This window comes from Bacteroides sp. 14(A) (assembly GCF_000526555.1).
Classification (GTDB): domain Bacteria; phylum Bacteroidota; class Bacteroidia; order Bacteroidales; family Bacteroidaceae; genus Bacteroides; species Bacteroides cellulosilyticus.
On record NZ_JAGH01000001.1, the window covers coordinates 1,730,146 to 1,960,831 of the forward strand.

Sequence of the window (230,686 nt, forward strand, 5' to 3'; positions counted from 1 at the left end):
GTTTGCCTGGATTTCGGTGGACGCCCCTGGCTGGTATGGGATGCAGAATTCAATCGTGAAAAGATTGGTGAGATGCCGACAGAAATGTTCCTGCATTTCTTTAAATCCCTGAGCGATGCCGCCAAGATGAATCTGAATGTCAAAGCGGAAGGCCAGAACGAGCACCATAAGATAGAAGGCATTTTCAAAGCGCTGGCCCGCGCTATAAAGATGGCGGTGAAGAGGGATATCTATCACTTTGAATTGCCAAGTTCGAAGGGAGTGCTTTAATATTTAATTCTTTTTTCTCACTGCTATAACCGGATAATTTCATAACTTTGTCAAATAGATATAGAAAATAAAATCTAAGGGCATTAAGAGTTATATTGGAATGGCGCATCTGATTATTAAAAATATTGGCCCCATAAATGAAGTGGAATTTGATTTGAATAAAATCAATATCTTCATGGGGCCGCAAAGCTGTGGAAAAAGTACAATTGCTAAGATTGTAAGCTATTGTGCGTGGCTGGAGAAACGCGTATCTCTGGAACAGTCCTTCGTAAAATACAAAGATGATAAATTTGTGGAACGTTTAATTTCGTTTCATAAAATGGAAGGATATATCCGCGAAGATTCATATCTGGAGTATGAATCGGATGTTTATAAGGTGGTATATAAAGGTTTGGGAACTTCTCCGGATTTTGAACTGAAAAGTACGAGATGGGGGTACAAACTGGAGAAAATAGCCTATATACCGGCTGAGAGAAATATCATTTCCGTGCTGCCACAGTGGAGTACTATAAAGATGTCGGACACCAGTACTGCAAACTTCATGGAGGACTGGGGGAATATGCGCGAACTATTCACAGCTGACAGACCCTTGAATATCCTTTCTCTGGGGGTTAAATACTATTATGATAAATCAAGTAATAAAGATTATATCCGTTTGGATAATGGAACGCAGATTCAATTGTTTTCTTCTTCAAGTGGAGTGCAATCGGTAGTTCCGCTATTATTGCTTTGCCATACGCTTCTGAATGATGATTTGAGAGATGAACTGGATTCTCATGTGTCTTTTGATAATAAGGTGATCTACGAAGAGCTAAAAGAAATTATTTATCGTGATAGATTCCGTGTAAATGTAAGGAGGAATCCGGATATAGATGCTGCTTCGGAAACTTTCCATGAAGGTGAGGGCGTAAATGAGCATTTCAGAGTTTTTCGACCGGGAGAAAAAGATTTGTTTTATCAGACTGTTGATCATTTTACCAAAACTCAGTGTTGCGATCTGATTATAGAAGAGCCTGAAGAGAACTTATTCCCTGATATACAACAAGACTTTACATACTATATCATTCGTGAAATCCTGAAGAAAGAAGGGCATAAATTATTGATCACCACACATAGTCCTTATATACTTTTTGCATTGAATAATTGTTTGATGGGGAAATTGGTGGAAAAGAATATTCCGAATGAAAAGAGAAAGGAATATCCTTCGAGCAATGCGTGGATAGATCCTAAGTTAGTTTCAATCTATGAGATTCACGAAGGTGCTTTGAAGTGCATTCAGGATAAGGATGGCATCTTGGAAGATAACTATTTGAACCAGGCTTATAAAATGAATTCTACAGAGTATTTGTCATTGCTTAATTATTACGAGGATGAAGAATAGAATCTGTGGAGTTTATTCGTTGTGTGAGGTGGCTACTACTGAAGCAAAGGAACTTCATATCGTTGATTTTACAGAACGAACCATGTCTGCCAGAAAAGTGGAAATACATACAAAAATCCCTTTTATTCCCGAAACTACGACAGAAATGGATGGTCTGACATTGAATAATGCAACATCGTTGTCTGTTGATCATGTTATTTTTGATGATTGCCAATTTAAGGATGATAAAGGATTGCAAATAGAACATTGTGAATGTTGTCTTTTTCCTTCGTCCGGTAATGAGGGATGCTGGATTATGTTTGTTGAGATAAAGGACTGCAAACCTAAGAATATTGCAGTTTATAAGGAAAAGTGTAAATCCCAGTTAGTTTCTACTATTCAGGATTTTAGAAAGCATAATTTGATTTCAGACACGAATAAGGTACATGCCGTAATTTCTTTTCCCCGCCGGAATAAAACTGCTTTTAATGAAATGATAGTAGGAGATTTGATTGAACAGACCCGTTTATTCAAGGAACATAAGATCTATTTTGTAGCAACAAATAAGATGGCAATAAGAGATTATCAGATACTGGAGCCTGTTTTGTAAAAAGAAGATGTCCATTTCTGAACATCCCCACTGTCCGATAATGAACACCCACCCCTGCCCAGAAGCATCCTGACGCTTTGGCACGCTCTTTGCTTTTCTGTTTACAACTATTTTTTGATAAACATGAAAAGGAATATTTTACTCGCAGCTTGGATGCTATTTCCGTTCGCCGCTTTTGCACAGAACGATACATTGACAAACGAACGTGAACGTCTCATCACTTTAAATGAAGCGATAGCTTTGGCACGTACCCAGTCAGTGGATGCCGCCGTAGCGCTGAATGAATTGAAGACTTCATACTGGGAATATCGTACTTTCCGTGCCGACCTGTTACCGGAAGTGAATCTGAACGGTACTTTACCCAATTACAATAAATCTTACAGCAGATATCAAAACTCGGATGGTTCCTACTCATTCGTGCGTAACAATACGCTGGGACTTTCCGGAACGCTCTCCATAGACCAGAACTTATGGTTTACGGGCGGTAAACTGTCACTGGCTTCTTCTCTTGAATATATCAAGCAATTAGGATCCGGAGGAGATAAACGGTTTATGTCCGTCCCCGTCAGCCTGGAATTGTCGCAACCTATTTTCGGAGTGAACAATCTGAAGTGGAACCGTCGTATCGAACCGGTGAGATATGCAGAAGCAAAAGCTGCCTTTATCACTGCTACGGAACAGGTAACGATGAAGACAATCACTTATTTTTTCAATCTGCTGCTGGCAAAAGAAAATTTGAAAACTGCTCACCAGAATAAAGTGAATGCCGACCGCCTCTATGAAGTAGCAGTGGCAAAGCGCAAGATGGGGCAGATTTCTGAAAATGACCTGTTGCAGTTGAAACTGAATGCTTTGCAAGGTAAGGCGGATGTGACGGAAGCGGAGAGTAACCTGAATGCGAAAATGTTCCAGTTGCGTTCGTTCCTCGGTTTGTCGGAAGACGAGAATCTGAATCCGATGTTGCCGAATTCTGCACCGGATATGAAGATGGAATATAATCTTGTATTGAGCAAGGCTCTGGATCGGAACTCGTTTGCACAGAATATCCGTCGTCGCCAGTTGGAAGCGGACTATGAAGTAGCTACGGCTCGCGGCAATTTGCGCAGCATCGACTTGTTTGCCAGTGTGGGTTATACAGGGCAGGATCGTGATTTGACTTCCGCTTACAAGGGGCTGCTTGATAATCAGATTGTGCAGGTAGGTGTGAAAGTACCTATCTTGGACTGGGGAAAACGCCGAGGAAAAGTACGTGTGGCAAAGAGTAATCGTGAAGTGGTGCTTTCCAGAATCCGGCAGGAACAGATGGACTTCAATCAGGATATTTTCCTGCTCGTAGCGAACTTCAATAATCAGGCACAACAATTGGGCATTGCACAGGAAGCTGACGGCATTGCCGAGAAACGTTATAAAACCAGTGTGGAAACCTTTATGATCGGACAAATCAGTACGCTGGACCTGAACGACGCACAGAAATCAAAAGATGAAGCAAGGCAGAAACATATTTCCGAGCTCTATTATTATTGGTACTATTTCTATCAAATCCGCAGTCTGACACTTTGGGATTTTGAACGGAATTGTGAACTGGAGGCGGATTTTGAAGAAATTGTGAGAGACTGAGTTTGAGTTATGAGTTATGAATAATAACTTATAACTCATAACCGTTTTTCGCTTGTTATTGAAAAAAACAGTGTTATTCTGTGCTTTCTGTGTGAAATCGTTTATTTTTGCAAACCATAAAACAACGAAACCTTATGATACTGATAATCGACGATGATAGTGCCGTACGTTCTTCCCTCAGTTTTATGCTGAAACGTGCAGGATATGAAGCGCAAACTGTTCCCGGACCGCGCGAAGCAATGGATGTGGTGCGTGCCGAGGCACCTGCCCTCATTTTGATGGACATGAACTTCACCCTTTCCACAACGGGAGAAGAGGGGTTGACTTTGCTGAAACAAGTGAAAATATTCCGCCCCGATGTACCTGTTATCCTGATGACGGCGTGGGGAAGTATACAACTTGCCGTGCAGGGTATGCAGGCGGGCGCGTTCGACTTTATCACGAAGCCGTGGAACAATGCCGCTTTGCTGCAACGTATCGAGACAGCCCTTGAACTGACTGCCGTCCCAAAAGATGCACCGGAAGAACAGAGCGAGACGCTGAACCGCAGCCATATCATCGGAAAATCTCAGGGATTGATGGAAGTGCTGAATACGGTGGCACGCATTGCGCGTACCAATGCCTCGGTACTGATTACCGGTGAGAGTGGAACAGGTAAGGAGTTGATTGCCGAAGCCATCCACATCAACAGCCAGCGGGTGAAACAGCCGTTTGTAAAGGTCAACCTGGGCGGTATTTCGCAGAGCCTTTTTGAAAGCGAAATGTTCGGCCATAAGAAAGGTGCTTTTACGGATGCGACAACAGACCGTGTAGGGCGCTTTGAACTTGCCAACAAGGGTACTATCTTTCTGGATGAAATCGGTGACCTCGATCCTTCCTGTCAGGTGAAACTGCTCCGTGTATTACAGGATCAGACGTTTGAAGTGCTGGGTGACAGCCGTCCCCGCAAGACGGATATCCGGGTGGTATCCGCCACCAATGCCGACCTCCGCAAGATGGTATCGGAACGTACATTCCGCGAAGATTTGTTTTATCGTATCAACCTGATAACCGTTAAGTTGCCATCCCTTCGCGAACGCCGTGAAGATATTCCTTTGCTGGCACGCCACTTTGCCGACCGCCAGGCAGAGCTTAACGGACTGCCCCGTACGGAATTCTCGGCAGATGCCTTGAACTTCCTTTCCCGCTTGCCTTATCCGGGAAATATTCGTGAATTGAAGAATCTGGTAGAGCGTACGATCCTCGTCAGCGGAAAGCCGACGCTGGATGCTTCGGATTTTGACGCACAATATCTGCGTCCTAATGAACCGGTGAAGGCTTCGGACGCATCGTCTCTGGCAGGCATGACGCTGGATGAAATAGAGCGTCAGACTATTTTGCAGGCGCTCGCTCGCCATAAGGGAAATCTCAGTCAGGTAGCTATGACGCTCGGCATCAGTCGTGCCGCGCTCTATCGCCGACTGGAAAAGTTTAATATAACAGTCACAGAAAAGTGAGAATAAAGTTCTATTTCTCCATACTTGTCCTTTTCCTTCTGGGTTTAGGTGGTGTGCTTCTCTACTTGGCAAAGGGGATGAAGCCGTTGCACCTCTACATTGTAGAGGGAATCATTGCATTTATCCTGGTGTTCCTGTTTATCTTCTACCGTAAGATTGTGAAACCGATGAATATTATCGGCAGCGGTATGGAATTGCTGCGCGAACAGGATTTCAGCAGCAGGCTTAGCAAAGTAGGGCAATACGAGGCGGACCGCATTGTAAATGTGTTCAACCGTATGATGGAGCAATTGAAGAACGAACGTTTGCGTCTGCGCGAGCAAAACCATTTTCTGGACTTGCTTATCCAGGCTTCACCGATGGGAGTTGTCATTACCACACTGAACGGTGAAATATCCCAGCTTAATCCGATGGGATTGAAGATGATGGGAGTACGCCTGGAAGAGATTATGGGAAAGAAAATTGAGAATATAGACTCTCCTTTGGCTGAAGAACTGGCGAATATCTCAAAAGATCAGACGGCAGTGGTGCGTCTGAATGACTCGAATATCTATAAATGTACCCATTCCTCCTTTATCGACAGAGGTTTTCATCATCCTTTCTATCTGATAGAGAAGATGACGGACGAGGTGATGCGTGCTGAAAAGAAAGCGTATGAGAAGGTGATCCGCATGATTGCCCACGAGGTGAATAATACAACGGCGGGTATTACATCTACCCTCGATACCGTGGAGCAAGCCCTTTCCACCGAAGAGGATATGGAGGATATCTGCGATGTAATGCGCGTTTGCACCGAGCGTTGCTTCTCTATGAGCCGCTTTATCACCCGTTTTGCCGATGTCGTGAAGATTCCTGAGCCCGCCTTGGTTACGGGCAAACTGAATGAACTGGCTTCCATGTGTAAACGCTTTATGGAGGGTATGTGCAACGACCGGAATATCCTTCTCTGGCTGGAATGTGATCCGAAGTTGGAACCGGTACGCTTTGATGCGGCACTCTTGGAACAGGTATTGGTGAATATTATCAAGAATGCTGCGGAAAGCATAGAGCATGCACCCGAAGGAACGATCCAGCAGGGTAGGGTTGTAGTCCGTACAATCGCTCCTACCACGATTGAAGTGGTAGATAATGGCCCCGGTATAACAAAAGAGACTGAAGCAAAGCTCTTCAGTCCCTTCTTTTCCACCAAACCGAACGGGCAGGGAATCGGTCTGGTGTTTATTCGCGAGGTGCTTACCCGTCATGGGTGTACGTTCTCTTTGCGTACGTACAGTGATGGGTTGACACGGTTCCGCATTATTTTTCCGTAGTCTTTTTCCATGCCTTTGCGTATTCGTCAAGAATCCGCTTGATGCCCTGGCCGATGACCACATAGTCCTTTTCGTTCAGGTTGGCAAGCGAGGCGCGTATGCTCCATTCCGGACCATCGAAACCACCGCCGTTCAGCAGGACGAGAGACGTTTCTTTCGCCAGGCGGAATACGACGTTCAGCGGGCTGTAGGTACGTTTCAGGTATTCTACGAAATCATCTCCATAGAATTTCTTTGCCCATACCAGCATGTCGATCTCTGTATAATATCCTACGCGGAGCGGGTCTTTTATCAATGTGAATCCCGTATTATCCCACAAGGCATGCAGACGCTTTTCAATGATTTCCATCATCTTCAGTTTATATTTGTTTTCCTTATCCAGCAGGGCGAAGGAAGCGAATAAACTCATTTGCATCTGTTGGGGCAATGACAGGCCGGCGGTATGGTTCAGTGCAACCTGTCGGCTGTCGGCTACCATGCGGTCGATGAACTTCATTTTTTCGGGATGCAGAGTCAGACTTGAGTAACGGCGGTTCAGTGCATTGCGTTTATCTTCCGGCAGGCGGGCGATTTGCTTGTCGTAGATGTTGTCTTCGTGCAGGGCGATGACGGCATCACGCCAACCGGTAGCTCCGAAATATTTGGAGAAGGAATAGACACAAAGCGTATTGTGCGGCAGTTCGGCCATGAATGAGCGGAAGTGTGGGCTGAATGTGCCGTATACATCATCCGTGATAACCATCAGGTTGGGGTTATCATTCTTTACGATATCAACAATGCGTGCCATCGTCTCCGGGCTGAGGGCGTAACTGGGTGGATTGCTGGGATTGGTTACGAAGAGCGCTTTGATGGCGGGATCTTTCAAGCGGTCGATGTCCTTGTCATTGTATTGCCAGAGGTGGAATCCGTCGTCCGTCATGCGGTCGGCATGTAGTTCTATCATGTTGAACTGGTAGCGACTTAGTTGCGGAATTTCAATGTAGGGGGTGAAAGCGGGTACCATCAGGGCGATGCCGTCACCTTTATCCAGCAGGAAGTTCTCTTGGAGGGAGTCGAAGAGGTAACACATGGCGGCGGTTCCGCCTTCGGTGGCAAAGAGGTCGAATGTGCCGCGTGGAGGGCGGTTATCGCACATTTCTTGCGACAGGTAATCTTGCACCAGTATTTCGGTGAAGTGCAGGATGCGATCGGGCACAGGATACTGGTCGCCGATGACGGCTTCTGCCCATTCATGTACCAGGGAGTCGGGATCGGCGGCATGTTGCATTAACAGGTAGTTATAGGTTTGCTCCAGGAGCTTGGCACCGTGGGCGGCGTTGTTCTTTTTGAGGAAGGCTTCGAAGCGGGAGGCAATGCCTGCTTTTTGCGGGATGCCGGCGATGCCTTCGGGGAGGTTCATGACGCGACGACATTCTTCCAGTCCGAACTGTCCCAGGAGGAAGAAGGCTTCGCGAGGGGTGGTAGCTATCCAGTTAGGGTTACCGCGTCCTGCGTTCAGCATCGTGCGGGCAGTTTTCTTCAGGCTTTCATCGGCCATATCGATCAATTGGTTTTTCAGCTCGAATGGGCTGATCGTTTCCATTTTCTTTTCTAAGTTTTTGGTATCCATATCGTTAAGTTTTAATTGTTATCATATAATCTTTTGGTTCAATAAACTAATCCTGGGAGTGTGATAAACTAACTCTCGGGATGCAAGAATCTATTTTCGGAAATGCATAAAATTATTCATACCATAATTGTTTTTGTATCTTACAACAGATGTATTACTTTCTTACGATAGATATATTTCTTTCTTACAATAGCTGTTGTAAGAATAATAATATGCATTCTGAAGATTAATTCTTCGCATCGCGGCGATTAGTTTCTTGCATACGGTATATCAGTTGTATGCTATATCCGCCGGGTTAAATCAGCAGTACGATGACGACACCCCATATTATTAATAAGGTGTTGCCCACAGCATACGTTACCGTATACCCCAGTGCAGGCGTTTCACTTTCCACTGCATCTTGTATTGCTCCCAGTGCGGCTGTCGTTGTACGTGCTCCGGCACAGCATCCCAGTGTTATTGCAGGGTGGAACTTGAAGACGTACTTACCCAGTAGTAAACCGATGATTAACGGCAGGGTAGTGGCTATGGCACCTACAATGAATAAACTGAGCCCGACATCCCGGAAACCCTGTACGAAACTCGGTCCGGCAGCTATTCCCACTACAGCGATGAACATATTCAGCCCTACATTATTCAGTACCCACAGGGAAGCTTCGGGAATACGTCCGAACGTAGGATGCTTGCTGCGCAGCCAACCGAAGAATAATCCGGCTATCAATGCGCCACCACTCGTACTCAGACTGATGGGGACACCACCGATGTGGATGGATAATGCACCGAACAAACCACCTATCAGAATTCCTAATCCTACGAATATCATATCCGTTTGGTGGGTAGGCCGATCCACATATCCTATTTGTACAGCGGCACTTTCCACTTCTTGCTTGGTACCCACTACTTCGATGACGTCGCCGGCATCCAATTTGGTCTGTGCCAATACGGGTATTTCAATTCCCGCACGCTTGATGCTGCGGATGCTGACGCCATGCATGAATTTGTGCCGGCGGATATTTGCCACTGTCTTTCCGGCGAACGTTTTCTTTGTGACCGTGACAGGTAACGTCTCTGCCGGGAAATCGAGCAATTGTGCGTCCTGTATTTCATTGCCTATCCAGTCCTCTTCGCCGATAACGAATTCACGGCGTCCGCTGAGAACGACTTCGTCTCCTATATTCAATACGGTATTCGGGGATACATCCCGAACGACTCCTTGCTTACGCAGGCGCTCTACGAACAGGCGTTTGCCATCTTTCTGGAAGTACATTTCCAAGTCTATCACCCGACGGCCTTGCTTGAACCATTCGTTTTCTATCTTGTAGGCGCGGAAGGTTACGGGGCGTGCGGCGTGCATGAAGCCCGGTTCGTCTGCCTCGGAACTACCCATTTTGGCTTCCAGTTCTTTGCAGGCAGCTTTTACTTTCTCCAGTCCGCCCAATAGTTTGGGACCGAGGGAGGAGAGTACCCAGGCTGAGCCTGCCGTACCGAAAACGTAAGTCACTGCATAAGATACGGGGATGATATTGATATAACTTTGGCGTTGCGCTTCGTCCAGTCCCATGTTTGCCATGGTGTCTTCGGCTACTCCGATGACGGCGGAGATGGTTTGCGAACCTGCCAGTAATCCGGCGGCTTCACCGGGATTGTAGCCCATCACGAGGGCGAGAAGCCAGGTTACCACCAATACCGATACACACATTAGCACGGCAAAGCCTACCTGGGGAAGTCCATCTTTTTTCAGTCCACGGAAGAACTGCGGCCCTACTTTATACCCGACGGCGAACAGAAAGAGAAGAAAGAACACGGATTTGATGGGGCCTGGTACGTCGATCTTCAACTGTCCTACCAATACGCCTACAAGCAATACGCTTGTGACCGTCCCCAAGCTGAACTTCCCGATGCGTAGCTTGCCAAGCCAGAACCCCAGAAACAGGGTGAGGAATATGGCAAGTTCGGGGCGCTCCCTGAGCTGGTTTATTATCCATTCCATAATTAAGTTGTTTAGGTTATTAATTGGTTTTCGATGCTTTTCGCGTCGTTTAAGATATATACAACAGCCTGCAAAAGGAAGTGTTTCGTGCAAAAGTGGTTTTTTAGAACATTTATTCAGTAAAACTGAACTTTCTAAAATAGTTTTCTTGCGTACCTTTGCGGGCGTTAAAGAAGGAAGAAAGAAGTGATGAGTTACAAGCTACAGGCTACAAGTGGCAATAACTTGCGCTTGTCGGTATAGCGCAGCCACTTGTAGCCTGTAGCTCGTAGCTTGTCACTTAATATAAAAATAGGTATGAGGTTTACTTTTTTAAGGATTTTATTGTTCATCAGCCTTTGCTGGATGAGCTTCCCCCTGCAAGCACAATATGTGGTACAAGGTGTTGTTACAGACTCGTTAACCCGTGAGCCTCTCCCATATACATCTGTGTATCTGAAAGGTACTACCGAAGGAGGTATGACCGATGACAAAGGACAGTTTTCTTTCAAGACCTACCGCCCCCAAGCCGTGCTGGTTATTTCTGCCATTGGATATAATGAATACACCCGTCTTATTCATCCGGCACAAGGTATCCGTCTTACCATCGCCCTTTCGCCGGCAACGTATGCCCTGAATGAAGTGGTGGTAAAGCCCAAACGGGAGCGATATAAGAAAAAAGATAATCCCGCCGTGGAATTTGTGCGACAAATGATAGAACATCGGGATGACTATTCGCCCAAAGAGTTGGACTTCTGGCAACGGGATCGTTATGAGAAGATGACCTTTGCCATCAACAACTTCGACAGCGTAAAGCAACAGAAGTGGCTTTATCGTAAATTCAAGTTCCTGACGGACTATGTGGATACTTCCGCCGTTACGGGAAAGCCTGTGCTTGCCGTTTCCAACCGTGAGCTGCTGGCTACGGACTATTACCGCAAATCTCCCAAAAGCCAGAAACAGCGCGTACATGCTCGCAAACAGGCCGGCGTGGATGAGATGCTTTCGCAGCAAGGCATGGAGCAAGCCATCAGTGTGACGATGACGGATGTAGATATTTATGAGAACAACATCACGCTGTTCACCAATAAGTTCGTAAGTCCACTCTCTTCTCTGGGCCCTTCATTCTATAAATATTATCTGATGGACACGCTTACGATAGCGGGCCAGCCTTGTGTGGACCTGACGTTTGTACCCTTCAATTCCGAATCCTTCGGTTTTACGGGACACTTGTACGTTACTTTGGATAGTACCTATTTCGTGCGTCGTGCCACCATGAACTTTCCACAGAAAATCAATCTGAATTTTGTGGATTATATGTCTCTTGAACAGAACTTTACCCGTGGGGCAGACGGTACGCGCCAGTTGGCTGACGAACATATCACTACCGAATTCAAGCTGGTGGACAACAGTGATGGTATCTATGCCAAGCGGGATGTATATTACAGGAATTATGTGTATGAACCTTCTGCGGATGCCCTTTCGGCCTTTAAGAAGCCGGAAAAAGTGATTGAGCCGGCCGAAGCAACGCATCGCACGGAAGCTTACTGGGACGATAACCGTCAGGTGGAAGTCAGCAAGAAAGAAACTTCCGTTGATAAAATGATGGCGCAGCTTCGCACGTATCCTGTCTATTACTGGACGGAGAAGACCTTGAAAGTGCTGTTTACCGGATATATACCCGCGCCTAAAGAGAAAGAACCCCTGTTCTATATAGGTATGATGAATACCACCATAAGCGGTAATACGCTGGAAGGTGTGCGTCTGCGTGCGGGAGGTATGACTACGGCGTGGCTCAATCCACACCTATTTTATAAAGGATACATGGCTTACGGTTTCAAAGACCATCGGATGAAGGGAATGGCTGAAGTGGAATATTCTTTCCATAAGAAGAAGGAGTATGCCAACGAGTTTCCTATTCACTCTTTGAAAGCACGATATACCTCGGATGTAAACCAATACGGACAACATTACCTTTATACCAGTCAGGACAACGTATTCCTGAGCTTGAAGCGCCAGAAGGACGACCGGATAGGCTATCAGCGCAAGGCGGAACTGACTTACACCAATGAGTTCCATTCCGGTTTCTCCTTTCAGCTCACTTCCCGCTTCCGGCAGGATGAGTCTTCGTATCTTATCCCTTTCCTGAAACAAGATGAGATGGCAACGCCCGTGAAGAAAATATCGAATACCGAGTTTGAAGTAAAATTGCGTTATGCTCCGAATGAAAAATTCTTTCAGACGCAATGGAACCGCTTCCCGGTATCGCTGGATGCTCCGGTCTTCTCGCTTTCGCACACGATGGCTGCAAAAGGAGTGTTGGGCGGTGATTATACCTATCAATATACAGAGGCAGGTTTTCAGAAACGTTTCTGGTTTTCGGCCTTCGGTTATACGGACGTTATCCTGAAAGCCGGAAAAGTTTGGAATAAAGTACCTTTCCCGTTACTGATTATTCCGAACGCCAACCTCTCTTATACCATTCAGCCGGAGTCTTACTCCCTGATGAATGCCATGGAGTTTATGAATGATGAATATGCTTCGTGGGACGTTACTTACTATCTAAATGGCTTTTTGTTCAACCGCGTACCTTTGCTGAAAAAGTTGAAATGGCGTGAAGTCCTTTCGTTTCGGGGATTGTACGGGAATTTGAGCGACAAAAATAATCCGACAGTCAGCAATGACCTTTTTCGTTTTCCCGTCACAACCTCTTATATGGGGGATACCCCTTATATGGAAGTGGGTGTCGGTGTAGAGAATATTTTGAAGGTAATCCGTCTCGACTATGTATGGCGATTAACTTACAGAAATCTGCCTGGAATTGATAAATCCGGTCTTAGAATCAGTCTGCACATGACATTTTAACTTAAATCTTACTAACAGAACATTAAATCGGATAAAATGACGAGTCTCAATTGAACAAAATAGCCTAAATTTGAGCAATTTTTTAAACTTTAAAAGATACAATGGCAATGAAAGAAAACATTAAGCCGGCAACTGGTCGTTTGGGTGTACTGGTAGTCGGAGTGGGTGGCGCGGTCTCAACCACCATGATCACGGGTACATTGGCTGCTCGTAAGGGACTGGCAAAACCTATTGGGTCTATTACACAGATGGCCACAATACGCATGGAGAACAACGACGAAAAGCTGATTAAGGACGTAGTGCCTTTGGCAGATTTGAACGACATTGTTTTCGGCGGATGGGATATCTTCCCTGATAATGCATACGAAGCTGCGATGTATGCAGAAGTTCTGAAAGAGAAAGATTTAAATCTGGTAAAAGAGGAATTGCAAGCCATCAAACCGATGCCTGCTGCCTTTGACCACAACTTTGCAAAACGTCTGAATGGTACATACATCAAGCAGGCTGCCACCCGTTGGGAAATGATGGAGCAACTGCGTGAGGATATCCGTAACTTCAAGGCTGCCAACAACTGCGAGCGTATTGCTGTGCTGTGGGCTGCAAGTACTGAAATCTACGTTCCGTTGTGTAAAGAACACGAGTCGCTTGCTGCTTTGGAAGAAGCAATGAAGGCTAATAACACGGAAGTGATTTCTCCGAGTATGTGCTACGCTTATGCTGCAATTGCAGAAGGTGCTCCGTTCATCATGGGTGCTCCTAACCTGTGCGTAGATACTCCGGCAATGTGGGAATTCTCTAAGAAGATGAATGTGCCCATCTCCGGTAAGGACTTCAAGAGTGGACAGACGCTGATGAAAACAGTGCTCGCTCCGATGTTCAAGACTCGTATGCTGGGTGTAAGCGGTTGGTTCTCTACCAACATTCTGGGTAACCGTGACGGCGAAGTGCTCGATCAACCCGAAAACTTCAAAACAAAAGAAGTCAGCAAGTTGTCTGTTATCGATAACATCTTCGAACCGGAAAAATATCCCGACCTCTATGGTGATGTTTACCACAAGGTTCGTATCAACTACTATCCTCCCCGTAAAGATAATAAGGAAGCATGGGATAATATCGACATTTTCGGATGGATGGGTTACCCGATGGAAATCAAAGTAAACTTCCTGTGTCGTGACTCTATTCTTGCAGCTCCTATTGCACTCGACCTCGTTATTTTCAGTGACCTGGCATTGCGTGCAGGTATGTCTGGAATCCAGACTTGGTTGTCATTCTTCTGCAAGAGCCCGATGCACGACTTTGAGCATGAACCGATCCATGATCTGTTCACTCAATGGAGAATGGTGAAAGAAACAATCCGTACGATGGTGGGTGAAAAATCACCGAGCTATCTGGATTAATAAATAATAATAAGGTGATAAGGTGGTAGAGTGATAAAGTGGTGATGTAGTATTACTTTACCGCTTTACCACTTTGTCACCTTATCACTCTTTTATATCTTTTTTCTATGAGGAGACCTTCCTTCTTCCCTGTCCTGATAGGCACGGGCTTCGGCTCAGGCTTTTCTCCCTTTGCTCCGGGCACGGCGGGCGCTTTACTGGCTACGCTGATATGGTTCGGACTTTCTTTACTCATATCAGAAACTTGTCTGTTGTGGACGACTGTCGCATTGATATCCCTGTTCACCGTAGCCGGTATTTGGGCTACCGACCGTCTGGAACCCTACTGGGGTGAAGATCCGTCGCGCGTGGTGGTGGATGAGATGGTAGGTGTGTGGATTACGCTCCTGGCAGCTCCGGCAGGTCATATCTGGTATGGATTGGCAGCATTTGTTTTGTTCCGCTTCTTTGATATTCTGAAACCGCTGGGCATCCGGCGGATGGAAAATCTGCCGGGCGGAGTGGGAGTGATGATGGACGACGTATTGGCAGGAGTGTATGGTTTCATTGTTTTAATTGTGGCGAGATGGTTGATGGAGTAGAAGAACAGAGTCGGTTTGCTGGTTGGCGCAGGGAAGTGTGGCTTTTTATGAAGGCGCAGCTTTCTGCACAGATAGCTACGGTGATCGATTTTCTGATAACTATTCTTTTGGTGAAATTATTTGGTATATATTATTTGTATGCCACATTTATAGGTTCTGTGGTTGGCGGTATTGTCAATTGTGTAATCAACTATGAATGGGTATTTAAGGCGGAAGACTGCAAGAAGATACATGTGGGGCTGAAGTATTTCATAGTCTGGGGTGGGAGCATCCTTATTAATACATGGGGTACTTTTGCTTTGACGGAATGGCTGGCAGGAATGAAGTGGGTGAACGGGTTGCTGGGATATTACGTCTATGATGTGTTTATCCTGTCTAAAATTACGGTTGCCTTGCTGGTTGCATTTTTCTGGAACTATTATTTACAACGGGTTTTCGTCTACCGGAACCACAACTTAAAAAGATTTCTGAAACAACGTTTGGAGAAAAAAATAGAATGAACATGAATTACAGAGATTGGCTGCAACAGGTGATATACAAGATTATCAATCCCGTTGTGCGTGGCATGATTAAAATTGGCATTACGCCTAACTTTATTACTACTACCGGGTTGATACTTAACATTGTGGCTGCCGGTATATTTATTTATGCAGGGTTAGTGACAGATTCGGAAGAGGATCTTTCTTTGGTGGGATGGACAGGCGGACTGATACTCTTCGCCGGGTTGTTTGACATGATGGATGGTCGTGTGGCGCGTCTTGGCAATATGTCTTCCACCTTCGGGGCATTGTACGATTCTGTGCTCGATCGTTACAGTGAACTGTTTACCTTGTTCGGTATATCCTATTATCTCATCTTGCAGGGCTATTTCGTGGGTTCCATTATCACTTTTCTTGCTTTGATCGGTTCGCTGATGGTAAGTTACGTACGCGCACGTGCCGAAGGTCTGGGACTGGAATGTAAAGTAGGTATTATGCAGCGCCCTGAGCGAGTGGTGCTGACCAGTTTGGGAGCTTTGTTCTGCGGTATATTTTCCGATTGCACACTCTTCGACCCGATGTTGATCCTGATTGTTCCTCTGGCAATCATTGCCGTATTGGCTAATCTGACGGCTTTTGTCCGTCTGGCACATTGCTATAAACTTTTGAATAAATGATAAATAGATATTTCCCTCCGATGAGAGAGACGGTATTGCTGGTAGTCATTACGTTGGCTTTTCTGTTGCTGACAGCTACTTGTATCGGGCTTCGTACGGAGCATTTTCTAATGACGGGCTTGTTCCTGGTTCTGTTTTTTGCAGGAAAGACAACCCGTAAGCTGGCAGTGGCTTTACTGCCTTTTGTTGTTTTTGCAGTTTCCTATGACTGGATGCGGGTGTATCCCAATTACCAGGTGAACCCTATTGATGTGCAGGGCTTGTATGAAGCGGAAAAGTCTCTTTTCGGTATATCCGTGAACGGGGCTACGCTGATTCCTTGTGAATACTTTGCCATACATCACTGGCCGGTAGCTGATTTCTTTGCCGGAGTGTTCTATCTCTGCTGGGTGCCTGTGCCTATAGCTTTCGGTTTGTGGCTTTATCTGAAGGGAGATCGCCAGATGTATCTCCGTTTTGCTATGGTCTTCTTGTTGGTTAATCTTATTGGCTTTGCCGGATATTATATTCATCCTGCCGCTCCCCCTTGGTATGCTATGAACTATGGATTTGAGGCGATGCTGGATACTCCGGGAAATGTGGCCGGACTGGGACGCTTTGACGAACTGCTGGGATGCACAATCTTCGACTCTATTTATGGGCGTAATGCAAACGTATTTGCAGCCGTTCCTTCGCTGCATGCGGCATATATGGTTGTGGCGTTGGCCTATGCTATAATGAATCGCTGTAAGGGCTGGCTGATAGCATTATTCGCGTTTATTATGGTGGGTATCTGGTGTACGGCCGTTTATTCGGGGCATCATTACCTGATTGATGTATTATTGGGAATATTCTGTGCTCTCCTGGGCATCTTTGTCTTTGAAAAAGGATTGATGAGATGGGGAGTGTTCAAGCGCTTCTTCGAACGTTATAGTAAATATATTGAATAATATAATCCTCAAATAACTCTATGTAAATATATGAAGAGATTTTGTTGATAACCAAAATATTTAGAAGTATTATAACAGAGACCAAGAATCCTTTTCAGTCTCTGTTATAATTTAAAATTTAGACTATTTCTTTTTTCTCTTATTTTTATTCAGTTTTTGAATATCCTGCTCCAGTTCTTTGATGCTTTCCAATCGCTCCAACTGTTTTTGTACCTCCCTGTATTTGTCATACTCACCAGCGGCTTTTTGCAGTGCTAATTTATGAGAGATTGATCCCGCGTGCTCCAATATGTTTTTATCATTCATCGTAAGTACCTGCTTCAGTTTCTCAATCCAATCCCGCATATACATCGGTTTGTGCTGTATTGCCTGAGTCTCTGCATAAGCAAGGAATTGTTCTACGATCAATTTCAAAAGCCCAATCTCCTCTTCATTCAAGTAATTCTTTCCAATTTCCACATCTGCCTTACGAACTTTATTGGGTAAAGATGTCGATGTCAGCCCCATTTGCGGCAATGCGGCATTTGCCCGATAATATATCAGTTCCGCCGCAGTCTTCCCGCTGACCGCCCAAAGAAGTTTGTTTTGCACCTCTTTATAAAAGGCAAGGGTCATTTCATCGGACGGATCGTAATCAATGCTTGTAGCATAAATATCTTTGATTTGTTGATAGAAAAGCCGTTCGGACAAGCGAATCTCCCGAATTCTGTCTAACAGTTCCCGGAAGTAGTTCATTGACGAGCCGCTCTTGAATCGCTCATCGTTCAGAGCAAATCCTTTGATGATATAATCCCTCAAACGCTGTGTCGCCCAAATACGAAACTGCGTACCTTGCACAGATTTCACCCGATAGCCAACTGAGATAATTACATCCAGATTGTAATAATTAACTTCGTGGCTTTGGGTCTTATTTTCGATCGCACCATGCTGAGTGGTTGTTCGGAATTTCCGAACAACCATATTCTCATTCAGTTCTCCTTCCTCGAAGATATTTTTGATATGCTCACTTATAGTAGATTTAGCCTTTCCAAACAGAGACCCAATCTGTGTCTGTGTCAGCCAAACCGTCTCCTCAGAGAATAGTACATCAACTTTTATCGTACCATCCTGAGACTGATATATGATGATTTCATCTTGTTGTTCCATGTATACTTCTAAATGTTAGAATTGCCCTTCACTCCTTAATTATTATTTCTTTTAAAACTATTCTCAAATCGCTACGGTATTTGGGCAATATAACCGCTTGAGTCATAGAATCTCTCTTTCATATCAACATTCAAAAGATTAGCTATTTTATCGAAAGTTTCAACGTTCTCTACTAAAACGACTTTTAATCTATTGATACGCTTCATTTCAACTGATTTAACTTGATATTTTATGTAAAGATATTGATTATTCCCGAAAACGACATGATATTTAGCAAAAAAAGAAAGCACTGTGCTATTTATCAGGCTTATTACTGCGCCCTGCGCTAAGTCTCAATTTTTTTCCTATCTTTGAACAAAATAATACATTTATAACCATAAATAATTAGAAAAATGATTCTTGTAGACGACATGCTTGCGGTAGCATTTCAATATCGAGACACAGAATTGTGGAAAGAGTTGACAGATAGTGATGTATTTGCATTTCGCCTATCCGATGGGGAAACCGGATATTGTTGCGTGATGGGAAATGCAGGTGAACATCTTGCCTTGGGTTTCTACCGGGGGCGAAAAGGTTTCACTACTTATTTGAAAACTATCAGCTTAGGCAATGCACATCTCTCAGAAATCGAAATGTTTGAAATGACAACAACTTTCGATTGTATCAATTGCGACTTTATGCAAGCATCTGACATGGATGTGAAAACAAAGAAAATCATCCGTAATTATGCCGATGCCCATAAGTTGAAGATTCGACGATCTAAAGGCTGGCCTGACTTTACCCGGCATCAGCCTGGAAAGATGCAGTATGGCATCACTTGTATGGAGGATGCGCGTGATATCGTTGAGGCGCTTCGGGCCGCTATTGCTGTGGCGGCAAAGGTGACAACCTCTGACTTTGTAAAGCTGGGCTTTGATGTAAATGGCAACTATCCTACTGCAAAGGGTGGAAAATCTGTTCCGTACCTTATTCCCAATTCCGATGGTACATACGAGTGGAATACTACTCAGCTTCCTGCTTTTCTGCCTGATGAGTGTGTTGCACCAAAGTTTGCCAACGACATACTGGCAGGCGAGATGAAAAAGTTGCCTGTTTCCGGGACATTACAAATGAAGTATCTGCATATGCCGACGCCCATAGATGCAGATGAGGATGAAGCTCCTTACCTCCCTACCGTATTACTTTGTTTGGATACCGCCAACGAGTTGGTATTTCCCATTTTGACTCAGAATGCTTTGAACAACAATCCAGAGGAGTTACTATTGAAGTTAGTCAATGTTTTGCGCGAGCAGGGTAATAAACCTCACGCCATTGAGGTGGAAGATAACAAAACTGAATTCTTGTTGAAGGATTTTTGTTCCCGGTGCGGCATTCGTCTTTCCCGCAAGAAAGAACTTCCGGAGATTGGCGATGCTTGCTTCTTCCTGTTCAGTAATTTTATGATGTAGTTGTGGGGACTTTTATCCCTTCGGTTGTGGAGCAACGTAAGCACTTATTATGGCTATACTACTTTATGCCGGTATTTCGCATATAATAATATAATAAATTATGAATAATTTCGTCTTTTACAGTCCTACCGAATTTGTATTCGGTAAGGCTACGGAAATGCAAGTCGGTGCACTGGCGCGGAAGCATGGTGCGCGGAAAGTGATGATCGTGTACGGCGGCGGCTCTGTTGTACGGAGTGGTTTGCTGGATAGGGTGAAGCAATCTTTGCAGGAAGCAGGGATTGAATATTGTTTGATGGGTGGTGTGCAGCCGAATCCGGTAGATACGAAAGTGTATGAAGGCATTGAATTCTGCCGTCGTGAACAGGCTGATATGCTGTTGCCTGTGGGTGGAGGCTCTGTCATTGATACGGCCAAAGCCATAGCGGCAGGTGTGCTTTATGAGGGTGACTTTTGGGATTTCTATATTGGAAAGGCTAAAGTGACTAAAGCGCTGAAAGTAGCTGTTGTGCTGACTATTCCTGCTGCCGGAAGTGAAGGTTCCGGTAATACGGTTATAACGAAACTGGACGGTTTGCAGAAGCTCAGTCTGCGTGTACCGGAAGTTTTGCGTCCGGTATTCTCTATTATGAATCCGGAACTTACTTATACTTTGCCGCCCTTCCAGACCGCCTGCGGTGTGGCTGATATGATGGCTCATATCATGGAGCGTTATTTTACGAACACTCAGGAGGTGGAAATTGGAGATCGTCTTTGTGAAGGCACTTTGATGGCCATCATTAATGAGGCTCCCAAGGTAATGAGAAATCCAGAAGATTACGGTGCGCGTGCCAACTTGATGTGGGCGGGCATGATTGCGCATAATGGTACCTGTGGCGTAGGTTGTGAAGAAGATTGGGCTTCGCACTTTCTGGAGCATGAAATCAGTGCTATTTATGGTGTTACCCACGGTGCTGGATTATCTGTTATCTTCCCTGCCTGGATGACGTGGATGGTAGAGCATAATGTAGGAAAGATTGCTCAATATGCCGTTCGTGTATGGGGCGTTCCTGAATCAGAAGATAAGAAAGCGGTTGCTTTGGAGGGTATTGGTAAGCTGAAAGCTTTCTTTAGCTCTCTTGGTCTGCCTGTAACATTTAAAGAACTGGGTGTTGAAAATCCTGATATTGATCGCTTGGCGGATAGTCTGCATCGCAATAAAGGGGAGTTGGTTGGGAATTATGTGAAGCTGACAAAGCAGGACAGTAAAGAAATTTATCACCTTGCATGTGTAGGGGAGTGATGTTCGCTTCTGTATAGAGGGTGAGTTTCTTTTAGATATCGGCCAATGATTTTGAAAAGTTGGTGAGGAAAACAAAAAAGACGGCGAAGTTTCTGATTTACTTCGCCGTCTTTCTTATTTAATTTCGAATTCTTCCTTCATGTCAATCTCTTCCCCTTGCGGGTCGTAGAATACATATTCCAGGAACGCGAGTTTCTGGCTTGGAATAATCTTGATACCAAATCCGTATTTCATCTGCCATTTCCGTTTCAGGGAAACGAGTCCCTGGTTGATGTAAGCAGCAATATACGGGTGGATGTGTAACGAGAATTTTTTAATCTTCAGTTTGTTGACTAAGTAGTCAATTTTACTCTCTAAAGTGTCCGTAAAGAGGATAGAGGACTTGATAGTGCCTTTTCCGAAACAGGTGGGACAGATTTCTGTGGTATTGACATCCATTGCCGGGCGCACACGCTGGCGGGTAATCTGCATCAGTCCGAATTTGCTGAGCGGTAGGATGTTATGTCTTGCCCTGTCTTTCTGCATGTTGGCACACATACGTTCGTAAAGCTTTTGTCTGTTTTCGGCTTCGTTCATATCAATGAAGTCCACCACAATGATACCACCCATATCTCTCAGTCGCAGCTGGCGAGCCAGTTCATCGGCAGCTCCCAGATTCACTTCGAGTGCGTTGGCCTCCTGCCCGTTGGCATTCTTGGTGCGGTTACCGCTGTTCACGTCTACTACGTGAAGCGCCTCAGTATGCTCAATAATCAGGTAGGCACCACTCTTGTATGAAACCGTCTTGCCAAATGAAGACTTGATCTGCTTGGTGATACCAAAATTGTCGTAAATGGGGAGTTGTCCTTTATACAGTTTTACGATTCCTGCCCGGTCAGGGGCGATAAGAGTTACGTAATCCTTGATTTCGTGGAACACAGCTTCGTCATTGACGTGGATGTTCTCGAAAGAAGGATTGAACAAGTCGCGCAATAAGCCTACGGCACGGCTGGTTTCTTCGTAAATCAATGTCGGGAATTTGGTAGCTTTCTGTATTTTGGTGACAGCATCTTCCCAGTGCTTTAATAAAACTTTAAGCTCTCCGTCGAGCTCGGCTACGCGTTTCCCTTCGGCAACGGTGCGGACGATCACTCCGAAATTCTTCGGTTTGATACTCATCAGCAATTGTTTGAGGCGGGCGCGTTCTTCGCTCGATTTAATTTTTTGTGATACGGAAACCTTATCGTTGAAAGGTATCAGCACCAAATATCTTCCGGCAAATGAGATTTCGGAAGTCAGGCGCGGACCTTTGGTAGAGATAGGCTCCTTGACAATTTGCACCACTACTTCTTGTCCCACCTTGAGTGTATTGGCTACGGTGCCATCCTTTTCAAGATCGGGAAGTATGGTTGCTTTGGTGATTTGCGGTAGTTTCTTTTTATCGCTTAAAGTTTGCTTTACGTACTTCTCTAACGAGTTAAATTGAGGACCTAAGTCCAGATAATGAAGAAAAGCATCTTTCTCGTAACCCACGTCCACGAAGCAGGCATTCAGGCCGGGCATCAATTTCTTGATTCGTCCTAAATACATGTTGCCCACCGAGAAAGAAAGATTTCTTCCTTCGCTTTGAAGTTCCACCAGGCTCTTGTCTTCGAGCAGGGCGATGGAGACCTCTTTGGGCTGTACGTCTACAACGAGTTCGCTTGTCACAATTTTTCTTGCTTTTTTAGGTTCTAAAGTCAGCGAGGATATAAATAGCCTTGCCGACTACAATTTGTTACTTAAACAAAGAACAAACTCGCGAGACAAATAGCTTCACAAGTTTGTTCTTTATTTCTGTCCTCCAGACTAAAAATTACTTTTTGCTTTTATGTCTGTTCTTTCTTAGTCTTTTTTTACGCTTGTGCGTAGACATTTTATGTCTTTTTTTCTTCTTTCCGCTAGGCATAGCTTCAATAATTTAATAGGTTAATACTCTTGTTTATTATTTCTTCACGGAGATGGTGAATGTTTTTGCAGGCTTAAATGCCGGAATGTTGTGTTCCGGAATGATAATCGTAGTATTCTTTGAGATATTACGAGCAGTTTTCTGTGCTCTTTTCTTCACTACGAAGCTACCAAACCCGCGGAGGTAAACATTTTCATCTTTTGATAAAGATGCTTTTACTGTGTCCATGAACGCTTCAACCGTAGTAAGCACTGTTACTTTGTCAATCCCGGTGTTCTTTGTAATTTCGTTTACAATATCAGCTTTAGTCATTTTTCTTTAAAAAAAATATTATTACTATAGTTTCCTAATTTTTTGGACTGCAAATATATAGCTTTTTACGCTCTCTAAAAAATATATTCTGGACAATTTTCTAAAAAAGTCTTTTGATTAAGGTTTGTTGGGGGAAAAAGAACTATTTTTGTGCTGTAGGAAGGGCTACACCCTTTTATATTAGGGATATAGCCATGAGTTACAAAGAAGGTAGCCATCTGAGGCGAAAGACGTTGCCCTTTTTAGACTTTTATAACTATCTGTAATAGAGATGAATATATTTAGTGAGAAATTGATAGCCTGGTATGCCGAAAACAAGCGTGAATTGCCTTGGCGGGATACCACCGACCCTTATATTATATGGATTTCAGAGATTATACTGCAACAGACCCGGGTAGCACAAGGTTATGATTATTTTTTGCGTTTTATTCATCGTTTTCCTAATGTGACAGCCTTGGCTGAAGCACCGGAAGATGAGGTGATGAAATGCTGGCAGGGACTGGGGTATTATTCTCGTGCACGTAATCTGCATGCGGCGGCAAAAAGTATGAATGGTGTTTTTCCGGCTACTTATGAAGAGGTACGTGCGTTGAAGGGGGTAGGGGACTATACTGCTGCAGCTATTTGCTCATCCGCCTACGGTATGCCTTATGCAGTGGTGGACGGGAATGTCTATCGTGTGCTTTCCCGTTATTTCGGTATCGATACGCCAGTGGACAGTACGGAAGGCAAAAAACTATTTGCTGCTTTGGCAGATGAGATGATGGATAAATCGCAGCCTGCTGTCTACAATCAGGCGATAATGGATTTCGGTGCCATACAATGTACGCCGCAATCACCGAATTGCCTGTTTTGCCCTTTGGTAGACAGTTGCTCAGCCCTGAAGGAGGGTACGATAACGAAGTTGCCTGTAAAGCAGCATAAGACGAAAACCACCAATCGTTATTTTAACTATATATATGTACGTGTGGGCGCGTGTACCTATTTACATAAACGGACGGAGGATGATATCTGGAAAAATCTTTTCGAATTTCCACTGATAGAAACGGAAGCACCTGTGACGGAAGAAGAGTTTCGTGAATTGCCGCAGGTACGTGCATTTTTTGCAGATGGGGAGGTTTCGGGATTGCGTTTAATCAGTGGAAATGTGAAGCATGTGCTCTCCCACAGGGTGATTTATACCAATTTCTATGAAGTTGTTTTACCGGAAAATTCTACTTCTTTTTCTGCCTTTCTGCGGGTGAAAATAGAGGATTTGGAGCAGTATGCAGTCTCTCGCCTGGTGCATGCCTTTCTGGAGAAATATCTATAAAAGTTGCGCTAACTCTTGCATTGTGTGATTATTCTGTTTAATTTTGGCAGCAAATTCAAATAAAAAGAAAAAGGCTTATGTCAGTAAATAAAGTAATATTGATTGGAAATGTAGGTAGAGACCCTGAAGTAAGATACCTTGATTCCGGTATCGCTGTGGCTTCTTTGCCTTTGGCTACTACAGACCGTGCATACACATTGGCTAACGGTACGCAGGTACCCGAACGGACGGAATGGCACAATCTGGTACTTTGGCGCGGACTGGCAGAAACAGCCGAAAAATATGTGCATAAAGGGGATAAACTTTATGTGGAAGGCAAAATACGTACCCGTTCATACGATGATCAGACCGGCGCAAAGCGCTATGTTACGGAAATCTTTGTGGACTCTATGGAAATGCTGAGCCCCAGAGGAACTGCTGCACCGGGTGCTGCCGCTCCGCAATCAGGTATGTCACAAGGTGCTCCTGCACAACCTATGGCGCAATCGCAGGCAACCCCTGCACAAGATAATACAACGGACGATTTACCGTTCTAATTGTTTAACTAAAACCAAGATCTTTGGACCCAGACGCTTATTTATGCCAGTTGGCAAATGTTTTTAATGGTATATCCGTACATAGCCCTACTATTTCGGCAATCATCGCCATTGTGTTGGCAGGCTTGCTGTTGCTCGTATCCGGCTTTGCCTCAGCTTCAGAAATAGCCTTTTTCTCTCTTTCTCCGTCCGACCTGAATGCCATTGACGAGAAGAAACATCCCTCGGACGAGAAAATTCGTAAACTTCTGGATGACACGGAAAGGTTGCTGGCAACCATTCTGATAACAAACAATTTTGTGAATGTGACCATTATCATGCTCTGTAACTTCTTTTTCATGAGCGTGTTTGAGTTTCATTCTCCTATTGCGGAATTTCTGATACTGACCGTCATCCTGACCTTCCTTCTGCTTCTTTTCGGTGAAATCATGCCGAAGATTTATTCAGCCCAGAAGACGTTGGCTTTCTGCCGCTTTTCCGCTCCGGGTATCTGGATGTTTCGTTCCCTTTTTTATCCGGTAGCGTCTATGCTGGTGCGTTCCACTTCGTTCCTGAACAAGCATTTTGCCCGTAAAAACCATAACATCTCGGTAGACGAGCTTTCTCATGCTCTTGAACTGACGGATAAGGCTGAGCTGAAAGAAGAGAATAATATCCTGGAAGGTATCATTCGTTTTGGCGGTGAAACGGCGAAGGAGGTGATGACTTCCCGTCTGGACGTAGTCGATCTGGATATTCGCACGCCTTTCAAGGATGTATTGCAATGTATTATCGAAAATGCTTACTCCCGTATCCCTATTTATTCCGAGAACCGGGATAATATCAAAGGTATCTTATATATCAAGGACTTGTTGCCCCATTTGAATAAGGTGGATTTCCGTTGGCAGTCGCTGATACGTCCGGCCTATTTTGTTCCGGAAACTAAAATGATTGACGATTTGCTGCGTGATTTTCAGGCCAATAAGATTCATATTGCCATTGTGGTTGATGAATTTGGTGGCACGTCGGGAATTGTGACGATGGAGGATATCATCGAGGAGATAGTAGGTGAGATTCACGACGAATATGATGACGAAGAACGTACGTATGCAGTGCTGAACGATCATACGTGGGTGTTTGAAGCTAAAACTCAGTTGACGGATTTTTATAAGATTACGAAGGTGGACGAGGAAGTCTTTGATGAAGTGGCGGGTGATTCTGATACGCTTGCAGGATTACTGTTGGAGCTGAAAGGTGAATTCCCTGCCCTGCATGAAAAGGTTACCTACGATCACTATGAATTTGAAGTCCTGGAGATGGATAACCGCCGTATTCTTAAAGTGAAGTTCACTATCAACACTCTTCCGTCGGATTCCGATAAGAAAGATTGATTTATAAAATAATATGTCTCTTTTCATACAACATACGTATCCTTCATATAAGTGGGGAGTCTGGAAGATGGACGAAACACTGGATGAATTGCTGAGCATGCTTCCGCAACAGGAAACATATCTGGAGGGGTTGCAACGTTTCTCTGCTGAACATCGTCGTTTGGAATGGCTGTCGGTTCGTGTGTTGGTATTTACTCTATTGGGAGAGGAAAAGGAAATTGCTTACTATCCCAGCGGGAAACCGTATCTGGCAGATAAATCTGCATCAATCAGTATTTCTCATACACGTGGGTATGTATCGGTGATTATCGGTGAAGCCGGTAAGGAAGTGGGCATTGATATAGAACAATACGGTGAACGGGTACATAAGGTGGCGCATAAGTATATGCGTACTGATGAACCTCTGTCTTCGTATCAGGGAACGGATACCTGGGCTTTGTTGCTCCATTGGTCGGCCAAAGAAGTGATGTTTAAATGTATGAATACACCGGAGGTTGATTTCCGGGAGCATCTGCGTATTTTTCCTTTTACGGTTACTGAAAAAGGAGTTTTCTCGGCTGAAGAGTACAGAACACCGGAACAGCGTAAATTTGAGATCCGATATCTCCTGCATCCGGACTTTGTGCTGACCTGGCAAGTCGATTAATTTTAAAAATATGATACTATGAAACTACAACGCTATTTCTGTCTTCTTCTTTTTTGCTTGCCTCTGCTGGTTTATGCACAGTCGGATAAGACTGTTACGGTAAGCTATGAACGGTCTACCAAGGGGGAAGTGACTTTCTATTCCGAAACTCAGTCGCATACGCCTTATACGGTATCTATGACTTTTTCCCGGCTGAGTAATACGACCTCTTCTGAAGGAGAAATTTATGATGCCGTTATTCATTATGGCAAAACACGTCTGTTGACTTTGCGTCCGTCTACGGAAAATGTTCCGATTGGATTCTCATATCGCTATACCTATAAAAAAGGAAATAGCCGCTTGAAGACGGATACCAGTTTTGTGTATCTCTTCCCTCTGGCACAAGGGAAAGTGGTTCGTGTGAATAAGATGGTGTCTTTAGATAATTTTATAGGAAAGGAAGGAGAGAAGCGTATCACGGGACTTGGTTTCTCTACGACTGCCGGAGACACGATCTTTGCTGCCCGTGGCGGACTCGTAACGGAAGTTGTTGACAATTCCGCTTCCACTTCTGAAAACACATCGTTCCATTCGACGGAAAATTATCTGGAAGTTTTCCATAAGGACGGAACTTTTGCCCGTTATAAATTATTTCAGAATGAAGGGATCTTTGTCTCTCCGGGTGAAGAGGTGATTCCGGGACAGCCGCTTGGCATCATTGGCGGAGAGAACTACAAGCAGGGTTCCCATTTACGTTTCAGTATTTATTGCCCCGATCGGCCGGATCACTCATATGTACCTGATTTTTATCTTTCTCCCGAGGAAACAGGTAAACCTGAAGAGCGGGTGATGTATAAGTCCTGGCATCCTGTTGAAATTATCATGAAGGAGATGAGTAAGAAGGAGAAGAAGAAATTTCTGTCAAAGGAATAATTTGTTGACAAAAAGATAGTAAAACTTTTGCTTAATCCTGTATAAATGCTTATATTCGACCCGTAGAAATTCTTCTACGGGTCTTTTTGTTAACTAAATGTCAAAATAATAAGCAAGCACTATGGAATTACCTTTTGCAGAGTCTTGGAAAATTAAAATGGTGGAACCCATTCGGAAGAGTACCCGCCAGGAACGTGAACAATGGCTTAAAGAAGCCCATTACAATGTGTTCCAGCTGAAATCCGAACAAGTATATATCGATTTGATAACTGACTCCGGTACGGGAGCAATGAGCGATCGTCAATGGGCAGCGATGATGCTGGGCGATGAAAGTTATGCAGGTGCTTCCTCCTTCTTCAATCTGAAAGAAGTGATCACTCGTCTGACTGGTTTTGAATATGTCATTCCCACCCATCAGGGGCGTGCTGCTGAGAATGTGCTTTTCTCTTATCTGGTACATGATGGAGATATTGTTCCGGGTAACTCTCACTTTGATACCACAAAGGGGCATATCGAGGGCCGGAAGGCCATTGCTCTGGATTGCACCATCGATGAAGCGAAGAATACTCAGTTGGAAATACCTTTTAAAGGTAATGTCGATCCTGTGAAGCTGGAAAAAGCGTTGCAGGAATATGGTGACCGTATACCGTTTATCATCGTTACCATTACGAACAACACGGCTGGCGGACAGCCCGTATCCATGCAGAATCTTCGTGAAGTCCGTGCTCTTGCGGATAAGTATAATAAACCTGTATTATTTGACTCCGCACGTTTTGCAGAAAACGCTTACTTCATCAAAATGCGTGAAGATGGCTATAGCGGTAAAACGATAAAGGAAATTACGAAAGAGATGTTCGACCTGGCGGATGGTATGACTATGAGTGCCAAGAAAGATGGTATCGTCAATATGGGAGGCTTCATTGCTACACGAAAAAAAGATTGGTACGAAGGTGCCAAAGGCTTTTGCGTGCAATATGAAGGGTATCTTACTTACGGTGGTATGAATGGTCGTGACATGAATGCACTTGCTACAGGACTGGATGAGAATACGGAATTTGATAATCTGGAAACCCGCATCCGTCAGGTAGAATATCTGGCAAAGAAGTTGGATGAATACGGTATTCCATATCAGCGTCCAGCAGGCGGACATGCCATTTTTGTGGATGCAACGAAGGTACTGACGCATGTACCGAAGAATGAATTCCCGGCACAGACTCTAACGGTTGAGCTATATCTTGAAGCCGGTATCAGAGGATGTGAAATCGGTTATATCCTGGCAGACCGTGATCCGGTTACCCGTGAGAACCGTTTTACCGGATTGGATTTATTGCGCCTGGCTATTCCCCGCCGCGTATATACGGATAATCACATGAACGTGATTGCAGTAGCGTTGAAGAATGTTTTCGACCGTCGTGAAAGTATTACTAATGGAGTCCGTATTACTTGGGAGGCTCCCCTGATGCGTCATTTCACTGTTCAATTGGAACGTACATAACTACTTTCTTTTTCATAATACAAATGAGGTTACCCGAATTCATATGTTGAAGGGGTAACCTCATTTCTTTTATTTATCTTCTTTCTCGTTATTCATTCTGTAACTTAATGCTCCCGACGGGCATTTCTTGATTTGAGCGATCAATTCTTCCGTCGTTGCATTTTCAGCCGTTATCCACGGTTTTTCTTTCGGATGATACACATTCGGAAGGGTCTTGGTACAAATGCCTGCATGTTGGCACAGTCCGGGTTGCCAGATGATGGTCACTTCCCCGTTCGTATATTCTTTCTTTATATTCATAACTATTTATTATTGAATGTGAATACCTTTCATTACAATTCTTTTCCATTCGGGATGTTTGTGAATGTATCCCGCTACAAACGGGCAGAGAGGTACTAACCTTAGTCCTTGTTTTTCTATATCTTTTAATGCTTTTTCTACTAACTGGCTGCCGATGCCTTTACCACCCAATTGAGTGGGTACTTCGGTGTGTGTCAGGTAAATCTCCCCATTCGTTGATTTTATATACTCAATCTTTGGAGTATATTTATCGACATGGAACTCATATTGGTGACGTTCTTCATTGTCGATCAGTTCATAATCTGCTTCCATAACTCTTCGTATTAATTGTTTACTGTATGTATAACACGCGGATGATGAAATTTGTTTTGGGAAAGTTACAGAATAAAATGTCCGGGCGAAATCCCTTCGACCGGACACCATTCAAATAAACTTGGCAGAGTTTATTGTTCCTTACTTTCTTTGAAGCAGAGTGGATGAATGAAATGATGGGACGATTTGCCCGTTTCATTAGACTCAACGCTTTTTCCTCGAAAGCAGTGATAAAAACAGTGCATGGCAGGTCTTCTGACTTGTTTCTGTTGCCAGGCGCCTTCCCGGAAGCGGACTTCCAGTGGCTATTGGTAGTTTGCCTGCAACCTATCATGAAACTTACAGCAGCGGGACTGTTCAGGATTTGCACCTGATTCCCTTTTAATTACCGTCTCCGAACAAAGACTGTAAACCAATGCATCGCAAAGATAAGGAAAAAAGTGATTAGTGGTTAGTGATAAGTGATTATTTTTCTTTTGCCAGTGTGAATACGAATTCCAATCCGCCACCCTGGTTGTTTTTGGCCGAAATGGTACCTCCATGGATGATTACCGAGTTCTTTACGATAGCCAATCCCAATCCCGTACCGCCCAGTTTGCGTGAGCGTCCTTTATCTACCCGGTAGAAACGTTCGAATAAGCGGTTCAGATGTTCGGGAGAGACACCTACGCCGGTGTCGGCAAAACTGAAATAATAAAAATTCTCGTCTTCGCGGAAACAACTGATGTTGATGCGTATATCCGTGCCTGCATAAGCAATAGCATTGTCCATCAGGTTGCGGAAAATGGAGTATAGCAGGGAATAGTTTCCCCGTAGTTGTATCTTTGGTTTTAGGGAGTTGACTACGGTGATATGCTTTTCTTCCAGTTCCAGGGATACCTCATTTACGATATTGCCTACTAACAGGCTGATATCTATTTTCTCCATGTCGATCATGTTGGCGGCTTCGTCCATACGCGTTAATACAGAGATGTCGCGTAGCAGTCGGCTCAACCGATTGCTTTGAGCATAGCATCGCTCCAGGAATGTCTGCATCTTCTCCCGCGAAATGTTTTCATTGTTCACGATGGTTTCCAAATAGCCCTGTATACTGCTGACCGGGGTCTTCAGTTCATGTGCGATGTTCTGTGTCAACTGGCGTTTCAGGCGGATCTGCTCTTCTTCCTGGGTGACATCATTGATGGATATCTCGAAGCTTAAGTCTTGGAATATAATACATTCCACAATAAACATACGTCCATTCTTATTGATGCTGATAGACATACGCTTTTCTTCCTTGCCCGGACGCTTGGGAGTCTTGTTGATGAAATCCGTGATTTTCTGGAACTCACTGATAGAGAATATTTCCTCTGTTGTTTGTAGGTTGGAGTCTGAAATCAGGTTGCTGTACTGTGTGAACAGGTTGTTGACCAGGATTTCTTTCTTGTCCTTATTGAATACGCCCAATCCTTCATGCGAGGTTTGTAAGTGGGTGATCAATTTCTCCCGTTCAATGTATAGCGCCTCTTTGGTTTCCCGCAGTCGCTTGTATATCTGGATGATATGCTGTGAAATCTCTCCCAGTTCATTGTGTGGGAAGGCGGACTGCATATCTGTTTCCACAGGCTCATTTTTATCGGCACGTTTGGCAAACTCGCGTAGCTGATTGATGGCTGTCCCCAGTTTAGAGGTGAATTTATAGAAGATGAAAATTAATAGTAATGATACGATGAGGGTAAACCAGATGTAGTGCTGGTCTGCTGCAAGGTGTCTTGCAAGGTTTAAGTCATAGGGGAGGGCGGAACGTATAATGTAGCCTTCATAGAGTGTGGCAGAGTAGAAGTAGGGTACTCCTGTTGTTTCGGAAGTACGGCGTACATCATATCCTTTTCCTTCTGCCAGTGCCTTTTGTACTTCCGGGCGATTGACGTGATTGCCTAACTTCTGATTCTCGAAACTGTCATATAATACGTCACCCTGTACGTTTACTACCGTAATACGTAAGTCCTGTTTGACGTACTTTTGCAGGTATCGTTCCAAAGTTTTATCCCACAGACTGTCTGGAATGTGAGTAAGTTCCTGGTGTAGTCGTTCATTATAGTCCTGTAGCTGTATATCCAGCAGATCTATCTTATATTCTTTTTCACGCTGGTATTGATACGCTAGGAAGCATCCGGCAAATACCAGAAACAGTGAAATGACCGAAAGAAATAACTTCCGGCTGAACGACAGGAAATGTGTGGTATTATTCAGCTTCGAAGCAGTATCCATATCCTAAGCGAGTTACGATGCATTTACCATAAATACCTATTTTCTTACGCAAGCGAGTGATATTCACATCGATGGTGCGGTCCAACACATAGACCTCGTCGCTCCATATCCGTGCCAGTATATCTTCGCGGGAGAATACGCGTCCCTTGCTCTGGAGGAGTAAAAGTAATATCTCAAATTCTTTTTTGGTAAGAGGGGCTTCTTCCCCGTCGATACTTACTTTCTTTTTTACAATATCAATGACTAACGTCTTGTAGCTGATTTGCTCCGGTGCCCGTTCCGGTTCTCCCTGTTGGGTGCGACGCAATACAGCTTTGACGCGTGCGATGACTTCACGCAGAGAGAAAGGTTTGGAGATGTAATCATCAGCTCCCAGATTGAAGCCGGTTACCGTATCATTTTCCGTATCCTTGGCGGTGATGAATATAATAGGTACCTGAGCGGTCTTCTTATCTTTCTTTAGTAAGCTGGCCATTTTGAAACCGGATATTTCTCCCATCATCACGTCCAGCAGCAACAGGTTGTAGCTACCGATATCCATTTTCAACGCCTCTTCGGCAGAGTTGGCCGTGTCCACTTCATACCCTTCATTCTCAAGGTTGAATTTCAGGATCTCGCAAAGGTCCTCTTCATCGTCTACAACTAAAATACGATAATCGTTCATTGCTTTTTCTAATTAATATGAGGTATTCAAAACAAATTCTCCTACCACAAAGTTATACTTTATTTCTTTTCAGCGACAAAGGTGCGGTGTTTTTGTTACGGGAAAGTGAAACACGTGTTACAATTTGATTACATTTTTGTATGTGCTGAAGGTAATCCGGTCCATACCAAGTCCGTACCAACTCCGTGTCAGATCCGTAGAAACTCCGTACCGGGTCCGTATTAACTCCGTATTGGGTCCGTATCAGGTTCAAGCGTATAGGCACGGAGATGGTACGAACCTGACGCGGAGTTGGTAAGGCTTTGACACGGTTTTGGTAAGGTGAAGAACTGTAAACTATTACTTTTGCATTCCAGTTTTTCAGTTTTTATACTTACCTTTGTCTTAATATAAATAACATTGGTATGAAAGAGTTGACTAATATAAATTTTCGGCGATATAAATGGCGTTTGCCCGCTCTGATAGCTTTATTGGTGGTGGTTGTGGCAGGTTCCTTTTGGCTGAATACGGCTCCGTTCCGTTCCGGGTTTGAGATAACGGATGAGTTGGGAGGCAACATCTTTCCTTCCAGTATTCTTTCTGTAGCGACGACGGATGCGCAAGTCATTGTTCCGGCTGATTCCTTATATGTGGGTAATTCTAAATCCTGCATTTCTATCCGGATTCGTTCGGGGAAGGCGTATAGCAGGGTGCGTATTGAAGTTGCTGAAACTCCGTTCTTTTCCCGTTCCGTATCTGAGTTTGTGCTGGCTAAACCACGGACGGAATATACGATCTATCCCGATATTATCTGGAATTACGAAGCGCTGAAGAATAATAACCAGGCGGAACCGGTAAGTGTGGCTGTTAAGGTAGAAATGAATGATAAGGATTTGGGGCAGCGGGTTCGTACTTTTTCTGTTCGCAGCATTAATGAATGTCTGTTGGGGTATGTCACGAACGGAACTAAATTTCATGATACCGGTATTTTCTTTGCGGCATACGTCAATGAGGAAAATCCGATGATTGATAAACTGTTGCGTGAAGCACTGAACACCCGTATTGTCAATCGTTTCCTGGGCTATCAAGGTGGCAATGCTGAAGTGGTGGACAAGCAAGTCTATGCTCTATGGAACGTACTTCAAAAGCGTAATTTCCGTTACAGTTCTGTTTCTAATACCAGTTTGTCCAGTAATGTGGTCTTTTCCCAGCGTGTTCGCACGTTTGATGATGCACTGGAGTCTTCGCAGATTAACTGTGTGGATGGTAGCGTGTTGTTTGCTTCCTTGCTTCGTGCTATTAATATAGAGCCAATATTAGTTCGTACTCCGGGACACATGTTTGTGGGGTATTATACAGATGCCGGTCGCAAGAATATGAACTTCCTTGAAACTACTATGATTGGAGATGTGGATCTGGATGATTTCTTTCCGGATGAGAAGCTGGATTCAACGATGGTAGGTAAATCACAGAATCAAATGTCACGACTGACATTCGATAAGTCTAAGCAATACGCTAATAATAAGTATAAGCAAAATGAAGAAGGAATACATTCCGGGAAATTGAATTACATGTTTTTGGAGATTTCTAAGGATGTGAGAAGGAAGATACAGCCTATTGGAAAATAGAAGATACCAAGAGGTTAGTTATTAAGAATCGCTGCTTTTTTGCATATTAATCTATAAAATTCCATAGTTTATAGAACGTTAATTTAAATATCTTAAAATATTGGGAATCTATATATTTCATTGATTATCTTTGCGCTCGGAAACAGAAATATGATTTTCTTTGAAGTTTCATAGAGATTTAATAAGATATTGAAGACTGTAACGGTCTTCATTCATAGATGATGATTGGGACAGTCGGTTCGTGAGAATCGGCTGTTTTTTGTTTCTGTTTGTTTGCATATCAACGGATGTAATGTTACTTTTGCCGAACGAGGTCAGGTGGCCTCGTTATTAACCTCTGAATAGCAATGGCACAAAGCAAGAAATTTATCTCTCCGGGAGCATGGTTTTCCATGTTGTATCCCGCAGACTGGAATGAGTTTGAAGATGGGGAAGGCTCTTTTCTCTTCTATAATCCAAGTGAATGGACTGGAAATTTTCGTATTTCTGCATATAAAGGTAACGCTATGTATGGTCGGGAAGTTACCCGTCAGGAACTGAAAGACAATCCTTCGGCAGTCTCCGTTAAAATAGGAAGCTTGGCATGTGCTTACAGTAAGGAGATGTTTGAAGAAGAAGGGGCTTATTATACTTCTCATCTTTGGATTACCGGTGTGGATGATGTTGCCTTTGAATGTTCCTTTACGGTAAGCAAGGGAGCATCTGTGGCAGAGGCCGAAGCCGTTATCGCTTCGTTGGAAATACGTAAAGAGGGAGTGAAATATCCGGCAGAGCTTATACCTGTCCGCTTGTCCGAAATCTACCAGATTAATGAGGCTTTTGAGTGGGTGACCACTACTGTAAAAGAACAACTGAAAAAAGATTTCCAAGGTATGGAAGAAGATTTGGACAGTATGCAACAGGTCATTGATAGTGGAACTATCGGTCCGAAGAAGAAAGAAGCATGGCTTTCATTTGGTATTGCCATCTGTGTGATTCTTGCCAATGAAGTAGATGGGTTAGAATGGATGACTCTGATAGATGGTAATCGTGAAGCTCCTGTATTGCAGAATCTTACTACTAGAGAATGGATTGACCCCATGAAATTAGTGTGGAGCAAAGTGAAGGCAGGGGAATCTTGCAATCTGGCAGAAACCTACAAATCCTTACTCTGATCATTTGCCAACCAGCCATAAATCATAAATTATAAATCATAAATCTTAAACTGTGATTAGTTATCTTCAGATAGAAAATTTGACCAAGTCATTCGGTGATTTGGTATTGCTTGAGAATACTTCGCTCGGTGTGGCCGAAGGGCAACGTATCGGACTGATTGCCAAAAACGGCAGTGGTAAAACTACTTTGTTGAATATCATTGCCGGAAAAGAAGGCTATGACAGTGGAACCATTTCTTTTCGTCGTGACCTTAGGGTCGGATATTTGGAACAAGACCCGCAATATCCCGAAGAACTGACCGTTCTGGAAGCTTGTTTCCATCATGGCAATAGTACGGTAGAACTGATAAAGGAGTACGAACGCTGCATGGAAACAGAAGGACATCCTGGTTTGGACGAAATCCTGGTGCGCATGGATCATGAAAAAGCATGGGAGTATGAGCAGAAGGCAAAGCAAATTCTTTCCCAGTTGAAGATAAGAAACTTCGATCAGCAAGTAAAGCATCTTTCTGGTGGACAGTTGAAGCGCGTGGCGCTTGCCAATACCCTTATCACTGAGCCTGATCTGCTGATTCTGGATGAGCCGACCAACCATCTCGATCTTGATATGACTGAATGGTTGGAAGATTACCTGCGCCGCACAAACCTCAGTCTGCTCATGGTGACGCACGACCGTTACTTTCTCGACCGTGTCTGTACCGAAATCATTGAAATAGACAATCGTCAGATCTATCAATATAAGGGAAATTATAGCTATTACCTGGAGAAACGTCAAGAGCGTATCGATGCAACGAATGTTGAAATAACCCGTGCCAACAATCTGTATCGCACTGAGTTGGAATGGATGCGTCGTATGCCGCAAGCCCGCGGGCATAAAGCGCGTTATCGCGAAGAAGCTTTCTATGAACTGGAGAAAGTAGCTAAACAGCGGTTTAATAACGACAATGTGAAACTGGAAGTAAAGGCCTCCTACATCGGTAGCAAGATATTCGAAGCAGACCATTTGTACAAGTCGTTTGGTGACCTTAAAATATTAGAAGACTTTTCTTACATTTTTGCCCGTTATGAAAAGATGGGCATTGTTGGTAATAACGGTACCGGTAAATCTACTTTTATCAAAATACTGATGGGAGAGGAGAAAGCCGATAGCGGAACGATTGATATCGGAGAAACGGTACGTTTCGGTTATTATTCGCAGGATGGCTTACAGTTCGATGAGCAGATGAAAGTGATTGATGTGGTACAGGATATCGCCGAAGTCATAGAGTTAGGTAATGGTAAAAAGCTGACCGCTTCCCAGTTTCTGCAACATTTTCTCTTCACTCCCGAAACCCAGCATAGCTATGTTTATAAACTGAGTGGTGGAGAGCGCCGTCGCCTGTATCTGTGTACGGTATTGATGCGTAATCCTAATTTCCTTGTGCTGGATGAGCCTACCAATGATCTGGATATCATTACCCTGAATGTACTGGAAGAGTATTTACAGAATTTCAAGGGGTGTGTTATCGTAGTAAGCCACGACCGCTACTTTATGGATAAAGTAGTAGACCATATGCTAGTCTTCAACGGTCAGGCGGATATCCGTGATTTCCCCGGAAATTATACCCAGTATCGTGACTGGAAGGAAGAAAAAGCCCGGCTGGAAAAGGAGAAAGAAAAAGAAGCCTCTAAACCGCAGGAAGATAAAACCGCTAAAGTGCGTTTGAATGAAAAACGCCGGATGTCCTTTAAAGAGAAAAGGGAGTTTGATCAGCTGGAGCAGGAAATTGCTACATTGGAGGACGAAAAGAAAACCATTGAAGCTGCCCTGTGCAGTGGCACCTTATCCGTAGAAGAACTCACAGAGAAATCAAAGCGTTTGCCCGAGATCACGGATTTGATTGATGAAAAGACCATGCGTTGGCTGGAACTTAGTGAAATAGAAGAATGATAGGGTGATAAGATGATAAATGATAAGATGATAAAATTATGAGCAACAGAACTGGAAATTTAACGAACTATCATAGTCATAGCTTATATTGCGACGGACGTGCTAATATGGAAGACTTTATCCGCTTTGCCCTGAGTGAAGGATTTACTTCTTATGGATTTTCTTCCCATGCCCCTCTGCCGTTTTCTACAGCGTGGACTATGGAGTGGGACGCTATGGATGACTATCTGGCCGAATTCCATCGTCTGAAGGCTAAGTATGCCGGACAAATAGAACTCTATATCGGTCTGGAGATTGACTATCTGAATGAAGAGAGCAATCCGTCTGTTGTCCGTTTCCGCGAATTACCGTTGGATTACCGTATCGGTTCTGTGCACTTGCTTTATGATGATAAGGGAGAAATAGTGGATGTGGATGTGACGGCTGATAAATTCCGCAGACTTGTGAATAAACATTTCAATGGTGACCTGGTGAGAGTGGTGCATCTTTATTATGACCGTTTGATGCGTATGGTGGAACTGGGTGGTTTTGATATTGTCGGTCATGCTGACAAAATGCACTATAACGCATCTGCTTATCATCCCGGCTTACTGGATGAGCCTTGGTATGATGCTTTGATTCAGGAATATTTTGATGCTATTGCCCGAAAAGGATATATCGTAGAGATTAATACAAAATCTTATCTGGAATTGGGTACTTTCTATCCTAATGAACGCTACTTCCCTGTATTGCTTGAAAAGGGAATCCGTGTACAGGTTAATAGTGATTCCCACTACCCGGAGCGTATAAACAACGGACGCCTGCAAGCTTTGATGGCCCTGCAAGCGTCCGGTTATCACACTGTCACGGAGATGTACAATAATGAGTGGAAAGATATGCCACTCCTCATTCATACATAACTCCAGTGACTTTTTCTTATATATTATTTCTTCTTTAACAAGAAATCTTCAATTGCCTTTTGGTAAGTGGCTTTATCAGCTGCACCACGGAAAAGCTGAGGTTCTCCTTCCATCGGAATGAATACAAAGAGAGGAATGCTGCTTGCATTGAATAATGCGGCAAGTTCACGTTCTTTGTCCACATTCACTTTGTAGATCACGATCTTTCCGGCGTATTCTTTTGCCAGATCTTTCATGATGGGCGCTGTCATGCGGCAGGGACCACACCAGTCGGCATACAAATCAATGATGGCGGGTTTGTCACCCTTATATTTCCAGTCCTGGGATTTCTCGTAATCGAATACATCTTTAATAAACATATCCTTGTTCATTACGATTACTTCTCCGCTCTTGGCTTCTTTTTGTTCCGGTTCATTGGGTTGTGCTTTTGCTCCATCCTTGCAGGCGAATGTCAGTACGCTGGCAAAAATCAGAATGGCAAAGGTTAGTACTTTCTTCATAATGTTTGTTCTTTATGAATTTTGTTCAATGACGCCTTTCAACTCACTGCCCTTAATAACTCCGGAATGACGCCAAACGGCTTCACCTTTCTTGAATACGATAAAAGTGGGTACCGCTTGTATACGATACTTAGCAGCCAGTTCCTCATGTTGGTCTACATCGATTTTCACGATGCGGGCACCATCACCGATTTGTCCTTTCAGCTCTTCCAATACGGGATGCATTGCCTTACATGGGCCACACCAAGTTGCAAAAAAGTCTACTAAAACAGGTTTTTCTGATTGTATAAGTTCTTCAAATTTCTCCATAATCTTTTCCTTTCTGTTATTAATTCATTTTTTTTATAAATACAATATTAGTGTTGTTGTCTGTATAGTGAAACAGTTTGTGGTGTCTTTTGTTCACGATCTATTGCTTTTCATACTATTTAAATGGCATATTTGGGTATTTTTTAGAATACTTTCAATTTTGAAACATTTTCCATCGGAAAATTTATCAAATGATTCTGATTTCTTTCCTGGGTGCTCTGTGGGTAACTGTTGTACTATGGTTGAATGAAAACATTTCGCCCCTGCAAACATTGTGATTGACTTTAGTTATTCACTTTACTTGCAGGGGCGAATTATGGTTCACTTGAATATCCGAGTGATATTTTTATACTTCCTTTTATTTATTCCGCAATAGTCAGCTCCTTGATAATATGTGAGGCACCGGCATACTTCTCTATGATAAATAAAGTGTAGCGAATGTCTACGCAGGCTGCACGCTGTGAAGAGGGGCGGAAGGCTATATCTCCTGTAAGTCCTTCATAATTGCGGTCGAAACCTGTACCGATGAGCTCACCTTTGGCATTGAATACCGGACTGCCGGAGTTACCGCCGGTGTTGTCTGTATTCACAATGAAGCAGATGGGCATTTCACCATTCGGCATGGCATAGCGTCCGAAGTCCTTGGACTGATACAGTTGTTTTAATTTGGCAGGAATCACAAACTCCCAATTGTCGGGATCTTCCTTTTCCATGGCACCTTTGAGGGTGGTATAGTAACCATATTCCACTCCGTCAGCCGGTTCATAAGGCAACACCTTTCCGTAGGTGAGGCGTAGGGTGGAGTTGGCATCCGGATAAATGGGAGTATCTGCACTCCGTTTCATGTCCATCATACCTTTTACCCATACTTTGTGTGCGGCATTGTAATTCTTGTTGGCGTCTGCCATAGCAATGGCGGTCTGCAACAGTCCGTCTGTGATGGAATGTTTGAACAGTACCATCCAGTCAAATCCCAACTTATACGAGCCCGGTTTTCGGATGAATTTTTCAAAGTTTTCCTTCTTGCCGAAGATAGAGTGGTCGAAACAAGCATCGACAAAGGCATCACTGTTACCTTTGAAACGTTTGTCAATGACCTCAAAGATGCTGATGCGTTGTTCCGCCGGGATATATTGCATATAAGTCTGCAACATTTTCTTGGCAACTGTACGTTCCACATTAGGGAAAGGTACGGAAGCAAAGTACTTGTCAGCGGCAATCTTTAAGCTATCAGCGGCAGCCTTTATCTGTGCCTTGTCCTTACTTTTCAGGGCAGCCAGCATGGCAGAAGTGTTGGGGATGCGCATAAAATCCAGACCTGTCACCAATGCTTCCTGAATGGCCTGCTGATGATAGAGGGCAGGGCGGCGATGCTCAACGATACTGCGTATTTGATCGAATGCTTTCTGGTAAGAATCATCACCCTGTTCACGTCCGCGAGCCAAGAGTTGTTCCTGCTGGGCACGTTTCGTGTCGAGTACTTTCAGGCGGATAAGTCCTTCGTTCATACCAATGGCATTTTTCCAATAATTGGCAGAAGAGGCATACTTACTGGCATAATGGATACGTACAGCAGGATTTTTCTGCATTTGTTCCATCAATGCTTCCTGGCGAACACCACGTACATGATGGCGCATGAAATTAGTGGTTTGCATACGTTCTTCCACTTCGTCGGAAATCATATAGCGCCAGTTGCGTCCGGGAAATCCCATGACGAAAGTGAAGTCACCTTCTTTGTATCCGGCAAGGCTGATGGTAAGATGTTTCTTCACTTTCAGGGGAACGTTATCCTTGGAGTATTCCACCGGATTTCCGTCCTTGTCGGCATATATGCGGAACAAAGAGAAGTCACCTGTATGTCGCGGCCACATCCAGTTATCGGTATCCGCACCGAATTTACCGATAGAAGAGGGAGGTGCACCCACCATACGGATGTCACTGTAAGTGGTTTTAACAAACAGGTAGTAGCGGTTACCACCATAGAAAGCTTTCAGTTCAAGCTTGCGTCCCGGTGTCAGGGCAATGCCTTGTTCGGAAGAGAAGCGCTCGGCTACTTCCTTCAGGTATTTGGGTGACAGATAGTTTGTACCGTTTGGGTCCGGATCTATCTTCAACTGTTCGTTGACGTAGTCTGTTACATCCAGGATTTCATCAATGTAAGTAATGGTAAGTCCTTTACAGGGAAGCTCTTCTTCGCGGTTCATTGCCCAGAATCCATCTGTCAGATAGTCATGCTCCACTGTACTGTGCTGTTGGATAGAACCATAGCCACAATGATGGTTAGTCAGTACCAATCCTTCGGCAGAGATCACTTCACCTGTGCAACCGCCACCGAAGTGAACCACTGCATCTTTCAGGGCGATGCCGTCAGGATTATAAATCTGGTTCACCGGGATTAATAATCCCAGTTCCGTCATAGCGACTTCGTTCTGCTTTTGCAGATCGGTCAGCATCCACATGCCTTCGTCAGCGTGTGCGGCGAAGGCAAGTGATGTTATGAATAGGGATAAGATTGTTTTTCTCATTCTACAATTTTCATTTCTTTAATCAAATGTTCGCATCCTCCCAGTTTTTCAAGGATGAACAGTACATAGCGGATGTCCAGATTGATACAACGTTGCAGGTTATTATCAAAATTGATGTCACCGCTAAGAGACTCCCAGTTACCATCGAAAGCAGTACCGATTAATTCACCGTTTGCATTCAGCACGGGGCTACCGGAGTTACCACCGGTGATGTCGTTTGTGCTGAGGAAGCAAACCGGCATATCACCGTTTGGCAGAGCATAACGTCCGAAGTCTTTTTTCAGTATCAGCTCCTTCAGTTTGGCAGGAACTACGAATTCACGGTCCTCGGGATTTTCTTTTTCCAGAATACCGTCCGTAGTAGTATAGTACTTGTAATGTACGGCATCACGCGGATTGTATGATTTCACGTTACCATACGTCAGTCGAATGGTAAAGTTAGCGTCCGGATAAGAAGGAACGGGTTCTTTCATTTCGCCCAGTCCGCGGATATATGCTTTGTGCAGTAATGCCAGTTCTTTGGAAGTACTGTTCAGTTCCTGTGCCAGTGACCTCAGTTTTTCAATCTTGGCGCGTGAATATTGAGTTGCCAGATCCTTTTCGATAGCTTTTACTGTAGGTTTCTTGATGAACTTGTCAAAGTTGGCCTGGTTTGCCAGGATGGAATTGTCATACATGGCATCAATATAAGCATTATAGTCGCCTTTAAACTCTTTTTCAATATCCTGATAGAAAGCCGGGCGTTGTTCTGCCGGAATAATTTCGGCATATACCGGGAAGATAGCTTTGGCTACTTTGCGGTCTACTTCATGATCGTAGTCTTTATTATGGATGTCAGCAAAGACCTCTTTCAACTGTTCGAGAGACTTATTGATGAGAGAGTCGTTCTTTTCTTCCAATCCCTTTTTCAGGTTATCCATAACCATGTACGGGCTACCGAATTCAATGGCGCCACTGAATGCTTCCATCAGGTAGTAATACTGACCGGTCACCGGCATTGTCTGGTTTACAATGGCATCTATTTTTTCTACTACACCTTCGTACTCCGGTTTACCTTTAGCGAATTCTGCGAATTTCTTCTCCTGTTCTGCCTTTGTACCCAGTACATCATTATCAATGATCGCTTTATTCATACCGATGGAGTTCTTCCAGTAATTGCTGCTGCCGGCATACTTGTTGGCATATTGAATACGAGTTTTGTCGCTGGCAGCCATCACTTCTTTCAATACGGCGAGGCGTGCGCCACGTATAGTGATACGCGGTTGGTTCTGTGCTTCCATACGTTCCTTTACTTCCGATACGGTGAGGTAACGGCTTGTGCTTCCGGGGAAACCCATGATCATGGCGTAATCACCTTCTTCCAGCCCCTTGATAGAGATAGGCAGATATTTGGGAGTCTTCAAAGGTACATTTGATGCTGCATATTCTGCGGGATCACCGTTAGCATCGGCATAGATACGGAACATGGAGAAGTCACCCGTGTGGCGGGGCCACATCCAGTTGTCCGTCTCGCCACCAAATTTGCCTACGGAAGAAGGAGGTGCGGCTACCATACGTACGTCTGTGTACACTTTCTTATAGAACAAATAGAATTTATTTCCGGCATAGAACGGCAAAGCTTGTACTTCAATGCCTTTTTTACCTTTCAGATCGCTCTTCTCAAACAATTCTTTAGCCAGTTTATTGAGGAACGGGCGGGTGAGTGCATTTACTTCAGTTACTTCACCGGTAGCGATCTTTTGGTTCACGATGTCCGTAATGTCTTCGATACGGTCAACGAACTGGAATTTCAATCCCGGAGTAGGCAATTCCTCACCACGGTTTTTTGCCCAGAAACCATCGGTCAGATAGTCATGTTCCACGCTGCTATGTTGCTGGATAGAAGCGTATCCGCAATGATGGTTTGTCAGAATCAGCCCTTCCGGTGAGATGATTTCACCTGTACAACCACCGCCAAAGATACCTACCGCATCTTTCAGTGATACTCCATTCGGATTATACAAATCATCCGCTTCCAGTTTCAAACCTTGTTTTTTCATCAACTCAATGGAGTTCTGCTGTTTCATCAGTTGCAGTAACCACATTCCTTCGTCGGCACGTGCTGTAGAGCCGAACGCCAGCGCTGCAAGCGCTACTAAGTAGGTTCTAATTTTCATTGTTATCTGTTTATACAATTTATTGTTTTATGAAATTCATTACATTGGCAGGCGGACGTTGGTTCATCAGTTCATTCTTCATGAAGTCCATGTATGGCGCTACATGACTGAAAAAACGATGATATCCCTTGCACAGATAATTCAGTCCCGGTTCGCCACTTGCCGTTCGTGCGAAGCGGTTTTTAGGACATTCGCCATTGCAGGCAAACAGCCATTCACACTCCCGGCATTGGGTGGGCAATGATTGCTGCTTCATTTGTCCGAAAGCCTGCTGCTTATCACTGTACATCATTTCCACCAGCGTCTTCTGGTAAATGTTGCCCAACTTATATTCGGGGAATACAAAATGGTCGCAGGAGTATACGTCTCCGTTGAACTCCATCACTCCCGCATGTCCGCAGGTCTTTGCCATGGAGCAAACGCCCGGTTGTTCGCCTATCCAGTTGGCCAGGGTAGAGTCGAACAATTGAATGTAATAGGTACCTACATCCTTTTTCACCCATTCGTCAAAGAGAGTGCAGAGGAAATTGCCCCATTGCTCAGGGCTGATGGAGAAATCCGCCAGTTCGGCCACCTCTTCACGATCGGCCAGTGAGGCCAGATGACGTCCGTCCTGATGTCCGAATACGCGCTCTACGATGGGGGCGAACTGTATGTAGTGACAACCTATTTCTTTGAAGAAGTTGTAGAATTCCAGAGGATAATCGGCATTGTAGTCGTTCACTACCGCCATGCCGTTCCATTCCACACCATGCTTTTTCAGTAGATTGATGCCTTGCATTACTTTTACGAAAGAAGGCTTACCTTGCTTATTCTTGCGATATTCGTCGTGAAATTCTTGTGGCCCGTCGATAGAGACACCTACCAGCCAGTTGTTTTCACGGAAGAATTCGCACCATTCATCCGTCAGCATGGTTCCGTTGGTCTGTATACTATTGTCTATGGTGCGTCCGCGGGCATATTTTTTTTGCAGTTCCATGGCCTTTTTGTAGAAGGACAACGGGCGCATCAAAGTTTCCCCACCGTGCCAGGTGAACATTACCTGCGGCATGGTTTGCGAATTTATGTATTCTTCAATAAACTTTTCCAGCAACTCCTCACTCATTACGTGCTTGGGGTTGTTTTGGTATAGCTTGCTCTTTTCCAGGTAGTAACAGTAATCGCATGCAAGGTTGCATACGGCGCCTACCGGTTTCAGCATAACATAAAGAGGCTTGGCAAAAGGAGCATAAGTTGACATAGGAGATTAACTTGTTTCAGTTACAGGGTTTACATTTTGTTAGTTATCACTGCAAAAATAAGTAAACTAAATGAAATATCCTTTCTTTTCTCCCTCCTTATAAGGATTATTAATGGAAAAAAGAGAGCAAAAATTAAATATTGATAAAAAGTTTCTTTACAGCCCGAATAGGTTGTACCTTTGTATCGTGTTTCATAAAAATCGTTTCCTGCATGATTAGAATGAATGTGAACCGTATTTTGCCCTTAATGCTTTTGCTCGTGCTTTTTGCTTCGTGCAGTCGCAAGTATAAAGTGGAGGGTGTGTCATCGGTGACCAGCCTCGATGGTAAGATGTTATACCTGAAAACGCTCCGCGACGGGCAGTGGATAGCAATTGATTCCGCCGAAGTGGTACACGGTTTGTTCTCTACGAGTGGTCCGTCGGACTCTGTAATGATGGTGACGCTCTACATGAATGATGAGGCTATCATGCCTCTTGTACTTGAGAACGGTAAGATTGAAGTCTCCATATCCAACTCTCAACTCACCGCTAAAGGTACGCCGCTAAACAATGCTTTGTATGAATTCATCGAAAAGCGTAATTCGCTTGAGTTGAAGATTGAAGAACTGGAAAAGAAAGAGGCACGTATGGTGCTGGATGGCGCCGCATTGGATGACATCCACGAACAACTGACTCAGGAGGGAGAAGCCTTAGTAAAAGAAATGAATGACTATATCAAGGAGTTCATTTCCACCAATTATGAGAATGTCCTTGGTCCCAGCGTATTCATGATGATGTGCAGTACACTGCCTTATCCCATCATGACACCGCAAATAGAGGATATCATCCGTACAGCCCCTCAAACTTTCAAGAGTAGTCCTTTGGTGAGGGAATTCCTCGATAAAGCTAAAGAGAATATGAAATTGATAGAGGAACATCGGCGTATGGAGGAGAGCGGAAAAATTAATAATTAGAAATTAAAAATTAAAGGCATGTTATCATGCTGTTTCACAAACTCATCTTTTGGATTGCAACGTTTTAATTTCTAATTTTCAATTTTTAATTTTATTATTGGTCCTCGTTTTTCACCATTCCCTTGTATTCTTCCGGTAAAGCACTTTCTACGGCGGCGTAGGCTTCGGCCATCGTCGCCTTGATGTTTTCTATACCTTGTCCTTTGGGCGGGATCGGATCGTGAATGGTCAGTATCATGCGGTACGGATGTATCCATTTTCCCGTGCGGGGCAGAATTTTGAATGATCCGTCGATAGTGACCGGCACCACTTCCAGCTGCAATTCATCTGCCAACTGGAATGCACCTTTTTTAAAATATCCCATGTGTCCGGTAAAAGTACGGGCACCTTCCGGGAACACAACCAATGATACGCCGTCTTTTAGCGAAGCCTTTGCCTGGCGAATGGTTTCCAATACTTTCTTGGGACCAGAACGATCTACAAATATGTGTCCTGCACTTTCGCAGGCTTTCCCTACGAAAGGTAATTTCCGCAGGCTCTTCTTCATCATCCACTTGAAGTTACGCCCCAGAAATCCGTAAATGAGGAAGATATCGAATGCTCCCTGGTGGTTGGGTACGAATACGTACGATGTATGTTTATGTATTTTCTCCCGGCCGCGCACCTTTACAGGAATCAGTAGGAAAACACAAATCAATTGTGACCATATTTTTCCGGGATAATAGCCCCAGATATGTGCACCGCCTATCAGAGAGCCGACGATAGTCACCAAAGCCGTGAGAATAGTCAATACCAACAGAATTGGTAAAGCAAAACATATTTGGTAAATATAATAAAGTATCTTCATAGGTGTTGGATTTTTGTTTCCGCAAAGATATATAATTTGATTTAGATATGCTACCCGGTTATCGTACTTTTAGATTATTCGGTAATTCGGCTTTTGCCAGGGCTACACCCTTTGTCCCGGATGGTGTAGCCATTTGCACTAAAGGGTGTAGCCATCCGAGGCAAAGGGTGTAGCCATTTTTTATATCCCCCACAAGAGGTTTCTGGAGGGGTAATAGGGAGATGTCGGTGAAATATTCTCCGTTTTTTCGGAATATCGGAAAACGAAAAAAAGAACAATAATTCTTCCTTCGTACCTTCCTTGTATCTTCTTCGTACCCTCTTCGTACTAAGTTCGCTATTTTCTTCTCTCTATAGGAGCGAAGGAGATGCGAATAGGGTGGATGGGAGAAGAGAAATGGAACAAAGCGGTATGATATGGAGAAAGGTCTTTTGAATAAAACTTGGAAAATTATATGAAAATTACAATTTAGTGTATACATAGTTCTTATATTTGCCCAGGCAAAACATCTAATATATAATGTATATGAAAAATGAAACAACGAAGTTTTCTGTATCGAGAGCAATCTTGGTTATTAGTAATCGTATAAAGCATTGGGCATTAATCATATTTCCACTTTGTTTCTTCTTTATTTCTTGTAATGGGAGCAAGAAACAATCTGCGGGACAAGAGGTTAATGAAGTGAAGTTGCAGACGGAAGATATTCTGTTCCCCGTTTCGGAGGTTTTGAATTTGAAGTCTTATTATCTGTCTTCTTATTTTCATAATGACTCTCTGAGTTTGATTTATGGATACAATTATAAATCTCATGCTTTGGATTGTATGGATTTGAAGCGTCATCAGATATCGCAAATATTGCTTTCAAGTCAGGGGGAATCAGCTGTAATGCGTTCTGTAGCCGGGCTTTTTATACAAACTCCGGACTCTATCTGGATTTATGATGATACGCAACGGATACTCCTGATAAATGGTGATGGGAAACTTTTGAAAACAGTAGATTTACGTCCGGAACTGAAAGACAATGAACAAATTCTGATAAACACTAATCATGCAATATCTACAGCGCGACTGTTTTATGACGGAGGACGTCATTCATTGCTTTATGGAATAAAGGATTTCTCTACATCGCCGGTTACTTTTAAAGTTCGGGAAACTTTTCTGAACAGTATGACTCCGTCTGTCGACTATCTATTGCAGCCATCGGTGGCTGTTACGAATGTGAGTGGCAGAGATTATGGCAATATGAGTGATTTGAATATAACCTTTACAGCGGAAAAGGTTCTTTATAACTATCCGGTCGAGTCTCATGTATATGTTATGGATCGTAAGAGTGGAGAGCAAAAAGTTTTTGAAGCAGATAGTCGTTTTACGAAAAATGTAGCGGAAAAATGCGAATCGGGTAACTACGAGCAATGGGAACGGCATAATATTGAGAATCCTCATTTCTATGATCTTATGTATCTTCCGCAAACGGGAATGTATGCCCGTTTACATCTTGGAGGAATAGAATTTGATGCTACGAGAGATATACTGAATTTGATGGATGATCGTGATCTTTATCTGACGTTTTTTGATAAAGACTTTGTGGTTGTGGGAGAGGCTAAGTTACCGTCTCATCGATATAACTATTTCACAGGATGGATGGAAACCAATGACGGAGTTGCCCTTTTTGTTGATAATTCGCTGGATGAGAATGAGAAAACAGAGGAATTGGTACTGGATATAGTGCGGCTGCAAGCAGACTGAATCTATTTGTCCGATTAGTTTTGAGCCGGATAACGTTACGCCTAATCACGCAACGTTATCACTGTAATTTCCGGCCATGCCCCGAAGCGGAACGGTAGTCCTACATAACCGATTCCTATATTGACATATAATCCCCGATCTCCTTCAGTGTACATCCCTCCCCATTCGGGATAAATCAGCGAAGCAAGTGAATGACCGAACATGATAGCCTGCATCGCATGAGTATGTCCGGCAAGCATCAGCTCGATGTCTGTATCCGGCAGTACTTCCCGGCGCCAGTGCGTAGGATTATGGCTTAACAGAATGCGGAACATTCCATCTGTACCTTTAGTCGCTTTTTTCAGGTCGGCAAATTGTGAGAAAGGAGGTTCACCATCATTCTCTACACCGATAAGTGCGATGCTGTCCCCCTCATGATGTAATATATCATACTCATTGTTCAGTAGTTTCCATCCCATTGTCTTTTGCATCCGAACCAGATTGTCAATGTTATTAACCTGTTCTTTCAGGTTTTTCCAATGATAGTAACTTCCGTAGTCATGGTTACCCAGAATGGAATATACTCCATCTTTGGCATGCAATTGCGCCAGAATGTCCTGAAATCCTTCCAGTTCGCAACTTCTTTGGTTCACCAAGTCACCGGTAAAAACTATCAGATCGGGTTTCTGGGCGTTTACGAGTTCTACCAGTTCATTGATGGGTTTCTCATTGTCTATCCAGCTGCCGATATGTATATCCGATAGTTGCACGATACGGTAACCGTCAAATGCTTTCGGAAGATTGGGGTGGTGAAATTCGATATCCTTCACTTCAAATTTGCTGATACCCACCAGGGTGCCATAAAGTATATTAAAGAAACTGACTACACCCAATACTAACCCTACAGCCGTAAACGGTGAACGGGGCCAGCGCAGCAAATAGTGAAAAGGTAGCCCCACCAACGAGCATATCATAAAGATGGTCTTGGGGATGGCAAACAGGAAAATGCAGATAGCCAGTCTTCCGATGGCTTGTGCATGGTGTGCCATCGCATTTTCGCCTATGCCCTGCATCAACAGGAAGTAGCCTGCTATCAATAAAAGAGTGGGGATCCAGTGCGCAATGCGCAGCCAGATGTTTTTGGTTTTCCGAACAATGTACATAAAGTAGATGTACAAATCGGGGATCAATAAAAAAAGGATAAGGAGTAGGGTTATTCTGTGCATATATCTTCTAATTCTTCTATATTCTTCTTGATGTCGTTAAGGAATTTGTAAGCTACTTTTTTGTATAGCAGATAGATGATGGCAATGTCACACAACACAAAGAATGCAATCAAAGTGGCCTGAACGCCGAAAGAAGCTTTGTAATAGCCCATCACCCAATAATTGAGTACATTGAAAACAATCACCCATACGGAAATAGCGATAATTTCATATCTCGTCCATCGGCGGAAACTTGCCATACGTTTGCTTACTATGGCTACAGGCATTTCATCTATTTTCGTGTTTCTTATCCAGCGATAGTTTTTGTGATCCCACCAGATCCCCAGCAGAATACTGATGCCGACAAATATTACGAGTGTATTAATCTTGGGTTGCCATTCTTCGTTGATCTGAAAGATGGACGGCAGTAACCAAATAACCAGAAGGAGAGCCAGTCCCACGACTCCAATACCTATGGAGAAGCGTTGCCAACCCGTAAGGCGCCCTATGCTTTTGCGTGCGTTTGCCTTGTATTCGGCAATCATGCCCGCAATCTGCTTTTCATCGGCAATCGGTTCTTTCTTCAATTGCTCGTCCAGCGCGTTCCAAGATTTCTTTAGTTCATCCAATTCCATATTATTCCTCCTTGTTCATTTTTCTAAGTTTGTCTTTGATCCGGCTGATTTTGGTAGCGACGTTTGTTACCGTCAGGCCGGTGATTTCAGCAATTTCCTCGTAGCTTTTTTCTTCCAGATAAAGCAGAATAATAGACTTCTCCAACGGGCCCAGACGGTTAATCATCCGGTAGAGCTGCTTTAGCATGGCTTGTGTTTCGTCCGATTCTTCCATTCGGTCGGAGTCCTGGCTTAGAGTCACGATTTCGGGAATGTTCTTTTCTTTGCGAATAAAGCTAATACAAGTATTCAGTGCGATGCGGTAAATCCATGTGGATACTTTGCACTCTCTCCGGAACTTGGGGTAGGCTCTCCACAAATTGAGCACGACGTCCTGATACAGGTCGTTAAGAGTAGCATTTGGCGTCGTGTACAGATAGCACACTTTATATATGACGCGTTCATACTCCCGTATCACGGACAAGAACTCCTGTTCTACATTCTCCATCGTCTGTTTCTTGCTTCTTGAATTGCTTTTGCACTGTTAGTCGCAAAGGTAATTAGAAAATCACAAGGGTGTGATTAGATTTTAATCATTTAGTATTCCTTTTAGGCTATTTGGCTGTTGAAATTGCTTTTTTGGCTAAATATTATAAAAAAAGGGTTTGATTATTCTAAAGGAGTGCATTATCTTTGCAAGGATACTATTAACAACAATATAAGAGAACGATGATGAAATATTTTATGGGAGTGTGCTGTGCAATGCTGCTGGGCTTGTCGGCATGTGGTGATATTGATAGCCCGGAGTTTCCGCCTTCTGAGGTTAAGAGTGAAGTAAAAGAGGCGGTGGATTTTTCATATACCGAACTGGAAAATTTAGAATCTACTCATGGTATGCATCTTAATTACCATAATAGAGTGTATGTGTTGTCAGCTGATATAGTGCTGGATTCTCCTTATCAGTCATTCGGGCATATTGAATACTTTATATCTCCTGATAAAGACAATTTGACGGACAAGGCTTTGTTGTCATATAGCTTCGATTATGACAATGTATATAGTGTCTATCCCGAGTATTATTATGGTTGGCAAAGTACTACAGCTATTTGGTATTTTGATCATTCTGATTGGCAGGCCGGTACCTATTATTATCGTGCGGTTGCTTATAGTAACAGTTGGGGTAGTGGTCCCGGTATCCTTCATGACTGTTTGCAGCAAGATGGTAGGCAAGCTACTTTGGATGATCTTAAGTCCTTTACGATTCCTACGAAATACCTTCCTTATGCAGATTTAGGATATGCTAATGAGAATGAAGTATCAGTTTACTTTGGGGTGGATGGATTTGAAGGAAGAATTAAAGAGGTTGGAGTTTGCTATTCCGATGTAAATCAACTCCCTACCATTGATGATAAAAAGTATGTTTCTGAGTCGGCTGACGGTATGCATTTTATTGGTCCTCTTCTACAGAAGGCTTATTATATGCGTCCTTTTGTAGTAACGAAAGATAATGATACGATCTATGGATATGTTCAACGGATTCAATACTCAAGATAAGCAAAGATGAAAAAACTGATTATAACCATGCTCATGACGATTGCCGGACTGACAACCCTCATGGCACAGCAGACGCACGATATAAAAGGTGTGGTAACAGACAAGAGAAATGAACCGATAGTAGGTGCTTTGGTCACCGCAGAAGGTACCGACATCAGTTCTATAACCGATATCGACGGTAAATTCCTGTTACGGGACGTACCTGTTGATGCTAAGAAAGTGATCGTAGAGTCAATCGGTATGGAGACTACCGATGCAAAGATTGATCGGCCGATAATGATGGCTGCTCGCCCGAAGCGTCTCTCGCTGGTAGTGGAAGCCGGAATGGACTGGAGCCGTTATACGGCAGAGGGCTCTGATAGCAAAAACGGTTATCACTTTGGTGTAGGTATGGAAGTGCGTATGTCTAAGCGTTGGGCATTTCGTCCGATGGTGCAACTGGCCAATCGGGGTGCGGAATATAATTTCACGGAAGGATCATACTCTTATAAAGAGACCTGGAATCCGTTGATGCTGGATGTACCGTTTAATTTTCTGGTACGTTATGACCTGGCTCGTAATATGAGTTTGGTACTTTCTTTCGGCCCGGTATTTTCATGGGGACTTAGCGGTAAAGTGAAAGTTTCAGAAACGGGTAAGGAAGATGCTGAATATGACATTTATAGTAAAGATTATGAGAGTAGTTGGGGAAATTATAAGCATGCATTGCTGCATCCGCTCGGGTTCGGTATGACTTATGGCATAGGTGTGGAATATAAGAAGCTTATGATAAACGTTTCCGGTAAGAATATGGGAATTATTGCGGAGGATGAAGGACTGGGAGATGTGAAGGAACATAACTTTGTGCTGGGTGCCAGTGTTTCATACCGTTTCTGATCCTACTTATCAAATGTTGAATTTATAAAGAATACTATATATAATGAAACGAATAATTATATTAGCAATTATAGGCCTCTGCATATCAGGAGCATCTATGGCGCAGGGACAAAAACTGAAAGGCAGACTTATTGATAAGGATCATTATCCGGTGAAGAATGCCAAAGTAACCGTAAAAGGCACAAATTTGAGTACTACTTCTGATAAGGATGGTAATTTTTTCATTGAAGATGTACCGTTGTACCTTGATTCTATTCAGGTGGAGAAAGGCCGGAAAGACATCACCGTTAACACACCTATGAAGATTTCGATGGGGCGGTTGGTTATAGATAAGCGTTTTTCTTGGTTTGTGAAGGCAGGTGTAGGTGTTAGTCGCTTTTTGGGTGCTGACGAGACGAAAGATAAAGTGTCTTTTCATGTCGGGGGAGGTGTAGACATTAAAATGGCCAAGCATTGGTCTTTCCAGCCGGCAGCTTACATTGCGCACCGTGAAATGGAGGGCAACACCTGGTATTATAGTGATGAAATTACCAACTATAAATTGACGTATCTGGAAATTCCTTTGCTGTTTGCTTATAAGTTCCGTTTAAGTTCCTCGATGAACTGGGTAATTGCTGCCGGCCCTTATGTAGATTGCGGTATTAATGGGGATATTCGTGATGTGAGAAAACTTTATAATTCCAGCCCAGATGGCTATGGCTCTCAGTATACATACGAAACAGAAGAATCTGAAGCTTTTGGTAAACGCTTCACCGGTGGAGCAGCTTATAGTATGGGGGTAGAAGGACGCCATTTCACATTCGGTCTAACCGGACGTACAGGTTGGACTTCATGGCGTAGGAGTGAAGGATTTACGAATCTGGAGTTTGAAATAGGATATAAATTCTAAATAGAACACTTGCGGTTGCATCAGCTTACACTTGTATAAGTGTGAGCTGACGCAGCCGCAAGCATATAATAACGCAACTATAAGCTGATGTTATTCTTTTTAATAGGGAGAAAGTTAGAGATTGGCCGCCAAAAACTTTCTTACTTCATTAATTGGCATTCTTCTGCGTCGTGCATAATCTTCCAATTGATCATTTCCAATCTTGCCTACTGCAAAATATCGTGCGGCAGGATGTGCCAGCATTAATCCGCAAACAGTGGCGTGTGGACGCATAGCACCGTTTTCTGTAAGCGTAATGCCTATTTGCTCCATATGAAGCAATTCATTCAACAGAAAGTTGACAGACTGATCGGGCAGAGAAGGGTAACCGACGGCAGGACGTATGCCTTGGAATTTTTCCTTTAACAACTCGGGGATGGAAAGATTCTCATCCTTTGCGTACCCCCAGGCAACTTTACGCACGTATTCATGCATCTTTTCGGTAGCGGCTTCAGCAAGTCGGTCGGCAAGTGTCTGTACCAACATACGTTTGTAGGGATCCTCCTCATAGAGAAGTTCAACTTCTCCGTCACAGGAAGCTGCAAAAATACCTACCGTATCAGGTGTACCGGAAGCAAGAGGGCGGACAAAATCGCTGAGGCAGAGAAAAGGACTGCCATCCGGATGGGGGATCTGTTGGCGGAGTAAAGGAAAGCGTGTGCCGTCCAGCAGTAAATTATCCCCATCGGCATTAGCCTTGCAAAGATGGAAAATGGTGTGTACATGGTAAGTTTCATCCAGTTGGTTAAGCATTCGGTTAGCTTCTTTAAGTAGCTGCATTGCCTCAGCGGCTTTGGCACGATCCTCTTCAGAAAAAGTCGTAAGCCAGGAAGCACGGCAGGCATCGCAGCCATGGATATCCGCAATAGTGGCGAAGCGGGGCTGAAATCCCCACGCATGAAAGAAGTATATCCAGTTGATGTATGGAGTAACGTCATGAATAGCGTACGTCAACACCTTATCCGCAGGGCTGTTCATCATTTATCTTTGTAATCGAATCTCAATTCTTCGCCACGGTAAGTATCATCTACTTGTCCGTCACTGTATATCAGGTGTCCGTTAGCAAATGTTCTTTCTACTTTCCAACGGAAAGAATTACCTTCCAGCGGGCTCCATCCGCACTTGCTGAGAATATTCTCAGAATTGACTTCCCAACGGTCTCCGTGGCTGACAAGTACAAGGTCGGCCTTATAGCCTTCGCGGACATAACCGCGATCACAGATACCATATATCTGGGCAGGGGCATGGCACATTTTCTCTACAATGGTTTCAATAGAGAAAATTCCTTTTTCTGCCAGTTCGAGCATGCTGACCAGAGAGAATTGAATCATCGGCATACCTGACATGGCTTTTAGTGCGCCACCTTCCTTTTCACTAAGCAGGTGGGGCGCATGATCGGTAGCAATCACATCAATCACGCCTGTATTGACGGCATTTCGTAAAGCATCACGATCAGCTTGTTTCTTTATGGAAGGATTGCACTTGATACGTGTTCCCAGTTCTTTATAATCCTGTTGGCGGTATAACAGATGTGCAACACAGGCTTCGGCTGTAATGTGCTTTTCTTCCAGCGGTATATCACTGAACAATTGCAGTTCTTTGGCTGTAGAGACGTGAAGCACATGCAGACGTGCACCCGCTAAGCTTGCCATGCGTACCGCAAGTTCTGTTGAGGCGTAGCAGGCGGCTGAAGAACGTATGTTGGGGTGCTTGCTGATGGGAACTTCCGGTGCATCACTGAACATCTTCTTATAGTATTCGGTGTTTTTTTTGATGATTTCCTGGCTTTCGCAATGAGTAGCAATCAACATATCTGTTCCATTGAATATATTGAGCAGACTGTTTGTTTTGTCTACCAGCATATTTCCGGTACTGGAACCCATGAAAAGTTTGATGCCACATACACGATGTTTGTCCAGCTGGTTGAATTCCGTATAGTTATTATTAGTGGCTCCGAAGTAGCAGGAGTGGTTAACAATACACTTCTCATTCAGCAAATCAAACTTTTGTTCGAGCGCACTAAGGGTGGTAGTCAGAGGGTTGGTGTTCGGCATATCCATGATGGAAGTGACACCACCTGCGGCTGCTGCACGACTTTCGGTGAGAATATCCGCTTTGTGGGTTAATCCCGGATCGCGGAAGTGTACATGGTCGTCGATAACACCCGGCAACAGGCAACAGCCGGTAGCGTCTATGGTTTCATCACAAGGGACAGAGAGCTTTTTCCCATAGGTAAGTACTTCGGCAATCCGGTCGCCTTCAATCACTACGGAACCTTGTACAGAGCGTCCCTCGTTCACTATTGTTGCGTTATGTATCAGTGTTCTTTTCATCTTCACTAATCATTTATCATTAATCACTAATTGTTTTTTACTGCTTGCGGGTATTTATGGAACCAACTATGCATTTTCAGTTTGATAACACCAAAAACGGCCTCTCCAAAGATACTGCTGTTCATTTTTGAGGTACCCAGTTCCCGGTTGATAAAGATAACCGGTACTTCCACAATCTTGAAACCGCATTTGTAAGCAGTGAATTTCATTTCAATCTGGAAGGCATAACCTTTGAAGCGGATACCATCCAGATCGATTGTCTGCAATACCTCACGACGGTAGCACTTAAAGCCGGCGGTCGTATCATGTATCGGCAGTCCGGTGATGAGGCGTACATACTTGGAGGCAAAATAGGACATCAATACCCGTCCCATAGGCCAATTCACTACATTGACGCCACTGACGTAGCGTGAACCGATAGAGACATCGGCACCTTCTTCGGCGCAGGCTTTGTACAGGCGTGGCAGGTCAGCAGGGTTGTGGCTGAAATCGGCATCCATTTCGAAGATGTATTCATAATTATGTTCCAGCGACCATTTGAAGCCTGCGATATAGGCAGTACCCAGTCCCAGTTTGCCTTTGCGCTCTATCATGAACAAACGTTCGGGAAACTCTTGCTGAAGGGTCTTGACTATGTTGGCAGTGCCATCAGGCGAGCCATCTTCTATAATCAGGATATGGAATACTTTTTCCAGGGCGAAAACGGCACGGATGATGTTCTCGATGTTTTCCCGTTCGTTGTATGTAGGAATGATAACGATGCTGTCCGATGTCTGCATATTCATAAAAGGAGGTTCTAAATTGGGAACAAAGTTAAGTGTTTTCTATCACATACGAATAAAACTAAGGATTATTTAGTAATTTTGCGCCCGTTATGATGACTATTACCGAGCTACAACAACGATATGCCGCCCATCCCAATGTGGAAGCTATGAGTGGTTTACTGAAGAATCCGTCTGTCCGCACTCTTTTCTGTGGTGGACTATGTGCTTCTGCTGCTTCACTGTTTTCGTCCGTGCTGGTGCAGCGTGGAGAATTTCCTTTTGTTTTTATTCTGGGCGATCTGGAAGAGGCGGGATATTTCTACCATGATCTTACGCAGGTGCTGGGGACAGATAAAGTCTTGTTTTTCCCCTCTTCATTTCGTAGGGCAATAAAATACGGACAGAAAGATGCTGCGAATGAAATACTTCGTACAGAAGTGTTGAGTCGCTTGCAGAAAGGTGAAGAAGGGCTTTGCGTGGTGACATATCCTGATGCATTGGCCGAAAAGGTCGTTTCCAGGAAAGAATTGGGGGATAAAACTCTGAAACTGCATTCGGGGGAGAATGTGGATACGAACTTCATCATGGAAGTATTGCGTAGCTATGGCTTCGAGTATGTAGATTATGTGTATGAACCGGGACAATATGCCGTACGTGGTAGCATTATCGATGTGTTTTCTTTTTCTTCCGAGTTTCCGTACCGTATTGACTTCTTCGGGGATGAAGTGGAAAGTATCCGCACGTTTGAGGTGGAGACACAGCTTTCCAAAGAAAAGAAAGATAGCATTGTAATTGTCCCCGATTTAAGCCGCAGTCTGGAGCAGGGTGGTGCGAATGGCATGGTTTCGTTTCTGGATTTTCTGTCGGCGGATACCGTACTGGCAATGCGTGATTTACTTTGGTTGCGTGAGCGCATTCAAACAGTGCATGATGAAACACTTACTCCACAGGCAATTGCTGCCCGCGAAGCAGAAGAAAGTGGCTGTATAACCTTAGATGGCAAGCTGATTGACGGAAGCGAGTTTACACTCCGTGCATTGGATTTCCGTCGTATGGAATTTGGTAATAAACCGACAGGTACACCGGATGCTACGATTACTTTTGATACGTCTGCACAGCCTATTTTCCGCAAGAACTTTGATATGGTGGCTGAGAGTTTCAAAGAATATATGGAGAAGGGATATGCGTTGTACATCTGTAGCGACAGCATGAAACAAACTGACCGTATCCGTGCCATCTTTGAAGACAGGGGGGATCAGATTGCATTTACGGCCGTGGAACGTACGTTGCATGAAGGGTTTGCCGATAATGCCTTGCGGCTTTGTATCTTTACGGATCATCAATTATTCGACCGTTTTCATAAATATAATCTGAAGAGTGATAAAGCACGTAGCGGTAAGGTGGCTCTAAGCTTGAAAGAGCTGAACCAGTTTACTCCGGGAGATTATGTCGTACATACCGATCATGGAGTAGGGCGTTTTTCAGGGCTGGTGCGTATTCCTAACGGAGATACGACACAAGAAGTGATGAAACTGGTCTATCAGAATGAAGACGTGGTGTTTGTTTCCATTCATTCATTGCATAAAGTATCTAAGTATAAAGGTAAGGATGGTGAAGCTCCCCGCCTGAATAAGTTAGGTACCGGTGCCTGGGAAAAACTGAAAGAGCGCACCAAAACTAAGATTAAGGATATTGCACGCGATCTTATCAGGTTATATTCTCAGCGTCGGGAGGAAAAAGGATTCCAGTTTAGTGTGGACAGTTTCCTGCAGCGGGAGTTGGAAGCATCGTTTATCTATGAAGATACGCCTGATCAGAGTAAGGCTACGGCGGATGTAAAAGCAGATATGGAAAGTAATCGCCCGATGGACCGTTTGGTTTGTGGAGACGTTGGTTTCGGTAAAACGGAAGTGGCAGTCCGTGCAGCTTTTAAGGCGGTGGCGGATAATAAGCAGGTGGCTGTTCTGGTACCTACGACAGTGCTGGCTTACCAGCATTTTCAGACGTTCAAGGATCGTTTGAAAGATTTGCCTTGCAAGGTGGAATATTTAAGCCGTGCTCGCACGGCAGCGCAGGCAAAAGCAGTTATAAAAGGTTTGGCTGCCGGAGATGTGAATATACTGATCGGTACACATCGTATTTTAGGTAAAGATATACAATTCAAGGACTTAGGATTACTGATTATTGATGAAGAGCAGAAATTCGGGGTATCTGTAAAAGAGAAACTGCGCCAGTTGAAAGTGAATGTAGATACCTTGACTATGACGGCTACACCTATTCCCCGCACATTGCAATTCTCATTGATAGGGGCACGTGACCTGAGTGTGATACAGACACCTCCGCCCAACCGTTATCCTATTCAGACTGAAGTGCATACCTTTAACGAGGAAGTGATTGCTGATGCCATCAACTTTGAAATGAGTCGTAACGGACAGGTGTTCCTTGTAAATAACCGTATTTCCAATTTGCCCGAATTGAAAGCAATGATTGAGCGGCACATTCCGGATTGCAGAATAGCTATCGGACATGGGCAGATGGAACCGACAGAACTGGAAAAGATAATTTTTGGCTTTGTCAATTATGACTATGATGTATTGATAGCTACTACCATTATAGAAAGTGGTATTGATATTCCAAATGCTAATACTATTATTATCAATCAGGCACAGAACTTTGGTTTAAGTGATCTTCACCAGATGCGCGGCCGCGTGGGAAGAAGCAATAAGAAAGCTTTCTGTTATTTGCTGGCACCTCCTCTTTCTTCTTTGACTCCTGAGGCGAGACGTCGTTTGCAGGCTATTGAGAACTTCAGCGATTTGGGTAGTGGAATTCATATTGCCATGCAGGACCTCGATATTCGTGGTGCAGGCAATATGTTGGGGGCAGAACAAAGTGGTTTCATTGCCGATCTTGGTTATGAAACTTATCAGAAGATATTAACGGAAGCTGTTCACGAGTTGAAGACTGATGAGTTTGCCGATCTCTATGCTGAAGAGTTGAAAGCCGAAGGTGGTGTCATTAGTGGCGAACAATTTGTTGATGAATGTCAGGTAGAAAGTGATCTGGAACTGTTGCTTCCCGCTACATACGTCACGGGTAGTAGTGAGCGTATGTTACTTTACCGCGAGTTGGATAGTCTGACATTGGATAAAGATGTAGAGGCTTTCCGTAACCGGCTTATCGACCGTTTTGGTCCTGTTCCGTCAGAAACGGAAGAGTTACTGCGTATTGTGCCGTTGCGTCGTCTTGCTGCCCGCCTTGGTGCGGAAAAGGTTTTTCTTAAAGGTGGGCGTATGTCGCTATTCTTTATTTCCAATCCGGAAAGTCCCTATTATCAGAGTCAGGCATTCGGTAAAGTTATTGCATACATGATGAAGTATACCCGTCGCTGCGATTTGCGCGAACAGAATACTCGTCGTAGTATGCTGGTGAAGGATGTGAAGAATGTGGAAACGGCAGTTGGTGTTTTGCAGGAGATTGTGGCGATGCAGGTGGAAGAGGGATAGTTTTCTGATAGCTATCGTCCAAATTGTATCGCAAATCCCAGATTAAAGAATGTAACATTGTTTTTAAACCAACTGTGGTCTATTCCGTCATCATAATCGTATGGATTGGAAAGCCGTGCGTCGGGGTTTGCAAACCAGTCGGCTGTGAGTATATCTGCACGAAACACTCCTGATAATTTCTTGGTAATGTAGAACTCGTAACCCATGCCAAATGACAGCCCGCAATAGCCTCTCTGAAAAGATATTCCGTTCCGTTCACCTCGTTGGTAAGTACGTTCCTGATAGTTCATGTAGCCTATGCCGAATGAAAGAAATGCTCCTTGATTTCCCTCACTCCACAAGTAGCGGTAAGTAATATTGGGGTGTATATAATGGAGGTGCATTTTATCCGGCAGACGAGCTACCCGTAAGTAATCATACTGAAGCCCTAGGGCAAAGTTGGGCATGAAGTAGTAGCGCCCTTCTGTCATCAGGTTGTATCCCGCACGGTCGCCATTTTTACTGAAAAAGTCATTACGGTTTCCTTCTACACGCGGCAATGTTACTCCGCCACCCAGTGAGATACTGAAGTTTTGCGGTAGGTTATCTTGTGCTTGCAAGGTCGTGCTTGCATAACTCAAAAAGATAGTGAAGAGAATAAAGAGTCGTTTCATCATTGTTAGATTAATATTTATCGTTTTCCATATAGTTTGTCTATCAAATCAATCCGTCCGATACGGCGTAGTTCGTTGATGATGTTCTTTCGTTCTTCCGGTTTATACCAGAAAAAGAATTGGCGTTGCGCTAACTTTTCACGTGGTGTTTTAGCACTGAATACAGGCTCCAATGTGTATGGATGGTAGCCGGTATACCAAGCTTCAGTGGCTACGGTCATGGGGGTAGGGGTAAAGTCTTGCACCTGTTCCAGATGAAAATCAAGGCGTTTGGTGATAACAGCCAGTTCTGCCATGTCCTCTTCCTTACAGCCGGGATGACTGGAAATGAAATAAGGAATCAACTGTTGTCGCAATCCTTCTTCGCGGTTGATACGGTCGAATATTTTCTTGAATTCCTGGAACTGGCCGAACGAGGGTTTGCGCATGATACTCAATACCCGGTCACTGGTATGTTCCGGAGCTACTTTAAGACGACCGCTGACGTGGCGGGCTATTAACTCGCGGGTGTATTCAGCAGTGCTTTTATTAGTTGCCGGATCTTTGCTTTGATGCAAGAGCAAGTCGTAGCGTACACCACTACCGATGAAACTCTTTTTGATACCGGGTAAAGTATCTACCGCATGATAAATATCCAGTAAAGGCCGATGGTCGGTATTCAGGTTCGGACAAACTTTGGGATGGATACATGAGGGGCGTTTGCATTTCTTGCAAATGTTCTCATCCCTCCCTTTCATCCGGTACATATTGGCAGATGGACCGCCAAGGTCACTCAGATACCCTTTAAAATCGGGGAGTTCCATTAGTGCCTTTACTTCTTTAAGAATGCTTTCTTTACTGCGGCTTACAATAAACTTTCCTTGATGTGCCGAGATCGTGCAAAATGCACAACCACCGAAACACCCACGATGGATATTTACCGAAAACTTAATCATATCGTATGCCGGAATTCGCTTGCCTTTGTATTTGGGATGAGGCAGACGGGTGTAGGGCAAATCGTACGAATGATCGAGTTCAGCTTCCGTCAGGGGTGGGTAAGGAGGATTGACAACAACAGTCATACCATCTACTTCCTGTGTAATACGGGAAGCAGTATATTTATTACTCTCTTCTTCAATGTGGCGGAAATTGGCAGCCTGCTTCTTCTTGTCTTTCAGACATTCAGCATGAGAAAAGAGACGGATATCTCCTTCTTCGCTGATGAAATCCGTTGTCTTGCATAGGTAAGCAATTTGCGGAATGGTATTTAGTGATAGCCGCTTATCATTGAATCTTCTTATCAGTTCCACCACCGGTTTTTCTCCCATTCCGTAAATCAACAAGTCAGCACCACTTTCTACGAGAATGCTTTTCATAAGCTTATCCTGCCAATAATCGTAATGCGTCACGCGACGCATGCTTGCTTCGATACCTCCCAATACGACGGGAACATCGGGATATAATTTCTTCAGAATTTGGGTGTAAACAATTGAAGGGTAATCCGGACGCATATCCGGACGTGCATCCGGTGTGTAGGCATCGTCACTACGTAAACGCTTGTTGGCAGTGTATTTGTTTACCATAGAGTCCATACATCCGGGACTGATGCCAAAGAACAGGCGGGGACGCCCTAACTTCTTAAAGTCGCGTAAGTCATCCCGCCAATTGGGTTGAGGTATAATCGCCACGCGCAAACCTTCTGCTTCGAGGATACGTCCGATAACAGCAGCCCCGAAAGAAGGGTGGTCTACATAGGCGTCACCACTGAACAGGATAACGTCCAGTTCGTCCCATCCGCGCAACTCCACTTCTTTTTTCGTTGTGGGCAACCAATCAGTCAGTCGATATTCTTTCATGCCGCAAAGATACGCATAAAATGAGGTTCAGCCAGAAAATGCGTAGTTAAATTGCTGTTGATGATGCTTGCGGCTCTTCCCCAAGTCCGGGGCAAAACAGCTTCGTGAGACGATGAAATCCATCTCGTGAGATAGAGGCTAACAAAAATATCAAAGAATCGTCTGTTATATCCTTATATTTTATACTTTTGTACGCAGATGGCACAAGCAAAATATAAATCAATCTATATATTATGGAAATACCTCCGTATGAAGAATCAAAAGATGTGATACAACGCAAACTCGATCAGACAACTATGATTTTGCAGAATATCAATGCTTATTTTTTACTGATAGATAAAGATTTTATAGTCTGCGATACCAATTACTATTCCTTGAATAAGCTTCCAGCTCCTGAGGTTGGTATGACACAAAAGGTCGGTGACCTGTTGCATTGCCGGAATGCTGCTGAAGCCGGCGAATGTGGTATGCATCAGCAGTGTAAACTTTGTGGTATCCGCGCGGCTATTGGAAGAGCTTTTCATAAGAAAGAGAGTTTCCAAAAAGTAAATGCTTCTATGAATCTTCTGAATGACAAAGAAGACAAAGTGATTCCTTGTGATGTTTCAGTATCGGGTGCTTATGTTGTTATTAACGGGGAAGATCATATGGTATTGACGGTTTATGATGTGACGGAACTACAGAATGTTCAAAGGTTGCTGAATATTGAGAGAAAGAACTCGATATCTGCAGAGAGATTAAAATCCACTTTTATTGCGAATATAAGTCATGAAGTCCGCACACCATTGAATGCGATTGTCGGCTTTTCGGGATTAATAGCTACCGCTTCTGATGAAGAGGAAAAGAAATTGTATATGGATATTATTTCAGAGAACAATGAGCGTTTGTTACGTTTGATAAATGATATCTTTGATCTTTCGCAGATAGAAGCCGGAACTTTGAATTTTGAGTATTCTGAATTTGATGCCAATGACTTGTTAAGAGAGTTGGAAGGTATGTTTAAGGTGAAACTATTCAATAATCCTTCAGTTGATTTGATTTGTGAAGACTCAGTGCAATCTATTATCATGTATTCTGAACGCCAACGCATCATTCAGGTGATGGCAAACCTGATTCATAATGCGATCAAGTTTACCAAATCAGGTGAGATACGCTTTAGTTGCCGTATGGAGGGAACGGATGAGGTTTATTTTTATGTATCTGATACTGGAATTGGAATTCCGAAAGAAGAACAGCAAGAGATATTTTCCAGTTTTAAAAAGTTGGATCGGGAAGTACCGGGAACAGGTCTGGGGTTGACACTTTCACAAACTATTATCCAAAATTTGGGAGGTAGGGCAGGTTTGGAATCTGAGGTCAATAAAGGTTCTACATTTTGGTTTGTAGTACCCTTGATTATGGATCCGTATAATTGAATGAGAGAAAATAATATAAAACGAATCCTGTTAGAAGCTTTCTTATGCTGAAACAGGATTCGTTTTTTATTTCTTATTTCCGGATACGATCATGAATGATGATTTGCAATTTACTGCACAATTTATCTTTTGGTGAATTGTACCGTCATTTGTTCGCCATCGTAAATCTCACGAAAGCCGATTTGTTGTTCTGCGAGATATTCTTTTAAATCATTGAAGGCAGCAGTATCATTCATAATAATTTCCAGTTTCTCATCCAGTGTAGCTTCGCACATGGCTTTGACGGCCGGGATGAGAGGACTGTAAAGTTTTTGACCGCACGTGTCGATTGTTTTCATTTTATTATTCCTCTTCTATGGGTTCCTGCTTTGAAAACCATTCCAGATAGAGCTTAATCAGTTGCTGTAATCCGAAGGCTTTCATGTTGTTGTGGTATATCACGTCGATGCAGAGGTCGAGCAAGTCTTTGCTGTCTTCTTCTTGTGATGCGATGAGGGAGCGGATATTCAGTCTCAGTTTTTCCAGAACAGATTCGTCTACAATACCATTACTGTCGATAAGATGACGGAAAAGTCCGTATTTCTCAATGGTTGCCAGGTTCTCTTCGGATATCTCTAAACTGCGGGTACCGCTGGGGTTTGCTTGTATAGTATACATAGTGTTTTATATTTTTAAAGGTTTATACTCTGAGAGCAAAGATAAGCGTTATTTTTAATTAGGCGCATTGTTTTTTATTTTTTTGCTTGAAAGAATTGCAGGATAGAAGCCATGACAGCGTTGCGATCCGTTTCCTGTTCAATACTTTCTAATGGGAACCCCATAACGAAGGTACGGTAGTTGCCCTGATAGGCAATGGCAGCACTTTGATTTCCGGAAGTATAGGTGAGCACTGGAAAAGCAGTATCTGTCGGTAGAATACATTCGGGAGCTGTTACGGGATAAGCGTACTCATTGGGTAGGCGGGGAATACTGAATGTACGTCCCAGACCATTAATATTTCCTGAGCGATTATCGGTGATGGATTGTCCGTAGGCATATTTCAGAATGTTTTGTGTGAACTCCCGGTCTCCCTGCGAACCGTTCATATCGCTGCCAAGATAGGAACCGCTCACAAGCAGATTTCCACCGGATTGGCAATAAGCGGTCAGTGCTCGCTGCATGGCAGAGGAAAAGGTTTTGTAATATGCATTGCTTGCCGGATTGCTTTGGCGGTCTTCTTTTTCCAGTCCGAGGATATAGTCTACGATATCGTAAGCTTCCAATGGAATACGTCCGCTTTCTACGGCTTCATCACTGCATGACACGAAACTATAATCTCCGGATGCCTGTATCGCCTTTCCGTGTATGAACGGATAATCGAAGCTATTTCCGGCAATTCGCATTCCTTCCCATTCGCTACTGCTACGTCCCAGTTCCTTCCCGGTCTGTTTGCGGGAGAATTCTGTTTGAGCACCACAAAGTGAGATGTCATATAAATAAGGTACACCCGGGTCTTTCGTTAAATCGAATCCGGCTTCAGTGGGGGTATCAATGACGGCTGGCCCACTGAGGCGGTCGAAACCATTGACAATCAAAATACGTCCTTTTTCTCTTTTTGCTTTATAAGCTGCAAGAATCTCGGATGGAAAACTTTCTCCACCCCGGTTGGCTGCGGTTACTTTAAAGGAATAGACAATACCGGGTTCTATCTTTACGGTATAAGAGGGACTGCTGACACGTACGCCATTGTCAAAGCCTCCACGACCGATGCGGGTATATACGATGTATTCGCGCGGTTTGGCTGTTGGTTCCAACAGGTCTTCTTCACCATTCCAGGAAAGTTGCAGTGTGTTCTTTTTATTACCGAAGCGAATAGCAAAGTTACTTACAGGAAGAGGTTGTACTACATAATCTTTGCCATGCTGATTGCAAAGGTATTGCAGAATAGCTTTATAAATAGAGCGTCCTACAGTGAATTTAAAGTTGGGATCATGCCCGAGGCGCATATCGGCAAAGTTTTGGTGCGAAAGTAATTCGACAATAGTGGAAGGAACGGCGGGCAGTCGCGTTTCACTGTAATTACGATTCCACATGCTGCGACGAGTCCAATCTATGGCATAATTGGAACGGATATCCCGCTGGAGTTGGGTAAGCAGAATGTCGGAAAGGTCTCGGGAGGCATAGCGGTCTGTTCCGGCTCCGAGTACTCCGTTATTGAAATCGGTGGTATATATGCCGAGCGTACCTATGATTTTATCTTCTTTGCTGGCACCCGCATCGCTGTGCAATGCCATTGAGAGTTCAAAAGGTACTCCTAAACCTTTGTCTTTGGGATTGAATATCGAACCGCCGGACAGATAGTTAATCATTCTGGAACGTACATTAATGTCATCAGACATGTCATCTTTACCTTCACGTCCGCCATAAACCGGATAAGGCATGCCGGCCCATTGTGCAGAATAACGGGCACCTTCCAGATAGCGAGGCATTCCACTGGTTTCTCCACCGCGTTCTATATTGCCCATTCCACCGCCAAAGCGTACAGCATCAGCGCAGACTACACCTTTCTGTTTGCTTTCATTGCTAAGTACCACCATGCCATAATCGTTCTTTCCCTTATCAAAAGAAAAAGTACCGAGATACACCCACGTACCACCACCTATCTGCTGATTTACTTTGAACTCAGTGGTTCCTCCATTATGGAAAACAATATATTTGGCGTCACTTACGCTATTAGGCAAAGTTTGATAAGAGACGTATACAGCATAATCTCCTGTTTCCGGAATATCGGGTATCCACTCGGCAAAGGCTTTATCTTTTTTCTTTTCGGTAGGGGCATAGCGGGCTGTACCGGTAATGAAAGGATTTTCGTTATCTTGATATACTCTCTTCTGTTGGGCAAACCCTGGTTGGCTTGTCTGTTGCCAACGTGCTTTTCGGCTTTTGACTTCTAAATAGAGGGAACCTTGTCCACCATATCCGCTCAGGTTTCCGTCATTGTCGACGATTACTTCTTGTTTTTGCGTATCCCGTTCACGGGGGGTGAATACGTTGGCTCCGGCATTTTCCAGCATGGGTATGAGGTAGGGTAAAATGAATGATTGTGTGAACTGGTCTTCCGTTGTACAAAACAGGCGCGGACGTTGCCATCCCCATTTATTTTTATTGTTGATATAATATTTTCCATGACTTTGCCAAAGGGCGATATGTCTTCTTTCCAATCCACGGGTAATTTCGTATGGACGTGAGATACGGGATACCCACGGACTATCTCTGTATTCCAACTTATTAAACAGACGTGTCTTGTCTTTCTTCTCTTTCCGATAAAGATTTGGAATGAGGTCTTCAATGCTTCGTCCGTTTGCAAAAAGGGTTATTTTGAAATAACTCACCGGTCCCGGCAAGATTTGTTTCAAATGTCGATAAATGGCATCTACTGTTGCTGGTCGTAAGGGCTGGTAGGCAAAGCGTTCGTTTGTATAGATGAGCAACCTTTTTTCCCGGAAGTCAATACGGAAACTGTCCAGCTTGCAAGTCCCTATATTTACCGTATTGGTGGTATATTCTTTAAAGAAAGCTTGTAGACGTTCTTCTACATTTTGTTTGATTTCTTGTGCCGGAAGAAATGTCCCATACAACAAAAGTAATATGCTGATTAGAATTATTTTTTTCATACTTATGGAATATTCAAGTTTGTAATGTCTGCTTCTATGTGGAAGTAGTGCATACAAAAGTACATAAAAGAAGATTGCATTGTTTCTTGAATTGCTCTCTTTTTGATATATTTTGCAAATCTGTATTTCAGAAAATGTTCCCGATGATTTAGTTGTAAATTATTTTGTTTGATAAAGATTCGATATTTGCAATGTTGTTGAATTCATACATAATACTTATGAAAAAAATATGGCATTATCTGGTTGAAAACGCGCAGACAGAAATGTATCCTCTTTTTTTATCCTTACATTTTTCATGAAATCGTTTCCGATGATTTATCCCTGTTTCTTTGAACAACCTGCTTCAAATCATTAGTTTTGTCTTGCCAGCCAGTTTCCGGCTGTAATTGTATAATCACTAAATTACTAAAATTTATGCAGAAAAAGACACTACTCCTTCAATCGGTTCACAAATTAAAACGGATTTGGATATTATGTTTGATAAGTCTGTGCATTGTACCATTAAATGCACAAAATTTTTACAAAATTGAAATGCCTAATTACATCCTGCAAGCATCAGGCACAAACACAGAGACTTTGTATATCAAAAACAAGGAATCTGAAAACCTGATTCAACTCGGAAAACTAAAGTTCGGATGGACACCTGCCATCACAATGGAAAATACATGCAGTTATGAAATCATTGAAGTAAACGGATATCAGGCCATCCGAGCCACCTACACTTTTCCTTCATCCGTGCCTTCTTCTATTACACTGACCGGAACCTTTATTGCACGTCCCGACCGAGTAGACGTCCAATATTTGGTTTCTGGTGTTCCTACTGGATATGTCACCAACTGGGGAGGCTCACAATTCCGCTTCATACTCTCCAACAAGGCAAATACCCAAATATTGCCAGAGGCCAAACTCGGCTTATGGCAACGGGATGCACAAGGAGGATTGCCCATTGAAGCCGCAGACTCCAATTTCTTCCCATTCCTCATAAAAGATAAAATAATATGTTTGGCCTATGGTCCTGAGAATAAGGCTAATTCCAGTTGGAAGGACGACTGGTACAGGCATACTGTCTTAATTGATAATAAGGACGGTTCTTACTCCACGAAGTTCTCCGTACTGGTGGCTTCTTCGGACTGGCCGTACGAAGCCATCTGCGCCCAATGGAAAGGACGTCCCTTTGCATTAACTCTCAGCACCGATAAATTTTACAATTGGTGGGAAAATGCATCCGGAACATTAAGTGTAAAGGCAAATCTGGCCAACACTTCCCAAGAGAAGAAAAATTGTACACTCAAATATTGGATCAGAGACTATGCCGGAAATTATGTTGTCAATGAAAGCCTGTCACTTACTATAGAAGCCGGTCAGCTACAAGTCTATCCCATTGAGTTCACCCCTGAAAGCGAAAGAGAAATCTACTTTGTGGAGGCTTCCATTGAGGATGAAACTGGCAAGGAGCAAGTGTTCCACAGAACGAATCTAGGGCTCCTACCCCCACACGAGTTTACATCTACTCCTGATGAAAACATCATGGGACTTTCCGCTTACTGGGCTATCCCTGACTCAACAGAATTGAAACGGTTGTTAAACAGAATGGGGGTCAGATGGGTAAGAAACGGAATTAACAGCAGTTTCAAGAATATCGAAGCGATGTATCATAACAATATCGACTGGACAAAAAAGTGGACTGATACAGAACGAGATAAACAAATCCGAACCTGCTTCCAAGAAATGGTGAAGAATGGAAACAAAATTTGGGAGTTTGGCAATGAACTGAATATGAGTTCTCCTGATATAGGTGGAGCCGGTGAAGGTATCGGAAAAGCACTATTGGCCGAGCCTTATGTGAAATGGTTAAAAGCTATCCGCAAGATACAGTCGGAAAAAACGGAATGGCAAAAAATCAAAATTATATCTTTCGGTTTTGCCGGTACTGACGAAGTATTCCTGGAAAAACTCGTCACACTAGGAGGTTGGGAATTGCTGGATGGAATAGCACTTCACCCAGGAAGAGGTAACTTTACTCCCGATTATCCTGTAACAGTTCCATGGAATGAATTTGAGAAACCTTCTTCAGGATATCAATATTGGAATTACTATGGTTCCATCCGTATTCTCAAAAACTTCATCAAAGCACATGGAAATGATAAAGATTTATACCTGACGGAAGTCTACGCACTTGACTTTCCGAACCATTCATGGAATGATACTCCCCGCGAATCAGCCGAGAACGTGGTCCTTTCATTTGCACTTGCTGCTGCTGAAGGAGTAAAGAATGCACTCTATTACCAGCTATTCAATTCAGTATGGAATAATCAATTAGGTGTGAGAGCAGACAACCGCGAATATTTCTTTGGTCTAATCAACCGCGATCTAAGTTTCAAGCCTTCCTTCATGGCCTACTGCAATATATCCGAAGCGTTGGATGGGGCCCGTTTCAAAGGATGGATTAAGTTCAGTGAAAATAATCCTTTCAGCAAAGGAGTCATGTTCGATACGCCTAAAGGTCCTATGAGTATTATTTGGGACAGAATGGAAGGCGATATACTACCACGTCCCAACGGGAATAGTTCTCCGGAACCCTGGATCAGTTCATGGAATATACAAACGGAATTGACTTTGCCTTGCAAAGAAGAAAGTATTACGGTATTGAATGCCATCGGACAAAAAGAATCAATCCCGGTAAAAGACCATAAAGCTACAATAACTTTAACCGGAGCTCCGGTTATTGTTTACGGCATGGATGCCTCTCAGATACAGCTTCACGGAGATGCCCCGACCGGCATAGAGAACCTTTATGTCGATGGGAAAGATATACAAATAAGTCCTAATCCGGTAAAGGACCGACTGTTCATCAAAGGTAATTTTCAGTCGGATATCGAGCAAATACACCTCTATATTTATAATGTAATCGGGCAGCAGATTACAAGTCAGTCAATTTCGGTATTAGGTAATACTTTGGAACACAGCATAAACATGACTGGAATCAATGTAGGAATCTATTACGCAGTCTTCGACATAAATGGTGCCAAACGCATAACCAAGAAGATTATCAAGCAATAGAACAGTTTATATTATTCTTAAGATAGAAGTGTTACCCGAAGCAATCTTTTTGCTTGGGTAACATTTTTATCTATCTTGCTAGCCATGCTCCATGTGCCTCGGTGCTATCTATTGGGCAAACTGGACAGAATGTATTACGGAAACAACAAGACCACCGCGCGGAATATAGGTTTTGATGACTCTTTTATTTATGACGAGATTGCCTTAAAGCTTGCTAACCGTAAACTACCGCCGGAAATATTGTTACACAATGAAGAGATCAAAGTTTTTGAGGCATGGACTCAAAAGGAAGGAAAAACAGGCTATTAAGCTTTCACAATGGCCTGCAACTGTTCCATATTGTTGAAATTGAATATCGGGATGGAATACATTGCATTATGAGCATTATCTTTTTTAAAAGTGTCTAATGGTAATTTTAGTGTGCCGTCGTTCAGAACCATATTTTCTACTTTGTGGGGCTTCATCAAATCTTCTGAAATTTCATAGTGTATGGAAATATTTCGCATAGGAACCTGATTCTTTCATACGCAAATAGAGACGGTTGCTTTCTCTTCGGTCTTGCATAGCCAGTTTGCATGATCGAGAGAGGCAGTAACTTTTATCAGTTTTAGGGTAGCTGTGAAAAAACATATATTGTCTTCATTTCCAATAAATACAACAATACTAATCTGATAATAAGTATTTTATTCATTTCTGGTAATATTTAAAAAGTTATATTGAATTTTACAACCGTGGGCGGATGTTTTATTTGAATCATTTATCTGCGAACTTTACATACTGTTTCCAGTCATATAGAGTGATATTATGTTTTCCGGAACGAATATGGTAGGCCCGAATATAAACTCATATACTGGAGGATGTACTCCGGATAGGAATTCTCCTTTAGGGTCGGCTCATTGGCCTTCGGTGGTGCTGGCAATATAAACCGGACGTGGTGCTAAAAGAGTTATCAATTCATACAGGTCAAAAGGAAGCGTGTTTTCTTTGCCGTTGTATTTCTGGAAATTGCGATAAAAATAATGGGGAAACTGCCAGTTGACAGTCTGAACAGTCTCTCCGAAAGTGTGTCGGGAAAGGGCGGCCCCTCCACAACTGAAACAATTGGAAATAGTCATAGCAAATTTGGGAAGACTTTCAGCCAACACCGTGAACGTAAAACACTGTAAGAAGAATAAAATTCCTGTAATCATTTTTAGAGTATTCATGGTAAAATGTTTATATTATTCTTATTTTTTTAACTTTATGGCATCCTTGATTAATGATAAAGCTGAATTCGTGACGCGTCTATTCCGTATATCACGCAAGGAGCGCCAGTCAGTTCTATAGTCACTTGGTTGTTAATAGCGGGTACTATTTGTTTTTGTCCGATGGCATTCAGTAAGGTAACCTCGGGAGCACTGCTTGGCAAGGTCAGTTTCTTTTTTATTCTCCATGAGCTTACCCAAGGTTCCGGAAAAATATCTCCGTTAGGATGGGTCAGGATATTTCCTTCTGTCCTATCCCAAAGTACAACCATGCTTCCCTGGGGAGTGTCGAACAAAATTCCTCTGCTAAGCGGATGCTTTTCGTCCATCCGTATCCAGCCTTTGAATACAGCTTTATCCAATACTTCAGCCGTGTTGCAAAAGGCCATCAAAGAAGGTTTGAAACTCAAATCTCTGTTGATCATCCCAAAGAAATACTCCCGGTTGGTGGCATTTACTCCTAAATGGTCGAACCATACGGAGTTAAATAGCTGATAGTAAAGCGCATTCTTTACTCCCTCTGCTGCTGCAAGCACATACGATAATAATAAATTCTCTGCCGCTTCGCGAGGGGTATCGTTCCATGAATGATTTGGATAATCAAGTGCGTATATTTCGGTAAGGTACAAATCTTTGTTACCTCCATGCTTTTGTATGAAATTCTTAACTATCCGGATAGAACCGTAATAATTCCAGTATTGATATCCGGAAGTAGGCTTCTTGAAATCTTCCCAAGGAGCGGCTACCGGGAAATCTGGTGTAAAATTACCTCTGCCCGGATGCAATGCGATTCCGTCCAGTAAGTCCCATCCTCCCAATTCTACAATTTTTTCCAGGAAGACCTCATCTCCCCCTGCTATTCCGAATGAGATAATCTGAATGTTCCGCCATTCAATTTGTTCTTTTTGAACTTTGCGTATGGCTTTCAGCCACTCTATATATGCTTCGGCTAAACGAGCTTTGCCAATGCCTTCGCCGGCACCGGCAATATCCGGTGAACTCATGTTCAGTTCATTGCCAAATTCCCATATCTTATTTCCGTTCTTTACAATCTTCCGGAAAAAGGAGCGTATCAATTCTTCTCGCTCTGGGTCTTTCCACTTCTTCTTCCAGTTTATGTTATTGTGAAATGTAGCTTCTGTATTTTTGAAACTGCTGGTAATTCCATTACGTACCCATCGGACACCCATCCGGTTTAATAAACGTTTTAGGTTCACGGAATCGGGAATGGCCCAATAGGCTGAAAGCCCCATAATATTTTCATCGGGTGTGGCTTTAAATTCATGCGGGGGCAATATAGCCAGACTTGTCCTTGAGAAAGTTTGTTCTTTTCCGTTTTCGTCTTCAACGGAGACTTCTACAAAATAAATTTCCCGTTCTGTGTTTGCTGTAAATTGAATAGAGTGAACTTGTATTTCTCCTGTTTCTAAGAAGTATTTCTTGGAGTCATTCACTATGTAATTTCCGGCATAGTCGCGAATCCAATACTTAAGCATACATTTTTGTGGAACTGGTGACGTATTGATGATTTTAGCTTGTACGCCGATTGGAGCAGTTGCGTCCTCCCACCAGTTATAGACTTTATCAGTGGTAAGTGTCAAGGCAAACGGACGTTTCTGCCATTTTGCACTGATAGCTTCGTAAGGCCATCCATAAGGAGGAAATAGGATTGAAAACTGAGTGAAATAGTTGCCGTCTTCCTGACGCGACAGAATCGTATGTCTGTAGTCCTCGCTTTTCCAATTTGAGTCGACTTTGTTATCGGCTCCATAAGTAAGGCAAAGCAAGCGGTTTTTTATCAAAAACGGGAATATTTTGGCATCGGCTGTTTCTAACGGAAGTCCTCCTTTAGTATCCCGCTGCCATATCCCCAATTTGGCTTCCGGAAGTTTTTGAGTACCGGCGTTTTCGGGCAGGCAGAAACGAAACTGACATCCTTTCCAGTCAGCCTTATACTTTTCGGGAACTCCTGAAAGCAAATACTGTACGTCCACTCGGTCTTGGTGTACTATGAATGTACCTGTAAGTTTCATCGAAGTCGGTACTGATGGAGAAAAAAAATAATTGATACGAATGGCACTTGCCCCATCCACCTCTATTATTTCATACTTGCAATTGTTTTCGAGTTCAAGTTGAGGCCACCGGCCAAGTTTCAGCTCGCCAAGTTGTACCAATGTCTCCGATTGTTTGTTTTGCAACAGCAATCTTCCTTTATCTTTGGATGCTATTCTTAAAATATAATTGGAAGATTCAATCTTATAATTTGCCAGCATTTCTATGGGTGTTATACAGAAATTGATTATTAACAATAGTAACCATTTTCTTTTCAATTCGGCAAATGAAATGTTATATAAAAGCTTGTACATATCTTTATTCTTTGTAAATTATAAAATTTACCCCTGCTACAAATATTATGTGGCAGGGGCAATTCTTCATAAAAGTGGATATCCACGATTAATCTTTCATGAACTGGCCTTCTTCGGGTACCTGCAAGGGGGGTACATTATTTTCACAGCCTAAATAACCGTTATTTTGATTAATGTGTCCATTGGTGTTGGCTCTGATATCTTTGTTAGGAATAGGCCATAACATGTGATGAACACTCATAGTGTATTCAGCAAATCTGTTCTTTACACCTTTGTTATAGAAATTGTTATGTTGGCTGATCCAGTCGAACCAGAAATTGTATCCGGCATCTTTCAAGTTGCTGGCACCCTTCGAACCACATAAGTTTTCCATTTTGTAGATACGTCCGTCGAATATCTCACAAGGTTTACCTGTCAGTGCGTATGTATAAGCGATACGAACTAATGTAATGTGACGATGTTCTTCGTAATAAAGTTCACGTGCGCGTTCATTCAGAATTTCACCGATATTGATGTCCTGAGCAGTCAACAGATCGGCACCTGCACGTTTGCGTACTACATTCAGCATGTTGGCAGCTTCACCCAGATTATCTTTCCAATAATAACATTCGGCAAGCATCAGATAAACTTCGGCACTACGCATTAGATAGATAGGACTTGAACCACCTTTCCATTGACCGCTACCTGCTGTTGGATCTGGAATATATACTTTGTAGTGGGGCCATGAAAACCAGCAACGGATGGAATCGCCACAAGACATATTTACAGGCTTTACAGCTTTCTTTCCATACCAGGGATCATTGGCTTTCTTCAGGGTCGGGTCATTATAAATCAAGTCTTCCATACGTCTCCAACTATCGTGGTTGTATCGGCCACGTAAGTCATTTTTTTCCTTCTCTGTCCAAATGGTATATTGGAAGTAGTTGGTGGGGCGTACACGGGCAATGCCTCGTCCATATGTTTTATTCACGTCCTCCACAATACCGGCTGCAACGTCTTTGCTGTCGGGAGTGACGGCGAAACCTGTTTTTCCACTCGGAGTTTTTACTACGTTATTATTCCACATAGGAACACAGTTAGCCATGATTTCTGTTTTTGCAGAGCCTGTACCACTGGCATTATTCGGTTCGGATACACCATATAATATACCTTCTGTATTGGCCGGATCACTTTTGGCTTCTACACTGTGCAGATCAAACATCAGGTTGGGGTGATTGTTTTTAGTGGAAGTAAAACGGTTTACCATCAGTGGGTGTTTAGCTACGATTTCATTTCCAACTTTGATAGCATTGTCGAATTCCCCCAATGACATATAGACTTTCATCAACAGTACTCCACAGGCCGATTTGGTGGTGTGTCCACGGTCTACTTGTTCGGGTACCCATTGGTATGCAAATTCCAGTTCTTTTTTCATACGACGTAAGATACTCCAACGATCACATGTATTAAAATCATACCGTGGGTATGTGACTTCAACATCAATGAAGGGGACATCCCCGAACTGGTTGATCAGTCGCCAGTATCTGTAACAACGCTGAAAGTAACCTGTACCCAATACTTTGTTTTTTTCTGCTTCATTGACGAATTTAGTATCTTTCATACGTGAAAGTACTACATTTGTATATTTTATTTGATTCCAGTTCTCATCCCAGTTGTGCGATGTCAAATAGGAGTTTTCCGCATTATTAAAGTTAGCATCCGGCATTAATTGGCGATCCATATCCTGCAAGGGTCCTGCTTTATCAGTTGTTCCGCTGATACAGAGATCGGAGAAGATAAGTTCACAAGTATATCCGCTTCCGTTTCCAAAGTATTCATGACGCATGGAACGTTCGGCTGCTGCAAGAGAAGTGAGCAGACCGTCAGCATCAACATATGCATTTTCAGGAGTGAGGAAAGAGAGGGGCTTAGGTTCCAGCCAACTTTCGCTACATCCGGTTAGTAGTACCGTACATAAAGCGACACCACTGATAGTTTTGAATATTCTGTTCTTTTTCATTGTTCTTTCAAATTAGAGTGTAAAGTTAATACCGAAATTGAATGTTCTTCCCATTGGGCTATTTGATTCAGGATCCCAACCGTCGTAATGAGGAGCAAAGACTGCTACATTATGAATGGATGCATTGAAGCGTAAATCTTGGATACCTACAACTTTTGTCCATTTTTGTGGCAGGCGATATGAAACTGTGATGTTGTCCAAACGGATAAATGACTTGTTTACGTAATGTGTTCCTAAGTTCTTTGAACCGATACGTGCATAGTCATTAATCGGATTTTCTGGTGTCCAGTAAGGCTGATCGTAACCGCAACTGATAGAAGCATCGAAGTTATTGTTGGCGGCATCAGCATATGAACCGTAGTGACCCCATAAAGAGTACAACATAAATGAAATATCCAGATCATTGAACAATTGGAAGTTGTTACGGAATGTCCAACGGAAACGAGGGGTTGTATATTTCTGGTGTTTCTTGTCATCCTGGTCCAATTTCCCATTTTCGTTGAAGTCCAGATATTTAAAGTCACCAGGCTGGCAGCCGTATTTTGCCGCTTCTTCAGCTTCATCTTGTTGCCATACACCATCTCCTACATAATCCCAAATGCGGTCTGGGTCCTCACCAATAAACCATTTGCTAGTGATATCATCGTCTTCTACCTGACCGATGATATTACCGTCAGCATCAAGAATATTTTTCATGTTACCGTATAAGTGTTTAATCTTACGACGGTTGAGTGAGAAGTTACCTGTAGCACTCCATTCAAAGTTTTTGCGTCTCATGATGTTGGCATTCAATGTCAATTCAAAACCTGTATTCTGGAGTTGTCCCATATTACTCAATACTTTGCTGAAACCGGTGATGGGTGGGATGGCACGGTCCATGAGCAAATCATTGGTCATTTTCTTGTATACTTCGATAGAACCGCTTAAGATATCTCCGAAGAGTCCGAAGTCCAAACCTATATTATATGATTTGGCACGTTCCCATTTTAACTTGCTATTTGGCATTTTTTGGTTCAACGTATAAGTGGTGGTATAGAATTTGCCATTTCCATCGATCCAGCAAGTTGGGTTAGAGGTTAACTCTGCAAGGGCAGCGTAGATACCGATGTCTCTATTACCATTTTCACCCCAAGAGAAACGTAATTTACCATAGCTTAACCATGAGGAGGTTTTCTTCATGAATTTTTCTTCTGTGAATACCCATGCTAAGGCAATGGCAGGGAATGTAGCACGTGGGTTCATCATACCGAAAGCTGAGTAACCGTCACGACGAACCGAAGCGGTCAACATATACTTATTACTAAAAGAGTAGAACAAACGCCCCATCAAAGCATCGCCGGTAGTATATTGGTCAGTACTCAATGCAGTAGGATTGTTGCCCAAGTGGATACCATGATAGCCTAATGCGTCACTTGGATTGTATCCTTTGTTAGTGCTCTTAGTCATCCAACTTTGTGACTTTTCGGCATTGACTAGGAAAGTTGCTTCTACTTTATGTTTATCGAGGAACTCATATTTCCAGTTGAAAACATTGTCTACCTGCCAGTTGAAAGCTTTATTATGCTGGCGGAAGGAAGAGCCTCCTTCTCCTGCCCAGGCATCGTTCTTGGCTGATTTGTGCTCAAAGCTTTCGTTCCAAGCCAAACGCGGAGTAAAGTTCATCTGGTAAGAGAAACCGAACGGTAAATTCAGACGCCCGTAGATAGTTCCATCCAGATTCATGTATACTTGTTTCTTATCTGTATATTTACGGTCATAGAATGGGTTGGCGATGGTGTTTGAACCATTAGGATAGTGCTGGTTGGCACTTTCTGGATTGTTAACATCATTACTACAATACGGAGAAAACCATGTCAGAGCTTTAGTATCGACAGCAATAGCGCTTTCATCACGGCTGGAGAAGTTCATATTCAGTCCCACTGTGATATACTTGCTGACATTGGATTCCAGATTCAGGCGGGTAGTGAAACGGCTAAATGCATCACCATCTTTGATACCTTCATTGTCCATATAGCCAATAGACCAATAGTATTGGTAATCTTCACCTTTCTTGCTAATGCTGACGTTGTAGTTTTGTTGTACTGCATTGTTTAACATCAAATCTTGCCAATTGGTTAGTTTACCATTGAAATAATTATTGATTTCAGGGGTAGATAGATCCAGACGTGACAACCATTTCGTTATTAGTTCTTCTTCTGATACAGACGTAACTTTATCCTTCTGGTCATAATTATACCAGTCTACTTTATCTATTCCATTAAGCTTTCTTGGATCGGTATACATTCCCGGATATTGTTCAAGGTATTCATCCGTTTGCCTACCGATTTCGTATGCTTGGCGGAAATCAAGAAATTGCTCGGCATTTCTGAGTTTGCGGCTCTTAATAGGAGTGACCAATCCCCAACTTGTATTGACGTTAATCACTGGCTTACTGCCTGCTATACCTTTTTGTGTAGTGATAGCAATGACTCCGTTTGCTGCTTTTGCACCATATACGGCAGCAGAACTGGCATCTTTCAGTACGTCGATTGAAATGATGTCGTTGGGGTTCAATTCACTAAGTTCGCCATTATAAATAACCCCGTCTACAACAAGTAACGGTTGTGAACCGGCTTTTAACGTACCCTTACCACGTATCAGGAAGTCACCGCCACCTTTTGCTTCGTTGTTGACTGAGATATTCAGACCAGCAGCATTAGCACGCAATAAGTCGTGCATATTACGGGGCATTTCTGCTTTTAAGTCGGTCGGACGAATGTTTGAAATAGCACCGGTTAGATCCTTCTTTTTAGCTGTACCATATCCGATAACTACAACTTCGTCGAGTGCTTGAGCGTCTTCCTGCATTGTAATGTTTAGATTGCTTTGCTGTACTTTGACTTCCACATCTTTGTATCCGATATAGGAAAGAACCAGTGTTTGACCGTTTTTTGCGGCAATGGTAAAGTTACCATTCATATCTGTGATGACACCGTTATTGGTACCTTTTACCATGACAGTAACGCCAATGAGGACTTCTCCCTTGTTATCTACTACATGCCCTTTTATTGATATATTGCCCGTTTGTTGTTCTGGAGCAACACTATGAACCTGCATTGAAAGGGATGTCGTAATGAAGGGCTGACCAGCTTGTACTGTACCAATGCCCAACAAAGCAGTCAGAGCTACTGATTGGGCCAGACGATAGCATCGTTTGTGACCTTGCTGCCACATGCATGGATGTGATGAATTGTTTTTCATATAACTGAATAATAATTTAGTATTTAGATATTTATTAGTCTTTACTGATTGCAACTTTATGATTTTCAACCTCAAAATTGCTGGATAATAATATTGTTTCTATTCTATTCTTTTTAGATTTGCTTTATGTTATACATTTGATTACACTTGCAAATCTCTGAAATAATATGATAACTTATGCAAAGAATGATGAAAATCATCGGGAACGATTTTGTAGGTTTTTAATGTTAATGGCTTGTTATATAGTTGATTATTTCTATGTAAAAACATGTTTTTGCATACCTCGCGCAGAAAGATGGTTAGCTTTTGTTAAGGAAAACGTTCCCGTTGATTTTGCAGATAATGATTCTATATTATTCTATAATATTGTGATATTTGCCATGTTGTTGAACTTTTAAGTAATTAATATGATGATATATTTATCCATTTTTTATAAATTTCGTCTACAGAGAATAATCTTATTGTTAGTTTTAGCTTTTTATTCTTTAGTTCTGTGTGCGCAGTTTGTGGATTATGAAAGAATAACCCCTCATCCTCGTTTATTATTAACGCAAGGAGGAGAAGAAGCTGTAAAGAAATCAATAGCAACGTTTCCATCGTTATTGAAGGTTCATAAGCGTATATTGGAAGAATCTGATGAGATACTCATCCAACAAATGGCGGAACGAGTTATGGAAGGGAAGCGGTTGCTGAGTGTTTCCCGTTTGGCATTAAAACGTATTTTCTATCTTTCATATGCCTATCGTATGACGAAGGAAGAAAAGTATGCTTATCGTGCGACACAAGAAATGCTTTCGGTAAGCCGTTTTCCAGATTGGAATCCATCTCACTTTTTGGATGTGGGAGAAATGGTATTGGCATTATCCATAGGTTATGATTGGCTTTATGAGTATTTGGAATCGGAAACACGTTCTATAGTACGTGACGCAATTGTAGAAAAAGGCTTGGATGCCGCTGCTCTTGATGAGTGGTTTTACAGGGCAGCCTCTAATTGGAATTCTGTTTGTAATGCTGGTTTATTGTATGGTGCACTTGCAGTTTTTGAGGATGTGCCGGATAAGGCAAAAAAAATCATAGAGAGGTGCTTGCTGACTAATCCTAAAGCTTTATCGGCTTATGGACCGGACGGAGGATATCCAGAGGGCTTTCATTATTGGGGATACGGTACCAGTTTTCAGGTGTTACTTATTGCTGCCCTTGAAAGTGCATTGGGGACGGATGCCGGATTGTCCGAATATCCTGGTTTTTGGGAATCAGCTCGCTTTATGGAATTTATGACAGCTCCAAGTGGTGAATACTTTAATTTTTCGGATGCTGTTAATGGAGTGAGATGTAATATGATGATGTTTTGGTTTGCTAAGAAAATGGGGGATTTATCTTTACTATGGTTAGAAAATCAATATTTAGAGAATCCTTCAGTTTGTTTTGCAGAAGATCGTTTATTGCCCTGTCTGTTGATTTTTTGTGCTCATCAGGATTTGAGTAATATACAACCGCCTTCCTGCCATTTCTGGCATAATAGTGGAAAGACTCCGGTTTTTATTTATCGTGGCGGATGGAATAGTAAAGAGGATAGCTATTTGGCCGTAAAAGGAGGTTCTCCTCTAACTTCTCATGCACATATGGATGCCGGTTCATTTATTTATGAAAGGAAGGGAATACGCTGGGCGATAGATCTTGGAATGCAAAATTACTTAAGTCTGGAGAGTAGAGGAGTAAATTTATGGGATCAGTCTCAAGAAGGACAACGGTGGGGAGTGTTCCGTCTTGGTAATATGGCACATAATACGCTTACGATAAACAATAAGCGGCATTTAGTGAATAGTTATGCTTCTATTAACAGAATATATAAAAGTGAAGATATGAAAGGGGCAGAAGTAGATCTTATAAGCGTTTTTGCTGATGATATGGAAAAAGTTGTCCGCATCATTTATCTGAATGAAGAAGATGATCTGATTGTGAAAGATGAACTGGTTACGGGAGAAAAAGAGGCTTTGGTAACTTGGATTATGGTAACACCGGCTGAAGCAAAGATCATCGGTAAGAATCAAATGGAATTGGCTAAGGATGGATATCGAATGTTGCTTACCGTGATTGCACCAGGTGATGTTGAAATGAAACTTTGGTCCAATGAACCTCTCTATGCTTTTGATGAACCTAATCCGGGAAGTATGCGTGTAGGTTTTGAAACCCATCTTCCCGCAAACCGGAAGAATTTGTTGAAAGTGACATTAAATCTTATCAGATGAATTGTTTATTAATTAAATTATAAAAAGGATTTATGAAAGAAAAATGGCTCTTATTAAGTTTAATTGGTTTCCTTATTTCGTGTTCGAAACAGGAATCAATGGATGCATTGACGGCACGTGTATTTACCGTTGCTGAACAGCAGTATTTGACAATGGATACTCGTTTGGAGGTTACTACTTTACCGCAGTCCATAGCTTCGGACAGCACATTTAAATCTTCGACAATTTATTGGTGGTGTAGCGGGTTTTATCCCGGTTCACTCTGGTATATTTATGAGTATACTCAAAATGAAGCCGTGAAGACATTGGCCGAAAAGAATACGTTGAAGCTGGATCCCATTCAATACGTGACCAATGATCATGATGTAGGTTTCCAGTTAAATTGTAGTTATGGTAATGGTTTTCGTCTTACGGGAAATGAAGATTATAAGAAAGTTCTTTATCAAGGGGCACAATCATTGGCGACCCGCTTTAGTTCCGTAACTGGAGTAATCCGGAGCTGGGATTTTTTGCGTCGTGGTTGGAAATACCCTGTTATCATTGATAATATGATGAATCTGGAATTATTGATGTTTGCATCGAAAGCCTTTGATAATGATACTTTGGAATATGTAGCTCGTACGCATGCAAATACTACCCTTAAAAATCATTTCCGTAAAGATTATTCTTCTTATCATCTAGTAGATTATGACCCTGAAGATGGACATGTGCGTAGCCGGCAAACAGTACAGGGTTATTCCAATGAATCATCATGGGGGAGAGGGCAAGCTTGGGCGCTTTATGGCTATACAATGATGTTTCGTATGACCGGAGATGAAAAGTATTTGGAGCACGCAGAAAATATTGCCGATATGCTTCTTTCACGTCTTCCGGTTGATGGTATTCCTTATTGGGACTTTGATGCTCCTAACGGTAATGAATATCGCGATGCTTCAGCCGGTGCAATAATGGCCTCTGCTTTTGTGGAACTGAGTGGTTTTGCTACGGATGAGAAAGCAAGACAAAATTATCTATCAATAGCTGAAAAACAACTTCGAACTCTTGCTTCATCTCATTATCTTGCTGAACCGGGAACTAACTGTAATTTTATTCTAAAGCATAGTGTCGGTAATCTTCCAGAAAAGAGCGAAGTAGATGTACCACTTTCTTATGCCGATTATTATTTCTTAGAAGCATTGTTACGTTATAAAAAGGCTATGGGATAGGCTTGCATAGTTTTTTCTCTCGAAGAGTTGGCTTGTTTAAGGCTAACTTTTCGAGAGAAAAACGTATTTAACTTCTGTTCTTTTCCTAATATATTTCATCAGATATGCACGTTTCTTTTCGGTTTTGGACTAAATGAGTATTCCAATATAAATTGAGATAGTATTGCTCAGCATTTGATTCATTTCTGTAGGGTTATGAATGAATTCACCACAGATTACACAGATTGACACAGATTCTATTTTACTGATTATTAGATTAATAAATCTGTGTGAATCTGTGTAATCTGTGGTGAGTCTTATTCATTACTATACCGTTTTACTCCTTTCTGCACCAAGAAAAAATATTGTATTTCGTCAAATCTATCCGCTTCTTTATTTGTTAGTAATGCGAATCAGTAGCTGAAATTGGTTTGTTTTTGTCGGATGATGAATTAAATGACAAAAGAATAGTTTTTAGAGTTTAACTCTCTGCTTTTCCTTATATGAACCAAATTCAACCCCTGATTTGCATTAATATGAGATTATGCTGATGCACGTTTAGTATGTTGTTGTTTTAAGATGATAGCGATAGGATTTGGGCGATAATGTAGCTTCTTGGCTAAAGCTTGTACAGCCTTCCTGGTGCTTAGGCTAATATCCTTTTTATTGGCTAATGCGCGTGATATAGTAGATGGTGCCAGATTGAGTTGGCGTGCCATTTCTTTGATGGTAATTTTAGGTTGTTTGCAGACTTCCGTATTATTCTTATGGCATTGTTTAAGTTTCACTGCCATGATATTGGGCTTGTAGTTTAATTTGGTGGCCAATTCCATCACGATTTCTTTTGTTTGCGAATTTACATCCCACTGGTCTGCCAAAGCTCTGGATACAGTGGAAGTAGAAAGATTTAGTGCTTTAGCGATTGTTTTAAGTGTTACTTGAGATTTCATGGTATTTACTTTATTAGGGTTAATATTATTTTCTTTATTGTTGCTGCAAAGTTAGAATGCAATGAATATTAGGACTTTACGATATGTCTCAGAAACTCCCGGATTTGTGTCATTAAGGAATAAAAGGTATATTTGCAGCATGTTTAGCCGATATATAGTATTGATATTATTCTTTTTTTGTTGGTCGAGTGGAAGTGCCCAGCTTTTAACCGACAAATTGTTCTTCGAACATTTGACTACCGAAGACGGACTTTCTCATAATTATGTGCAATCCATATATCAGGATAAGGATGGTTTTATCTGGTTGGGAAGTGATAATGGTTTAAACCGTTATGACGGACAGCGTATCGATATTTTTAGTACTAATACCCAACCCACTCTTGGAGGTAATAAAATACGCCGCATCATTCAGGACAGGGATAAGAATTTATGGATATTGCATGAAAATGGTTTGGACAGGATGAAATATTCTACTCAGCAAGTAAAAAGTTTCCTGTATGACAAGAACCAAAGTAGCCGTTGGGTTGGGATTGGGGTTGATAAAGAGGAGAGCTTGGTAGCCTATACGGAAAAGAAAATATTCAGATATGATATGGAAAAAGATACTCTTGTGGTTCTGCAGGACGCTCCGGAGGAATATCGATATTCTGCATTTGTGCAGGCTGGTGGGAAATATTATGTAGGTACTCGCCAACATGGCATTATTGTATATGATGAAAACTGGCAATTGCTTGAGCATATTTATCCCAAGTCCATAGAGAAAGGCCCCTTGACTGACGGATTGATAAATGTGTTGCGGGTGGATTCAGAAGGTTGTCTTTGGAGCGTGATCGTAGGTATATGTATTAACAAATATAATCCTAAGACCAAAGAAGTGAAAACTTATAAGCTTTCTTCTACATCTCTCCTTAATAAGGAGATTAGGGATATCATAGAGTTGAATAAGGACTATATGTTGATTGGCACTTTCAACGGTCTATTTAGGTTACATAAGGATAATATGGAGGAAGTGATAGTAGAAAAAGGAGAAATCGGGGAAGAAGGAGGCTTGAGCTATTATTCTATATATTCTTTGTTTAAGGATAGGCAAGGAATAGTGTGGGTTGGTACATATGCCGGTGGTGTGAACTACAGTCACAGCTATAATCAGCGCTTCAGATTCTTTGCTCCTTCTCATTTGGCTGGACGCTTCAGGATGGCAAAAGAAGATGCTGATAATAATATTTGGTTCGCAACAGAAGGTAACGGTTTGCTGTGTCATCGTCCGAAAACAGGCCAAGTGGAATCTTTTTGGTTGAACGAAAACAAGCATCACAATGATAATATTATTAAATCGATCTGTATATCCGGTGATACAATCATGTGCGGTAATCAACGGGGAGAAGTCTATAATTATTCTATAAAGAGGAATAAATTCTCATTATTGCGGAAATACGATAATACAAATATATTGTATATTTTCAAAGACTCTAAAGGACATTGGTGGATATCCGTACAGGATCAGGGCGTTTTCTGTCTGAATATGGATTCCGTGCGATTCCCATGCTCGAATTACATAGATGAGATAGATCCTGGAATACTTGTGTTTGCCACCCAGAAAGATGGATTGTATGTCTATAATCTGAATACAGGACAAAAGAAACAGATAAGTGCGGCAGATTTGGGGGGTCCTGCAGATAAATCGCTTAGTATAACTTCTTTTTGCCGTGATTCGGAACATAACCTATGGATGACGACTGAGAGACAGGGACTCTTATCTGTAGATAAACATTGGAAAATGCGAAAGCAACATTTGTCGCATACCAAGGTTCATTCGGATAAACTTTATTTCGTTGCCAAACAGAATGAAGAGAGGTTATGGGTAATTGGTGCACACAAATTGTATTTGTTCGATCCAAAAGAAGAACAATTACATACTTTTGATAATAACAACGGTTTGCGTCTGACCGATATGGATGCCTCCAGTCTGATAGATTCAGCCAATCGTTTTTGGATATTGGGTAATACCGGCTATATAATGGTAGATAATCGGAATTTTATGTTGAATGATATACCGGCTTCTGTGATTCTTACTACGTTACGTATTAATAATAAATTGCAAAGACCTTGTGAAAGTTCTGTGTTAGATAAATGTTTGGCTGAGACATCCGTGTTATGTTTAAAACACAATCAGACAAACATCTCAATAGCCTATGCGAGTGATAACCATATATATGGTAATAGCGACCGGTTCTTTTATAAGATGGATGGAGTAGACCCGGATTGGGTGGATGCGGGTAATCGTCGTGAAGTATTCTATAGTAATCTAGCCTCCGGTAACTACCTTTTAAGGATCAAAGTACTTAATAATGATGGAACGATAGGGCCGGAAACTCATTTGAAAATTGAAGTGCTTCCCCCTTTATGGGCGCGTTGGTGGGCATTTGCTATTTATGCTGCTATTATTTTCTACATATTGCAACGTTATATTGCCTATAAGCAAAGGAAACAACGGTTAGAGCACGAACTGTACCTCAAACAAATTGAAAAGGATAAATCTGAGGAGTTCAACCGGGAATTGCAGACCTTTTTTACGCAAGTGGCGCATGAATTTAGGACTCCGTTAACTCTGATTCTGAATCCTTTGGACGAGATACAGAAAAAGATAATACATGTTTCTGGAGTAGAAGAAGACTTGCTGTTAATCCGTCGTAATGCCAAACGATTACTCACGTTGGTAAATGATCTGATGGATCTGAGGAAGATAGAAAATGGCAATGGGGAACTGGAATTATCTTCTTTTAATTTTAATGATTTTATTCAGGAGATTTATTACTCTTTTCAGGTTACTGCCCGGCAAAGAGATATAGCATTGCAGCTTTCTCTACCGGAGATACCTGTATTAGCTACATTTGATAAGGACGCATTAGAGAAAGTGTTCTTTAATTTATTGTCCAATGCTCTGAAGTTTACTCCGGAGGGGGGAACTGTCATTTTAGCTATTTTTTTGATTGAAGGAGAGAAGCCGAGAATACACATTGAAGTGAAAGACACAGGAGTAGGAATATCTAATGAGGATATAAGCAAGATATTCAAACCTTTTGCACTGTCTCATCAGGATTTGCATGGACAGATGGGAGGTAGTGGAGTTGGTCTGACCATAGCAAGAGCTATTGTAGAAAAACATCAGGGAACTATATCGGTTAGACGCAGGGAACCGCATGGTACTTGTTTTTCCATTGATTTGCCGTGGAGATATGATAAATGTTACGAAATGGCGGCTCAATACACATTGGATGAGAGTGAGGATGTAGTAGACAGTGCTTCTTCTTTTAAAGTTACTTCAATTTCTGAGACAATTTTGTTGGTGGATGATAATGTTGAAATTCTGACTTATCTTCAGAAAAAAATGTCGCGAAACTTTAAAGTTATTACAGCCCAGAATGGACGTGAAGCATTGGAGGTATTAGGCAAAGAAAATATGTCATTAGTAGTGAGTGATGTCATGATGCCTGAAATGGATGGGATGGAATTATGTACGTATATTAAAGAGAATCCTTCTTTTTGCCATCTTCCTGTCATATTGCTGACTGCAAAATCCATGACCATGTATGTTGAAGAAGGCTTTCAGGCCGGTGCGGATGACTATCTTGTGAAACCTTTCAAAGTCTCTACCTTGATAGTCCGTATTAATAATATTCTGAGCGGTCGGAAGAAATTGAAGGAGATTTATGGAAAACAACTCTCTTTAAAGAGTGTAGGCATTGAGTTGGAACCTGCAGATAAATCTTTTGCTGAACAATATGAGGCAGTGGTGAAAACACATCTTTCTAATCCAGAGTTGGATGTGGAAATGTTATGCAAGGAAATGGGAGTGAGCAGAGCTAAATTATATCGTAAGGTAAAGGCTATTACTAATCTTTCTCCGGCAGAATTGATCCGTAATATCCGTTTGGAATGTGCTGCTGAGATGCTTCGTACTTCTCAACAGACAGCAACGGAAATTGCCTATCAAACAGGATTTGGCAGTTATAATCATTTTGGTGATTATTTTAAGAGTGTTTATGGAGTTTCTCCTAAAGTATATAAGGAGAGGTATAAGAACACCTGATTTATTCGTTTATAGAGTCGATTGCAGCGTGCAAAGATTTGGAAATGTATATTGGGGCTAACAAGGCCGTCTAAAAATAAACTGTACCTCACAATTTAGAACTGCCCCCAAAAGTTAGACACGAAACTTTAGGAGCAGTTCTCTTAAAACGATAATTCCGTTTGATTTGTTAGCAATGTGAATAATAGATAATGTTTACCAATTATCTGTGCGGAATAGGCAAGCCGGTAGGCCATCCTTATTATAAAGATTTCCGTCCGGATTGTTCTCCCAGTTATAGCGTACAGCAATAGGGTTAGGAACTTTCGGATTCCAAATAACAATTCGATTATCTTTGAGTTCTCCCTGTGCCCAGTAGAATTTTTTATCTTCTCCTGCGATGGTAAACCCTTGCAGACATCCATATCGGCTGCGTATTTCTAAACCGGAACCTGTATTTTTGAATATAATTATGATTTTGTCACCATTGATTTCCATACGTTCGAACATGGGGCTTTCACTGACAATATCCGGACGCCCATACTCGTGATGCAACACTTGTAATGCTACCCTCATACCTACTTCTTGTTTGTTGCGAGGATGAAGATCATGCGGATCTCCTAAGTCGCTGGTAACAATGAGATAGGTTTTAGGAACTGTTAGAACTTTACGCTGAGCATCTCGTATTTCCGCCCAAAGTGGTGTCTTGTTAGTAGAATCGAAGTTGGGAAGTTGGATGATATAAAACGGTAATTCTGAATTCCAGCGATTACGCCAGTCACTGATCATACATGTGAGCCAATCGGTATAAGGTTCTGCATTTCCTACATTGTTCTCTCCTTGATACCAGACGACTCCTTTAATGGCGAAGGATAGCAGTGGATGGATCATTGCATTGTATACCAATGATGGATAATCATTACGCTTTGCTTCCTTATTTGTTCGTGTAAAGTATTCTGTAGGGGGGGATAGTTTCTCGTTTTTGTTATATCGGTCTAGTCGTTTTTGTGGTAGTGTATTGGCAGCTTCCAGACTTGTCCAGGTTTCTACGATTGTACCGCCCCATGATGAATTTATAATACCAATAGGTATATTTGTTTCCTCATAAACCTTTCTAGCGAAGAAATAAGCCACTCCAGAGAAACGACCTACGGTTTCAGGTGAACATACGAGCCATGTTGTGCTGATTGTATCTTTAGGGGATAATTCCATGCGGCGAGGTATGTTTAAAGTTCGGATTTGTGAATAGTTGGCATTCTTTTTCTCCACTTCCGCATTAGTGACGTTGTTTACTACCCATTGCATGTTAGACTGTCCGCTACATAACCATACATCTCCGATAAGAATATCCTTGATACTTATTTGGTTGTCTTTTCCGGTGATTTGCAGTTGATAGGGACCTCCGGCTTCCAGAGCTTTCAGGTTAACTTCCCAGTATCCCTTGGCGTCGGCTTTTGCCGTTTGTTTTTGCTCTGCGAATAAAATTTGTATTTTCTCCTTTGGATCAGCCTGTCCCCATATACGAATAGGCTGGTTCCTTTGTAGTACCATTCCATTGGAATAGATGGCTGGCAATGTCACTTTGGCTTGTACACTTAAAGAGGCAAATAGAAAAATAAATAATAAATGTTTCATGGTAGATTATTTTTTATGCGAAAGTAAGTGAATGCTATAACATATACAATAGATGTGCAGATAAAATTATCGGAAACGATTTCGTGCTTCATGTATTAGATAAACGTCTTGTATATAGTGTTTTAATGTGAAAGTGAATTTGCAAACGTTCCCGGTGTTTTCATACATAAACAGTAAACCGGACTTAAGTAAATGTCTATATTTGTGACGCATTATTTAATTTAGTATTAATCAAAATATCACTTTAAACCAATAAAATCGATTTATGAGAAGATTTTGTCTGACACTTACATTTCTGAGTGCATTCTTGAGTTTTAGTATAGCTCAAAAACAATATCAGTTAAAGTCACCGAATGGGAAGCTTGAACTAAGTATCGAAGCCGATGATCAAATTTGTTATTCCTTAAGACATGAAAATACAGCGATTATTGTCTCTTCGCCGATTTCCATGTCATTAAGCAATAATAAAATATTAGGCGTGAAGTCTAAAGTTAAGAATATACGTAGGCGTGTGATTGATGAGAATATCACTACTGCCATTTACAAACGGAGTGAGATAAGAAATCGTTGCAATGAGCTGTCTCTTACTTTCAGGGATGGATTTCAATTAGAATTCAGAGCTTATGATGAAGGAGTTGCATATCGCTTCGTCGTTACGGAGAATAAGCCTTTTAATGTAATAGCTGAAGAAGCTACATTTAATTTTGACGATGATTATATGGTGTATATTCCCTATGTGAGAGGAGGAAAAAATAAAAAGGTGGAAGACCAGTTCTTCAATTCTTTTGAGAATATCTATACACATGTCAATCTAAGTGAAATGGGTACTAATCAATTGGCTTTTACTCCGGTTGTTGTGGAGTTGAAAGATGGAAAGAAGCTTTGTATTGCAGAATCAGACGTGGAGAGTTATCCTGGCATGTTTGTTCGCAATGCGAATCAGTCTAATTCTTTGAAAGGTGTTTTTGCTCCGTATCCGAAAGAAACGGTACAAGGTGGGCACAACAAATTACAAAAACTGGTTACTGCAAGAGAAGATTATATTGCGAAGTGTTCCGGTAGACGAAGTTTTCCCTGGCGCATTGCTATTGTATCTTCTGATGATAAAGAGCTCCTTGATAATGATATGGTTTATAAACTGGCTGCTCCCTCCCGCTTGGAGGATACTTCATGGATTAAGCCTGGCAAGGTGGCTTGGGAATGGTGGAACAGTTGTGGGTTGTCCGGTGTGGATTTCAAAGCTGGTGTGAACAATGTTACCTATAAAGCCTATATTGATTTTGCTTCTAAGCATGGTATTGAGTATGTGATTTTGGATGAAGGCTGGGCCGTAAATCTAAAAGCTGATTTATTTCAGGTTGTGCCGGAAATAGATTTGAAAGAGTTGGTTGCTTATGCTGATTCTAAACATGTAGGGCTGATTTTGTGGGCTGGTTATTATGCTTTTGAACGTGATTTGGAAAGAATCTGCAAACATTATTCGGAATTGGGTATTAAAGGATTCAAGGTAGATTTCATGGACCGTGACGATCAGGCAATGGTTGATTTTCACTATCGTGGGGCTGAGATAGCTGCAAAATACCATTTAATGTTAGATTATCATGGCACTTATAAGCCGACAGGAATGAATCGTACTTATCCGAATGTGATTAATTTTGAGGGCGTACATGGCTTGGAACAGTTAAAGTTTTCTGGCAGTGAGAATGTGGATCAGGTTACCTATGATGTGACTATGCCTTTCATTCGTATGATTGCAGGACCTGTGGATTATACTCAAGGCGCAATGAAAAATGGCAATAAACGCAATTTTCGTGCTGTTAATGAAGAACCTATGAGTATGGGAACCCGTTGCCGCCAGCTGGCTGAATATGTAATATTCGAAGCTCCGCTATCTATGTTGTGTGATAGTCCTGTTCTCTATGAGCGTGAATCTGAGTGTACCTCTTATATTTCAGATATTCCGACAGTATGGGATGAGACAAGGGCCTTGAATGGAAAAATAGGAGAATATATCTCAATGGCCCGTCGTAAAGGAGATGTTTGGTATGTAGGAGCGTTGACTAACTGGAAAAAGCGTACGATGGAATTTGATTTGTCATTTCTGGGTGAAGGTAAATGGACAATTGAGCTTTATAAGGACGGTATAAATGCGGATAAGATAGCTTCTGATTATCGGAAGTCTGTTATCTTTGTTCCCCAAAATCGTAAACTAACAGTGAATTTGGCAGAAGGTGGAGGATGTGCAATGAAAATTTATAAAAAGTAATAGAGAAATATTTATGAAGAAGAAATTTTTAGGTTGGATTTTATTTCTGATAACTATCTGTAATGGCCAGTACGTTGGTGCTCAGGAGTTACTGACAAATGTATATGGCAGACAATATACTTTCTTGAATGGAAAGTGGAATGTTATTATTGATCCTTATCAGCAAGGTCGGCGAACCTCTATCTATAAGAACAGACCTTTGAGAAATAAGGCTGACTTTAAAGAGTATGAGTTCGAAGGAGGGTTACGTTTGAATGTACCTTCCGATTGGAATTCGCAGCTTCCTGAACTTAAATATTATGAAGGTACGGTGTGGTATGCCCGCAAATTTAAGGTGAATAAAAATCAGGATGAGAATCTGTTTCTCTACTTCGGAGCTGTGAGTTACCGTTGCCGGGTCTATCTGAATGGAAAAGAGATAGGTAGTCATGAAGGTGGATTTACGCCATTTCAGTTCAATATCACTGATTTGATAATAGAAGGAGAAAATTTTCTGGCTGTGGAAGTGAATAATACTCGGACGGTAGATGCAATTCCTGCGCTGTCATTTGACTGGTGGAATTATGGCGGCATAACGCGTGATGTGATGTTGGTACATACTCCTAAAGTATATATCAGCAATTACTTTATACAACTGGATAAATACAAGCCGGATTATATTCATGCGATCTTGCAACTGTCAGAGCGGAAAGCGGGTCAGAAAGTGAGAATTGAAATTCCTGAACTGAAAATCGCATCTGAAGTACAGACTGATGGACAAGGAATAGCGAAAACATCTTTCCGTGCAAAGAACTTAGAACGTTGGTCGCCCCAAAAACCTAAACTTTACCAAGTTACAGTTTCTTCTGCAACGGATCATGTGAAAGAGAATATAGGCTTTCGTAATCTTAGTGTGAAAGGGACGAAGATTTATCTGAATGACGCTCCGATCTTTATGAAAGGAATCAGTTTCCATGAAGAGATAGCGCAACGCCAGGGAAGAGCATTTTCAGAGCAGGATGCTGTAGCATTACTTTCTGAAGCAAAGGAATTAGGTGCCAATTTAGTACGTCTGGCACATTATCCGCAGAATGAATACATCGTTCGTCTGGCTGAAAAGATGGGTATTATGTTATGGGAAGAAATTCCTATCTGGCAAGGAATTGATTTTAAAAATGCCGGGACGCGTATGAAGGCGCAAAGAATGTATACGGAAATGGTTATGCGTGACAGGAATAGGTGTGCCTTGGCCTTCTGGGGAGTTGCCAATGAAACGGCCCCTTCCGAAGCCCGCAATGCTTTTCTGAAGAGTCTTGTCGAGCACTGTCACGAGATGGACACTACCCGTCTGATAACAGCAGCTTTCGACCTGCCGAAACTAAATCCTGAAACGAAGGCTTTTGAAATGAACGATTCTTTTATCGAAGAGTTGGATGTAGTATCGATTAATAAATATATGGGGTGGTATCATGCCTGGCCGTCAGATCCTTCGGAAGTGTGTTGGAATGTGGCTCCTGGTAAACCGTTGATTTTTTCTGAATTTGGTGGTGAAGCCCTTTACGGGCAATCGGGAGATTCTACGGTAACCAGTTCATGGAGCGAAGAATATCAGGAAAAGCTGTTTAGAGATAATCTGGAGATGTTCAACAATGTGAAAAATTTGGCCGGTATCTCTCCCTGGATACTATTTGATTTCCGTTCTCCGTATCGTTTTCATCCTACGAATCAGGAAGGTTGGAATCGGAAAGGGCTTATTTCTGATCAGGGATTTAGGAAAAAGGCTTGGTATGTGATGAAAGAGTTCTATAATAATAAGTGATGATATGAAAAAGAATAGTCTTTTATGTGCAATAATTTGGGGTATCATGGCAACTACTTTGCCCGCCCAGACAGTGAAGAAGGATTATACTCATCAGGTAGATTCTGTACTGAAGCTTATGACTGTGGAAGAAAAAGTAGGACAAATGATTCAGTATTCCAATAATAAGCTTCTGACTGGTCCTTCCCTTGACAGTCGTAATCATACGGAAGAAATCAAACGTGGTGAGGTAGGTTCTATTTTTAATATATTGACTGTAGAGCGTGCAAAGCAATATCAGGATTTGGCTATGCAGTCCCGTTTGAGAATCCCGTTAATTTTTGGTTTGGATGTTGTACATGGGATGAGGACCATTTTCCCGATACCGATGGCTGAGGCTGCCAGTTTTAATCTAGAGCTGATAAAAAAAACGGCAAGTGTGGCAGCAGCGGAGACTTCTGCCCATGGAATTCACTGGACGTTTGCTCCCATGGTTGATATTTCTAGGGATGCCCGTTGGGGGCGCTCGATGGAAGGAGCTGGGGAAGACCCTTGGTATGGTAGCCAGGTGGCAAAGGCTCGTGTAGAAGGTTTTCAGGGTACTGATTATAATGATAGAAACACAGTTCTTGCTTGTGCGAAGCATTTTGCTGCTTATGGAGCAGCGGTAGCAGGTAAGGATTATGCTGAAGCTGATATCTCGGAACATACACTTCTACAAGTATATTTACCACCATTTCGGGCTGCGGTAGAAGCCGGAGTGGGTACTTTCATGAATGCTTTTAATGAAATAAACGGTATTCCGGCAACTGCCCATAAGCCTCTTTTGAGAGATATTCTGAAAGGAGAATGGGGATTCAAAGGCTTTGTAGTCAGTGATTGGGGCTCTGTTGGTGAGATTGCCAAGCATCGGATGGCAAAAGATAATGAGGATGCCGGTCGGTTGGCCGCTATTGCAGGCTGTGACATGGATATGCATTCTATGACTTATGCCAGACATTTGGTCAATTTGGTAAAACAGGGAGCTGTAGACATTACTTTGATTGATGATGCTGTAAAGCGGATTTTGACAGTGAAATTTGAATTAGGCTTGTTTGATGATCCTTATCGTTATAACTATCGTGAAAAGGAAATCGAAAACAAGAAAGTAAATGCTGCTCACAGGAAAGTGGCTCGTGAAGCTGGGGCTGGTTCAGTCGTCCTTCTGAAAAACCAAAATGTTTTGCCTGTTACATCCACTGCTGGTAAAATAGCTGTAGTCGGCCCTTTGAATAAAGCCAAAAAAGATATGCTGGGAAATTGGTCCGCCATTGGAAAGGCTGAAGAAGTAATTTCTGTTTTTGATGGTCTGAAAGCGGCCTTACCAAAAGCTAAAATTACCTATATTGAAGGTTATGATTTGGAAACGAATGAATTGAAACCATTACCGGATTTTTCTGAATATGACGTGATTATTGTATCAGTAGGAGAGCGTGCGATGGAGTCTGGAGAAGCGAAATCGAAAGTGGATATCAACATCAATGCTAATCAGCAGTTGATGGTGAAACAAATAAAGGAGAAGGCAGGGAAACCTGTTATCACTTTAGTTATGGGAGGCCGTCCATTGATTTTCTCCGATATGGAACCTTATGCCGATGCTATTCTTATGACTTGGTGGCTTGGTACGGAAGCAGGCAATTCTATTGCGGATGTGCTTACTGGTAAATATAATCCGTCTGGTAAGTTACCAATGACATTTCCCCGTCACGTAGGCCAGTGCCCGCTATATTACAATCATAAAAGTACAGGACGTGCCTGGGCGCCCAACAATCCGTGGGTAAGCGGTTATATGGATGAGAGTGTGAAACCTGCCTATGTGTTCGGATATGGCTTGAGTTATACGACTTTTGAAATAGCGGCTCCTGTGATGTCGAAAAAAGAATATAAAGCAGGAGAGCCAGTAGTGCTGACTACCTCTGTTACGAATACGGGGCAATATACGGGCAAAGAAACCGTTCAACTCTATTTGCAGGACGTGGTCAGTTCTGTGACCCGTCCGGTTATTGAGTTATGTGGAATCCGGCAGGTAGAATTGGCACCTGGAGAAACCCGAAAGATTGAATTTACCTTGTCTGAACAAGAACTAGGTTTCTTTAATTCAGATAAACAGTTCGTCACAGAGCCGGGTGACTTTAAACTCTTTGTCGGAAGCAGTTCGGATAATTTAAAAGCAACGGAATTTGAACTTATAAAAAAATAAATGGAATTACATGTAGTACGTCCTATTTTTATCCTATTGCTTTGGGGATTTACTTTGGGACTGAAAGCGGATGATTTATCCGTCATCAGGCAGAAGTATATAGAGAGTATATTATATAAGAATAAATCAGAACAGCAGTTGATACGACTGATGTGTCAGATGTCCCATGAGAAAGTAGTCGGTGACCAGATGGTTGTAGAATTAATGGAACGTTGCCCGATAGAAGTTGGGTACGTTCGTCAATTATTATCTGATTTGAGTGAACAAGGTAGTTGGAATGGGCTCGATTTCACTAATAGTAAGGCTGCCAGTTGGCTTCCGCGGATTCATGCGGCCCGTGTGCTTGAGTTGGCTAAAGTTTATGCTAATTCGGAACATACCTTTTATAAATCAGCTGAGATTGCAGAGGCCATTCATAAGGCTATGGGGTATTGGTTCCGGATGAAGCCGGTAGCTGCCAATTGGTGGTATAATGAAATAGGTATACCTAAAGTTTTGGGAGCTGCATTTGTTTTATTTGAAGACCAGTTGTCGACGGAAGAGAAGAAGCATGCTATTGAAGTGATGAACCAAGCAAAGATAGGGATGACGGCCCAGAATAGAGTTTGGCTAGCTGGCAATGTATTGGTGAAAGGACTATTGCTAAATGATATTCAACTGGTACAGGAAGCAAGGAATGCCATGAATGATGAGATAAAAATAGCTTATGGCAAAGCAGAAGGGATCAAGGTCGATTATAGTTTTCATCAACACGGACCTCAACAGCAGGTCGGGAATTATGGTGCAGCTTATTTGGCTACTATGAGTTTTTGGGCATATATTCTTGACGGCACTTCATTAGCGTTGGATCAAGAGCGTTTTAAGCTTATCACTAACTATACGAATGAAGGTGTGCGGAGAATCTTGTGGAAAAACAAGATGGATGTGAATAATCTTGGAAGGCAACTTTATCGGCAGGCACAGCGGAATAAGGCTTTTTCGAGCTTATTCTCTGCTAATGCATTGGCGCAAGTGAATAGTAAAGATTGTAATGTATATCATATGTTGATTGATGAAAATCTTGGGAATACATCAACTGCGTTGTTGGGACAATACCATTTCTGGAAATCTGATATGACAATCCATCGTTGTCCCACTTGGATGGCATCTGTAAGAATGGCATCGGACAGGGTGATCGGCACAGAGTCGGGTACGGATAACGTAAAAGGTTATTATTTGGCAGACGGTGCTCTCTACACTTATGTGGATGGTGATGAATATACGGATATATTTCCTTGTTGGGATTGGCGTAAAGTGCCTGGTGTGACTTGCTATCAGGAAGATAAGGCTGTCCATGTAATGGGATGGCTTGAAAAGCAAAATAAAGGCTCATTTGTGGGAAATGTGAATGATGGCACTATTGGCCTTACTTCGATGGATTTGGTAAGGGACGGGCTTTATGCTAGAAAGACGTGGATTTTTACACCAGATTATGTTTTATGCTTAGGAGCGGGCATTCGTTCTGATAGCAGTTATCAGGTGAATACTTCTGTGGAGCAGGCTGTACTAAGAGATGATTTATTGTATTGGAATAAAGGAAAGTGGGAAGCTGTGAAAGATTTGAAATTTTCCTGTGGGGATTCCCAGCGCTTTTTTCACCATCAGACCGGATACATCTTGTTGGAAGGCGAGGGGCGTATTTTCTCTGAACAACGTACAAATTCTTGGAATGATATCATGAAGATATATCCTAAAAGCGAGTTGCAGACGAAAGATGTGTTTACTATTTATATGAATCATGGAATTCTTCCAAAAAATGACTCATATCAATACGCGATATTGCCGGCTACCACTCCTAAGGAAGTACAACACTTTGATTTATCTTCATTTAAAATAATTAGTAATACCAGTCAATGTCAGGCAGTCCAACTAAATAAAGAGACATATTTACTTGCATTGTATGAAGCTGGAAGTGTTCCCTTATCCGGTGAACTAAAGTTTGAAAGCAATAAAAAAGGGCTTTTTATTCTGCGTACTTATAAGAAAAAGTGGAAAGTGTATGCTTCAGATCCAACTCAGACAGAAACATCCATGGAAGTGATCCTTAATGGAAATAAAAGAGAAATCAAATTGCCCGAAGGCGAATATAAAGGAACTGTTGCCATGTTCTCTGAATGACTTGTGGAACAAAATCATAGTTATGAAGAAAATATTGATGAGATGGAGATGACGTGAAAATAAAATTAATGAAAATGTAGAATGGAAAAAGGTTGCAGTGACAAAACATTGCAACCTTTTTCTTTCTATTTAGCAAACATTTACAGTGGAATATATTCCACGAATGCTTCCATTGCTTCGTAAGATGCCAAACCGAGATTGTCATACAATGCGGCGGTACCACGGTTACGGTCTTCACTGCGTTGCCAGAACAAACGTTCGTCGTTGCCCAGGAATGGTGCACTTTCCATCTGAGACTGGTGCTTCAGGATTGAATTACGTTTTGCACGCAGTTCTTCCGGACTGATGGGCACTGCCATTTCAATGTTTTCAATTTCCCACTCGGCCCACGCACCACGATACATCCAAATACGGCAATCTTTCAACCATTTTGCACCTTCTTCTTTTTCCAGATCGATAGCAGCAAATACGGCATCTGTGCAAACACGGTGTGTTCCATGTGGATCGGCGAGATCACCGGCTACGAATATTTGATGAGGTTTCACTTCACGCAGCAGGTTACGCACAATTTCCACATCAGCTTCGGTCAACGGACCTTTCTGTATTCTACCTGTTTCGTAGAACGGCAGGTCAAGGAAGTGGCAATGATCCAGAGGGATATTATTGTACGTACAAGCAGTGCGCGCTTCACCACGACGTATCAAGCCCTTAATTGTGAGGATGTCACGTGTATCGATGTCACCATCTTTCTTCTCTTTCAGGAATTTACGGATTTCTGCATATTTATCAACAACTACCTTGTCTTCGCTATTATTGAAGATCTGGTTGAAACCATTGATGAAATGCAGGAAGCGGATTACTTCTTCGTCACCTACGGCAATGTTACCGGAAGTTTCGTAAGCCACGTGTACGTCATGCTTTTGTTCTACCAAGCGGCGGATTGTACCACCCATGGAGATTACGTCATCATCGGGATGCGGAGAGAATACGACGATACGTTTCGGATACGGTTTCGCACGTTCGGGACGATAAGTATCGTCTGCATTTGGTTTACCGCCCGGCCATCCGGTGATGGTGTGTTGCAGATCGTTGAAGATCTTGATATTCACATTATATGCCGAACCAAACAGAGCCAGCAGTTCGCTCAAACCATTTTCATTGTAATCCTTGTTTGTTAGTTTCAAGATCGGCTTGCCTGTCAGTTGACATAACCAGACGATGGCGCTACGAATCAGTTTGTCGTTCCATTCGCAGGAAGTCACTAGCCACGGACGGTGAATACGTGTCAGGTTACCGGCAGCAGAAAGGTCGATAACTACATGAGCATTGTTGTGAGTTTGCAGGAAAGATGCCGGAATGGTATCCGTTACTGCACCTTCTACGCACTCTTTTACCATTTTGGCTTTGTCTTCACCCCATGCCATCAGATAGATTTTCTTGGCAGCCAGGATCGTAGAAACACCCATTGTTATGGAGCTGATCGGAGTGCTTTCGATGCTACCGAACATTTTGGATGCTTCATTGCGTGAATCGTTGTCCAGTAAAATCAAACGGGTGGTGGAGTTCAGGCGGGAACCCGGTTCGTTGAAACCAATGTTACCTACGCGCCCGATGCCCAGTAATACGGCATCCAATCCACCGAAACTTTCGATGCGTTGCTCGTACAGGCGGCAATATTCAAAGATGGTATCTTTAGGAATTGTACCGTCCGGGCTAAAGATATTCTGCTTGTCAACATCTACATGATCAAGGAACATTTCCTTCAAGGCATTCAGGTTGCTGTTGATGGCATCTGATGTAAGAGGATAATATTCGTAAAGGTTGAATATGATAACGTTGCGGAAACTCAAGCCTTCCTCTTTATGTATACGGATAAGGGCTGAGTATACGTTGCGGGGAGAATTACCGCCCGGCAATGCCAATACACAGAAACGTCCGGCTTTCTGTTTATCACGAATAAGTTGAGCTATTTCGTAGGCAACGTGGTTGGCGCCTTCCTCTGCCGATTCGTAGATGTCGGTTGGGATTTTTTCCAGTCGGGTCAATACCGACCTTTCAAATGCATTCTCAGGCCTATAATACCTGGGGGAGACTCTGTTGAGAGTGATTTGAGAACTAAGATTGGTTTTCATAACTTAATTGGTATTAATAAATTGATTAAAGCTTGTCGCTTCTAAGATTTAACAAATATACAAAAAACAATGTTCACTAATTCTAGTGTTGGGGTTGTTTTTTGGAACAAGGTGTTTTCTTCTGACACTGTTTCGGGATACAAATGTAGCCACTTTTTGGTTACTATGTACTCACTTCTTTTAGGTATTTTCATTAAAAAGACTAAAATGGAATCTTTTTGTACAAAAACATCACCTGTTCGGGGGGGATGGTATGCTGACCGGTTTCATCAACAGATAACCTTAATTGATATAGAATGTAGTGGTTACTGTATTTCCTGCTTCGTCTACCGCTGTTAGTGAATGTTTTCCGGGCGTGGGTTGTAGTGAGATCTTATGAAAGTCTTGTGTCTGGGTAAGATAAGTGTTATCAAGGTGCCAGAAAATGGTGGTACCTGGATTGCTGTGAGCCAGCTCGGTGGTTAGAAAGCCCGGACTTCCATCCATCTGTTTGGGTAACACAATACGGGCATTCATGGGTGGATAGATGAATTGCATGGATTGCAATGCATCCTCTCCGCAGCCTGTTTTGAAGGGAGGAAGCGGATTGTATTCCGGATGATGTTGTTTGTAATACCATTCCCATACAGGTGGTAAAGTGAACCAGGACTTCTGGATAGTTGGTTCCAAATTTGCGCAATTCTCGTAGATACGGTGAGTTTCATCGGCTGAAAGGGTGATCAGGTGATGATAAGGGCAAGCTTCCGTCTTTAGTCCGGCAGGAAGAATCAGTAAAGTATCTGTTTCTTCGCAAAACCTACCCTTCAAGTGTCCGGATTTCCGGCATACCTCAGCTTTGACAAAGACATCTCCCGGGCGTTTGAACCACCGTGTCGGAGGTAGCAGACTAAATACATCAAACAAAACCGGACCGGCTGTCCGTGCTCCTACAAGACCGGGTTTACCTTCTCCTGTAGCATTCCCTACCCATACACCTACGGCATAGTGAGGGGTGACTCCTACAGCCCAGGCATCGCGGAATCCGTGGCTTGTTCCGGTCTTCCAGGCAATGGGGTGCATGGAGGGGATTGATTTCCAGTCAATTTCTTCGGGACGATTCACCTCGGTTAACGCATTGAAGGTTTGCCATGCGGCTCCCGATTGGAAAGTATCCGTCGATTTTCCCGAAGCGAAGACTTCTGATTCTCCTGATCCTTCAGCGTCCGCAAGCAGCAAACTACATTCTGTTTGTGGAAGCTGCAATAAACTCCGCCCCATGTAAGCATACGCATTTGTCACATCCCACAGGGTAGCTTCCGCTCCGCCCAGAATGAGTGATAAACCATAATGGGAAGCCGGACGATTGATTGTTTTTAAGCCTATTTGCCTCAGAAAAGTATGAAACTTGGGAACACCATATCTTTGTAGCATCGTCACTGCCGGAATATTCAATGAACGTGCAAGAGCTTCCGAAGCGGGAACGGCACCTTCGAATTGCAAACTGAAGTTTTGAGGTGTAAAGCCATTAATATTAACCGGTATATCGGGCAGTAGCGTATGAGGTAGCAGACTGCCTTCCTGCAACATGGCGTAATATAAAAATGGTTTCAGAATACTTCCCGTGCTTCTGGGTGCCTGAATAACATCTACTTGGTTACCGGCTTGCTTCCGTTCGAAATTGACATTGCCGCAATAAGCTACAACCTGATTGGTTCGGATATCAATCACCAGAATTGCCAGGTTGCGTATATCACTCCGGTTAAATTCATTGCTCCAACGTTCGGCTGCGTTCTCTATTTGGGTTTGAATACCCCTGTCGATGGTTGATATGGAATATTTTCCGTTTCGTTCCTGATAGAAGCGACTGACTAGATGGGGAGCGGTTTGGGGGAGTGGATGAGGCTCGTCGGGGAGTGGTTCGCTGATAGCCAGTTCGTAAGTGGAGTTATCTATAATCTTTCGTGCATATAGTTGTTTTAGCAGACGGTTTCTTTTATTAAGTAATAATTGTCGTGATTTGGAGAGATGAATCATGGCGGGTGCATTTGGAAGTACTGCCAGCATGGCTGCTTCTGCCCAGGACAGTTCTTCGGCGGGATGTCCGAAATATCGCCAGGCAGCGGCATCGAGCCCTACTACGTTTCCTCCGAAAGGAGCGTGTGAGATGTACATAGACAGGATTTTTTCTTTTGAAGCGCGAAACTCAAGTCGGGTGGCCAGGATCATTTCTATGAACTTTTCTCCAAAAGTGCGTGATTCGTTTCTTGCCAGACGGATCGTTTGCATGGTGAGGGTACTTCCTCCACTTACAATGCGCTTATTCTTTAGGTTTTGGTAGGCGGCTCTACTAATGGAGACAGGATTGACTCCCCAATGGTGATAGAAATGCCTGTCTTCGAAAGTGATGAGGCATTGCTTTATTTTCTCCGGAGTAGTGGTCCGGGGTGGAAAGCGCCATTGACCGTCGGATGCAATGCGTGCGCCCAATAATTCACCGTTCCGGTCAGTGACGACGGTGGAGTAGGGCACATGGAAAAGTTGCCGGGGAAGGCAAAAGATATAGCCTATCACCAGAATTGTAATAAGTATGAGTATTACTTTTCTGGTGATAGACAGTTGTTTGAAGTACTTTATAATTTGAATCTTCATCAATATTTAAATATGACTATCTTAATTCTCCTCCTCCCGGGAGGAGGAGTACCCCATAGGGGGGAGGTGGTAGGTAGAATGAAAAATACCTATGAATTAATAAGGAACTCTTTTCTTACCTACCACCCCGCCCTTTGGGCACCCCTCCTTCTAGAAGGAGGGGAATTTGGATAGTTTTGCTCAGTGGCATGTTACTTACTGACAGTCGTTCTTCCCGCCTTGGTTCGTGCTTGTGCCGAACCGTCATACATGGCTTCGCACTGGATAGCCGGCAAAATGAAATTGCCTGCATATGTAGCTTGCAGTCTTATGGTGAACTTTTTCAATTCACTGCGACGCAAGTCGAAGTAAGTCAATACGCGGTCGTCACGAATATCCTGATAGGTATACTCACGGGTAGGTGTCGCTTCCGGAGTCATCAACCGGTCATTGTAAATTTCCCAACCTGACGGCAGAATATGTGTCAATGCCAAATTACTGTAAGCAGTGGTTCCACTGATATTACCTACAGTGATGACTGCCATAAAGTCTGTTCCTTGCTTGATATCATCTATGGATATCGTCGCTCCGTTCATATCCGTATATTTTACGTCCAGGCGGAGGTTATTGGATATTGCGGGTAATGTATCATTAAGTAATTGCGTGCGTGTAATGAGGTCCACACTTAATGCACCTTTACCTTCATTCTTTACTATAATATTACCCGAAGCCGGTGAAGTGGACAGTTCCTTTGCAAATACAGCCTTGGCTGATTTCACTACGGGTTGCTGCTTTCCGTTCCAAATCCAGGTGAAATCCAAAGTACCTGAAAGCTTCTCAGCCAGGCGTCCCATCGCCATCAATGAGAAAGCAGTGGACTGTGTACTGAACCAATTCTCTTCAGCCAGATTCTTGGATACCTTCTTCGCCTGTTGCAATGCCGCCTGGTCTCGGTTCATTAGGAGTAAAGTTTCCAATATCATAGCTTCGTCACGATCATACGAACCATAGATGTAGTTCTGTGAGGAATAAGGGGTAATGGTGGTTTCTGCCTTAAATACCAGTTCTTCAGCCGGTTTCATCTTACCTGTCAGGGCATAAGCGGCTGCCAGTCTCCATTTGGCTTGCAGAGGCAGGTTAGCTTGTTCTTTCATCCGGTTCATGGCGCCCTGCTCAGGTGCACCGGCTAATGCCAGTGTGTACAATCTGTATGCTTGTTGCACTCCCGTTTGCCAGTAACCCCAACTGTCATCCTGATCCGGCATCCGCCAGTTCTGGGCAGCAGCACGTTGGAAGCGTTTCCACTTATTCAGTACATTCGAGTTGACAGCGTAGCCTTTCTCCTGTGCCAATACGAGGAACATGCCCGCATAAGAAGTAATCCACTCATCAGCACTGGCATTCCCCGGCCAGTAAACAAAACCGCCGTTCGGAAGCTGGCGTGCATAGAGTTGCCGTATCGCTTCCTGTACGTTAGCCTTAATCTTTTGAGCTTCTTCCTCATCCACAGCTTTAAACTGGCTGACGAACAATAACGGCAGAGCTTTGGAAGTCAGCTGTTCCGTGCAATGATGCTGATAATTATACAGGTAGTCGAACCTTCGGCTGATATCTACCGAAGGAATACGTGAGACTTCCAGCAGCATACGGCTATTTGCCGGAGAAGCACCATTCAATGAATAAGGAAGTGTTACACTTTCTCCTTTTTCCACCCATTGGCTGTTGCGGAAGGTCACTGCCGGATTCGGGTTTCGGACTTCGATTTCAATGGTCTCTTTCGCCTGCTGACTGCCACCGCTGGCAGTGATATGTATCGTTGCTTTTCCTGTTTTACTTCCGGTCTTTATTTTAAAGTAAACGAGCTGGTCACCCGGTTGACTGAAAGTAATGGATTGTTTATTGGGATCGATTACCTGCACACCTCCACCTGAAGCCTGGATGGATACCGATACATTCTTCACTTCCTTCTCCATGGCAAAGACATTTACCGGGACAGTAATCTCTTCTTGTGTGCTCAGCACACGGGGCAGTGTGGACAACAACATCAATGGTGTCCGCACGAAAGAAGTCTTTTCCGCTTTTCCATAAGCTCCGTCTTGCCCCGCTACCACCATCGTACGTACAGAACCTACGTACATCGGTAGTTTCAGCGTGTGCGTCTTCTGTTTTCCTTTATCTAGATAGAACGGACCGATGAATTTCACTACCGGCTTGAAGCGATTCGCTTTTGCATCGGCCGGTTTCAATGTCTCGTCACCACCCGTACTGAACAATGAACTGTAGCGTCCGGCAGATGCTCCGAGTACATCATCATACATATCCCAGGTGCGGATGCCCAATGCTTCGCGGGCATAGAATTCATTCCACGGATCGGGAGTCTTGAAATTAGTCAGGTCGAGTAATCCGTCGTCTACAATGGCCAGTGTGTATGTCATCTGCTTGCCGTTCTTTTCGCTGACGGTAACGGTGAAGTCCGTTTCCGGCCGCAACACTTCCGGCATTTTAATTTGCGGTTGCAATATAGTTTGTTTATTAGTCACCAATACCGGAACCACACCGTACATACGTATCGGTAAATCATTCACCGTCTGTGCATGAGGTTGCAACAGGCTGATGTGCAGGTAAACGTTCGGAGCCATTTCCGGAGTCACTTTGAAAGAATACTTTGTGTCTCCGTTGTTGGAAACTTCAATCCATTCACGTTGCAGAACGGTTGAACCGTTTTCCAGGGCTACCAATGCACGTCCTCCCGCAGCGGCAGGAATGATGGCTGTTGCCGTTTCACCTATTTCATACGAGTCTTTATCCAGAGAGAAAGCGAGCATTTTAATGCCGCTGGGGTCTGTCTTGCTTGAACGTCCGCGCCAATCCGGCCAGTCTATATAAACAGTTCCACCGGTGGCATGTCCACTTTCCTTATCTTTCACATAAATCAGGTAACGTCCCCAGTCCGGATAATTTACCCGGAATTTAAAAGTTGCCTTTCCGCCTGTAGTCTGTATATTGCCACTGGCTACGGGAGTGATGGAACTACTGTTGACATAAGTTCCGAATGATTCGTCCCGGTTCTCCCACCACCAGCTCCAGGAGATACGGTAAATCTTATATTCCAGATTGGAGCGGTTCATTAATTGTCCTTCCGCATTTACGGTGACAATGTCGAATACATGATCCTGGTCTGTCTCGATGTATTTTCCTTTCGGTTGGTTCAGATTAATACCTACATAAGATGAGAATGGAGAGAATGGAATGCTTTGCGTGTAAATACTGGCGTCTCCTCCCGGTTCGAATACACGGCTGGTTAAGGTTGCATTCAGCATTCCCGGGGCATTGGTGGCAGCCGGAAGTTTCAACATAAAGTTAGCTTTTCCTTCCGCATCCAGTGTTCCATCGAATATATCGTTTTTTACAGTTGTAAATTCGGTAGCCGGATTATTAAATATGTATTGTCCGTAGTTCTTAAATTGTGTATTTACTTTTGACAGGGACATTTCCACTTTGGTTTTCAACCGTGAAGCGGTGGCGCCTGTCAGCCATGTGGAAGTAAGCATTACCGGTATTTCTTTGGTAGAAGCCTGGATTGCTTTCTCCGGTAGTTTCAGATTAATTTTCAGGCGGTTTGGTTTCACCGTTTCTATGCGAAGGCTTTTGTGGAAAGCGGTTCCGCCTACTTTGACGTAAGCGTTCCATAATCCCGTCGGGTCTTCCGGGCGTGTCGGCAGGTCAAATGTGTAGAAACCGTTTATACCTTGCGTGGAAATCATTTTGGTATAGAATTGTCCTCTCGGATTATACAATTCCAATGCTACAGGGTGTTTATCCGGAATTCTTTTTTCACGGTCTTCCATAATAAAGCTTACATGCAGCGTATCTCCCGGTCGCCATACCCCTCTTTCGCCATAGACGAATCCCTTCAATCCTTTCTGAATATCTTTTCCGCCTACATCGAACCGGCTGACAGATTGTTCTTCGCCATCTGCCACACGAACGTAAGCTTTCTGCTTCTCTACTTCGGCCACCACAATGAAAGGAACACCTTGTGGAGTGATTTCTGTAAATCCTTCACTATTGGTCTCAGCGGTTCCGATGGCTTGCAACTGGAAGTTGTAAACAGTCACTTTTGCTTTCTCCATCGGTTTGGTATCCAAGATGTTACTTACGGCAATCCACAGCTTGTTCAGTGAATTCCGTTTTATAATCATTCCTACATTGGAGGCAAATACGTTGCATGATGCCGCCCGGTCAGAGTCCATATAGTAGGAGGCATGACAAGGATTATTGCGTTCCCGCCAGTTATACTGGCTCCAGTCCATCTTAATGTTACCATTGTAGTAGAAATAAGTTTCCGGTGTATCCCATTCAGCCTCATTTTCTTCGAAAGTACTACTTCCGCTGACTTTCGTCAATCCCTCTGAAGCAGTATTGTCTGCAAAGCTCATCTCTTGTTTTTCTGTTCCGCTGCAAGGATAGGCTGAGTATTCTTGCCGGAAAGAAAGTATAATACGGTAGATAGCACCCGGTTCTTGCCGAATCAGTCCGGCAAGGTCTATTGAATAATCTTCCCATCGGTGCACGTCTTTTGTGCTGTCCTTACTCAGCCACAATGTGTTCTGGTAAACCAATCGTCCGGAACGACGCAGCTCACTGGCGGATGAGAGCGTATTGGTCTGCATGAACATCAGTACATTGTTTTCAAAAATACGGATTACGCTTAAATCTACCGCATAGAGATTGACTGCCCGGAACGGGATGATCAAACTTTTGGAGTCGGGTAGGATAGCGGCTGATGTAGACATGCTCACTTGTGGTTTCAGATTCAGTTCGCTGAATGCGATGGAGTGTGATGTGCCGAGCGATTTATCCCGGCTGTTTTTCACCCCTTCGTGTATCTTCAAAGTCAGTTTGCTCAGTTGGTTGGCTTCAAAGTAGACATATACTTTATTATTCTCCACTTGAAATATGGAAGAAGCTACTTCGGGGATTTCAATCAATCCGTTCAGGTCTTGTGTAGTAGAAACAGGATCGGAGAATACTATTTCAATTCCATTTTCCGGTTCGTCAATGCGTTTGGCAGAGAGGAAACGGAAGTCATTCTTGGCAGGGATCAGTACGTTTTCTGTCAGTTTGCGGTCGATTCCTGCAGGACTGCCGTTGGCGGTGATTTCTAACTGATAGTCTTCCGCTTCGCGAATAACACCGGCTATTTCAAACTGATAACGCGTTGGATGATCTGTCGGAGTGATACTGACCGGATAGCTTTGGCCGTTTCCGCCTTTGGCAGAGAGCATTTTCTCAACTGCTTCTTTGGGAGTGGCATCACTGAAACGTACTTCGCCTTTCAATGTCACCAAGTCGCCATGGCTATCTATGTCGATGGTTGTCAGTGGTTCGATATACAGTGTGAAATTGGGTTCCTGTACTCTGAAAGAGAATTTGAATTCTTTCAGACGACTGTCCACTTCTACAAACCTGCCTAATTGGAACGTACCTTCATAGAACTCTCCCGGCTTTAAAGTTCCTGGTTCAGGAACGAATTCAATCGTATTGTTGCTGATCCAATACGCTTTGCCTTTTAGGGAGGGAGAGAAGCTAAACGGATTTTCTTTCAGTTCATTGTTCAAATCTACCATAGGCTGATCCTGTGTCAGTTCTATACGTATGTTCGAAGTTTGCGAGATAACTCCTCCCGTATATGCATTCACAAAAGGTGCATACTCGGCAGAAGGAATAATATCCTTTTTGCTGTTTGCGCAAGAGGAAAAAACTAAGATGGTCAGTAACAGAAAGAATAACCTGTCAGCTATGCGGTGTTTAGCTTTCATTCGTCCCATAGTGCTTTAATTGTTAATTATTAATTCTTAATTTGGAAACATTCAGCATCTTTCCATGCAGGGAATTTTTGTCTGAATTCTCTCAGGACAGAGAGGTCGAGAGTTGCGGTGGCGGTTCCTTCTTCATGGTCGGGTACGCTGGCAAGCAAATCGCCCTTTGGTGAATAAATGACGCTGCCGCCATTATATAGCATTTGATTTCCATCCGTACCGATACGGTTGACACCACAAACATAACTGATATTTTCGAGTGCACGGGCTTGTAACAGAATGTCCCATACCCGGCGGCGGGGAACAGGCCAGTTGGCAACGTATATCAGAAGATCATATTCATTATTTACGTTCCGGCTCCATACCGGGAAGCGAAGGTCGTAGCAGACTAACAGCAGTATATTCCATCCCCGGTAGGAGATAACAGGCCGCTGGCTACCCGCTGTAAAATGCTCCGTTTCCTGGCCCATACGAAAGAGATGTCGTTTATCGTAGTAATAAGCCCCCCCTTCAGGAGTCAGGAAAAAAGCACGGTTATAATAAGACTTATCAGGAATGGGAACCGCATTTTTATTTGCATCTACTTCTTCATCACAAGCTATATAACTGCCTGTAATGGCGAATTGGAATTCTGTCGCCCATTGGCGCAAGGTGGCGATGGTTACACCCGATACCGGTTCAGCTAGCCTTCGGCTGTCCATACTAAAACCGGTAGAGAAGGTTTCGGGCAAGACAACAATCTCCGCTACTCCACGAAGCGCTTTGAGCTTCCTACGGAGTAGGCGGAGATTTTCTTGTTTATCTTCCCAAACAATATCTGTTTGTAATAGAGTTACACGCATAACTTCATTGAAATATTTTAGGCGCGGATTATACGTATAACGCGGATTAATGTGCTACGCTATACTTGCAGGCAAAGATGATTTGCCCGGCTTTCCACGCCGCAAGGTAATAAAAATCCGTGTAATCCGCGTAATCCGCGCCTAAAAGTTATTATCAAATGTTTCCTAAAGCAAAGTTCTTCGGGTTCTTCCCTTTGAAATCCTTATAATAGAGCTTTACCTCGCGCATATCCTTTTCTATATCTCCCGACGGCATAATCGCCTTTGTCGCAGAAATCGTTTTAGTGGTATAATCGATGCCTATCATTACAATAGGCACTTGCGCTTTCAATGCAATAAAATAAAATCCTTTCTTCCAATTAGGATTCGCTTTACGGGTTCCTTCCGGTGTAATGGCGAGTTGGAATTTCTTGCTTTTGGCGAATCTTTCCGTCATCTGGTCTACCAATGACGTTTTGCGCCCCCGATCTACCGGTATGCCACCTACGGCTTTGAAAATTAATCCCAGCGGAAAGAAGAACCATTCTTTTTTCATCATGAAGTATGTTTTCCGTCCGATAGCTCCATAAAATAGTTTGCCGATAAATAAATCCCAATTAGATGTATGAGGTGCTGCAGTTATCACGCATTTATCATAATCCGGCACCGTCACGTTTGTCTTCCATCCCAAAATGCGATAGTAGATAAAGCTGTATATTGCTTTTTTCATTCCCGGTGCTTACTTCAGGTTGCCGATAGCGTCAATAATTGCGTCTACTTCTTTATTAAAGTCTTCGCGGAATTTCTTGTAGAAACCTTTTACATTTCCGGGTTCGGTATGGCTGATTCGGCTGATAAATTCATCTTGCACACTCAGGATTCTGCCCATCAGCTCGTCGGCTTTAGTTTTATCGGTTCCGGGTACGTATAAGCTGTTTACCAAACACTCCATGAACAGTTCACCTGCGATATAATTGACGTTTTTCTTAAGTTCTCTTCTACTTGCCATAATCTTTACGTTTTAAGTGAATAAATTGAAATATTTCCGGTAAAGATAAGTACTTTCCACGGTATAAACCAACATTTCATATTTTTTTTGATGTGCGCTTCCTTTCATAATTCAGAAAAAAACACGAAATTTGCGACGCTTTTGAACGAAACTTTACTAACACCTTTAAATAATTAGATAAAATGACAAAAAGTGCATTGCAAATTGCAAGGGCTGCTTATCAGCCCAAACTTCCGAAAGCGCTGAAGGGTGCCGTTAAGGCGGTAGCTGGAGCAGCTACTCAATCTGTAGCCGATCAGGAAGCTATCCAAAAATTGTTCCCTAACACGTACGGAATGCCTTTGATCAAGTTTGAGGCTACTGACGAAGTGGTTAACTTCCCAGCTATGAACGTGGGCGTTATCCTTTCTGGTGGTCAGGCTCCCGGTGGTCACAATGTGATTTCCGGTATCTTCGATGGTATCAAGAGTTTGAATAAGGACAGCAAGTTATATGGTTTCATTCTTGGCCCCGGCGGTTTGGTTGACCATAACTATATGGAACTGACTTCAGATATCATTGACGAATACCGTAACACGGGTGGTTTCGATATCATCGGTTCAGGTCGTACTAAATTGGAGAAGGAAGATCAGTTTGAAAAAGGTCTGGAAATCCTGAAGCAACTTGATATTAAAGCATTGGTTATCATCGGTGGTGACGACTCTAACACAAATGCCTGCGTACTGGCTGAGTACTATGCAGCTAAGAAGTGCGGCGTACAGGTAATTGGTTGTCCGAAGACTATCGACGGTGACTTGAAGAACGAAATGATTGAAACTTCTTTCGGTTTCGACACTGCTTGTAAGGTTTACTCTGAAGTTATCGGTAACATTCAACGTGACTGTAACTCAGCTCGTAAATACTGGCACTTCATCAAGTTGATGGGACGTTCTGCTTCTCACATTGCATTGGAATGTGCTTTGCAGGTACAACCTAACGTTTGTATCGTATCAGAAGAAGTTGAAGCAAAAGATATGTCTTTGGACGATGTAGTAACTTACATTGCTCAGATAGTAGCTAACCGGGCTGCTCAAGGCAACAACTTCGGTACGGTTTTGATCCCTGAAGGTTTGATCGAGTTTATTCCGGCTATGAAACGTCTGATCGCTGAGTTGAACGACTTCCTTGCTGAAAATGCTGAAGAATTCTCTCAAATTAAGAAGTCTCACCAACGTGATTATATCATCCGTAAACTGTCTCCGGAAAATGCGGCTATCTATGCCAGCCTGCCTGAGGGTGTTGCACGTCAGCTGACGCTGGACCGTGACCCACACGGAAACGTACAGGTATCTTTGATCGAAACAGAAAAACTGTTGTCGGAAATGGTAGCTACTAAGCTTGCTGCATGGAAAGAAGAAGGTAAATTCGTAGGTAAGTTCGCTTCTCAACACCACTTCTTCGGTTATGAAGGCCGTTGCGCTGCTCCGTCTAACTACGATGCTGACTATTGCTATTCATTGGGTTATACAGCTGCTTCTCTGATTGCTAACGGCAAGACAGGCTATATGTCTTCTGTACGCAACACTACGGCTCCTGCTGACCAATGGATTGCAGGTGGTGTGCCCATCACGATGATGATGAACATGGAACGCCGTCACGGTGAAATGAAACCGGTAATCCAGAAAGCTCTGGTGAAACTGGATGGTGCTCCGTTCAAGGCATTTGCTGCTCAGCGCGACCAGTGGGCTATCACTACAGATTATGTATATCCGGGACCGATCCAGTACTTCGGACCTACGGAAGTTTGTGACCAGCCGACAAAGACTTTGCAGTTAGAGCAAGCTAAATAAATCGGCAAACTGACGAAGAGTTAATAAAAAGAACGCAAATTATGCGAATTACACAAATTTGAATAATCTATTTGCGTAATTTGTGTAATTTGCGTTCTGTTTTGAATATTACATGGCAACTAAAAGAAAATCTGCTGCACGTCGCGGTAAAAAGAAAAGCGAAGCGCGTATCATGCCTGCATGGTTACGTACAATACTTGCTGTTTGTATCATTGCCGTATTCTCTGCCGGGTTTTATTGGTTTTTCATTCGTCCGTATGCCTATCGTTGGAAGCCCTGTTATGGTCAGAAAGGATATGGGGTCTGTATGCCCTGCGACTATGAAGTGCATGGCATTGATATCTCCCATTATCAAGGCAGTATTGACTGGGTGCAACTGACAACCAACAAAACAACCAAATTTCCTATCCATTTTGTCTTTATGAAAGCTACCGAAGGTGGTGATCATGCTGACGATACTTTCCCGTTCAATTTTGATCAGGCGCATCGTTATGGTTTTATTCGCGGAGCTTACCATTTCTTCTCTCCTAAAACAGATCCGCTAAAACAAGCCGATTTCTTTATTCGTACGGTCCAGCTTATTCCCGGAGATCTACCACCTGTGCTTGATGTTGAAACTATTGGTAAAAGTACGCCCCATGACTTAAGGATTGCTGTCAAAACCTGGCTCGACCGTATAGAATCACATTATGGTGTGAAACCGATTCTTTACACATCTTATAAATTCAAGAACCGCTATCTTAGTGATTCGGTATTCAATACTTACCCCTACTGGATTGCCCACTATTACGTAGACTCCGTCAAATATGAAGGTCCATGGCACTTCTGGCAACATACTGATGTGGGTAATGTTCCCGGTATCAGAGAAGAGGTCGATTTGAATGTATTCAACGGATCTTTGGAACAATTGCGGGCGCTTACTCTACAGAAATAGTTTCGCATAATAAGTTGTTACTTTTAATATGTATTTCAAATCAGTTATGGTTTGCATATACTTTTTGTAATAAGCGTGCTCCGAGTATCGGTCTGTAATGTCCTTTTTCGTAGTAGTTATGAATATCGTTCGTATATTCATTGATACCACTGAAATCGAATACGTTTTCATAGCCAAAAATGTCTTTCAATATTTCCACATCTGCCGGATTTATGCTGATCTGGTTATAGTCGGGACTGATGATGATTTTAACCGAGGTGTTATGTTTCCGGCAGATTTGATCTATTTCCTTTAATAATTCGGTCTGTGTTTCCCATAGGAATCGCTCACCTTCCCGGTATTCACCATTTCTGTAATTACAGTCTCTGGCTTTCACAAACTCTTTTTTGTGGTTTTCCCAATATGCTTCTCCTTCATCCCGGATCATCCTCTCTCTGGGATTGATTGCATCATTTGTTACTGCATCTCTGATTGCGCCATAAGGGTTTATCACTCCTTGCATATAGGGACGATATTGATGAAATATTTTATAATCGAGATAAGGAAACAGGAAATTAGGGAAGAAGAAGGCCTGACAGAATTTCTCCTGGAAACTAAAGTTGCTGATTCCTGAGATAGCCGGAGGCAACACATGGTTATGGCTGCTTAAAAGCTGGTCTTTCCCCAATGACTCTTTATCCAGAATGAGGAGCAGATTCTTTATTTCTGCACCATTTCTTTCCAAAGCCTGCAACTTCTTACTGATGGCGGCTATGCTTTCTGCATTTCCGAACAGGCGTACTGCTCTGCCACCATCCAAATATTTTTCCCATTCATGACATTGATAGGCCATGGTGCAGGAATTGCCCATGATAAAAGAATCAAATGCAATGGAATCCCGGCTGTTCATATACATTTGCCAACCGATATAGCCTTCATTTAACATGACGGGAGAGTTATCATAACGGTTATAATGCCTTAAAACCATAAAAGGATCATTGAGGAAATACACCACTAGTAAAGCTATAAATGGCGTCAGGAGTATAGATAGTTTCATCGTGAAGCGCATAGCTGCACTTCGCTCACTGTTTTTCTTCATTCTGCTATCTTTGTTTTTAGATTAAAATTGCAAATAAATAAAACTGTCGGAATTGAACTGTCCCAAGGTAAAGAACATAATGGCCAGCAGATAATAAATGCCCCATCTGACAAGCATGGGTTGTTTTTCCAACGCTTCTAAAAGATCTCGTTTCGACATAAAATATTCGTAAACTAAAATCAGTACAAGAGCGCTACCGGCCACAATACAATTATGATCCGGAATTCCGATGCTTACTTCTTTCCAGCTGGCATGGGTACTGAACGAGATGTTTCTGATGTAATAGAGCGCATCACTTACCGACTCTAAGCGAAAGAAGATCAAAGAAAAGGCGAAAAGCAGATAAGTGCGGAGGATGGACAGGGTTGTAAACAGGGGATTACCTATCCAATTCTTTATCTTGTTACGGATCATGGCGGTCTTCATTTCATAGAAAATAATAAGCCCTTGGATGAGTCCATATATAATATAGTTCCATCCTGCACCATGCCAGGCACCTAATCCTGCAAATGTCAGGCTCAGACTCAGGAATACTCCCCATTGTCCCCAACGGCGCATACCCGAAGATAGGGGCAAATATAAATAATCCTTAACCCAAAATGAAAGAGACATGTGCCATCTTCTCCAGAATTCGGCAGTGGTTTGTGCTATGAATGGGCGGTTGAAGTTAGGACTGAGTTTGAATCCCAACATACAGGCACCTCCAAGTGCAATATCCGTATAACCGGAAAAGTCACCATACAATTCTACAGGATATAAAAGGCATGCCATGAGTAATTGGATACCGGATGCCGTATGTATAGAGTTGAAAATACCATCTATATAAGGGGAAATATAATCGGCAAGGATCAACTTCTTTATCAGTCCCACTACGATCAGTTTCATTCCGTAGACAATAGATGGATATGCTACCGGTTTACCCGATTTCAATTGTGGAAGCATATCTCTCGCCCGTTCTATAGGTCCTGACAGGAATTTCATGAAAAAGAGCATATATATCATGAAGTCGGCAAGGTTCTCTTCCGGTTCTTCTTCTTTCCAATAGATTTCTGTCAGGTATGAAAGGGCCTGAAAGGTATAAAAGGAGATGCCTAAGGGGAATAGCCAGTGCACGCCTGGCAGGAGGTTGGCATATCGGAATGCCAACCAGCCTGTAATTAGAAAACACAAGCCCGAAATATAGATTCTTTTCGTATCCTTCTCATGTTTTGATTGTCCCACCCATTTTCCGAGAAAAAAAGTTGCCAGTGAAATGAGAAGGGCTATGATCAGGAAAGCTATGTGGTAATAGCCTATGAAAATACAGCTTGACAACAAGAGTATAGCTTTTCTATATTTAGGTGGAAGTGTGTAGTACAAAAGGAAGGTACATACAAACAGCGTGACAAAATTCAAAGATATGAATGACATGTCTTATTTGGTTTTGGTGAGAATAGTATTGCAAATATCTCCTACATTCTTGAATCGGACAATGTCTCTGAAGGTGAAGTGAACATTGAAATCTTTCTCTATTCTGCTTATCAGCAACATATTGGTTAATGAATTCCAACCTTCCACGTCCTGGGCGGTGGTTTCACTGGTAAGAACGATGTTGTCTCTCTTCAATATCTCCTGAAAAATCAGGCTCAGTTCATTTAAAATCATCTGCGTATTCATATTAGTTTAGTTTTATATTAGTTCCAGTATTCTTTTTCTATCGGTTTTGCTGCTGGTATTCAGTGGAAAATGTTCCATGCAATGTATGTGCTGGGGAATCATGTAGAAAGGCAGCCGGCTGTTCATATGTTCTTCTATCTGGTGTTTGTCGAGATGGACTTTTTCAACTACCAGATGTAATTCGCATTGATTGTTTGCTCCATATTTGGGGATGACGACAGCTTTACATTCATTATTGAAATACTTCTTCACTACGTGTTCTATTTCGCTTAGTTCGATGCGGAATCCCTGAAGTTTAATCTGCGAATCTTTGCGGCCACAATATATGATATCGCCGTCGGCATCTATCTGGCAGAGATCACCGGTTTTGTAATAAGTCTTTCCATCTGTCCCTTCGATGAGGCATTCTTTAGTCTTTTCAGGAGCGTTCCAATAGCCGTTCATCACTTGCCTGCCGCTGATCCAGAGTTCTCCGGTTTCGCCTGTAGCAACGGGAATACCGTTATTATCCATGATTAAAGCATCCACTCCCTCGAATGGCTTGCCTATAGCAATCATACCGTTATGATGTTTGCATGAGGTGGTCGGTATCTGGTAGGCTGTACAATAAATTGTTCCTTCTGTGGGACCATACAGGTTCACAAAAGAGGCATTGGGAGCACAGGCTCTGAAGGCAGATAGTAATTCAACATCCGATGCTTCGGCAGTAACTATCAGGTATTTGAGTTCAGGAAGTTGTATCTCAGAGAAATAGGGTAATAATAACTGGAGTAGGGAGGGGGCTACGGCAGCAAATGTGAGGTTATATTTTTCCAATATTTCAATGACATTGATATACTTTACGCCTTCCGGAGAAACTGTATATATGCATGCACCTATTGTTAGGGGAAATAAGAAAGAAACGATAGAAACGTCAAAGGTTAGTTCGAACATTTGCAGCATACGGTCATTCTCGTCCAATTGCCAGTCCAAATGGCTGTATGCGTTGTAGAAAGCATTTAGGTTGTTGCGGGAGATGGGAACTCCTTTCGGTTCTCCCGTACTGCCGGAGGTGAAAATGATATAAGCATTTTCATTCTTTTCCGAATGTATGCCAGAAGAAGACGGAACTACTTCCTGTAACTCCGAAGTACATATAAAATCTATATGTTCGGTATCCAGGTTCAATACACGGATGTCCTTTGTATATAGAATTAAATGAATATCGGCGAGTTCCGCAATCTTTCTATTCCTGTGTCTGGGATAGGCTGGATGCAGAATGACATACGTTTTTCCACTGATTAATACTGCCAGTATGGAGGCGTAAGTCTCCAATCTATCTTCGGCTATAATGCCGATGATTTTATCTTCCCTGTTATTAATCAAAGTGGATACTTTATATACAGTTTCAGACAGTTGACGATAGGTATAGGTGATGTTGTTAATAACAAATGCCTGATGTCCTGCATACTTCTCAAAAGCCTCTATGATCTCACTGATCATATCTTTTTGATCCTTTTCCATTCTGTTCGTGATTTTATAGTTTATAGTAAATGTCTAATTCGTTTTCTGTGTAGTAAAGACAGGAGGATTTGATATTCTCCCTATTGAGGAGGGCTTAATGTGTGTTAAATATAGAAGGAAGGTACTAGGAGATAATCTTTCTCTCTTTTGATGTAATGACTATTTCTCTGATTTATAGACGAATAATGGAATGGCTTTGACCTTTTTTATTGTAGATAGAAAGTATGAAAAGAGACATTTCTAAAAAGTATTTAGAGGAATGATAATGCATTGATATATAGTTATATATCGTCCTGAAATAAGGGGTGTGCAAAAAACGTTCGTTTAATGTGCGCAATTTTAAGCGTAAAAAATGGATATCAAGAATTATAAAAATGAGAAGATATTAAATCCATTCACATACAATATAAAATATTGATTATCAATAATATAATGTTTGAAATAAAATCTATTAGAAATATTTTTATTAAACACCTTGTACATTCAAAAAATACCCATTATCTTTGCGCACATTAAACGAACGATTAAAAGACACTTCGTTTTCTTTTATCTCTTCGTTAATAACCTTTTTACATAACTATTTCATTGCTTTTTGATCGAGATGACGGAACGCTTTGGAATAAGATGAATGCTAAATAAGTTGTTGAAAACAACTGCATTACATAAAATAATCGGTAAGTATTTCACTACTCCGGTGTCCCCAAAGAATATTCTGACGTGAACATCCCTCCTCGCCTCCACTGGTTCGCAGTACGTGTCACATATGGCCGTGAACTGGCTCTGAAAGCTTTTCTGGATGAAGAGAAGATAGAGAATTTCATTCCGATGCGTCGTGATTATGTCGTGAAAGATGGTCGTCGCATTTGTAAGTTTGTTCCTGCCGTGCATAACCTTGTTTTCATTCGCTCTACTCGTAAGCGTATCGATACATTGAAGGATAAAGCCGGTATGAACATCCCTATACGCTATATAATGAATCGGGAGCATCATCTTCCTGTTATCGTTCCGGATGATCAGATGCGTAGTTTCATTCTTGTTGCTGGTACCTACGAAGAATCGGTTATTTATGTAGAACCCGCTGAACTTCAACTGGTAAGAGGCCAGAAGGTGCGTGTTATGGGCGGTGTTTTCGAGGGTGCTGTAGGAGAATTTGTTCGTATCCGTCGCGACCGTCGTGTAGTTGTCAATATTGAAGGTGTCATGGCTGTTGCAACGACTTTTATTCACTCTTCGCTTGTAGAACCGATAACTGACTAATTTCAGTGTCATAAATCATAAATTCTAAATCATAATTAAATATATGAGTGATCAAGTTTCATCCTTATTTTCCCTGGCTCACAGTCTTCTCACTCTAGGTCAGGATGGCAGTCCGATTTATGTTGATAGTTTCACCCGTCTGAATCGTGATGTTTATGAATCAGCCCTAAACTCGTATGGAAAACATGGCTCAACTCCTGAAGCTGAAGCTGAGCTGTGTTTAGGTCTTTTAGTAGCCTTCAATGCCACAATGTATGATAATGGGCATAAACAGGAATATATTCAGAAGGTTCTGGAGCGTGCTCTTAACGTTCTTCCACTGATCCCTGCTTCATTGTTGAAAGTCCGTCTGCTGACTTATTGCTATGGTGAGGTTTATGCAGAGGAGTTGGCTAAAGAGGCCCATGTTATTATTGATAGCTGGGGGACTTTCCGATTGACTGCTGAGCAGAAGGAAGTAATAGAGGAACTGAAGAATATTGAAGAAAATCCTTATCCATGGGAAGAGGCTGAGGCGTGATTCAATTTGGCATAAGTATTCATAGTCATAACGGTGTGGATAGGTCAATTTGGCTTGAATTTCATATCTAAAGGTCTTTTGACGGAAGAAGAAGGCCGTCTGTATTCCCCGTTTATTACAAAATCGCATAACGGGTGACTATAATAATTTTTTTGATTTTGCAAGTGAAGATGTACTTCCTCTGTTAGAGCCAACGCGTCAATTATTGGTCACGCTTGATAGATTGATAAATCAGTTGTAACTATTCCCTTTTATTTTTGGCGCTGCATCTTTTTATTGCAGTATGAATATATGTGCCGGTTTACCTGAAGAGTGAGTTGGTCAGAATCTTATATTTTCATTAAGTATTTCCATTTATATGATTGATGTTTCAGATAAAGCAATGTGTTGCGGTTGCAACGCCTGTGGCGACGTGTGCGCTCATGATGCAATTACTTTCAAAACGGATATTGAAGGGTTTTGGTATCCGGAGGTAGATAAGGATAAATGCACTGATTGCGGGTTATGCGAGCGTGTATGTCCCATATTGCACGTTGAGGAATTGAAGCGCAATGATTATAATCCACCGGTTTGTTACGGAGCTTATCATAAGAACTTGGAAATTCGCTTCGACAGTACATCCGGCGGAGCTTTTTCTGCAATGGCGGAAAGTGTATATAAACAAGACGGTTATGTTGGCGGAGCTGTTTATGATACTAATTTTTTTGCCCACCAGTTTATTTCAAACAACAAAGAGGATTTGAAAAGACTCCGTAGTTCCAAATATTTGCAGAGCGATGCTGAGGGCTTCTATACTGCAGTCAAGAAAGCGGTAAAAACAGGAAAACCGGTATTAGTTTGCGGTACACCTTGTCAGATGGCTGCTCTGCGTAGATATTTGAATAAAGACTATGAGAACTTGATAATCGTAGATTTTATATGTAAAAGTATAGCGTCGCCCAAAGCTCACCGGAAATATTTTGATTATCTGGAAGAAATTAATGCTTCCCAAGTCGTTTTTTTTAAGGCTAAGAATAAAGAATTAGGTTGGCGCAGTTTAACCAAGAAATCTACGTTTGCCAATGGAAAATCCTACTATGGTGTGAGAGGTAAAGACCTTTACAGCAGAGCTTATCACAGTGGTATGATAGACCGTCCTTCTTGTTATTCATGTCAATTCAAAGGCTATCCACGTATAGCCGATGTTACTTTAGCTGATTTTTGGGGGGTGGAGAAAGTTGCTAAAGAATTGGATAATGATACGGGAACTTCAGCTATTCTTATCAATTCAGAAAAAGGAAAAAAAATCTTTGAGCAGGTAAGCAAGCGTTTGCAAAAGAAAGAAGTGAAACTTGAAAATATTCAACCTTTTAATCTGGCTTTGGTAAAAGCGGCAGTTTGCCCTGATTATGATAGGAAACAGTTTTTTAGTGATTTGGAGAGTATGCGTTTCGATCAATTGGGAGATAAATATTTCCCGGTATCAGCAAGAAAATACGATAGGGTACGGACATTGGCTTCTTGCGTACGCACTTTTATTGGGATGACTCAATTGCGTCCTAAAGCAGTTTGGCAGTTCTTGCATCTCAATTTTCTTCATCCGGCTATAAAGACTGATTGGAAAAAGGGTAAATTACTGTTCCCAACTCCCTATTGTGTCTTCGAGATCGATAAAACAGCTAAAGTAATAGTAGAGGGAAGGATTTTGTTAGGTAATAAAAGATTCCGTAAATCTAAACTGGAAAGTCGCTTCCTGTTTGGTAAGAATTCTAAGGTTGAATTCCAAGGTGATTTTCGTTTCGGTTATGGTTGTGACGTGGAAGTATTTGACAATGCAGAGCTTGTATGCGGTGCCTCCAGTGGTGGGAACATTGGATTGACGCTGATTTGTGGTGATAAGATACATATTGGCAGCCATACGTTTTATGGTCGTGATGTCTCTATTCGCGACACCAATGGTGGACATATTATCGCCCAACAAGGTTTCAAAGATACCAATCCTGTTATTATCGGTGATTTTTGCTGGCTTTGTTCCGAATGTAAAATTATGCCAGGTGTAAAGGTTGGTGATGGTACGGTGGTTGGCTCCAATTCCGTGGTAATCGCTCCATTGCCCGCTCATGTGTTGGTGACCGGGTCACCGGCTCGGATTATTGATACAGATATTGTGTGGAAACATTAAAAATAAGGAATATGAATGAACAAGAATTTTTAGACTTTTTCGAAGGTCTTTTTGATGGGCTCAATGAAGCAATTGATATGAGTACGGAGTTCCGCTATATGGATGAGTGGAGTTCGCTGGCTGGTTTGGCTTTTATGACTGATATGGCTGAGAAATATAATAAGAATTTTGTGGTATCTGAGATGAAAGGAGCAGAGACTATAGGTGACTTATATCGGCTCTATCTTTCCAAATGATGGATAATATTTTATGAATGTGTTGATGATTGGTGGTACAGGGGTTCTTAGTACGGCTGTTACCAATGAAGCTTTAAAACAGGGAATACATGTGGTCATGATAAATAGAGGCCATCGCAAAGAACTTATTCCTGATGGTGTGGAGCTGATTAAATCCGATAAAAATGATTTTAATAGGATTTGTAGTTTGCTAGGTGAGCGAAAATTTGATGCAGTAATAGACTTTCTCTGTTATAATGATAAAGAGACAACAGAAAGCTTTAATTTCTATTCGCATTATACCAAACAATATTTTTTTATTTCCTCATGTGCTGTCTATAATACAGAGTTGGCAACTGTGTGTAATGAAAATTCTCCAAAAGTCCGTTCTATGTGGGGGTATAGTGTGAATAAATGGGCAAGCGAAGAACTTCTGATGAAATTGGCTGCTAACTCTAATTGCAATTATACTGTGATTCGTCCATGTGTGACGTATGATGACACTCGTATTCCTTATGGTATTTCTCCTCAATACGGTTATCACTGGACATTGGTTGCGCGTATATTAAGCGGTAAGCCTATCATAAGATGGAATGGTGGAATAAATCGTTGCAATATGATGCGTGTTGAAGACTTTGCTGTAGGTGTGATCGGGTTAATAGGGAAAGATGAAGCTTATAATGAAGCTTTTAATGTTTGTGGTGATGAGACTCCATCTTTTAATGAAGTGCTTGATGTTTTGTCTGAATTAACTGGAAAAAAAGTAAAGACAATAGATATAACGAGTGATTTCTATGCCAAAGAACTTCCGAGCCGCGCTGGTGAAATATTGGGAGGACGTTCCATTGATCGTTTTAATAGTAACGACAAGATAAAAGCTGTTGTTCCTTTGTTTCGGCACACTATTTCATTGAGAAAAGGCATTGAGATGACTTATAATGCTTATCGAGACAATCATTATCAGTTTGGAATAGATTGGGAGTTTGAAGGTGATACAGATCGCATAATACTGAAATGGTGTAAGAAAAACAGAATAAATACAGACGGGCTAAACTTGCACTTTATTGATTATCTCGGGGATGCTGATTCTTCGGATAAACGAAAATATATTTTTGCTTTACATAGAGGTCGTTGGGATGTTTGGGTAATGATGTTTGGTTTTAGAGTTGTTAAAAAAGTGAAAAGAATATTATTGGGGAAATGATGCAAAATAATAGAATACAATATTTGGATTTGATCAGAGGAGGACTTATACTCTATGTGGTTTTTTATCACATGTCTATGCAGTTTGGACTTATATCCTATGAATCAGGAAATAGACCTCTTCTATTCAGTATAATGTCTTTTTTTATGACATCATTTTATTTTTTCAGTGGTTTTCTGTTTTCTTCGAAAAGATCAGCTTCTGATTTCGTCTATAATAAAGTGAGAAAGTTGTTGTTTCCTTATGTTTTTTGGTCTGTAATTTCCTTGGTTGTTTATTATGCAAACAGATATATTTTATATGGGACAATAGACTTCTCAGCACCTTTTTATTCTCTTGTTTCTACAGGGGCCTTGGCATCAAATACACCGTTATGGTTCTTTTTTAGTCTTTTTAGTGTCTCTATTATATATTATTTTATAGATGTCTATGTGCAAGGATATTACAAGCATATTTTAATCTTAGGAAGTTTTCTGTTTGCATTCTTGGTTCATAATAGGATGCAGATCCTTTCTGATGGGAATATAGCTTTAGGGCTGGTTTACTATCACTTAGGATATTTTTTTAAGAGACTGCTTACGGAAAAGAAAGATTTTCCAGATATTAAGATTCTGGTGTTAACCATTGTTGTTTTTGTTTTGATATTATTTTTTAATAGGCAAGATTTATCATTCGTTTTGTTATATCAACGGACGGGAAGTTTTTTGCTCAATCTGCCATACTCATTATGTGCTTGTTATATTCTTTGGTATATAGGCTGTAAAATAGGGTCTGCCAAATATCTTGTTTTGATAGGAGAATATTCTTTGACGTTGTTTGCCTCTCATAGAATAATATTGAACTGGATATACGACCCAATTGTGCGGTATTTAAATCCCCATATTCCTTATTATGAATATATGCTAGTAGGAGGGAGTGTAATCTTAGTCTTTTATTTAATCTTAGTGCTTCTTTTAAAGAAAATATTTCCTCAAGTGATAGGGCTTTAATAAGATGATGGAGAAAACAAACAATAGAACCATCGCAAAGAATACCGCATTCCTGTATTTCCGTATGATGTTTACAATGATAGTTTCATTGTATACTTCACGTGTGATACTACAAACGTTAGGAGTTGACAATTATGGTATTTATCAGTCCGTAGGTGGAATTGTTGGCTTTTTGTCTTTTATTAATAGTGCGCTCAGCACAGGTTCGTCTCGTTTTTTAACTTACGAACTGGGAACAGGCAATCTTGAAAAGTTGAAGAGAACTTTCTCTACAACATTGACTATTCATATAGCAATTGCTCTCTTTGTTGTTATAGTTGCAGAAACGCTCGGAGTATGGTTTCTTTATAATAAATTGGTGATACCGGCTGAGCGGATGGACGCTGCAGTTTATACTTTTCATATATCCATATTAACTGCTGTGTTTACATTGACACAAGTTCCTTATAATGCAAGTATTATTGCGCATGAGAAAATGTCGGTTTTTGCATATATGAGCATTATAGAAGTTTCGGCAAAACTAGGAATAGTCTATCTTTTATCCATTGGCAGTTATGATAAATTAAAATTGTATGCCACTTTATTATTCATAGTTCAGGTAGGACTCATTTGTATCTATCGTTTGTATTGTAGTCGGCATTTTAAGGAAACGGTTTATCGTTTTGTCTTTGATAAGGCTATATTCAAAGAAATAGCGGGATTTTCGGGCTGGAGTTTATTTGCCAGTAGTTCAACGGCTCTTAATAGCCAAGGCATTCTGATTTTGTTGAATATGTTTTTTGAACCTGCCGTGGTTGCAGCGCGATCTATTTCTATTCAGGTAAATATGGCAGCCAGCCAGTTTGTCGATAATTTTCGTACGGCGGCTAATCCACAGATAGTAAAGAAACTGGCAGCGGGCGACTTGATGGGTTCTAAAAGGCTACTATTGGCATCCACCAAATATTCTTATTATATGATGTTTATAATCTGTTTTCCTGTCTGTCTTCTCGCACATCCTTTATTAAAAATATGGCTGAGTGTTGTGCCTGATTATACAGTTATATTTCTTCAGATTATAGTTATTCAGAGTCTGTTTCAAGTTTTTGATACTTCTTTTTATACAGCTTTGTATGCTAAAGGACGGTTAAAGGAGAATGCTTTGATATCACCAACTTTGGGCTTAATAAGATTTCCTATAATCTATTTCTTATTTAAAGCGGGATATTCTCCTGTCGCTCTTTCATGGGCTAGTTTATTGACTTATGCCGTATTGGGGTTAATAGTAAAGCCTATATTGGTAGTGAAAATAGCAAATTATTATTGGAGAGATGTCTGGAATGTTTTTAAGCCCTGTTTGTTGGTTACTGTGGCAGCTTTACCTGTACCTGTTTTTTTATATCATATAATAGGCGTTGATAGTATTCCACACTCCATTTTTATGGGTTTTATAACTGTTATTATAATTATATTGTCAATATATTGGATTGGGATTGACATGTTGACCAAACAAAAAGTTTGGTTATATGTAAAACGAAGATTTAGAAGATGATATCGAATTTTATAACAGTTTTTTTATAAGGCATCTGATAAGATGCCTTATAAAAAGGAAATGTTTTACGGTATAATTTTATAATTCCCTATATTCCTTTGCCGCATCAAAACAAGGACAGTTTTTCATCGGGTTGAGGTCGTGATGACCTACTATCAATGCCCGTGGAAATACCCGTTTCAGTTCGTGCAGTAAAGCTACTAACGAAGCTTTCTGATGTAAGGTGCGTGTATCAGCCGGTTGTCCGGAAGCGGTAAGTCCACCTTCGTAGCAGATACCTAAGGAATGGCGGTTATGATTCCGGCAATGTGCTCCAATGCGTTCGTAAGGTCGTCCACGGTGAATCTCACCGTCGCGTGTCACGTAGAAGTGATAGCCAATGTCATTGAAGCCACGGTGGCGGATGTGATCCCGCTGACAGTCGTCAAAACTCAGGCGCACGCCCTGAGGCGTGGCTGAGCAGTGAATGATAATGAGTGTGATGGTTCTCATCAGTGCATGCAGGAGGTTATACCGAATACACCGGCCAAGGCAGTGACCACCGTGACGATAACTTTGAGGACAATGCCCCATACTGATTTTGATTTTCTTTCCATAAACCGTAATTTAGTGATTAATTATTAGTGATAAGTGATTAGTAATTGGTAATTGGAATCTGCGCAGCCTTTCATTGTTAATTTCTGAAGGCTACGCTTTTAAATTCTATCCCAGCGGGTTTTCATCCAGTCCTCCGCCACCGGTGTTGCCACCGTCATCCGGTTTACTGCCGGAATTTCCACCGGAAGAGGGCGTTTTTGAAAAGTCCACTGTCGTCTGTCCTGCCTTTTGAGCTTTGAGCAGCAGACGTGTGGCAGCACGGGTAGGTACGGGTGAAAACTCAAGACCGGAGAATATATTTTTCAAGTCTTCGCCCGGAATGAACTGGATATTAACTCCGGTGATGTTGGTAGCCGTGAATTTTTCTGCGGTTTCCGCACCCCGGCTGGTGATTTGAAGACGAAATTTTCCCAGATCTCCGAAGTCTACTTGTTCGCCCGCACGCAGGCCATCAATCATATTTTCCACGGTAGCGATGATAACCGCGGCGACATCGGCACGACTGGCGGTGGTCTGCGCGGCTACATGGCGGCTCAGTTCTTTCAGGGACAGTTCCCTTGTGATTTGTGACTTGGCATACGCCTTTGCGCTCTCATCCTGGTTTTGCGGGTTCTTGAGCATTGCGATACTGTAATTCAATCCCATAATAGATAAATTGAAAGGGTTAATAATTGAAGAATTATATTCTCACGGGAAGACATGGAACTGTTCGGGAAAAAACTCGGTGAAGCTCTGAGTCCTCCGTGTTGAACAATACAAAGATACAACCTCCCGGACCTGTGAAAATGAGTGACATTGACACTTGATAAACCTGTTTCGGAATAGGTGATATCCGATGACTTTTTTGTATCTTTATAGCATAAACAGTACTCTAAAAGTTATCGTAAAATGAAGAAAATTACATGTAGTCATGATACGGATGTACCGGTAGAAGAATGGCCTGTCCGTCCTTATTCCAAAAGTGAGTTAGCGCGTGCATACGCGCCTGAAATCGGGGAGCGTTCGGCTCTTAACCGCCTTTCGCGCTGGTTGCACGGGAACGTGCTTCTGTATCAGGCTTTGTTGGATACGGGTTACCGCTCCGCCCAACAGATTTTTACCAGCAAACAGGTGGAACTGATTTTTGAGTATATAGGGAAACCTTCGTGATTTTAAGCGTTACTGAAGGAGTTGAGAAGAGAGGAATTGAAAGTGACACTTGTGAAGTTTGACACTTGCGGCTGCGAAGCCTGATGCTTGCGGCTGTGTAAGCATACACTTGCACAAGCATAGCCCGGCGCAGCCGCAAGTGTTATTTCCCTTAATTTTCGATGAGACTGATCCAAGGTGAATGATCCCTACTCATGACTTTGCCTTGTGCTTCCGCTATTACTTGCTCTTCGGACTCCCGTTCATCGTAACGTCCGCAGGCTTGTCGGACATATAGGACGCTTCCTGTCTGGCACAGATCCTGGTCGCGCACCTTCAGCATGTCGAGTCGGGTATAGTTGCTGTCCTGCCGGTTGATGCGGGATATGGAAAATATGAAATCGGCCAGATTGGCCCAGTTGGCACTGCCTGCGATGGTATACATGTCAATCTCTTCCAGTTCGTTCTTCCCGTTGAGTTTGGTGAGTTTGCGCGGATGGGCTACGATGATGACCCATATATTGTTGGTTCTGCCCCATGCCTGCATTTGCGTCAGCATGGCTTTTATGGCTTGGGTTTCGGTGTTGTACCGGTTGGTTTCCACCTCCATGAACAGGTATGGGTCGATAATGAGATATTTCAGTGGAAGGGTGCGCCGCACCATGTCCGCTCTCGCGATGATATTGTTGGGAGTGGGGGATACTTCATGCAAGTCGAGGTGCACCATGTGGCTATCCAGGAAACTGACGATAGGCTTCAACTGTTCTTGGGTATAATTTACAGTGTTCACTTTTCCCAGCATGAGCTGCACGAGATGGGCGATATGCTTGTCTTTGTCGGGCACTTCGAAAGAGAGGTAGCATACATAGCGTCCGGTCTTGGCCATGAGCCGGCACGTGAGGTCGTTCAGAAAATCGGTCTTTCCGCTGTTGGGTACTCCGGTCTCGATAATCAGGCCTCCCTGATCGGTGGGGTGGAATACATGGTCGGTCAAGGGGCCGTAACCTACGTCGTATCCGTGGTCGTATTCTCCGTGCAGCACGTTCAGAATCCCGTTTGCACGTTCGCTTACGGTGATGATGTCCACTGTGTGTTGTGGTCGGGCGGATTCGATGATTTCGTGTACGACTTCGATGCCGTATGTGGCGAGTACGTCGGAAATATCCTTGCAGTCGCCGGGTAGTGTGGTGAGTAGGCAACGTTCTCCGAAGTAGTCGGTGAGATGCTTCACTAGGGTTCTTCCCGGTAGGTCGATGTCTCCGCAGATCACGATGTCCCTCACTTGGTCTATCCAAGGTTCGAAGGCTTCGAAACTTTTGGAGAGATCGCTTGCAGCTCCGTTGGGTACGCTAATAACGTAATGATAGCCTGCTTCTTCGAGTGTAAGCACATCTTTTTCACCTTCGGTGATGATGAGTCGGGGGACGGTTTCCTCGGCTACCTTCAGAGGATTGATGCAGTCGATGTGGTAAGGTGGGCAAGGTGTGGTTGGTGAATCCTGGCTCCAGAATTTGGTATATCCGGCAGCTTTTTCCCTGCCGGTTGTTTCTCCTTCATCTGTGGCCTTGATAGTTGAGGGATCGCACGAGCGATATTTGACATTTACGGGCTGTCCGTTCAGAAAGTTGACGTAGGCTACGCAATGATACATGGTTCCGGTGCTCTTGTTGTCTTCATCCTTGCCGTAACAGCGATGCGTGAGACAGCCGATACGGGCTTCGATAGCCGTTTTCAGTGAGATGCCTTGAGCTGTGAGATAGCGTCGGGCAGCGAGTTGATCCTGGTCCTTAGTCTCGGGATCATCTGTCAGCGGTTTGATTTTGGAGAATGCTTCGGGAGGTAATTTTTTGTAATCTTCGGGAATCATAGGTACTTCGGATGTGGTTTTTCCATTGCCGTTTCCCGATTCTCTTTCCTGGTGGACATTGTGGGTAGGATAATTTGTACCCATAAATTTATCACCGGCTGTTCCGGTAAATGACGAATTATAGCTCGGTCTTTCTTCCCAGAAGTCTTTGAGCTTTCCTTTGAAGTCGCAACCACTGGAGAAGCAATGAAAAGCTCCTGTCGTTTTGGAAATATAAAGATGTTTTTTGCCGCATTTAGGGCACTCTGTTACGAAGTTCTTTCCTGCATTTTTACGTTCGGGAAAGTCACATAGATAATAAAATGGTTTCATTGGATTTATGAATTATAAATTATGGTTTACGGGAGTCTTATACCCATTTGTTGCTTAACACATTCCATGTCGCTTTTGCTGATGGTCTTGGTGGTGCATCCTCGGGTATATTCACTGTTCCTTCCATCTCATCGTCGTAGAATCGCATTTCGGATTCGGGATCTGTCCATTCGAATTCGTTGAGAGGGTGATTGCTGCGTTGATTACTTCTAATTTCATGAACTGCTTGTTTTCGTTTTTCTCTGTTTGTTCTTGCAGCGTCGTTTAACAGATGTTGTCCGTGGGCTGATTTCAACAGATTGTTCAACCAGCAGAGCCGTCCGGTGTGATTGGATTTCATGAATCGTGCCTGCGAAGCAAAATAAGGAATTAGTAGTTCATTGACCAGATAAATGAGATTTTCACATGCGTGTTTACGTGTGAGTCTTTCGTGCAGTTGGAACCAATTGATGAGTGGCGTTAGTATCTGTGCTTTCTGCGTGGAATCCTTATTGATGAGATGAAAGAATTCTTTAGCGGAAGCTAAAGATTCCGGTGTAACAATATTTTTTTTAGAAGAATTTTCTTCTAAAGGTATGTCGCCTTCAGGTGAAGCTTTTTCGTCAGAAGAACTCCCTTTAGTATTATTAATATTATATATATCATCTATCGGATAAGTTTCCGGAAACTTGTCCGGTAATTCTTCCTGTGAAACCTTCCCCACCCAGAGTGGGGAGTAAAATAATTTCATTCCATATACGTTTTTTTCGGGCATTATCCCGAATGAGCCGCATCGTTTGACGGCTTCCGTGAGAAACTTGGCATTCTTGAATGCCAGCGCTATACTGATCTCGTAGAAATTCTCCACCGGATATACTTTCTCCTGATTCATGTATGCGGTCATTCCGAGGTAGAGGCGCAGGAGCTTGGGGATGACCGAATCCGTAATCTTGCGACTTTTCCAGAGGTCGATTGTCTTTTGCAGTTCCGCTATGGAGAGGGTTGGTTTGAGTGGTTTCATTGCTTGTTTGTTTTAAGAATTTGCGGTGAAGTTATGGAGAAAGAAAATAGCGGTGTTACCATCATGTTGGTAATCCGTGTTAAATATTAACATTATTTTAAAGAAGAGTATGAAAAAAGTAGTTTATACTTACAAGGCTTTGGGAGATAGCATTGCCCTTCTCCGTGAAGTTTCCGGAATTCCGGTAAAAGAATTGTGTGAGAGCTGTGGAATTAGTAATCGCACGTATTATCAGGTGATAATTGGGGAGACGTTAGCATGAGCTATTACATTCGGATCTTTCACTATTTGCGTGAGAACACGGATGAGGAGCGGTGTACTGAATGTCGCTATGCTATGGAAAAATACCTGTTGGACGCATGGTTTAGATGAAATTTTATCGTAACTTTGTAATCTAAGCAAACAACCGGAATATATATGGAACAGCAAAGACGACTTTATCCGATAGGGATACAGACTTTCCAAAAGATACGGGAAGGTAACTATTTGTATATAGACAAGACGGAGTACGTATATAAAATGACGCACTCCGCATCAAGCTATATATTCCTGAGCCGTCCTCGTCGTTTTGGGAAAAGTTTGCTTACCAGCACGTTGCATGCTTATTTTGAAGGTCGGAAGGAGTTGTTCGAAGGTCTTGCCATCGATAAGATGGAGACGGAATGGAGTCGGTATCCGGTGCTTCATTTTGACATGAGCATGGCAAAGCATGTGGATAAGGAACGTTTGGAACAAATGCTAAGCGTTCAATTGTACAGATATGAAGAAACGTACGGTAAAGTGAATGAGGAAGTGACCTTGAATGATCGTTTTTCCGGACTTATCCGTCGCGTTTGCCATCAAACCGGCCGTCAGGTTGTTGTCCTCATTGATGAATACGACGCCCCTCTTCTCGATGTTGTCCATGAAGAAAAGAATTTGCCTGTGCTTCGGGATGTGATGCGCAATTTCTATAGTCCGTTGAAAGCTTGCGATCCTTATCTGCGTTTTGTGTTCCTCACCGGCATCACCAAGTTTTCCCAATTGAGCATCTTTAGTGAATTGAATAATATTAAGAACATCAGTATGGATGGACCGTATGCGGCCATCTGCGGTATCAGTGAAGAAGAAATGCTGACGCAGATGGATAATGACGTGGATATACTGGCGACACGTATGGGATTGACCCGTGACGAGGTTCTTGCCAAATTGAAAGATAATTATGACGGCTATCATTTCACCTGGCCGTCTCCCGACATATATAATCCTTTCAGCTTGTTGAACGCTTTTGCTGATGGCAAGATGAATTCTTATTGGTTTGGCAGTGGTACACCTACCTATCTGATAGAGATGTTGAATAAATATCATGTAATCCCTCAACAGATTGGAGACCGGAAAGCGCTGGCTGAATCTTTTGATGCGCCTACCGAACGGATAACGAATATTACTCCATTGCTCTATCAAAGCGGTTATATCACGATAAAGGATTACTCTCCCATTACGAATCTTTATCTGCTGGATATCCCCAATAAAGAAGTGCGCCTGGGTTTGATGAAGAGTTTGTTGCCCGGTTATTTGCATCAATATACTATGGATGGGCTTACCACGGTGGCTCTGCTGTACGAGGCTATCTATGAAAAGAGATTGGATGATGGACTGCGCTTGTTGCAGACTTTTCTTTCTACGATTCCTTATTGCGACAATACCGATTATGAAGGCCATTACCAATCGTTGCTTTACACAATTTTCAGTCTGCTGGGTATGTATGTGGATGTGGAAGTGCGTACTCCGCGCGGTCGTGTGGATGTGGTGATGCGTAGTTTGTCCGCTCTCTACGTGATAGAGCTGAAGCTAGATAAGAGTGTCGATGCCGCCATGGATCAGATTAATCTGAAGAATTATCCCGAACGCTTTGCACTGTGCGGACTTCCGATGGTGAAGGTGGGGATTAATTTCGATAGTGAACGGAGGACGCTGGGGGAGTGGAAGATAGAGATGGTTCATTGAAAAGAATAATTTCCCTGAAAGTGTAATATAAAATAATTTCATTGTGGGTTGTGATACGTTGGAACGTTTACGACCGCATCATTAGTGCTTATAAGATAAGAAGCATACGCACCGGCCGTGTCCGTATGGAATCCATCCATTTTATTTTAATCATATCAAAATGAACGTAATTAAGACTCCGATAGATGGCGCTGTCATCATCGAACCTCGCGTATATTCGATGTTGAAGGATACTAATCGGTTGCTTGATTAAATAAAATTTCTGTATTTATGAAAATTGGAATTATAACTCAGCCTTTACAGAATAATTATGGTGGTATTCTTCAGAATTACGCCCTTCAAGATGTATTGAAAAAGATGGGACATGAGGTTATCACCATTGATCAGAAATATCCTAAAATTCCTTTGTGGAGAATGTTTGCATCAACTCTAAAGACAGTATTATTAAAAATGACAGGCAAGAATAGAGAATTCTTTTTCTTCCCTAAAGATCAGGAGTTGAAACGTATAAGTCAAAATACTCTGTGTTTTGTAGATAACTACATTAATCATACTGAAAAGATTGATAACGAAAGACAAATAAGGCGGATCGTTAAATCTTTGTCGCTGGAGGCATATATTGTAGGTAGCGATCAAGTTTGGCGGCCTTGTTATAATAGTAGCATTTATATCTCTTTTTTGAATTTTACTGATTCATGCCCGGTTAAGCGTATTGCTTATGCTGCATCATTTGGGGTGGATAATTGGGAATTTTCTGATTTAGAAACTAAAAGATGTAAGAAACTGGTTAAGTCTTTTGATGCAGTTTCGGTTAGAGAATTTTCGGGGATTGAGCTTTGTAGGCGTTATTTGGATGTAGATGCATGCCAAGTATTGGATCCGACCATGTTATTGGATGAGTGTGACTATATTCATTTGGTGGAAAAAGAGAGTGAAGGAAAAAGTGCTGGATCCCTGCTTTTTTATATATTGGATCCGGAACAGAGTAAACTGGATTATATTGCTAAGGTGGCGGTGAGTCTGAACCTAGTTCCTTTTTCTGTAATGCCGGAATTGCAAGTCGGCGCAAAGACGATAGTTGACATAGATAGGTGCGTATTTCCTTCTGTAACCAAATGGCTTCGTGGTTTCATGGATGCCGAGTTTGTAGTATGTGACAGTTTTCATGGAGCAGTATTCAGTATTATTTTTAATAAAAAATTCGTAGTTCTTGGCAATGAAAAAAGAGGTATGGCACGTTTTTATTCATTGTTGAAAATGTATGGATTAGAAGAACGGCTTATCACTGATTGGAGTAATTTTGATATTGTGACAAAATCTATAGACTGGGATTCTGTGAATAGGATAAGAGAAGAAAGAAAGAACTTCTCAATGGAATTTTTGTTAAATTCTTTGGGGTGATATGAATATACTTTTAAAGGTTTCTATAATAGTTCCGGTTTATAAGGCTGAACCATATATCCGTAAGTGTATAGATAGTATTTTGTCGCAGACATTCACTAATTTCGAACTTTTACTCATTGATGACGGTAGTCCGGATAATTGTGGGAAAATTTGTGATGAATACGCAGAGCTTGATACTAGGGTTCATGTTTTCCATAAAGAAAATGGTGGAGTAAGTGCAGCGAGAAATTTAGGATTAGATCATGCAAAAGGTGATTATGTTTGCTTTATAGATTCTGATGACTGGATTGATCCTGATATGTTGGAAACATTGATAGGATGGGAGCAAAAGAAACAAACAGATTTGCTCTTTTTTGGATTGAAATATGAATCTGCTGTAGACTGTTCTGACACTATGGAGCTATTGCAAAAAATATCGGGAGTATATGAGGGGATAAATTCAGTAATCAAAGCTTGCTATATTTTAGAAACGAATGAAATTTTTGGGTGGACTTGTAATAAACTATTTAGAAATTGTATTATACAAGATCATCATATAAAATTTAATGAAGAGATATCTATTCAGGAAGACCATATCTTTACTTTAGCATATTTAAAATATGTGACGTGCTTAGCGATATATAGCTATTTTCCTTATCATTATAGGATCACTGCGGATTCTCTTACGAATAGATCGTATCCATATTATTTATGTAAAATAAGATCTCTGTTGATTTTTGAGGGGCGGATGAGATTGGTTGATAGATCTGATGGCGTTGGTGATGTTTCGTTTTACAAGAGGTTTACTATATGTCAATTTCTGTTTGTGTTACTCCATTATTATAGAAATTCATTTCATGAAAATAATAATAATTTAAAGGAAATTGATTTTGTTCGTGCTATGGTTAGACAATATGCATTGAAGGGAGAAACAATGAAGACATACATATTGTATATGTTTTCTTTCTTTCCTGGTTCTTTTTGGAATGCTTTTTTGCGGCTTTATACCATAACAAAAAAATAATTCTTTTTAGAGTCTGTTTAAGCAGATAAATATTTTAAAAAGAAAAATTATAAGCAGACTTTGATTTTGGTCTTTTTTTTTAATGGTTTAGTGGTTGATGTGTTATAATTTTGATTATGATTTACGGTGTAAAATCTACTGTTAAAAAGCTTTTCTTATATATGTTATGCTGTGTATTGATATTTCAATTATGGTATTTTAATTCAGGAAAAAATGAAATATATTATATCCCTTTGCAGTATATTGCAATAAAGCTATTACTTATTTTTCAAAAAAATAAAGAAACGGTTATTCTACCAGGAAGCTGTGCTTTTGAAATTGCAGCTTTTGTGAAATATTTCATTATGCCTGTTTCTTTTATTTTTATAGATTCTTATCCGATTATGATTGGCTCGGATCCCAATGAAGATTCTTTCTCATTAGCTATATTTTTGACATTGTATGAAATGCTGTTGATTTATTTATGTAGATATTTATATATTAGAAAACATTCGTCTTCAATTGTGTCGTTAAATAGGAATTTGAGTAAGGATTCGAAACGGATATTCATACAAAATTATTCTGTTTGGTTCCTCTTTCTTTTTTGTATTTTTACTTTATTGTTAGTAATTTCTCCTAAACTGGTTTTTCCGGATTTTTATTTGTTGAATGATAAGGGTGAGAACAGTAGTAAAATGATTCCCTTTTTTTCCATCATAGGAGGATGGTGGAAATATTTGTTTTATATAGTTATGATAAACTTTTTGGGGTATAGATATTCTGCCAAACATGAAAAAAAGTATTTCTGTTTAGCCATATTATTATTCTTGTTTAGTACATACTTAATTCTAGGAACAAGTCGTTGGGCTATAATTTTTCATTTTGTAGTTACGTTTTATCTGTTTAGAATAATATTTAACAGAACTTTGGTCAAGAAGCTTTTGGTTTTTGTTCCATTATTTGTTTGCTTGTTTTTTTTGATCACAATATATAAATTTCAAAATGATTTGGGTAGTGACTATTCATTGATAAATTTTGCGGATCTATTTGTATCGCAATTGCAAGATTATTTTTCTGGACCAAGTTTGATCGGGCATGCGATAGATATGGGACATAAGTATAACATAACGTTTGAAACATGCTGGAATGATTTTGTAGGTGCTATACCTTTACTATCCAAAACTGTTGATCAAATGAATCGTACGAATATATTATTTAATCAATATGTTATTTCACCGGATACGGAATGGTTTACCCAGATTATACCAGCGACAGGATTAGGCTATATTTATTTTGGAAGCATGTTTGCTCCAATCTTTACAGTTGTATTTAATATTTTAGGTTTGCATTTTGATTATAAATTATTGAATACTTCAAATCTGTTTGTTAAATATGTACTCATATATTGTTCCTTGTGGGGAGGACTTAGTATTTGCTTTAATACTCAGATACCATTTGGAAATGTTGTAGTTTATATATTTCCTCTATACTTGTTTTATCGCCTTTTCTCCAAGCTTACTATTAAACTTGCGTAGATGTGTGTAAATAAATTATTTGACGGTGAAGGTGTGTGTTATTCATGAAATCCGTTAGTAATCTGGTTAATATTCTTTTTTATTAATAAATATTCTTATTAGTTGGAATGGAAAGTCCGGTTGTCTCTCTTCTTGTGCCAATTTTCAATGTAGAGCCTTATATAGAAAAATGTCTGCATTCATTGTTTGCGCAGTCCTTTAAGTCTATTGAATATGTTTTTGTCAATGACTGTACACCTGATCGTAGTATTGAAAAGTTATGGACTGTCTTAAATCAATATCCGGATAGAAAACCGTTTGTAAAGGTTATTAATCATAATACGAATCAAGGTCTCTCCGCTGCAAGAAAAACGGCCTTGTTACACGCCACTGGAAGCTATGTTTGGCATATTGACAGTGATGATTATATAGCATTGGATGCAGTGGAAAAATTATATGAGAAAGCTTCGTCCTTGGATGCGGATATGGTTGTATTTGATGTAATGGAGCTTTATTCTGATAATAAAAATAAGATAGTGGAAAATGCGGTACCACTTGATAAAAAAGAATACCTGAAGCTTTTGTTAATTAGACAAAGAAGGTATGAGCTTTGTTTTAGATTCTGTAAAAAAGAGTTATACAAAGGCTTGGAATTAGATACTGAAATTGGATTTGGTGAGGATTATGCAACTACTCCAAGATTGGCCTGTATAGCTAATAAGGTTGTGAAATTAGATTCAATATGTTATTACTATATAAAGTATAATCAAAGTTCTTATACAAAGTCTATTTCTATAAAAGCTGTTCAGAGTATTGAAAGAGCGATGCTATTACTTGAAAGTTTTTTTCAGAATAGAGATTGTTGTGAATATAATGAGATTCTGCAAATATCAAAGATGTATCTTAAGGTGCACATGCTGAAGGGAACTGTATATAATGCTGAATCGTTTTTATATGCTAATAATCTTTTTCCTGAACTTCATAATGCTTCTTTAAGCCAAATCAAATTCAAAGATAATATTCTTTTGCTTATAAATAGGTATAAGTGGTATGGAATTTTGAAAATTTATATAAAATTGGGACTTGCTTTGGTAAATAAAAAATAAATGTTGTTTATGAAAAATATTAACCCTTTAGTGACAATAGCAATTCCATTCTATAATGCTGAAAAGTTTCTGAATCTGGCTATTCAATCAGTTTGTAATCAGACTTATGATAATTGGGAATTATTACTTATAGACGATGGAAGTACGGATTCATCATTAATTATAGCGAATTCGTTTAAGGATAATAGAATAAGGGTTTTTTCTGATCACTCAAATAAAGGATTGGTATACAGGTTGAATCAATCAGTTAGGTTGGCAAAAGGTGAATTTTATGCAAGGATGGATGCTGATGATATCATGCATTGTTCACGAATAGAAGTGCAGGTTAAGTATTTAGTTGATAACCTGTGTATTGATGTGGTTGGTACGGCTTGGTATTCAATTGATAATTTTAACAATATAGTTTCTGTTAAAATTCCGAAAGAGAGTCCGAGTGTTAATACGGTTTTGAATGATATATGTTTTCTGCATCCTTCAGTAATGGGGCGTAAAGAATGGTTTGTGAATAATCCTTATGATGCCCGATATGTGAGAATGGAGGATTGGGAATTATGGTTGCGAACTATAAATAGCAGCGTTTTCAGTAATATAGATATTCCTCTGATGTTTTATAGAGAATTTGGAATACCTCATTGGAAAAAGTATGTGAAGACGCAAATAGGAATGTTGAAATTGTTTAGAAACAGAAGGGATTATTCATTATCATTTACGAGAGCTTTATTTTGTAAAATAAAAACGGTTTTAAAAATAGGAATATTTACAATGGTGCATTTAGTGGGACAAACTGATTGTTTGGTGAAAATGCGGGATAGGAAGAAAAGTTCTTTTGATAGGGTAAAAGCAATGATGGATTTGCAGGATGCAATAAAATGATTTGATACAATGAAAATCTTTCAAATAATAACTCGTACTGATTTAGGAGGGGCGCAATCAGTTGTCGTGAATCTTGCTAATGAGCTTTGCAAGGACCATGAAGTTATCGTTGCTGCCGGTGAAGGTGATGGTAAAATGTGGAAATTATTAGCGCCTTCTATAAAGCGGGAAGAAATATCCTCATTGCACAGGGCATTGTCTCCAATAAATGAGATAAAAACCTTGTTTGCATTAAGGCGTTTGTACGGAAAATATAAACCTGATATAATTCATCTTCACTCTTCTAAGGTAGGAATACTGGGGCGTATAGCTTTTCCTAAATTAAAAATCGTTTATACGGTTCATGGTTTTGATTCGATACGTATTGCTTACAGGCAATACTTGCCGCTTGAACGAATTTTGCAGGGATATTGCAAGATGATAGTGGGAGTAAGTGAATATGATGGATGGAATTTGCGAGGAGAGGGTATCCGGCGGAATGTCCGGGTGATATATAATGGTATATCCATTCCTTGTGCCTTGGGGGGCGACCCGTTTGTGGGAATAAGAGGGTATGTCCGTAAGGTATTGTGTATAGCAAGGTTGTTCCCTCCCAAAAGAGTAGACTTGTTTCTAGAAGTGGCTGCGCGTTTGCCGCGATACGCTTTTATTTGGATTGGAAACCAATATGAATATACGCAAGAACATCCTTCTAACGTCTTTTTCATGGGGAGTCTTCACAATGCGGGTGCGTATAATGAATATGCGGATTTATTTATGCTTCCCAGTAATTATGAGGGGTTGCCCATGACGATTATCGAAGCGATGGCTTTCGGGAAACCTGTTGTAGCCTCCAATGTGGGTGGTATTAGTGAGATCGTGGTGAATGGCGAAAATGGCTATACGGTAGAGAATGTACCTGATACTTTTGCTGAGAAAATAGAATATATTTTGGAAAGTAATGATATTTATAGTCAATTCTCACGAAATGCATTGAAACGGTTTGAGGAAGACTTGACTGTAGATAAGATGGTTGGTGAATATTTGAAGATATATAAAGCGAAAATATCGCACTAGTTATTGTTTTCTATCAATATAATAGTATATAGTTTTTCCCTTTTTCTTATTTCCTTTTTCTTATGAAACTTTTATTCACAGGAGCCTTCGGGTTCTTGGGTAACAACGTACGCCCTTTTTTAGAGAGAGTATATGATGTCACAACTGTTGGCCTAACCCAACAAGATAATTATACAGTGAACATTGCTAAGGAGGTTCCAGAGCTACACGAACGCTATGATATTGTATTGCATGCCGCCGGAAAAGCCCATTCTATTCCTAAAACGGACGCTGAACGACAGGCGTTTTTCGATGTAAATCTACAGGGTACGAAGAACCTTTGTGCGGCGTTAGAGAAGGTTGGAGCACCGAGAGCTTTTATCTTTATTTCTACAGTAGCAGTATATGGTTGTGATTATGGAGTGAATATCACGGAAGAGTATCCGCTAAATGGAACCACTCCTTATGCTATGAGTAAACGCCTGGCGGAAGAGTATTTGCAGAATTGGTGTCGGAAATACAATGTTGTGTTAGGGATAATTCGCCCTTCCTTGATAGCTGGGCCTAATCCTCCGGGCAATTTGCGAGCGATGATAACAGGGATTCGTAGAGGAAGGTATTTCAGTATTGCAGATGGTAGAGCTCGGAAAAGTGTACTGATGGTGCAAGATATTGCGAACCTGATTCCTTTGCTGGTTAGAAAAGGAGGTATCTATAATGTATGTGATAGTTATCAACCTACATTCAGGGATTTGGAAACACTGATTTGTAAACAGATGAATAAATCGCTGCCTTTATCGATCCCTTATTGGCTGGCAAAAGGCATGGCTTTGATAGGGGACTGCTTGGGTAAGAAAGCTCCATTAAATTCATTGAAGCTTGATAAAATAACCAAGTCACTAACCTTTAGTAATGAGAAAGCAATGCGGGAATTAGGGTGGAAGCCAACAAATGTATTAGAAAATTTCAAAATAGAATGAGTATATGCTTTTGGATTGTAATGGCTGTAGTAAGTGTAGCAGCTTTTTTATTTGTCTGTGTTCAGATATGGTTTCATTGGATTAATAAAAATGAATAATGTATTACGTAATTATTTTGGTTCTGTTGTTCCTGACAGAACTTTTTTATTTTAGGGTGGCTGATAAGTTTAATATCATAGATAAACCCAATGAACGTAGTTCTCATTCACGGATTACTTTGCGTGGTGGTGGAATCATCTTCTATTTCGGAGCTTTGGCTTATTTCTTGACTAACGACTGGGAATATCCTTGGTTTATATTGGCATTGAGCCTAATAACATTTATTAGCTTTGTAGATGATATTCGTTCTACTTCTCAAGGCTTACGGTTGGTATTTCACTTTTCTGCCATGGCCTTGATGTTTTATCAATGGGGGTTGTTTTCGCTTTCCTGGTGGTGGATCATTATAGCTTTGATTGTTTGCACAGGTATCATCAATGCTTATAATTTCATGGATGGCATTAATGGTATTACAGGTGGTTATTCATTGATTATTTTAGGAGCATTGGCTTATATCAATGAAGAAATGGTATCCTTTGCTGAACCGGCTTTAATTTATACGGTGCTTTGTTCAGTGGTGGTATTCTGCTTCTTTAATTTCCGCAGGAAGGCGAAGTGTTTTGCCGGTGATGTAGGTTCTGTGAGTATCGCTTTCATACTGCTTTTCCTGATAGGGAAGTTGATTCTGAAAACGGAGGATTTCAGTTGGATGATTCTTTTGGCAGTTTACGGAGTTGATAGTGTTTTGACTATTATTCATCGCCTGATGCTCCATGAAAACATAGGCTTGCCACATCGGAAACATATGTATCAGTTAATGGCAAATGAGTTGAAAATACCTCATGTTGTGGTTTCGCTGGTTTATATGGCTGTGCAGGCTATAGTGATTATCGGATATATCTATTGTCAGAATTGGGGATACTTGTATCTTTTATGTGCTATTTTATTGCTCAGCTTCATTTATGTATGGTTCATGAGGAAATATTTTAGATTGCATTTATCTGTTTAAGTGAGATAATATTCATACTGGTTCCCGGCAGACAATTATTGTCTTGTCGGGATTTTTTTTGTCCATAATTGAGCAGGTAGCATCAGCCGGAGTTATCGGGTAGATGCTACCCGGGACAAGTAGGCTTTAAAGTTCAAATTTCACTGCCGCCCAACGGTTTTTCTCTTGATGGTGTACAAAGTGTAATCCGTTACGTTCGGCCTCTGCCTGGATCAGAGGAATGTCGTCCACATAGAATCCACTCATAAAGAGTTGGGAACCTTTGCGCATGCAACGTACATACTGTTTCATGTCATTCAGCAGAATGTTCCGGTTGATGTTAGCAATGACTACGTCAAACGGACCTATATCTTCCAGTGAAGAGGCGTCTCCCTGGAATACGGAAATATTGTCTACGTGGTTCAATTCGATGTTTTCAAGTGAGTTACGAACGCACCATTCATCAATATCGATGGCAGTACAAGGTTCTGCACCACGCATGCGAGCAAGAATGGCAAGGATGGAAGTGCCGCAACCCATATCGAGAAGGGACTTGCCTTGTAGGTCACTGTCCAGTAGTTCACCGATGATGAGACTGGTGGTTTCGTGATGTCCTGTACCGAAAGCCATTTGCGGATTGATGACAATATCATATTCTGTTTGGGGGACATCATGGTGGAAAGTACTGTGGATGACACAGCGGTCACCAATCACAATCGGTTGGAAGAAGTTCTTTTCCCATTCCTCATTCCAGTCTTTATCTTCGGCTTCTGTAAAAGTATATTCAATTTGGATATCTGGTAGGGGGAACTCGTCAATAGCTGCTTTTACAGTTGTTTCATCATACAAATCTTTTTGTATATAGGCAGCAATACCGCCTTCTTGTTCAACAAAACTCTCAAAACCTGCATCGCCCAGGATAGCGGAAAGCACATCGTTTACTACTTCTGTACAAGGAGAAGTGCGGAAAGTAAATTCTAAATATTTCATTGGAATATAATTTATTGTTAAATGCAAAGCCTCTGTTAGCGAAGCGAACCAGTTTCTTTGTATATTTGTTTATTAGCTGCAAAGATAATGCAAATCGAATGTAGAACTTTCATGCTTGCATGAAAAAGTTATGCTGAGATGCAGTTTGCCTTATTTAAAGATGGGGCATTTAAGAAATTCTATTCATCTTTGAAAATCTTTCCATATTGTTTTAATGCCATATTTTTCATGAGTGTTTCTTCTTTTGTCAGTGCGAATCCCATATATTTGCAAACGTGATCATTGCGTAGGATACAGATACACATTCTTTTGTAAGTCGGAATTTCCTTGAACTCTGCAATATCAATATCATCTAAATAATCCATCCTGACAGGCTTCTTGTCCGTTTTGTAGTTTGTGCTTTCTCCTACTTGAATAGGAATATTTCTTTCTCTTAGTTTCTGTATCACTTCGTCACTGAGTACACCGCCCTTATTCTTCCAGAATCTGATGCTTGTCTCCAATTTCTTCCGGTATCTGTTCCGGGTATGTTCAGGTAGAGTAGACAGAAGAAACTCTGTAAAGGATTTCCATGTATATCCTTTGGGTAAATGTATCTCATCTCTTCCCATTGCTCCGGTTTTTCCATAAATCCCGGAAAAATTTACTCCGTTAACCCGGCCAATCATCCGTCCCCACATATCGGGATCAATCACTCTGTACAGTGACAGGCTCTCTATGGCTTCGCAGATAAAAGGACTTGCTACCCGTTGTCGGTCAAGGCTAATTCCTGCTTGATAATAAAGATCGTACAGATGATTATAATCCCATTTGAATTTACCATTTGCTACCCAGATATCAGTTGTTTTCCAGTCAAAAATAGGATAGAGGTTATAAACACCTTCAGTAATTTGGGTACTCCATAGGTAGTTGGCATATCGTTCCTTTGTTTTTCTGTAAATGGCACGCCAACGATTATGGCTTTCCTGTGTACGAATGCCAACTAAACAGCATGTCCGGGTAGCCTTTTTATTTTTATGTAGCCATTGGGCAAATTCCATTTGAAAATCATAATCCCACATGTCGGTAGTGTAGAAAGGGAACTCATGTAATGTCATTGCCCTCTCCGGTTTTTGGCGTACCCAGACTGCTTTTTTGTCTTCATCCCATGGCCTCCAATAATCTTCATACATGGACGTACATGTCGTTACTCGAAAAGGTACGCAAATATGATATATATCCAGGATGTCTTGATTCTCTTTAAAAGTTCGTTCTACATAATCAATTGTCATGTTGTACTGTATTTCATAATCCATATGAAATACCCCAATTTTTCTTTTTAAATTATGTTTGCGGATATAATCTATGCATAAATTTAATAGTACACCGCTATCCTTGCCTCCTGAAAATGAGATGTAAATATTATCAAAATTCTGAAAAATGACACGTAATCTTTCTTGGGCAAGGTCATATACGTTTTGCTTTCTTATGTCTTGCATTGTTTTTTTAGTATTGTTCGTTTATTTGCTGCAAAAGTAATAAAAAAAGATCAGATAGATAAAATGTATAAACATATACAAATTCCGGAGATACTTCCTAATCCGATTCTCCCTGCTGACTTTTACATCTCGTATAGCCTTTATCTCATCAGTAGATAGCCAGATATCACGCACTGATTTCTCCGGCATTTTATATCCGTCAAACGGATAAGTTTCATGTGTTATAAACTTGCACTGGAGATTTAATTTAGTGCATTGAAAACCAAAATAATATCTCTTTTGTTCTAATAGAATAGGGAAATCCCTATAATCATTTGGGGAAATTCTCCTGTATGCGGTAAAATCCATCGCTATCTTTGTGACGTGATAAAATGGATTAATGTAAAACCTATAAACCACACCCATATGAAAAAGATTGTTTTTTTATCGCTTTTTGCCTTGTGCCTCCCTTGGATGGTTTCGGCGCAGAGCATAGATGACGACCTTTACTACATTCCTTCTAAGGATAAGAAGGAAAAGAAGCAGGAGAAGAAAGTTACAAGCTCTGCTCCGACTGAAGAAATTGTAGTAAAGTCGAATGCACCAACTACGGTTTATACGTCGCCAGGTAATACTACTGTTGTAGTACAGGATCGTAAAGGAAATACACGTGATGTAGACGAATATAACCGTCGTTATGATTCTCGTGAGAATGACTTCGTAATGGAAGATGATACCTTATATATTAAGGAAAAAGCAGTGCCCGATCCGGATGGTGAATGGGTAAATGGCTTCGATGGTTCGGAAGATGATTATGAATATGCTATGCGTATCGTACGTTTCCGCAACCCGCGTTATGCGGTGAGCATCAGTAGCCCGTATTATTGGGATATCGTTTACGGTCTGAATTCATGGGACTGGAACGTTTATACTGACGGAATGTATGCGTATGCTTTCCCGACTTTCTCTAACCGCTTATGGTGGGATTGGCGTTATAACTCCTACGGATGGGGAGGCTATCCTTATTATGGTTGGGGTGGATACTCTCCTTATTACAGTTACGGTGGCTGGTCCTATGGCTGGGGCGGTTTCTACGGTGGCTGGAGTTGGGGATGGGGGCATCATCACCATCATTATTATCCTGGCGGTGGCTGGTATCCCGGTGGCGGTGGACACTGGGGAGGCAACCATTGGGGGAGTCGTGATACATATACGAACAGACGCTACAGCGGAACACGTAGTACGACAACTGCACGGCGTACTGACGGAACAGGTAGAGTGACAGGTGCGACCAGACAAAGCACAAGTGGACAAGTAAGACGTGGAGAAAGTGGAACTACCCGTCGGGTAGTGGGAACCCGTTCTTCCGGTGAACGTCCGGGAATGTCAACCCGCACAGATGCAGCTTCCTCAAGACGTTCTACCTATACACGTCCAAGTAGTACACGTAGCAGCTCTTCTTATAATAGCAATGTAGGAAATGTACGTAGTGGTAGTACGGTTCGTGGTACTTCAACGAGATCATCTTCGGGAAGTAGTGGCACCGTAAGAAGTACTTCAACACGTAGTAGCAGTACCTATAACCGGGGTAGTTCAACAGCTCCACGCAGCTACTCTAATGATAATAATCGTTCTTCTAGCTCACGGTCTTATAGTGCTCCTTCCACTCGTTCTTCTTCCAGTAGCAGTTATTCATCAGGAAGCAGTTCCCGTTCCAGTGGCAGTAGCTATTCCAGTGGCGGTGGAGGTTCCACACGTTCCAGTGGTGGCGGTGGCGGCTCAAGCAGAAGAAGATAAAAGTTAAGTGTTTCACACAAAAATGAATGAATCATGAAAAAGATAATGACTCTAACAGCCCTTGCTATGTTCGTCTCAATGGGTGCAGGGGCACAGACGGTATACGATGCTACGAATATAGCCAGTAAAGATCTAAGTGGTACTGCTCGTTTCGTAGGTATGGGAGGCGCAATGGGAGCGTTAGGTGGTGATATTTCCACTATCGGTACGAACCCTGCGGGTATTGGTATCTATCGTAGTAACGATATAGTAGCATCTTTCGGCTATTCGATTACAGATGTTGAAAGCAAATATGGCGGACAGACATTTAATATGGGAAAAAACCGTTGGAACTTTGATAATGCAGGTGTTGTGTTTTCTACCAAGGTTGGTAATGTTACGTCATTACGTTATGTAAACTTTGCCTTTAATTATCAGAGAGTAAAGTCTTTCAATCGGAATATGACTATGGCAGGAGACTTGAATGGTTATTCGCAGACCTATCAGATGGCAGCTATGTCCGATGGGATTACACCGGAAATGTGGAAGGGTAGTAATCCTTTTAATGCAAATGATATCGGATGGCTTTCCGCACTGGGATGGGAGGGACACCTGATAAATCCTTCAATAACTACTGATAAGACACCTTATCCTTATAATGATGCCGATGGTAATCAAATAAAGGATGAGGAAGGTAATCTTTTATATGAGAATTATAATTTCTACACAAGCATTTTAGGAGACGGTGACTATCCTTATTTACGTGAATTCCGTTCTCGGGAAAGTGGAGGAGTAAATCAATTTGATTTTAATGTTTCTTTCAACTTTAATGATCGTTTCTATCTTGGCTTTACGATAGGAGCTTATGATGTGGACTATAATAAGTATACATTATATGATGAAGATTTCCGTACAGGAAATGGAGAACCGACAGGTTCCGGATACATCTTGGAAAGTTTCAATAAAGTAAGTGGTGCCGGCTTTGACTTTAAACTTGGTGCTATTCTTCGTCCGTTTGAGGATTCACCTTTACGTCTCGGGCTTGCCATACATACCCCGACTTTCTATAATTTGACATGGTCTACTTCAGCCCGTCTTGTTTCCGATCTGTATCAGGGCGATAAGGTTGTATCTACAACGGTGGATAGCTTTGATTATTTGAATAATGGAGATTTAAAACAAGAATATCAGATGAACACTCCATGGACTTATAATCTGAGCTTGGGATATACTGTAGGAACTCAATTGGCTTTAGGTGCTGAATATGAGTATAAAAACTACTCGACAACTAAGTTCTATTATTCTGATGGCGATAAGATGGAATGGCAAAGTAATGAGTCTAAACTCTGTTTGAAGGGTGTCAATACTTTCCGCATTGGTGCTGAGTATAAAGTAATTCCACAGTTTGCTTTGCGTGCCGGATATAATTATAGTAGCTCTGCTTTCAAGAAGGATGCCATTAAGGCATTGCCTATAGAGTCCATTAATACTGATACGGATTATGCTAATCTTAAGTCATTGAGTAATTACACACTGGGTATCGGTTACAGAGGCTCTGCATTTTATGCCGATTTAGCTTACAAATATTCAGTACAGAAAGGTGATTTTTATCCTTTCGATTCTTCTCAAGATGGCGAAGTAGGACTTACTGCTGCTAAGTTGACTAATACTCGCAGCCAGGTGATATTATCTTTAGGTATGCGTTTCTAAAAGAATAACAATATAAGCAAATAACCTTTCATTGCAAATACCTTGTGTATTAAATTCGAGTCCCCGGAGAGATAGCAGTACTCCGGGGACTTTTCTTGTCTAATTTCTTAATACTCTATTTTATCTTCTTTCTCAGCCCATGCTTCGAAAGCTTTGATGGCTTCATTGTGTAGCAATACTTCTGAGGGTAGTTTGCGATCGGCAGGTTTTAAAGCGATTTCATCATATATGAAAGAGTCGTCGAAACCTATATTTTTGGCGTCAGTCTTATTGTTTCCATAATACATTTTGTCCAGTCGGGCCCAATAGATAGCGCCGAGGCACATGGGGCAGGGCTCACAAGAGGTATAGATTTCGCAACCACTGAGGTTGAAAGTACCTAGTGACGTGGCTGCTGCACGAATGGCACTGACTTCGGCATGCGCTGTCGGGTCACATGAGGATGTCACACGATTCGTTCCGGTAGCTATGATTTCTCCATCTTTGGCAATGACGGCACCAAATGGGCCGCCACCGTTAGCGACATTCTCCGTGGAGAGCTCAATCGCTTTTCTCATAAGTTCTTCTTTGGTCATAATAAAAATGATTATTTAATTCTCTGTATGATATGAATGATGTCTATTCCCCCAACTCCTTATTTCGTAGACCGGCATCAATATCTATGAGAATCTGATGTAAACTAGCGAGTAGGGGAGGAAGTTCTTTGCTGGTAATGTCGTAGATCAATTCCGGATCTATTGAGAGATATTCATGTGAGATTATATTACGCATTCCTATAATTTGTCTCCACGGTATTTCGGGATAATGAGAGAAAAGGCATCCGTGAGTGCGGTCATCTACTTGGCGAATTGTTTCACCGATAGTTTGCAGGCACATACAGGTCGAATTGAACAATACCATGCCATCGTCCGAATTGAGAAAATCTTGATAATTGCTTATCCGAGCGGTGGTTTTTATGACGAATGATGTTTGGCTTTCTACAAAGCGGAGCATATCTATTAATGCTTGTTTAGACGTAGATTGCATCTTGTTCAAGATTATGCCGGAACATTTGACGCATGTTCTCATGCAAGGTTATTAAATCAACTTTTGTATGAAAGAGGTGTTCTAATTCTTCCTTGATCGTCATATAGGCACGAAAGGTGGTTTTGCGTAGTTTTACGCAAACATCAATATCGCTGTTCTCCCGTTGTTCGCCACGGGCAGCTGAACCAACGAGAGCAAGACTCTCAATGCCATACTTGTCAGCGGTTGTTTGCTTGAACTCGTGCAGGATGGCGAGAATTTCATTAGTTGTTTTCATTCTATTTTTTCTTTCTTGCTGTTAAAGGGGTAGCGATACAAAGATACAATTCTATATAGACAAAAACAAGTCCGCCCCACAGTTTTTGTTGTGAGGCGGGAAATGAATTATTAAAGTTTTATGCTGTCACCAATACCAACCTATGCCTATAGAAGCCGGATAGAGTTCGGGTCCTTTATTCTTTTCAAACAGAGAAGTGAGAGCGAAACGGGCATTGAATCCCAAGCAACCGTAACCGGCCTGTAGCAGCAGATTCATGCCAAGCGGATGGGTATTCAGCTTGCTACTCAAAGTATGTTTCTTATCATCATATTTGGCTCTGGATTTAACCCCTACACGCCATTCCACTTCCGGACCAGCGGCAATGAAAGCACGGCGACTGCCGAATTTGGTTTGCCATTCCAGACTGACAGGCAGACGGAAAGCCCAATAGCGCAGCCAGCTCTTTTGGTAATCCACATCTTCGGCTTGCCGGCAAACGGTGATGCCGTCTACTTTCTCAAAGCCGTAATTGTCATCCAGTTTATAGACGATACGTGCTAAACCGAGGGTGGTGGTCAATCCCCAATGATTGTTACGGGTTATGGCAACTCCGGTATTAAACAGATTGATACCCCATTCCCAGGATTTCGAGCCAAGTTGAGGTACTTTGGCAGAGTACTGAAATGTATTGCTTGCCAGTTTGTTAAAGCCGAAATAGATGGCAGGGTAGTGAGGATCAAAGCGGTAATAGCCTTTTTTCTTCTTCACGAAAGGTACGGAAACCGTTGTGGTTCGTTCAATGCTGCGGCCGTCCAGATACACACCTTCAAATACCTGGGTGTTTTCGATGGTGTCATTGTCGGCTTTTGCCTCATACATTTTCACTTTGATTTTGCCATCATGTTCTTTAATGATGATCTTCCGTCCGTTGAGATAGAGAGTTGTATCTTGCGGGATGCTTTCTTGTGCCACGACTGTCATGGAAGTCATGATAAGGAATAAAAAGAAAATTCGTTTCATAAGTTTTATTATTTGTGATTTATAAATTTCAGAATTAGTCTTTGCTGAATATCAGTGTAACAAGGTCGTCACTGTCTATTTCGCCTTCGATATAGATAAGTGTGGCTTCTCCTTTCTTGCCGAGCCGGAATAGTATGAAGCGGTTTATTTTATCTTTTACCGGAGGCAACTGGTAGTATCCCGATTGAATATGCCCGTCTGTCACCACTTCTTTTATTTTCCTGGCATGTTCCCGGTCGGATTCTAGACACCGGTAGATATCCGGTAATGCCTTTTCTGCCTTTGTCAGTTTCAGGCTTTGGTAATGGGTGATGTCCCAATTCTTGGATAACATCTTGGACAGTTCCACGTAAGTGGCCCCTTTCTCATTGCCGTATTTCTGAAATACGGATGCTATTTGCAGCCCTTTCTGGGCGTACATGCCGGTACTGAACAAGAGCAGCAGGCAGCATAGCAGGGTATGAGTGAACTTTTTCATAATTGTATCTATTAGTTCTTTTTATTATTCAAACATCAGATCAAGCACTTCATCTTCCGTAGTTCGCATATCTCGGAAAGCAGCAAGGGCTTGTTCATGCACCAGGTTTGCATCCGTGTATTGCTTGCCGTCGATAATGACGTAATTTTCCGGAGTGGGGTGAAGGTATCGCTGCGTACCGGCAATGCCGATCACTAATAAAATTCCGGCTGCTATTCCTCCCGTTGTGTAAATAAAGCGACGGCGGAAGGAAGGCTTTTTAACAGGAGCACTTTCTTGCCGGAATGCTTTTGCTTCCTGATCCAGGCAGACAAACAAGGGACGATATACTTGTAACGATTCCGGTACATTTTCTTGCGTGAAGAAACTGCGTAATTCGCGTTCTTCCTCACATGAGGTCTGTCCTTCGAAATAGCGGTCTATTAATTCTTCTATCTTCATACTTGTTTCCTCCTTATTTTTTCTTGTACGGTTTGCAGGTAAATTTCTCTCACTTTTTTTCGCGCTCTCGACAGGTTACTTCGGATGGCTTCCGGATTACAGCCTGTGATGTCGGCGATCTCTTCCGTTTCATACTCCTCGATGTCTTTCATCCGCATGATGGTGCGCTGCAAGGTAGGCAATGAATTAATAATTTCATGCATCAGACGGATTTCGTCTTTTATCTCAAGCAACCGTTCCGGTGTTCCACCGGGAGTGGCATCCTGTACATACTCTAACGGTACGCTGGAGGTATGCCTGGTGCGCCACATATCCATGCAGAGATTATGTGTCATGGTCATGGCGAATGCTTCAATGTTACGGTACTGTTCCAGTTCAAGTCTTTTGTTCCATAGCTTGAGCAGGACTTCTTGTACGGCATCTTCTGCATCGTCCGGACTTTCGGTCAACTTCCGCGCATAATTCAATAGCTTATTGCGGAGGGGTAGAACGGATATTTTAAATTGTTTGAGTTCCATTTACATTACTAAGACGAACGTGTAAAGCGAACGTGACATCAAAAATAAAAAAAAGTGTTGCACAAAGCAATTTTTTGTTTTGCTTTGGCAACACTTACCATTTGGAGAGAATCTGAACTACTTGAGTGATTCCATATCACTTCATGCAATTATAAGGTCAACCGGACAGAGACTATGCTGTTACCGGACAACAGTACATATACACCCTCGCCAGATTCCAGCATCTCAGTACTGATAACTTCCATATTTTTGTTTTCATTGGTTTCAACGGCATTTGCACGCTTCATTCCTGCCAACGGTATTTCTATACACTGGGTGGCTCCAGTGAAATTCAGCAATACAACCGTTACTTCATTTCCTGTTTCATTGATGTAGGCTGTGGCACATATTCCTGTATTATTCGTGACAGCTTTAATACGGGTAGTACCTGTGGCGTACTGCGCGTAATGGGCCATGATGTAACCATTCTTAGCAATTTCACCTTCACCCACCGGGCTGCGCTTGTCATTATCGCCCATCAATCCATAGAAGCGCTTTAAATACCAGTATACGTATGCACTGCAATAGCCCTCCATACACATGTGGATTTCTTTGCCAAGATGGTTGAGGCAGTATTGCCACTTTTGGAATTCCCATGCTGACGGATCATCTGATTTTTCTCCGTCATTAAAGAGATGTTCCGTCATCCACCAAGTCTTTCCATGGATGCGAGGGTAGAGACCGCAGATGTAATCGTGACGATTTTTGACGTATCCATTATCCAGGTCTGTAAAACCTTGATAAAGGTGTCCTGCAATAATATCGGTCTGTGCAAATGCTCCGGCATCATTGATGATCGGATCCGTGTATTCGGGTGATGTACCACATGCTTCGGGAGACATCAGTCTGACTCCGGTTTCACGGATTTTGGCACCGTATTGCTTCACAAAATCTACCACTTCCTGAGGAGTCCAATAAGTAAAGTCCATATCCGGTTCATTCTGAACAGATATGGCATAAAGATCTATTCCATTCTGTTTCATGAAATTGATGTAACGGATAAGATGATCGGCGTATGCTCCATAGTTCTCTTTTTTGAGATGTTTTACTTCTTTGCCGTTCACCTTGATTTGTTCGGAGAGAGCATCTGTACAGTCCCACGGACATGCAAAAACTATTGCTCCATTGGCCTGTGCCGCTTTAGCCGCTTCTACATCAGCATTCCAATCAGATTCGTTGGGATAAACCATCAGGCGAAGGATGGAGTAGCCCAATCCACCTTCACCATACATTTGGTCTAATTGTCGGGCAGAAATGAGGTTTCCGCCACACCAAATTTTAGGATTGTACATTCCACCGAATCCTGCTATCGGCTGATATTTTACTGTAGGGTCAATATTAAGTGTAACAGACTTGAACGCCGGTTCCTGTTCTATCAATAGATCAGTAGTCTGCTTGTTGGTTAGGTCAGTAATGTGAATAGTCTGTGTACGTTGTTTCATTGAAGCGTTAGCATTGCAAACCACTTGAATTTTTGTGTACTGCTTTTCTCCATCACTGCTTCCACCTGACATCGGAGTTATACTTTTTACAATATCTCCCTGTTCGAAGGTTATCTCCCAGGAGGTTTTTGCCCATTCTATAACGACCTCTGTCTGGTTTTCACCGGCACTCACTGTAATTGACTTTTTTAGGAAGAGCGCATATGCGCCCTTCCCGTTATCATCAGTCTCCGCATTATTATTATCAGAGCATGCCCAACATGACATTCCCATCAGAAAAATGCATAGATTTCTAATAAATAGTTTCATTATACTTCGGGTTATTTCAATCCTTCAACTATTCCTTCATACATTCCATTTCGATTGTATCCCGAAGTCCAAGGGCAAATCTTGTTACCGGTACTAGTTTCGGTCATACTTGAAATGGATATGCCATATTGCTTGTCCGATGCGATAGTTTTCCGATATTCTTTCATGATGAAAGCTATATAGTTGGCTGCGGCACTCCGTTCATCGGCGGTCAGTTTACTGGTCTGGATGAACTTACCCTCTGTATCTTCCACCATCATGCTGAGGTCGGAAACACGTATCAGTTTACCGGTCTGTGCCAGCTTGTCGAACAATTCGGAAATCATCTTTTCATTGGCTTTCTGAGAAGTGGCGTCTTTGGAATAAACCGCATGAAGAAGGATGTTGTATCCGTCAATACGGGTTACATCATCTGCTTCCCAGGATTTTACCAACGCGATCAATTCATCGGCTTTCTGTCCCATCTCATCAGATTGATTGAAAGTATTGCTAACGAAGAGGTTGAGATCAATTTTTGCTGTGTCACGGGCTTGTTTCACGGCTGTACGTGCATATTCTACTTCGCCCAAATATTCACCCCAGTTGAAGGTGTTGGCATCCATGGTTTTGTCAAGTGGTTCGCCTACAATATTCCATACTTTTACAGATTCACCACCGGCATTTACTATACCACCGATCCATTTATTCATCTCTTCAGTGAAGATATTCTTTTTCTCTTCCGGAGTTTTCTCGATGATGGTATCATCGGCCTTCCAGTGGAGGTTGATATTATCGATGTAAGCATGCCACTCACCCGAGCCTGAACCTACGGCCAGCTCTATCTCGGTCAGATCTTTCATGGAATTGGGTATAGCGATTTTTCCCTTACCTGTTTCTTCACCTTCTTTCAGGAATGTGATATAAATCTTGTCTCGTCCCCATTTGTTAGCTTCACAACCGAAGTTGAACGGTCCTTGGCCGCAGTTGAATTCTTGTCCATTAATCACTACCCGCATGCCGTCGCCCCAGCCACCTTTACCATCTATCAGGTACATGTCGAGAGAAAGACCTATGTAGTCACCTAACGTTCTTCCGTTTTGCAATTTTACTGTGAATTTAGGATAAGATCTATTGCAAGGGGTAGCAGCTGTACCTACGTGTAATACTTTACCACTGCCTTCAGGATCATTTTCTACAACGGAAGAGTTTCCGTTAGTCATCGGATAAGACGTTCCAAGTTCATCTTTTTCAAAGTCAATTTTAGTAACACCTGTTCCGGGAAGCTCATAATTCATCACGATGTTATCGAGAAAATATTGTGCTCCTCCAGAAGCGGAACCAACGGCAAGCTCAAATTCAGTAAGTCCTTTCATTTCATCCGGCAATATGAAGCCTGGAGCTGTAGCGCTATTTAAGCTGATGACCGCTCCACGATTCCAAGTGTTGGGATTACAACCAAAAGTTTTAGCATTCATACCAACGTTGAACTCTTTTCCATTAATAAAGACTCTCATACCTGCTCCATATATACCGTCTTCGTTTACAATACGCATATCAATGGTCAGATTGACGTAATCGCCCAGTTTTCGACCTTCCGGTAACTTGACGTTGAACTTAGGATGTGAATAGGCAGCTTTGTTATCGTCGGTACCTACATGCAGTGCTTTACCACTCTTCCCATCCGGGTCGTTTTCTACCACAGCCTGACTTCCTCCGGTCATACCGTAAGCTTTGCCTAGTTCATCATTCTCGAAGTCACAAATCACAGTTTTACCTTTCTCGGGTACGAAGGGAATAATGATGGGCTGTATCAGTTCATTATAATAAGCGGTGCGTTGTCCCTGATTGGAACAGAGCGTACCACCATAAAGCGTTATGTCCGTTCCTTTGACAGCATCAGCTACTAATTGCATTCTGCCAAAATCGAAGGAACCATCCTCTTTCAATGAATTGACGGGAGTGATAGAACCGCCAATATCTATGCCATCAAAATTGCTAAGTATGGTGCTGTAAGCAATGTCTTTCTTTAAAAAGTCTGTTGAAGACAAGTTTGCCGTAAACTTGAACGGAGAACTGGCATCGCGGGTAATGTACGATTTTAGCAAATCAAAGCTGGCCAGGTATTCGCTATTGGCCACTTCTTCAGGCTTTTCTACCTGAAGGTTGCAGTCATACTTATCGGTGCATGCCATAACCGTTGCACACATCATGGCAATACCGATTATCTTATGATTAAAGTATTTCATGTTTTCTTTGTTTAAACGTTTATACCAGATAATACTATCTTATTTCTATCTCGAATGACTTGCCACCTTGTACGGCACGACTGCTTAACACCAACGTATCTTTGGTGGCGTACTGCATGTTTTTGGTTTTAAAGTCAATTGTATAGTCCAGATAGATAGCATTACGATCTTTACCGCCAAGGCTGTTCTTTTCGCCCTTCTTCACAAATTTACCGGTACCGGAAATGATAAGATCATCGGAAGTACTACCTACTGTGCAATTACCATCTTCGGTAAAAGTCAAGCTGAGGTTGTAATTGAAAAGATTACCTTGTGCATCCTTGGTTGATAAGGATAGAATATTGTCTTTCAGGCTTTCAGTTGTAATATTTACTTTCTCATCCTTCTCTACATATTGCTGATGGCGTACCAATTGCGAAGAAACGCCGTTTATCACAGCTTGATCCACTCCACGACGCAGGTACTCACCATGCCAGGGATTGACATACTTTACAGCATAAAGTACAAAATTCTTGGGTTGTACACTCCAGTCGCCACTATTTGTCAACATGGGGTTTGCTACGACTGCTTTACCCTGAAGGATGGAGTCTGCACCCTGTACGCCTGTCATCTTCAGAGGAATCACGTAATAATTATCAAGAGTCTTTTTATCGGCAAAGAATGCATCGGTAAACTGTACCTCCACACCACCTATAACTTCACCCTTGGGAATATTGATCTGGTTGGCGGCCAGGGTATAGTAGGAGGTGGGCATAGGGGTAACAGGAGTGTTACTTCCTTTGAAATAGAGGTTTTCGCAAAGCGATTCATCTACCTGAGTATCAATAATTACATTCTTGCGGTTGGTATAACCACCACCCCAAGCTGCTTTAATGGATACTTTGTGCTGATTATCCAAAGAGTTATCGAGGAATTCGTCTTCTCCCAATTCAATGGTACGCAAACCATATTGATTGGCAAAATATACAGTTTGATAATCGAAGTCGGAGAATTCATTGTCAGAGCTTTCGCACGCGGTGAAAGACAAGAGTAATGAAGTCAGTCCGATATATGCTAATTTCTTTTTCATATCATGCTATTTTATTAATAGTGTTCACAATTTTGTTTATTTCCATCCTTTATTCTGGATGAGGTTGCTGTACTTCAGTATCTCAGAGTTGGGGATAGGGCAACAGTACATATAATCTTCATACGAACGTTCTTCTACGGTTATCTTCTGATAGCTGTTACCATTCCAGCTAATGCCATATACCGGTTCGTTCAGGTCGGCTTTCCAGCGACGGAGATCCCAAAAACGGAATCCTTCGAAGCAGAGTTCTAATCGACGTTCGTTGCGAATCAGTTCGCGCATTTTGTCTTTGCTGGCAGCGCATACTTCCAGATAGGCATCATTGGTACCACCTATGCCGGCACGTTTCCGGATGGCTTTGATTACATCGTAAGCGGAGTAATCTCTGCCGTTGGCGTTTTTCGGTCCCCAAGCTTCATTGGCTGCCTCAGCATAATTCAGGTACATTTCAGTATAACGGATACGGGGTGTGTAATGCGGCTGTTTGGAAATGGATGCCGGATTACAGTTCACATCCATGCGCAAGCGTTTTCTCATGTAATAGCCTGTTCGGGTCGAGCGGTTTTCGGTCACGTTAACACCGTCTTGATTTCCCTCATTGATGTTGATTGTTATACTCTTCTCACTGATTGTACTTCCATTGTAAAAGATGTATTTGCCCAAACGGGGATCGCGTCCAGCATAAGGATTGTTGGCATCGTATCCGCTGGCTGCGTCATTGATGGGGTATCCATTGGCCATAGGGAATATATCGACCAGATTTTGCGACGGATTCATATAACCATTACCGTACAAACTCGGTGGGAAATTTTGTGATTCCTGATCGTTATCACCACTTCCTTTGTTTCCTCTCCATAAGATTTCATTTGGATTGGCACCATCCTTAATTGTATTTATAATAGTAGGTGAGTAATATTCCACTCCGTCGGATGCTAATCCTGATAGACCTCCTTTATAGTCTATTACAGCAGCTGCGGCATTAGCGGCATCCGCCCATGTGGCAGCGTTGGAAGCATCTTCAAAGAAGGGACTGGCAGCCAGTACGGCTGTGCGTGTACGGAAGGCACGGGCTATGATTCCGTTATACAGCTGACGTGCTTTGGCACCCATAACGGTGTTGTATTTACCGACGTCTTGTGTGAGACTCTGGAAATCTGCAGGAACGCTTCCTGAAACATCTTCATACTCATAAGGAAGTCTTTTCTCTGCTTCGGAAAGATCATTGTAGATTTGTTCTACACAAGCCTGAAACGAAGCACGCGGTTGATTGAAATCCGACTCTATTGTCTGAGGTTCTGTAAATATGGGTACACCGAGCAGTTCGCCATTTGCACCAAAACCGGCATGGGCACGAAGCAGATAAAAATAGAACATCCCACGGAGTCCGTAAGCTTCACCAGTGAGGCGTTGCGCAAACAATTTGTTCAGTTCTTCATCATCCGACCATTTTACGCCTCCCACATGCTCCAGGAAGAGGTTGATGTATTGAATGGCACCGTAGGAATTGGTCCACTGATTCTGTGGATTATATGAACTTGTAGTCCAGGCACCGGTGGCCATTTGCAGATACACATTACTTGGCTGGTTGGTTACGGCGTCATCCGTGCCATACTCGCTGTTATCGTAATAGCCCGGAATCAGACTGTATACATTGTGCAATATTCCCCGTGCGTATTCCGCATCGTTGTACATGTTTTCCACGCCTTGGAAGTTTTCGATGGCTGGTGAAAACAAATCATCACAACCGGTGAGCATCAGGGCACCTATTATAAAAGGTATAATTTTCTTTTTCATAATCTTCTTCTTTATTAATCAATAAAATCAGAATGCAGCCTTGAAACCTGCATAGAAGTTACGGCATTGAGGGGAACCGGTACTCAGCTCCATATGCTTCCGCTCTTTAGAGATGGTAAGCAGATTGCTACCTCCGCAATAAACACTTAAACCACGAACAAACGTTCCTTTGAAAGTATTTTCAGGGAAGTCATACGTCAACTGCACTTGGTTCAGGCGGAAATAGTTACGCTTATACATCCAGAAAGTGGAATTGCGGTAGTTATTGTCACCATTGGTGGTGGTCAGACGTGGGTAGGTGGCCACATCCTTTGTATCTTCGGTCCAACGTCCCCATACCACTTCTGAGAATTTGCTCGTACCGCGGTTCCAGTAGTAGGAACTGCTTTTAAAGTCTACAGAACCGGTCTGACCTGATCCCATGGCAAATAGCGAGAAATTTTTCCACTTCACAGTTAAGTTCAATCCGAAGGAGAAAGGAGGAGCTGACCAACCGTTCTTTCCTAATTCAATTTGGTCCTTGCTGTCGATTACACCATCCTCGTTAATGTCTTTGTACTTCAGGTCACCGGGCTTTACAGTACCAAATGTTTGACGGGCATGATTGTCTATGTCAGTCTGATCCTGGAAGAAACCTTCGCATACATAACCGTAGGAAGCATCGAGTGCACGACCTTTGCGATACTGGTAATCTTCGTCGTAAAGTTCGTCACGTTTCAGAGCTTCAGAGGAGTATACCATACCATTGAAACCGAGTGTTACGTCAAAGTCGCCGAATTTCTTGTTGGCACTCAGCGCGAAGTCAAAACCACTGCGTCTGTCCTCGTTATAATTGATCCAGGGCATGAAAGTGGAATTGCTGCTTAAAGCAAAATAGGAAGGATAGATAGAAGATGAACCTTGGGTGAGCAAGCCTTTCGTATCTTGTCTGAAGTAATTCGCATTTATTTTCAGCAGACGGTTGAACAGTGTGGCATCAATGCCGGCACGGAACTCTTCACGTGTGATGAAACCCAGATTGGGGTTATCACCACGTTTGGAAGCCGGAGTCCATCCGCCGGCTGTTCCATCATGCCATTGTACATAGAAGCCCTCGTTTGTTCTTTTGGAGAAAGTGCCTTTATACAGATAATAGTCGGTGATATCGAGATCCTGATGCAGGTTGGCATAAGAAGCTGTGATTTTCAGATCGTCTATAAACTTTACATTCTCCATAAACTTCTCTTTGCTGATCCTCCAGCCCAAAGTGACTGACGGAGAGAAAGCGTTACGCTTGCCTTCGGGTAATTTGGCCGAATGGATCACGGCACCACTGAAATCGGCATAATACTTATGATTGTAATTGTAGGATGCCCGTAAGCCTAAGTTCACATTACTGGTACGGTGATAATCACTGCTTTCATGATTTTCGTCAGCAGAATTCTGCGTTTGATAACCCCAACCTATGAATGTGGCTGCTACGTTGTGGTATTTTGCGAAAGTGCGGGCATAGTCAAACTGTGCACTGAACGTCATGGTCTGATCGTAAGTGGACTTGCCGACATATTCATTGCGATCTTTTTTGTCTTCATTGTGCTTCTTCAAGGCAATAATCATATCCTTGCCGTTCACCTGAGACCATGTAGGTTCATAAACGGCGTAGGTCTCGCTGAAAGCTTCCGAATAGTAAGAAGTATAGTCTACACTATAAGAAGTCTTAAACGTCAGACCTTTCAAGAATGAACCCAGATCAGCGGCAAGGCTGACATCGAACATAAACATACGTGCCTTTTCCTTAACATATCCGGCAGCCAGAAGATCAGCAAAAGGATTGGTCATGTCGGAAGAAGTTCCTCCAAGCAGATATTTGCCGTCAATCAGGTGATTACTGTTGGTAATATATTCCTGTATTTGAGCGACGCTGGTATCCATCATGTCGATGGGTAATAACGGGGCAAACCAGTTGGGACGCAAGGTGGATGCGGTTCCCCAAAAGTTTCCGCGACCTGCATACTGATTGGTAAAGACAACTGCCGCATTGGTAGTAGCCTTTAGCCATGAGGCAAGTGTCATGTCTACGTTACCGCGTACATTGAAACGCATATTGTAGGCATTCTTTGATTCACCATATTTCAGCAGGTCGTTACTATAATCCATACCGAAATTCAGGTAATAATGTGTGCGATCATTACCTCCATATACTTCACCTGTCACATCTGCATTATAATATGCCTTTTTCAGATAGTCCGAACTATAGAAATCAATATTCGGATAACGATAAGGATTGGTTCCCATGGCAGTGTTGTAGATATCTGATGCGCTGTATTTGGGGGATAACCCGTCATTACGGCAAGCTTCATTGTAAAGGGTCATGTAGCAGTCTGAATCCAAATATTTTGGATAAGATTTGGGAACATTTATGCCTGCATTGCCTCGTACGTCGATGCGCATCGGTTCATTTTTACCGCGTTTGGTAGTGATCAGGATAACACCCTTTGCCGCACGGCTACCATAAAGTACCACGGCAGCAGCATCTTTCATTACCGAAACACTTTCTATTTCCGAAGCGCGTACATTACTTGCACTGCGGGGTACTCCATCCACCAGGACAAGTGCTTCTTGCCCCCATACGTTGCCGGTGTATCCACCTATCAGACTTTCCAGTCCAACTAAGCTACTGGAACTATTTACTTTTTTGGTCAGTTCGGACGTGTTGACCGTAGAAATGGCATGCGTCAAGTCTTCCTGGGCAACCGTACCGAAAGCCACATTCACCAGGCTATCTTTGTTTTCTTCTTGCGCCTGGATACCTCCTGCATGAAACAGAGACATGGCGAAAACAGTACAGCCAATATATATAAACTTTCTATTCATTTTTTGCGTCATTATTAGTTAATACGTCAAGATTACCATCCGGGATTCTGGTAGAACCCTTCATACATGCTAACATCCTTTTTAGGGAGCGGATACCAATAGTGTCTGTCGGTATATTTACGCTCAAGCAATACTACTTCACGCAAGTTCTTGATAGCATTTTCTTCCGGTTCGTCATAATTATAGTCATTAGGATCGGCACGGTCGAACTCAATCTTGGTCTTCAGTGTGTAAGGATATTGGGTGAGAAGCATCCAGCGGCGAAGATCGATAAAACGGAAACCTTCGAAAGACAGTTCTACGGCGCGTTCACGGCGTAATTCGCTCAGGAAGTCAGCAGTACTACCCAGGAACTTGTCGAGTACGGGAGCTACCCCGGCACGTTCGCGGATCTTGTTCAATGCCTCTTCGGCTGTGAGTGAGTAGGTCGCAGCTTTACCCTTCGGACCATTGTAGCCTACAGCCGTAGCTTCAGCATACATCAGATATACATCTGCCAAGCGCATAAGGCTGAGGATCATGATATTATTTTCTTTATAACCGTCAACCGTATTCATCAATTGCGGACAGAGTTTGCTGTTCATATAGGCTGTGAAGCAGCCTTTCTTTTCATTTGCTTCTTCACTCTCTCTACCTCCGGTGAAAAGTTCTGCCGTTCCACCTGCACCACCGGTACTTTTCCACTTCACACCGTCGAACATGATGGTTTTATAGAAGCGTGGGTCGCGGTTTTTCCAGGGATGTGTGGGATCATAGCCTGATTCGGCATCTGCCTTTGTCATGTCATTAATAGGGTAACCGTTCTGCATGCCATAGTAGTTTACGTAGTTGGCGGTAGGATAGCATTTAATACCGGAAGACTCAATGGATTGAGGTCGGAAGTCGTTAACCATATTCCAGCGCCAGCGTCCACTATAATCCTTGATATTCTCCATAAAGATGGACTCTTTTACTCCGTTCAGCTTGCCGCTTGAGTTATGCAACAGGAAGATGTCGTTATATTCGGAGAAGTCAGCCAGTTCATAACGGTTGGTCGATTCGGTGAGGGCAAGGGCTTGTCCGAGAGCATCGGCACCTCGTTTGCACAACTCTGCATTGTATTCCTTTGCACCTCCGGAAGCCCAGTTCATCAACGGACTGCCTGCCCAAAGCAAGGTCTTGCCCTTATAAGCTAAAGCCATGATACGGTTGATACGCATATTGTTTTTGCCTAAGGTCACTTTACCGGCGGTGGTTGCATCCCAATCAACAGGAAGTAGACTGGCTGCATGTTCAAAGTCGGCTACGCATTTTTCCGCACATTCTTGCCATGTAAGACGGGCTAACGTGGGAGCTACATCCGAAGACAACACTGTATCAATATACGGCATGCCGCCCCACCATTCCATTAGCATAAAGTGGTACCATGCGCGGAAGAAGTAAAGTTGTCCTTCTATGAGATTGCGTTCTTCCTCGGTGGCACTTATCAGATTGCCGAGGTTGGCGATACCGATATTGGCTTTACGGATGGCATACCAGGAGTTGGCCCATAAGTGACCTTTATCAGTTCGGTTGTTTGAACCTGCCGAACCTTGATTGTTCGGGTAACCATAGTAAACAGTAGTCCAGGCCCAGAAGTCTCCGTTGTCCACACTACGGGCTTGCATACGCATTTCCTGTGGTTCCCAGTATTCATCTTCACCATAGTTGAAGCAAGTATGTCCGGCATCTTTATTGTTTGAAACTACCGGGATACAATTATAGAGTTCTTCAGTGAAACCCTGAAAGTTCATAAAATTCTTATAAGGGTCATTATCCTGGTAGTCACTTTCCGGAGCTTTATTCAGATAGTCTGTACATGAGGTCATCCCCATTATGCCAGCCATTGCAATAGCCGACATCATAAATAGTTTATTTATATATTTATTCATAATTATCTCTTCGTTATTATAAGGTTATGTCGATACCAAAATTGAAGCGGCGTACCGTAGGGTAGGCACCGTCCGAAGAGCCTGTACCGTAGTTGGCTTCACGGTCATCCGGCATGTCGGTCCACATGTAGAGATTATCGCCATTCAAGTAGAGACGGCAGGAATTGATGCCCATTTTCTTCAGCCAATTGTTCTTGAATGTATAGGATAATTCAACATTCTTCAGACGAAGGTAAGCACCATCATACCAGTAACGTGTTCCGGTAGCAGCTGCGTCTACAGTAGTTCCCCAGCGTGGAGTGGGTAGGGTGGCATTACCTCCCGGTGTCCAGTATGAACCTTCTGCATAAGCTACGTGGGCTGTAGAACGGAATGTCGGGAAATTGACTTCACGGGTTACATTGGTTACTCCATAGAATTGGGCAAAGCAACTGAAGCCTTTCCACTCAAAACCGAGAGAGGCATTATAGGTGTTCTGCGGTGTACTGGCATACTGATAAGGAGCACGGTCGTCGTTGTCAACTATACCGTCACCGTTGAAGTCTATAATATTGTAGTCGCCCGGTAACTTCATGTCATTTCCAGTTGTCCAATTACTACTACCTATCACATCGTCCCAGGTAGCCAGATTCCCATGGTCGATATATGAATATACTTGGTTAATTGTATGTCCGGCTCCCTTCTGATAAGCAGGTAGCAAAGGAGCGTCATCTCTGAACTTGATTTCATTGATGGCGTGAGTCATACTGGTGTTCAGCCAGGCGCGTAGACCATTGTTGAATACATGGTTCAAACGTAATTCCAGTTCATAACCGTGGCTGTTGACTTTACCTAAATTGGTTCGGGGAGCCGTTGTTCCAAAATAAGACGGAATGGCACGGCTGTCACCGCTAATTATAATGTCCGTACGGGTATCGTTGAATACATCTACTGAACCTGCTATCAGTCCATTAAAGAAAGCATAATCTAAACCAATGTTGCGCTTTTCTACAGTTTCCCAAGAGACATCCGGGTTACCCAGAGAAGAGATTTTCCAGTGGGTATAAGGAGAGTTGTCCGGATTGATGCTACCCATGACAGTGTTGCCACCATAACTCAACTGATCTTTGTATAAGAAACGACCTGCTGTAAATCTCTGCCACGGAGCGACCACGGCATCATCACCTACTCGTCCCCAGGAAGCGCGAAGCTTTAACATATCGACGAACTTCAGTTTTTTCATGAAATTCTCTTCACTGATCATCCAACCCAGTGAGAGGGAGGGGAAGAAGGCGAAGCGATAATCAGGACCGAATTTTTCGGAACCATTATAAGCACCATTCGCCTCGAAGAAATAGCGCATGGCGTAGTTATAGGTAAAACGGAATACCCAGTCTTCCCGATAAATGGGGAATACACTTCCCTGTGCCTCTTTTAGTCGGCTGAAAAGGCCAAGGCCGGTCACTTCATGTTTGCCGAAGGTACGGGCATAGTCGAACTGCATAGAGTAGTATAGTTTGCGATAAGTGGCTCCAATGTTTGCACTACCGGATTGTTGTAACCAATAGATAGGATTAGTGACTTTGTCGAGTCCGGTTCCTGTATCAGGGTCAAACTTATAAGAGATATTACCTGTATCCGGATCCACCCAGATGCGTTGTGCATCGTTGTACTGGTCACTGAGGCCACGCTTGTTCTCCGCAAAAGTATAGTCCATAGAGAAGTTCGCCTTGAATCTCAGTCCTTTGGTCAACATAGCCAAGTCCTGCTCCAAAATGAAGTCAGTAGTCATTTTGGTGGTGGTGCGTTTCTCTTTACCGCCTACAGCCAGGAAATAGGCTGAGTTGGGTACATCGGCATCACGCGGCGCATACCATCCCCACATACCATTGGAGTAGATGGGACGCATGGCGTCGGGAGCGGATTTATAAGCTGAGTTCCAGAAACCGGTGTCATTGTCGCTCATATCCCAAGGCAGCTGACGTTGTGCATTCGAACCAAACAGGTTGGTAGAGAATTTGGTCGTTTTTGTCAAATGGAAGTCCAGGTTACTGCGTACGTTGATGCGGTTATAGCCAAAGCCGGAGTTGTAACCACGTCCGTTTTCAAAGCTCTTGAACAAGTCACCTTCGTTTACGAAATCTACAGCTGCGAAGTAATTTACAACTTTAGTACCACCTGATACGTTGACGCTGGTATTATAGGACATAGCGACTTTCTTGAAAAGCTCATCCTCCCAATCCACATTAGGATAGCGGTCCCACTCTTCGGCATTGGCCGGATGACGATACTTATCGATGATGGCTGCCGGTGTGTAGTTTGCCCATCCGGCAGGATTGAGACAAGCTTCGCGCTCAATGGAGTTATTCATCAAGTAGAATGTGTCATAAGCATCATACTTTTCAGGGAGTTTTGATACTACTTTAGCGGTCATATTGGCCTTGATCTGTACGTTGGCTTTTCCTTCCTTACCGCGTTTGGTAGTAATAAGGATTACTCCGTTGGCACCTTTCACACCATATACAGCAGTAGCGGATGCATCTTTCAATACAGAAATGTTCTCTACTGAGGAAATGTCTACTGAACTCATTTCACGTTCGATGCCGTCTACCAGTACCAGAGGTTCGCTATTATTCCACGAGCTCTGTGTGCGGATAATAATCTTCGGGTCTTCGGCACCGGGCATACCGGTAGAACTGGAAGTAATGACTCCCGGAAGGTTACCCGTTAAGGCAGCTCCTAAATTGCTTACCCCAGACCGCTCTAGTGTTTTTCCGGAAGTCTGTGTAATGGCTCCTACCACCGACGCTTTCTTTTGCTGTCCGTAACCTACTACTACAACTTCGTCCAGTAGCTGTGTATCATCTTTCAGAACTACTTTGATTGTCCCTTTTGAAGAAGCCTTCACTTCCTGAGGCTCCATACCTACAAACGAAACGACAAGAACTGACTTTTCATTGGGCACGGTCAATACAAAATTACCGTCTATATCTGAGATCGTACCTATTGAATTATTTCCTTTTACAACTACCGAGGCTCCAATTATAGTCTCGCCATTGTCGTCCACGACTGTTCCTTTCACTGTTATTCCTTGTTGTGCCGAAGCTGTCAGGCAGCTAAAAAGCATCAAAAGAAACAAGTAAGGAATCCTTTGAATTTTCTTTTTTACATTTTTCATTACCATTAGTTTAAGATAGTTAATAACTATGTTTTCTCTGATGTCATAAAGCCAGGATTAACTGTTGTCATACATGCTTTCCATAATTCTTTTAGTTTTAAGATTAATAAATAATGATAAAGAACCTTTTTGTTCCCGAAGCAAAAGTAGGAAGTATAATAATAGTAATAAATATGTTGCTATTGCAGAAAGATTAACTGATGTTGCATTCTATATTAGGGGTGTATCATAGACTTTAATTGATGTAACACAGCCTTATTCTTTTAACTCGTAATATGCTCGAAAGTATCTGTAACAGTGATCTTTGGCAGGCTTCTGGAAGCCGTGTACCTTTGTTTCATAGTATTATTAATCTAATTTATTTCTACATGATGAGAATATCATTAAAAACACGGATTGTCTGCCTGCAACTTTGTCTCATTCTGGCTTCGACACTGCAAGCGGCGGATAAGTTTGTCTCTTTCATTCGGGAAGAAGGTACGTTGGAGCTTGTAACATCCCAACAAAGGAGTTTCAGTATTTTATGTGCTGATGAGGAACATAAAGGAGTATTAACGGCTGTACATAATTTACAGGAGGATTTTTATAAAGTGGCCGATATACGTCCTGCATTAGTGGCCGATGCAAAACAGAAGGGAAGTGCGGATGGGCAAAATGTACGTATTCTTATTGGTTCTTTTGATGAGTCTCCATTCATAAAGCAATTGGTGAAATCGAAGAAACTGGATGCCCGCGAGTTAAAAGGCAAGAATGAGAAGTTTATAATCACCACAGTAAAAGATCCGGTGGAAGGAATACCGGGTGAAGTGTTGTTAATTGCTGGTAGTGATAAGCGTGGAACTATCTATGGAGTTTATGAGTTATCCCGTCAGATAGGGGTATCTCCCTGGTATTGGTGGGCGGATGTTCCGGCGGAACGGCATGAGGAACTCTATATAAAAAAAGGTGTATATACCGACGGAGAACCGGCAGTGAAGTATCGCGGTATTTTTATTAATGATGAATGGCCTTGCATGGGAGGTTGGACCACGGAACGTTATGGTGGCTTCAATAGTAAAATGTACGTGCATGTGTATGAATTGTTGCTTCGCCTGAAAGCCAATTTCCTATGGCCTGCTATGTGGAGTGCGGCTTTCTATGCGGATGATCCCATGAACAGTCCATTGGCTGATGAGATGGGGATCATAATCGGTACTTCTCACCATGAGCCTATGGCGCGTAACCATCAGGAGTATGCTCGCAATCGTAAAGTGTATGGAGCCTGGAACTATCAGACAAACAAAGATGGTATCGACCGCTTTTTCCGTGAAGGTATAGAGCGCATGCGGGGTAAAGAAGAAGTGGTGACCATTGCGATGCGTGGTGACGGTGATGCGCCGATGGGACCTGATACGGATACAAAACTGTTGGAAAATATAGTGAAAGAACAGCGTCGTATCATAGCCGAGGTTACGGGAAAATCTGCTTCTAAGACTCCACAATTATGGGCGCTTTATAGTGAGGTACTGGAATATTACGATCAAGGTATGCAGATACCGGATGATGTAATGATTCTGTTATGTGATGACAATTGGGGAGATGTTCGCCGTCTGCCCGAACCGGGTGTTAAACGTCATCCCGGTGGTTATGGCATGTACTATCATGTGGATTTGCATGGTGCTCCGCGTGCTTATCAGTGGTTGAATATGACTCAAATCCAGCATATGTGGGAACAGCTTTATCTGACGTATGCTTATGGTGTGGATAAGATGTGGATATTGAATGTAGGTGATTTGAAACCGAATGAGTTTCCTACGGATTTCTTCTTGAAAATGGCATGGAATCCTGATGCTTTTAATGCGGGTAATCTGATGGATTATACAAGAGAATTTTGCCGCCAGCAATTTGGTAATGAATATGCTGACGAAGCTGCACGAATTTTAAATCTTTATTGTAAGTATTGCGCTCGTGTGACGGCAGAGATGTTAGATCACAAAACCTATAATTTGCAAAGTGGTGAATTTAAAGCTGTGGCCGATGAGTTTCTGGCATTGGAAGCACATGCTGTCCGTCAGTTTGCTTTGCTACCGGAGAATAGGCGCGATGCTTATAAGGAGCTGATATTATTCCCTGTGCAAGCTATGGCCAATCTTTATGAAATGTACTGTGCTACCGCCGTGAACCGGCAGTTGGCTGCTGAAAATGATGTACGTGCCAATGCCTGGGCGGATCGCGTAGAGTATTGCTTCCGGAGAGATGCGGAACTATGCGCCGATTATAATAATAATATTGCCGGTGGCAAATGGAAACACATGATGGATCAGACCCATATAGGCTATACTTCATGGGATGAACCGAAAGGAGGAAATATAATGCCGAAAGTAACCCGTGTGGATGCTTCCCGGAACGGAAATATGGTAATGGGTGGTTATGAATACGAAGAGAGCAGTGGGGTAGTGGTAATGGAAGCAGAACGTTTTGCTACATCCGTGCAGGAACCCGGTACACAATGGACTGTTATACCGGACTTGGGACGTACACTCTCCGGACTTTCTTTGATGCCATATACCAAGCCGGTATCCGGTGCTTCGTTGATCTATCAAATGCGATTAAAGTCTGACTTGTCCGGTGTGCGTGTACGCCTGATATTGGATAGTACTTTGCCTTTTATTAAAGGAGGGCATAGTTATGCCATTCGTTTAGATGACGGTGAGGAACAAATCGTGAATTACAATTCAGACCTGACTTGGGCCAACTGTTATTCAAAAATGTATCCTGCGGGGGCGGCACGGGTAATAGAGTCAAAAGTAACTTTTCCTGATGTCACTCTGGAGGCCGGGGTACATACTCTGACTATTCGCCCTCTCAGTCCGGCGATAGTATTGCATAAGATCATAGTAGATTGCGGAGGCGATATGCTTGGCAGGCTTAACCTAACGGAAAGCCCTCGGACAAGAACTTTAAAATAGCTATGTAAAAGATGGCATCTTTCACATCAAAAGATGCCATCTTTCGTTTTATCTTGCCCTATATGGCGTTCCATATACTCTGATGGTGATATGCCATACATTTCGCGGAATGCCGTGGCGAAGTAAGTGGGATGCGTAAAACCGGTTAATGTGGCTACTTCTGTTATGCTATGTCGCTTGTCGGCCAGCAGGGTGGCTGCCTGCTTCAGACGCAAGTTACGAATGAGTTGTTGTGTAGTCTGATTCGTGAGTTCTTTGAGCTTGCGATGCAGATGTACACGGCTGATACCTACTTCCGTACTGATCATTTCGACGGTTAATGCCGGATTGCCTAAATTCTCATTGATAACGCGCATGACACGTTCCATAAGCCGGTCATCGGGAGATTTTACTTCTGGGATTGAGATTTGTTCCTCCTGATTCTGACGGCCACTGAAAGCATTACGCAATTGTTCCCGGCGGCGGATGAGGTTTAAGACAGTTTTTCTCAGCAACTCAATGCTGAATGGTTTCATCAGATAAGCATCGGCACCGGTATCCAACCCTTCCAGATTGTCCTCCTCGCTGGTACGGGCGGTAAGCAGGATGATGGGTAGATAGTTGATGTTCACATTCTGTCGTATCTTGCGGCAGAGTGTCAAGCCATCCATTTCAGGCATCATCACATCGCTGATTATCAGATCGGGCGTATGGGATAATATCGATGCTAATGCTTCTTTTCCGTTACTGCATTCGGTCATGTAAAAGTCATTGCTCAGTTCGCGGCAAATGTAGTGGCGAATCTCTTCATCGTCTTCTACCACAAGCACATGGCGACGACTGCGGGCACGGACTTTACCGCTGGCTTCTTCATCGTCATCATAAGGCAGCGGGGGAGCTATGGTAGCCGGTTCTGCCGCCGGGATGTTTATTAGGGTGTCGGCGGTTGTTGCTTCTTCTATTTCTTCCTTTTTCAAATGCCCGTTTCCCAGCGGTAGCCGTATGATAAACCGGGAGCCCGGTCTGCCTTCGCCATTGTCCTCTACGTGAATATTTCCGTAATGCAGCTCCACTAAAGAGCGCGTGAGGTGAAGCCCGATACCTGTTCCTATATTTGAGTTGTTCTGACTGTTGCGTATCTGGTAGAATCGCTCGAATATATGTTCCCGTTCAGTGGAAGCAATGCCGATACCACTGTCCGCAACTGTAAGTTCAACATATCGGCGCAGGGGTGCATTTTGGGGAAGGTGGGTATCCTCACCTGTGCTGAGGCTGATTTCCACTTGTCCGTTTTCAGGTGTGAACTTACAAGCATTCGACAGTAGGTTCAGGATGATCTTGTCAAAGTTCTTAGGATCTATCCACATTTCTATTTCAGGAGCAGAGGTGTGGAATTTTAAGTCGAGTTTCTTTACCCTTGTCTGTTGTTCGAAGGTTTCTAACAGGTCACGGGTGAAACTAACTATTTCAGCCTTTTTAAACATGAGGGACATTTGTCCTTTGTCTATTTTTCGGATATCCATTAATTGGTTTACCAATTGCAGGATGCGCTCGGCATTCCGTTGTATAGTACTGTAGAGCTTTCTACATTCTGCATCCTTATCTTTTGCCATCAGTTGTTGCAAGGGACTGATGATAAGCGACATCGGAGTTCGTATTTCGTGAGAGATATTAATGAAGAACTGTAACTTTGCTTCGTTAATTTGCTCGGCATGGATGTGTTGCAACATCTTTTGATGCATACGGTAACGATGATGCACCTGCATCACAATGAATCCGATGATTGATAATATCAATAGGACGTATATTAATTTAGCCCAACCCGATGCCCACCATGCCGGATCTATCTGGATGATGATTTCTTTCTCTTCCGAGTAGGCTGTATAGTCTTTGGCTTTCATCCTGAAGTGATAAGTACCCGGTGCCAGATCACTGAAAGAAACTCTGTTGACGCCCGGAGCTAATGCCACCCAGGTTGCCCCATTCATGGAATAAAGATAGGTGATCCGTTCCGGATTATAGAATTCCATGGCTGAGAATTCGATGCTGAACGAGTTGTCTCTATGACATAAACGGAACCGGCTGGCTTCCTGTACTGCTGTTTCTATAACTTCGTGGTTACCGGAACGTGTACCTTTCTTTACAGCTTTATTATGGATGTAGAAGTCGGCAATTCTAACCTCGGGCTTTTTGACTTCTGTAGTGATTTCTGCTGGTCGGAAAAAGGTGATACCATTGATACCTCCAAAGATGAGATATCCATCTTTATCTGTACAGGCTGCATTTTTGCTGAATTCATTTCCTTGTAACCCATTGCCTGCATAGTAGTTGATAAAGGTACCTGTTTCCGGGTCCATGTTTGTGATACCGTAATTGGTACTTATCCATAATCCATGTTGTTTGTCGCCTTGAATGGCACAAATGGTATTATTGGGCAATCCATCGTGTGTAGTATAAGTTTTAGAGCTTCCATTTTTTCCGTCTATATGAATGAGTCCTTTGGTGGTACCTGCCCAGATGTCACCTTGTTCATCCTCGAAGAGGGTCAGTATGATACTGCCGCTGAATATCCTGTTTTTCCCATAGGTTGAGGCGAAGTTCATTGTGGGTATATCCAGACATCCTAAGCCATCGTAGGTGCCGATATATAATTTATTGTTGCTGGTGTACAGCAATGAGGCTACCCAACGGTTGTGGAGTACATTGTAATTCTCCTGATATTCTTTTCCGCTTTCAAAAGTATCGCATCTGTTGACTTTCCCGGTTTTTAGATCGATGTAAAACACGCCTCCGCCCATAACGGCTACCCATAATCGTTCACCGTTCTTGTCTGAAGTCAGATACGATATGTTTTTTACTTCATTCTGATAATGGTCCTGTAATTTATAGTATCGGCACAGGCCGGTCTTGGGGTTCATCTCTGCCAGCCCTTCCAAAGGTGAGGCCAGCCACAATCTGCCGTCTGCTGTCTGGTGGATATGGTTGATTGTGGACGGCACGGAATTAGATGTTTCTTTGTGCTCAAAGTGCAGGGAAGGCTTATTCTTTCCTTTTATACCATATATACCGTCATTGGCTGTTCCGAGCCATAAGGTTCCTTCATTGTCTTTACATACTGCTTTTATACTGTTAGAACCTATTTTATTGGTTGTTACAGACTTGTAACCCATGTACTTGAATTGGTTTGTTGTAGCCGGAAGAAGCATGACTCCTTTGCCGTTGATACCCAGCCATAAGTTGCCTGCCCGATCCTTTGTGATGGCATGTACATCGGCTTTGCTGAAATCGAAAGTACTGAAACTGAACTCGCTTTCCTTTATCTTCTGTGTATGTATGTCATATACTTTTATGCCGTACCCTATGGTTCCGATATAGATTTTTCCTTGTCCGGCAGCATATATTGTATTGATAGGCAGGCTAGGAAGTATCGGACAGGAGATAGGGATAAAAGTATCTTTCTGCTGGTCGTAGACAAATATTCCTTTGTTTATATTACTGGCATAGATATTCCCTTTTTCATCCAGGCAAATAGAAGTTACTATATTCCAGGCATTCTCTTTTCCGATGAAATAGTGATATATTTGACCTGACGTGTCAATGCGGTATAACCCCTTTCCTTCTGTAGAAACCCATAGATTTTCGTTTTGGTCTTCGAATAGATAGGTGATGAAAAAACTGGGAACCGGCAGTTGCGCCTCTTTGATAAGAGGTTCTGTTCCTCCTAATGTTAGTGAATAAACGGCATGCCCGGACGTTCCTATTAATAACTCTCCATTCTTACGCTCCAGGATCGTACTGATATGTGCGCTCATGTTTATTCCAGTTTCGTACAGGATGGGGATTTCTTTAAAGAGGTCTGTTGACGGGTCGTAAAGTTGTAGCCCGCGTTGAGTACCTATCAGGAAGTTCCCTTTGCTGTCTTCGAAGAGTATCCTTACATTGTTATCTACCAATGAACTGTCGTTTCCTTCTTTGTGTTTGTACACACTGAACTTGGCGCCGTCGTAACGATTAAGTCCGTCTTCGGTGGCTATCCAGATAACTCCGTCTTTGGCTTGATAGATCTGATTGATATTGCTGTTTGATAATTCACGGTCTACTGTAAATAGTTTCTCTGATTGACTGTATCCGTAGGTTGCAAAGAAAAGGAATAAGATGGATAATAGCGTTTTCATAATTACGTTGGGGTTAGCAATTGTGATACAAAAGTAATTGAAAACAGATATTCTCGCAAACATAATATGGAGGAAAACCCCTTTATAAAAGGGGAATGTAACGTATAGCAAATGATGTGTTACATTTCGTGGGATAACTTGAGAGGGGATGAATCGTATTATAGAAAAAGAGGTTACCGGAATGGTAACCTCTTTCCCTAAAAATACAATACTAAAAAGGATTATTTCTTGAAGTAACGGTTGTACAGACCTTCAAAGCCTTTACCGTGACGAGCTTCATCTTTTGCCATTTCATGAACAGTGTCATGGATAGCATCCAGATTCAGAGCTTTTGCACGAGTGGCAATACGTTTCTTGTCTTCGCAAGCGCCTGACTCAGCGTTCATTCTCTTTTCGAGGTTAGTTTTGGTATCCCATACACAGTCACCCAACAGTTCAGCGAACTTAGAAGCATGTTCTGCTTCTTCCCAAGCATAACGCTTGAAAGCTTCAGCTACTTCGGGATAACCTTCACGGTCAGCCTGACGGCTCATAGCCAAATACATACCTACTTCTGTGCATTCACCCATGAAGTGGTTGTTCAGGTCTTTAATCATTTCATCATCACAACCTTTAGCTACACCGATCACGTGTTCGTCAGCAAAAGACAGAGGACCGTCTTCTGTGGTTTCTACAACTTCTACGAACTTGCTGGCAGGAGCTTTACACAACGGGCATTTCTCAGGAGCGGCATCACCTTCATATACGTAACCGCATACAGTACATCTAAATTTTTTCATTTTCTTTTTGATTTAATTGAATTAGTTATTCGTTCGTTTTATAAAAAACGTTAGTCTTCTTTACATTGTTTACAGATTCCTTTGTAATAATAATGGATTTCCTGCACTTCGTGTCCATCCATATCCGTATCTACCACTTTTTTTATTGCGTCGTCACACGGCAAGTCATAGATTCTTCCGCAACGCTTGCACAAGAAATGTGAATGTGGAGTGGTGTCGGCATCATAGCATGTGTTACGCTCATCGATGGTAAGCGTTTGTGCGGCTCCTTGTTCGCTCAAAATCTTCAGTGTGTTGTAGACTGTAGTTTTTGAGAGTGTCGGTATAGTAGGAGATAATGCCGTATAAATCTCATCTACCGTCGGATGTGTGCGGTGCTCCATAAGATATTTCATGATAGCAATACGCTGTACCGAGGGTTTAATGTTATGTCCTTGCAATCGTTCTACTACTACTTCCATATTCGTTTAATTCAAACTTGTAATAATTACATTTTTATTTCGCTTGCAAAGATAAAGACTTATTCGATTTTACCAAAAGATTTCCATTCTTTTTTCCTCCTTTTTGTTAAACAGTGTGAATTGGCTGGTAAGGTATTTCTATCCAGAACTCGGAACCTTTACCTATTTCGGAAGAAACTCCGACGGTGGCATGCATCTTTTCAGCAATCATTTGGCAAATGGATAAGCCAAGGCCGGTACCTTGTTTGAAGTTATCCAGCTTTACAAAACGTTGGAAAATAGCTTTCTGCTTTTCAGGAGAAATTCCGCAACCGGTGTCCCGCACATAGAATCGCATGTTTCCGTCTTTGGGTGGATAGTAGCCGACAGTGATACTTCCCTCTGTGGTGTACTTAATGGCATTGGAGAGATAATTGCCAAGTACTTGACTCAGACGATTCTTTTCGGTATAGACGTGGCATTTCTTCATGCCAAACTCTGCAATACATTCCACATTTGCAGGCATTCTAAAACGGAAAGCATCTTCAAGTTTACGAATACAGCCATTGATGTCTACTTCGGTATAACAGAAGTCCAGCAAACCGGCTTCTATCCTGGACAGGTCGAGTATATCGTTAATGAGTTGTAGCAACAGGCAGTTGTTGTCTTCAATAATCCGGATATATTCATGGCTTTCAGGGGTATCAGCCGTTTCGGCAAGAATACTGGAAAAGCCCACGATAGCATTGAGCGGAGTGCGTATCTCATGACTCATATTAGCAAGAAAAGCTGATTTGAGACGGTCGGATTCTTCGGCACGTTCCTTTGCAAGAATCAGCTCCTTTTTATGCTTTTGGGAATGAATATAATAGAAGATATATAGGGTGAAGAATAAAGCGATAAATAGGATTGTCATCCAGATGTAAGTCTTATACTGCTGATAGAAAGTAGGAGGCTGGAAGAAGTAAATAGCGTCTTTCGGATATAAATTTTCTGGTATCTTGCACCATTTCAAGTCGGCAAAGTTCAGATAGGTATGTGCAACTCCGCCATTCTGGTAAGGAATGGAAGAGGCTGTTTCTCCCGATAGGATGCGACTGATTGTGGACATTACCGTATCCGTGAAGTCACGGATAGAGATATAATGTCCGCCAGCATAGAGATTTTCTTGCAGGTTTAAGTCAGCTAATGTAAATACGGGAACTTCCAGGAAGCTGGGGAGTATCTTTTTGAGGTGGTCCGACAGATAGTAATTCTTGTTATTTCCATATTGCCGGAGCCATGCGTAATAGATGACGCCGGTGGTTTGCTTGTAACTGGTAAGTGTATCCAGTAATTCTTCTGTACTTATTTGCTCTGAAGATAAAAGTTCCAGTTTTAGATCAGGAAAATCTTTTTGCATCACCGCACTCACGGCTTGGCGGGTAACTGTGCTGATATAACGGTTGTCGGAAATAAAAGCAATCCGGTTGACTTCCGGCTGAAGCTGTTTGATGAGTGTCAGAGTTTCCTTGATGTAATAAGGTTGTTTCAGTACGGTGATATTGTAGTTTTTGTTAAATTCTTCGATAGGGATACTGTTTGCTTCTGTCAAAGGAGTTTTTGCCAATAATGTTTGCAGAGTAGAGGGAACCCGTCCGCGTGAATAGCAAAGTATGACAGGGATATTTTTCCAGGGGCCGTCGAAAATGGGCGCACTGACCAACCAGCCCGGATCTCCTACGATTATGACAACTTTAGGTGGTGTAGGAAATGTTTGCAGAAGATTATCTTGGGCTTGTTTGACTTCTTCTTCATTGGTAAGCACCGGGACTGCCAGGAAGTATTCATGTAATTCGATATTTCCTTCATAAGGGAAGCGCTTTTGAAGTTCGTTCCGGAAACCGTGAATCCATGCTTCTTCTGCATTGACAGAACTGAGGAATAATATATACTCTTTTTCTTTAGCGGAAACTGACAGGCACCCGATTAGAAGTATCAGGGAAAGTAACCATTTATGGACTGTATTAGGAGCTCTCATGAGTTTTGTATGGCGTGCTTTAAAAATGTTGCTAAAAGTACAAATAATCTTGGATATCTGAGGTGAATGAAGTGATTATTTTGTGTTTATGGATAAATAACCGTATTTTTGCCGCCATATTTTTAAATGACATCCTTATGAATTACGGATATGTAAAGGTAGCGGCGGCTGTGCCCCGTGTGAAGGTAGCGGACTGTAAGTTCAATGCCAGGGAAATTGAAAAGGAAATAATCATAGCCGAGGGGAAAGGTGTGCAGATCATTGCTTTTCCGGAGTTGTGTGTGACGGGATATACATGCGGTGATTTGTTTGCCCAGCAATTATTGCTTGAAGAAGCGGAAATGGGATTGATACAGATTGTAAGTAATACAAGGCAGTTGGATATCATAGCCATACTTGGCATGCCGATAGCGATGAACGGAGTATTGCTGAATGCCGCAGTCGTAATTCAAAAAGGAAAGGTGTTGGGAGTAGTGCCCAAGACTTACCTCCCCAACTACAAGGAATTTTATGAGAAACGCTGGTTTACATCCGCTGTGGATGTAAGTGAAAGGAGCGTGCGCCTTTGCGGGCAGGTGGTTCCAATGGGAACTGACTTATTGTTCGAAACTGCGGATACGACGTTCGGCATTGAAATTTGTGAGGATTTATGGGCACCTATTCCTCCCAGTTCTTCACTGGCATTGCAAGGTGCGGAAATTCTGTTTAATCTGTCGGCGGATAATGAAGGGATTGGTAAGCACAACTATTTGTGTTCTTTGATCAGCCAGCAGTCGGCTCGTTGCATTGCCGGTTATGTTTTCTGTTCGTGTGGGTTCGGTGAGTCTACTACGGATGTGGTGTTTGCAGGGAACGGACTGATTTTCGAAAATGGCAGCCTGATAGCTCGCAGCAAGCGTTTCTCTTTCGAGGGACAGGTGATTATCAGTGAAATAGATGTGGAACATTTGCGCACGGAACGTCGTGTTAATACAACTTTTTCCGCTTGTCGGGCGCATTGCGCACCGGGAGAGGCGGTACGTGTTTCCACAGAATATGTAAATAGCAAAGAACTGAACCTGACGCGTTGTTTTGACCCTCATCCTTTTGTGCCGCAAGGAGTTGAGTTGAACGAGCGTTGCGAGGAAATATTCTCCATACAAGTTTCCGGTTTGGCTCAGCGTCTGGTACACACTGCTGCCAAGAGTGCGGTAGTCGGCATTTCCGGTGGGTTGGATTCTACATTGGCATTACTGGTGTGTGTCAAAACCTTCGATAAATTGGGATGGTCTCGTAAAGATATTATCGGTGTAACAATGCCGGGCTTTGGAACAACAGACCGCACGTATACGAATGCTCTGGATTTGATGAATTCTTTAGGAATCACCGTTCGTGAGGTCAGCATCAAGGAAGCCTGTATTCAGCATTTCAAAGATATAGACCATGATATCGATGTGCATGATGTAGTTTATGAAAATGCTCAGGCACGCGAGCGTACGCAGATACTGATGGATATTGCCAACCAGACTTGGGGAATGGTAATTGGTACGGGCGATCTTTCGGAACTGGCATTGGGCTGGGCTACTTATAATGGAGATCATATGTCCATGTATGGTGTGAATGGAAGTGTGCCTAAGACTTTGGTTAAGTATCTGGTGAAATGGGTAGCCGAGAATGATATGGACGAAGCTTCACGCATGACGCTGCTGGATATTGTGGATACTCCGATTAGTCCTGAATTGATTCCGGCAGATGAAAACGGCAATATCAAACAGATAACGGAAGATCTGGTAGGTCCTTATGAACTGCATGATTTCTTTCTGTATTATTTCCTTCGTTGTGGTTTCCGTCCTTCCAAGCTATTCTTCCTTGCAGTGCGTACATTTAAGGACGTGTATGATGAAGAGACAATCAAGAAATGGTTGCAGACATTCTTCCGCCGCTTCTTCAATCAACAATTTAAGCGCTCTTGTCTGCCGGACGGACCTAAAGTAGGTAGTATTTCCATCAGTCCGCGCGGGGATTGGCGTATGCCAAGCGATGCATCATCAGAGATGTGGCTTCGGGAAGTAGAGAGCCTTGCTTGATACTATTAGTTTCAAGGCATGAAACTAATAGTTTCTCGGTGTGAAACCAGTAGTTTCACCGGATGAAACTAGCAGTTCCAAGCAATGAAACTGACAGTTCCAAGGCATGAAACTAAGAATGGAAAAGAATAAAACCGGAAGTTCCCTGTGCGAAACTTCCGGTTTTATTGTATAAGCTTGTTTGAGAGGAACTTATCTCTGATTCGAAGTCCGGTAATATTTACGGTAGATAGATTTAAACTCATCACTGTTCCGAAAAGTCTGAAGCCAGCTGTTAAGGCTGTCCAATAGAACAGGTGATTGTTTGCTGACTCCCCAGGAATAGAACTGGGTAAAACTGATATCGGTATTGATATCTATCTGTGGAATACTGTCCGTTACGGCACGGGCGATGCTTTCATCGCATACGGCATAATCTATATCCCCATGAGCTACAAGTGATATCAGCTGTTCCGAACCGTATTTATCTATTTCCTTAATATATATAGTGTCACCAATTTCGTTTCCCAGATTACGAATACGGAGGATGGAAGGTGATCCTTTCACTACGTGCAGGGTTTTGCCTGCCAGGTCTAACTGACTTTTAACGAATAAAGAGTCAGTGGGAGATGTGGCTTTGCGTTGTACGAGAACCTGTTTATTAAGTACAATCGGAGTAGTAAGGAGCAAAGAGTCTTTCAGTTCACTGGTGGCTAGAATACCATAAGCGATAACATCGAACTCGCCTGTTGCAAGTCCTTCCAGCCGTTTGTCAAAACTCATTTCGGGAGTGATGGCAGCCTTCCAGCCATGGTCACGGGCAAACGCTTCTATCAGTTCATAATGAAAGCCCGATAAGGTATCTCCGTCAACATAGAAGCTGATGGAGTTGTATTCTGTGGCAGCGCGGATTATTTTCTCGGCTGCGATTTCTGCATAGTCACGCGGATGCCCTTGCTGCTTCTCCTTCTTTAAAAAGAAGGTAGCAATGAAAGCGGCTATTATACCCATAGCTGCGTATTTCAGTATTCTGGCTTTCGGGATTCTCATGTGGAAAGAGTTTTAATCGTAGAAGTTCCATGAAACACCTATCTTTAGCAGACTCGGGTTGATGGGGTAATGCGGTACGAGGAAAGAGTTACGTGTACCCATGCCTTGATTTACGTGAGAGTACATAGCGAATAACCGTGTACGCTTCAGTTGCAGGTTTGCATAAATGTTCACTATAGGATAACCACCTATCTCTACCTGATCGTTTTCCGGTTGCAGGTGGAATTGCTGAACGGCAGGCGTATAGGCCGGTGCGTTATATTTGGTGAAATAGCGCACATCGGCTCCCAATTGCACCGTAAGAACTTTCTTCGCTAACTTGGTCAGGATGTATAAATTGGAGTATAGTGAAAGTTGTGGCAATGGGAGAATTGTTTCATTGCTTGACTTTTGCCAGGTTACTTCGTTATCCAAATGGAAAATACCTGCACGGAAGTTCTGTTTCAGAGTTGCTGAAAGTATTTGTATATTACCGCTATACTGCTCGGGTACAGCTTTCTGGTTGAAATAAGTATAGTTCTTGACGTTTTCTACACCGGCACGAAGATTAGTACCCCAGCGGTCAATGTTTAATTCGCCTTCTACACGGGTACGGAATTCTTTCTCCATATTATCATTGTCCCAGAAGAAATGGTTGGAGTGATAATGCCGCATATAGAAAGATGGGAGTGTATTCGTCACAAAACCTCGTGCGATAAGATTTACTGTATCTTTTCCCAATCGGAAATTCAAATCCATATTACCATGTACACGGAATTGCCCCAGCGCTTTGTCCATAATACCTATTTCACCATCTATGGAATAGTGAAGGACTTTACCTTGTCGTTTGGCAAGTTCACCGCCTACAAATATTTCTTGTTCTGTGAAGCGGTCTACCGTCATGGAATCTGCATTCATCAGGTCATAACGGCTGAACTTATGAGAGATATAAGCGGTTAATCCTGCTTTGGCATATTTGTTGAAACCTTCCAACAGGGCTATGCCAAAGATGTTCTTTATGCTGAATGCTGTGGTGGAGTCCCGACTGACACTTCCGTTTTTGTTGAAGTAAGTGTTTTCATACATACCCTCCGGTTCGCTGTATGATTGGAAACGATGGCGTGAGCGCTCCACTTTAAAAGTATGAATGAAACTTGTGACAGGGACGAATTCTTCAACATAATTGGTATCTTCTGCCAAGGCAGTGGCGTTGTTAAGGCTATCCAGACTCAGGCTTTTTTTCATTGCAAGCCTTTCTGCTGAAAGACTGTCGGTGCCTAAACTGTCAGCACCTAAACGATCCATACCTAAGCTGTCTGTAATGGCAGTGTCGGGAATCATGGCAGTAGATGCTGCCGTGGGAGCGAAGTTCTGTTTAACGCTATTGTTTTGGGCTACTTCTTTCAATACTCTCCGCTTGAATCCTAACCGATAGCGTTGCGTAAGGTAAATATAGAAGTCTTTGTTACGGTTGGAAGTTTGTTCCAGCTTCACAGGAATAGTGGTGGATTCGTATTCTTTTTTACCGTCAGCCATTGTATCGGGGCGGGTAATGTAACCGTCATTAGCTATACCGCCGTTTTCATTCATCTTCATGAAGAAGTTGTTGTAGACAGCTTGCAGTTGGTAGCGTTCGCCAATATAACTTCCGAATATGCCGGCATTGAAGTGCGAAGTAGACTGATTGGAGTAGTATCCACGTCCGTACAGGTAATCGAAATTGAAGCCAAATGCCAACCGTTTGTTTACATTGACAGAAAAATAAGATTTGAATCGCTCTTCACCGTTTACCTTATTACCCGCTTTATAATAAGTCAGATTTGTATAAGGAACATTACTGTTGGTGAAGAATACCTGATCGGGACGAACAAAGAAACTGGAGAATGGCGTCATAAAAATAGTCGGTTCGGTGCTTTCACGATCAAAGAATATACGTGAAAGACGGGGAGAGCCGAGGTTACCCAGGAAATTATATTGTCCCGTCATACCGTCTACCAGGTTTGTATTCTGGAAGTTCAAGGAAAGAGTGTCGGCAGGAACGATGGTCCGATTACCCAGAGTCTCGCTTAATTGCCACATATAGAGTTTAGGCGGAATACTTTGAACGTCAGTGCTGGTATCCAGGCTATCTGGTTGTGTTGACGGGTCAACCTGATTCCCATAGCGGTCACGATTATCCAATGTATTGAGTGGCCGCTGTGCCTGTGCTGCCAGCAATCCCAATACGAATAGAAGTATATATGTCAGTAGAATGCGTCTCATAATTAGGCGCAAAGATACAATAAAAAATTATTCGCTTGCGGAATTCAGCCTTTTTTGCCTATTTTTACAAACGTACTTTTTATTTCTTTGATATAAATATGGTAACTTATAAAATAAGCCCTTGCAAAAAGAAACTGTTGCAAGGGCTTATTGATTTATCGTAAGAGTCAATGGAATTATACCTCTTTAATCAATTCCATTCCTTTTTTAATCGCTTCTTCATTCATCGGTATCAAGTGATGATGACGTTCGGGCAAGGTCTTCTTCAAGCCTCTGAGTACGCTATCCAGCGTAACCATCGGTTTCAGTTTCAGCAATCCACCCAGTACGATCATGTTGAATGCTTTGGCATTATTCATTTCATTGGCTGCATCCATTGCGTCGATGCGATACACTTTGATATCTTTACGCGTCGGCGGGTTGATGATACCATATCCGTCGTAAATCAGGATACCGCCCGTCTTTACCTTACTTTCGAATTTCTCCAGTGAGGGCTGGTTCAGAATAATGGCAGCGTCATACTTGCTCAGAATAGGAGAGGAGATTTTCTCATCGCTTACAATCACCGTAACGTTGGCTGTACCACCACGTTGTTCCGGTCCGTAAGCGGGCATCCAGCTCACTTCCTTATCTTCCATCAGTCCCGAGTATGCCAAAATCTTTCCCATAGACAATACGCCTTGTCCACCGAAGCCTGCTATAATGATTTCTTCTTTCATTGTTCTTTTCTTTTAGTTGACGAGGTTGCAGTTGACAAGTTGACGAGGAAGCATCTCCTCCTTGTTAACTTGTTCCCTCGTTTCCTTGTTAACTGATTTATCTGTCTTTCAAGTCACCCAGCGGATAGAACGGGAACATGTGCTCTTCCATCCATTTGTTAGATTGCGCAGGTGTCTGTTTCCAACCGGAGTTACAAGTAGAAACGATTTCTACCAGGTTGGAGCCTTTGCCTGCCATGGAGTTCTCGAATGCTTTGCGGATGGCTTTCTTTGCTTTGCGGATAGCACCGACTGTTTGTACACTCTGGCGGGTAACGTAAGCGGTTCCTTCCAGTTGTGCGGCGATATCTGCCATCTTCAGCGGATAACCGTGCAAATGAACATCACGTCCGTAAGGACTGGTAGAAGTCTTCATGCCGACCAAGGTAGTAGGAGCCATCTGTCCACCCGTCATACCATAAATGGCGTTGTTGATGAAGATGATGGTGATATTCTCACCGCGGTTCAGTGCATGGATTGTTTCTGCCGTACCGATACATGCCAAGTCACCGTCTCCCTGGTAAGTGAATACCAGTCTGTCCGGCCACAGGCGCTTGATCGCAGTGGCAAGAGCGGGTGCACGTCCGTGTGCGGCTTCTTGCCAGTCAATATCCAGATAGTTATAGATGAACACGGCACATCCCACGGGGGAGATACCTACTGCTTTGTCTTCCATGCCCATTTCTTCGATTACTTCGGCTATCAGCTTGTGTACCACACCGTGGCTGCATCCCGGACAGTAGTGCATGGGATTATCGTTCATCAGAGTCGGTTTCTTATAAACCAGATTCTCAGGCTTGATAATATCTTCTTTTGTCATAATCACTTCTCCTTATCTGTTGGTGAACCGTATAAAAAACTCCATCAGCTTAACGAATATTGCTGCGCCACAAACGTAGATGAACAGTTTGAAGTCATCCTTTGCAACGAAATATACGATGATAGCTGCCAAGGCAAGTATCATAAAGAGTATATTCAATACGCTTCTTATCTTATCAGGGTTCATTTCTCGATTAATTTTTCTTTCAGTGCACTTACAATCTCTTCCGGATCGGGTACGATACCGCCGAGACGCCCGAAGTGTTCTACTTTTACTTTACCATTCACAGAGAGGCGTACATCTTCAACCATCTGTCCCGCATTCAATTCGGTAACCAGCATGCCTTTCACTTTTTCAGCATAGGCTGCAATGGCTTTTGTGGGGAAGGGCCAAAGGGTAATGGGGCGCAGTATACCGACTTTGATACCTTCTTCGCGTGCAAGTTCCATTGCTTTCTGTCCGATACGGGCCATAGAACCGAAGGCGATAATCAGGTAATCGGCATCTTCACAATTGATTTCTTCGAAACGTACTTCGTTTTCTTCAATCAGTTTGTATTTAGCCTGGAAGCGGATGTTATTCTTTTCCATCTCTTCCGGTTTCAATTCCAAAGAAGTAATGATATTGGGCTTGCGTCCGTTTACTCTGCCGGTAGTAGCCCACGGGCATTGCTCGATAACTTCTGCATCTGTACGGCGGGGCTTTTGCGGAGGCAATACAACCTTTTCCATCATCTGACCGATAACACCGTCGGCAAGAATGATAGCCGGATTGCGATATTTGAAAGCAAGATCAAAGGCCAATCCAACGAAATCAGCCATTTCCTGTACGGAAGCGGGAGCCAAAGTGATCAGACGGTAGTCACCGTGACCTCCACCCTTGACAGTCTGGAAGTAGTCTGCCTGACTGGGTTGGATGGTTCCCAATCCGGGGCCGCCGCGCATTACGTTTACAATCAAACAGGGTAATTCGGCACCTGCCAGGTAGGAGATACCTTCTTGTTTCAGGCTGACACCGGGGCTGGACGATGAGGTTAATACCATCTTTCCACTTCCGGCACCGCCGTACACCATATTAATAGCTGCCACTTCACTTTCTGCCTGTAGTACTACCATGCCGGTAGTTTCCCAGGGCTTCAGTTCGGCAAGAGTTTCCAATACTTCCGATTGCGGAGTAATAGGATAACCGAAGTATCCATCAGCACCGCAACGGATAGCGGCGTGGGCGATGGCTTCGTTTCCTTTCATTAATACAACTTCTTCTGCCATATTCTACTGATTTACAGATTTATTCAACTTTTACTTTAAAAACAGAGATACATCCGTCCGGGCAAACCTGGGCGCACGACGCACAGCCGTTGCAGGTATCTTCCAATATTTGGTGGGCATAGTTATACCCTTTTACGTTCACCTCTTTGGTGAGGGCTATTACATGCAGAGGACAGGCTACCACGCATAGATTGCAGCCTTTACACCGTTCGGTGTCCACTACGATTGCTCCTTTAATCTTTGCCATAATTTACGTTACTTTTATATGTTATTGATTGTACATATCCTTATTGAAGAAATTCAGGATATCCATTGCCATACGATAGGCTTCACGGGCAGGGCTGTCGGGATTGAGGTCGATAGCATACTGGTAGTTGTTTAAAGCCAGTTGCCAGTTGCCTTGTTTACGGTAGGCATTTCCCAGGAGATAGAAAGCTTCGTCCCGGTCGGTAGAGTCGGTGATCAGATATTCATCGAGCTGCCGGATAGCTTCTGCTACATCTCCTTGATTGATAAGCTCTTTGATAGTTTTCAGTTGCTCCATATCGTATTGAGTTCCGGATTATTGGAATACAAAGATAGTTTTTATTTAGAGACAACGAACAAGTATTCTGTGAAAAATAAGAAAAATGGGGAAATATGAAGCCCGAAGTTAAATGAAATTCTGTCAGAATGTCACAACTTCGGGCGTATATGATGTAAAATGGGTTTTGCTACTTTACAAGTTTTCCATTTATATAGAGATTTTTGAATGTAACGTCTTTTGCTCCTTTTATGTCATTTCCATCTTTGGCAACATTATTAAAGTGGGAGTCTTCAACGCTGATATTGTACACATGATCATCGTCGTCGAGACCGATAATAAGGACACCAAGTTTGCTCTTTTCGCAGGTTACATTCTTTAGGTGAACGTTGCGGACAGTAGGAGTAAAACCGCGGTTGCAGTTCTCACGGTTTTCGTATTGCAGGTTGATGCGCAGCACGGCTTCGCGACACTGTCCTACGGTGACGTTACGCACGAACACATTTTCAATCAGTCCGCCGCGGCAGGTGCTAGTCTTGATGCGGATCACACGGTCGAGGTCTGGGCTATCCATCTTACAATTTTCTACATACAGGTTGCGGTATCCGCCGGAGATTTCGCTACCGATGACTACACCTCCATGTCCTTTCTTCATATAGCAACCGCGTACAATGATATTCTCGCTGGGAACACCCCATTTACGTCCGTCCTGGTTACGTCCGGACTTGATAGCAATACAGTCATCTCCGGTATCGAAGGTACAGTTCTCTATCAATACATTTTTGCAAGATTCGGGGTCGCAGCCATCGCCATTGGGACCGCGATTATAAACGTATACACCGCGTACTGTGAGACTTTCGCAGAATAGCGGGTGAATAACCCAGAAAGGGGAATTCAATAAAGTAACATCTTCTATCAGCACTGTATTACATGAGTACAGGTTGATAAGTTGCGGACGTAATCCGTCTTCAGGTGTCATTACACGCTTATAAATAGGAGTGGAGGTTTCACCGTACATCAGCAAGCGTTCCCGTCCTCCGTTGCGTTGTGCCACCATGCCCTCTTTCCAGCCATAACGGGGAGCGCCACACATAGGCCACCAGGTTTCGTTGGAGCCTTGTCCGTCGATAGTTCCTTTACCGGTGATGGCGATATTTGTTTCACCGTATGCATAAATCAACGGGCGGGCATTATAGCAGTCTATTCCTTCCCAACGGGTGATAACTCCGGGAAAGTAGAGGCTCTGATCGGTTGAAAATTTCAATACGGCTCCTTCTTCTACATGAAAGTTGACGTTGCTTTTCAGTGTGATGGGACCTGTGTAGAATGTACCTTTGGGAACTACAACCGTACCACCACCATTCAGGCAACATGTAACGATAGCCTGGTTGATTGCTTCATGGCAGGGAGCATCCGGGGTGTCGGGTTTGGCGCCGAAGTCCGTAATGAGATACGTTTGTTTGGGGAAAGATGTTTTCTTGATTTGCTTTTCAATCTTTGTACTCTCCTTGAAAGCCTTATCGAAATCTATCGAGTTGGCAGTTGCCAATGTGGCCGAGAGAAGCAGGGAAATAATTCCGAGTACTTTTTTCATGCGTTTCCAGTTTTACTTTAAATGGTTATTAGATATGCAGGCAAAAGTACGGAAAGTGACTCTATTATAGGGAAGAGTTTTTGGCATAAAAGGTGTAAAAATTGATGTGTTTATACTTCTTAGCTCTGAGGAAGGTGTATAAACTAAACTAAAAAACACTTGCGGGTGTGTAAGCCTTCACTACTGCAAGTGTTGCCTTACACATCCGCAAGCGTCACCTTACACTACTGCAAGTACCAGTTCCCGCACCTGCAAGTGTAATTTCGAGTTGGGATGATTATCTCACCGGTATTTTATCAATACGCTTCTGATGGCGTCCACCCTCAAATTGTGTGCTGAAGAATTCTCTCATAATCATATCAGCTTCTTCTGTGCTGATAAAACGTCCCGGCATGACGAGTACGTTGGCATCATTATGCTGGCGAGCCAGATGAGCAATTTTCGCAGTCCAGCAAAGTGCAGCACGAATACCCTGATGTTTGTTCAGTGTCATGCTGATACCTTCACCACTTCCGCAGATAGCAATACCCGGGTAACACTCTCCGGCTTCAACGGCCAATGCCAGGGGATGAGCAAAATCTGCATAGTCGCAGCTCTCCGTTGTATAGGTGCCGAAGTCTTTGTATTTCCATCCTTTAGTTTCCAACCACCCCTTGACGTATTGTTTCAATTCAAATCCGGCGTGGTCGGAACAAATTCCAATTGTTTTCATTTTCTGTTGTAGTATGATTGATTTAGAGGCTCTATAATGGGATATCAGGTGAAAAATATTTCGCCCCTACAAGCCTGTTACAACCTGTAGGGGCGAATAATCATTCGCCCGGTATGCACCAGGGTTTTTTATAACATTGCTTTTACTTGCTTATAAACGTTATCAGCAGTAAAACCTAACTTCTGATCCAGTACTTTGTAAGGAGCTGAGAAACCGAAAGATTCCAATCCCCAAATTTTACCGTGAGCACCTACCAAACCTTGCAGGTTTACAGGCAGACCGGCTGTCAGACCGAAGACTTTTGCGTCAGCAGGGATAACACCTTCCTGATATCCCGGAGCCTGGCTGCGGAACAAACCTTCGGAAGGAGCAGATACGATACGTACTTTCACGCCATCTTTGCGCAATAATTCGGTTCCTGCCACCAGTGTAGATACTTCTGAGCCCGAAGCTACCAATATCACATCCGGGTTTTCATCAGAACCTGCTACAATGTAGGCACCCTTGGCTGCCTGAGAGTAGTCGTTTCCAGCGGGCAACATAGCGATATCTTGGCGAGAGAAGATCAAACCGGTCGGAGTGGTAGTATTCTCCATAGCCAGTTTCCATGCAATTGTTGTTTCTTCTGCATCTGCCGGACGGAGAACCAACATAGAGTTGTGTCCTTTGTGGTTTTTCAGTTTTTCCATCAGACGGATCTGAGCTTCTTGTTCTACCGGTTCATGAGTAGGACCGTCTTCACCTACACGGAATGCGTCGTGTGTCCAAATGAACTTCACGGGAACTTCCATCAGTGCAGCCATACGTACGGCAGGTTTCATATAGTCAGAGAATACGAAGAATGTTCCGCAAGCTGGGATTACACCACCATGCAGTGCCATACCGATACAGCAGCAAGCCATAGTCAGTTCGGCAACACCAGCCTGGAAGAATGCACCGCTGAAATCACCTTTCTTGAAAGCATGCGTCTTTTTCAGGAAGCCGTCTGTCTTATCAGAGTTTGAAAGGTCGGCGGAAGCAACGATCATGTTTTCTACCTGAGTAGCAAGAGCGCCCAATACGGTAGCTGATGCAGCACGTGTAGCAGCACCTGCTTTTTGCTCGATAGCTGCCCAGTTTACTTCAGGAGCTTTACCAGAGAAGAAAAGGTCGAGTTTGGCAGCCTTTTCAGGATTAGCCTTTGCCCATTCTGATTTTGCAGCATATTTCTTAGCCATAATTTCCTTCAGTTCGGCAGCACGCTTTGCGTACAGTTCCTTCACTTCGGGGAAGATTACGAATGGATTTGTCGGATCACCACCCAGGTTCTTGATGGTATTTACGTAAGCGTCACCACCCAGAGGAGCACCGTGAGTCGCACAGTTAGCTTCGTAGCTGCTGCCATCTGCCTTGCGTGCACCCTTACCCATTACGGTATGACCGATAATCAGGGTAGGACGTTCGTTTTCTGCTTTCGCTTCGTTCAAAGCGCCACGGATAGCGTCGGGATCATTACCGTTGATCTTGATCACCTTCCAGCCCCAAGCTTCGTATTTCTTGGCAGTATCTTCGATGGTTACGTCTTTGGTTTCAGTAGAAAGCTGGATGTCATTGGCATCATAGAACATGATGAGGTTATCCAGTCCCAGTGCACCTGCGATACGGCCTGCACCCTGAGAAATTTCTTCCTGTACACCACCGTCCGAAATATAAGCGTAGATGGTTTGCTGCATCACTTCTTCGAAACGGGCTTTCATGAATTTAGCTGCGATAGCTGCACCCACTGCGAAAGTATGGCCTTGGCCGAGCGGGCCGGAAGTATTTTCAATGCCACGCATGATGTCGCGTTCAGGGTGTCCCGGAGTGGGGCTGTCCCATTGGCGGAATTCCTTCAGTTCATCCAGTGTGAATTTACCTGCCAATGCCAACTGAGAGTAGAGCATCGGTGACATGTGACCCGGGTCCAGGAAGAAGCGGTCACGACCTTCCCATGCAGGATTTTCGGGATCATACACCAGAAACTCAGAGAAGAGTACATTCACAAAATCGGCACCGCCCATGGCACCGCCCGGGTGACCGGAATTAGCTTTCTCAACCATAGAGGCAGCGAGGATACGGATATTATCCGCTGCACGGTTCATAAGTTTGTTGTCGTTCATATTGATATTTATTTGATTTGAATACTATAATAAAGCAGGTTGAAGTGTCACTTGTTAATTTTAACAGCGACAAAGATAACTCTTTATGCGTAATTCGCAACAAAGAAAGAGCCTCTTTTTTTGCTGTACTTCCGCTAGCTTCTTGTTTAAAATACAATAAGTCTTTTCGACTGATTTACTGTAACTCTATAGTAACAATAGACTTGGCTGGTAGTTTTATCTTCAGTACGCCTTTATTGATTTTTACCTCTTTGAATGGAGCTAATTTTATATTATTAGGGTCCTCAAAAGAGTTGTAATCCGTCAGGTTGGCAGAAGTTAAGATTTCACCAACGGCTTTCTTTGCCTTTACATCCGGCAGGTTGATAGTAATTTCCTGTGCATTGTCGGCATCGATATTAGACATTGAGATGTGGATCTTGCCGTCCTTGTCTTTAGAAGCTGTGGCACTTACCATAGGTACTTTACGATTATCGCGTACATCCATGACCTCGCAGTTCAGATCGAGTGGGAGGTAAGTGGCATCCTGGTGTACATTGTACATCTTGAATACATAATAAGTGGGAGTCAGCACCATGTCTTTACCTTTTGTCAGGATCATGGATTGCAATACATTTACTATCTGGGCAATATTTGCCATTTTCAGACGGTCGGTGTATTTGTGGAAGATGTCGAAGCTAAGAGAGGCAACGAAAGCGTCACGCAAGGTATTCTGCTGGTAAAGGTGCCCTGGGATAGTGCCGGGTTCTTCATCCCACCAAGTACCCCACTCATCGAGCATGAGGGCTACGTGCTTTTTAGGATCATATTCATCCATGATGGCGCAGTGTTTTTTGATAACATCTTCTATCTCACGACACTTACCCATTGTCCAGTAATAATCGTCTTTGTCGAACTTAGTGGCTGCTCCTTTACTTCCGCTCCAGCCGGTTACGGTGTAATAATGGAGAGAGAGTCCGTTCATACGTCCGCCTACGCGATCCATCAGGACTTTAGTCCAGTTATAATCGTAATCGCTGGCACCACTGGCAATCTTAAACAGGTGGTTGCCGTCGTAGTTGCGGCAGTAAGTGGAGTAACGGCGATACAAATCAGCATAATATTCAGGACGCATGCTTCCGCCGCAGCCCCAGCTTTCGTTGCCTACACCGAGGTATTTCACTTTCCATGCTTTGTCACGACCGTTCTGGCGGCGAAGTCTTGCCATCGGAGAGTCTCCTTCGGAAGTCATGTATTCTACCCATTTTGCCAGTTCTTCTACAGTGCCACTACCTACGTTTCCGCTGATATAAGGTTCAGTACCCAGCATTTCGCAGAGGTTGAGGAACTCATGTGTACCGAAACTGTTGTCTTCAATTGTACCTCCCCAGTTATTGTTTACCATTTTGGGGCGGTTCTCTTTCGGACCGATACCGTCCATCCAGTGATATTCATCGGCAAAACAGCCACCCGGCCAACGAAGTACGGGAACCTGGAGTTCTTTCAATGCATTGAATACATCGGTACGATAACCTTTGATATTGGGAATATCCGAATTTTCTCCTACCCAAAGTCCACCATAGATACAGGTACCCAGATGTTCGGCAAACTGGCCGTAAATTTCTTTGGGAATAACTTGTGTGCCTTGGTCGGCATGAAGCGTGATCGTTGCACTCTTTTGTGCGGATAGCGATACGGATGCAGCTAAAAGAACGCTGCTGAATAATAGTTTGTTTCTCATAATGGTTATTAGTTATATGATGTTCGTAATGTTATTATTTGAGTAAGCGGACCTCATAAATAGCAGGTGTCCACTCTGTTCCGTCGGGACTGAAGCGTATCGGATAGCTGCCTGCACTTAACTTTTGGGGTAAAGAATAACAGATCGTTATAAAACCCTCTTTATCAGGTTTGCTGATCGTAGGACTAACGGTCAGTTTTTCATTGTTAAGAAGGATGGCTACCTTGGTATAATCCTCTTTCCGTACAGTGATCATCAGCTGGCTGGCTTCCTCTTTTACTTTGAGGTTATAACTGAACCAACCTTTGGCACGTCGGAAGTGACGGTCTTTATTGATTCCAGTTTCTGCCTGTTCATATAGAATGCCATGATCCGATTCAGGCTGTTGTTCACCGGGGAAAATGAGATCTACAGTCTGGTTGGCAAGTTCCATTGCTTTACGTTCGCTCAATGCCACTTCTTTGCGGATACTTTCTACTTCAGCTTCGGTTACCTGATGGAAATAAACTGCATAACGGGAATCGTGAAGACGGAAGAAAGGAATCAATTTCAGCGCTTCTTTCTGTGCCGGATAGACGCTACCGGTATAAGTAAATGCAACCAAGTCATCGTTTATCTTCCGGAGTGATTGGGGCAGAGATGCGGCGGAACCTACTAGCATCGGTATTTCTTGCATGGAAATCTGTTTGCCATGGGCAATGTGTCCGCCACGGCTGTCATCTGCATAAAGCCCGTCCATATTCTCTGTCCCTGTAGGACTGGCAAGTACGATAGGGCCATACATGAATGCATAGAAATTTTCCCGATCCGGTATTTGCTCCAAAGCAACCTGCATGGGCATATTCAGTGTGATTTCATCTCCGGCTTTCCATTTGCGGTGAATGGTCAGGTACTCTCCCGGTTGGGCATTCGTTTCCTGTACTTTTCCATTAACGGAAACGCTGGCGCCTTTAGCCCAGGAGGGGTAACGGAGTTTGAGGCTGAATGCTTTTTTCTTGCTCTTTTCCACGCGGAATCTGATTTGCTCTTCGTCGGGGAAACGGGTTTCCTGTACCAAGGTTATCTTTTTCTCTTTCCAAGTCAGACGGGAGGGGATGAAGAGGTTTACATACAGCGTATCCTTTGCATGGGCGTAAATAAACTCTCCGTATTTGGTGTGATTCTCCAATCCGGAACCGACGCAACACCACATGGATGTTTCCGGCTGCGAATAAACGCGGTAGTGTCCCGGACGCATAGGGGTGAAGTAAACAAATCCACCCTTTGTAGGCTGTTGTGAGGCAAGGATATGATTATATAAAGCACGTTCGTAATAATCGGCAAAACGAATGTCGGGAGAAGTCTGGTAAAGCATCTTCGTCAGGCGAAGCATGTTGTAAGTATTACAAGTCTCCGGACCTTGCACATCATTGAGCATGGATGTGAAATTGTCTGCCGGATGAAAATGTTCGCGTACACTGTTGCCACCAATGCAGACGGAACGATGATTTACCACTGTGTTCCAGAAGAAGCGGGCGGCGTGATCCCAGTTCTGGTCTTGTGCAAGGTCGGCGATACGTTTATAGCCGATAACCTTCGGTATCTGTGTGTTGGCATGCATGCCTGTCAGGCGGTCTTCATCCTTCACAAGAGGGTCCAGAATTACTTTATGGGAGAAACGGCGTGCCAGTTCCAGGTATTTCTTGTCACCTGTGATTTCGGCAACATCAGCGAAAGTTTCGTTCAGTCCTCCGTGTTCGCTGCGGAGCATGTCTTGCATTTGTTGGTCGGTGAGTCCTGCGGTGATGTCTATCATCCAGTCGGTGAGGGCTACCAACATCTGGCGGGCAAGGTCGCTTCCGGCATAGAGGTAAGCGTCGCGCAGTCCGGCATAAGTCTTGTGTATATTGTATAGGGGTACCCATTTGCCATTGAGGTCGAAACCTCCGGCACGGATATTCCCGGCTTTAATTTCTTTCCAAAGTTGCAGGCTTCCGGGAGTTCCTCCGATGAATCCGGTGCCTACGGCTTGCTGTGCACGATGTAGCTCGTTCAGCATATAGTTCAGACGATTGTATATGGCTGTATCTCCAGTAGCGGCATACATCATGGAGAGTGCGGAAATGTAATGTCCGCCGATGTGTCCGTCCAGTCCGGTGTTTTCCCAGTTGGTATAACTTGGCGCTTTGGGCGTCAGTCCGGCTTCGCGCAGGAAAGGGGCGAGCAGGCGGTCGGGCTCCATGGCCATGATGTAATGTAAGTCAGTCTGTTGAGCTTGCAGGAAGGGGCTTTCCAACAGCTTAACATCTTGCAAAGGGAAATAGGAAACTTCTTGTTGGGTTTGAGCTTTCCCGGTCAGGAGAAAACAAAAAAGGAACAGGTAAGTAATAAGGATCGTTTTCATATTATACTATATTTGAGGTATAGAGATTATTTGCTTACTGACGAAGGTGCTTCGTCAGAGTTGACGACGATGTTTCGTCAGAGCTGACGATGATGCTTTGTCAGGGCGGGCAACGATGCCTTGCCTGAACGAGCAACGGTACTTTGCCTGAGCTGGTAACGATGCTTTGCCGGATTCAATGAATTGTCCGAGCTTGTAGAACGAATGTATAGGGAGTTGCTCCGGTGCCAACAGCACCCACGTGGCAGCCGAAGCTTCTCCCTCTACTATTACATTCGTTTATTCCTTGAAGTAGGAATTACTTTTTGAATTTCACTGCTGCTTCTTCGATGGGCAGTGCTGCTTTGTAGTTTTCGATGTATGCGTTAAAGCCTGTTACATCTTCAGCAGTAGGCGCTATCTCAACACCTGCATCTCCACCAAACACCTGCTCATCCAGGAAAGCGTCGAGAGGTTGCTTCTTCTCGTTGTTCACAAGGAATGAACCCAGTAACGCAATACCCCATGCACCACCTTCACCAGCAGTTTCCATTACGGAAATCGGTGAATTTAATGCAGCTGCAAGTACTCTCTGACCCACATTCTTTGTCTTGAACAAACCTCCGTGTCCTGTGATTCTGTCAACTTTCACCTTTTCTTCTTTGAAAAGAATGTCATTACCAATTTTGAGGACACCGACAGAAGCATACAAGTGCGTTCTCATGAAGTTCGCAAGGCTGAACTTGTCATTGGCCGAACGTACAAACATCGGTCTTCCATCTGCAAATCCTGTTACAGGTTCGCCTGAGATGTAATTGAATGAAATGAGACCGCCACAATCCGCATTGCCTGTCAGGGCATGGTTGTAGAGTTTTCCATATACTTCGTTCATATCTACAGGTATACCCAGCAGTTCCTGGTATTCTTTGAACAGGTTGATCCATGCGTTGAGGTCAGATGTACAGTTGTTGCAATGTACCATGGCTACGGGACTTCCATCGGGAGTAGTAACCATATCAATCATTTCGTAGGGCTTTGACAGATCTTTCTCCAATACAATCATGGAGAATGAAGATGTACCTGCCGATACGTTTCCTGTACGCTGCTTAACGGCATTGGTTGCAACCATACCGGTACCTGCATCTCCTTCGGGCGGGCAAACCGGTATTCCAGCTTTCAAATGGCCGGATACGTCGAGCATCTTAGCACCTTCCGGTGTCAGGAAACCAGCATTTTCACCAGCCGACAATACCTTGGGAAGAATATCCAGCAATTTCCAGTTATATCCCTTCGGAGCGATTAACTCGTCGAACTTGGCCACCATTTCAGCGGAGTAGTTCTTGGTAACCGGGTCTATAGGGAGCATACCTGATGCATCGCCTATGCCTAATACCTTTTTACCGGTTATCTGCCAATGGATAAAACCTGCGAGCGTTGTCAGATAATTGATATCTTTTACGTGTTCTTCGTTGTCCAGAATAGCCTGATACAAATGAGAAATGCTCCAACGCAAAGGAATATTATAAACGAACAGTTCTGATAAAGCAGCCGCAGCCTGACCTGTATTGGTGTTTCTCCAAGTACGGAAGGGCACGAGAATCTCTTCTTTATCATTGAACGCCATATAACCATGCATCATGGCGCTGACGCCAATTGCCGCCAAAGCTTCTATTTCTATGTCATAGAGCTTCTTCACGTTTGAGCGAAGGTCGGCGTAACAATCTTGCAGTCCATACCAGATGGCCTCAACGCTATATGTCCAAAGTCCGTCAACCAACTGGTTCTCCCAGGTGTGACTTCCTTGAGCGATGGGCTTGTTTTCCTGGTCAATCAAAACAGCCTTGATTCGAGTGGAACCGAATTCTATACCAAGAATGGCCTTGCCTGCTTCGATGGTTGATTTTGCGTCTAGTTTCATAATCAACAAAGCGCTTTGTTCAACATGTAATATACTTCATTCATGCGCAGTTCTTTCTTGAACTCGCTGATAGTTGTATTTTCATCGATAACTACCATTTCGATACCTGCCATTTCTGCATAATCTTCCCAATATTCTACAGTCAGATCATAAGAGAAGCTGGTGTGGTGAGTACCACCTGCCAGAATCCATGCAGCAGCACCTACTTCGAGGTTCGGCATCGGAATCCACAATGCGCTGGCAACAGGAAGTTTGGGCAGCGGTTTGCTCTTGATACATTCTACTTTGTTTACGATGAGGCGGAAACGGTTACCCAGGTCAACGATAGTAGCGGCTACGCCTTCACCTTGTTTGCTGGTGAATACAAGACGTGCAGTTTCGCTATCGATACCAATGCTCAGGCGATGTACTTCCAGTTTCGGTTTTGCTTCAGCAATCAGCGGACAAACTTCCAGCATGTGAGCCTGGAGGATAGCGCTCTTTTCACCGTCGAAATGCAAGGTGTAGTCTTCCAGGAAAGAACAACCTTTCGGCATACCCTGGCTCATGAACCATGTGGTACGGTACAAAGCGGCAGTTTTCCAGTCACCTTCTGCACCGAAACCATAACCTTCTTCCATCAGACGTTGAGAAGCCAGTCCCGGAATCTGATCAAAGTCACCGAGGTCGTTGAAGTTGGTAGTAAATGCTTTGGCACCTGTATCTTTCAGGATACGACGGAGAGCGATTTCTGCTTTTGCAGAGTTCCACACTTTGGTATAAGCTTCTGTTCCGGCTTTTTCCAGTTCAGGAGCATGGTCATATTCTTTGAAGTAAGTATCTACCATTGCCTGTACATCTTTGTCTTCCACTGCATTGTAGTACTTCATCAGGTCGTTTACCGGACAGTAGTCTACGTGGTAACCCAAAACTTGTTCAGCGGATACCTTGTCACCATCAGTAACAGCAACGTTGTTCATCTGGTCACCGAAACGGATAATCAGCATATCTTGTGCATCAGCCCATCCGGCGCAAACACGCATCCATGTTGCAATCTGGCCCTGTGCTTTTTCATCTTGCCAGTGGCCTACCACTACCTTACGGTTTTTACGCATACGGGTTACAATGTGGCCGAATTCACGGTCACCGTGAGCAGACTGGTTCAAGTTCATGAAGTCCATATCCATGGTATCCCAAGGAATTTCTTTATTGAACTGAGTATGGAAATGCAGCAACGGCTTCTTCAGTTCCTGCAAACCGTGAATCCACATCTTGGCAGGAGAGAAAGTGTGCATCCAGGTGATAACGCCGATACATTTCTCATCATTGTTAGCAGCTTTGAAAGCTTCAGTTACTTCTTTAGAAGAGTTTACTGTACCTTTATAAACCACCTTTACCGGCAATTTACCGCTGGCGTTCAGTCCAGCTACCATTTCATTACTGTGTGCGTCTACTGCGATAACTGCGTCACCTCCGTACAGGAGCTGTGCTCCGGTTACGAACCATACTTCATATTGATCAAATGCGTTCATAATGTTTTAATTTTTAATTTTTAATTTTTAATTGTCAGTTGTTCATTGCCCATAATAAGCGTTAGGCCCATGCTTGCGGTTGAAATGCTTTTCTACCAACAGCGGATTCATGGTCAGTTTCGGATTGACAGCATAAGCAATGCTTGCCATCTTAGCCACTTGTTCCATTACCACTGCATTGTGTACAGCATCGTGCGCATCTTTTCCCCAAGAGAAAGGGCCGTGATTTTTTACCAGTACTCCCGGCGTGTGTATAGGGTTCAGCCCTTCAAAGCGCTTCACGATTACATTTCCGGTTTCCATTTCATACGCTCCTTCCACTTCTTCCTTTGTCATATCTGCCGTGCAAGGTATGGCATCGTGGAAGTAATCTGCATGTGTCGTTCCGATATTCGGAATGTCACATCCGGCTTGTGCCCAGGCAGTAGCGTAAGTAGAGTGGGTGTGTACCACACCGCCGATTTCAGGGAAAGCCTTGTAGAGTACCACGTGGGTTGGAGTGTCTGAAGACGGTTTCAATCGTCCTTCCACTACCTTACCATCGAGGTCCACCACTACCATGTCTTCCGCCTTCATATCGTCATAACTTACACCACTGGGTTTGATGACTACCAGTCCCGTTTCACGGTCGATAGCTGATACATTTCCCCAGGTGAAGATAACCAGTCCATGCTTCACCAGTTCGAGGTTGGCATGGAATACCTTTTCTTTCAGTTCTTCCAGCATAATTTATAATTTAAAATTCGGTGCCTTGCGGTATGCCTTTTCATTGAATTTGTATAAGGCAGCTCCGCGTTTGGAACCTGTTTTATCAATCTTATCTGTTTTTTCAATGTAGTCCATTTCGGCTATCCGTTTACGGAAGTTACGCTTGTCTATCTGTTCACCGTAAATAGCTTCGTAGAGGCTTTGCAGTTGAGACAGCGTGAATAACTTCGGTAACAGGTTGAAGCCGATAGGCTCTGTGGATGCTTTCTGTTGCATCAATTCCCGTGCTTGTTTCACCATTTGCGGATGGTCGAAGATCAAAGGCGGTAATTCATTGATGTTTACCCAGTAGGCATTATGCTGGTGCACCAGTTCGCGGTCGTACTCGTTGATATTGATCAATGCATAGTAAGCAACAGAGATAACCCGTTCTCCCGGATCACGTTCCACTTCGCCGAACGACCCTACTTGCTCCATATATACATTTTCCAAACCGGTGAGTTCCGCCAGTACACGTTTGGCAGCATTATCCACACTTTCACCTTGTTGCACGAATCCACCCATCAGAGACCATTCACCCATTGCCGGCTGAAAATTTCGTTTCAGCAATAACAGGCTCAGTTCTCCTTCGTTGAAACCGAAGATGATACAGTCGATACCAACGTAAAAGGTCGGATTTGAACTATAATAGTTATTTGTCATATATCTTTGAGTTACGGGCTACGAGCTACAAGCTACAAGTGGCTACGCTATCATGCCAAATGACACTCGTAACTTGTAGCCCGTAGCTTGTAACTATTTTACCAGAAATAGATATAGAAAGCGGCAGTGATACCCAGGATAATAATCGTATGGATAATATCCCAATGATTCCAGCTGGCACGTGTCTCTGCCAATTGTGCCGGGGTAGAGGTACCGAATACCAATCCTTGTATCTTTTCTTCAGACGGTGCTTTCGTTGCCAGACTGACTACTATCACTACAATGATACAGAACAGGAACATCCATCCGCAGAAGAACAACCAGTTCATATCATAGAATAGATATTTGAATGTACCACCGGCTACATCTCCTGCATTACTGTAATATACTTTTGCTCCCAGACGTGTCAGGCCGATTACCATACCGGCAATCAATCCCCACATACCACCTTGTGCAGAAGTACGCTTCCAGCAGATACCCAACAGGAAGGCTGCGGCGATACCCGGTGCCAATACAGACTGTACGTCTTGCAAATAAGTATAAAGTACATCGCCTACGCTACGCATGATAGGTATCCACAAAATACCCAGAATTACAATCACTACAGTTGCCATCTGACCGATAACTACCAGTTTCTTTTCAGAAGTTTTCGGTTTGAAGCGTTTGTAGAAGTCAATTGTAAACAGCATGGCAGATGAGTTGAACAAAGATGCCAACGAACTCATCAAAGCTGCAAGGATACCGCAAACCACCAGACCTTTCACACCAGCCGGCAACAACTTGGCTACCAGTGTCGGGAAAGCTGCATCGGCATTGGCGCTGCCATTAGCCAGCATCGGCAAGAAACCTTCACCACCTGCACCGAGGTATTTCTGATGAAGTGCAAAAGCAATCATACCCGGAATCAAGAACAAGAATACGGGTAACAATTTCAGATAAGCTCCGAAGATAGTACCGCGGCGTGCTTCTTTCTGGTTCTTACCTGAAAGAACGCGTTGTACGATGAACTGGTCAGTACACCAGTACCAGAAACCGATGATAGCTGATCCGATTAATGCTCCCAACCAAGGGAAGTTCGGGTCACTATTGCTACGAATTAATTCCGTCATGGTGTTGCCCTGATCATTAACAGTTACCGCACCACAAATTCTCATCATTTCGTCCCATCCACCCAGTTCTCTGAAACCGAGTACAAGGATAATCAGTGAACCTAGCAATAAAATCGGTGTCTGCAATACAGAAGTATAAAGTACTGACTTCATACCACCGAAGATCGTATATAATGCAGTGATCAAAACCAGACCGATAGCTGCAATCCAGAAGAAATCGATTCCCCAGAGTTCTTCAATGCCGAATACTTGCTGGAATACCAGACCACCGGCATATACCGTAACCGCTACCTTAGTCAGTACATAACTAATCAAGGAAATTACAGACAATATAGTACGGGACTGCGGGTTATAACGACGTTCCAGGAATTCCGGCATCGTATATACCATACTTCTTGAATAGAACGGTACGAATACCCATCCCAAAATAAGAATCATCCATCCCTGGATTTCCCAGTGTGCCATAGCCATACCACTGGATGCTCCGGCACCAGCCAGTCCGATCAAGTGTTCCGAACCAATGTTTGATGCAAAAATAGATGCACCAATAGCAATCCACGTAGCGTCACGTCCACCCAGGAAATAATCCGCTGAGTCATTTTGTTTCTGTTTGACAACCCAAACAATAATACCAATCAGAGCTAAAGCGAAGACTCCAATTACGATCCAATCTAATGCTTCCACAATTCTAATATTTAAAAGTTAACTATTATTTCTCTACTGAGAATTTGAAAATACATTCGCTGTTGTATGTTTGTCCCGGCTCCAATACCACGCTAGGCCATTCCGGCTTATTAGGACTGTCGGGATAGTGTTGTGTTTCCAGGCATACGGAAGCACGTTGATTATAAGTAATGCCTTTTTTGCCTGTTACAGTTCCGTCTAGGAAGTTGCCGGTATAAACTTGTATACCCGGTTCGTTGGTATATACTTCCAGAGTGATGCCGCTTTCAGGTGAAGTCAGTTTTGCAGCTAATTGAGCAATGTCTCCATTCGTATTCAGTACCCAGTTGTGGTCATAGCCATTTCCGTTTTTCAACTGAACAAAGTCGAAGTTTGTGATGTCTTGTCCTATTGTTTTGGGAGTAGTAAAGTCCATCGGAGTATCTTTCACTGTTACGATTTCTCCAGTGGTCATGAAAGTACTGTCTACCGGAGTGTAATTGTCTGCATTTACATATAAGATATGATCTGTTGCAGCTTTTGAAGGATTACCGGATAAGTTGAAGTAAGAATGGTTAGTCATGTTGATGACCGTTTTCTTATCTGTAGTAGCGCTATACTTTATATCTATAGCGTTGTCATCTGTCAGTTTGAAAAGAACTTTAGCAGTTACGTTGCCGGGAAAGTTAGAGTCACCGTCCGGTGAGATACGAGTCAGTTCCAGCGTAGTTTCATCAATCGGATTGGCTTCATATACTTGGTATTGCCAGCCTTTAGGACCACCATGCAGGCAGTGTCCGAAGTTGTTTTGTGGTAATTGGATTGTGTCTCCGTCCAATACGATTCTTCCCTGGTTGATGCGGTTTGCATAACGGCCGATAGAAGCGCCGAAGTCGCTCGGGATGTTTACATAGTCAGCAATGCTGTCGAAACCCAGAACAACGTCCTGCATATTCCCGTTTTTGTCGGGAACCATAATGGAAACAATACGGCCACCGAAGTTAGTAATGCACACTTCCATGCCCGACTTGTTCTTCAAGGTGTAAAGACCTGTCTTGGCATTGTTCACTTCTGTTTGGAAATTTACCGGATTCAGACCGGACAAAGTCAACTCCTGAGCTGGCTTGTTATTGCACGCAGATAACATCAGTGCGGCAATTCCTGCAAGTAGAAAACTGTTTTTCATGGTTCTATTTTTAATGTAAATGAGATAATTATCCGATTTTGGGTGTAAAAGTAACACTTTTATTGAGTGTATTAACTACACTTGTATATGTTATGTAACATAAAAGCAAAAAAACAGCCTCAAATGTCGGGTTGTTGAGGCTGTTTTTAGGATGCGGATGGGGTATCTCATTTCTTTTTCTTTCCCCAATACGTCTTGTTGTTGGTGTAGCCGGCATAGACAATGGTGTGGGTGCGTGGATTGGCTTCCCAGTCTGTTTCGCGTTGCAGGCACAGTTCCACTCCGTTAGCTGTCAGTATTTGTTTTTCTGCATCATAGTTCCAGGTTCCCCCTTTCCAGCTTCCGTCTGTAATGGTATGGTCGGCCGCGAGGGTCATGTTGCTCGATTCTTTCTGTTTTCCATAGGAATAAGAGAGGTCGATGTGCTCCCAGTTGCCTACCAGTTCATCTTCCGTAATGGCTATTTGAGGGACAGCTCCGTAACGTTCGGGCATTACGACCGGCCAGCCTTGTGAGTCCCACCGTATGGAGCGCACATGCCCCATCATGAGGGCATTGCTATAAGCATTTCCTTCCACATTTTGGGGAAATCTGCCTTGTGAGGCGTAATACCAGTTGCCGTTGCCGTCGTCAAACACAGCACAATGTGAGATTCCTACCCATCCATAGCTGTTGTTGAATTTGTAGGGGTGAGTAACGACGGGCAGCATTTCTCCTCCATCTTGGGTAAGATTGACACCGTCTATGCCGAGGTAAGGACCATTGATATTTCGGGAGCGGCAGACACGGGTATTGTAGGGGGTATCCAATGCGTCATAAGCTACAAATAGATAATAGTAATCGGTAGCGGCATTGTAGATGATTTCCGGTCCTTCCGAGGCTTGCCAGCGGTTCCCCATTTGTCTGGTGGTAATCAATGATCCGTATGCGGCAATGTCTTCGCTGGTTCCCCAAGGGGCTGGCAGTGTGTTCAGGGGTTTCCCTGTTTCGGCATCTACCTCCAAGGCGGCTATACCGCTGTGCCAGGAACCGTAAATCAGGTAATGCTTACCGTCGTTGTCTATCAGATAGCTTGGGTCGATGGCGTTCCACTTGTAGTAACAGTTGGCCCAGTCGTCGGGTTTGATATGGAAGTTCAGTCCTTTGTCCGAGGCGTTGGTGATAACATAGCCCTTATCTTCCCAGCCGTTGTTGTTGGCGGGGTTTGAGTTCTCCAATAGACCGATGAAGGCGCGTTCGCCCCAAGAGTTCGCTCCATCTAAAGTACCGGGGCACACAATGGAGTAGTACATACGATAAAGCCCGTTTTTTACTTTGCGCACACAGGGTGCCCAGTAGCCGAAATCTGTGGTTTCGGGTGAAACCTCGTTCAGCCCCATTTCCTTGCGAATTTCATTTAGCTTCGGAATTACCCATTCGGGTAGTGCCGGCATTACTCCGCCTAAGTATTCCCAGTTTACGAGGTCTGTGGAACGTCTGCCGTGAAAGTGTCCACCGGCTGTATGCGCATTGCCGTAAGAGGCGTCCGTCTGATACATATAGTAATATCCGTCTTCGGCTAGCACCACGGTGGGATCGTGTACGTTTGCTAAGTTCCATTGATTGCGTTGGTCCCAACTGGCTATGTCCACGTAATAGTCTTCATAGGTGGGTGCCACATAGTTCTTGAGCTGTTCGTCAAGGCTTGAGGCTGCTGTGGTTACCGTGAATGTTTCCGAGTAAGTGTAACGACTGTTGCCGTAAACATATGAGCGTATGTAGTAAACGGTATTACCCGTCAAGCCGGAGATGGTTGCACTGAAGTTCTCGTCTGCTTCCACTACATTGTCTTTGATAGTAGGAGTTAAGACGTTTACACTATAGCAGAATCCCCTCTTGGCTACGTTATTCAGATTGCCGGTGACCGATGAATGAACGGCCAGCGAGGTGCCTGTCGTTACAGTTGCTTCGGGAGTGGCTACGACTATATCGCTGTTTCTATTGTATTCGACGTTGTCAAGCCCATCAGAGCAAGCCGTAAAAACCGTCAGCAGGGATATTAAGAAAAATGTTAGTTTTTTCATTGGGTCAGTAAGTTTTTAAGGTCCATACCGTCCTCTGATAAAGAGGGACGGTATGGATGATAGAAAAGTTAATAGTTATTCTTATTCATTGAAGACAAGATGACAATTGTCAACAGTCAATGCAAAGTTCAGGTCGCTGGAATCCACTGTGTTGATGCCTAAATAGTATTGGGTAGAGGTTGTACCTGTAGTACTCTCCATTACTACTTGAATATCGGCGACGCTATTGCCACAGTTCGTTACATAGACTGTGACTTTGGCTCCATTCATACCGGCAAGCCAAGTGCCCCATTCGCCTTGTGTTCCGTTGTGAACGCAGGCTGCATATCCATTACCCCAGCCATAGTTGTCAGCGCGAACCACTGCGTATTCTGCGGTAATATCGGTTTTGCGGAGAATCACAGCGAAGTTGTTCCAGTTGTTAGCCAGGCTACTGTAATTGGTGAATGTAATGTACTTTGTCTCTCCTATAGGTACATTGAAATCGTCAGAGATGGCTCCCCAGAAGACTGTTGAGTTATCTTCGGTTCCTACCATGTTGGTACTGTTCTTCACTACAGAAGCTGTAGATTCGGAGACGGTAACCTCTATCGTTGCGGTGACTTCTTCTCCGGTAGTGGTAGTAATGGTGACGGTCTGAGAGCCTGCTTTCGCAAGAATAGTAGAGAAGCTGAGTTTCTCGTTGTCAACGATTCTTGAACTCCCGTCGGTGTAAGTTGCTGTAACCACCATGCCTGTCGGGTCGAAGGCCATCGTTCGATCTGCCAAACTTTGGGTAGCTTCCGAGGTGTAATAGTAGTATCGTGTGTGCGAGGGCTGGGTAGTCACTTCGATGGATACAATCTGTTCCACAACTTCAAAAGTTGCATTAGCTACAATCGGTTGTTCGCAATTCTCACCTTTAAAGGTCTTGTTATAGATGGCTACAAGGTTTTTTATGCCTGGCTGCTCCATATCGGGAATGGTAGAGATATAAAGCTCAGAAACCGGTACAGTTTTGGTCACTCCCTCTTCAAAGGTAACGATGGCCGATACGTTGGCCATAGCCGATTCAAGCGGAGTACCAACAATGACCTGATTGGGTACGTTCTGTAGTTCCATTGATATCGGATTTTTGTCTTGGGCAGAAGTAAGACCGCCGATAGGCTCAATGTTGGTTTGCTGGAAGTCGATGTAGGAACCTTCTGGAACCAAGAAGCAACGGATGTTGGTGTTGCTTGTATCTGTATTTAGATTTTCTTCCTTGTATGGCTGCGCGTAAGTCTTGGCTGCTGTGCCGTTGGTCATCTTTACGGTGAAAGCGTCTGCATTGGTGCGATCTACGGTGAGTGTCACTTTGCCGCCCAAACTTTGCAGATTGGGGTCTGTTTCGTTTTCATCGGGATTGAGAAGCAACGTGCCCGAGACGTACTGGAAATCGATATGATCGCCCCATTGGGAATTGTAAGTTTCAGGGCTACCAGTAACATCAAAGCGGATGGCTCCGTATTCGGCATATCCTTCACCACCGCGGTCTACGTCGTTGGAGATGATAAGGGCAAAGTTCTTGAAATACTTGGTGTCGGTCGCTGGGTTGATGTGGAGGTTGATTACTGCATTCCACTTCTCGCCATCGGGTACTACGTAATATTTGGAGAAAGCAGACCAAAAGCCGGAAGTAAAATCCGTTTTTCCGAAAGTGTACACATCTTCCAACATGCCTTCAAGCACTTCGTCTTCCGGTTGTTTCTTCGAATCTTCAATTTCCTGTATCTTATCGGAAATCCAGTCGGGGGCGTTTACGTCATAAAGTTCGCCATCCGTGCAGCCTGTCAGTGTCAGTAATCCAAAGGTTACGGAACAACAAGCGTATGCTATTTTTTTTAGTAATCTCATTGTCTTAAATTTAAAGAGTGTGATTGATTTTATTTGCTTAAATCTACAACTGAACGCACTGTCCAACCATTGTCACGGAAATAAGAAGAGTTGTCCGTGCTATAGTTGGCGGAATTGCCTTTCAGATTGGGGTTATTATTCATCAACTGCTGCACAATGGGTAGGAATTCGTGCCCGGGCAAGTAGGTATCGAAAGAGCTCTTCAGTTCAGGATCGCTTGCTATATCGCTGTAGTTCACAGGATTCTTTACTCCTTCTGTAGAACGACGTACCGTGCCGTGTTCCTTGAGTTGCTGCAAGCGACTGTTGTCATAAAAGAAGCCCCAACGGATGAGGTCGAAGCCTCGACCGAATTCGCAGCCGAATTCCTTAGGACGTTCCACATTGGCTATCTGTTCGAAGAGCTTGTCGGCAGTATTGAAATCTTCGAGTTCCAAGTCTGCCAGCTTGGCACGGTTACGTACCTCGTTGATCCAGTCGATAGCCTGCTGCGTGGGGCCATTGACCTCATTTTCGCATTCAGCGGCACGCAGCAACACATCGGAGTAGCGCATCAGACGTAGGTTGATTCCATCATGCAAGCCTGTAGTGACGGTGCTGTACAGACCGGTACGGAGATTCGTGAATTTGGCAATCGGCAGACCACCGTAAGTGTTGTTGGTTACGATATTATCGGTAGCTGTAAGTGTTTGCGTATAAGCTACATTACCATATTCGAAGTCTGCCCAGTCGGTTTCGTAAGTTCCGATGGTCCAATAAAGACGGGGGTCGAGTGTGCCGTTTATGGTACGTTCTCCTTTAAAAAGATGGTAAAGCCAGGGGGAAGCTGAGATATCGGCCCAACCGCCATAGTTGCCGGGAGCAAAGTTACTTTCAATGGCGGACCCTTGTGTAGCATTGGGGCTTGTGTTCACCGGAGTCCACTCATCATCAGTGCCTTGCGAACCGTAGTCGAGGAATTGCACTTCGAAGAGGCTCTCCGCATTGTTCTCGTATGCTGAACCTTCGCGGAAGTTGTCGCCATAGTTGTCCATCAGTCGGTAGGTGCCGTATTTCTTGGCGATGATGTCTTTGAGTACTGTGAGTGCATCGTTATATTTATGGCGCATCATAAGGGCGCGGGCATAGTAGCCTGCCGCAGCACCGCAGGTGGCGCGTCCGCCGGCCCACTCACTGCCTTTATCGCGCGAAGGCAGCAATTCCATCGCCTCGTGGAAATCTTTTTCTATCTGGTCGAGTACGGCATCATAGGTGCTGTTGCCCCCATAGAGTCCGTCCAACGAAGAGTAGGTAGCGTAATCTGTGATGAGGGGCGGGTTCTGATAATAACCTACCAGATTGTAGTATGACAGGCCGCGCAGGAAAAGCATTTGTCCTTTGATGTATTTCATTTTATCGGAAAGTTGGCTGTTATCTTCGCTGCAACGGGAAATGGTGAAGTTGCACACGTTGATGGTGTAGTACCATTCCCGCCAGGGCCACCACGTAATGTCTGAGGTAACTTCTGCATTGAGGTCATCAAAAGGCAGATACCACACTTGTGAAGAGTTCCAGGCTTCATCGCCACGACACACGTCGATGGTGTAGCCTACACGGGCATAAGAACCCTCCATGCGGATATGGTTGTAGGCGGCAATCACGCATTCCTCCAAATCATCGGCATTAAAACCGAAGGTACTTGAGGTTTGTTGGTTGGGATTCAATAAATCCATTCTGTCACTGCAAGAAACCAGCGTGCTAAGTCCCAAAATGAGAGCAAGTGAATATTTATTTAGTTTCATAAAATATGTTTTTAGTATTTAGGTACCAGATAGTAACAATTAGAATGTAAAATGAACACCACACATGAAAGTACGTGCAGTAGGATAAGAACAGAAGTTATATCCCGGGGTGAAAGTCCCTCCCGCATAGTCTACATTATAACCGTGATAGCCGGTGAATGTGTGAAGATTCTGTGCTGATACGTATAAACGTACATCGGATACATATTTGCCGAACCATTTGTCAGGGAAGTTGTAGCCTAATTCTATATTGGCAATCTTCCAGTAGGCTGCGTTCTGAATCTTACGTGAACTGAAGAGGTCGTTCCAAGCTAGGCTGGCGTTGTTGGTGACATAGGTGCGTGGCATGTTGGAAAGGTAAGTGCTGCCGTCTTCGCTGAAACGGTTGGCATCGAGCATACGTACCTCTTTGTTTCCCCAGCCGTAGCAAGAGTTAAGCGAGTTGTAGATGTCGTCACTTACATGATAGTTCAACGCACCGAAAGTTGCGATGCTCAAGTCGAAACGCTTATATTCAAAGCGGGCACTCAGACCGAAATGAATTTTAGGCATACCACTGCCCAATACCACTTGGTCTTCAGAGTCTATTTTACCGTCGTTGTTTACGTCCTTATAAAGGCAGTCACCGATCTGGGCGCCTTCCTGAGTGGCGTGGTTGGCAAGATCCTCTTGTGTACGGGCGATACCTTCATAAACCCAACCGTAGAACTGGCCGATTTCTTCACCTACTTTGGTGATGTATGCACCTGAGATATAAGAGTTGGTACCGAAACCTAACGAGGTTACACGGTTACGCAACGTACTGAGATTGCCCGATATTTCATATTTGAAATCATGATCCCGATTACGGTAGGTGGCGGAGAATTCGAAGCCGGAGTTGTTCATTGAGGCGGCATTCATTGTCACGGTGGTGTTGGAGACACCGGCTTGTTCCGGAACGGGAACCGCATACAGAAGGTCTTCGCTGATATTTTTGTACCACTCGGCCGTAAACTCCAGTCGGTTGCGGAACAAGGCAAGGTCGATACCCACATTATAGGTCTTCTTTTTCTCCCATGCCAGGTTGCTGTCCACGAAAGTGGAAACGGCGGAACCGGTCACTACGTTACCGTTGAAGTTGTAAGTCATATTGTTGCGCGACATGACAGCCTGATACATATACTCACCAATATTTTCATTACCGAGTTCACCATAACTGGCGCGGACTTTAAACATGTTCACGACATCCGGATTGAAAGGGAAGAAGTTTTCTTTGTCGAAACGCCAACCCACGGAGACGGAGGGGAAAGTTCCCCAACGGATGCTTCTGGTCAGGCGGGAACTACCATCCCGGCGCACTGTTGCCGAGAGCAAGTATCTGTCATCGTAATTGTAATTGATACGACCGATGTAGGATAAGATGGAATGCTTGTATTCGTAGCTGCTGGAATACGTATTGGCTGCATTCTGGAGCTGTAGGAAGTAAGGCTCGGTGAAGTTGACTCCCCATCCAGTCAGCAGGTCGGTGTCCTCCTCTTCATAAGTCTGTCCTGCCACTACGTTGATGTGATGCTTGTCTATCGTGCCGTCGTAAGTGAGCACGTTCTCTATCAAAGCATCCGAATAGTTGCGCGAAGCCTTGGTTAGCCGTTCATTGCTCTTGGCCAGATAGACACGGTTGCTCTGCACCCATGCTGGAATCCAGGTAAAGTCCTTGCAGAAGGTCTTACTGTAAGAGAGGTTTACCTTATAGTTGAGTTTGTGGTTTTGGCTGTTGATGCCAAGCATCTTGAAGATGTCTACATCTGCCGAACCTGTCCCTACAAAACGGTCTACACGGGTGTTGCGTTCCAATAGGTTATTTACCAGTAACGGGTTGGAAGCGGAGATATCGCCATGCACGGTGTCGTAGTATACGCCATAGCCGTAAGCATCATAATTGAAGTTGTTGGCGATTCCCACCAAGTTGTCGAGTACCCATGTAGAAGAATCGTATGCCTTGATGGTGGGTTGCATCAGTAAGGTACCGCGCAGTACGTTGGTTACGTCGCCATACAAACCTTGAACGTATTCGGAAGCATTGGACAAGCCCATGTTGTCTTGGTCGGAGTGAGAGTAGACAAGGCTGGTATGGAACTTTATGAACTTGGTTTCCATAGTGTTGTTGACACGTGCGGTGTAACGTTCGTAGTTAGGGCCGGCGCCTTCAAGTGTTCCTTTCTGGTTGAAATAGTCTAATGATATATTATAGGTGTTATGGGCACCACCGCCGGAGAGGTTCACATTGTGGTTCTGGCGAATCCCCGTTTTGAATACTTCGTCAAACCAGTTGGTGCTGGTATCATCTTGGAAATGATATTTTCCAGTTGCGCTGTCAAGCTTGTATCCCGATGGCAACGGAGTATTGGAGTTTGCGCACGCCTGACCGAGGTATTGGCTATACTGGTCGGCATTCATTACATCATACACACCCTTAGGAATGAAGTCCGCACCGAAGTACCCATTGTAATCCACTTTCAGTGGTTGGTCTTTTTGTCCGCGTTTAGTGGTGATGATAATTACACCGTTGGCGGCGCGCGAACCGTAGATGGCGGCAGCCGAAGCATCCTTTAGTACCTGGATGGTTTCAATATCGTTTGAAGAGAAATCGCGGATGGAAGTTCCCATGGGAACGCCATCGATAACATAAAGAGGAGCGGTGCTACCGAAAGATCCGACACCACGGATGCGGACGGTAGGATCGGCGCCGGGCTGTCCGTCGGAGGTGATTTGCACACCGGAAACCTTACCTTCGAGCATGGTAGAGATGTTGGAGTTTGACGTCTGTTTCAAGGCTTCCGCATCTACTACGGCAACGGAACCTGTTAGGTCAGACTTCTTTTGTGTACCGTAGCCCACGACAACTACTTGCTCAAGCATCTGCTCATCGGATTGTAGCTGGATAGGGTCGATGATGGCACGGTTGCGGACAGCCACTTCACGTTCCTTATAACCCACATAGCTTATTAAAAGGGTGGCGTTTCCAAGAACCTCCAGTTGGAAGTTTCCGTCGAGGTCGGTAATAGTTCCGCCTTGTCCGCCTTTAATTTTGATGGTGGCCCCAGTCAGTGGTTCACCTTGTTCGTCGACAACTTGACCACGGACCTTGATAGTCGGAGATTGTGCCACGGTAGCCATTGCAGGTGTAGGGTACACCACCATGCTGCCAAAGATACACAGACTAAGCATTACGAAAAAAAATAAATGTTTCCTCATTTTTTAAGTATTAAGGTTGTTTAATTAATAGATTAGATTTATTATTAACTGATTACGATGCCAGATTGACGTACGACCTGGCGTTGACTACCGGAGGTAGCCAGGTTACGGATTTCATATATGTAATGGAATCAATAGGGGAAGGTTGAATTTGCTCGATGCCATGTGCAATGCGGCAACCATTCTTTTGTCATTCTTCATAATATTAAGATTAAAATTAAACATTAAATGCACGGTTCTCTCCTGAAGGATTGAGTACCGATTGCATGACAAAAGTAGGGCTTGTGTAGTAAATAGGGGTGGACAAACGTATTTTAGAGGTGGATAAATGAAATTTAAGTGTAGAAAATACATTTTATAATGTGAGGTAAAGAGCAATTCTTGCCGGGGTAAAATTATCCTTCCTCATTAAGCAGTGAGCTCGGTGTCGTATTAAAGTATTTAGTGAAGCACCGGGTGAAGTATTTAGGGTCGTTGAATCCTACCTCATAAGCTATTTCGGCAATGTTCATATTTTTATTCTCCCGGTTTTTCAGCAATAGTTCACGGGCAATGTTCAGGCGGTAGTTCCGTATGAACTGTCCGGCAGATTGTCCGATGAGGCTTTGTAGCTTCTTGTTCAGCAGACTCTTGCTTACACCTGCCGCTTCGCAGAAATCGCTGACCTCGAAATAGGAGTTTTTGTAGTTTTCTTTAACAACATCCATGATTCGGTTGAGGAATTTCTTGTCACCCGATTCTTCTTCCATATTCAGGGTATCTATATCCATGGCTATGGCAAACTTTTTTTGATAGCGTTTGCGGTTCTCAAGGATATTCTCTATGCGGGTAAGCAACAGCGTCTCGTCAAAAGGTTTCAGCAGATATTCGTCTACTCCTGTGCGGTAGCTCTCCAGACGTGATTCCTGAGATGTCTTGGCAGTGAGCATGAGGAAAGGGATATGAGAGATGGTAAAATTCTCCTTTACCCGGCGGGACAGCTCGATGCCGTCCATTATGGGCATCATCAGGTCGCTGATGATGAAGTCTACCGCATGCGAGTTCAGTATGGTCAGGGCTTCCTCGCCATGAGCCGCTTCTAGTACATTATATTTGTCCCGCAGGATAGAACGGATATATCCGCGCATATCTGCGTTGTCTTCTACGATCAGAATAGACAAACCCTTTCCGGTACTTTCGGATGCTTGTACTGTGTCATCGGCAACCGTAAGCTGCGGAGTACTTTCGGCTATTGTTTTCATTGTGCTGTTTTCCGAAGTTACTGGCAGAAGAATACGGAGGGAACAACCGGTCGTATGGTTGTTTTGTGCATGGATTTCACCACCATGCATTTGTACGATACGCTTGCACAAATAAAGTCCGATGCCGCTTCCCGCCTGTCCGTACATGGGATATTTGGTTTGCCCTTGCGACTGGTAGAAACGATTGAATATCTTATTTATATCCTCGTCAGGAATACCGCCACCGGTATCGCTGATGCAGATGTAAAGCGTTAACTTGCCGCTAGCGGCAGAAGGCAGCAAAGCAATGAATAAAGATACGTTTCCACCGTTGGGCGTGAACTTGATGGCATTGCTCAGCAAGTTTGTTAAAACCTTGTGCATAGCTTCCTCATCATAGGATATTTCCGGTGAAGACATCCGGTAATAACGTTTCAGTGTGATATTCCTTTCTTTGGCAAAGACCTCGAAAGGAACTATCAGCTCGTTGGCGAATTTTAGAAAATTGTTTCTCGTTTTCACTATCTCCAGCTTGTCCGATTCCACTTTACGGAAGTCCATAAGCTGGTTGACAAGTGACAACAGGTATTTGGAGTTGCGTTCTACAAAGTGAAGCTGTTCGATGACCTGGGGATTGTAGCTTAGTTTCAGTGCACGCTCTATCGGACCCATGATCAGTGTGATTGGAGTACGGAATTCGTGTGTGATATTGGTGAAGAACGCTATCTTGTCCAATGTAAGTTCCTGTATCTTGCGCGTCATTTTGGTAAGCTGCGCTTTCTGTCGGGTAATCTTTTCGTTCTGTTGTTTCAATATCTGGTTTTGGCGTGACAGTTCTTCGGTCTGTTCTTCCAGTAGTTCTTTTTGCCTCTCTAGTTCATGGGTGCGTTGCTCCACCTTAAGGCGCAGTTTTTCTTTCTGCTCTTTCAGGCTCCGTATACGCCATTGGTAGAATTGCCAGGCAGCGAATGCGACAAGGACGATTACGATCAGTGTGAACCATGTCGTCTTGTAGAAATAGGGTTGGATTGTGATTTGAAGTTCCGTTATGTTTTCTTCTTCTGCTGCTTGGTCATAGGGTGTATATTTCACTTGCAGCGTATAGTCTCCCGGAGACAGGTTAGTGTAGGTGGCAAAACGTCTGTTGCCGGGTACGTGTATCCACCGATTGTCAAAACCAAGCAGGCGGTAACTGTAGGTCGCAGTATTATCGGTCTCGTAGTTGAGTGCGGAAAATTCCAGTGAAAAAGACTTTTCACGTTCGTGAATACAGATTGTCTTGCTTACGGCAATATCCAGCGGCAGGTATTCGTTGCCAGGGAATATTTCTTTATTTTCTACTTTTAAACGGGTGAACCGTACTTTTGAAGGTTGAATTGGAACGGTAGGCAACGTACAGTCTATGGCAACTAATCCGGATACTGTACCGAGGTAGAGCTTGCTGTACCGAGAACGGTAAGCGGCATTCCAATAAAATTGAGTATCGGTAAGACCATCTTGCCGGTTGTAGTTGATAAAATGGTTTTCTGTAGGTTGAAAGCGTGACAGCCCGTTGTTGGTCGCTATCCAGATATACCCTTTGTCATCTTCCAGAATACCGCGGATGCTGTTGTCGGGAAGGCCGTGAAGGGAGTTGTAACAAATGAATTGGACTTCTCCGCGTTCGTCTTGCATACACCTGTAAATGCCGTAACCGTTGCTTCCCAACCATAGTATACCGTCCTGGGCTTCGTAAAAGCAACATATCTTTTCTATCAGCCCGGAGGACGGATCATCCAGTTTGTATTTCAGATGGCGGTATCGGAATACCCCGTCCGAAGACGAGGCGGGACGGGAATGCAGATCGATGATATAAACACCGTCCAGACAGCCTATCCATAGCTGCCCGTTCTTGTCTATGATAGAGCCGATACAACCGCGTATATCTTCGGCTGCGCGATTGGCAAACGGCGAGCAAAGCTGCTTATGTTTCAGGTCGTAAAAGAATAATCCTTGGTTTGCTCCAATCCACATGCCGTTGTTGATAGAGTCGTAAGCCAGCGCTCCGATAAAGTCTATGGGATAGTTATCCTTGTTCTCGGCTGTGATAGCTTCTATCCTGTGCTGTGGATTTTGTGGGTTAATAAGGTTTATGCCGCCACCCCATGTGCCAATCCATAACCTTCCTTGCCCGTCGGCGGTGATGGCGCTTACCGAGTTATGGGTAAGTGTACCGCTTTCGTGCGTATAATGAATGAAGCTGTCGCTTCCTGCCGCCTTTTTATTCAGTCCTCCTTCTACCGTGCCTACCCATAGGTTACCACTATGATCTTCGTAAATGGCGTTCACCGGATTGTGGGAGATTGTTTGGGGATTCTTGTTATCATACTGATAATTCTGTAGGGACAGGCGTTTGGCGGTTATTTTATTGATACCGCCACTTTCGGTTCCTACCCAGATATGTTTCCCCTCTACAGTGATGCAGTTGATAAAATTGCTGTTCAGTAGTTTGCTGCCGGTATTGGATACTTGGTCGCTTATGCGCTCGAAATTGTCTTTTATGGGGTTGTATATATTGATACCTTTCAGGCTGGCAACCAGTAGTTGCTTGTCATTGGTTATGGCAAGGCAGGTCAGGAAGTTCTGTGAAAGGGAATGTGGATTGCCGGGGACATGCACATATTGTTTCACTATATTCTCGTTTTTATTATATCGGTACAAACCCTTGTCGGAGGCAATCCATACTTCATTTTCTTTGGCTATAAAGTCTGTAAAATACATATCCGGTGCAAAGCTCAGGCAGTCTGCAATCAGTGTCTCTTTTAGTTCGTTTTGTACAGTCATGCCTATCTTGTATAATCGACCGTTGATTCCTATCCATACTTTTCCCTCGTTTTCCACATCTTTGAAGGTGATGTCGTATCGGTAGGGGTTGGGGATCTCTAGCGAGTGGATGCTTTCTATATCTCCATTGGTGTGGAAAGCGATGCGGTGCAGGCTATTACCACAATATAGCCAGATACATCCGTTGGCGTCTTGCGTGACCATAAAAGCCGGTTGCCGGATGAGTTCTTCCAGCTTCTTATTGGGGGCGGGCAGTACGGACTGCATGGTTGTCAGGTCGATAATATCCGTACCCCCTTCCGATACAACCCAAAGCCGCCGGAAGTTGTCTTCGTGGACTTTGCGTATGAAGTTGCTTTTGAGTCGGCAATGTGGGGTAGCCGGGGTAAAGTTGATGAATTCGTAGCCATCGTATCTGGATAGTCCGCCACCCGACATTGAAATCCAAAGAAAACCCTGCCGGTCTTTGTATATATCGTCAACAAAATTATTGGGAAGCCCCTCATTCATTGTTATATATATTGTATTATACCGGTTGGTAAAAGACTCCTGTGCCCGCAAGAAAGTGGGGCTTGCCAAAGCGATATATAATATAATAAGGTGGAAAAACTTATGCATTGTTTTATCATTTGGTATTAGCACAAGCAAAGTTAATAGATTACTTGTGATGACCATAAAATGTTCGTGGTCTTTTTGTGAAGTTGGAGGATTGTCCACCTTAAAAGGTCATATATCCACCTCTACAGCTTTGGGCGTGGCGTACATTTGCATTGTAATTTTTAATTAGCTAATATTATGGGAAAATTGTTATGCGTAGTTGTCATGTCTGCGGGAATTTTGTTTGCTGGCTGTAACTCTCCGGTTTTTACTCCTGTGGCTTCGCCCAATCCCTGGCAGGATGACTATTCCGCTTTGTCTTCTATGGACAATTACCACTCGTGGGGAACTTACAATGTACATGATCCGTCGTGCTGTAAACTGGGTGACTATTATTATATGTATTCCACCGATGCCATTTTGGGGGAGAACCGTAAAGAAGCCGAGGAGAAGAATGTTCCGTTGGGTTTCATACAGGTACGTCGCTCCAAAGATCTTGTTAAGTGGGAATTTGTCGGCTGGGCTTTCCCTGAAATACCGCAGGAGGCGGTAGAATGGGTGCGTTCGCATGCAGACGGGAAAGGGGCAACCAATATCTGGGCTCCTTATATAATACCTTTCGGTGACAAATACAGGCTTTATTACTGTGTCTCGGCTTTTGGCCTTAAGACATCCTATATAGGATTGGCGGAATCCGCATCGCCCGAAGGACCCTGGATGCAACGGGGATGTGTGGTCAAGACCGATGCAACTTCGGTAATGAATGCCATCGACCCGAGTATTATAGCTGATTCCGCTACCGGAAAGTGGTGGATGCATTACGGTTCGTTCTTCGGCGGATTGTACTGTGTTGAGTTGAATCCCGAAACAGGACTTCCTGTCCAGGAAGGAGACCAGGGGCATCTTATCGCCCGTCGTGCCACTTATTGGAAAGATAATCTGGAAGCGCCTGAAATTATTTATAATCCCGAACTGAAACAATATTACCTGTTTGTTTCATACGATCCGTTGATGACTACTTATAATGTGCGGGTAGGACGTTCGGATAAGGCAGAAGGCCCGTTTGTCGATTACTTTGGTGTGGAACTGAAAGATACTACCAACAATTTTCCTATCTTGACAGCCCCATATCGTTTCAACAATCATCCGGGTTGGGCGGGTACGGCACACTGCGCTGTCTTCACTTCGGATGAAGGACAATATTTTATGGCGCATCAAGGACGTTTGTCTCCGCATAACCAGATGATGGATCTTCATCTGCGCCAAGTTTTCTTCACATCTGACGGTTGGCCCGTGGTATCGCCCGAACGTTATACCGGTAGTGCTTCCCGTAAATTTTCGGCAGCTGATATAGTAGGCGAGTGGGAGATTATACGTGTGCAGGAACCCGCGTATGAGCGTCAGTTACAAGCTGGCCAAATCTTGTGGGGCGAAGGTCAGCTTAAAAACGAAGAGTGGAATGTTTCCTGCACGTTGTCTTTGAAGAAGGACGGGCAGTTGGATGAGAATAAAGGTTATTGGAAGTTTGCGGAAAGAGGACAGCTATTGTCTTTGACGCTGAACGGTGAATCCGTAGATAACCTGCTTGTATTTGCCGGACATGATTGGGAAAATGAAACGGAAACCGTTCTTTTTACCGGTCTGGATAGTCGGGGACGTTCCGTCTGGGGAAAAAGAACTAAGTAATCAATTATAATTTTTATTTTGAAACCATGAAAAGATACACTGGATTATTAATGGCGCTGACCCTTACCGCGGGTATGACGCTTCAGGCACAAACCAATGAGTTTGTGATACAAACCAAGAAATTGGGCGCAGAGATTCAGCCTACTATGTATGGGCTGTTCTTTGAGGATATCAACTATGCCGCTGATGGCGGGCTATATGCCGAGTTAGTGAAGAACCGTTCGTTTGAATTCCCTCAAAATTTGATGGGATGGAAAACTTTTGGTAATGTGACTTTGCAGGATGACGGACCTTTTGAGAAGAATCCTCATTATGTTCGCTTGTCTGATCCGGGACATCCGCATAAGCACACCGGACTCGATAATGAAGGATTCTTTGGTATCGGTGTAAAAGCCGGAGAAGAGTATCGCTTTTCCGTATGGGCACGTTTGCCTCAAGGAGGAACAGCAGAAAAAATCCGTATAGAGTTGGTAGATACCAAATCTATGGGCGAACATCATGCTTTCGCTACAGCAACATTGACTATTGATTCGAAAGAATGGAAAAAGTATCATGTTATTCTGAAGCCCAGCATAACAGATCCAAAGTCAACATTACGTATTTTCCTTGCTTCAGGGGGAACAGTCGATTTGGAACACGTTTCCCTTTTCCCAGTCGATACGTGGAAAGGACATGAGAATGGTTTGCGTAAAGACCTTGCGCAAGCTTTAGCAGATATCAAACCGGGTGTTTTCCGTTTCCCCGGCGGATGTATCGTTGAAGGAACAGATTTGGCTACGCGTTATAACTGGAAAAAATCAGTAGGCCCTGTAGAAAATCGTCCCCTGAATGAGAATCGTTGGGAATATACTTTCCCGCATCGTTTCTATCCCGATTATTTTCAGAGCTATGGATTAGGCTTTTTTGAGTTCTTCCAACTTTCGGAAGAAATAGGAGCAGAGCCGCTTCCTGTATTGAGTTGTGGTCTGGCTTGTCAGTTTCAGAATTCAGATGCAGAGGCACATGCGGCTGTTTGCGATTTGGATAGCTATGTGCAGGATGCTCTTGATCTGATAGAATTTGCCAATGGGGATGTGGCCACGAAATGGGGAAAACTGCGTGCCGATATGGGCCACCCTGCATCGTTCAACCTGAAATTCATTGGTATAGGTAATGAGCAGTGGGGACCGGAATATCCGGAACACCTCGAACCGTTTATCAAGGCTATTCGTAAAGCCTATCCGGATATCAAGATTATTGGAAGCTCCGGTCCGGACTCTGAAGGAAAACAGTTCGAATATCTATGGCCGGAAATGAAACGTCTGAAAGTTGACTTGGTGGATGAACATTTCTATCGTCCCGAAAACTGGTTCCTGAATGAGGGAGCACGCTATGATAACTATGACCGTAAAGGTCCGAAAGTGTTTGCAGGAGAATATGCTTGTCATGGTAAAGGTAAGAAATGGAACCATTTCAATGCCGCTCTGCTTGAAGCCGCATTTATGACCGGATTGGAGCGCAATGCGGATATTGTGCACATGGCCACTTATGCTCCTTTGTTTGCTCATGTGGAAGGATGGCAATGGCGTCCGGATATGATCTGGTTTGATAATCTCAACTCTGTCCGTACCGTAAGTTACTATGTACAGCAACTCTACGGACATCACAAGGGCACTAATGTACTTTCTTTGACGATGAATAAGAAGCCTGTAACGGGTGCCGAAGATCAGAACGGACTGTTTGCGAGTGCGGTTTATGATAAGGATAAGAGCGAAATCATAGTAAAGGTTGCCAATACTTCTGATAAAGCCCAGTCTCTGTCATTGAAGTTTGAAGGATTGAAGAAACAGGATGTATTGTCTGACGGTCGTTGCATCAAGCTGCGTTCAGCCGATCTGGATAAAGATAATACAATTGAGCAGCCGTTTGCTATTCAGCCTCAGGAAACTCCGGTATCAATTGATGGTCAGGTGTTGAATGTAGAGTTGGAACCAAAGACATTTGTTGTTTATATCTTCAAAAAAGGATGAAAATAATGGATGAATTCTCCCGGGCGAAGGGGGAAGTATGGGCAAGTCAGGTCATTGAGCGCGATGGCAAGTTCTATTCCGAGAAGATTTGCTATGCAATGAACCGGAGTATTACCGGACCTTGGGAATATGAAGACATTGATCGCCTGTACTATAATGAAGATGGAACCATGAAGCGTATTCAGATGACAACAGAAGGAGTGCAATAGGTTTAGATATTAGAATATATTGAAGGTTAGATTAGGTTAGTTAATTAGTTTATTTGAAAAAGGCTAAAAAGATAAGAGGTTGTGTCAAAATTGAACTGCACCCCAAAAGTTGGACAGGTTAAACATTATCCCGTAATAGAAAGAGTTCGGTATTGTACCGGGCTCTTTCCATTTAACCGGGCTTTGATTCTTTTATTATTATAATATTCAATATAGCTATCTAAAGCCTTTATAAAGGTTTCGGTCGATTCAAATTGCTCGGCATATAGAAGTTCAGACTTCATAATACCGAAAAAGTTCTCCACCATAGCGTTGTCAAGGCAGTTGCCTTTGCGAGACATACTTTGTACTATATGGTGTTCTTCCAAACGCTTACGGTAGCCGTAATGTTGGTATTGCCATCCTTGATCAGAATGGAGTATAAGGCCGTCAAGATTGTCGAACTTTGCAAACGCTTTATCCAACATATCGTATATCTGTTCCAGATTTGGGTTCCGGGAGATATTGTATGATATTATCTCGCCGTTGAACATATCCAATATCGGCGAGAGATAAAGTTTGACGGAACCGATATTTATCTGTGTTACATCTGTCGCCCATTTGCGGTTTGGAGCTTCTGCCGTAAAATCCCTGTCTATTATGTTTGGGGCAATCTTACCGACCTCACCTTTGTATGACCGGTAGCGCACCTGGCGTATTTTGCTTTTAAGCCCCAAGTCACCCATAAGCTTTTGAATGGTCTTGTGGTTTAACATAAAACCACGATTATGCATCTCCGCTGTCACACGGCGATAGCCGTAGCGTCCCTTATGCTCATGAAAAATCAGTTTAATCGATTCCTTTTCATTGGCATATCTGTCAGCGGCTTTAAGGCGATTCAGATGGTAATAGAACACAGAACGAGCCATCTTTCTTAACTCCAATAGCAAGTCAAGAGGATAATCCGACCTTAGTTCGTCGATGGTCCGTGCCCATTCAGAAGTGCTTGGGCTTTCTTTGCCTCGACTAAGGCCTTCGCTTTTTTTAGCAGCGCGTTCTCCGCCTTCAGGCGGAGATTTTCAGCCTGAAGCCTCTCAAGTTCCGTTTGCGGTTCTTTCTTCTTTGGGCGTCCCATAGGATATTTCGGTGGTCTTCCTCGGCGTTTGGACGGCTCAAGAGCCCCATAACCATACTTGCGTACTACGCTGACCCAGCGTTGTAGTGCCGTCTTGCCAATTCTGTATTCTACTCTTACATGGGCCAAAGGTACGCCTTTTTCTAATATTAAACGTACTACTTCTTCCTTTAATTTAACCGTAGGACGGCAATGGGATTGTTGTTCCAGTCCGGAACGACCATAGTGGTCCCACATTCTCACCCATGCCAATATCTCAGTCGCACTGATATGATACTCTTTCGACAAGTGCGCTATTGCTTCTCCTTGTTTTACTCGGCTAACGATGATGAGCCTTTGTTCATAACTGTACTTCATAAAAAACACCCCAAAAGTTTTATGTCTAACTTTTGGGGTGCAGTTCAAAATGCTGGCACAACCTTTTTTTATGCGCAAAGCCCGGACTTTCCCAAGCCCGGGCTTTGTTATTACCCAAAGTTTATGTAACTTTAGGCATCAGTTTTTTCGTTATGGCAAAGTTACATTTTCGTCCTTACATTCCCAACCAAACCGTTCTTTTTCCACAAAGAATTGATGAAAACATAGCTGCGGACGATCCTGTCCGCATAGTCAATGCAGTTGTTGATAATCTCAATCTTGATAATTTCAAGAAGCTTTATAAAGAAACGGGGCGCTCAGCTTATCATCCCAAAATGATGCTCAAGGTAATTATCTACGCTTATATGAATAATATCTATTCCTGTCGTAAAATAGAGAAGCTTCTTTTGCGTGATATCCATTATATCTGGCTTGCCGGTCATGAGCATCCGGATTTCATAACCATCAACCGTTTCCGTAACCGTGTAAAGGAGGAAATAAACAACGTCTTCACGCAGCTGGTTCTTGTCCTTGCCGACAAGGGTTTCATCAGTCTTGACGTGGAGTATATCGACGGCACCAAGATTGAGTCCAAGGCCAACAAATATACTTTTGTCTGGCGCAAGACAGTCGAAAAGAACCGTACAAGGTTGCTGAATAAGATTCGCATCCTTCTGGAGCAGGTGGATGAAGCCATTATACAGGAGAACTCTGTAAAAGACACATCCGTGGAGTTGACTCCCTCCATGCTCTCTAATATAGTGGATGAACTCAAAGAAGTGCTGGAACACCAAGTAACACAGGACAAGGAACAAAAGAAAGCTCTGCGTGAAAAGAAAAAACAGGTCAGGGAACTTGAAGGGTATCGTGACAAGCTGATGGAATACGACAATCACCTTGAAGTCCTTGGAGAACGTAATTCCTATTCCAAGACCGATCCTGATGCCACATTCATGCGTATGAAAGAAGACGCCATGAAGAACGGGCAGACCAAGCCCGGGTATAATTTACAAATAGGTACTGAAAACCAGTTCATCATAGACTTCCGGCTGTTTCCCAACCCCACCGATACGCTGACCCTGATCCCTTTCTTCCACTCCTTCCAGCACCGCTATAACCGCTTACCGGGTATCGGTGTGGCAGACTCCGGTTACGGCTCGGAAGAAAATTACCGGTTCATGCAGGAAAATGGGATAGAGGCCTTTGTCAAGTACAACTACTTCCATAAAGAGCAGCGTCCCCGTTATACTCCCAACCCGTTCCATGCGGAAAGTCTCCATTACAATGCGGGGGAGGATTATTACGTTTGTCCGATGGGGCAACACATGAACCGCATAGGAACCAGACGTGACAAAACAGCGAGCGGATACATCACCGAAAGTGCCCGGTATAAAGCACAAAGATGCGAAGGTTGTCCTTTGCATGGAAGTTGTTTTAAAGCACAGGGGAACCGTATTATAGAAGTCAACCACCGGTTAAACCAATATAAACGGCAGGCACGGGAAAGGTTAGTTTCAGAAGAAGGAGTCAGGCATAGGGGCAGGCGGTGTATAGAACCGGAAGCTGTTTTCGGACAAATGAAATACAACATGGCATACAGGAGGTTCCGGCATGTGGGAGAAGACAAGGTGAAAATGGACTTTGCCTTCTTTGCCATAGCTTTTAATATCAAAAAGATGTGTGCAAAACTGAGAAAAGCAGGAAAGGAGCTCATTACACTTGCTAAATCTATATTTATTGGACTATTTATAACCCGATACAACGGGAAGATAGCAACTTGTTACCAAATGAATGAGAAAAAAGCGGCGTAGACAAAAGAAAAGATAACAGGACTATAAATTATAGAAAAAGGTTGTGCCAACGTTTTGACACAACCTCTTTTAGATTGAGTTGTTTTTATTTTAAACTAATCTGCGAGCACCGTCACCGATGACTACATCATAAATTTTAGGGCTTCTGCCAAATTTCTCTTTGAACTTATCCTTGGCATTCTGGATGAATGTATCATACAACTCATCTTTCACCAAGTTGATAGTACAACCACCGAAACCACCGCCCATTACGCGTGAACCTGTTACACCGCAGTCGAATGCAAGATCATTCAGGAAGTCGAGCTCTTCGCAGCTAACTTCGTAAAGCTTGCTCATGCCATGATGTGTTTCGTATATCTTCTGACCTACAGTTTCGTAATCACCTTTTTCCAGTGCATCGCAAACATCAAGTACGCGCTGGATTTCTTCGATTACGTATTCTGCACGCATGTAGTCTTCTTCGCTGATTTCAGCTTTTGACTCTTGTAGCATGTCCATGGTACAATCGCGCAGGAACTCTACATGCGGATGTTTCTTCTGAATTGCAGCAACGGCAGCTTCGCAGCTTTGACGACGCTTGTTGTATGCTGAAGAAGCCAATTCATGTTTAACTACAGAATCTACCAATACCAGACGATAGCCTTTCGGATCGAATGGAAAGTATTGATATTCCAGTGAGCGGCAGTCCAGACGGATAAGACTACCTTGCTTGCCAAATACGGAAGCGAACTGGTCCATAATACCACAGTTTACACCGCAATAGTTATGTTCAGTTGCCTGACCTACTTTAGCCAGTTCGAACTTGTCTATCTTGTTGTCACCGAACAGATCGTTCAATGCATACGCATATGTACTCTCCAAAGCGGCAGATGAAGACATACCTGCACCTAAAGGCACATCACCGGAGAAAGCAGTATCGAAGCCCTTTACATCAACGCCACGCTTAATCATCTCACGGCATACACCGAAGATATATCTTGCCCAGCTTGCACGGGGAGCATCTTCTTCCTTCAAACCGAATTCCACATAATCTTTCAGATCGATGGAATAAGCTTTCACAATGTCTGTACCATTCGGTTTAATTTCAGCGATCATACCTTTATCGATTGCTCCAGGGAATACAAAACCACCGTTATAGTCTGTATGCTCACCAATGAGGTTGATGCGTCCCGGAGAAGCGTAAACTGCTCCTGTTGTTCCGTCAAAATGCTTGATGAAACGGCTTCTTACGTGTTCTATATCCATAATCTTTTCAAATTTATAAGTGAATAAATTAATTACCTATACCTTTTAATTGCGTTAATCCTCTACTGGGATATCTTTATTTACATTTTTGCAACCTACCAAGCCGTAGAACAGCAGATAAGCAAGAGCTGCGATAATCAGCCAGTAGCTGGCCATATAACCTACAGAGTCAGAGATGCTTTGTTGGATCAACGGCAATACACCACCACCAACAACCATCATCATGAAGATACCGGATGCTTGTGCTGTATATTTTCCTAATCCTTCTACTGCAAGGTTGAAGATACCACCCCACATTACAGAAGTACAAAGACCGCAAAGTACGAGGAACAATGCGCTGACAGGTACTTGTGCCATCATAAATCCTTCACCTACAGTGTAACCGGGCATTGAAACTGTTACATCTTTCGGAGTGAAGATAGCAATCAATACAAAAACAATAGCGGTAGCAGATACAACGATTAACTGTGTACGGCTGGAAACTTTACCGCTGATAGCGCTACTTGCAGTACGTCCTACAAGCATCAGCAACCAGTAGATAGCAGCAATAGCACCACCGATAGCAGCACCGTTCATCATAATTCCGGCACCCTTATCGCTTGCGTCGGCAAGATAGAAGTTCAGTGTACCCGGGATACCGATTTCGATACCTACATAGATGAAGATACCAACTACACCTAATACAGTGTGGCGGAAGCTCCATGGACTATGAGAGAATTTTTCTTTCTTTGCTCCACTTTTCTGAAGATGTGGCTCAGGGATAGCTACAAATGAAATGATAATAAATGCAGCTACGAATACACCCATAGCAACGAAGAGGAGAGGAGCAACATCAGACATGGCTGTCTTGGAAGTTACCGTACCAATCAAAGCACCTACGAAAAGAGGGGTCAATGTACCGGACAAAGAATTAAGGGCTCCACCTGTTTGGATCAACTGGTTACCTTTGTTACCACCACCACCAAGGAGGTTCAGCATCGGGTTCACCACTGTGTTAAGCATACAAACACAGAAACCGCAGATGAATGCACCAAGCAGATAGATAACGAAATTTAATTTGATAACATATTCGCCGAATGCGAAAACTTCGGCATTTGCTCCGAATAAACTGGAAAGGTATTGCGTGAACAAACCGAGGAAACCTACTGCCATTGCAATCAATGCAGTCTTTTTGTAACCGATCTTAACGAGCATGTTACCGGCAGGAATTCCCATAAACAGATATGCCAGGAAGTTCATCATATTTCCCATCATACCTAAAGTGTTCGAACCCGCATATTCGTTTCTCCAAATCGTACCGAACGGTGCGGCAAGATTGGTAACGAAGGAAATCATCGCAAAAATGAAGAACATGGTAATAATAGCGACAAGATTACCGTTCTGTTTTTGTTGTGTCATGGTTTTTAATTAATTAAATTAGTTATAAAATTAGGTTAGTTATATTCATTCTTGTACACCGAACTTGTAAATGGTTACTTGTTGGTATTCATCGTCCGGGAGCAATACGGCCGATGGGAAATGTGGTTTGTTGGGTGTGTCGGGGAAACATTGTGCTTCAAAGCAAACAGCACTGCGTGCCGGGAAAGTAGCTCCGTGAGCACCTGCAAAGCCGCCTAGCCAGTTTCCAGTATAGAGTTGTACACCATTCTCTGTGGTATATACTTCCATTGTACGTCCGCTTTCGGGTTCCGTATAAGTAGCGGCAAGGCTTAATTCACCACTCTCTGTTTTATTCAGTACGTAGCAGTGATCGTAACCTGCACCATTCACCAATTGCTGGAACTTATCATCAATACGTTCACCGATGGTATGCGGTGTACGGAAATCCATAGGAGTACCTTCTACCTTCAGGATTTCTCCTGTCGGAATGGACACTTCGTCAATGGGAGTATAATGATCAGCGTTGATAGTAATGATGTGGTTCAGAACCGTAGGGGTGGGATTGGCAATACCTGCCAAATTGAAGAAGCCGTGGTTGGTGAGGTTGACAACAGTTGCTTTGTCTGTGGTAGCCCGATATTCAATAACCAGTGCATTGGTTTCATCTTCCAGACGATAGGTCATTTCTACTTCCAGATTACCGGGAAAGCCCTCTTCGCCATCTGCGGATGTATAGTTGAATACAACAGTCGTCGGATCCGGTTGGACTGCATCCCACACTCTGGCGTGGAAACCTGTGGGTCCACCGTGCAACGAATTTGGTCCATTGTTGATTGTCAGATTGTGCTCTTCGCCATAAAGAGTGAATTTTCCTTTGGCTATACGGTTTCCGTAACGTCCGATAGTGGTATTGAGGAAAGGTTCGGGGCTGTTGACTACATGGTCTATACTGTCATGTCCCAAAATTACGTTAGCATACTTCCCGTTTTTGTCGGGGACCATAATGGAAAGGATAGCGCATCCGTAGTTAGTTACTGCAACTTCCATTCCCTGAGCATTTTTAAGAATAAATAAATCAGTCTTCTTGTTATTTATATCTTTTTGAAAGTCTTCCTTGTTCAAACCCGACAAGTTACTTTCCGTTGACACGGTGTTTATCATATCCATGGTATAAAATTAAATTTCTTGCAAATAAAAAGAAATTCTTCCGTACTCCCAAGGGTTTATCTTGAAATGTGAAGAACATTTTAGGAAAGTTTAGCGTTTAACATTTACGAGGCGAATTGATATTTTTTGTAAGTTTGTCGCGTTAATCTAAAAAAATGTAACATTTTTATTTAAAGCTCTAACAAAAACTACGAATGTATCCTTTGAAATTTGAGCCTATTCTGAAGCAGACGCTTTGGGGAGGCGACAAGATTATTGCTTTCAAGCAATTGAATGAAACGCTATCCGGAGTAGGCGAAAGCTGGGAAATCTCGGCTGTAGAAGACAACGAGTCTGTCGTCGCTAATGGGCCTGACAAAGGCCTTACGCTCCCTGAGATGGTGGGAAAATACCGTCATGAACTTGTCGGTGAAGCGAATTACTCTCGTTTTGGCACAAAGTTTCCCTTGTTGATAAAATTCATTGATGCCAAGTTGGATTTATCCATTCAGGTACATCCGGGAGATGAGTTGGCGAGAAAACGTCACAATTCTTTCGGCAAGAATGAAATGTGGTATGTGGTATCGGCAGATAAGGGGGCAAAACTGATTTCCGGCTTTTCTGAGCAGATAACTCCGAAAGAATACAAGGAAAGAGTTTATAATGGAACCTTTGCTGAAGTGCTGCAAACGTGCGATGTAAAACCGGGGGATGTGTTCTATGTGCCTGCCGGTCGTGTGCATGGTATTGGTGCCGGTGCTTTTGTTGCTGAAATTCAGCAGACTTCGGATATCACTTATCGTATTTTCGATTACAATCGGAAAGACAAAGAGGGTAAATCTCGCGAGTTGCACACTACTCAGGCTACTGAGGCTATTAATTTTGCTGATGTACAGGATGACTTCCGTACAGAATATGATCATCTGAAGAACGAACCGGTGGAATTGGTTGCCAGTCCTTATTTCACTACTTCTCTCTATGACATGACAGAAGAAATTACATGTGACTATTCTGAATTGGATTCATTTGTGATTTTTATTTGTGTGGAAGGCGCATGCCGTATCACGGACGACAGCCAGAATGAGATTGCTGTGCGTGCAGGTGAAACGATATTGCTGCCTGCGATTACGCAAGAAGTTACGATTGTTCCGGAAGACGGTGGCGTGAAGTTACTCGAAACGTATCTGTAATCATTGGAATTGAATCAATAAAAAGAGCCGCGTCCCTCAATGGAAGAACGCGGCTTTTTTTGCTTTATGGCGCCTGTTTATCTTCTGGCTCCGAACATGCTTCTGACCTTTCTCATCATCTTTACTCCGAGCATTAGTCCGTCGAAGACAGCCATGCCCGTATTGAAAGCGCGCATAATGGCGTTGCCCTTGTCTGCAGCGGGTGCAAGGGGGGCAAACAGTTCTCTTGCCGTATCCGTCATGATTTCTTTCTGTACATGCAATTTCTTCCGTAATTCTTTTTTTCGTAGCGCGATACTTTCCAGAGTCATGGAAGAGGAGTCAGGCATATTGTTCATGATGATATCATTTTTCATTATCATTCTCAAAGAACAGTCCGGCAATGAAGTTCACCATTGGATTGATGATGAGTTTCTTGCGGAAAGTGATTACTAATAAAACAAGCAGAAGGTGAAAAGCGGCGATGATGCTGAAGCTTACCATGAGTCCGCCTACAAGCGGATCTAATATATAAGCTAATGCAAATGACAAATAAAACAGTGCCACCATGCCAAGAATGATAACCACCGATAGTAGTACCAAGGCGGAAAGCAGGATTGAGAGTTTTTCGGTTATTTCCAGTTTGGTATATTCTTTTTGGAGTTTCAGATATTTCTTAAACTCAACGAATAATTGCTGGAGATTTTCAATACTTCTGTCGTCTGCGAACATCATAGTGGCTCTGTTTTTTTGTAGGTTTTGTTTTATTCGGCTCCTTCGCCTTTAATTTCTGCTGCGATTTCGTCTACCAGATTTTCCATTTCACTACGGTTCAGACGAATTCCTTTTTTACGGAGAATTTCCGCAATCTTATGGCGGGTGTCTTCTCCTTTTTCGGGAGCAAATAAAATACCAACGGCTGCGCCTACTGCTGCACCGCCCAGAAAAGCTACGAGTACATTTAATCCTTTCATAATTGTTCTCCTTTCTATTTATAGAGGTTTATACTACAAAGCTAACATTTTTCTTTATAAAGTTGTTCGCTTAACTTCTTTTTTTTCGAAATATTTATTTTTCTGTTCCAAGCTCGGTACTAATCCGAGAACTATCCGGAATGTACTAGCTCCGTATCTGCTCCGTATTAGGTTCGTAGCTACTCCGTATCGGGTCCGTAGCTACTCTAAGCGTATAGATACGGAGCTGGTACGGCTCAGGTAATGCCCGGGTACAGTTCGAACCTGGTTTTGTCTGGTAGGAAAAGAAACGTGATTAATTTAATTTAACTATAATGCTGCCCTTTGGATTGATTGTTCCACGTACATTTGTCTTATTATTCGGAATATTAGCTACATGAAGATAGGAAAGAGAAAGATATTTCTGATTATCGGGTTGATAGTGCTTGTGCTGGCAGCTTGTAGTAATGTTGACGGCGATTTGGATGATAAGTGGCAGTTGAGGCAATATCAATATGCCGACGGTTCAATTGAACGGCAAGATAGCATCTTTTATAATTTCCAAAAAGGTAGCTTTTCTGCCATTTGTTTGTTGAAAAATGGTAGCTATCAAACGTTTTTTGGAAATTATTCTTTGAAAGGAGATAAAATTTCTATTATTTTGCTGCCTCAAAGTATGGAAGACGAAAACTATTCATTCTATATGGGGTGGGAAAATGGAGAACGGACATTTACAATGGAAGAATTGACTTCTTCATCCCTTCATTTGGAATATGAGGGAGTTCGTTATATATTCCGCAGATATTGAGTATAGATAGATTGTAGAAATTACTAACAAAAACAATATGATTATGAAAAAATTAGCATTTTTAGGAATGGGATTGTGCATTGCATTGGCATTCTCTTCTTGTAAATCGAGTGAAAGCGCTTATAAAAAAGCATATGAAAAAGCAAAACAGCAAGAACTGGCAGAACCTCAGGTTACTGAACCGGTAGAAGTTTCTCCGGTAGTGAGTGCTCCGGTTGAAGCAAAGGTTGTGGAAAGTGTGCCTGTTGCAACTGCCGGTGTACGTCAGGAAAAAGTGGACATAATTTCTGGCGTGGGTGGTTTGAAAGATTACAGTGTGGTTTGTGGTAGCTTTAGTGTGAAGGCTAATGCCGAAAGCCTGAAAGATTTTTTGGATAAGGAAGGTTATAGTGCTGTGATTGCCTTTAATCCGGATGCAGCAATGTATCGTGTAATTGTGAGCACTTTTGCCGACAGAGCTTCTGCAGCTGACGCACGTGACGCTTTCAAGTCTAAATACTCTAATCGTAAAGATTTCCAGAGTGCCTGGTTGCTGTATCGTCTCAAATAACATTAGATTTTATTTGATATTTGATTGATAGAAAGGAAAACTTCCCTTTCAAGATGAGAGTGTATTAAAATTTCTTTTAATACACTCTTCTTTTTTGTGAGATGAAAAAAGTCTCAATCAAGATTGATTATTCAACTGATTGAGACTTTAGGGGGAAGGTAGGTATTGTGTTAGGCCAATTGATTGTGATATGATTAAAGGACGATATCAAAGGCTTTGGTAGATCCGGCATAAATGCCACTGTTCCGGTAATCACAATTGATTGTTTTTGATTGTTTTCGCATCCGAATGTCTATGGTTATATTGGATTGCGTCTGTCCCGGATCTGCTATATGAAGTTTCATTTCATTCTGACCCTTTATTTTTACCATTAATGCACAGGCCTTATCTGCCTTTACTGTTAGATCTTTGTATGTGAACTCTCCTGCGCAGTAAAATATCATTTGCAATATATCTGATTTATTACTTCTGACTGCTTGCAGGTTTTCTGTGTTGGATAGAATTTCAATGTTCTTTTTCTTCTGATACTTTTTTACCTCATCGGTGGTCTGCATGCCAGGAACGATAATGTAAGCATAAATTGCATCTGATGGCTGTTTGCCGTGGTCAAGGCATATAGTGAAGACATCTTTCTGCACACAATCTTTGGGAGCAGTATGATTGATATCATACCAGCTTCCTGTCTGCTGCTGGTTGGCTACGAATACATTTCCTCCATTGGGGAATAAGTACCCTATTTTATTATGAAGGATCCACTCGGGAGAAGTGTAGTTGAAACTCCCCTGGACTATTTCAGTCTGTTTATTTTTGTGGCGTAATATAGCTTTCTCGGAAGTGGATAAGCACTGGTTTACCGTTGTATACACAGGATGTTGAGACGTAGAGTGGATACCTGCCCCCAGACATACTACCTCATCATCGAAGAAAAACCATGCTTTCCGTGCACTGGTATTGATGTCGGCGTGTGAATCAGTGTATGAATAGACAGATGTTCCATAAATGCTGTCGGATACTCCTCCGGCAAAAGTAGAAGTG

General features: G+C 42.9%; 168 protein-coding genes, 3 pseudogenes and 1 riboswitch (2 of these 172 running past the window's edge). Of the genes and pseudogenes, 71 read left to right on the forward strand and 100 right to left on the reverse strand.

From position 1 onward, the window contains the following. The 6 genes from hisB to K429_RS0106475 all read left to right on the forward strand — a co-directional run. Positions 1-270, forward strand: partial view of a bifunctional histidinol-phosphatase/imidazoleglycerol-phosphate dehydratase HisB gene (hisB, locus tag K429_RS0106450; protein WP_022210686.1) — the 3' portion only. It extends 882 nt beyond the left edge of the window; 270 of the gene's 1,152 nt are visible here — the last part of the coding sequence; its start codon lies off the left edge, out of view; its stop codon occupies positions 268-270. Positions 271-370: 100 nt separating this feature from the next. Further along, positions 371-1,651 carry an AAA family ATPase gene (locus K429_RS0106455; protein ID WP_025726402.1) on the forward strand — a complete coding sequence of 427 codons (1,281 nt, stop codon included), beginning with the start codon at positions 371-373 and terminating at the stop codon, positions 1,649-1,651. Continuing rightward, positions 1,641-2,240: a hypothetical protein gene (locus tag K429_RS29365; RefSeq protein ID WP_052340632.1), complete on the forward strand. Its 600-nt coding sequence runs from the start codon at positions 1,641-1,643 to the stop codon at positions 2,238-2,240. Before K429_RS0106455 ends, K429_RS29365 begins: the two co-directional genes overlap by 11 nt. A 123-nt stretch (positions 2,241-2,363) precedes the next feature. After that, positions 2,364-3,857, forward strand: coding sequence for a TolC family protein (locus K429_RS0106465; RefSeq protein ID WP_007214511.1), 1,494 nt, complete (start codon positions 2,364-2,366; stop codon positions 3,855-3,857). A 134-nt stretch (positions 3,858-3,991) separates the two neighbouring features. After that, positions 3,992-5,353 carry a sigma-54 dependent transcriptional regulator gene (locus K429_RS0106470; protein WP_025726404.1) on the forward strand — a complete coding sequence of 454 codons (1,362 nt, stop codon included), beginning with the start codon at positions 3,992-3,994 and terminating at the stop codon, positions 5,351-5,353. Further along, positions 5,350-6,663 (forward strand): PAS domain-containing sensor histidine kinase, encoded by a 1,314-nt coding sequence (locus K429_RS0106475; RefSeq protein ID WP_007214509.1) that lies wholly within the window; start codon positions 5,350-5,352, stop codon positions 6,661-6,663. Before K429_RS0106470 ends, K429_RS0106475 begins: the two co-directional genes overlap by 4 nt. Here K429_RS0106475 and aspD read toward each other — a convergent pair. Together aspD and aspT are read right to left on the reverse strand one after the other, a co-directional pair. Further along, positions 6,650-8,272 carry an aspartate 4-decarboxylase gene (aspD, locus tag K429_RS0106480; RefSeq protein WP_025726405.1) on the reverse strand — a complete coding sequence of 541 codons (1,623 nt, stop codon included), beginning with the start codon at positions 8,270-8,272 and terminating at the stop codon, positions 6,650-6,652. The two genes, K429_RS0106475 and aspD, sit on opposite strands and share 14 nt — an antisense overlap. A 295-nt stretch (positions 8,273-8,567) precedes the next feature. Then, positions 8,568-10,262 carry an aspartate-alanine antiporter gene (gene aspT, locus K429_RS0106485; RefSeq protein WP_022210688.1) on the reverse strand — a complete coding sequence of 565 codons (1,695 nt, stop codon included), beginning with the start codon at positions 10,260-10,262 and terminating at the stop codon, positions 8,568-8,570. A 297-nt stretch (positions 10,263-10,559) separates the two neighbouring features. On the opposite strand from aspT, the gene K429_RS0106490 reads away from it, so the two are divergent. The 6 genes from K429_RS0106490 to K429_RS0106515 all read left to right on the forward strand — a co-directional run bounded on the left by K429_RS0106490 (position 10,560) and on the right by K429_RS0106515 (position 17,169). Then, positions 10,560-13,106, forward strand: coding sequence for a DUF5686 and carboxypeptidase-like regulatory domain-containing protein (locus tag K429_RS0106490; RefSeq protein WP_025726406.1), 2,547 nt, complete (start codon positions 10,560-10,562; stop codon positions 13,104-13,106). A 107-nt stretch (positions 13,107-13,213) separates the two neighbouring features. After that, a complete protein-coding gene (locus K429_RS0106495) occupies positions 13,214-14,503 on the forward strand; it encodes an inositol-3-phosphate synthase (RefSeq protein WP_022210690.1) in 1,290 nt (429 codons plus the stop codon). Between the two features lie 107 nt (positions 14,504-14,610). Further along, complete coding sequence (locus tag K429_RS0106500) at positions 14,611-15,084, forward strand: phosphatidylglycerophosphatase A (protein WP_007217634.1); 474 nt, start codon at positions 14,611-14,613, stop codon at positions 15,082-15,084. Further along, positions 15,069-15,584, forward strand: coding sequence for a GtrA family protein (locus tag K429_RS0106505; protein WP_007214503.1), 516 nt, complete (start codon positions 15,069-15,071; stop codon positions 15,582-15,584). Before K429_RS0106500 ends, K429_RS0106505 begins: the two co-directional genes overlap by 16 nt. A 2-nt stretch (positions 15,585-15,586) precedes the next feature. Then, on the forward strand, positions 15,587-16,240 hold the full coding sequence (locus tag K429_RS0106510; RefSeq protein WP_007217635.1) for a CDP-alcohol phosphatidyltransferase family protein: 654 nt from the start codon (positions 15,587-15,589) through the stop codon (positions 16,238-16,240). Beyond that, a complete protein-coding gene (locus tag K429_RS0106515; protein WP_025726407.1) occupies positions 16,237-17,169 on the forward strand; it encodes a phosphatase PAP2 family protein in 933 nt (310 codons plus the stop codon). The genes K429_RS0106510 and K429_RS0106515 overlap by 4 nt, the downstream gene beginning before the upstream one ends. 123 nt (positions 17,170-17,292) lie before the next feature. On the opposite strand, the gene K429_RS0106520 is transcribed toward K429_RS0106515, so the two are convergent. Next, complete coding sequence (locus K429_RS0106520; RefSeq protein ID WP_025726408.1) at positions 17,293-18,315, reverse strand: virulence RhuM family protein; 1,023 nt, start codon at positions 18,313-18,315, stop codon at positions 17,293-17,295. Positions 18,316-18,707: 392 nt separating this feature from the next. On the opposite strand from K429_RS0106520, the gene K429_RS0106530 reads away from it, so the two are divergent. After that, the gene (locus K429_RS0106530) at positions 18,708-19,763 is read left to right on the forward strand and encodes a hypothetical protein (protein WP_052340633.1); all 1,056 of its coding nucleotides are present in this window, start codon (positions 18,708-18,710) and stop codon (positions 19,761-19,763) included. Positions 19,764-19,863: 100 nt separating this feature from the next. Further along, complete coding sequence (locus K429_RS0106535) at positions 19,864-21,045, forward strand: iron-containing alcohol dehydrogenase (protein WP_025726411.1); 1,182 nt, start codon at positions 19,864-19,866, stop codon at positions 21,043-21,045. Between the two features lie 114 nt (positions 21,046-21,159). Here K429_RS0106535 and K429_RS0106540 read toward each other — a convergent pair whose 3' ends face one another. Together K429_RS0106540 and K429_RS0106545 are read right to left on the reverse strand one after the other, a co-directional pair. Further along, positions 21,160-22,734: an Rne/Rng family ribonuclease gene (locus K429_RS0106540; protein WP_007214496.1), complete on the reverse strand. Its 1,575-nt coding sequence runs from the start codon at positions 22,732-22,734 to the stop codon at positions 21,160-21,162. A gap of 274 nt (positions 22,735-23,008) precedes the next feature. Then, positions 23,009-23,284 carry an HU family DNA-binding protein gene (locus K429_RS0106545; protein ID WP_007214495.1) on the reverse strand — a complete coding sequence of 92 codons (276 nt, stop codon included), beginning with the start codon at positions 23,282-23,284 and terminating at the stop codon, positions 23,009-23,011. A 271-nt stretch (positions 23,285-23,555) separates the two neighbouring features. Between K429_RS0106545 and mutY the strand changes: the two genes are divergently transcribed. From mutY to K429_RS0106575, 6 genes are all read left to right on the forward strand, one after another. After that, positions 23,556-24,596, forward strand: coding sequence for an A/G-specific adenine glycosylase (mutY, locus tag K429_RS0106550; protein WP_025726412.1), 1,041 nt, complete (start codon positions 23,556-23,558; stop codon positions 24,594-24,596). 77 nt (positions 24,597-24,673) lie between these two features. Beyond that, complete coding sequence (locus K429_RS0106555) at positions 24,674-25,132, forward strand: single-stranded DNA-binding protein (protein WP_025726413.1); 459 nt, start codon at positions 24,674-24,676, stop codon at positions 25,130-25,132. Between the two features lie 23 nt (positions 25,133-25,155). Next, entirely contained in the window at positions 25,156-26,502 is a 1,347-nt protein-coding gene (locus K429_RS0106560) for a gliding motility-associated protein GldE (RefSeq protein WP_007217640.1), read from the forward strand. 13 nt (positions 26,503-26,515) lie between these two features. Continuing rightward, on the forward strand, positions 26,516-27,148 hold the full coding sequence (locus tag K429_RS0106565; RefSeq protein ID WP_025726414.1) for a 4'-phosphopantetheinyl transferase superfamily protein: 633 nt from the start codon (positions 26,516-26,518) through the stop codon (positions 27,146-27,148). An 18-nt stretch (positions 27,149-27,166) separates the two neighbouring features. Then, entirely contained in the window at positions 27,167-28,060 is an 894-nt protein-coding gene (locus tag K429_RS0106570) for a M23 family metallopeptidase (protein ID WP_025726415.1), read from the forward strand. Positions 28,061-28,181: 121 nt separating this feature from the next. Beyond that, positions 28,182-29,555, forward strand: a complete 1,374-nt coding sequence (locus K429_RS0106575) for a tryptophanase (protein ID WP_025726416.1) — start codon at positions 28,182-28,184, stop codon at positions 29,553-29,555. Positions 29,556-29,624: 69 nt separating this feature from the next. Here the strand turns inward: K429_RS0106575 and K429_RS0106580 are convergent, their stop codons facing one another. From K429_RS0106580 to K429_RS0106600, 4 genes are all read right to left on the reverse strand, one after another. Continuing rightward, positions 29,625-29,855 carry a (4Fe-4S)-binding protein gene (locus tag K429_RS0106580; RefSeq protein ID WP_007214486.1) on the reverse strand — a complete coding sequence of 77 codons (231 nt, stop codon included), beginning with the start codon at positions 29,853-29,855 and terminating at the stop codon, positions 29,625-29,627. 9 nt (positions 29,856-29,864) lie between these two features. Beyond that, complete coding sequence (locus tag K429_RS0106585; protein WP_007214485.1) at positions 29,865-30,167, reverse strand: GNAT family N-acetyltransferase; 303 nt, start codon at positions 30,165-30,167, stop codon at positions 29,865-29,867. A 227-nt stretch (positions 30,168-30,394) separates the two neighbouring features. Next, positions 30,395-30,599, reverse strand: a riboswitch (cobalamin riboswitch). Between the two features lie 33 nt (positions 30,600-30,632). Further along, on the reverse strand, positions 30,633-32,417 hold the full coding sequence (locus K429_RS0106595; RefSeq protein ID WP_022210701.1) for a cell wall metabolism sensor histidine kinase WalK: 1,785 nt from the start codon (positions 32,415-32,417) through the stop codon (positions 30,633-30,635). Beyond that, on the reverse strand, positions 32,392-33,081 hold the full coding sequence (locus K429_RS0106600) for a response regulator transcription factor (RefSeq protein ID WP_025726418.1): 690 nt from the start codon (positions 33,079-33,081) through the stop codon (positions 32,392-32,394). Before K429_RS0106600 ends, K429_RS0106595 begins: the two co-directional genes overlap by 26 nt. A gap of 404 nt (positions 33,082-33,485) precedes the next feature. Between K429_RS0106600 and K429_RS0106605 the strand changes: the two genes are divergently transcribed. The 4 genes from K429_RS0106605 to K429_RS0106620 all read left to right on the forward strand — a co-directional run bounded on the left by K429_RS0106605 (position 33,486) and on the right by K429_RS0106620 (position 38,671). Beyond that, a complete protein-coding gene (locus tag K429_RS0106605; RefSeq protein WP_007214482.1) occupies positions 33,486-34,688 on the forward strand; it encodes a hypothetical protein in 1,203 nt (400 codons plus the stop codon). Positions 34,689-35,035: 347 nt separating this feature from the next. After that, positions 35,036-35,842, forward strand: a complete 807-nt coding sequence (locus tag K429_RS0106610; RefSeq protein ID WP_025726419.1) for a DUF3805 domain-containing protein — start codon at positions 35,036-35,038, stop codon at positions 35,840-35,842. 52 nt (positions 35,843-35,894) lie between these two features. Then, a complete protein-coding gene (locus K429_RS0106615; protein ID WP_025726420.1) occupies positions 35,895-37,772 on the forward strand; it encodes an ABC-F family ATP-binding cassette domain-containing protein in 1,878 nt (625 codons plus the stop codon). A 38-nt stretch (positions 37,773-37,810) separates the two neighbouring features. Beyond that, a complete protein-coding gene (locus K429_RS0106620) occupies positions 37,811-38,671 on the forward strand; it encodes a histidinol-phosphatase (RefSeq protein ID WP_025726421.1) in 861 nt (286 codons plus the stop codon). A gap of 23 nt (positions 38,672-38,694) precedes the next feature. On the opposite strand, the gene K429_RS0106625 is transcribed toward K429_RS0106620, so the two are convergent. The 5 genes from K429_RS0106625 to K429_RS0106650 form a co-directional block, all read right to left on the reverse strand. Next, positions 38,695-39,171 (reverse strand): co-chaperone YbbN, encoded by a 477-nt coding sequence (locus tag K429_RS0106625; RefSeq protein WP_007214478.1) that lies wholly within the window; start codon positions 39,169-39,171, stop codon positions 38,695-38,697. Between the two features lie 12 nt (positions 39,172-39,183). Then, positions 39,184-39,480, reverse strand: a complete 297-nt coding sequence (trxA, locus tag K429_RS0106630) for a thioredoxin (RefSeq protein WP_007214477.1) — start codon at positions 39,478-39,480, stop codon at positions 39,184-39,186. A 362-nt stretch (positions 39,481-39,842) separates the two neighbouring features. Further along, positions 39,843-42,005, reverse strand: coding sequence for a S46 family peptidase (locus K429_RS0106640; RefSeq protein ID WP_025726422.1), 2,163 nt, complete (start codon positions 42,003-42,005; stop codon positions 39,843-39,845). Continuing rightward, positions 42,002-44,161, reverse strand: a complete 2,160-nt coding sequence (locus K429_RS0106645) for a S46 family peptidase (protein WP_025726423.1) — start codon at positions 44,159-44,161, stop codon at positions 42,002-42,004. The genes K429_RS0106640 and K429_RS0106645 overlap by 4 nt, the downstream gene beginning before the upstream one ends. 19 nt (positions 44,162-44,180) lie before the next feature. Then, entirely contained in the window at positions 44,181-45,401 is a 1,221-nt protein-coding gene (locus K429_RS0106650) for an anaerobic sulfatase-maturation protein (RefSeq protein ID WP_007214474.1), read from the reverse strand. 212 nt (positions 45,402-45,613) lie between these two features. Between K429_RS0106650 and K429_RS0106660 the strand changes: the two genes are divergently transcribed. Next, a complete protein-coding gene (locus K429_RS0106660) occupies positions 45,614-46,357 on the forward strand; it encodes a DUF4369 domain-containing protein (RefSeq protein WP_025726424.1) in 744 nt (247 codons plus the stop codon). A gap of 94 nt (positions 46,358-46,451) precedes the next feature. Here K429_RS0106660 and K429_RS0106665 read toward each other — a convergent pair whose 3' ends face one another. Next, entirely contained in the window at positions 46,452-47,204 is a 753-nt protein-coding gene (locus K429_RS0106665) for a 1-acyl-sn-glycerol-3-phosphate acyltransferase (RefSeq protein WP_007214472.1), read from the reverse strand. Between the two features lie 525 nt (positions 47,205-47,729). On the opposite strand from K429_RS0106665, the gene K429_RS0106670 reads away from it, so the two are divergent. Then, entirely contained in the window at positions 47,730-48,950 is a 1,221-nt protein-coding gene (locus tag K429_RS0106670) for a DUF4221 family protein (RefSeq protein WP_197031228.1), read from the forward strand. Positions 48,951-48,991: 41 nt separating this feature from the next. On the opposite strand, the gene K429_RS0106675 is transcribed toward K429_RS0106670, so the two are convergent. Genes K429_RS0106675 through K429_RS0106685 form a run of 3 tightly spaced genes read right to left on the reverse strand, consistent with a single transcriptional unit; the run spans position 48,992 to position 51,256 of the window. Further along, positions 48,992-50,155 carry a metallophosphoesterase gene (locus tag K429_RS0106675; RefSeq protein WP_025726426.1) on the reverse strand — a complete coding sequence of 388 codons (1,164 nt, stop codon included), beginning with the start codon at positions 50,153-50,155 and terminating at the stop codon, positions 48,992-48,994. Beyond that, entirely contained in the window at positions 50,143-50,769 is a 627-nt protein-coding gene (locus tag K429_RS0106680) for a hypothetical protein (protein ID WP_007214468.1), read from the reverse strand. Before K429_RS0106680 ends, K429_RS0106675 begins: the two co-directional genes overlap by 13 nt. A gap of 1 nt (position 50,770) precedes the next feature. Further along, complete coding sequence (locus K429_RS0106685) at positions 50,771-51,256, reverse strand: RNA polymerase sigma factor (RefSeq protein WP_007214467.1); 486 nt, start codon at positions 51,254-51,256, stop codon at positions 50,771-50,773. Positions 51,257-51,477: 221 nt separating this feature from the next. On the opposite strand from K429_RS0106685, the gene K429_RS0106690 reads away from it, so the two are divergent. The 3 genes from K429_RS0106690 to K429_RS0106700 are packed head-to-tail and all read left to right on the forward strand — an operon-like array spanning position 51,478 to position 54,067. Further along, positions 51,478-52,302: a hypothetical protein gene (locus K429_RS0106690; protein ID WP_025726427.1), complete on the forward strand. Its 825-nt coding sequence runs from the start codon at positions 51,478-51,480 to the stop codon at positions 52,300-52,302. Between the two features lie 6 nt (positions 52,303-52,308). Continuing rightward, positions 52,309-53,178 (forward strand): outer membrane beta-barrel protein, encoded by an 870-nt coding sequence (locus tag K429_RS0106695; RefSeq protein ID WP_025726428.1) that lies wholly within the window; start codon positions 52,309-52,311, stop codon positions 53,176-53,178. Positions 53,179-53,221: 43 nt separating this feature from the next. Continuing rightward, positions 53,222-54,067 carry an outer membrane beta-barrel protein gene (locus K429_RS0106700; protein ID WP_022210713.1) on the forward strand — a complete coding sequence of 282 codons (846 nt, stop codon included), beginning with the start codon at positions 53,222-53,224 and terminating at the stop codon, positions 54,065-54,067. 114 nt (positions 54,068-54,181) lie between these two features. Here the strand turns inward: K429_RS0106700 and K429_RS0106705 are convergent, their stop codons facing one another. Genes K429_RS0106705 through K429_RS0106715 form a run of 3 tightly spaced genes read right to left on the reverse strand, consistent with a single transcriptional unit; the run spans position 54,182 to position 57,218 of the window. Beyond that, on the reverse strand, positions 54,182-55,087 hold the full coding sequence (locus tag K429_RS0106705) for a vitamin B12 dependent-methionine synthase activation domain-containing protein (protein WP_044096397.1): 906 nt from the start codon (positions 55,085-55,087) through the stop codon (positions 54,182-54,184). After that, a complete protein-coding gene (locus K429_RS0106710; protein WP_007214462.1) occupies positions 55,084-56,439 on the reverse strand; it encodes a dihydroorotase in 1,356 nt (451 codons plus the stop codon). Before K429_RS0106710 ends, K429_RS0106705 begins: the two co-directional genes overlap by 4 nt. Positions 56,440-56,465: 26 nt before the next feature. Next, positions 56,466-57,218, reverse strand: coding sequence for a polyprenol monophosphomannose synthase (locus K429_RS0106715; RefSeq protein ID WP_007217660.1), 753 nt, complete (start codon positions 57,216-57,218; stop codon positions 56,466-56,468). Between the two features lie 98 nt (positions 57,219-57,316). Here K429_RS0106715 and mfd point away from each other — a divergent pair, with 98 nt between their 5' ends. Next, positions 57,317-60,709, forward strand: coding sequence for a transcription-repair coupling factor (mfd, locus tag K429_RS0106720; RefSeq protein WP_025726430.1), 3,393 nt, complete (start codon positions 57,317-57,319; stop codon positions 60,707-60,709). A gap of 11 nt (positions 60,710-60,720) precedes the next feature. Here mfd and K429_RS0106725 read toward each other — a convergent pair whose 3' ends face one another. Then, the gene (locus K429_RS0106725) at positions 60,721-61,362 is read right to left on the reverse strand and encodes an outer membrane beta-barrel protein (protein ID WP_025726431.1); all 642 of its coding nucleotides are present in this window, start codon (positions 61,360-61,362) and stop codon (positions 60,721-60,723) included. A gap of 17 nt (positions 61,363-61,379) precedes the next feature. Then, positions 61,380-63,197 carry a YgiQ family radical SAM protein gene (locus tag K429_RS0106730; RefSeq protein WP_007214458.1) on the reverse strand — a complete coding sequence of 606 codons (1,818 nt, stop codon included), beginning with the start codon at positions 63,195-63,197 and terminating at the stop codon, positions 61,380-61,382. A 233-nt stretch (positions 63,198-63,430) separates the two neighbouring features. On the opposite strand from K429_RS0106730, the gene K429_RS0106735 reads away from it, so the two are divergent. Continuing rightward, positions 63,431-64,612, forward strand: coding sequence for a HAMP domain-containing sensor histidine kinase (locus K429_RS0106735; RefSeq protein ID WP_025726432.1), 1,182 nt, complete (start codon positions 63,431-63,433; stop codon positions 64,610-64,612). 122 nt (positions 64,613-64,734) lie between these two features. Here K429_RS0106735 and K429_RS0106740 read toward each other — a convergent pair whose 3' ends face one another. The 3 genes from K429_RS0106740 to K429_RS0106750 all read right to left on the reverse strand — a co-directional run bounded on the left by K429_RS0106740 (position 64,735) and on the right by K429_RS0106750 (position 68,265). Further along, positions 64,735-64,950: a sulfurtransferase TusA family protein gene (locus tag K429_RS0106740; protein WP_025726433.1), complete on the reverse strand. Its 216-nt coding sequence runs from the start codon at positions 64,948-64,950 to the stop codon at positions 64,735-64,737. A gap of 4 nt (positions 64,951-64,954) precedes the next feature. Beyond that, on the reverse strand, positions 64,955-65,269 hold the full coding sequence (locus K429_RS0106745; protein WP_007214455.1) for a hypothetical protein: 315 nt from the start codon (positions 65,267-65,269) through the stop codon (positions 64,955-64,957). Positions 65,270-65,343: 74 nt separating this feature from the next. After that, the gene (locus K429_RS0106750; RefSeq protein ID WP_025726434.1) at positions 65,344-68,265 is read right to left on the reverse strand and encodes a xanthan lyase; all 2,922 of its coding nucleotides are present in this window, start codon (positions 68,263-68,265) and stop codon (positions 65,344-65,346) included. Between the two features lie 414 nt (positions 68,266-68,679). Here K429_RS0106750 and K429_RS0106755 point away from each other — a divergent pair, with 414 nt between their 5' ends. Together K429_RS0106755 and K429_RS0106760 are read left to right on the forward strand one after the other, a co-directional pair. Further along, positions 68,680-71,325 (forward strand): T9SS type A sorting domain-containing protein, encoded by a 2,646-nt coding sequence (locus K429_RS0106755; RefSeq protein WP_025726435.1) that lies wholly within the window; start codon positions 68,680-68,682, stop codon positions 71,323-71,325. A gap of 82 nt (positions 71,326-71,407) precedes the next feature. Then, positions 71,408-71,634: pseudogene (locus K429_RS0106760) on the forward strand (nucleoside deaminase); the annotation flags it as partial. On the opposite strand, the gene K429_RS0106765 reads toward K429_RS0106760, so the two are convergent. From K429_RS0106765 to K429_RS0106785, 5 genes are all read right to left on the reverse strand, one after another. Beyond that, a complete protein-coding gene (locus tag K429_RS0106765; protein ID WP_025726436.1) occupies positions 71,631-71,831 on the reverse strand; it encodes a fructose-bisphosphate aldolase in 201 nt (66 codons plus the stop codon). The pseudogene K429_RS0106760 and the gene K429_RS0106765 overlap by 4 nt on opposite strands. Positions 71,832-72,218: 387 nt before the next feature. Continuing rightward, complete coding sequence (locus tag K429_RS0106770; RefSeq protein WP_025726437.1) at positions 72,219-72,530, reverse strand: hypothetical protein; 312 nt, start codon at positions 72,528-72,530, stop codon at positions 72,219-72,221. A gap of 50 nt (positions 72,531-72,580) precedes the next feature. Beyond that, the gene (locus K429_RS0106775) at positions 72,581-74,935 is read right to left on the reverse strand and encodes a hypothetical protein (protein WP_025726438.1); all 2,355 of its coding nucleotides are present in this window, start codon (positions 74,933-74,935) and stop codon (positions 72,581-72,583) included. A gap of 88 nt (positions 74,936-75,023) precedes the next feature. Beyond that, complete coding sequence (locus K429_RS0106780) at positions 75,024-76,934, reverse strand: RagB/SusD family nutrient uptake outer membrane protein (RefSeq protein ID WP_025726439.1); 1,911 nt, start codon at positions 76,932-76,934, stop codon at positions 75,024-75,026. A 12-nt stretch (positions 76,935-76,946) separates the two neighbouring features. Further along, entirely contained in the window at positions 76,947-80,174 is a 3,228-nt protein-coding gene (locus K429_RS0106785) for a TonB-dependent receptor (RefSeq protein ID WP_231501821.1), read from the reverse strand. Positions 80,175-80,581: 407 nt separating this feature from the next. On the opposite strand from K429_RS0106785, the gene K429_RS0106800 reads away from it, so the two are divergent. Beyond that, positions 80,582-82,423 carry a heparinase II/III family protein gene (locus K429_RS0106800; RefSeq protein ID WP_081750837.1) on the forward strand — a complete coding sequence of 614 codons (1,842 nt, stop codon included), beginning with the start codon at positions 80,582-80,584 and terminating at the stop codon, positions 82,421-82,423. Positions 82,424-82,455: 32 nt separating this feature from the next. Further along, positions 82,456-83,628 (forward strand): glycoside hydrolase family 88 protein, encoded by a 1,173-nt coding sequence (locus K429_RS0106805; RefSeq protein WP_007217674.1) that lies wholly within the window; start codon positions 82,456-82,458, stop codon positions 83,626-83,628. A 521-nt stretch (positions 83,629-84,149) separates the two neighbouring features. Here the strand turns inward: K429_RS0106805 and K429_RS0106810 are convergent. Further along, positions 84,150-84,557 (reverse strand): LacI family DNA-binding transcriptional regulator, encoded by a 408-nt coding sequence (locus tag K429_RS0106810; RefSeq protein WP_025726443.1) that lies wholly within the window; start codon positions 84,555-84,557, stop codon positions 84,150-84,152. Positions 84,558-84,696: 139 nt separating this feature from the next. Between K429_RS0106810 and K429_RS0106815 the strand changes: the two genes are divergently transcribed. Beyond that, positions 84,697-88,647: a two-component regulator propeller domain-containing protein gene (locus tag K429_RS0106815; protein WP_025726444.1), complete on the forward strand. Its 3,951-nt coding sequence runs from the start codon at positions 84,697-84,699 to the stop codon at positions 88,645-88,647. 195 nt (positions 88,648-88,842) lie between these two features. On the opposite strand, the gene K429_RS0106820 is transcribed toward K429_RS0106815, so the two are convergent. Continuing rightward, the gene (locus K429_RS0106820; RefSeq protein ID WP_025726445.1) at positions 88,843-90,261 is read right to left on the reverse strand and encodes a sialate O-acetylesterase; all 1,419 of its coding nucleotides are present in this window, start codon (positions 90,259-90,261) and stop codon (positions 88,843-88,845) included. A gap of 265 nt (positions 90,262-90,526) precedes the next feature. Between K429_RS0106820 and K429_RS0106825 the strand changes: the two genes are divergently transcribed. Genes K429_RS0106825 through K429_RS0106840 form a run of 4 tightly spaced genes read left to right on the forward strand, consistent with a single transcriptional unit; the run spans position 90,527 to position 98,700 of the window. Then, positions 90,527-92,527, forward strand: a complete 2,001-nt coding sequence (locus K429_RS0106825) for a glycoside hydrolase family 97 protein (protein WP_007214440.1) — start codon at positions 90,527-90,529, stop codon at positions 92,525-92,527. A 13-nt stretch (positions 92,528-92,540) separates the two neighbouring features. After that, positions 92,541-94,325, forward strand: coding sequence for a glycoside hydrolase family 2 protein (locus K429_RS0106830; protein WP_007217676.1), 1,785 nt, complete (start codon positions 92,541-92,543; stop codon positions 94,323-94,325). Positions 94,326-94,329: 4 nt separating this feature from the next. Next, entirely contained in the window at positions 94,330-96,543 is a 2,214-nt protein-coding gene (locus K429_RS0106835; RefSeq protein WP_022210730.1) for a glycoside hydrolase family 3 N-terminal domain-containing protein, read from the forward strand. Beyond that, a complete protein-coding gene (locus K429_RS0106840; RefSeq protein ID WP_022210731.1) occupies positions 96,544-98,700 on the forward strand; it encodes a polysaccharide lyase family 8 super-sandwich domain-containing protein in 2,157 nt (718 codons plus the stop codon). Between the two features lie 140 nt (positions 98,701-98,840). Here K429_RS0106840 and K429_RS0106845 read toward each other — a convergent pair whose 3' ends face one another. The 6 genes from K429_RS0106845 to K429_RS0106880 form a co-directional block, all read right to left on the reverse strand. Continuing rightward, positions 98,841-100,832: a glucosamine-6-phosphate deaminase gene (locus K429_RS0106845; protein ID WP_007214435.1), complete on the reverse strand. Its 1,992-nt coding sequence runs from the start codon at positions 100,830-100,832 to the stop codon at positions 98,841-98,843. 282 nt (positions 100,833-101,114) lie between these two features. Beyond that, the gene (gene pbpC, locus K429_RS0106850) at positions 101,115-103,460 is read right to left on the reverse strand and encodes a penicillin-binding protein 1C (RefSeq protein WP_025726446.1); all 2,346 of its coding nucleotides are present in this window, start codon (positions 103,458-103,460) and stop codon (positions 101,115-101,117) included. A gap of 191 nt (positions 103,461-103,651) precedes the next feature. After that, entirely contained in the window at positions 103,652-109,270 is a 5,619-nt protein-coding gene (locus tag K429_RS0106860) for an alpha-2-macroglobulin (protein ID WP_025726447.1), read from the reverse strand. A 20-nt stretch (positions 109,271-109,290) separates the two neighbouring features. Beyond that, a complete protein-coding gene (locus K429_RS0106865; protein ID WP_025726448.1) occupies positions 109,291-110,103 on the reverse strand; it encodes an amidohydrolase in 813 nt (270 codons plus the stop codon). A 154-nt stretch (positions 110,104-110,257) separates the two neighbouring features. Next, positions 110,258-110,812, reverse strand: coding sequence for a 1-acyl-sn-glycerol-3-phosphate acyltransferase (locus K429_RS0106875; RefSeq protein ID WP_007214430.1), 555 nt, complete (start codon positions 110,810-110,812; stop codon positions 110,258-110,260). A 9-nt stretch (positions 110,813-110,821) separates the two neighbouring features. Continuing rightward, the gene (locus K429_RS0106880) at positions 110,822-111,091 is read right to left on the reverse strand and encodes a hypothetical protein (protein ID WP_007214429.1); all 270 of its coding nucleotides are present in this window, start codon (positions 111,089-111,091) and stop codon (positions 110,822-110,824) included. Positions 111,092-111,273: 182 nt separating this feature from the next. Between K429_RS0106880 and K429_RS0106890 the strand changes: the two genes are divergently transcribed. Together K429_RS0106890 and K429_RS0106895 are read left to right on the forward strand one after the other, a co-directional pair. Further along, the gene (locus tag K429_RS0106890) at positions 111,274-112,920 is read left to right on the forward strand and encodes a diphosphate--fructose-6-phosphate 1-phosphotransferase (RefSeq protein WP_007214428.1); all 1,647 of its coding nucleotides are present in this window, start codon (positions 111,274-111,276) and stop codon (positions 112,918-112,920) included. A gap of 112 nt (positions 112,921-113,032) precedes the next feature. After that, positions 113,033-113,854 carry a glycoside hydrolase family 25 protein gene (locus K429_RS0106895; RefSeq protein ID WP_007217682.1) on the forward strand — a complete coding sequence of 274 codons (822 nt, stop codon included), beginning with the start codon at positions 113,033-113,035 and terminating at the stop codon, positions 113,852-113,854. Positions 113,855-113,894: 40 nt separating this feature from the next. On the opposite strand, the gene K429_RS0106900 is transcribed toward K429_RS0106895, so the two are convergent. Genes K429_RS0106900 through K429_RS0106915 form a run of 4 tightly spaced genes read right to left on the reverse strand, consistent with a single transcriptional unit; the run spans position 113,895 to position 118,091 of the window. After that, positions 113,895-114,932, reverse strand: a complete 1,038-nt coding sequence (locus K429_RS0106900) for a hypothetical protein (protein WP_025726450.1) — start codon at positions 114,930-114,932, stop codon at positions 113,895-113,897. A 21-nt stretch (positions 114,933-114,953) separates the two neighbouring features. After that, positions 114,954-116,342 (reverse strand): MBOAT family protein, encoded by a 1,389-nt coding sequence (locus K429_RS0106905; protein ID WP_025726451.1) that lies wholly within the window; start codon positions 116,340-116,342, stop codon positions 114,954-114,956. 3 nt (positions 116,343-116,345) lie between these two features. Beyond that, on the reverse strand, positions 116,346-116,588 hold the full coding sequence (locus K429_RS0106910) for an acyl carrier protein (protein WP_025726452.1): 243 nt from the start codon (positions 116,586-116,588) through the stop codon (positions 116,346-116,348). 12 nt (positions 116,589-116,600) lie between these two features. Next, positions 116,601-118,091: an amino acid adenylation domain-containing protein gene (locus tag K429_RS0106915; protein ID WP_007217685.1), complete on the reverse strand. Its 1,491-nt coding sequence runs from the start codon at positions 118,089-118,091 to the stop codon at positions 116,601-116,603. Between the two features lie 717 nt (positions 118,092-118,808). Here K429_RS0106915 and K429_RS0106920 point away from each other — a divergent pair. The 7 genes from K429_RS0106920 (at position 118,809) to K429_RS0106950 (ending at position 125,968) form a co-directional block, all read left to right on the forward strand. Further along, complete coding sequence (locus K429_RS0106920; RefSeq protein WP_007217686.1) at positions 118,809-119,348, forward strand: UpxY family transcription antiterminator; 540 nt, start codon at positions 118,809-118,811, stop codon at positions 119,346-119,348. Between the two features lie 43 nt (positions 119,349-119,391). Continuing rightward, positions 119,392-119,868, forward strand: coding sequence for a UpxZ family transcription anti-terminator antagonist (locus tag K429_RS0106925; RefSeq protein WP_025726453.1), 477 nt, complete (start codon positions 119,392-119,394; stop codon positions 119,866-119,868). Positions 119,869-120,226: 358 nt separating this feature from the next. After that, positions 120,227-122,029 carry a Coenzyme F420 hydrogenase/dehydrogenase, beta subunit C-terminal domain gene (locus K429_RS0106930; protein WP_025726454.1) on the forward strand — a complete coding sequence of 601 codons (1,803 nt, stop codon included), beginning with the start codon at positions 120,227-120,229 and terminating at the stop codon, positions 122,027-122,029. 11 nt (positions 122,030-122,040) lie between these two features. Then, a complete protein-coding gene (locus K429_RS0106935; RefSeq protein ID WP_025726455.1) occupies positions 122,041-122,265 on the forward strand; it encodes a hypothetical protein in 225 nt (74 codons plus the stop codon). Positions 122,266-122,290: 25 nt separating this feature from the next. Further along, complete coding sequence (locus K429_RS0106940; protein WP_231501822.1) at positions 122,291-123,448, forward strand: NAD-dependent epimerase/dehydratase family protein; 1,158 nt, start codon at positions 122,291-122,293, stop codon at positions 123,446-123,448. Then, on the forward strand, positions 123,448-124,437 hold the full coding sequence (locus K429_RS0106945) for an acyltransferase (protein WP_255347628.1): 990 nt from the start codon (positions 123,448-123,450) through the stop codon (positions 124,435-124,437). The genes K429_RS0106940 and K429_RS0106945 overlap by 1 nt, the downstream gene beginning before the upstream one ends. A 4-nt stretch (positions 124,438-124,441) precedes the next feature. Then, complete coding sequence (locus K429_RS0106950; RefSeq protein ID WP_025726458.1) at positions 124,442-125,968, forward strand: MATE family efflux transporter; 1,527 nt, start codon at positions 124,442-124,444, stop codon at positions 125,966-125,968. 78 nt (positions 125,969-126,046) lie between these two features. Here the strand turns inward: K429_RS0106950 and K429_RS0106955 are convergent, their stop codons facing one another. The 3 genes from K429_RS0106955 to K429_RS0106960 form a co-directional block, all read right to left on the reverse strand. Continuing rightward, positions 126,047-126,460, reverse strand: coding sequence for an N-acetylmuramoyl-L-alanine amidase (locus tag K429_RS0106955; protein WP_044096498.1), 414 nt, complete (start codon positions 126,458-126,460; stop codon positions 126,047-126,049). After that, a complete protein-coding gene (locus K429_RS31265; RefSeq protein WP_155923375.1) occupies positions 126,460-126,564 on the reverse strand; it encodes a smalltalk protein in 105 nt (34 codons plus the stop codon). Before K429_RS31265 ends, K429_RS0106955 begins: the two co-directional genes overlap by 1 nt. 106 nt (positions 126,565-126,670) lie before the next feature. Then, positions 126,671-127,210, reverse strand: a complete 540-nt coding sequence (locus K429_RS0106960) for an HU family DNA-binding protein (protein ID WP_025726460.1) — start codon at positions 127,208-127,210, stop codon at positions 126,671-126,673. 243 nt (positions 127,211-127,453) lie between these two features. Here K429_RS0106960 and K429_RS0106965 point away from each other — a divergent pair, with 243 nt between their 5' ends. Then, positions 127,454-127,714 (forward strand): DUF4248 domain-containing protein, encoded by a 261-nt coding sequence (locus K429_RS0106965; RefSeq protein ID WP_022210343.1) that lies wholly within the window; start codon positions 127,454-127,456, stop codon positions 127,712-127,714. Positions 127,715-127,865: 151 nt separating this feature from the next. Here K429_RS0106965 and K429_RS0106970 read toward each other — a convergent pair whose 3' ends face one another. Both K429_RS0106970 and K429_RS0106975 read right to left on the reverse strand, forming a co-directional pair. Next, complete coding sequence (locus K429_RS0106970; protein WP_025726461.1) at positions 127,866-129,872, reverse strand: bifunctional DNA primase/helicase; 2,007 nt, start codon at positions 129,870-129,872, stop codon at positions 127,866-127,868. A gap of 37 nt (positions 129,873-129,909) precedes the next feature. Next, positions 129,910-130,872 (reverse strand): hypothetical protein, encoded by a 963-nt coding sequence (locus K429_RS0106975; protein ID WP_025726462.1) that lies wholly within the window; start codon positions 130,870-130,872, stop codon positions 129,910-129,912. A gap of 109 nt (positions 130,873-130,981) precedes the next feature. On the opposite strand from K429_RS0106975, the gene K429_RS30620 reads away from it, so the two are divergent. The 10 genes from K429_RS30620 to K429_RS0107025 all read left to right on the forward strand — a co-directional run bounded on the left by K429_RS30620 (position 130,982) and on the right by K429_RS0107025 (position 141,800). Next, positions 130,982-131,134 (forward strand): hypothetical protein, encoded by a 153-nt coding sequence (locus tag K429_RS30620; protein ID WP_022210340.1) that lies wholly within the window; start codon positions 130,982-130,984, stop codon positions 131,132-131,134. A gap of 155 nt (positions 131,135-131,289) precedes the next feature. Beyond that, positions 131,290-132,858, forward strand: coding sequence for an ATP-binding protein (locus tag K429_RS0106985; RefSeq protein ID WP_022210338.1), 1,569 nt, complete (start codon positions 131,290-131,292; stop codon positions 132,856-132,858). A gap of 270 nt (positions 132,859-133,128) precedes the next feature. Continuing rightward, positions 133,129-134,259: a polysaccharide pyruvyl transferase family protein gene (locus K429_RS0106990; RefSeq protein WP_025726463.1), complete on the forward strand. Its 1,131-nt coding sequence runs from the start codon at positions 133,129-133,131 to the stop codon at positions 134,257-134,259. A 1-nt stretch (position 134,260) separates the two neighbouring features. Beyond that, positions 134,261-135,265 carry a glycosyltransferase gene (locus K429_RS28510; protein ID WP_025726464.1) on the forward strand — a complete coding sequence of 335 codons (1,005 nt, stop codon included), beginning with the start codon at positions 134,261-134,263 and terminating at the stop codon, positions 135,263-135,265. 116 nt (positions 135,266-135,381) lie between these two features. Further along, positions 135,382-136,779 carry a hypothetical protein gene (locus K429_RS0107000; RefSeq protein WP_155923376.1) on the forward strand — a complete coding sequence of 466 codons (1,398 nt, stop codon included), beginning with the start codon at positions 135,382-135,384 and terminating at the stop codon, positions 136,777-136,779. Positions 136,780-136,886: 107 nt separating this feature from the next. Then, positions 136,887-137,864: a glycosyltransferase family 2 protein gene (locus K429_RS28515; protein WP_025726466.1), complete on the forward strand. Its 978-nt coding sequence runs from the start codon at positions 136,887-136,889 to the stop codon at positions 137,862-137,864. A 9-nt stretch (positions 137,865-137,873) separates the two neighbouring features. Then, positions 137,874-138,737: a glycosyltransferase gene (locus K429_RS0107010; protein WP_025726467.1), complete on the forward strand. Its 864-nt coding sequence runs from the start codon at positions 137,874-137,876 to the stop codon at positions 138,735-138,737. A 9-nt stretch (positions 138,738-138,746) separates the two neighbouring features. Continuing rightward, positions 138,747-139,793, forward strand: coding sequence for a glycosyltransferase (locus K429_RS0107015; RefSeq protein ID WP_025726468.1), 1,047 nt, complete (start codon positions 138,747-138,749; stop codon positions 139,791-139,793). 62 nt (positions 139,794-139,855) lie between these two features. Continuing rightward, positions 139,856-140,752 carry an NAD(P)-dependent oxidoreductase gene (locus K429_RS0107020; protein WP_025726469.1) on the forward strand — a complete coding sequence of 299 codons (897 nt, stop codon included), beginning with the start codon at positions 139,856-139,858 and terminating at the stop codon, positions 140,750-140,752. 97 nt (positions 140,753-140,849) lie between these two features. Then, positions 140,850-141,800, forward strand: a complete 951-nt coding sequence (locus K429_RS0107025) for a glycosyltransferase family 4 protein (protein WP_007217709.1) — start codon at positions 140,850-140,852, stop codon at positions 141,798-141,800. 126 nt (positions 141,801-141,926) lie between these two features. Here K429_RS0107025 and prmA read toward each other — a convergent pair whose 3' ends face one another. Together prmA and K429_RS0107035 are read right to left on the reverse strand one after the other, a co-directional pair. Then, positions 141,927-142,769, reverse strand: a complete 843-nt coding sequence (prmA, locus tag K429_RS0107030) for a 50S ribosomal protein L11 methyltransferase (RefSeq protein ID WP_007217710.1) — start codon at positions 142,767-142,769, stop codon at positions 141,927-141,929. Positions 142,770-142,948: 179 nt separating this feature from the next. Further along, the gene (locus K429_RS0107035) at positions 142,949-144,247 is read right to left on the reverse strand and encodes a DUF3440 domain-containing protein (RefSeq protein WP_022210028.1); all 1,299 of its coding nucleotides are present in this window, start codon (positions 144,245-144,247) and stop codon (positions 142,949-142,951) included. Between the two features lie 405 nt (positions 144,248-144,652). Between K429_RS0107035 and K429_RS0107045 the strand changes: the two genes are divergently transcribed. Together K429_RS0107045 and K429_RS0107050 are read left to right on the forward strand one after the other, a co-directional pair. Then, positions 144,653-146,023: a hypothetical protein gene (locus K429_RS0107045; protein WP_025726471.1), complete on the forward strand. Its 1,371-nt coding sequence runs from the start codon at positions 144,653-144,655 to the stop codon at positions 146,021-146,023. A gap of 33 nt (positions 146,024-146,056) precedes the next feature. After that, a complete protein-coding gene (locus K429_RS0107050; RefSeq protein ID WP_025726472.1) occupies positions 146,057-147,712 on the forward strand; it encodes an OmpP1/FadL family transporter in 1,656 nt (551 codons plus the stop codon). 107 nt (positions 147,713-147,819) lie between these two features. On the opposite strand, the gene K429_RS0107055 is transcribed toward K429_RS0107050, so the two are convergent. The 14 genes from K429_RS0107055 to K429_RS0107120 all read right to left on the reverse strand — a co-directional run bounded on the left by K429_RS0107055 (position 147,820) and on the right by K429_RS0107120 (position 166,258). Beyond that, on the reverse strand, positions 147,820-148,287 hold the full coding sequence (locus tag K429_RS0107055) for a nucleoside deaminase (RefSeq protein ID WP_007215027.1): 468 nt from the start codon (positions 148,285-148,287) through the stop codon (positions 147,820-147,822). Positions 148,288-148,330: 43 nt separating this feature from the next. Continuing rightward, entirely contained in the window at positions 148,331-148,738 is a 408-nt protein-coding gene (locus K429_RS0107060) for a DUF86 domain-containing protein (RefSeq protein ID WP_025726473.1), read from the reverse strand. Further along, complete coding sequence (locus tag K429_RS0107065) at positions 148,722-149,015, reverse strand: nucleotidyltransferase family protein (RefSeq protein WP_007217715.1); 294 nt, start codon at positions 149,013-149,015, stop codon at positions 148,722-148,724. The genes K429_RS0107060 and K429_RS0107065 overlap by 17 nt, the downstream gene beginning before the upstream one ends. Positions 149,016-149,141: 126 nt before the next feature. Next, positions 149,142-150,017, reverse strand: coding sequence for an outer membrane beta-barrel protein (locus K429_RS0107070; RefSeq protein ID WP_007215026.1), 876 nt, complete (start codon positions 150,015-150,017; stop codon positions 149,142-149,144). 34 nt (positions 150,018-150,051) lie between these two features. Continuing rightward, positions 150,052-150,495, reverse strand: a complete 444-nt coding sequence (locus tag K429_RS0107075; RefSeq protein ID WP_007215025.1) for a DUF6108 family protein — start codon at positions 150,493-150,495, stop codon at positions 150,052-150,054. A gap of 24 nt (positions 150,496-150,519) precedes the next feature. Then, on the reverse strand, positions 150,520-150,936 hold the full coding sequence (locus K429_RS0107080) for a hypothetical protein (RefSeq protein ID WP_022210022.1): 417 nt from the start codon (positions 150,934-150,936) through the stop codon (positions 150,520-150,522). Further along, positions 150,933-151,454, reverse strand: coding sequence for an RNA polymerase sigma factor (locus K429_RS0107085; RefSeq protein WP_025726474.1), 522 nt, complete (start codon positions 151,452-151,454; stop codon positions 150,933-150,935). Before K429_RS0107085 ends, K429_RS0107080 begins: the two co-directional genes overlap by 4 nt. A gap of 149 nt (positions 151,455-151,603) precedes the next feature. Then, positions 151,604-153,244, reverse strand: coding sequence for a glycosyl hydrolase (locus K429_RS0107090; protein WP_025726475.1), 1,641 nt, complete (start codon positions 153,242-153,244; stop codon positions 151,604-151,606). An 11-nt stretch (positions 153,245-153,255) separates the two neighbouring features. After that, the gene (locus K429_RS0107095) at positions 153,256-155,469 is read right to left on the reverse strand and encodes an endo-1,4-beta-xylanase (protein WP_025726476.1); all 2,214 of its coding nucleotides are present in this window, start codon (positions 155,467-155,469) and stop codon (positions 153,256-153,258) included. 34 nt (positions 155,470-155,503) lie between these two features. Beyond that, a complete protein-coding gene (locus K429_RS0107100) occupies positions 155,504-156,538 on the reverse strand; it encodes a DUF5627 domain-containing protein (protein ID WP_007215020.1) in 1,035 nt (344 codons plus the stop codon). A 36-nt stretch (positions 156,539-156,574) separates the two neighbouring features. After that, positions 156,575-158,332: a RagB/SusD family nutrient uptake outer membrane protein gene (locus K429_RS0107105; RefSeq protein ID WP_025726477.1), complete on the reverse strand. Its 1,758-nt coding sequence runs from the start codon at positions 158,330-158,332 to the stop codon at positions 156,575-156,577. A gap of 27 nt (positions 158,333-158,359) precedes the next feature. Then, positions 158,360-161,185 (reverse strand): SusC/RagA family TonB-linked outer membrane protein, encoded by a 2,826-nt coding sequence (locus K429_RS0107110; RefSeq protein WP_025726478.1) that lies wholly within the window; start codon positions 161,183-161,185, stop codon positions 158,360-158,362. A 32-nt stretch (positions 161,186-161,217) separates the two neighbouring features. Continuing rightward, positions 161,218-163,095 (reverse strand): RagB/SusD family nutrient uptake outer membrane protein, encoded by a 1,878-nt coding sequence (locus K429_RS0107115; RefSeq protein WP_025726479.1) that lies wholly within the window; start codon positions 163,093-163,095, stop codon positions 161,218-161,220. Positions 163,096-163,111: 16 nt separating this feature from the next. Then, positions 163,112-166,258 carry a TonB-dependent receptor gene (locus K429_RS0107120; RefSeq protein ID WP_025726480.1) on the reverse strand — a complete coding sequence of 1,049 codons (3,147 nt, stop codon included), beginning with the start codon at positions 166,256-166,258 and terminating at the stop codon, positions 163,112-163,114. 362 nt (positions 166,259-166,620) lie between these two features. On the opposite strand from K429_RS0107120, the gene K429_RS0107125 reads away from it, so the two are divergent. Next, positions 166,621-169,200 (forward strand): glycosyl hydrolase 115 family protein, encoded by a 2,580-nt coding sequence (locus K429_RS0107125; protein ID WP_081750851.1) that lies wholly within the window; start codon positions 166,621-166,623, stop codon positions 169,198-169,200. A 26-nt stretch (positions 169,201-169,226) separates the two neighbouring features. On the opposite strand, the gene K429_RS0107130 is transcribed toward K429_RS0107125, so the two are convergent. The 4 genes from K429_RS0107130 to K429_RS0107145 form a co-directional block, all read right to left on the reverse strand. Then, positions 169,227-173,354 carry a two-component regulator propeller domain-containing protein gene (locus K429_RS0107130; protein ID WP_025726482.1) on the reverse strand — a complete coding sequence of 1,376 codons (4,128 nt, stop codon included), beginning with the start codon at positions 173,352-173,354 and terminating at the stop codon, positions 169,227-169,229. A 221-nt stretch (positions 173,355-173,575) separates the two neighbouring features. Beyond that, entirely contained in the window at positions 173,576-174,133 is a 558-nt protein-coding gene (locus K429_RS0107135; RefSeq protein WP_007215010.1) for an NADH peroxidase, read from the reverse strand. A 50-nt stretch (positions 174,134-174,183) separates the two neighbouring features. Next, positions 174,184-174,594, reverse strand: a complete 411-nt coding sequence (locus K429_RS0107140; protein WP_007215009.1) for a Fur family transcriptional regulator — start codon at positions 174,592-174,594, stop codon at positions 174,184-174,186. Between the two features lie 106 nt (positions 174,595-174,700). Then, on the reverse strand, positions 174,701-176,593 hold the full coding sequence (locus K429_RS0107145) for an ATP-binding protein (protein WP_025726483.1): 1,893 nt from the start codon (positions 176,591-176,593) through the stop codon (positions 174,701-174,703). Between the two features lie 137 nt (positions 176,594-176,730). Between K429_RS0107145 and K429_RS0107150 the strand changes: the two genes are divergently transcribed. Next, positions 176,731-178,659: an NAD(+) synthase gene (locus K429_RS0107150; protein WP_025726484.1), complete on the forward strand. Its 1,929-nt coding sequence runs from the start codon at positions 176,731-176,733 to the stop codon at positions 178,657-178,659. 192 nt (positions 178,660-178,851) lie between these two features. On the opposite strand, the gene K429_RS0107155 is transcribed toward K429_RS0107150, so the two are convergent. The 23 genes from K429_RS0107155 to K429_RS0107270 form a co-directional block, all read right to left on the reverse strand. Next, the gene (locus K429_RS0107155; RefSeq protein WP_007217727.1) at positions 178,852-179,688 is read right to left on the reverse strand and encodes a transporter substrate-binding domain-containing protein; all 837 of its coding nucleotides are present in this window, start codon (positions 179,686-179,688) and stop codon (positions 178,852-178,854) included. 12 nt (positions 179,689-179,700) lie between these two features. Continuing rightward, complete coding sequence (locus K429_RS0107160; RefSeq protein WP_007215005.1) at positions 179,701-181,929, reverse strand: putative porin; 2,229 nt, start codon at positions 181,927-181,929, stop codon at positions 179,701-179,703. Between the two features lie 176 nt (positions 181,930-182,105). Continuing rightward, positions 182,106-182,648, reverse strand: coding sequence for a 2-oxoacid:acceptor oxidoreductase family protein (locus tag K429_RS0107165; protein WP_007215003.1), 543 nt, complete (start codon positions 182,646-182,648; stop codon positions 182,106-182,108). 97 nt (positions 182,649-182,745) lie between these two features. After that, positions 182,746-183,507, reverse strand: a complete 762-nt coding sequence (locus K429_RS0107170) for a thiamine pyrophosphate-dependent enzyme (RefSeq protein ID WP_007215002.1) — start codon at positions 183,505-183,507, stop codon at positions 182,746-182,748. A 182-nt stretch (positions 183,508-183,689) separates the two neighbouring features. Continuing rightward, a complete protein-coding gene (locus tag K429_RS0107180) occupies positions 183,690-184,775 on the reverse strand; it encodes a 3-methyl-2-oxobutanoate dehydrogenase subunit VorB (protein WP_007217728.1) in 1,086 nt (361 codons plus the stop codon). Between the two features lie 19 nt (positions 184,776-184,794). Further along, the gene (locus K429_RS29785) at positions 184,795-185,022 is read right to left on the reverse strand and encodes a ferredoxin family protein (RefSeq protein ID WP_007217729.1); all 228 of its coding nucleotides are present in this window, start codon (positions 185,020-185,022) and stop codon (positions 184,795-184,797) included. Positions 185,023-185,043: 21 nt separating this feature from the next. Next, on the reverse strand, positions 185,044-185,319 hold the full coding sequence (locus tag K429_RS0107190) for a tol-pal system YbgF family protein (RefSeq protein WP_007214998.1): 276 nt from the start codon (positions 185,317-185,319) through the stop codon (positions 185,044-185,046). Between the two features lie 169 nt (positions 185,320-185,488). Then, complete coding sequence (locus K429_RS0107195; RefSeq protein ID WP_007214997.1) at positions 185,489-186,892, reverse strand: glycoside hydrolase family 28 protein; 1,404 nt, start codon at positions 186,890-186,892, stop codon at positions 185,489-185,491. Positions 186,893-187,169: 277 nt separating this feature from the next. Beyond that, positions 187,170-187,604 (reverse strand): ribose 5-phosphate isomerase B, encoded by a 435-nt coding sequence (gene rpiB / locus K429_RS0107200; RefSeq protein WP_025726486.1) that lies wholly within the window; start codon positions 187,602-187,604, stop codon positions 187,170-187,172. A 128-nt stretch (positions 187,605-187,732) separates the two neighbouring features. Then, on the reverse strand, positions 187,733-189,742 hold the full coding sequence (locus K429_RS0107205; protein WP_007217731.1) for a transketolase: 2,010 nt from the start codon (positions 189,740-189,742) through the stop codon (positions 187,733-187,735). Between the two features lie 175 nt (positions 189,743-189,917). After that, positions 189,918-191,462, reverse strand: coding sequence for an alpha-N-arabinofuranosidase (locus K429_RS0107210; RefSeq protein WP_025726487.1), 1,545 nt, complete (start codon positions 191,460-191,462; stop codon positions 189,918-189,920). A gap of 34 nt (positions 191,463-191,496) precedes the next feature. Next, positions 191,497-193,845 carry a glycoside hydrolase family 127 protein gene (locus K429_RS0107215; RefSeq protein WP_025726488.1) on the reverse strand — a complete coding sequence of 783 codons (2,349 nt, stop codon included), beginning with the start codon at positions 193,843-193,845 and terminating at the stop codon, positions 191,497-191,499. A gap of 298 nt (positions 193,846-194,143) precedes the next feature. Continuing rightward, positions 194,144-195,742 carry a xylulokinase gene (locus tag K429_RS0107220; protein ID WP_025726489.1) on the reverse strand — a complete coding sequence of 533 codons (1,599 nt, stop codon included), beginning with the start codon at positions 195,740-195,742 and terminating at the stop codon, positions 194,144-194,146. 2 nt (positions 195,743-195,744) lie between these two features. After that, on the reverse strand, positions 195,745-197,253 hold the full coding sequence (araA, locus tag K429_RS0107225) for an L-arabinose isomerase (protein ID WP_007214939.1): 1,509 nt from the start codon (positions 197,251-197,253) through the stop codon (positions 195,745-195,747). 42 nt (positions 197,254-197,295) lie between these two features. Then, entirely contained in the window at positions 197,296-197,979 is a 684-nt protein-coding gene (locus tag K429_RS0107230; RefSeq protein WP_025726490.1) for an L-ribulose-5-phosphate 4-epimerase, read from the reverse strand. A gap of 3 nt (positions 197,980-197,982) precedes the next feature. Then, the gene (locus tag K429_RS0107235) at positions 197,983-198,663 is read right to left on the reverse strand and encodes an NUDIX domain-containing protein (protein ID WP_007217736.1); all 681 of its coding nucleotides are present in this window, start codon (positions 198,661-198,663) and stop codon (positions 197,983-197,985) included. A gap of 98 nt (positions 198,664-198,761) precedes the next feature. After that, positions 198,762-200,456 (reverse strand): sodium:solute symporter, encoded by a 1,695-nt coding sequence (locus K429_RS0107240; protein WP_025726491.1) that lies wholly within the window; start codon positions 200,454-200,456, stop codon positions 198,762-198,764. A gap of 25 nt (positions 200,457-200,481) precedes the next feature. Further along, a complete protein-coding gene (locus K429_RS0107245) occupies positions 200,482-201,621 on the reverse strand; it encodes an aldose epimerase family protein (RefSeq protein WP_025726492.1) in 1,140 nt (379 codons plus the stop codon). A gap of 167 nt (positions 201,622-201,788) precedes the next feature. After that, the gene (locus K429_RS0107250; protein ID WP_025726493.1) at positions 201,789-203,684 is read right to left on the reverse strand and encodes an arabinan endo-1,5-alpha-L-arabinosidase; all 1,896 of its coding nucleotides are present in this window, start codon (positions 203,682-203,684) and stop codon (positions 201,789-201,791) included. Positions 203,685-203,765: 81 nt separating this feature from the next. Next, positions 203,766-205,559: a bacterial Ig-like domain-containing protein gene (locus tag K429_RS0107255; protein ID WP_025726494.1), complete on the reverse strand. Its 1,794-nt coding sequence runs from the start codon at positions 205,557-205,559 to the stop codon at positions 203,766-203,768. Between the two features lie 29 nt (positions 205,560-205,588). Next, entirely contained in the window at positions 205,589-207,340 is a 1,752-nt protein-coding gene (locus K429_RS0107260; RefSeq protein ID WP_025726495.1) for a RagB/SusD family nutrient uptake outer membrane protein, read from the reverse strand. A gap of 39 nt (positions 207,341-207,379) precedes the next feature. Then, complete coding sequence (locus tag K429_RS0107265; RefSeq protein ID WP_025726496.1) at positions 207,380-210,574, reverse strand: TonB-dependent receptor; 3,195 nt, start codon at positions 210,572-210,574, stop codon at positions 207,380-207,382. A gap of 395 nt (positions 210,575-210,969) precedes the next feature. After that, entirely contained in the window at positions 210,970-215,235 is a 4,266-nt protein-coding gene (locus K429_RS0107270; RefSeq protein WP_025726497.1) for a two-component regulator propeller domain-containing protein, read from the reverse strand. A 177-nt stretch (positions 215,236-215,412) separates the two neighbouring features. Here K429_RS0107270 and K429_RS0107275 point away from each other — a divergent pair, with 177 nt between their 5' ends. From K429_RS0107275 to K429_RS30230, 3 genes and pseudogenes are all read left to right on the forward strand, one after another. Next, the gene (locus K429_RS0107275; protein WP_025726498.1) at positions 215,413-216,900 is read left to right on the forward strand and encodes an arabinan endo-1,5-alpha-L-arabinosidase; all 1,488 of its coding nucleotides are present in this window, start codon (positions 215,413-215,415) and stop codon (positions 216,898-216,900) included. Positions 216,901-216,926: 26 nt separating this feature from the next. Beyond that, entirely contained in the window at positions 216,927-218,909 is a 1,983-nt protein-coding gene (locus K429_RS0107280) for an alpha-L-arabinofuranosidase C-terminal domain-containing protein (protein WP_025726499.1), read from the forward strand. Between the two features lie 74 nt (positions 218,910-218,983). After that, a pseudogene (locus K429_RS30230) lies at positions 218,984-219,118 on the forward strand (glycoside hydrolase); the annotation flags it as partial. A 125-nt stretch (positions 219,119-219,243) separates the two neighbouring features. On the opposite strand, the pseudogene K429_RS0107290 reads toward K429_RS30230, so the two are convergent. Continuing rightward, positions 219,244-220,083, reverse strand: a pseudogene (locus K429_RS0107290) (IS3 family transposase); the annotation flags it as partial. Then, on the reverse strand, positions 220,068-220,589 hold the full coding sequence (locus K429_RS0107295) for a helix-turn-helix domain-containing protein (protein ID WP_025726501.1): 522 nt from the start codon (positions 220,587-220,589) through the stop codon (positions 220,068-220,070). The gene K429_RS0107295 and the pseudogene K429_RS0107290, both read right to left, overlap by 16 nt. A gap of 152 nt (positions 220,590-220,741) precedes the next feature. On the opposite strand from K429_RS0107295, the gene K429_RS0107300 reads away from it, so the two are divergent. After that, positions 220,742-222,400: an IS1182 family transposase gene (locus K429_RS0107300; RefSeq protein WP_025726057.1), complete on the forward strand. Its 1,659-nt coding sequence runs from the start codon at positions 220,742-220,744 to the stop codon at positions 222,398-222,400. Positions 222,401-222,490: 90 nt separating this feature from the next. Here K429_RS0107300 and galK read toward each other — a convergent pair whose 3' ends face one another. Genes galK through K429_RS0107315 form a run of 3 tightly spaced genes read right to left on the reverse strand, consistent with a single transcriptional unit; the run spans position 222,491 to position 226,186 of the window. Further along, positions 222,491-223,645, reverse strand: coding sequence for a galactokinase (gene galK / locus K429_RS0107305; protein WP_025726502.1), 1,155 nt, complete (start codon positions 223,643-223,645; stop codon positions 222,491-222,493). A 54-nt stretch (positions 223,646-223,699) separates the two neighbouring features. Beyond that, entirely contained in the window at positions 223,700-225,043 is a 1,344-nt protein-coding gene (locus tag K429_RS0107310; protein ID WP_007214525.1) for an MFS transporter, read from the reverse strand. A gap of 45 nt (positions 225,044-225,088) precedes the next feature. Beyond that, positions 225,089-226,186 (reverse strand): aldose epimerase family protein, encoded by a 1,098-nt coding sequence (locus K429_RS0107315; RefSeq protein WP_025726503.1) that lies wholly within the window; start codon positions 226,184-226,186, stop codon positions 225,089-225,091. 200 nt (positions 226,187-226,386) lie between these two features. On the opposite strand from K429_RS0107315, the gene K429_RS0107320 reads away from it, so the two are divergent. Continuing rightward, positions 226,387-227,361, forward strand: a complete 975-nt coding sequence (locus K429_RS0107320; RefSeq protein ID WP_007214523.1) for a type I phosphomannose isomerase catalytic subunit — start codon at positions 226,387-226,389, stop codon at positions 227,359-227,361. Positions 227,362-227,438: 77 nt separating this feature from the next. Here K429_RS0107320 and K429_RS0107325 read toward each other — a convergent pair whose 3' ends face one another. The 3 genes from K429_RS0107325 to K429_RS0107335 are packed head-to-tail and all read right to left on the reverse strand — an operon-like array spanning position 227,439 to position 228,314. Next, the gene (locus tag K429_RS0107325; RefSeq protein ID WP_118404134.1) at positions 227,439-227,699 is read right to left on the reverse strand and encodes a hypothetical protein; all 261 of its coding nucleotides are present in this window, start codon (positions 227,697-227,699) and stop codon (positions 227,439-227,441) included. 7 nt (positions 227,700-227,706) lie between these two features. Next, positions 227,707-228,072 (reverse strand): phage holin family protein, encoded by a 366-nt coding sequence (locus K429_RS0107330; protein ID WP_025726505.1) that lies wholly within the window; start codon positions 228,070-228,072, stop codon positions 227,707-227,709. A 32-nt stretch (positions 228,073-228,104) separates the two neighbouring features. Next, positions 228,105-228,314, reverse strand: coding sequence for a YtxH domain-containing protein (locus tag K429_RS0107335; protein WP_007214520.1), 210 nt, complete (start codon positions 228,312-228,314; stop codon positions 228,105-228,107). A 376-nt stretch (positions 228,315-228,690) separates the two neighbouring features. Between K429_RS0107335 and K429_RS0107340 the strand changes: the two genes are divergently transcribed. Next, positions 228,691-229,101: a lipocalin-like domain-containing protein gene (locus tag K429_RS0107340; protein ID WP_007217751.1), complete on the forward strand. Its 411-nt coding sequence runs from the start codon at positions 228,691-228,693 to the stop codon at positions 229,099-229,101. Between the two features lie 43 nt (positions 229,102-229,144). Next, on the forward strand, positions 229,145-229,651 hold the full coding sequence (locus K429_RS0107345; RefSeq protein WP_007217752.1) for an SPOR domain-containing protein: 507 nt from the start codon (positions 229,145-229,147) through the stop codon (positions 229,649-229,651). Positions 229,652-229,845: 194 nt separating this feature from the next. Here K429_RS0107345 and K429_RS0107350 read toward each other — a convergent pair whose 3' ends face one another. After that, positions 229,846-230,686 carry the end of a polysaccharide lyase 8 family protein gene (locus K429_RS0107350; RefSeq protein WP_025726506.1) on the reverse strand. 1,298 nt of this gene lie beyond the right edge of the window, so only the last 841 of its 2,139 coding nucleotides appear in the window; its start codon lies beyond the right edge, outside the window — the gene reads right to left on this strand; the stop codon is at positions 229,846-229,848.

What these genes read in the sequence shown, in the direction of transcription:
- K429_RS0106455 (WP_025726402.1), top strand. Translation starts at nt 371, where the DNA reads ATGGCGCATCTGATTATTAAAAATATTGGCCCCATAAATGAAGTGGAA.
- K429_RS29365 (WP_052340632.1), top strand. Translation starts at nt 1,641, where the DNA reads ATGAAGAATAGAATCTGTGGAGTTTATTCGTTGTGTGAGGTGGCTACT.
- K429_RS0106465 (WP_007214511.1), top strand. Translation starts at nt 2,364, where the DNA reads ATGAAAAGGAATATTTTACTCGCAGCTTGGATGCTATTTCCGTTCGCC.
- K429_RS0106470 (WP_025726404.1), top strand. Translation starts at nt 3,992, where the DNA reads ATGATACTGATAATCGACGATGATAGTGCCGTACGTTCTTCCCTCAGT.
- aspD (WP_025726405.1), bottom strand. Translation starts at nt 8,272, where the DNA reads ATGGATACCAAAAACTTAGAAAAGAAAATGGAAACGATCAGCCCATTC.
- aspT (WP_022210688.1), bottom strand. Translation starts at nt 10,262, where the DNA reads ATGGAATGGATAATAAACCAGCTCAGGGAGCGCCCCGAACTTGCCATA.
- K429_RS0106490 (WP_025726406.1), top strand. Translation starts at nt 10,560, where the DNA reads ATGAGGTTTACTTTTTTAAGGATTTTATTGTTCATCAGCCTTTGCTGG.
- K429_RS0106495 (WP_022210690.1), top strand. Translation starts at nt 13,214, where the DNA reads ATGAAAGAAAACATTAAGCCGGCAACTGGTCGTTTGGGTGTACTGGTA.
- K429_RS0106500 (WP_007217634.1), top strand. Translation starts at nt 14,611, where the DNA reads ATGAGGAGACCTTCCTTCTTCCCTGTCCTGATAGGCACGGGCTTCGGC.
- K429_RS0106505 (WP_007214503.1), top strand. Translation starts at nt 15,069, where the DNA reads ATGGTTGATGGAGTAGAAGAACAGAGTCGGTTTGCTGGTTGGCGCAGG.
- K429_RS0106510 (WP_007217635.1), top strand. Translation starts at nt 15,587, where the DNA reads ATGAATTACAGAGATTGGCTGCAACAGGTGATATACAAGATTATCAAT.
- K429_RS0106515 (WP_025726407.1), top strand. Translation starts at nt 16,237, where the DNA reads ATGATAAATAGATATTTCCCTCCGATGAGAGAGACGGTATTGCTGGTA.
- K429_RS0106520 (WP_025726408.1), bottom strand. Translation starts at nt 18,315, where the DNA reads ATGGAACAACAAGATGAAATCATCATATATCAGTCTCAGGATGGTACG.
- K429_RS0106530 (WP_052340633.1), top strand. Translation starts at nt 18,708, where the DNA reads ATGATTCTTGTAGACGACATGCTTGCGGTAGCATTTCAATATCGAGAC.
- K429_RS0106535 (WP_025726411.1), top strand. Translation starts at nt 19,864, where the DNA reads ATGAATAATTTCGTCTTTTACAGTCCTACCGAATTTGTATTCGGTAAG.
- K429_RS0106545 (WP_007214495.1), bottom strand. Translation starts at nt 23,284, where the DNA reads ATGACTAAAGCTGATATTGTAAACGAAATTACAAAGAACACCGGGATT.
- mutY (WP_025726412.1), top strand. Translation starts at nt 23,556, where the DNA reads ATGAATATATTTAGTGAGAAATTGATAGCCTGGTATGCCGAAAACAAG.
- K429_RS0106555 (WP_025726413.1), top strand. Translation starts at nt 24,674, where the DNA reads ATGTCAGTAAATAAAGTAATATTGATTGGAAATGTAGGTAGAGACCCT.
- K429_RS0106565 (WP_025726414.1), top strand. Translation starts at nt 26,516, where the DNA reads ATGTCTCTTTTCATACAACATACGTATCCTTCATATAAGTGGGGAGTC.
- K429_RS0106570 (WP_025726415.1), top strand. Translation starts at nt 27,167, where the DNA reads ATGAAACTACAACGCTATTTCTGTCTTCTTCTTTTTTGCTTGCCTCTG.
- K429_RS0106575 (WP_025726416.1), top strand. Translation starts at nt 28,182, where the DNA reads ATGGAATTACCTTTTGCAGAGTCTTGGAAAATTAAAATGGTGGAACCC.
- K429_RS0106580 (WP_007214486.1), bottom strand. Translation starts at nt 29,855, where the DNA reads ATGAATATAAAGAAAGAATATACGAACGGGGAAGTGACCATCATCTGG.
- K429_RS0106585 (WP_007214485.1), bottom strand. Translation starts at nt 30,167, where the DNA reads ATGGAAGCAGATTATGAACTGATCGACAATGAAGAACGTCACCAATAT.
- K429_RS0106595 (WP_022210701.1), bottom strand. Translation starts at nt 32,417, where the DNA reads ATGGATACTGCTTCGAAGCTGAATAATACCACACATTTCCTGTCGTTC.
- K429_RS0106600 (WP_025726418.1), bottom strand. Translation starts at nt 33,081, where the DNA reads ATGAACGATTATCGTATTTTAGTTGTAGACGATGAAGAGGACCTTTGC.
- K429_RS0106605 (WP_007214482.1), top strand. Translation starts at nt 33,486, where the DNA reads ATGAAAGAGTTGACTAATATAAATTTTCGGCGATATAAATGGCGTTTG.
- K429_RS0106610 (WP_025726419.1), top strand. Translation starts at nt 35,036, where the DNA reads ATGGCACAAAGCAAGAAATTTATCTCTCCGGGAGCATGGTTTTCCATG.
- K429_RS0106620 (WP_025726421.1), top strand. Translation starts at nt 37,811, where the DNA reads ATGAGCAACAGAACTGGAAATTTAACGAACTATCATAGTCATAGCTTA.
- K429_RS0106625 (WP_007214478.1), bottom strand. Translation starts at nt 39,171, where the DNA reads ATGAAGAAAGTACTAACCTTTGCCATTCTGATTTTTGCCAGCGTACTG.
- trxA (WP_007214477.1), bottom strand. Translation starts at nt 39,480, where the DNA reads ATGGAGAAATTTGAAGAACTTATACAATCAGAAAAACCTGTTTTAGTA.
- K429_RS0106640 (WP_025726422.1), bottom strand. Translation starts at nt 42,005, where the DNA reads ATGAGAAAAACAATCTTATCCCTATTCATAACATCACTTGCCTTCGCC.
- K429_RS0106645 (WP_025726423.1), bottom strand. Translation starts at nt 44,161, where the DNA reads ATGAAAATTAGAACCTACTTAGTAGCGCTTGCAGCGCTGGCGTTCGGC.
- K429_RS0106650 (WP_007214474.1), bottom strand. Translation starts at nt 45,401, where the DNA reads ATGTCAACTTATGCTCCTTTTGCCAAGCCTCTTTATGTTATGCTGAAA.
- K429_RS0106660 (WP_025726424.1), top strand. Translation starts at nt 45,614, where the DNA reads ATGATTAGAATGAATGTGAACCGTATTTTGCCCTTAATGCTTTTGCTC.
- K429_RS0106665 (WP_007214472.1), bottom strand. Translation starts at nt 47,204, where the DNA reads ATGAAGATACTTTATTATATTTACCAAATATGTTTTGCTTTACCAATT.
- K429_RS0106670 (WP_197031228.1), top strand. Translation starts at nt 47,730, where the DNA reads ATGAAAAATGAAACAACGAAGTTTTCTGTATCGAGAGCAATCTTGGTT.
- K429_RS0106675 (WP_025726426.1), bottom strand. Translation starts at nt 50,155, where the DNA reads ATGCACAGAATAACCCTACTCCTTATCCTTTTTTTATTGATCCCCGAT.
- K429_RS0106680 (WP_007214468.1), bottom strand. Translation starts at nt 50,769, where the DNA reads ATGGAATTGGATGAACTAAAGAAATCTTGGAACGCGCTGGACGAGCAA.
- K429_RS0106685 (WP_007214467.1), bottom strand. Translation starts at nt 51,256, where the DNA reads ATGGAGAATGTAGAACAGGAGTTCTTGTCCGTGATACGGGAGTATGAA.
- K429_RS0106690 (WP_025726427.1), top strand. Translation starts at nt 51,478, where the DNA reads ATGATGAAATATTTTATGGGAGTGTGCTGTGCAATGCTGCTGGGCTTG.
- K429_RS0106695 (WP_025726428.1), top strand. Translation starts at nt 52,309, where the DNA reads ATGAAAAAACTGATTATAACCATGCTCATGACGATTGCCGGACTGACA.
- K429_RS0106700 (WP_022210713.1), top strand. Translation starts at nt 53,222, where the DNA reads ATGAAACGAATAATTATATTAGCAATTATAGGCCTCTGCATATCAGGA.
- K429_RS0106705 (WP_044096397.1), bottom strand. Translation starts at nt 55,087, where the DNA reads ATGATGAACAGCCCTGCGGATAAGGTGTTGACGTACGCTATTCATGAC.
- K429_RS0106710 (WP_007214462.1), bottom strand. Translation starts at nt 56,439, where the DNA reads ATGAAAAGAACACTGATACATAACGCAACAATAGTGAACGAGGGACGC.
- K429_RS0106715 (WP_007217660.1), bottom strand. Translation starts at nt 57,218, where the DNA reads ATGCAGACATCGGACAGCATCGTTATCATTCCTACATACAACGAACGG.
- mfd (WP_025726430.1), top strand. Translation starts at nt 57,317, where the DNA reads ATGACTATTACCGAGCTACAACAACGATATGCCGCCCATCCCAATGTG.
- K429_RS0106725 (WP_025726431.1), bottom strand. Translation starts at nt 61,362, where the DNA reads ATGAAACGACTCTTTATTCTCTTCACTATCTTTTTGAGTTATGCAAGC.
- K429_RS0106730 (WP_007214458.1), bottom strand. Translation starts at nt 63,197, where the DNA reads ATGAAAGAATATCGACTGACTGATTGGTTGCCCACAACGAAAAAAGAA.
- K429_RS0106735 (WP_025726432.1), top strand. Translation starts at nt 63,431, where the DNA reads ATGGAAATACCTCCGTATGAAGAATCAAAAGATGTGATACAACGCAAA.
- K429_RS0106740 (WP_025726433.1), bottom strand. Translation starts at nt 64,950, where the DNA reads ATGAAAACAATCGACACGTGCGGTCAAAAACTTTACAGTCCTCTCATC.
- K429_RS0106745 (WP_007214455.1), bottom strand. Translation starts at nt 65,269, where the DNA reads ATGTATACTATACAAGCAAACCCCAGCGGTACCCGCAGTTTAGAGATA.
- K429_RS0106750 (WP_025726434.1), bottom strand. Translation starts at nt 68,265, where the DNA reads ATGAAAAAAATAATTCTAATCAGCATATTACTTTTGTTGTATGGGACA.
- K429_RS0106755 (WP_025726435.1), top strand. Translation starts at nt 68,680, where the DNA reads ATGCAGAAAAAGACACTACTCCTTCAATCGGTTCACAAATTAAAACGG.
- K429_RS0106765 (WP_025726436.1), bottom strand. Translation starts at nt 71,831, where the DNA reads ATGCGAAATATTTCCATACACTATGAAATTTCAGAAGATTTGATGAAG.
- K429_RS0106770 (WP_025726437.1), bottom strand. Translation starts at nt 72,530, where the DNA reads ATGAATACTCTAAAAATGATTACAGGAATTTTATTCTTCTTACAGTGT.
- K429_RS0106775 (WP_025726438.1), bottom strand. Translation starts at nt 74,935, where the DNA reads ATGTACAAGCTTTTATATAACATTTCATTTGCCGAATTGAAAAGAAAA.
- K429_RS0106780 (WP_025726439.1), bottom strand. Translation starts at nt 76,934, where the DNA reads ATGAAAAAGAACAGAATATTCAAAACTATCAGTGGTGTCGCTTTATGT.
- K429_RS0106785 (WP_231501821.1), bottom strand. Translation starts at nt 80,174, where the DNA reads ATGAAAAACAATTCATCACATCCATGCATGTGGCAGCAAGGTCACAAA.
- K429_RS0106800 (WP_081750837.1), top strand. Translation starts at nt 80,582, where the DNA reads ATGATGATATATTTATCCATTTTTTATAAATTTCGTCTACAGAGAATA.
- K429_RS0106805 (WP_007217674.1), top strand. Translation starts at nt 82,456, where the DNA reads ATGAAAGAAAAATGGCTCTTATTAAGTTTAATTGGTTTCCTTATTTCG.
- K429_RS0106810 (WP_025726443.1), bottom strand. Translation starts at nt 84,557, where the DNA reads ATGAAATCTCAAGTAACACTTAAAACAATCGCTAAAGCACTAAATCTT.
- K429_RS0106815 (WP_025726444.1), top strand. Translation starts at nt 84,697, where the DNA reads ATGTTTAGCCGATATATAGTATTGATATTATTCTTTTTTTGTTGGTCG.
- K429_RS0106820 (WP_025726445.1), bottom strand. Translation starts at nt 90,261, where the DNA reads ATGAAACATTTATTATTTATTTTTCTATTTGCCTCTTTAAGTGTACAA.
- K429_RS0106825 (WP_007214440.1), top strand. Translation starts at nt 90,527, where the DNA reads ATGAGAAGATTTTGTCTGACACTTACATTTCTGAGTGCATTCTTGAGT.
- K429_RS0106830 (WP_007217676.1), top strand. Translation starts at nt 92,541, where the DNA reads ATGAAGAAGAAATTTTTAGGTTGGATTTTATTTCTGATAACTATCTGT.
- K429_RS0106835 (WP_022210730.1), top strand. Translation starts at nt 94,330, where the DNA reads ATGAAAAAGAATAGTCTTTTATGTGCAATAATTTGGGGTATCATGGCA.
- K429_RS0106840 (WP_022210731.1), top strand. Translation starts at nt 96,544, where the DNA reads ATGGAATTACATGTAGTACGTCCTATTTTTATCCTATTGCTTTGGGGA.
- K429_RS0106845 (WP_007214435.1), bottom strand. Translation starts at nt 100,832, where the DNA reads ATGAAAACCAATCTTAGTTCTCAAATCACTCTCAACAGAGTCTCCCCC.
- pbpC (WP_025726446.1), bottom strand. Translation starts at nt 103,460, where the DNA reads ATGAAGATTCAAATTATAAAGTACTTCAAACAACTGTCTATCACCAGA.
- K429_RS0106860 (WP_025726447.1), bottom strand. Translation starts at nt 109,270, where the DNA reads ATGGGACGAATGAAAGCTAAACACCGCATAGCTGACAGGTTATTCTTT.
- K429_RS0106865 (WP_025726448.1), bottom strand. Translation starts at nt 110,103, where the DNA reads ATGCGTGTAACTCTATTACAAACAGATATTGTTTGGGAAGATAAACAA.
- K429_RS0106875 (WP_007214430.1), bottom strand. Translation starts at nt 110,812, where the DNA reads ATGAAAAAAGCAATATACAGCTTTATCTACTATCGCATTTTGGGATGG.
- K429_RS0106880 (WP_007214429.1), bottom strand. Translation starts at nt 111,091, where the DNA reads ATGGCAAGTAGAAGAGAACTTAAGAAAAACGTCAATTATATCGCAGGT.
- K429_RS0106890 (WP_007214428.1), top strand. Translation starts at nt 111,274, where the DNA reads ATGACAAAAAGTGCATTGCAAATTGCAAGGGCTGCTTATCAGCCCAAA.
- K429_RS0106895 (WP_007217682.1), top strand. Translation starts at nt 113,033, where the DNA reads ATGGCAACTAAAAGAAAATCTGCTGCACGTCGCGGTAAAAAGAAAAGC.
- K429_RS0106900 (WP_025726450.1), bottom strand. Translation starts at nt 114,932, where the DNA reads ATGAAGAAAAACAGTGAGCGAAGTGCAGCTATGCGCTTCACGATGAAA.
- K429_RS0106905 (WP_025726451.1), bottom strand. Translation starts at nt 116,342, where the DNA reads ATGTCATTCATATCTTTGAATTTTGTCACGCTGTTTGTATGTACCTTC.
- K429_RS0106910 (WP_025726452.1), bottom strand. Translation starts at nt 116,588, where the DNA reads ATGAATACGCAGATGATTTTAAATGAACTGAGCCTGATTTTTCAGGAG.
- K429_RS0106915 (WP_007217685.1), bottom strand. Translation starts at nt 118,091, where the DNA reads ATGGAAAAGGATCAAAAAGATATGATCAGTGAGATCATAGAGGCTTTT.
- K429_RS0106925 (WP_025726453.1), top strand. Translation starts at nt 119,392, where the DNA reads ATGAGTGATCAAGTTTCATCCTTATTTTCCCTGGCTCACAGTCTTCTC.
- K429_RS0106930 (WP_025726454.1), top strand. Translation starts at nt 120,227, where the DNA reads ATGATTGATGTTTCAGATAAAGCAATGTGTTGCGGTTGCAACGCCTGT.
- K429_RS0106935 (WP_025726455.1), top strand. Translation starts at nt 122,041, where the DNA reads ATGAATGAACAAGAATTTTTAGACTTTTTCGAAGGTCTTTTTGATGGG.
- K429_RS0106940 (WP_231501822.1), top strand. Translation starts at nt 122,291, where the DNA reads ATGATTGGTGGTACAGGGGTTCTTAGTACGGCTGTTACCAATGAAGCT.
- K429_RS0106945 (WP_255347628.1), top strand. Translation starts at nt 123,448, where the DNA reads ATGCAAAATAATAGAATACAATATTTGGATTTGATCAGAGGAGGACTT.
- K429_RS0106950 (WP_025726458.1), top strand. Translation starts at nt 124,442, where the DNA reads ATGATGGAGAAAACAAACAATAGAACCATCGCAAAGAATACCGCATTC.
- K429_RS0106955 (WP_044096498.1), bottom strand. Translation starts at nt 126,460, where the DNA reads ATGAGAACCATCACACTCATTATCATTCACTGCTCAGCCACGCCTCAG.
- K429_RS31265 (WP_155923375.1), bottom strand. Translation starts at nt 126,564, where the DNA reads ATGGAAAGAAAATCAAAATCAGTATGGGGCATTGTCCTCAAAGTTATC.
- K429_RS0106960 (WP_025726460.1), bottom strand. Translation starts at nt 127,210, where the DNA reads ATGGGATTGAATTACAGTATCGCAATGCTCAAGAACCCGCAAAACCAG.
- K429_RS0106965 (WP_022210343.1), top strand. Translation starts at nt 127,454, where the DNA reads ATGAAGAAAATTACATGTAGTCATGATACGGATGTACCGGTAGAAGAA.
- K429_RS0106970 (WP_025726461.1), bottom strand. Translation starts at nt 129,872, where the DNA reads ATGAAACCATTTTATTATCTATGTGACTTTCCCGAACGTAAAAATGCA.
- K429_RS0106975 (WP_025726462.1), bottom strand. Translation starts at nt 130,872, where the DNA reads ATGAAACCACTCAAACCAACCCTCTCCATAGCGGAACTGCAAAAGACA.
- K429_RS30620 (WP_022210340.1), top strand. Translation starts at nt 130,982, where the DNA reads ATGAAAAAAGTAGTTTATACTTACAAGGCTTTGGGAGATAGCATTGCC.
- K429_RS0106985 (WP_022210338.1), top strand. Translation starts at nt 131,290, where the DNA reads ATGGAACAGCAAAGACGACTTTATCCGATAGGGATACAGACTTTCCAA.
- K429_RS0106990 (WP_025726463.1), top strand. Translation starts at nt 133,129, where the DNA reads ATGAAAATTGGAATTATAACTCAGCCTTTACAGAATAATTATGGTGGT.
- K429_RS28510 (WP_025726464.1), top strand. Translation starts at nt 134,261, where the DNA reads ATGAATATACTTTTAAAGGTTTCTATAATAGTTCCGGTTTATAAGGCT.
- K429_RS0107000 (WP_155923376.1), top strand. Translation starts at nt 135,382, where the DNA reads ATGATTTACGGTGTAAAATCTACTGTTAAAAAGCTTTTCTTATATATG.
- K429_RS28515 (WP_025726466.1), top strand. Translation starts at nt 136,887, where the DNA reads ATGGAAAGTCCGGTTGTCTCTCTTCTTGTGCCAATTTTCAATGTAGAG.
- K429_RS0107010 (WP_025726467.1), top strand. Translation starts at nt 137,874, where the DNA reads ATGAAAAATATTAACCCTTTAGTGACAATAGCAATTCCATTCTATAAT.
- K429_RS0107015 (WP_025726468.1), top strand. Translation starts at nt 138,747, where the DNA reads ATGAAAATCTTTCAAATAATAACTCGTACTGATTTAGGAGGGGCGCAA.
- K429_RS0107020 (WP_025726469.1), top strand. Translation starts at nt 139,856, where the DNA reads ATGAAACTTTTATTCACAGGAGCCTTCGGGTTCTTGGGTAACAACGTA.
- K429_RS0107025 (WP_007217709.1), top strand. Translation starts at nt 140,850, where the DNA reads ATGTATTACGTAATTATTTTGGTTCTGTTGTTCCTGACAGAACTTTTT.
- prmA (WP_007217710.1), bottom strand. Translation starts at nt 142,769, where the DNA reads ATGAAATATTTAGAATTTACTTTCCGCACTTCTCCTTGTACAGAAGTA.
- K429_RS0107035 (WP_022210028.1), bottom strand. Translation starts at nt 144,247, where the DNA reads ATGCAAGACATAAGAAAGCAAAACGTATATGACCTTGCCCAAGAAAGA.
- K429_RS0107045 (WP_025726471.1), top strand. Translation starts at nt 144,653, where the DNA reads ATGAAAAAGATTGTTTTTTTATCGCTTTTTGCCTTGTGCCTCCCTTGG.
- K429_RS0107050 (WP_025726472.1), top strand. Translation starts at nt 146,057, where the DNA reads ATGAAAAAGATAATGACTCTAACAGCCCTTGCTATGTTCGTCTCAATG.
- K429_RS0107055 (WP_007215027.1), bottom strand. Translation starts at nt 148,287, where the DNA reads ATGACCAAAGAAGAACTTATGAGAAAAGCGATTGAGCTCTCCACGGAG.
- K429_RS0107060 (WP_025726473.1), bottom strand. Translation starts at nt 148,738, where the DNA reads ATGCAATCTACGTCTAAACAAGCATTAATAGATATGCTCCGCTTTGTA.
- K429_RS0107065 (WP_007217715.1), bottom strand. Translation starts at nt 149,015, where the DNA reads ATGAAAACAACTAATGAAATTCTCGCCATCCTGCACGAGTTCAAGCAA.
- K429_RS0107070 (WP_007215026.1), bottom strand. Translation starts at nt 150,017, where the DNA reads ATGAAACGAATTTTCTTTTTATTCCTTATCATGACTTCCATGACAGTC.
- K429_RS0107075 (WP_007215025.1), bottom strand. Translation starts at nt 150,495, where the DNA reads ATGAAAAAGTTCACTCATACCCTGCTATGCTGCCTGCTGCTCTTGTTC.
- K429_RS0107080 (WP_022210022.1), bottom strand. Translation starts at nt 150,936, where the DNA reads ATGAAGATAGAAGAATTAATAGACCGCTATTTCGAAGGACAGACCTCA.
- K429_RS0107085 (WP_025726474.1), bottom strand. Translation starts at nt 151,454, where the DNA reads ATGGAACTCAAACAATTTAAAATATCCGTTCTACCCCTCCGCAATAAG.
- K429_RS0107090 (WP_025726475.1), bottom strand. Translation starts at nt 153,244, where the DNA reads ATGAAACTATTTATTAGAAATCTATGCATTTTTCTGATGGGAATGTCA.
- K429_RS0107095 (WP_025726476.1), bottom strand. Translation starts at nt 155,469, where the DNA reads ATGAAATACTTTAATCATAAGATAATCGGTATTGCCATGATGTGTGCA.
- K429_RS0107100 (WP_007215020.1), bottom strand. Translation starts at nt 156,538, where the DNA reads ATGAAAAAGAAATTAGCATATATCGGACTGACTTCATTACTCTTGTCT.
- K429_RS0107105 (WP_025726477.1), bottom strand. Translation starts at nt 158,332, where the DNA reads ATGAAAAAGAAAATTATACCTTTTATAATAGGTGCCCTGATGCTCACC.
- K429_RS0107110 (WP_025726478.1), bottom strand. Translation starts at nt 161,185, where the DNA reads ATGAATAGAAAGTTTATATATATTGGCTGTACTGTTTTCGCCATGTCT.
- K429_RS0107115 (WP_025726479.1), bottom strand. Translation starts at nt 163,095, where the DNA reads ATGAATAAATATATAAATAAACTATTTATGATGTCGGCTATTGCAATG.
- K429_RS0107120 (WP_025726480.1), bottom strand. Translation starts at nt 166,258, where the DNA reads ATGGTAATGAAAAATGTAAAAAAGAAAATTCAAAGGATTCCTTACTTG.
- K429_RS0107125 (WP_081750851.1), top strand. Translation starts at nt 166,621, where the DNA reads ATGATGAGAATATCATTAAAAACACGGATTGTCTGCCTGCAACTTTGT.
- K429_RS0107130 (WP_025726482.1), bottom strand. Translation starts at nt 173,354, where the DNA reads ATGAAAACGCTATTATCCATCTTATTCCTTTTCTTTGCAACCTACGGA.
- K429_RS0107135 (WP_007215010.1), bottom strand. Translation starts at nt 174,133, where the DNA reads ATGAAAAAATTTAGATGTACTGTATGCGGTTACGTATATGAAGGTGAT.
- K429_RS0107140 (WP_007215009.1), bottom strand. Translation starts at nt 174,594, where the DNA reads ATGGAAGTAGTAGTAGAACGATTGCAAGGACATAACATTAAACCCTCG.
- K429_RS0107145 (WP_025726483.1), bottom strand. Translation starts at nt 176,593, where the DNA reads ATGAGAGCTCCTAATACAGTCCATAAATGGTTACTTTCCCTGATACTT.
- K429_RS0107150 (WP_025726484.1), top strand. Translation starts at nt 176,731, where the DNA reads ATGAATTACGGATATGTAAAGGTAGCGGCGGCTGTGCCCCGTGTGAAG.
- K429_RS0107155 (WP_007217727.1), bottom strand. Translation starts at nt 179,688, where the DNA reads ATGAGAATCCCGAAAGCCAGAATACTGAAATACGCAGCTATGGGTATA.
- K429_RS0107160 (WP_007215005.1), bottom strand. Translation starts at nt 181,929, where the DNA reads ATGAGACGCATTCTACTGACATATATACTTCTATTCGTATTGGGATTG.
- K429_RS0107165 (WP_007215003.1), bottom strand. Translation starts at nt 182,648, where the DNA reads ATGAAAGAAGAAATCATTATAGCAGGCTTCGGTGGACAAGGCGTATTG.
- K429_RS0107170 (WP_007215002.1), bottom strand. Translation starts at nt 183,507, where the DNA reads ATGACAAAAGAAGATATTATCAAGCCTGAGAATCTGGTTTATAAGAAA.
- K429_RS0107180 (WP_007217728.1), bottom strand. Translation starts at nt 184,775, where the DNA reads ATGGCAGAAGAAGTTGTATTAATGAAAGGAAACGAAGCCATCGCCCAC.
- K429_RS29785 (WP_007217729.1), bottom strand. Translation starts at nt 185,022, where the DNA reads ATGGCAAAGATTAAAGGAGCAATCGTAGTGGACACCGAACGGTGTAAA.
- K429_RS0107190 (WP_007214998.1), bottom strand. Translation starts at nt 185,319, where the DNA reads ATGGAGCAACTGAAAACTATCAAAGAGCTTATCAATCAAGGAGATGTA.
- K429_RS0107195 (WP_007214997.1), bottom strand. Translation starts at nt 186,892, where the DNA reads ATGAAAAAAGTACTCGGAATTATTTCCCTGCTTCTCTCGGCCACATTG.
- rpiB (WP_025726486.1), bottom strand. Translation starts at nt 187,604, where the DNA reads ATGAAAACAATTGGAATTTGTTCCGACCACGCCGGATTTGAATTGAAA.
- K429_RS0107205 (WP_007217731.1), bottom strand. Translation starts at nt 189,742, where the DNA reads ATGAACGACAACAAACTTATGAACCGTGCAGCGGATAATATCCGTATC.
- K429_RS0107210 (WP_025726487.1), bottom strand. Translation starts at nt 191,462, where the DNA reads ATGAGAAACAAACTATTATTCAGCAGCGTTCTTTTAGCTGCATCCGTA.
- K429_RS0107215 (WP_025726488.1), bottom strand. Translation starts at nt 193,845, where the DNA reads ATGAAAACGATCCTTATTACTTACCTGTTCCTTTTTTGTTTTCTCCTG.
- K429_RS0107220 (WP_025726489.1), bottom strand. Translation starts at nt 195,742, where the DNA reads ATGAAACTAGACGCAAAATCAACCATCGAAGCAGGCAAGGCCATTCTT.
- araA (WP_007214939.1), bottom strand. Translation starts at nt 197,253, where the DNA reads ATGAACGCATTTGATCAATATGAAGTATGGTTCGTAACCGGAGCACAG.
- K429_RS0107230 (WP_025726490.1), bottom strand. Translation starts at nt 197,979, where the DNA reads ATGCTGGAAGAACTGAAAGAAAAGGTATTCCATGCCAACCTCGAACTG.
- K429_RS0107235 (WP_007217736.1), bottom strand. Translation starts at nt 198,663, where the DNA reads ATGACAAATAACTATTATAGTTCAAATCCGACCTTTTACGTTGGTATC.
- K429_RS0107245 (WP_025726492.1), bottom strand. Translation starts at nt 201,621, where the DNA reads ATGAAAAACAGTTTTCTACTTGCAGGAATTGCCGCACTGATGTTATCT.
- K429_RS0107250 (WP_025726493.1), bottom strand. Translation starts at nt 203,684, where the DNA reads ATGAAAAAACTAACATTTTTCTTAATATCCCTGCTGACGGTTTTTACG.
- K429_RS0107255 (WP_025726494.1), bottom strand. Translation starts at nt 205,559, where the DNA reads ATGAGATTACTAAAAAAAATAGCATACGCTTGTTGTTCCGTAACCTTT.
- K429_RS0107260 (WP_025726495.1), bottom strand. Translation starts at nt 207,340, where the DNA reads ATGAAACTAAATAAATATTCACTTGCTCTCATTTTGGGACTTAGCACG.
- K429_RS0107265 (WP_025726496.1), bottom strand. Translation starts at nt 210,574, where the DNA reads ATGAGGAAACATTTATTTTTTTTCGTAATGCTTAGTCTGTGTATCTTT.
- K429_RS0107270 (WP_025726497.1), bottom strand. Translation starts at nt 215,235, where the DNA reads ATGCATAAGTTTTTCCACCTTATTATATTATATATCGCTTTGGCAAGC.
- K429_RS0107275 (WP_025726498.1), top strand. Translation starts at nt 215,413, where the DNA reads ATGGGAAAATTGTTATGCGTAGTTGTCATGTCTGCGGGAATTTTGTTT.
- K429_RS0107280 (WP_025726499.1), top strand. Translation starts at nt 216,927, where the DNA reads ATGAAAAGATACACTGGATTATTAATGGCGCTGACCCTTACCGCGGGT.
- K429_RS0107295 (WP_025726501.1), bottom strand. Translation starts at nt 220,589, where the DNA reads ATGAAGTACAGTTATGAACAAAGGCTCATCATCGTTAGCCGAGTAAAA.
- K429_RS0107300 (WP_025726057.1), top strand. Translation starts at nt 220,742, where the DNA reads ATGGCAAAGTTACATTTTCGTCCTTACATTCCCAACCAAACCGTTCTT.
- galK (WP_025726502.1), bottom strand. Translation starts at nt 223,645, where the DNA reads ATGGATATAGAACACGTAAGAAGCCGTTTCATCAAGCATTTTGACGGA.
- K429_RS0107310 (WP_007214525.1), bottom strand. Translation starts at nt 225,043, where the DNA reads ATGACACAACAAAAACAGAACGGTAATCTTGTCGCTATTATTACCATG.
- K429_RS0107315 (WP_025726503.1), bottom strand. Translation starts at nt 226,186, where the DNA reads ATGATAAACACCGTGTCAACGGAAAGTAACTTGTCGGGTTTGAACAAG.
- K429_RS0107320 (WP_007214523.1), top strand. Translation starts at nt 226,387, where the DNA reads ATGTATCCTTTGAAATTTGAGCCTATTCTGAAGCAGACGCTTTGGGGA.
- K429_RS0107325 (WP_118404134.1), bottom strand. Translation starts at nt 227,699, where the DNA reads ATGAACAATATGCCTGACTCCTCTTCCATGACTCTGGAAAGTATCGCG.
- K429_RS0107330 (WP_025726505.1), bottom strand. Translation starts at nt 228,072, where the DNA reads ATGTTCGCAGACGACAGAAGTATTGAAAATCTCCAGCAATTATTCGTT.
- K429_RS0107335 (WP_007214520.1), bottom strand. Translation starts at nt 228,314, where the DNA reads ATGAAAGGATTAAATGTACTCGTAGCTTTTCTGGGCGGTGCAGCAGTA.
- K429_RS0107340 (WP_007217751.1), top strand. Translation starts at nt 228,691, where the DNA reads ATGAAGATAGGAAAGAGAAAGATATTTCTGATTATCGGGTTGATAGTG.
- K429_RS0107345 (WP_007217752.1), top strand. Translation starts at nt 229,145, where the DNA reads ATGAAAAAATTAGCATTTTTAGGAATGGGATTGTGCATTGCATTGGCA.